Genomic DNA, 222,323 nt, shown 5'->3' with positions numbered 1-222,323 from the left:
CCACGCCTCCGGCCTCGCCCGCGGCCCAGAGGCCGCGCACCGAGGTCTCCTGGAGTGAGTCCAGGGTCAGTGCCAGAGTGCCGTCCGGCACGGGGCGGGTGGTACAGCCGAGCGCCGTGGCCAGCTCTATCTGGGGGACCAGTCCGTGCCCGACGGCCAGGGCGTCGCAGGCGATCAGCCGGCCCGACCCCGGTACGGGCCGCCAATCGCGGTCGAGCCGCGAGACGGTGACGGCCTCCACACGGTCGACGCCGTGCACCTCGGTGACGGCGCTGCGCGTCCGGAGCCGTACGCCGTGCCGCAGCAGCGCACCACCGTGGAGCAGCGCCTCGGCGGCCTTGCGGGGGTTGGCCACGAGCGCCCGGGGACTCCGGGCGTACCGCAGGTATCCGGAGGCCTCCACCACGGCGGGCACCCGCGCACCGGCCGCGGCCAGCGACGAGGCGACCGCGAGGAGCAGTGGACCGCTTCCGGCCACGACCACCCGCCTTCCCGGAAGCACCAGGCCCGACTTGAGCATGGCCTGCGCTCCCCCGGCCCCCACGACTCCGGGCACGGTCCAGCCGGGGAAGGGCAGCTGACGCTCGTACGCCCCGGTGGCGAGCAGGACGGCGCGGGCACGTACCGTCGCGGGGCGTTCCTCGGCGCCGTCGGATCCGGTGACGGCCTGCACCGTCCAGAAGCCATCGGGCGCCGCGTCTCTCCTGGTCAGGCTCCACACATGGTGTCCGGCCAGGTGGGTCACGTCGGAGTCCGCCAGGCGGCGGCTCAGGTCGCGGAAGGCCGACCAGTCGTGGTGCAGGGCCTCGGGCCGCACGGCGCCCAGGGTCGGTGACGGATGCCGGTAGAACTGCCCGCCGGTCTGCGGGCAGGCGTCCACGAGGGCGACGGCCAGGCCGAGTTCGGACGCGGCGACCGCGCCGGCGATCCCCGCGGACCCCGCACCGACGACCGCGAGGTCGTACGTCCCGTGCCGTTCAGACCCCGAGGCGGTCATGGCCGTGCCCTTCCTGCGTGGTGATCGCGTCGCCGGGGCGGACGGGGACCAGGCAGGCCCGCCGGTTGGGCTGCCCGTTGACCGTGGCGAGGCAGTCGTAGCACTGGCCGATGCCGCAGAACGCACCGCGCGGCCGGCCGCCCCTCCGGGTCGTGCGCCAGGCGAGGATTCCGGCCGCCCACAGCGCGGCGGCGACGGACTGCCCGGGCAGGGCGGTGATCGGGCGGCCGTCGAAGGTGATCTCGAACGGCGGACCGGGCTGCGCCCCGACCAGGTCGGTGGGGGTACGGGCCACGGGGCCCCTCCTCTCGTGACGGGTGTGCGGGTTCAGGAGGGCACGGAAGCGAATCGCTCGGGCCTGAACGGACCGATGTCGAGCGGGGGTTCGCCCCCGGTGAGACAGCGGGCGACGATCTGCCCGGTCACCGGAGCGAGTCCGATCCCGGCGCCCTCGTGTCCGCAGGCGTGCAGCAGACCGGGGACGCGCGGATCCGGGCCGATCGCCGGGAGGTGGTCCGGCAGATACGGGCGGAAGCCCGCGTACGTCCGGATCGCCCGGACCCCGGCGAGCACCGGGAAGAGCTGGACGGCACCGGCCGCCAGGCGCCGCAGCACCTCGGTGGAGAGGGTGCGGTCGAAACCGACACGCTCCCGGCTGGCGCCGACGAGGACCGGGCCGGCCGGGGTGCCCTCGACCACCGCCGAGGTCTGCAGCGCGGCCGATCCGCTGGCCACGTCGGCCACGTAGTCGGCCGCGTAGACCTTGTGGCGCACCACGCGCGGCAGCGGTTCGGTGACCAGGACGAAACCCCGGCGGGGCAGGACGGGAAGCTCCACTCCGGCGAGGCGCGCGAGGTCACCGCCCCAGGTTCCGGCGGCGTTGACCAGGTAGGGGGCGTGGAGCTCGCCCGCCGAGGTACGGATTCCGCGCACCTCGCCCGAGGATCCGGTGAGGACCGCGAGGACCTCCTCGCCGAGCCTGAGCCGAACGGCCCCCCGGCCACCGCCCCGGCTCCCGCTCGCGCGCAGCAGGTGTGCGGCGGCGAGGGCGGGCATGACCTGGGCGTCCTGCGGGTAGTGGAAGCCTCCCGCGAGGCCGGGTGCCAGGTGGGGTTCGAGCTCGTGCAGCAGCCCGGCCGGGACCTCCACGGCGTCGACCCCGGCCTTGCCCTGTCCGGCGGCGAACGCCCGCAGGGCGTCCATGCCGTCCTCCGTCGAGGCGACGACCAGTCCGCCCTTGGGTTCGTACTCGATCTCCGGCGGGAGCAGTTCGGCCAGCTCCCGCCACAAGGTTCCTGAGATCAGGGCCAGTTCGAGTTCGGGCCCGGCCTCCTTGTCGGAGACCAGGAGGTTCCCCTCCCCCGCACCCGTGGTGCCGCCCGCGACGGGGCCGCGGTCGACGACGGTGACGGTGAGGCCGGCCCGGGCGGCATAGTGGGCGCAGGCCGCGCCGACGACGCCCGCACCGACGACGATGACGTCCGAGCTGTTTCTCGTGAGCACGTCAGTAATATTTCACATTGCATTGGTTTCGCCAAGACCCCGCGCAGGACGAGGAGGGCCGGCCCCCCGTACGAGGAGGACCGGCCCTGAGGGATCAGGCGGGGGTCAGCTGCGCAGCGGGCCCTCACAGCTGTAGCTCGACGTTCCGGCAGTCCTGTTGGACCAGATCTCCACGGGTCCGAAGCTGCAGTTCATGTCGGCCAGGTTGGTGGAGGCCGCACCGGCCCGGTCCAGGATGAAGTAGTCGACCGTCTCGGACATGTCCTTGAAGTTCTGGTCGTCGCTGGACCACTTGGTGAGGTTGGCCGTGATCCGTCCGGTGCAGGTGAACCGGCGCTTGCCCGGGTCGCCGTTCTCGACACAGTCGGGCGTGTTGTACGTGGCGGTGGCGAAGGAGGACCTGACGGCGGCGAGCGTGGAGTCGCGCAGCCGGTCGTTGGGCGTGTAGGTGGTGTTCGGGACGTAGAGGTCGTCGACCTTGGCGATCTGCGCGTCGAGGAAGCGGTCGTAGCCACGCTGGACGTAGGTGTCCGCGCCCGTCCGGTGACGCCAGGAGTCGTACGCCTGGACGTCGTTGTTGCGCAGGTGGCGGTACATCTCGCGGAGCAGCGAGGGCTTCTCGGTCCAGAGGTACTCGAAGAACGTGCCGGCGTAGCTGTAGAAGCGGAAGCCGTCGCCGTCGTAGGTGGCGTTGAGGATCTGCTCGACGTTCATCCGCGGGTTGCCGCCCGCGGTGTCGCCGATGATGCTGCGCACGAGCGACTTGCGGACGGCGATGCCGTTGTCGCGGGTGGCGCCGTCGAAGAACTCGGCCGTGCCCTCGTCCATCGCGGTCGTACGGTCGCCCTCGTACCAGGGGCCCTCGCCGAAGAAGCCGGGGACGGCGAACCGGCCGTTGAGGTAGTGGACGTACTCGTGCCGGAACAGCTCCTCGAGGGTGAGGGAGGAGTCCTGTGGCACGCGGCGCTGGTACGTGTAGAAGGTGGCGCCCCGCTCGATGTAGATGCCTCCGTTGTTCGTGTCCATCCCGGTCAGGACGGGGTGGTAGTTCTCGTAGTCGGCGCGGGAGCCGTACAGCACGATGTTCAGGCTGGTGTTGGGGTCGCCGGCGAGCGGCTGCTCGGTGCCGAGGACACGGTGGTACTGCGCCTTGACCTGCTTGCTCGCGTAGTACAGCTGGTCGACGGTGGCCCGGTCGAGACCGGTGCGGACCTTGATCGCCCCGTTGTCGTAGGTGTACGTGTAGGGGAAGATCTGCTTCTCGATGTCGTCCTTGCACACCCCGTACGGCTTGCAGGCCTCGTAGAAGTTGAGCCAGGAGACGAGGCTCGCCCAGGGCGCGCTGCCGGCGCCCCAGTCGTTCCTGACCGGGCCGACCAGTCCGCCGAGGTCGGCGACGACGGAGTCCTTCAGCCCCTCGATCTGGCCGAAGCGGCCGTACTCGCCGAGGGCGTCGCGGGTCACCCAGGCATTGGCTCCGCCCTTGAGGTGGGTGTACCCGGCGAAGGCCTTGAAGGCGGCCCGGTAGGCGGGGTCGGCGGCCGCCGCCGCGTGGAAGGCGGTGTCCTGGTTGCCCGGGTAGACGCCCAGGTAGTTGACGGACAGGGCGGCCAGTGCGGCGCCCGCCCAGCCGGCGTCCCCGTGGGTGGCCGGGCGGTCGGGCCCCATGGTGGCGAGCACGTTCTTGATCAGCGCGAGCTGGTGGTGGCGCAGGCCCGGGGCGCTGGCGGCGTAGAGGGCCTCGCGAAGGGTGCGGGCGTTGCTCGGGGTGACGTCGAAGGTGCGGGCGGCGCCCCCGAGGTCGGCGATGCCCCGGCGCATGGCGTCGACGGTCGGGGCGTCGGTGACGTCGATCTCGTCGCGCGAGAAGTCGTGGTAGGCGACGGCGTGCAGGTAGGTGAACATCTCCTCCAGGTGGGAGGAGTTCCGGCCGTCGTGGGCGGCGGCCAGGCTCGATATGCGGCGGGAGACGGCCTGGACGTGGGCGTCGGACATGACGGGCGCGAGCCGGGCGTCCCAGGTCCAGACGAGGCCGCGCAGACAGCCGTCGGCGGTGACGGCCGGGTCGGCGAGGAAGTCGGCGAACGCCTCGGGGGCGAGGCCCGTGATCCCGTCGAGCGTGCAGGGGACGCCGGCCGCGGTGGTGGTGACGGCCGCGGTCCGGGCCCGCACGGTGGTGGCGGCGTCCGCCCGGCCGGGAACGCGGCCGGTGGCGAGACCGCCGGGGGCGGGGGCGGGCCCGAACCTCTGACGCGGGACGGCGGCGAGGTGCTCGACCTCGTCGAAGGGGTTGGCACCCTGCCCGGCCTGGGGCGCGGCCGCGCCGAGCGCCCGGGCCGGGGTGGCGGGAGTGGTCGGGGAGTCCGTACCGGCCGCGGAGACGGCGGTCTGACCGGCAGAGGCCAGGAGGGTGACCGCTATCGCGGAGGCGAGCAGGGACGAGCGCACGCGTCTGTGGATGGACAACAGAACTCCTGCTGTAGGGGGTGGCTGTGGGGGTGGAGCGAGAACTGTTGTGGTTCGCACGGCATGTGACGGACACTCACCGTGCCGTGTGCGCTGTAACATAGTAATGTGAAATTGCACTGACAACCCCTCGGGCGCCATCGGCTTCCCGGCCCGCACCGGACGCGAAGTAGGTCAAATCACCCCGACGTGTGCGTATAGGCTTGTCGGCGCGTGTTGCCGACCCGCCCCGCCCCCGTGCCGTCAGGAGACCCCTCGTTGACCACCGCGATCGCCGCCACCGAAGCAGCCCCCGAGGCCCCCGGGGCCGAGACCACGGACTTCGTCGTCCAGGACGTGCCCGACGTCGTGGTCAGGGACGCCCGTGAGTTCGGGGTCTACGCCCGCACCGGCGGATGGGCGTTCGCGCTGAAGGTGGCGCGCAGTGTGCGGCCCGGCGGGCAGGCGGCGGACGAGTCCGGCGTCTCCGGCGCCAAGGTGTCGGCGAAGGCCTTCGCCGAGCTCGCGGAGTGCTCCCCCGAGCGCGTCATGCGGTATTACAAGGCCTGGGACATGGCCGCCGACGACGGCCTCGTCCCGCAGTTCGAGGCGCTGGTCCCGGGCGAGGACATCGAGCTGCCCGAGGCCGACGTCTGGCTGTCGTACTACTCCTCACGCTCCAGCGCCTCCTCCGTGCGCGGACACGCGATCACCGCCGCGGCCGAGGCCGAGGGCATCCGGCCGACGAAGGCGCTGGAGGTCGCGGAGAACCCCACCGCCCTGCGGGCCGCGATCCTCGCCGACCCGGGCACGGCCGAGGCGGCGCGTGGCGCGCTGCTCGACCGGATGAAGGAGGACCCGGCGTTGCAGACCGAGATGGCCCGCGCCATCGCCAGGACCGACGAGCTGAAGAAGGCCGTGGCCGGCGAGGCCAAGGCGGTCGACCGGATCGCGTACGTCCGGCAGATCGCGGAGAAGGGCCAGATCAGGACGCCCGCCGGGCAGACGGTCGAGGCGCCGGCCGCGCTGCGCGCCGAGGCCGAGCGGCACCTCTCCCTGATCGACGAGCTCGACGACGCCGAGGGGGCGGGCGAGTGGGCCGGCGAGGCGTACGACGCGGTGAAGGGGATGGTCGCCGAGGCCGTCGAGGCCGATCCCGCGCTGCGTGTCCAGGAACGCCGGACGAAGTTCTACAACAGCCTGCAGAAGGCGACGAAGGTCTTCGAGGAGCTGACGCTCGACGAGGTCCTGGAGGAGGACGTCGTCGAGGACGACATGCTCCAGCGCCTCGAAGCCCTTCAGGCGGCGATCAGCAGCTGCATCGACACGCTGCGCAGGGCGACCGCCGCCTCCTGACGCGCTGCCCGGCTCAGTCCTCGTGACCGAGCTGCAGGTCGCGTTCGGTGCGTCCGCCGCCCGCGACCTGCAGCACGGTCGCGACCGGCGGGTAGCCCGCCGCGATCACCGTGTACTCGCCCGACGACAGGTCCACGAACCGGAAGGTGCCGTCCGGCCCCGTCGTCAGGGTGTCGACGACGTTCCCGGCCGCGTCGAGCAGCGTGACGCGCGCGTCCTCGACGGGCCGTCCGCCACCCGCGCGCACCGTCCCGCGCAGCACCGCGCCGCCCGCCAGCTCGATGTCCTGGCGGGTCTCGCGGGAGGCCTGCACGCTGACCGGCAGCGCGGCCGGCCGGAAGGCGGGGGCGCTGGCGGCCAGCGTGTACTCCCCCGCCACCAGCTCGGTCATGACGTAACCGCCCTCGCGTCCGCTGCGGGTCGAGGCGACGACCTCGCCGCGTACGTCGGTGAGGGTGACCGCCGCGTCCCGTACGGGGGTGCCGTCGGCGGTCACGACGGAGCCGGCGAGGCGGCCCGCGCCGCCGAGGACGACGTCGAGTTCCACCGGCCGTTCGCCGACGGTGACGGAGACGGCCTGCGGCTGGTGGCCGCCGGCCGCCGCGATCAGGACGTACGAGCCGGGCCCGGGAACGCTCAGGGCGTACCGCCCGTCCTCGCCGCTGCCGCCGCGGCCGATCTGCTGCCCCTGGACGTCGATGAGGGTCAGGGCCGCGCGCGGGACGCGGCTGCCGTCGTGGTGCTGGACCGTGCCGCAGACCGGGAGCCCCGCGGTGCGGCCGCCGGAGGCGGCGGGGGCGGCGGCCGCGCGGGCGCGCGGGACGCCGGTGGGGGCCTCGGTGGTGGGGGTGTGGTGGGACACCAGCGGTTGCTCCTTGAGGAAGAAGGCGAGGACGAGGCCGAGCACCAGGACCGGCACGAGGTAGAGGAAGATGCGCGGCATCGCGTCCGCGTACGCCTGGATGTAGGCGTCGCGCAGGGCGGGCGGCAGGGCGTGCACCGCCTGAGGTGTGATCGATTCGGCGGCGGGCAGCGGCGTTCCGGCCGTATGGGGCAGGGAGTCGGCGAGGGCGTCGTCGAGCCGCGAGGCGAAGAGGGTGCCGAAGACGGCGGCTCCGACGCTGCCGCCGATCTGGCGGAAGTAGTTGTGGGCGCTGGTGGCGGTGCCGAGGTCGCCGGGGCGTACGGAGTTCTGGACGGCGAGGATCAGGACCGGCATGACCAGGCCGATGCCGACACCGAGGACGGCCTGCCAGACGCTGTGGTGGAGGCGCGGGGTGTCCGTCTCCATCCGGGAGAGCAGCCACATGCCGACGACGGAGACGGCTCCGCCGAGCACCGGATAGATCTTGTAGTGGCCGGTGCGGGTGATCAGCTGCCCCGAGACGATCGAGGCGAGGACGATCCCGCCCATCAGCGGCAGCATGAGGAGGCCGGACTCGGTGGCGCTTGCGCCCTCCACCATCTGCAGGAAGGTCGGGAGATAGCTGGCGGCGCCGAAGAGCGCGATGCCGACGACCGCGCCGACGAGGCTGGTGACGGTGAAGACCGAGTCGCGGAACAGCCGCAGCGGGATGAGGGGTTCGGGCGCGAAGTGCTCGACCACGAGGAAGAGCAGGGTGGTTGCGGCCGCTCCGGCGGCGAGACCGACGATGACCCGGGAGTCCCAGGCGTACTCGGTCCCGCCCCAACTGGTCAGCAGGACCAGGCAGGTGGAGGCGGCGGCGAGCAGGACCGAACCGAGGACGTCGAGCCTGGCCCGGGTCTTCGGCCTGGGGAGCTTGAGCACCACGGCGACGACGGCGAGGGTGACGAGGCCGAAGGGCACGTTGAAGTAGAAGCACCAGCGCCAGGAGACGTGGTCGGTGAAGAAGCCGCCGAGCAGAGGGCCCGCGACGGAGGCGAGTCCGAAGGCGGCGCCGATGAGTCCCATGTACCGGCCGCGTTCCCGGGCCGGGACGATGTCCGCGATGATCGCCTGGACGCCGATCATCAGGCCGCCCGCGCCGACTCCCTGGACCGCGCGGAAGGCGATGAGCTCGTCCATGGAGCGTGACCAGCCGGCCAGGGCCGAGCCGATGACGAAGACCACGATGGCGAAGAGGAAGACGCCCTTGCGGCCGAAGAGGTCGCCGAGCTTTCCGTAGACCGGCAGGCCGATGGTGGCGGTCAGGAGGTAGGCCGTGATCGCCCACGACATCCGGTCCAGGCCCTGGAGTTCGCCGACGATCTTCGGCAGGGCGGTGGCGACGATCATCTGCTCCAGCGCGGCGAGCAGCAGCGCGAGCATGAGGCCGAAGAAGACGAGCCGGACGCGGCGGGGATCGAGGGCGCCGTCCTCGGCCGGGGGCACCGGTGCCTGGCCGGAGGGCGGATCGTCCGCGACGCGCGGTGCCTCGTCCTTCACCAGCGTGATCGCACCCACGTGCTGCTCCCCTCGTCACGACATCAGCGCCGCGCCATTCTTCGCATTGGGCGCGAAGCGGGAGCAAGTCGGGCGGTACGGGAGGTCAGCCGCGCCCGGTGCGGCGAACGGGCCTGCGAGGCGGCGCACTTGGGGCGCTCATCAGCGCGTTTACGGAGAGCCCCGCGACCCCCGGGCGCGCGGGGCGCCGGTGCGGGGGTCGCGGGAAACCACTCGAATCGGTGAGCGCGGGAGCGTTACTTCTCCACCTCGGTGGCGAGGTTGGCGAGGACGGCGTCATAGATGCGGCCAAGTCCCTTGGGCGCGAAGGTCTTCTCGAAGAAGCCGCCGATGCCTCCGGCACCGTTCCAGACGGTGGTGACGACGACCCGGGACTTCCCCTCACCGGCGGGGGTGACGGTCCAGGTGGTGACCATGGAGGAGTTGCGGTCCTTCTCGACGAGCTGCCCTCCCCCATGGGCGGGACCCCCACCGGGCTCGGTGACCTCCAGGAGGCAGTCGCGGATCCGCTTGCTGGTGGCCTGGAGCTTCCAGTGGACGAGGGTTCCCTCGCCGTCGCCGCCCTCACGCACCTCGTACTCGCTGAAGTGCTCGGTCAGCACCTTCGCGCGCGTGCCGCTGTAGTCGGCCAGGGCGTCGAACACCGTCTCCGGGTCCGCCGCGATGATCCGCTCCGTGGTGGCCTCTACCTGCGCCATGGCACTTCCTCCAGCACTTGGTTCTTCAGGGGTGTGGCACCAGCCAACCACCTGGGCGCGGGCCTCCCAAATCCGGGCTCCCGAACCGGCTTGCAACGATCAAGGGAACATGTGTTCTATTCTGGGTCTACGGCTGAGGACACTGCTACCGAGGAGGCGTCCATGCGCTGGGACAACCTGGGCGACGAGCCCGCCGCCGCCGGGACCGCCCTGTTCGGTACGGACGCGGTCACCACCCGCACGTTCGACACACCCGAGTTCCGCGGGATCACCTTCCACGAGGTGCGGGCCCGCTCGATCGTGAACCGGGTGCCGGGCGCCTCCCGCATGCCCTTCGAGTGGACGATCAACCCGTATCGCGGCTGCACGCACGCGTGCGTCTACTGCTTCGCCCGCAAGACCCACAGCTATCTCGACCTCGACACCGGCGTCGGCTTCGACTCCCAGATCGTGGTGAAGATCAACGCGCCGGAACTGGTGCGCCGCCAGCTCGCCTCCCGCCGCTGGCAGGGCGCGCACATCGCGATGGGCACCAATGTCGACTGTTACCAGAGGGCCGAGGGGCGCTACGGGCTGATGCCGGGGATCATCGAGGCCCTGCGGGACCACGCCAACCCGTTCTCCATCCTCACCAAGGGCACCCTGATCCTGCGCGACCTCGATCTGCTCGTGCAGGCGGCGAAGGTGACCGAGGTCGGCATCTCGGTCTCCGTCGGGTTCACCGACCAGGAGTTGTGGCGCACGGTCGAGCCCGGGACGCCCTCCCCCCAGCGGCGCCTGGACGTCGTCCGCAGGCTCGGTGAGCACGGGATCGGCTGCGGGGTGCTGATGGCCCCGGTGATCCCCTTCCTCGGCGACCGTCCCGAGCAGCTGAGGGAGACCGTGCGCGCCGTCGCGGAGGCGGGGGCGACCTCCGTGACCCCGCTCGTCCTGCACCTGCGGCCGGGTGCGCGCGAGTGGTTCTTCACCTGGCTGCGGCAGCACCATCCGCACCTGGTGGGACGGTACGAGCGGATGTACGCGGCCGGGGCCTACGCCCCGACCTGGTACCAGCGCCGGATCACCCGTCAGGTGCACGAACTGGCCGCCGAGTTCGGGATCGGACCGGCCCACCGGGGCGCGCCGCGCCGGACATCCGTACCGGAGGAGCCCGCACTCGCGGGGGCGCCCGAGCAGCTCACCCTCCTCTGAGGGGCGCACGGCCGAGGGCGCACGACGGACCCCGAAGACCTGAACGGATCCGGCGGATCGCCTGATCGGGTCAACTCTGGGCGGAACAGGTCCTTCCGTATGCGCTCCGGGGCACGGACGCCCTATGACCACACGCGCAGGAATGCTGATCGCCGCTGGGGCGCTGGTCGCCGGGACGGCCACCGTCCTGCCCGCGTCCGCGGCCCCACGGCCCGAGCCGACCCCCCGCCCGATCGCACCGCTCGTCTGGAGCGGCTGCGCCACCTCGGCGTATCCGAAGCTCCAGTGCGCCACGCTCGACGTGCCGCTGAACCACGACGACCCGGCCGGCCGGAGCATCACGCTCGCGCTGACGCGGATCCCGCACTCCGCGGAGGAGTTCCAGGGCCCGCTGCTCGTCAACCCCGGCGGACCGGGCGGCAGCGGCAGGACCCTGGCCGGGTTCGTGGCCGCCTCGCTGCCCTCGTCGGTGGCGGCGCAGTACGACGTCATCGGCTTCGATCCGCGCGGGGTCGGCAGGAGCGAGCCCGCGCTCGACTGCAAGCCCGGCCACTTCGACCCGGTGCGCCCCGACTCGCTGCCGACCGGCGCGGAGGCCGAACAGAAAGGCGTCGAGCGGGCGCGGGCCTTCGCGACGGCGTGCGGAGAGAAGTACGCCGACGTCCTGCCGTACATCGACACCGTCAGCACGGCCAGGGACCTGGACGCGATCCGCGAGGCGCTCGGCGCGCCGCAGCTCAACTATCTGGGGTACTCCTACGGCACCTACCTCGGCGCCGTGTACGCGCGGCTCTACCCGGAGCGCGTGCGACGGTTCGCGCTGGACTCCGTCGTCAACCCGCAGGGGGTCTGGTACGAGGACAACCTCGCGCAGGACCTCGCCTTCGACACCCGCCACAAGGACTTCATGGCCTGGGTGGCCCGCCAGAACGCCACGTACAAGCTCGGTACGGACCCGGCGGCGGTCGAAGCCGCCTGGTACCGGATGCGGGACGCACTGCGTGAGACCCCGGCGGGCGGCAAGGTCGGCCCCGGCGAGCTGGAGGACACCTACCTGCCGGGCGGGTACTACGACGGCTACTGGCCGTCGCTCGCCGGGGCGTTCTCGGCGTACGTCAACGACAGGAACGCGGTCCCGCTGACCCGGGCGTACGAGAGCTACGCGGCAGCGGACAAGGCGGCGGACAACGGCTACTCGGTCTACACGAGCGTCCAGTGCCGGGACGCGAAGTGGCCGCGCGACTGGAACACCTGGCGCACGGACAACTGGGACGTCCACGCCAAGGCACCCTTCGCCACCTGGAACAACGCCTGGTACAACGCCCCGTGCGCGTTCTGGCCGGTGGACTCGCTGACACCGCCGGACGTCACGAACGACGAGGTGGCGCCGGTCCTGATCCTCCAGGCGACGGACGACGCGGCCACCCCGTACGAGGGCGCCGTCGCGCTGCGGCAGATGGTTCAGGGCTCCAGCCTGGTCGTCGAGGAGGGCGGCGGCAACCACGGGGTGTCGCTGGCCGGCAACGACTGTCTGGACAAGCACCTGGCGACCTATCTGGCCACGGGAACCGTGCCGCGCGGCGACGGGCAGTCGGAGGTGGACGCGGTCTGCGAGGCGCTCCCGGAGCCGGAGCCGCTCAAGGCCACCCCCGCGGCCCGCAACGGCTCCGCCACGGGCGGCACGGCGGTGGGCACGGCAGGCGGGACGGCGGCCGACGGGACGGGAGACGCGGTCCTGCACGGGCTCCTCGGCCACGAGCGCTGAGGAACCCCGCCGCACGGGGGGGGCCGGGCCGGACTGTCGGTGGCGTGCGCGAGGATGTCGGGCATGAGTACGCACCTGACCCATGTGTCCGCCCCCGACGGTATCGCGGCCAGCCCCCAGTTCAGCCATGTCGTGTGGGGCACGGGCCGGTTCGTCGCGATATCCGGCCAGTGCTCCCTCGACGCCTCGGGCGCGGTGGTCGGGGCGGACGACCCGGCCGCACAGGCCCGGCAGGTCTTCGCGAACCTGCGCCGCTGCCTCACCGCCGCGGGCGCGGGGTTCGAGGACGTGGTGAAGCTGACGTACTTCGTCACCGACGTCGCCCATCTCCCCGCCGTCCGGACGGCGCGGGACGAGTCCTTCGGTACGGCGCCGCTCCCGGCCAGCTCCGCGGTCCAGGTGTCGGCGCTGGTCCGCCCGGAGCTGCTGATCGAGATCGAGGCCTTCGCCCTGGTCCCGGAGGGCGACGCCGGCTAGCGGGCGAGCCGGGCGAGCGCCTCGGCAGCCGCCCGGCCGAGACGGGGGTGCGGGAGGGCAGCCTCCAGCGCCGCCAGGGCGCGTGGGTCGCCGAGGGCGCCGAGCCCCTCGGCACAGGCGACTCCAACCCGCCAGTGCGGGTCGTCGGCCCCCAGGCGGCGTTCGAGGACGGTGACCAGGGCCGGTACGGACTCGGGGGCGCGCAGGTCGGCGAGCAGCCGGACCGGCAACAGGGCGTAGGCGACGCGGAGTTCGTTGGTGGCGAGGGCGGCGGCCGCGCGCGCGGTGCGCGGGTCGCCGAGCCGGGCCAGGGCGTACGCGGCACAGACGCAGCGCTCGGGGTCGCGGTGGTTGAGGAGCAGGACCAGGGCTTCGAAGGCGCGCGGGTCGCGGGCGAGGCCGAGCCGGAAGGCGGCGATCTCGCGGGCCCAGAGGGGTTGGCCGGGTGCGGTCAGGACGCGGGCGAACTCTTCGGGATCGTCGGCCGCGACGAGTTCTTCGAAAGCCTTTCGGTCACCTTCCGCACCGTCGTGGATCTCGTCCCGCAATCGATCGATCATCGAGCAGAATTCGGGGTCCTCGGCGATTTCCATGGCCGTCAGGGTATCCGCGATCCAGATCACATTTTCTGAACTCCCCGGGACTGGCGCGCTCGTTACCCGCCGGTTAATCTCAGGTGAGCGGGTAACCCCCGCACCCTCACAACGGCCTGGTGACGCAGCCGTCGTGAGATCGAGTTTGTCGGTTCGGCAGTTTTCGATGTGACTCCGGGACAGAGTCCATCGCCTTTTCCACGCGATCTCTTCGCGCCTCCGTCGTGAACTCCTCGCGGTTTCCGTTCGCGACCCGTTCGCGCCCGCACGCGCTCCGCACGCGCCGCCTTCAGTCGTCACTCTTCCCTCCTGGAGTCCCCTGATGGACACCCCTCTCTCCACCATCGCCGTCGTCGGTCTCGGCACCATGGGCAAGGGCATCGCCGATGTCCTCGCCCGGGCCGGCCGCGAGGTCATCGGCATCGACATCAGCGAAGCCGCCGCCATCCAGGCCGTCGCCGCCCTGGAGGCGTCCACCGCCCGTGCGGTGGCCCGTGAGCGGATCACCGAGGAGGAGCGGCAGGACGTCCTCGCCCGCTTCCGCACCTACTCCGACCTCCAGGCGGCGGCCGACGCCGACCTCGTGATCGAGGTCGTGCCCGAGTCGTACGAGGCCAAGCAGGAGGTCTTCCGGGCCCTGGACGCCGTCGTCCGGCCCGACGCCATCATCGCCACCGGCACCAACGCGCTCTCCGTGACCCGGCTCGCCGCCGACTCCGCCCACCCGGAGCGCGTGCTCGGCCTGCACTTCTTCACCCCGGTCCAGGCCATGAAGCTGGTGGAGATCGTCTCCTCCGTCCTCACCGCGCCGCAGGCCGTCGAGGCCGTCACCGCCCTCGCGCACGACCTGGGCAAGGAGCCCGTCGCGGTCGGCGACCGCCCCGGCTTCGTCGCGGACGGCCTGCTCTTCGGCTACCTCAACCAGGCCGCGGCGATGTACGAGGCGAAGTACGCCTCCCGCGAGGACATCGACGCCGCCATGAAGCTCGGCTGCGGTCTGCCGATGGGTCCGCTGGAGCTGCTCGACCTGATCGGCATCGACACCGCCCGTACCGTCCTGGAGGCGATGTACAGCGAGTCGCGCGACCGGCTCCACGCCCCCGCCCCGATCCTCAAGCAGCTCAGCGAGGCGGGCCTCACGGGCCGCAAGTCGGGCCGCGGCTTCTACACGTACGACGCGGCCGGCTCGGCCACCGTGGTCCGTGACGCGCTGACCCCGCTGGAGAGCGCCGCCACCGGCGACAGCCGCGAGGTCCGCTCGGTCGGCGTCGCCGGCTCGGGCACGATGGCCTCCGGTATCGCCGAGGTCTTCGCCAAGGCCGGGTACGAGGTCGTCCTCTCCGCCCGTTCCCAGGAGAAGGCGGACACCGCCAAGGCGCGGATCGCGAAGTCCCTCGCCCGCTCCGTCGAGAAGGGCCGGATGACCGGCGAGGCCCGCGAAGAGACGCTGGCCCGGATCACCCCGGCCGGTTCGCTCGACGCCTTCGCCGAGGTCGACCTGGCCGTGGAGGCGGTCGCCGAGGACCTGGCGATCAAGCAGGAGCTGTTCGCCCGGCTCGACAAGATCTGCAAGCAGGGCGCGGTGCTCGCCACCACGACCTCCTCACTGCCGGTCGTCGCCTGCGCCCGCGCCACCTCGCGCCCGCAGGACGTGATCGGGATGCACTTCTTCAACCCGGCGCCCGCGATGAAGCTGGTGGAGATCGTCCGTACGGTCCTGACCGCGGACGACGTCCACGCCACGGTCCGCGAGGTCACCACGAAGATCCGGAAGCACCCGGTGGACTGCGGCGACCGGGCCGGTTTCATCGTGAACGCGTTGCTCTTCCCGTACCTGAACAACGCGATCAAGATGGTCCAGGAGCACTACGCGACCCTGGACGACATCGACGCCGCGATGAAGCTGGGCGGCGGCTACCCGATGGGCCCGTTCGAGCTGCTCGACGTCGTCGGCCTGGACGTCTCGCTCGCCATCGAGCAGGTCCTGCACCGCGAGTTCCGCGACCCGGGCCTGGCTCCGGCGCCGCTCCTGGAGCACCTGGTGGCGGCCGGCTGCCTCGGCCGCAAGACGGGGCGCGGCTTCCGCGAATATGCCCGACGCTGAGCCCTACGCGGGCTGGGGAGGGTTGCTGAGCCCCGGGAGTGCCCACGGCACCCCCGGCACGGGCCCGGGCGACCCTCCCCCACCTGGGCACACTCCCGCACTGATGCAGTACGTTCAGGACATGTCCAAGGCCGCAAAGTCACCCCGTGCCACGTCCACCTCCGACAGCCAGGAGAGTGCGGCCGGCACCCGTGCGGCCGCACAGCGGCTGAAGATGCGCCGCGAGCTGGCGGCCGCTGCCATGGAGCTCTTCGCGACCAAGGGGTACGAGGCCACGACGGTCGACGAGATCGCCGCGGCGGCGGGGGTCGCCCGCCGGACCTTCTTCCGCCACTTCCGCTCCAAGGAAGAGGCGATCTTCCCCGACCACGACGACACCCTGGTGCGGGCGGAGGCGGTGCTCAACGCCGCCCCGCCGCACGAGCACCCGCTGGACACGGTCTGCCGGGGCATCAAGGAAGTCATGAAGATGTACGCGGGGTCCCCGGCGGTCTCCGTGGAGCGGTACCGGCTCACCCGCGAGGTACCCACCCTGCGTGAGCGTGAGATCGCCTCGGTGGCCCGCTACGAGCGGCTGTTCACCCGCTATCTGCTGGGCCACTTCGACGAGCGCGACCACCACGACGGCAACGACGACCCGCTGCTCGCCGAGGTGGCGGCATCGGCGGTCGTCACGGCCCACAACCACGTCCTGCGCCGCTGGCTGCGGGCCGGGGGCCAGGGGGACGTGGAGGCGCAGCTGGACCACGCCTTCGCGATCGTGCGGGAGACGTTCGGTACGGGCATAGGCGCACGGCCGGCCTCGGCCCCGCAGGCGCCTCAGCCGGGCACTCAGACGGCCGCACAGACGTCCGCGGCGACCGCGTCCACGGAGGGCGGGGTCCTGGTGGCGGTGGCGCGTACGGACGCTCCGCTCGACGAAGTCATGCGGACCATCCGGGACGCGCTCCAGCGCGACTGACCGCCGAGCTCACGACGAGGGCCGCCCCCACCGGGGGTGGCCCTCGTCCCGTTTTGCCCCCACCTTCGATCGATCATCGCTCATGTGTGACCAGCAGATTGCATATGAGTGAAATTGTTGGCACGCAGTGCCTTGTCAGGTGACACGCGGTGCCATACGTTGATGTTGTCCGGGCGGCCGGCGCGCCGAGGTCTCCTCGTGCGCCGGCTGTCCCCACAAGCCATCGTGATTGTGCGCCCGGACGCCTGCGTCACAGGCAACCCTCAGCGCCCACCCGGCGCAGCCACCGCACCACCCGCCGAACCGACGGCACACCTCCACAGCAGCACTCCAAAGACGTAACCCTCAGCGCGTCCCGCTCGGACGCCGCACCGCCGGAGGCACCCCGTGAAGGACATCCTGGACGCGATCCAGTCGACGGACGCCACGTCCGCGGACTTCGCCAACATCAAGCTCCCCGAGTCGTACCGCGCCGTGACCGTCCACAAGGACGAGGCCGAGATGTTCGCCGGCCTCGAGAGCCGCGACAAGGACCCGCGCAAGTCGCTCCACCTCGACGACGTGCCGCTCCCCGAGCTCGGCCCGGGCGAGGCCCTGGTCGCCGTGATGGCCAGCTCCGTGAACTACAACTCGGTCTGGACCTCGATCTTCGAGCCGGTCTCGACCTTCAGCTTCCTGGAGCGCTACGGGCGGCTCTCCGAGCTCACCAAGCGCCACGACCTGCCGTACCACATCATCGGCTCCGACCTCGCGGGCGTGGTGCTGCGCACCGGGCCGGGCGTCAACGCCTGGAACCCCGGCGACGAGGTCGTCGCCCACTGCCTCTCGGTCGAGCTGGAGTCCTCGGACGGCCACAACGACACCATGCTCGACCCCGAGCAGCGCATCTGGGGCTTCGAGACCAACTTCGGCGGCCTGGCGGAGATCGCCCTCGTCAAGTCGAACCAGCTCATGCCGAAGCCGGACCACCTGAGCTGGGAGGAGGCCGCCTCCCCCGGCCTGGTGAACTCCACCGCGTACCGCCAGCTGGTCTCCCGCAACGGCGCCGGCATGAAGCAGGGCGACAACGTCCTGATCTGGGGCGCGAGCGGCGGCCTCGGCTCGTACGCCACCCAGTTCGCGCTGGCCGGCGGCGCCAACCCGATCTGTGTCGTCTCCTCCCCCGAGAAGGCCGACATCTGCCGGGCGATGGGCGCGGAGGCGGTCATCGACCGCAACGCCGAGGGCTACAAGTTCTGGAAGGACGAGAACACCCAGGACCCGCGCGAGTGGAAGCGCTTCGGCTCCAAGATCCGCGAGCTGACCGGCGGCGAGGACATCGACATCGTCTTCGAGCACCCGGGCCGCGAGACCTTCGGCGCCTCGGTGTACGTCACCCGCAAGGGCGGCACCATCACCACCTGCGCCTCGACCTCGGGCTACATGCACCAGTACGACAACCGCTACCTGTGGATGTCCCTGAAGCGAATCATCGGCTCGCACTTCGCCAACTACCGCGAGGCGTGGGAGGCCAACCGCCTGATCGCCAAGGGCAAGATCCACCCGACGCTCTCCAAGGTCTACTCCCTTGAGGACACCGGCCAGGCCGCCTACGACGTCCACCGCAACCTGCACCAGGGCAAGGTCGGCGTTCTCGCCCTCGCCCCGCAGGAGGGCCTGGGCGTGCGCAACCCGGAGATGCGCGCGAAGCACATCGACGCCATCAACCGCTTCCGCAACATCTGAGCCCGGGACCGTACATGACAGAGCGTCAGAAGGACCGGCCGTGGCTCATGCGGACCTACGCCGGTCACTCGACCGCCGAGGCGTCCAACGAGCTGTACCGGCGCAACCTGGCCAAGGGGCAGACCGGTCTCTCGGTCGCCTTCGACCTGCCCACGCAGACCGGCTACGACCCCGACCACATCCTCGCCCGCGGCGAGGTCGGCCGGGTCGGGGTCCCGGTCTCGCACCTCGGTGACATGCGCCGGCTGTTCCAGGACATCCCCCTGGAGCAGATGAACACCTCGATGACCATCAACGCCACGGCGATGTGGCTGCTGGCGCTCTACCAGGTGGTCGCCGAGGAGCAGGGCGCGGACGTCACCCGGCTCCAGGGCACCACCCAGAACGACATCGTGAAGGAGTACCTGTCGCGCGGGACGCACGTCTTCCCGCCCGGCCCGTCGCTGCGCCTCACGACAGACATGATCACCTACACGGTGAACCACATCCCGAAGTGGAACCCGATCAACATCTGCAGCTACCACCTGCAGGAGGCGGGAGCCACTCCGGTCCAGGAGATCTCGTACGCGATGTCCACCGCGATCGCGGTGCTCGACGCGGTCCGGGACTCCGGCCAGGTCCCGGCGGACCGCTTCGGCGAAGTCGTCGCCCGTATCTCGTTCTTCGTGAACGCCGGCGTCCGCTTCATCGAGGAGATGTGCAAGATGCGCGCCTTCGGCCGCATCTGGGACAAGGTCACCCGCGAGCGGTACGGCATCGAGAACGACAAGCAGCGCCGGTTCCGTTACGGCGTCCAGGTCAACTCGCTCGGTCTGACCGAGGCGCAGCCGGAGAACAACGTCCAGCGGATCGTCCTGGAGATGCTGGCCGTCACGCTCTCCAAGGACGCACGCGCGCGTGCCGTCCAGCTGCCCGCCTGGAACGAGGCGCTGGGCCTGCCCCGCCCCTGGGACCAGCAGTGGTCGCTCCGTATCCAGCAGGTGCTCGCCCACGAGTCCGACCTGCTGGAGTACGAGGACATCTTCGCCGGGTCGCACGTGATCGAGGCCAAGGTCGACTCGCTCGTCGAGGAGTGCCTGGCCGAGATCGACCGGATCCAGGAGATGGGCGGCGCGATGGCCGCCGTCGAGTCCGGCTACCTCAAATCGCAGCTGGTCTCCTCCCACGCCGAGCGGCGCGCCCGGATCGAGTCCGGCGACGAGAAGATCGTCGGCGTGAACATCTTCCAGTCGACCGAGGAGAACCCGCTCACCTCGGACCTCGACACGGCGATCATGACCGTCGATCCGGCCAACGAGGCCAAGGTCGTCGCGAAGCTCCACGAGTGGCGCGACAACCGTGACGAGAACCGGGCCCAGGAGTCGCTGGCGGCCCTCAAGGCCACGGCGGCCGGGGACGGCAACCTCTTCGCCGCGACGGTGGAGTGCGCGCGTGCCGGTGTCACGACCGGCGAGTGGTCCTGGGCGCTGCGGGACGTCTTCGGCGAGTTCCGCGCCCCCACGGGCGTCTCCTCCGCACCCGTCGCCGTGACGGCCGAGGAGGGCACCCCGCTGGCTCTCGTACGGGAGAAGGTGGCGCGGACGGCCGCGGAGCTCGGCTCCGGGCGGCTGCGGCTGCTGGTCGGCAAGCCGGGCCTGGACGGGCACTCCAACGGGGCCGAACAGATCGCCGTACGCGCGCGTGACGCCGGTTTCGAGGTGGTCTACCAGGGGATCCGGCTGACGCCCGAGCAGATCGTCAACGCGGCCCTCGCGGAGGACGTGCACTGCGTGGGTCTGTCGATCCTCTCCGGCTCGCACGCCGAGCTGGTCCCGGACGTCCTGGACCGCCTCCGTGAGGCGGGCGCCGTGGACATCCCGGTCATCGTCGGCGGGATCATCCCGAACGCCGACGCCGCAGAACTGAAGCGCGCGGGTGTGGCCGCCGTCTTCACACCGAAGGACTTCGGTATCACGGAGATCATCGGCCGTATCGTCGACGAGATCCGGAAAGCGAACAAGCTCGACCCCCTGGAGGTCCCCGCATGACCAGCCCCGTGAACCGACTCCGCCCGCGTCGCTCGTGTCTGGCGGTCCCCGGCTCCAACCCGCGCTTCCTGGAGAAGGCCCAGGGGCTCGCCGCCGACCAGGTCTTCCTCGACCTGGAGGACGCCTGCGCGCCGCTCGCCAAGCCCGAGGCCCGCCACACCATCGTCAAGTTCCTGAACGAGGGCGACTGGACCGGCAAGACCCGGGTCGTGCGCGTCAACGACTGGACGACCCACTGGACGTACCGGGACGTCGTCACCGTCGTCGAGGGCGCCGGCCAGAACCTCGACTGCATCATGCTGCCGAAGGTCCAGGACGCCCAGCAGATCGTGGCGCTCGACCTGCTGCTGACGCAGATCGAGAAGACCATGGGCTTCGAGGTCGGCAAGATCGGTATCGAGGCGCAGATCGAGAACGCCCAGGGCCTCAACAACGTCAACGCGATCGCGACCGCCTCGCAGCGTGTCGAGACCATCATCTTCGGCCCGGCCGACTTCATGGCCTCCATCAACATGAAGTCCCTGGTCGTCGGCGAGCAGCCGCCCGGCTACGACGCCGACGCCTACCACTACATCCTGATGAAGATCCTGATGGCCGCCCGCGCCAACAACCTCCAGGCGATCGACGGCCCCTACCTGCAGATCCGCAACCCCGAGGGCTACCAGGCGGTCGCCCGCCGCGCCGCCGCGCTCGGCTTCGACGGCAAGTGGGTGCTCCACCCGGACCAGGTCGCCGCCGCGAACGAGATCTTCTCCCCGTCGCAGGAGGACTTCGACCACGCCGAGCTGATCCTGGACGCGTACGACTACTACACGTCCGAGGCCGGCGGCAAGAAGGGCTCGGCCATGCTCGGCGACGAGATGATCGACGAGGCCTCCCGCAAGATGGCGCTGGTCATCTCCGGCAAGGGTCGCGCCGCCGGCATGGAGCGCACCACCAAGTTCGAGATCCCGGAGGCCTGAGTCCGATGCAGTTCGGCCGCACCTACGAAGAGTTCGAAGTCGGCGCCGTCTACAAGCACTGGCCCGGAAAGACGGTCACCGAGTACGACGACCACCTCTTCTGCCTGCTGACGATGAACCACCATCCGCTGCACATGGATGTGAACTACGCCGAGAACACGACGGACTTCGGCAAGAACGTCGTCGTCGGCAACTACATCTACTCGCTGCTGCTCGGCATGTCCGTCCCGGACGTCTCGGGCAAGGCGATCGCCAACCTGGAGATCGAGTCGCTGCGCCACGTGGCCCCGACCTTCCACGGCGACACCATCTACGGCGAGACCACGGTCCTCGACAAGACCCCGTCGAAGTCGAAGAACGACCGCGGCATCGTCTACGTCGAGACCAAGGGCTACAAGCAGGACGGCACCCTCGTGTGTGTCTTCCGGCGCAAGGTGATGGTCCCCACCGAGACGTACATCAAGGAGCGCGGCGGCGAGCAGCCCGGCCGCCCCGAGCTGATCGAGCCCGCCAAGAAGACGGAGAAGTAGCCATGGCCCGACTCGCCCAGACCGCCGGGCTGACGGATGTCCAGCAGGAGATCCTCAAGACCGTCCGGGAGTTCGTCGACAAGGAGATCATCCCGGTCGCGACCGAGCTCGAACACCGCGACGAGTACCCGCAGCAGATCGTCGACGGGCTCAAGGAGCTCGGCCTCTTCGGTCTGATGATCCCCGAGGAGTACGGGGGTCTGGGTGAGTCGCTGCTCACGTACGCGCTGTGCGTGGAGGAGATCGCCCGCGGCTGGATGTCGGTCTCCGGCATCATCAACACGCACTTCATCGTGGCGTACATGCTCAAGCAGCACGGCACCCAGGAGCAGAAGGACTACTTCCTTCCGCGGATGGCGGCCGGCGAGACGCGTGGCGCGTTCTCGATGTCGGAGCCGGCCCTCGGCTCGGATGTGTCGGCGATCACGTCGAAGGCGGTCAAGGACGGCGACGAGTACGTCCTGAACGGCCAGAAGATGTGGCTGACGAACGGCGGAACGTCAACGCTGGTCGCCGTTCTCGTCCGAAGTGACGAAGGACACCCCGAGGGCACTGCGCCCCACAAGTCGATGACGACCTTCCTCGTCGAGAAGGAGCCCGGCTTCGGAGAGGTCCGCCCCGGCCTCACCATCCCCGGGAAGATCGACAAGATGGGTTACAAGGGCGTCGACACGACCGAACTCATCATGGACGGACTGCGCATTCCGGCCAATCGGGTACTCGGCGGGGTCACCGGCCGAGGGTTTTACCAAATGATGGACGGCGTGGAGGTCGGCCGCGTGAATGTCGCGGCCCGTGGCTGTGGTGTCGCTCAGCGTGCTTTCGAACTGGGTGTCTCCTATGCCCAGCAACGTCACACTTTCGGCAAGCCGATCGCCCAGCACCAGGCGATTCAGTTCAAGCTCGCCGAGATGGCTACCAAGGTCGAGGCCGCTCATGCCATGATGGTGAACGCAGCACGCAAAAAGGACTCCGGGGAACGAAACGACCTCGAAGCAGGGATGGCGAAGTACCTCGCCTCCGAATACTGCAAGGAAGTCGTCGAGGACGCCTTCCGTATCCACGGTGGATACGGGTTCTCGAAGGAGTACGAGATCGAGCGCCTCTACCGTGAGGCCCCGATGCTGCTCATCGGTGAAGGTACCGCCGAGATCCAGAAAATGATCATTGGCCGCCGGTTGCTCGAGGAGTACCGGTTCCAGGGTTGATTGTCGCTTTTGAGTCGGTTCGGCCGCGAAGAAGATCACACCCTGTCAGCGTTCTCTGAGCGTTTCCGGCCGACCGACTCGGCTTCTGGCTTACCCAGTTGCGGCTCCCACCCGATAGCATCGATGGAAAGCCGCCGTCCCCCGTTGCCAGTGCGGCATCATCCGCTACGAAGGTCATCCATGCCCCACAGCCAAACCTCTGCACCTCGCGACAGCCTCGCCGGCGTACGCATCGCACGCGGAGCATCGCCGTGGCTTCTGCCGACCGTCGCCACCGCGGCGCTGAGCCTCGTGCGTGCGCGCAGGTCTCGGCGCGCCGCGGCCATCGCCGTGCCCACCACCGCTCTGGCGGCGGGCATGCTGTGGTTCTTCCGCGACCCCGAGCGCGAGATCGCGCAGGGCCGGGTCATCTCCCCCGCCGACGGTGTGGTGCAGAGCATCATGCCGTGGAAGGACGGACGCACCCGGGTCGCCATCTTCATGAGCCCGCTGAACGTCCACGTCAACCGCGCGCCGCTGGCCGGCACGGTGACGTCCGTGGAGCACATCCCCGGCGGGTTCGTCCCGGCGTTCAACAAGGAGAGCGAGAACAACGAGCGCGTTGTCTGGCACTTCGACACCGAGCTCGGTGACATCGAGATGGTGCAGATCGCCGGGGCAGTGGCCCGGCGCATCGTGCCGTACATCCCCCAGGGGACGAAGGTCGAGCAGGGCGAGCGCATCGGTCTGATCCGCTTCGGGTCACGCGTTGACATCTACCTTCCGGAGGGTGTGGACGTCGCCGTCGAGGTCGGTCAGACCACGACCGCGGGGGTGACTCGCATTGACCGTGATTGATCCCGACACCCGGGCCGCCGACTGGGTCGCCGACGGCGACGCGGAGGAGGTCGAGGACGAGGAGATGCCGCTGTCGTTGAGGCTGTCCATAGCGGACGCCCTCACGCTCGGTAACGCGACGTGTGGATTCATGGCGGTGTACTTCACCACCACCGGGATCCTCATCCCGCACCTCACGGGCAGCACCGAGACCGGCATGGCGCGCAACAGCGCCGCCACCGCCGTGATCCTCATGCTCGCCGCGGCGATCTTCGACCTGTTCGACGGCATCGTGGCGCGCAAGCTGCGCTCGTCCCCGATGGGTGCCGAGCTCGACAACCTCTCGGACCTGATCAGCTTCGGCCTGGCGCCGGCCTACTTCGTACTCGTGTACGGCATGGTCACGCCCGGCGCGCAGCAGAAGGTCTCGGCGGTGGCCGCGATCGTGGTGCTGCTCGCGGTGGTGCTGCGGCTGGCGAGATTCTCGTGCGTGACCATGAAGGACGGCATGTTCCAGGGCATGCCGAGCCCCTTCGGCGCGCTGACGGTCGTCTCGATCGTGCTTCTCGAGCTGCCGTTCATCCCGACGCTGCTCGCGATCATCGGTGTCGCCTGGCTGATGGTGAGCCGGGTCGAGTACCCCAAGCCGCGGGGCATCCTCGCGGTGGCGATGCTCAGCTGGATCGTGGGCGCGATGGGCATGCTGGCGGCCTGGGCGTTCGACGCGCCCGGCGGGCAGCTGCTGCTCCAGACCGGCTGCGCGCTCCAGGTGGTACTGGGCGCCGTGATCCCCCTCTTCGCGACGGCCCGGCGAGTGAACACCTTCCGCGACAACCGGCGTGAGAGCCGGGAGGCGCGGCAGGCGGAGGCGGCTCAGCTGCCGTAGGCGATACGTGTACGACGAAGGGCCCGGGTGCGTGAAGCACCCGGGCCCTTCGTCGTGTCCGCCTCAGGTCAGGCGCTTGTAGTAGAGCGTGGTGGGGCGCAGCGTCCCCGTGGGGTCGGCGGCGAAGTCCGGGATGGTTCCGGCCCGCGTCCAGCCCGCCTTGCGGTAGAGCCCCTCGGCGGGGCTGCCGGTCTCGGTGTCCAGGATCAGTAGCGTGAGGCCTTCGCGCGCCGCGTGGGCCTCCGCGGCGGCCAGGAGGCGGCCGCCCAGGCCCTGGCCCCGGGCGTCGCGGTGGACGATCAGCCGGGCGATCTCGCCTCGGTGGCGGCCGTTCGGCTTCTCGGTCCGTACGAGCGTCACCGCGCCGAGGACCTGCCCCGCGGGCCCGTGGGCCGCCCAGACGTCCCGCACGCCCTGCTGGGCCTCCTCGGCGACCGTGTGCCACCAGACGGCCGCCTCGGACGGGTACAGGGGCGCCAGGAAGCCGAGGGAGGCCCCGCCGTCGACGGCGTCGACCAGGAGGGCGGCGAGCCCTTCGGACGCGTGGGCGCGGATCGCGGGCGGGCCGAGCCGCTCGACGGGGGTCTCGGGGGCGTGGGTGCCTGGCCCGGCCGTGACGTGTTCGCTCATGGGCCCGAGCTTCACACTCCTGTGTTTCCGTGAGGTGACAGCTGCTTCGGGCACGTGGCGCCTGCTGCTTCCGGGAGGCGACGCGCGGGAGCCCCGCCGCGCGGTATGCGCGGCGGGGCTCCGGTACGCCTGGCTCAGCCCGCCTTCGGGGTGAAGGCCTTCGCCGCGTCGGAGACGAAGGGCTCGCGGACCGTCCGCATCCCGCCCGGGACCGACTTGTCCGGCTGCAGGATGACCGACTCCCGCGAGGACGGGGCCTTCGGGTCGCTGAAGTCGTGCGTGCCGAAACCGGCGTCGTACGCGTTCAGGGTCAGCAGCGCCTTGTCGATGCCCTCGCGGCTGAGGTCCTTGGTGTCGCACGCCTTCTTCAGCGCCTCGCCGAAGACACTCGCCGCCGTCCAGCCCGCGACGATGCCGTTGTCGAGGCTGTCGCTCGGGTACGCGGCCTTGTAGTCGGCGACGAGCTTCTTCGCCACCGGGGTGTCCGCGCCGATCGGCAGGCTCGGGGAGGCGAACCAGTACATCTTCTCCAGCGCCGGGCCGGCCTGGGTACCGAGCAGCTGCGGCGCGAAGGCCGAGTTGTTGCCGATGACCGGCACCAGGAGCTTCGTCGCCGCCGCGACGCCGACGAGGGAGGCGGCCTGGCGCGGGCCCGCGCTGATGACGATGCCCTTGACGCCCGCCTGCTTGAGCGCCGCCACCTGTGCCGACATGTCGTTGTCCGTGGGCTTGATCTTCTGCTCGACGACCGTCAGACCCGCCTTCTCGGCCGCGTACTTCGAGCCCGCCAGCGCGTTCTCGCCGTAGTCGCCCTCGAAGTAGACATGGCCGAGCTTGTCGCCAGACTTCAGGCCCTTCTCCTTCACCAGGAAGTCGACGGCGTTGATCGTCTCGACGTCGTACGTGGAGCCTAGGACGCGGATGTACGGGGAGCCGAGCAGCGAGGCCGACCAGGCCTGCGGCAGCACCAGGCCCTTGTCCTGGCCGTCGACGCGCTGCTTGACGGCCGCGACGAACGGGGAGCCGATGAACTGCATGTAGCCGGCGACCTTGGGCTCCAGCTCGGTGTAGGCGGAGAGCGCCTTCTGCGGGTCGTAGCCGTGGTCGCGGACCGTCAGCTCCAGCTGCCGGCCGCAGATTCCGCCGGCCGCGTTGACCTGCTTCACGTACAGCTGCTGCGCCTGCGTGACGCTCTTCCCGAGCGTGGCGTACACACCCGTCATGTCGGTGAGCGCACCGACCGCGATGGTCTTGTCGGTGATGCCCTTGCCGGACTTCACCCCGCCCGCGCCGGTGCCTTTGTCGTCGCCGCTCTTGGCCTTGGAGCTGCAGCCGGCGGCGGTCAGCGCGACGAGGGTGGCGAGTGCGACGGCCATGGTTCTGGTCGCCTGTCGTCGGTGGATCATCGTTCCTCCCCAGAGGAGTGCGAGGGTCGGTCGGTTCGCTTGGGTTTCCGGGTGGCCAGCCGGACCAGGCCTCCGGGCAGGAAGAGCACCACCGCGACGACGGCGGCGCCGTAGAGATAGCGGGCGGCCTCCCCCGGTGCGATCCCGCCCGTCCCGGGGGCGGAGACCAGGGGCAGCGCGTCGCTGTACCGGTTGAGGAGCTGCGGCAGGAGGGAGACGAAGACGCCTCCGACCACCGCGCCGGCGACCGAGCCGAGACCGCCGATGACGATCATGGCCAGGTATTCGAGGGAGAGCAGCATGCCGAAGTACTCCGGCACGGTCCGCTGGAAGACCAGCGCGAGCAGGACACCGGCAAGGCCGGCGTACATGGACGACAGGACGAAGACGGCGGCGCGGTAGCGGGCCACGGGGATGCCCATGACCCCGGCGGCGATCCGGTGGTCCCGGATGGCGTTCATGGCACGGCCGGGGCGGCCGCGGAGGACTCCGCGGGCGAAGAGGGCGCCCGCGAGGAGAAGGACGAGGCCGAGGTACCAGAGCTTCTCCGCGGATCCGAACGGCACCTGGGCGACGAGGAGTTCGGTGTCGTCGAAGGTGAGGCCGAAGAGGCTGAGCGGGGGTACGGCCCGGCCGTTGAAGCCGCCGGTGAGGTCGTGCGCGTTGAAGAGCACGTGCTGGCCGATGAAGATCAGCGCGAGGGTGGCGATTCCGAGGTACGCGCCCGTGAGCCGGCCCGCGATGGGGCTGAACACGCCGCCTGCCAGGCCCGCGAGGGCGACGGCGAGGACGGCGGCGAGCCAGCCCGGCAGGCCGAGCCCGGTGAGCCCGTCCGTCCCGTCACCGGCGAAGGCGCAGTAGCCGTAGGCGCCGACGGCGAGGAAGAAGGCGTGGCCCATGGAGAGCTGGCCGGTGGCGCCGGTCAGCAGATTGATGCCGATGGCGCCGATCGCGGCGGCCATGGCGAAGAGCCCGGCCTGGAGCCAGAAGCGGTCCAGGTAGAAGGGGAAGGCGGCGAGGACGAGGCCGGCGACGGCCCATCCGTAGACCCGGGGGCGGGCGAGCGTGGCGACGCCACGGCGGGGAAGCGCGTCAGACACGGGCCAGCTCCTTCGTGCCGAAGAGTCCGGCCGGACGGATCAGCAGCACCGCGACCATCACCAGATACGGGGCGAGGTCGCCGATTCCCCGGCCGAGGAAGGTCAGATCGCCCTGGTAGCCGGTGGCGAGGGATTCGGTGATGCCGACCAGGAGGCCGCCGACGAGGGCGCCGGTGGTGGAGTCGAGGCCGCCGAGGATGGCGGCGGGGAAGGCCTTCATCGCGGCGAACGAGGTGGTGCGCTCCAGGCCGGGGGTCGGGAAGACGGTGAGGAAGAGCGCCGCGACGGCGGCGAGCCCGCCGGCCACCGCCCAGGCGCCGAGCGACACGCGGCCGAGGCGGATGCCCATGAGGGCGGCGGTCTCCTGGTTCTCGGCGGCGGCGCGCATGGCGACGCCCCAGGAGGTGTAGCGGAAGGCCAGCAGGAACGCGGTGATGAGCAGCGCGGCGGCGAGGAAGGCCGCGATCCTGGTCTGCGCGAGGGTGACCGGGCCGAAGGTGACGACGGCGTCGCCCCAGGGGTCGCCGAGCGACAGGATGTCCGTGCCGATACGGCGGGTCAGCTCGGTGGCGAGCAGGATGTCGACGCCGATGGTCACGATGGCGAGGACGCTGTGGTCGGAGCCGCGGTAGCGGCGCATGACGAGGAACTCCACGGCCGCGCCGACCAGGGCCGCGCCGCCGATGCCGACGAGCAGCGCCGGCCAGAAGCCGATGTCGTCGTGGAGGACGGCCGTGAAGTAGCCGCCGGCGAGCAGCAGGGAGGCGTGGGCGAAGTTGACGACCTCGGTGGCGCGGAAGATCACCACGAAGCCGAGGGCGATGAGGGCGTAGATCGAGCCCAACGAGATTCCGTTGAGCAGGAGTTCGGCGAAGGTGGTCACTCGGCGGTCTCCTCTCCGAGATAGGCGCGGACGACCGCCGGGTCGTTCTGTACGTCGCCGGGGGCGCCGTCGGCGATCCGACGGCCGAAGTCGAGGACGGTGACGGCGTCGGCGAGCCGCATCACCACTCCCATGTCGTGTTCGACGAGGACGATGGAGATCCCGAGACTGTCGCGGACGCCGGCGATGACGGCCGCGGTACGACGGCGCTCGTCGGCGGTCATGCCGGCGACGGGCTCGTCGAGAAGGAGCAGCTGGGGCTCCATGCAGAGGGCGCGGGCCAGTTCGGCAAGCTTCTGCTGCCCGTACGGAAGCGATCCGGCGGGCTGGGCGAGCTGCTTCTCCAGGCCGACGAAGGCGGCGATCTCACGGACGCGGGCGCGGTGGCGGGCGTCCTCGCGGGCGGCGGAGGGCAGCCGGAGCCCGGCGGCGAGGAAGCCGGTCCGGGTCAGCCGGTGGCGGCCGAGCATCAGGCTGTCCTCGACGGTGGCGCGGGGCGGCAGCGCGAGGTTCTGGAAGATGCGGGCGACCCCGAGGTCGGCGATCTTGTGCGGGGGCAGGGCGGTGAGTTCGTGTGCGCCGAAGCGGACGCTGCCGGAGGTCGCCTTGTAGACACCGGAGAGCACGTTGAAGCAGGTCGACTTGCCGGCGCCGTTGGGGCCGATGACGGCGTGGACGGTGCCGGGGCGGACGGTGAAGGAGACGGCGTCGAGGGCGGTGAGCCCGGCGAAGCGGACGGTGACGTCACGGACGTCGAGGGCGGGTACGGACGCGGCGGGGGTACGGTCCGCCCCGGCGCCGGCCTCGGCCGCCTCGCCGGGAGGCGGGAGCTGGTTCATCGGTTCTCTCCACGGGACTGCGTCGTGCGGGCGCCGTCGGGCCGGGCGGTGGTCGTCGTCATCGGCCGCCCTCCCAGCGGGAGAGCACGGGGTGGGCGGTCGTGGCGGTCGCCGCGTCGGCGGCGGCGTCCTCGTCGACGACGCCCAGATAGCGGCGGCGTACCTCGTCGGACGCGGCGAGCTCGTTGGCCGGGCCGGAGAGGGTGACCTCGCCGACCTCCAGGACGTACGCCCGGGACGCGAGCCGCAGCGCGAGCGCCGCGTTCTGTTCGACGAGGAGGACGGCCGTGCCCTGCGCGTTGATCTCGCGGATCGTGTCGGCGATCCGGGCGGCCATGAGCGGGGCGAGGCCGAGCGAGGGCTCGTCCAGGAGCAGCAGCTTCGGCGAGGCCATCAGGGCGCGGCCGACGGCGAGCATCTGCTGTTCGCCGCCGGAGAGCAGACCCGCGCGCTGGTGGGCGCGTTCGGCGAGGACGGGGAAGAGTTCGTGGACCCGTTTCAGGGCCGCCGCCTTCGCGGCGCGGTCGCCGCGCGCGCCGAGTCCCCCCGCCCGCAGGTTGTCCTCGACCGTCATCCGGGCGAACACCTGCCGCCCCTCGGGCACCTGGGAGACCCCGGCGGCGACGACCCGGTCGGGGGCGAGCCCGCCGATCGGGCGGCCGCCGAAGCTCACGGTGCCGGAGGTGACGGCCCCGCCGTGGAACGACAGTGTGCGCGAGACGGCCCGCAGCAGCGTGGACTTTCCCGCTCCGTTGCCGCCGAGGACGGTCACGACGCCGCCCTCCGGCACGGTGAGCGACACCTGCCTCAGAGCGCGTACCGGCCCGTACCCCGCCGACAGGTCCGCGACCTCGAGGGCGAGTGCGGTCCCTCCCATGGTTCCCCTTCCGTGGCCCGTTCAGTGGCGCTCACCCCAGCACCGCGACGGCCGTGCGTCCACGTGCGGCGGCCGAAACGCTGCCGGTGACCAGCGGGCGCCGGGGTGGGTTGTGCACGCGCACAACACCGCGTGTCAGGGGCCTGTCGGGAGGGGGTCGGGGGTGGCATCCTCCGGGCATGGGACGGCGCAGACCGCGGACCGGTGACGACTGGAAGCTGCTTGCCGAGGCGTGTACGGCACTTCTGGAGCGGCTGCCGGAGCTGGTGGACGAGCATCTGAGGGATCTGCACGAGTACGAGCCGGCGTACGGCCGGATCGTGCCGTACGACACGCACTGGCAGGAGGCCCACGAGGCGATGCGGATCGGGATCGAGATGATCTCGGCGCCCCGTGACTCGCCACGCCGGGATCTGGAGCACGCGGACGAGATGGGGCGCCGGCGGGCCGAGCAGGGGATGCCGCTGGAGCTGGTCGTGCACGCGTACCGGCACGCCGGGCATCTGGTGTGGGACGCGCTGATCGAGGAGGCCTCGGCGTTCCCGCCGCGCCTCGCCGCGCTGACGCAGTCGGCGACGATCGTGTGGTCGGCGGTGGACGCGCAGGCGGACACGGCGTCGGAGGCGTACCGGTCGACGGAGCTGGAGCTGCGGCGCCGCACGGACGAGCAGCTTCAGGCGCTCCTCGACGCGCTGCTCCAGGGGCAGCGCTCGCCGGAGGTGACCTCGCAGGCCGCGGCGGGTCTGGACCTGCCGGAGCACGGGCGGTACGCGGTGGTGGTGCTGCGGCACGACCGCCGGGAGGTGCCGGAGCCGTTCCACCGACGGGTGCAGGGGGCCGGGGTGCGGTTCCTGTGGCGGATGGGCGCGGACTGCGAGATCGGGGTGGTGTCGCTGGCGGAGGGCACGGGTCTGGACGCGCTGTCGGAGCTGCTCCAGGGGCGGTGCCCGGGTCCGGGCGGAATCAGCCCGGTGGTGACCGGTCTCGCGGAGCTGGGCCGGGCGCGGCGGCTCGCGGAGCTGGCGCTGCGGACGAGTCCGCCGGACTCCCGGCAGATCGTCCGCCTTGACCGCCGGATGGCGGGCGCGCTGGTGGTCGGGCAGCCGGAACTGGCCGGTCTCCTGGTGGCGGACGTCCTGGGCGGCCTGCTGGAGCTGGATCCGGCGGACCGGGCGGTCCTGCTGGAGACGCTCGACGTCTGGCTGGACTGCGAGGGCTCGGCGGGGCGGGCGGCTTCGCGTCTGTACTGCCACCGCAACACGGTCTTCAACCGGCTGCGCCGCCTTGAGCAGCTGACGTCCCGGTCCCTGTCGCGGCCGCGGGACCTGACGGAGATGACGCTGGCCCTGGACGCGTTCCGCCTGACGGCGGCGGGGTGAGGGCTGCCGGGACGGCTCCCCCGGGGCGGGACCGCTCCCCCACCCTGCCGGAGGCGGGTGGGGGGCAGCACGGGGTTGCATCCCGCCCCTGGGAGCGGCGGCTGCGCGCCGTGCGCTACGCCAGGAAGTCCCTCGCGATGTTGGCCGCCACCTGTTCCAGGAGCGGGCCCGCGTTGGCCATGGACTTGGACGGTTCCGGTTCGAGGTCGGTCAGCGGGTAGGCGCGGCGGATGCCTGCCCTGCCGAGGGCCTCGGGCGGGAGGGCCAGGCGGCCGCAGACGGCCACGACCTCCTTGCCCGCCGCTCGCGCCGCCGCCGCGACGCCCGCCGGAGCCTTGCCGTGCAGGGTCTGCTCGTCGAGCGAGCCCTCACCCGTGATGACGAGCGTGGCCCGCTCCAGCGCCGGGGCGAAGCCCAGGACGTCGAGCATCAGCTCGATGCCGGGACGGAAGCTCGCGTCCAGACCGACGAGCGCCCCGTATCCGATGCCGCCCGCGCCGCCCGCGCCGGGCGCGACCGCGCACTCGGACGCCTTGGGACCGATCGCCTTCTCCAGGACGGTCACGAAGTGCGCGAGCGCCGCGTCCAGCGTCTCGACGTCCTCCGGCGTCGCGCCCTTCTGCGGGCCGTACACGGCCGGGGCGCCCTTCGGCCCGGTGAGCGGGTTGTCGACGTCGCTGGCGAGGATCAGCTCGACCGAGGCGAACCGCGGGTCGAGGCCCGACAGGTCGGCGGAGGCGAGCGAGGCCAGAGCGGCTCCGCCCGGTCCGACCGGCTCGCCCTCGCCGTCCAGGAAGACCGCCCCGAGCGCAGCCAGCATCCCCGCGCCGCCGTCTGTCGTCGCGCTCCCGCCGACGCCGAAGACGATCGTGGTCGCGCCCGCGTCCAGCGCCGCACGCAGCAGCTCGCCCGAGCCGTACGTCGTCGAGGTCAGCGGCGCGAACACACCGGCCGGAAGCAGCTGGAGGCCCGAGGCCTCCGCCATCTCCACGACCGCCGTGGTGCCGCGCAGCGCGAACGCCGCCGTCACCGGCTCGCCGAGCGGCCCGGCCACCCGTACCTCACGGCGTTCGAAACCGGCCGCCACCGCGGCCGCGACCGTACCGTCGCCGCCGTCCGCAACCGGCAGGGTCTCCACTTCCAGCTCCGGGACGACCCGTCGCAGACCTGCTGTGACCCGCTCCGCGACCTGTACGGCCGTGAGCGAGCCCTTGAACTTGTCGGCCGCGACGAGTACGCGTGCGACCTCAGTTACTGCTCCGTCCGTCACCTTGCATCCCTTGCTTTCGAACGTGCAGTCGCGCCGAGCCGACCCTATCCGCACCCCCCGACACCGTGCCACCCCCGGATAGGACGATATTTCGCAGCAAAGGGGTGCCTTCCGAGCGCCCGGACGCGTCGGCGCGCGCCGGGACGGTGGATTCGGTACACCGGACGTATGGCGCTCACGCACGGCGAACTCGCCGACCGCATCCTCGGCGGCTGGACGGGACGGATCGCCGGGAACATGCTCGGCAAGCCCGTCGAGCGGGGCGACCACTGGACGCCCGAGCACATCGACCGGTACCTGCGCCTGACGGACGCGCTCCCGCTCACCGACTACCTGCCCCCGCCGCCCGCCGATGTCGCCGGGTTCGAGCTCCGGCCCGAGTGGCCGCAGTGCGTGCGCGGGCGGATCGACGGAAGCTGCCGGGACGACGACGTCGACTACTCCGTCCTGGGCCTGCACCTCCTGGAGACCCACGGTTTCGCGTTCACGACCGAGCAGGTGGGCGAGCTCTGGCTGCTGCGGCTGCCGTACCTGCAGACGTTCACCGCCGAGCGGACCGCCTACCGCAACCTCGCCAACGGTCTGAAGCCGCCGCTGACCGCGACGTACGACAACCCGCACCAGGAGTGGATCGGTGCGCTGATCCGGGCGGACGTCTACGGCTGGACCTCCCCCGGCGACCCGCGCCGCGCCGCCTCGCTGGCCCGCCGGGACGCGGTGCTGTCGCACACGGGGAACGGCGTGTACGGCGCGATGTGGGCGGCCGCGCTGGTCGCCGCCGCGTTCACGGCACCGGACATGCGCACCGCGCTGGAGACGGCGCTGGAGCGGATCCCGGCGAGCAGCCGCCTCGCCCGCACGGTGCGGCACACGATCGCGCTGTACGAGTCGGGCGTGGCGTGGTCGGACGCGCTGGGCGAGCTCGCGGAGCGGACGAGCGGGCTCGGCTGGATCCACACGATCCCCAACGCGGCGGTCCTGACGGCCGGACTGCTGTACGGCGGCGGGGACTTCACCACCACGATCGCGCTGACGGTCCGCGGCGGCCTGGACACCGACTCGAACGGGGCGACGGCGGGCTCGGTGGCCGGGGTGCTGTGCGGGGCGGCGGCGATCCCGCCGCAGTGGTCGGAGCCGCTGCGGGACCGGGTGCGCAGCGCCGTGTTCGGCTTCGACGGGGTGCGGATCAGCGAGTTGGCGGAGCGGACGCTCCGGCTGGCTACGCTGACGGGATGACGACGACCGACTACGCCACGTACATCGCCGGCCTGCCGCGTGTCCTCGCCGGTGCCGCCGCGCTCTACCGGGACGCGGCGGGCCGCGTCCTGATCGTCGAGCCGAACTACCGCGAGGGCTGGGTGCTGCCCGGCGGCACGATCGAGTCCGACACGGGCGAGACGCCCCGTCAGGCGGCGCGCCGCGAGACGGCGGAGGAGATCGGCCTCGACCTGAAGCCGGGGGCGCTGCTCGCGGTCGACTGGGTGCACGGCGAGGCGCGGCCGCCGCTCGTCGCGTACGTGTACGACGGCGGGGTGCTGTCCGACGAGCAGTTCGCGGCGATCCGCCTCCAGGACGAGGAGCTGCTCTCCTGGAAGCTGATCGACCCCTCCGAGGTGACCGCCCATCTCCTGGGAACCCTGGGCCTACGCGTCCTCGCGGCCCTCGACGCCCTCGGCTCGGGCCGTGGCCCGGCGGAGCTGGAGAACGGCCGCCCCGCGGTCGGGTGACGTGTTCTCCGGCTCCACCGGACGGCCGAGGCGCGCGAGCAGGTCGGCCAGGTCCGGCGGCCAGAGAGCCTCCTCTGCCGCCGCCAGCTCCTCGGGGCTCCACCACCGCCCGAACTGGATCCTGTCCTCCGCGTGCGCGGCCGCCAGGTCCCCGGCGGGCGCGCGGCGCGGCCCGTACGCGACGTAGATGTGTTCGTGCTGGCGCACGGGGACTCCGGCGCGGGTGAAGTCGTGTTCCCAGGTGCAGAGCAGCGCGCCGGGCTCGATCCCCTCCCAACCCGTCTCCTCCCGCAGTTCGCGTACGGCTCCGGCGCGCGGGCTCTCCCCGGGTTCGAGGCCGCCGCCGGGCATGGCCCAGTGCACGCCGACTTCCTCGTTGTCGTAGCGGAAGAGGAAGACGGCGCCGTCGGGGTCGAGTACGGCGACACGGGCGGCGCGTCGTGGAGTGCGTCGTGGCGTGCTCATCGGCTCAGCCCTGCGGGGGTTCGGTCGTGAGCGGGTTGCCGCCGCGGGGTGGGGCCTCCGCCTCGCGCGTGGCCACGCGGGCCTCCGTGCGGTGTCCGCGGGCTATGTAGTCGCGGACGACCACCTCGACCGCGTCCTGCGGGTTGTTGACGCCCGCGAGGACCATGACTTCCACGACGAGTTCGGCGTCGAGTTCGATGTTCACCTTGGCCATGGCGCGAAACTAGCACCCGCCGAAATCGGCTCGCGGTGGGTTCATCGGGCTGCCTACGCTGGTCGTATGACTCTCGTGGCGATTCTCACCGGGGCCGGCGTGTCCACCGACTCCGGGATTCCGGACTACCGCGGCCCGCAGGGCCTCTGGCGGCAGGACCCGGAGGCGGAGAAGCTCGTGACGTACGACTTCTACATGGCCGACCCCGAGATCCGCCGCAGGTCCTGGCGGATGCGGTGGGACAGCCCCGCGCTCAAGGCCCGGCCCAACGCGGCCCACCGGGCCGTCGCCGAGCTGGAGAAGGCGCCCGGGTTCGCCGTCCGTGTCCTCACGCAGAACGTGGACGGGCTGCATCAGCTCGCCGGCATGCCGGACCGCAAGGTGGTCGAACTCCACGGCACCGCACGGTCGGTGGTGTGCACCGCGTGCCATGCCCGGACCACCATGGCCGAGGCACTGGCCCGCGTGGAGGCGGGCGAAGAGGATCCGCCGTGTCTGGAGTGCGGCGGGATCCTGAAGTCGGCGACCGTGATGTTCGGGCAGCGGCTCGATCCGGTGGTGCTCGGCGAGGCGATGTCGATCGCCAAGGCGGCGGAGGTGTTCATCGCCGTCGGGACGAGCCTGCAGGTCCAGCCGGCCGCCTCGCTCGCCGGGATCGCCGCCGAGCACGGGGCCCGACTGATCATCGTGAACGCCGAGCCCACGCCGTACGACGCGCTCGCCGACGAAGTGGTGCGCGAGCCGATCGGCACCTCCCTGCCCGCGCTCCTGGAAGGTCTCCGCTGAAGAACCCGGCCTGAAGCCTCCGCCGGCTCTCCCGGACTAGGAGAGCGCGTCCGGTTCTCCCGGCTAGAAGAGCGCGTCCGGTTCCGCGCCCGACTCGAAGGCCAGCAGCCGCCGTTTGCGGCCGAGCCCGCCGCCGTATCCGGTCAGCGAACCGCCCGCCCCGACGACGCGGTGGCACGGTACGACGATGCTGACCGGGTTCTTGCCGTTGGCGAGGCCCACGGCGCGGGAGGCGCCCGGGTTCCCGAGGGCCTCCGCCAGTTCGCCGTACGTGCGCGTCTCGCCGTACGGAATGCCGCGGAGCTGCTCCCAGACGCGGAGCTGGAACGGGGTGCCGATCAGCTTCAACGGCAGGTCGAACTCGGTCAGTTCACCGGCGAAGTAGGCGTCGAGCTGGCGGATCGCCTCCCCGAAGGGGCGCGGGTCCGGCTCTCCGAAGGTCTCCTCGCCGGGGCGATGGCGCTGCTCGGTCATGTGGATGCGGCTCAGCTCGCCGTCGACCGCGACCAGGGTCAGCGGGTCGTACGGGCTGTCGATGACGGTGTGCCGGACGTCGGTCATGGCGGGACGGCTTCCTTATGCGGGGAGGTGGTTGATCGGATGGCTGTCGGTGGCCCAGAGGTACTGGACGGCGTACGCGCGCCAGGGCCGCCATCGCGCGGCGCGGGCGGTCAGCGCGGCGGGCGTGGAGGGCAGGCCGAGGCCCGCGGCGGCGCGGCGGACGCCGAGGTCGCCGGGGAGGAAGGCGTCGGGGTCGCCGAGCGCCCGCATCGCGATGACCTCCGTGGTCCAGGGGCCGAAGCCGGGCAGGGCGAGGAGCCGGGCGCGGGCCTCGTCCCAGTCGGTGGCCGGGCCGAGGCTCAGTGAGCCGTCGGCGAGTGCCTGGACGAGCGTGAGCAGGGTGGTGCGGCGGCTGCGGGGCAGCGCGAGGGACTCGGGGTCGAGGGCGGCGAGCGCCTCGGGGGCCGGGAAGAGATGGGTGAGTCCGCCCTCGGGATCCTCCACGGGCACGCCGTGCGCGGTGACGAGGCGGGCGGCGTGCGTGCGGGCGGCGGCCGTGGAGACCTGCTGGCCCAGCACGGCCCGTACGGCGAACTCGGCCGCGTCGACGGTCCTGGGCACGCGCCGCCCGGGCGCCCGCTCCACCAACGGCGCGAGCAGCGGGTCCGTGCACAGCTGCTCGTCGACGGCGACGGGATCGGCGTCGAGGTCGAGCATCCAGCGGCAGCGGCTGATGGCGAGGGTCAGATCGCGGGGGTCGGTGAGGGAGAGCCGGCAGGCGATGTGGTCCGGCCGGGGAGTGAGAGCCACGATGCCGTGTCCGTGCGGAAGGGCGAGGGTCCGGCGGTAGGCGCCGTCCCGCCACTCCTCCACCCCGGGGACGGCGGTCGCGGCGAGATGGCCGAAGAGGTTCGAGGGGTTGAGCGGGGAGCGGTACGGCAGCCTGAGCGCGATCACGCCCGGGGTGCGCGGGGCGTCGGCGACGACGCGCGAGCGCGCGGCCCTGGCGCGCAGCTCCCCGGGGGCGAGCGCGAAGACCTCGCGGACGGTGTCGTTGAACGTACGGATCGAGGAGAAGCCGGCCGCGAAGGCGATCTCGGCCATCGGCATCGGCGTCGTCTCGATGAGCAGCCGCGCGGTCTGGGCGCGCTGGGCGCGGGCCAGGGCGAGCGGCCCCGCGCCGAGTTCGGCGAGCAGCTGGCGTTCGATCTGGCGGGTGGAGTAGCCGAGCCGGGCTGCGAGGCCCGGGACGCCTTCGCGGTCCACGATCCCGTCCTGGATCAGCCGCATGGCCCGGGCGACGGCGTCGGCGCGGACGTTCCACTCGGGGGAGCCGGGGCTCGTGTCGGGACGACAGCGCTTGCAGGCCCGGAATCCGGCGCGCTGGCAGGAGGCGGCACTCGGATGGAAGACCATGTTCTCGGCCTTGGGCGGCACGACCGGGCAGCTGGGACGGCAGTAGATCCGGGTGGTGAGGACGGCGGTGAAGAACACGCCGTCGAAGCGGGCGTCCTTCGAGCGGACGGCCCGTACGCAGCGCTCGGTGTCGGTGTGCATGCCTCCATGGTCGGGGACCGGAGGGGGCGTGCGCTGGCGAGAAAACGACATGGACCTTCCGGGAGCGGGCCGTGCCCGGCCCCCGGCGACTCGCCCCGCCTCGATATCCCGCCGACACTGGAGCAGCATGGAAGAAGCGGATTCCCGACGCCGCCGGCGGGCCGAGGAACCGAGGAAGTGGACGGGTGAGTGAAGAATCCCTGACGCCAGCAGCTCCGACGACAGTCGAATCACCGAGAAGCACCCCATGAGCGGACGGCTTGGCCACCAGCCCAAGGGGCTGGGGCTGCGCAGCGTCGCCGGGCAGGTGTTCGCCCTCCAGGCGGTCATCGTGGTGCTGCTCGTCACCGTGGGCGCGCTGGCCCTGATCTTCCAGGCCCGCTACGACACCGAGCGTGACGCCCGGAACCGCTCGCTCGCCGCCGCGGAGGCCTTCGCACACGCCCCGGGTCTGGTGGAGTCCCTGCGCGCGCCCGATCCGACCGCCCTGCTCCAGACGCGGGCCGAGAGCGCCCGGCAGGCCTCGGGGCTCGACTTCATCGCCGTCATGACGCCCGACGGCATCCGCTACACGGACTCCCGGCCCGAGCTGATCGGGCAGCGGTCCACCGGTGACTTCGCGCGCGCCCGAGAGGGCGAGTCGTTCACGGAGATCTTCCACGGGGAGCCGTCGGACGCCGTCCGGGCCATCGTTCCGGTGCGCACGGAGGACGGCGACATCGTCGGCCTGGTCAGTACCGGCATCGAGATCGAGAACGTCGGCAACGTGGTCGAGGACCAGGTGCCGCTGCTGCTCGGCACGGCCGCGGGCGCCCTGGTGCTCGCGGTGGGCGGCGCGGCGTTGGTGAGCCGGCGGCTGCGGCGGCAGACCCACGGCCTGGGCCCGGTCGAGATGACCCGGATCAACGAGCACCACGAGGCCGTGCTGCACGCCGTGCGCGAGGGGGTGCTCATCATCGACGCGGACCTGCGGCTGCTGCTCGCCAACGACGAGGCCCGGCGGCTGCTCGACCTGGCCCCCGACGCCGAGCAGCGGCACGTCAACGAGCTGGGCCTCGATCCCCGCACCGCCGCGCTGCTCTCCTCCGGACGGGTCGTCAACGACGAGGTGCATCTCGCGGGCGACCGGCTGCTCGCCGTCAACGTGCGTCCCACGGCGCCGTATCGCGGCCGGCCCACCGGCACCGTGATGACGCTGCGTGACTCGACCGAACTCGCCACGGTCTCGGGGCGGGCAGAGGTGGCCAGGGGACGGCTGCAGCTGCTGTACGAGGCGGGGGTGCGGATCGGTACCACCCTGGACGTCGTGCGGACGGCGGAGGAGCTGTCGGAGGTCGCCGTTCCGCGTTTCGCCGACTTCGTCACGGTGGAGCTGCTTGAGCCGGTGCTCCGGGGCGAGGAGCCGTCGGGCGCGTTCACCGAGATGCGTAGGACGGCGCTGACGGGTGTCCGCGCCGAGCATCCGTTCCAGCCTGTGGGCGACCTGGTCCGGTGTGTCGTGCCGACCACACCGATGGCGATGGCCCTGGACAGCGGTCACGCGGTCCTCGTGGAGGACCTGCACACGGCCGACGGCTGGCGGGCCCAGGACCCCGAGGGTGCGGCCCAGGCCCTCGCGTACGGGCTGCATTCGCTCGTCGCCGTGCCGGTGCTGGCCCGGGGTGTGGTCCTCGGGATGGCGAACTTCTGGCGGGCCGGGACGCAGGAGGCGTTCGGGGAGGAGGATCTGACCTTCGCCGAGGAACTGACGGCGCGCGCCGCGGTCTCCATCGACAACGCCCGCCGGTTCACCCGTGAGCACGAGATGGCGGTGACGCTCCAGCGCAGCCTGCTGCCGCGGATCCTGCCGGACCTGTCCGCGGTGGATGTCGCGTACCGGTATCTGCCCGCCAAGGCGGGGGTGGGCGGGGACTGGTTCGACGTGATCCCGCTGCCGGGCGCGCGGGTGGCGCTGGTCGTCGGCGATGTCGTCGGGCACGGGCTGCACGCGGCGGCGACGATGGGGCGGCTGCGTACGGCGGTCCACAACTTCTCCACCCTGGATCTGCCGCCGGACGAGCTGCTGGGCCACCTGGACGAGCTGATCGACCGCATCGACCGGATCGACCGCGGATCGGACGGCGAGCCGGCGGGCGGCTCGGCCTCGGATCGTGGTTCCGGAACCGGCTCCGGCTCCGGCTCCGAGGCGAAGGCCGGTACGGAAGCCGGCGGTCCGGCGGAGGACCCCTCGGCGGCCGGCGGTTCGGCGGCGGGTGGTTCGACGGAGGGCGACGAGGGACGCGAGCGGATCACCGGCGCCACCTGTCTGTACGTCATCTACGACCCCGCCGACGGCCGATGCATCATGGCCCGGGCCGGTCACCCGGGGCCCGCGCTCGTCCACCAGGACGGCCGGGTGGAATTCCCGGAGATGCCCTCCGGGCTGCCGCTGGGGGTGGGCGGGATGCCGTTCGAGACCACGGAGCTGTACCTGCCGGAGGGCAGCCGTCTGGTGCTCTTCACGGACGGTCTTCTGGTCGACCGCGACCGGGACTTCGACACCGGTCTCGGACTGCTGGGCGAGGCTCTGGCCACCGCCGGCCGCAGTCCCCAGCAGGCCTGCACGGACGTCCTGGCGGCGCTGCTCGTGCCCGCCCCGGACGACGACATCGCGCTGCTCGTCGCGGACACCCGCCGGCTGGAGGCCTCGCGGATCGCGGAGTGGGACGTGCCCGCCGATCCGGCGCACGTCTCCCGGGTGCGCAACGCCGGTGCGGAACAGCTCGCGTCGTGGGGCCTGGACGGCATCGCGTTCACGGCCGAGCTCATCCTGAGCGAGCTGATCACCAACGCGATCCGGTACGGCGCCGAGCCCATCCGGGTCCGGCTGTTGCGCGACCGCCGGCTGATCTGCGAGATCTTCGACGGCAGCAGTACGGCTCCGCACCTGCGCTACGCGGCGACCACCGACGAGGGTGGCCGCGGTCTGTTCCTCGTGGCCCAGTTCGCCGAGCGCTGGGGTACGCGCTACACCGAGCGGGGCAAGGTCATCTGGGCCGAACTGCCGCTGACCACAAAGGAATCGGAGCTGTCGGCGATGGTGGCGCCGGACCTGGACGCGCTGGAGGACCTCGCCTGGTGAGTGGTCACAGGGAGGTGCGGGCGAGCAGGACGGCCACGTCGTCCCCCGGGGCGCAGGGCAACAGCTGCTCGAGGATGTCGTCGCACAGCTGGCTGAGCGGCCGTTCGAGGTGGAGCAGCACCTCGGCGAGCCGGTCCATGCCCTCGTCGAGGTCGCGGTCCCGGGACTCGATGAGGCCGTCGGTGTACAGCACCAGCAGGCTGCCGGGCGGCAGCAGGAGCTCCTCGGTCCCGAAGTTCTGTCCGCCGGTGCCGAGCGGGGTGCCGGGCGGCCCCTCCAGGAAGGTGATCGCCCCGTCGGCCGTGGCCACGGCGGGTGGTGGGTGACCGGCTCGGGCGATGACGACGCGACCGGTGGCCGGGTCGTGGACGGCGTAGACGCAGGTCGCCATCTCGTCCTCCCCCACGTCGGCGACGACGTCGTCGAGCGAGCGGAGCAGCTCCGCGGGCGGCACGCCGTGCCGGGCGAGGGTCCGCACCGCCGTACGCAGCTGGCCCATGACGGCGGCCGCGTGGATGCCGTGGCCCATGACGTCGCCGATGACGAGCGCCGTGCGCCCCTCGGGCAGTGCGATGACGTCGAACCAGTCGCCGCCGACGTCGTGGTCGCTCGCCGGGAGATAGCGGCCGGTGAGCTCCAGGCCGTCGACCGTGGGCAGGGCGTTGTTGGTGAGACTCCGCTGGAGGGTGAGGGCGGCCTCCCGCTGCGTGGTGTACATGCGGGCGTTGTCGATGTTCAGCGCCGCGCGGGCGACGAGTTCGTCGATGAGGACGAAGTCCTGCTCGTCGAAGGGTTCGCGCTCGCGGAGCCGGGTCACGGTGACGGCGCCGAGCACCTTGCCGCGGGCGACGAGCGGCACGAGGCGCGCGGATCCGGTGCTGGCCTCGAAGTAGGCGCGCAGGGGTGCGGTGCGGGGGTCGGGGAAGAGCGCGGGGAGGTCGGAGTGGTAGAGGTTCAGCGGTTGGGCGTCGGTGATGACCTGCTCGTACACGGTGCCGAGCGGGATCTGGAAGGTCTGGCCCGGGGTGAGCAGCGCGGTGGGGGCGGTGGGGTCGGGGAAGACGGCCGCGAGCCGGCGCAGCAGGCCATGGGTGGCGGCCGCCTCGTCGGGTTCGAGGACTGATTCGAGCAGCTGTACGTCGGCCGAGTCGGCGAGCTGCGGCACGAGGACCTGGACGATCTCCTCGGCGGTCTGGAGCAGGTCGAGGGTGCTGCCGATCCGGGTTCCCGCCTCGGCGAGGAGGGCGAAGCGGCGCCTGGCCCGCTCGGCCTCGACGAGGGCACGCTGCCCCTCGGTGATGTCGATCAGGGACGCGATCAGGCCGAGTCGCCGGCCGGAGCCGTCGAGGAGCGGGGCGTACGAGCAGGACCAGGTCCGGTCGTGGTCGGGGTCCGCGGGGGTCCGGCCGGTGCGGCGTACGTCGACGAAGGCCCGGCCGCTCTCCAGGACCTCCCGCATGGTGGCTTCGAGGGCGGCGGCGTTGACCCCGGGCACGACCTCGGTGAGCCGCCTGCCGACGTGTTCGGCGGCCGGGACCCCGTTCATCCGCGCCAGGGCGTCGTTGACGCGGATGAAGCGCAGGTCGGTGCCGAGGGTGCCGAGGCCGATCGGGGACTGGGTGAAGAGGCTCTGGAGCGCGGCCAGCGAGTCCCGCATGCGCAGGACCTCGGAGGTCTCGACCGCGATGAGCATGGCGCCCGGCCGCCCGCCGGGGTCGGCGGCGGGGACGATCCACATCTCCATGGTCACTTCGTGACCGTCGCGGTGCCGTACCGGCAGGGTGCCCACGACGGTCTCGCCCGCCTGGACGCGCCGGGTCAGCTGTCCGGCGAGTTCCTGGTTGGCGTCGGGGACCAGGATGGGTGTCGCGACCCGCCCGAGCACGTCCTCCGGGCGGTATCCGAGCAGGTCCTGGGCGGCGAGCGACCACTCGACGACCCGCCCGCCGGAGTCCTCCCGCCACAGGGCGATCGGGAGGAGCTCACGCAGGACACCGGCGTAACCGATGGCCGCCGGTGGTCGCTCCGGCGTCTCACTCGGCGACTGAGTAGTGTCCAACGATCCGACCTAACCCCGGGGGGTGTCTTCCTACCCGATCACCCTAGCCGAGCCCTCGACGCGGGGCGCTGCGGTACGGCTCCGGACGGTGGGTGCGCGCGGTGTGGCCAGGGGGTTCCGCCCTTGGCGACCCGCCGGTAACTTGGCGCCGCCCACTCCCCCACCGCCTGGCAGGTACGAGATGCAGAGCTTGTTACGTATGGTCCGCGGCGCCCTCCTGGCGGGCGCCCTGCTGGCGCCGGCCCTGCCGGCTTCCGCCACGGCGCAGCCCGGTCCGCTCCCCGGGGCCCGGGCCGCGGCCGCCGCCCCCGACTGGACCCCGCCGCTGTCCACCCGTGGACGGCACATCGTCGACGCCGAGGGCGACCGCTTCCGGCTGCGCTCCGCCAACTGGGACGGCGCCCAGGGCTCCTGGAACGGCTCGGGAGACATCGCGGATCCGGCCAACCACCACGCCGGGCAGAACGCCCACGGCATCCCGATCGGCCTGGACCGCACCCCGCTGCCGACCCTCCTCGCCGACTTCCGCGCCCTGGGTCTGAACAGCATCCGGCTCCCCTTCTCCAACGAGATGCTGCGCGCCACGGCTCCCGTGCCGGACAGCGCGGTGGCGGCCAATCCGGCCCTGCGCGGCAAGACCCCGCTCCAGGTCTTCGACGCCGTCGTGGCCGCTCTCACCGCTGACGGTTTCGCCGTCGTCCTCAACAATCACACCGTGACGACCCGCTGGTGCTGCGCCGTGGACGGCAACGAACGCTGGAACAGCAGCGGGCAGTCCACGGCCCGGTGGGCCGACGACTGGGTCTTCATGGCGAAGCGCTACCGCGCCAACCCGCGCGTGGTCGGCGCCGACCTGTACAACGAGGTCCGCCGCGACATCTGGGACGACCCCAACTGGGGGCTCGGCGACAACCACGACTGGCACGCCGCCGCGCAGGAGGCGGGCGACCGCATCCTGGCCGAGGCCAACCCGGACCTGCTGATCGTCGTCGAGGGCATCAACTGGCAGGGCATCCCGGTGGACGGCTTCCCGCACGGCCGCCCCACCCTCACCCCGGTCCGCACCGTCTCGCACACCCTGGTGGTGTCGAACAAGCTCGTCTACTCGGCTCACTTCTACGGCTACACCGGCCCGCACCACAGCGGCGCCACGGGCATCGGCGAGACCAGCGACCTCCGCTACCAGGACTTCACCCGCGAGCAGCTCCGCCAGGTCGTCCACGACCAGGCGCTGTACGTCTCCGCCGAGACCGGCCGGCACTTCACCGCCCCGGTCTGGGTCAGCGAGTTCGGCATCGGTGCCGACGAGACGAACAGCCGCCCGCGCGACTGGTTCCGCAACCTGACCGAGCTGTTCACCGACGCCGACGTGGACTACGCCTACTGGCCGCTGGTCGGCTGGAGCGGCGGCAGCGGCGGGGACAGCTGGGCGCTGCTGCGGTACGACTCCGAGGGCCGGCGGACCGGTGTCCTGGACGCGGGCGACTGGCGCACCCCGCTGTGGACCGGTCTGACCGAAGCGCCCGGCCGCACCGGAGCCGTACCCGTCACACCCGCCTGGTACCAGCTGACGACCGACCACCGCGACCACAACGCCTCGCTGCGTGTGCGGGCGGGCGGGGACTGGGACAGCGGTGCCCGCAAGGCCGTGTGCCCGGACGGCTCCCGGCTGGCCGGGCTCAGCCACACCGGGGGCCGCGGGCTCTGCGCGAGCTCGGCGCTGCGGGCCGGCTCCGGCGGCCACACGGCCGTCCGCGACGAGTCGCACGTCCCGGCGGGCGGCGACTGGGCCACCGGCTACACCAAGTTCCAGTGTCCGGCGGGCCAGTTCATGATCGGCTACAGCGTGCGCGGCGAGCGGGTCTCCGCCGCCCTGTGCGCTCCGGCCCGTACGGCGCTCCCGGCCGGGGGCGCGCGGACGGTGTGGTTCGACCGGGGTGACAACCGCCCGGCGGGCTCACCCGGTGGGGAGTACGCGAGCGGCCACTACAAGGGCCAGTGCCTGCCCACCGAGTACGCGGCCGGAATCGCCTTCACCACCCGGTTCGGCTCCCGGCCCTCCCCGGCCGCCGTGCTGTGCCGCCCGGCGCCCCCGGAGGCGTAGGGCTCAGAGTGCGGGAACGGCGCGGGGCGTCTCCAGAGCGGCGGCGATGCCCTGCGCCAGGAACGGGATGCGGTGTGCGCAGACGCCCGCGATGTTGATGCGGCCCGCGTTCGTGCCGTAGATCGCGGACTGCCGGCGCATCCGGCGCATCTGCTCCGGCGTCAGCGGCAGCATGGAGAACATGCCCTTCTGGCGCCGGAGCGAGGCCGCGACCTCCGGGCACCCGAGGGCGTCCAGGTGCGCGACGAGGTCCGCCCGGTTGGCCGTGATCCGTCCGCGCATGGCGTCGAGTTCCTCGCGCCAGACGGCCCGCAGCCCCTGGTCCGCCAGGACGGTGGCGACGACAGCGGCGCCGTGGTCGGGCGGCATGGAGTACATGACGCGCGCGGCGTTCTGCAGGGCCGTCTCGACGTGCCGGAGGGTCTGCCGGGAGGGGCCGAGGACGATGGCGCACCCGGTGCGGTCGCTGTAGAGGCCGAAGTTCTTGGAGCAGCTGACGGCGATCAGCACCTCGGGCAGCCGGTCGGCCAGCATCCGGGTGGCCCACAGGTCGGCGTCCAGGCCGTCGCCGAGCCCGTGGTACGCGAGATCGACGAAGGGGACCCAGCCGTGCTCCGCGGCGAGTCCGGCCAGCGCCTCCCACGTCTCGGCGTCGGGGTCGATCCCCGTGGGGTTGTGGCAGCAGCCCTGGAGCAGGACGACCTCGCCCCGCCGGGCGGCGCGCAGGTCGTCGAGCATGCCGTCGCCGCAACCGTACGTCCGCACCGACAGCCCGGCGCCCTCGAGTATGGGGCGGTGGTTGACGTACGCGGGGTCGCTGATCCACACCGTGGTGCCGGGCCGGGTCTGGCGTACGAGGTCGGCGACGAGACGCAGGGCCCCGGTGCCCGCCACGGTCTGGACGGCCGTCGCGCGCGAGGTCCTGGCCTCGGTGCCGAGGACCATGGAGAGCATGGCCTGGTTGAATGCGGTGTGGCCGGAGAGTCCGCGGTACTCCTTGGAGTCGGAGCGGTCCGCGAGGCGTATCTCGGCCTCCTTGACCGCCGCCATGACCGGTGTGACCCCGTTGTGGTTGCGGTAGACGCCGAGGACGAGGTCGAGGCGCTCGGGGCGGGGGTCGGCGGCGTACTCGGCCGACAGGTCCCACAGCGGGTCGACGGGCGGGGCGGCGAGGAGCTCAAGCATCGGCGGAGACCTTGGTCGGAGTGCGGGGGCGGCGGTTGGCGAGCGCGACGCCGAGGGTGATGAGGGGGACGCCGACCACGACGGGCAGGGTCGGCGACTCGTCGAGGAGGGGTACGGCGAGCAGGACGACGGCGACCGGGCTGAGGCTGCCGACGACCGAGCTGCGCTCCGGGCCGAGGCGGCGGATGGCGAACGCGTACAGCAGTCCGGCGCACAGGCCGACGCCCAGGCCCTGGACGACGAGGAACAGCGCGATGTCGCCGCCGGCCGCGTGGGCGATTCCGGTGGGCAGGACGCCGGTCAGGACCAGGAGCGCGATGACGGCGAAGGAGGGCAGGCAGAGCAGTCCGATGGACCCGACGGGGTCGAGGTCCACTTCGCGCAGGCCCACGGTGTACAGCGCCCACAGTCCGCTGGCGACGAGCAGCGTTCCGGCGCCGAGCAGGACGTCCGCGTCGAGGGCGGCCGTGTAGCGCCAGACCAGGGCCGCGACTCCGGCCACGATCAGGGCGAGGCCGGCCGACTGCGTACCGCGCGGGGCGCTCTTGCCGCCCGCGACCATGAGGGCGGAGACGAAGAGGGGGACCATGCCGGGGACGATCGCCCCGACGAACGCGGCCGAGGTCAGCGAACCGCCGTACATGGCGGCGAGGAAGAACGGGACGCCCGCACCGCAGATGATCTTGAGAGCGGGGCCGGGCCGGACGGCTGCCAGTCGGCGCCTGCGCCGCCACAGGGCGGGCGCCAGGACGACGAGCGGCACGCCGAAGCGCAGCAGGGCGGCGTCGGCGGGGAGCAGTGTGGAGGCGCTCAGGGCCCGGGCGCTCAGGGCGAAGGCGGCCCAGATGGCCACGGTGAGCAGCAGGGCGACGAGACCGACCGCCTGCGGCGAGAGCGTTCCCGTTCGGAAGGGTCCGGTACGAAGTCCTCCGGTCCGGCCGACACCGCGTGCCGGCTCCACGGGCGGTGCCCCCGCCGTCCGTATCCCGCCCACTGAGAAGCCTTCCGTTCGCCACCGCTGCTCCAGCAACGCTAGAGCTTTCGGCGGGGCAGCCGATTGCCAGTTATGCCCTCCAGCCATAGCGTGGGAGCAGAATCTGCCAAGGAACGGTGAGGGAGCGACGTTGGACGCGGTGGACTTGCAGATCATCCACGAGTTGCAGCAGGACGGCCGGCTGTCCAACCAGGATCTCGCCGACCGGATCAGGCTCTCGCCTTCGCCGTGTCTGCGCCGGGTGCGCCGGCTGGAGGAGGCGGGCCTGATCCGCGGCTACACGGCCATGGTGGACCAGGTCGCCTTCGGCCTGCCGATCACCGTCTTCGTACGGATCCGGCTGGAGCGCCACACGACCGAAGCCGTCAACGTCTTCGAGCGGCACGTCGGCCTGATCGAGCACATCCAGGACTGCTATCTGATGGCGGGCAGCAGCGACTATCTGCTGCGGGTCGTCGTCGAGAGCCTGGAGGCGTACGAGGGGCTGGTGCGCAACCGGATCCACGCCATCCCGGGCATCGCGTCGATCGAGTCCAGCTTCGCCTTCGGCAGCGTGAAGCAGTCCCGGATCTACCCCCGCCCCGGCGCGCCCCTCAAGTGAGACTCGGGTAGGGACTCGGCGGGCTCAGGCGGGAACGGCGGACTCGAAGGCCGCGTACGCCGTCGCGTCGAAGAGCACGAACCGGACCTCGTCCACCGCGGTGGCGGTGGCCCGCACCGTCTCGACGGCGATGCGGGCGCCGTCGTCCAAGGGCCAGCCGTAGATCCCCGTGGAGATGGCGGGGAAGGCGACCGTACGGGCGCCCAGCTCGTCGGCCACGCGCAGCGACTCGCGGTAGCAGGAGGCCAGCTGCTCGGAGCGGTCCTCCTTCGGGGACCAGACTGGGCCGACGGTGTGGATCACCCAGCGCGCGTCGAGGCGGCCCGCCGTCGTGGCGACCGCCTCTCCGGTGCGGAGACCTTTGCCGTAGTGGCCCGCGCGGAGCTTGCGGCACTCCTCCAGGATGGCGGGGCCGCCGCGACGGTGGATGGCGCCGTCGACGCCGCCTCCGCCGAGGAGCGAGGAGTTCGCCGCGTTGACGATCGCGTCGACCTGCTGCTCGGTGATGTCGCCACGGACGAGGACGAGGGTCGGTTCCGTACTCATACGGCCATCATCGCCCCGTCGCGCGCAGCCTGCGCCAGACCGCCTTGGCCGCGTTGTGGCCGGACATGCCGTGCACACCGGGCCCCGGCGGGGTGGCGGAGGAGCAGAGGAACACGGCCGGGTGGGGGGTCGCGTAGGGGAAGAGGGACAGCTTGGGGCGCAGCAGCAGCTGGAGGCCGCGGGCCGCACCGCAGGCGATGTCGCCGCCCACGTAGTTGGCGTTGCGGGAGGCGAGTTCGGGCGGACCGGCCGTCGCGCGCGCGAGAACCCGGTCGCGGAAGCCCGGGGCGAAGCGCTCGATCTGACGCTCGATCGCCTCGGTCAGGTCGCCCTCCCAGCCGTTCGGCACATGACCGTAGGCCCAGAAGACGTGCTTGCCCTCGGGCGCGCGGCTCGGGTCGACGAGGCTGGGCTGCGCGGTGATGAGGAACGGCGTGCCGGGGGCCGTACCGGAGGAGGCCTGGTCCAGGGCGGTGCCGATCTCCCGCATGCCGGCCCCGATCTGGACGGTACCGGCCTCGCGGGCTGCCTTCGCCGTCCAGGGCACGGGTCCGTCGAGCGCGTAGTCGACCTTGAAGACGGCGGCGCCGTAACGGTAGTGGTCGTAGTAGCCGCCGAAGCCCGCGATCCGGGCGAGGGCCGTGGGTGAGGTGTCGAAGACGTACGCGCGGGCCGGCGGCAGGTCGTCGAGGCGCTTGACCTCGTAGTCGGTGTGAACCGCGCCGCCGAGAGCCTTGAGATACGCGGTGAGGGCGTCCGAGATCGACTGGGAGCCGCCGCGGGGCATCGGCCATCCGGCCTCGTGCGCGGCCAGCGCGAAGACGAGACCGACGGCCGAGGTGGCGAACCCGCCCAGCGGGGCGATGACATGGCCGACGAGGCCGGCGAAGAGGGCGCGCGCCTTGTCGTCCTGGAAGCGGCGCATGAGCCAGGTGGAGGGGCGCATCCCGTCGATGCCGAAGCGGGCGAGTGTGACCGGGTCCCGGGGCAGGGCGGTGAGCGGCAGGGACATGAAGTCCCGTGCCAGGGTGTCCCACTTGCCGAGGTAGGGGGCGACGAGGCGGCGGTACGTCCCGGCGTCGCGCGGCCCGAGCGACGCGGCGGTCTCGGCGACCGACCGGGAGAGCACGGCGGCCGTACCGTCGTCCCAGGGATGGGCCATGGGCAGCCGGGGGTGCAGCCATTCGAGGCCGTACCGGTCGAGCGGCATCGTCTTGAAGACGGGCGAGCCGATCCCGAGCGGATGCACGGCGGAGCAGGGGTCGTGGCGGAAGCCGGGGAGGGTCAGCTCCTCGGTCCTGGCGCCGCCTCCCACGGTGGACTTGGCTTCGAACACGGCGACGGAGAGGCCCCGACGGGCGAGCTCCACGGCGGCGGTCAGTCCGTTGGGGCCCGCCCCCACGACCACGGCATCGAGCATCGATGGCACCTTCGGACTCCTTCGTCAGCCGATGGCCAAGGCTCCCAGGATATTTCCTGGCCCGCTGCCACCCTCACTGCCCCCGCAGCAGTGTCCGGATCCGGTCGGCGGTGGCCTGGTCGCGTGCCGCCGTGAACGGCAGCGCGTTGCCTCCGGTGATACGGAACGGCTCGCCCGCGAGCGTCGTGTGCGCGCCGCCGGCCTCGGTCACCAGGAGCAGCCCGGCCGCGTGGTCCCAGGCGTACTCCCACGAGAACGCGGTGGCGTCGAGGAGGCCTCGTGCCACGTCCAGATACTCGAGTCCGGCCGAGCCGCAGGGGCGCGGGCGGACGCCCTCCGTGTCCAGGCCGAGCAGGGCACGCTTCTGGTCGTCGGTCGTGTAGTCGGGGTGGGAGGTGGCGACCGTCAGTGCCGCGCCCGGCGCCGGCGAACCGGAGCGTATCGGCACTCCGTTGAGCGTGGCCCCGCGCCCGCGCACCGCGACCGCCATCTCGTCGAGGGCGGGTGCGAACGTCCAGGAGGCGAGGAGTTCGCCGCGGCGCGCGAGCGCCACGAGCGTGCAGAACCCGGGCTCTCCGCGCACGAACTGGCGGGTGCCGTCGACGGGGTCGACGATCCACACCGGGGCGTCGCCCTGGAGCGCCTCGTACACCGCGGGGTCGGCGTGGACGGCCTCCTCGCCGACGACGACGGAGCCGGGCAGCAACGCCGTCAGGGACGCGGTCAGATGCTCCTCCGCGGCCCGGTCGGCGATCGTCACCAGGTCGTGCGGTCCGTTCTTCTCGACGATCTCGTGCGCGGCCAGCTGTCGGTGGCGCGGCGTGATCTCGGCCGCGGCCGCCTTGCGGACCGCCTCCTCCACCTCGGTCGTACCGCCGGCGAGGACGTGGTCAAGGAAGTCTCCGATCATGCGTCCAGCTAAGCACGGCGCTCTGACATTCCGGGAGACCGTTCCTTAAACCGCCGTTTCCCCACGGAGTACGCTTTGGACCGGTTCACCCCTTACGGAGAGTCGGGGAGATCGGGGCGAGGGAGGGTCCGTGCACGGCGAGTACAAGGTTCCCGGCGGAAAGCTGGTGGTCGTCGACCTGGAGGCGCGTGACGGCGTCCTGACGGACGTCCGGGTCGCGGGCGACTTCTTCCTGGAGCCGGACGAGGCGATCCTCGCCATCGACCGCGCCCTCGAAGGCGCTCCCGTCGACACCGACGCGTCGGGGCTCGCGGCCCGGATCGACGCGGCGCTCCCGCCGGGCACGGAGATGTACGGGCTCACCACGGAGGGCATCGGGGTGGCCGTCCGCCGGGCCCTGGCGCACGCCACGGACTGGACCGACTACGACTGGCAGCTCGTCCACGAGCCGCCGCGGTCCCCCGCCCTGCACATGGCCCTGGACGAGGTCCTCACCGCGGAGGTCGCGGCCGGCCGCCGGCCACCGACCCTGCGGGTCTGGGAGTGGGGCGCACCGGCCGTGGTGATCGGCAGCTTCCAGTCCCTGCGCAACGAGGTGGACCCGGCGGCGGCCGAGCGGCACGGCATCGAGGTGGTGCGCCGGATCAGCGGCGGCGGCGCGATGTTCATCGAGCCGGGCAACACCATCACGTACTCGCTCTCCGTCCCCGACGCCCTGATCCAGGGACTGTCCTTCACCGACAGCTACGCCTACCTGGACGACTGGGTCCTGGGCGCGCTGGGCGACATGGGCGTCAAGGCCTGGTACCAGCCCCTGAACGACATCGCGACGGACGCCGGCAAGATCGCGGGCGCTGCGCAGAAGCGGATGGTGGCGGGCGAGGGCGCGGTCCTGCACCACGTGACGATGGCGTACGACATCGACGCCGACAAGATGACGGACGTGCTGCGGATCGGCCGCGAGAAGCTCTCCGACAAGGGCACGAAGAGCGCCAGGAAGCGGGTGGACCCGCTGCGCCGCCAGACGGGCCTGCCGCGCGAGGCGGTCATCGAGCGGATGATCGACTCGTTCCGGAACCGGTACGGACTGACGGAGGGCGGGGTGACGGCCGAGGAGATGGCGCTGGCGAAGGAGTTGGCGGCGGCGAAGTTCGCGACGGCGGAGTGGACGGCACGGGTCCCGTAGGTGCCGGACGGTCACGCGGACGGCTCACGCGGCCGACGTGGCTCGACCGGACGGCTCACGCGGCCGACGTGGCCCCGGTGGTGTCCGGCGGGCGGTGGGCGAACCACTTCTGACCGTCCTCCAGTTGGGCCGCGAGCGAGATCAGCAGCGGTTCGCTGCCGGCCGGGCCGAGGAGTTGCGCGCCGACCGGCAGGCCGTCCGGGGTGAAGCCCGCGGGGACGTTGACGCCGGGCCAGCCGAGGACGTTCCACGGCCAGGCGTAGGGGCAGGCCGACGCCATCGTCAGGTCGGTGCGCCAGGCCGGCATCGTGTCGAACGTGCCGATCCGGGGCGGCGGTACCGCCGTAGTCGGGGCGAGCAGGACGTCGTACGTGTCGAAGAGCGCGCCGATCCTGCGGTGCTGGTGCGCCTCACGGCCGCGCGCGGCGCGCAGGGCGCGGCCGGCGAGGCGGCGGCCGCTGCGCGCGGCGCTGCGCGTGCGCGGGTCGAGCAGCGCGGGCTCGGGGTGCCGGTCGGCGTACTCGGCGATCCCCGCGGTGGCGCGCGGCAGGAAGCTCAGCCCGATGAGCCCGTACCGCGGGCGCGCCTCCTCCACCGTGTGACCGAGCCCGGCGAGTGCTTCGGCGAGATCGGCGACGGCCCGTCGTACTCCGGCGTCGAGCGGGTTGTACGTGGCGGTGAACGGCGCGCGCCAGGCGAGCGCGATCCGCAGCCGACCGGGCTCGCGGCGCGCCGCCGCCGAGGCGTCGACGGCGGTCGGCTGGAAGCGGTCGCCGGGATGCTGCCCGGCGACCGCGTCGAGGAGCAGGGCGGCGTCGCCGACGGTCCGGGCGAGCGGTCCGTTGACGGTCAGGCCCTGGAAGCAGTCGTCGTACGGGTGGACGGAGACCCGGCCGCGCTGCGGCTTGATGCCGACCAGATGGGTCCAGGCGGCGGGTATGCGGATGGAGCCGGCCCCGTCGGAGCCGAGGGCGGCGGGCACGACGCCGGCGGCGACGGCCGCCGCCGATCCGCCGGAGGAGCCGCCGGGGGTGTGTCCGGTGTTCCAGGGGTTGCGGGTGGCGCCGAAGGCGTGGCCTTCGGTGAACGGCCACTGGCCCAGTTCGCAGGAGTTGGTCTTGCCGACGATCACGGCCCCGGCGGCCCGCAGCCGCCGCACCGCCTCGCCGTCCTCGGCCGCGTCGGGGATGTCCCCGGCGCAGCCGAAGCGGGTGGGCAGTCCGGCGACGTCGGTGTCGTCCTTGACGGCCATCGGCACGCCGAGCAGCGGCAGCCGCTCACCGGCGGCGAGCCTGCGGTCGGCGGCGGCGGCCTCGGCGAGGGCGGCCTCCGGCCGGACGCAGCGGAAGGCGTTGAGGGTGGGCTGCGTGGCCTCGATCCGGTCGAGCGCGGCCTGGACGAGCGCGGCCGAGGTGACCGTACCCTCGGCCAACCGCCGTGCCTGTTCGGCCAGTCCGGTGTAGTCGCCCGTGGTCACGGCAGCCTCCTCTTCGCTCGGCTGCCGGAACCCTACTGGAGCGTAACTTCCCTGTCATCACCCTTCCGCCGACCCGGCCGGCGGTGCATGAGGGCCATGTAGAGCAGGAGGGAGGCGGCCAGGCCCACGGCCCAGCCGTAGTCGGCGAGCGGCTTCAGGAAGGGGATGAGCCCGCTGCGACGACGGCGGCCAGGGCTGGGATGAAGAACGCGGCGGTGGACGTGCCGACCTCGCCCACGTCGCCCTGGTGCACGCCGATCACCCCGACTACCGCCCCAAGTGGCGTCCCTGACTGCCACAGAGGAGCCTCGCGCCGGGTAGCGCTCGAAGTACAAGGCGCAGCTTGCCGAGGACAAGCGGCAGATCGACACGATGGATCTCTCCCCCGGCGAACGCACCACGGGCGTCATCACGGGTGAGGGCGATTTCAGCGCGACGTACGTGACCTACACCGACGGCCTGTTCGGCGAAGAGGTCCGCGGCAAGGTCTCCTGACACCCCGATTCTGCACTTAGTCACAGAACCCCGGAGTCTGCCCCATCAGGGGGGCGTCTCCGGCGTGCCCGGAACCAATGGGCTGGAGGGCCGGGCCGCACATGCCCGGTCCGGACGGGCGAGTCCCGGTCCAGGAGCGGGAGAGTACCCCGCTCGAACACCACGAAGGCCCCGACCACCAGACCTGGTCGGGGCCTTCGCCATCCTCAAATAGACGCCAGGATCGCCGCACGCCGATCCCGGTACTCCTCATCCGTGATTGCCCCCGCAGCCCGCAGCTGATCCAGCGTCGCAAGCCGTGATGCCACATCGGGCGCGCCCGCCTGCGCCGGGACCGGAGCAGGCGAAGCCTCAGGCGCCTTCGCCGTCGCGATCAGCATCCGCAGCCTCGACGACAGCGCCTCTCCATGAGGCTTCGCAACCTGCTTGATGTCCGCCTTGTTGCCCGACGCGAACACGGACAGGGTGCCCATCAGAAGTCCCGCCGACCACTGCACGGAAGAGATGTTGCCGAGGGGGAAGTCCTCCAGCTTCTGCGACATGAACCCGTGCTTGAAGAAGATCAGGCGCAGGTTCGTCAAGGCCAGCAGCCCGGCCCCGTTGCTGTAGTTCCCGCCCGCGAGCATGTCGACGGCCTCCGACAAACGGGCCCTCATGGCTGCAGCCCCCTCGGCCTCCGCCCAGTCGCTGCGCCTCGTCCCGCCGGAGACCGACACCCAGGACCTCACGGCCGGCGACGCGTGGCTCCGAGACGTTACTTCGACTGCTCGGCCACAGCGCGGGCTCAGCCCGGTGATCGGGAACCTTGAGGACGGCCTGGTCGATCTGCTCGGTGATGGTCATGCCGACCGAGTACGACAGCCACCGGCCGCGCTGGGCGAGCCAGGCGACGAACTCGTGGGTTCCGCCTCCGGAGTCGGTGCGGATCAGGGTCCGGCGTCCGCGCCGGTACTTCTTCGGCATTTGGGCCAGGGCGAGTTGGGTGGTGGTGATGTGGTCGGTGGCGGTGTCGCTGCCCGCGTTGCCCGGCCTGAGCAGGGCGGCCACCGGCTCCCCGCTCCCGCCGCTTCCGTGGTCGACGAAGGCCATCAGAGGATGGTGTCCGAAGGTCTTCTTCCAGGTCGCGGTGGCGTCATGCTTCTCGGAGTGAGCCAGCACGAGCACCCCGTCCAGGTCCACGATCACCTGCCCCGCGGCATCCGGCGCCGCAGTGCCGGCCAGCTTCCACACGTGCTCGCGCACGCCGGCCCGAGCGGTCCTGATCGCGGACAGGGCCTTCGGCCCGGCTGCGGCGAGGGCGTCGACGAGCCGGGAGACCGTGGGGTCGGAGGCCACCGGCCCGAACACGCCGTGCTCGGCCCGCAGCGTCCCGACATCCTCGAGGCAGTCCCCGCCCAGCGCGACCGCGAGGGCCACGTCCAGGAGGACCTTGCCTGGACTTACCTGCCCACCCGTCGGGCAGCCCGCTTCATGAAAACGCGAGGCTAGCGTGGTGCACGCGCCAGTTACATTCAAGGGAATGCACAGAAGCGTGTGAAGTGGCAATTGCCAGCGCCCGGACAGGGGTCACCGGGCGCAGGACTGGGGGCGCCGGCTACCGGACAGGGGCGCCTCTGGCCGCGCGTCGCACCCCGTCGGCCTCAGCGGCATCAGGCCAAGGGTGGAAGACAGTTTGTCTTCGGGTTCGCGCCGTCTCAGTCGGCGGCCGGGAACAGGGGTGGCCTGGGCAGCCCCTCCGGCGTGTGTCACGATCTCCCCAACCTGTGGGGGGTGTTGCTGAATGGCGCAGGACATTGCGCTGCGGCCGGTGGTGGATCCGGCCCTCGAGGACGCGGAGCGCGCGCTGCTGGAGAAGTCCGCCGACGGACTCTTCCCAGCCACGCTGCCGCTGCCCGAGGAGCCGGGGCTGGGCGGCCGTACCAAGGCGGACATCTGGACGGCCCTGGGGGTCTCCGCGGTGTGCGCGCTACTGCCGGTGACGATCCTGTGGGCGCTGATCGGCGTGTGGCCCGGCCTGGCCGTCGGGCTCGCGGCGCAGGCGGGGCTGATCTGGGTCGGGGTCCAGTTCGGGTTCGAGGCGTTCATCCTGACCGTCGTGGGCGTGCACCTGCTGGCCTGGCTGCTGATCGTCGTCCTCGGCTGCGGGACAGACGAGCGGCAGCGGGTGGCCCGGCTGCGCCACGGCCGCTACTACCTGGCCGAGGACTTCGGCGACGACTCCCTGCGCGAGCTGCTGGGCCACTCGCCGCTGCGCCGGATGGAGCGCGCCCAGGCCGCCGTGACGGCGGTACTCCAGTCGCAGGTCGACCGGGACGGGCTGCTGGACGACATCGCCAACGACGTGACACTGCCGGCCCAACAGTACGAGATCGCCCAGCGCCTGGCCGAGCTGACCCGGCTGGCGCGGAAGGTGCGCACCGCTGCCGGGGACGCCTCCGGCTCGCGGGTGGAGGAGGTGCTGCGGACTCAGCGGCAGGCGCTGCGGCTGTCGTCGAGCGCGCTGGAGGAGCGGGTGGAGGCGCTGGAGCGGTACGCCGAGAACACCCGCGCGGCGGACGCGGCATACCGCGAGTGGGAGGCCGTACGAGAGCTGGAGCAACTCGGCGAGGACATGCACGAGCTGGTGGTGAACACGGTGCGGGACGAGCTGGCCGTCGCCGAGATCGAGGGGCTCGCCGACCGGTCCCGGCTCCAGGACCTGCACCGGATGCTGGACGAGGCGCGGGAGGCGGGGCTGCTGGCCACGCGGTTCGCCGACGAGCCGGCCGACCGCCGGTCCGGCGACAGCGGCCGGGCGTGAGGGGGAGGACGACATGACGCAGACATCCCAGCCGAGACGCGAGTTCCACTCCGGCCGCGGCAAGAAGACCTTCGACCGGATCCCGGGCGGGTTCTACCTGGTCGGCGCCCTGGTGATCCTCTTCGAGGTGGTCACGCTCGGCGCGGTGGGCCTGGCCCTGGCCGTCGGCGACCCGAGCGACGACGGGGCATCCCCGGACAAGGAATCCCGGCGGGTCGAGGTCACCTACATCGCGACGGGCGACCACCCCTCGGTGAACCTCACCGTCGGGGAGGCGAACGGCAACCACGAGCCCCACGGGGTCGTCATCCTGCCGTACCGCAAGACCGTCGAGCTGGCGGCGGGCGCCGACTTCTATCTGGACGTCAGAAGCCGCGAGGACCAGGAAGGGGGCACTCTCACGTGCACCGTGCTGGTCGGCGGCAAGGTGGTCCAGCAGGCGCACAGCACACCGGACTCCTCGTCCGCCACCTGCGCGGGCAGCACCGCGGACGCCCCGCAGCGGGGCATCCCCGTGCCCACTCTCACCCCCGGCGCCTCCCCGCTGCCCGAGGAGCGGCGGCTCACCGGGACCGTCAAGGTGCCGGACTACCCGGGCGAGGGCTCGCCGGTCATCGGCACCGTCACGGACTCCTCCCTGGAGTACGCGGAGCTGGGCGGCACGTGGGACCGGAGCAAGACGCTGGATCCGGTCTTCGACGGCTTCACCCGCAAGCAGGAGGGGCGCCAGCGCGCACTCGTGAAGTCCACGCAGGTCGACGAGGACATCATGGCCGCGGCCGGCGGCACCGGGGAGCTGCGGGGCGTGGCGGGCGCGGTGATGGACGAGCGGCGGCGCTACGAGTACCCCCGCGACCAGGCGATCCTGGTCGACGTCGCTTCGCAGCCGCTGAAGGTCGACGGACATGACGCCTGGCTGCTGGTCAGCGAGATCCACTTCCACAAACGCGGGGTGCCGTCCACGATGGACCTGAACGCGGTCCTCGTGGTCGACACCGGGCGGGTCCGCCCCTCGGTGCTGTGGGTCGTACTGCCGGAGACGAACAAGAAGCTCTGGCCGGACCTAAACACTCTGGTCGCATCCGTCCAGGTCCGCTGACCTGCACCGATACGGGACGGGCCCGGGCGCGCGACGCGTCCCGGGCCCGTCCGGTAGAGCGCGACGCTGGCCGGGCACGGCATCGAGTCGGCGGCGACCAGGTCGACGAGCGTGCCCGCCCAATGCGACCGCCAGGGCCACGTCCAGCAGGATCTTGCCCGGATCGTGCACCGCCCGAGCCTTCCGCCACGGCGTGAGCGCTGCTGATATCGCGGTGTCCAGGCCGACCTTGCGGACGGTCTCGACCAGCAGCACTTCCCCTGCCTACGAGACCACCGCCCGGCCGCCGCCCTCGATGCGGACACGCGGGTACGACCCGATACGCTTCTTCACCTGGAGAGTGCTTCTTCCCATGCAGCCAACAGGACCCTCGACAAGTCCCATCGTTGCAGGTCAGGAGCGCTCTCTGCTTATTTGATCAAGCCTCGGACACCCCACCTCGTGAAAGCGCGAGGCTAAGGCGCCAGCGCGGTGGCCACCTGAGCCAAGCGATCGGCTGACAAAGCGAAGAGGTTGGTGGGGTTGCGGAAGGAGTACTCCCCATCGTTCACGGAGAATCCGTGCCCGGCTGCCGTCCAGCGCGCGGGGCCGGGGGCTCCTTGATCCTCCAGGAGAGCAGAGGCGAGGGTCTCGGGGTCCTCCACGCTCGTGCGGGCGCGTAGCGCACCCGCCAGGCGGCCAACAGCGTCGTCGGGTACTGCATCATCGCCGAACGCAGGCAGCAGGAGCAACAGACGGGAGTGGGGATCGGTGGTGCTGCCGCCGGGCAGCATGTTGTCCGCAGCTGCCACGAGTTCAGGCCAGGACAGGCCCGGACCCATGAAGTGCCCGTCATCCCGGGCGAGGACCTCGGCCTGGCCCCAGCCGGGGTGGTGGAGGAGGTAGTCGGTTCCGGTGTCGTCCGCGACAGTCCGGTAGACCACGTGAAGACGGTGATCAGCAGCGAGCGGAACCGTGAACGCCGGCCACTCGGCCCGCTCCCAGAGCTGCCGCTGGAAGTCGCCAGCCGCGTCAAAGTCCGCGCCGAACAGCAGTTCCTCGGCCTCCTCGCTCTGGAGACACGAGTAGAGGTGCCCCAGCCAGAAGAGCGGCTCGTCCAAGAGCCCGGCCTGGTACGAGAGGGGACCACCGTCGTAACCCGCTATCCGGGCAGGATGCAGGTCTGCACTGTTCCTCACGGAGGACATCATGCCGAAGCTGGCCCTCAGGCCGGATGGCCGGGAGAGAAGTCCAGTACGTCGCTCAGACGGATCACGCCCGCCCCCGGGTCCCCGGGCGGAGGGCTCTCGGAGACGGGCGCGAGGAGGAAGCCGACGTGGTCTCCGCCTTCCAGACGCGCCTCCACCCGGCCGACGAACCAGGCGAGGCAGTCGGCGAGGACGGGAACCCCGGCGTACTCGGACGGCGTGCAGGAGGCGCGGGTGAACTTGTCGACGCGGTCTCCGGTCTCCTCGCCGAACAGCCTTGCCGTCTCCCGGTGTTCGCGGCCCAGGACGTGAACGGCCAGGTACGTGCTGCGGCAGGCGACCCGGTAGGTGTGGTTCTCCCGGGACAGCCAGGCCATGAAGCGGGGCGGGTGGATGGAGCACGGGGAGGCGAACCCGACGAGGCATCCGGCTCGCTCGCCGTCCGGCGCCGTGGTCGTCACGACGTACATGGGGTAGTCGAGCAGGTCGGTGAAGGCGTCCAGGTCGGTCACGTTCGACTCCCCGTGTCGTGTGGGCCGTCGGGCTCGGTGGCCGGCAGCGCGAGAGCGTCCGTGCCGGTCCGGCACGGCGGCTTCCCCGAACGGGGGAACATATCCATGACGTCAGAACTCGATGTCCGCCGCGCGACGCACCCGCGCCGACATGTTCCGCTCCATCATCCGAAGCGCCGCCCGGGCGAGGTCCTCGTGGATATGGGCGACGGCGTCCTCGGCCACCGCCACCGCCAGGTGCCGGATGTGGGCGTCCAGGGCCGAGTAGAGGATGCACTGTTCGGTCACCTGGCCGCAGAGGACGAGATGGTCGACGCCGAGTGTGCCGAGCAGGTAGGCGAGCGGTGTCTCGTAGAACACCGAGTGGCGGGCCTTGACCACGAACAGTGAGTCCTCGTCGGGCTTGAGCGGTTCGACGAGGTCGGGGCGCCGGCCCGAGAGAGCGGTGTCGAGGATCTCTCCGTGGTGCGACCGCCACTGGCCGAAGTTGTCGTTCGCGTAGATCACGGGGGTGCCGCGCTCGCGCGCGCGCCGCACCAGGTCCACGACGACGGGGACGATCTCGGTCACGGACGGCAGAAGCAGATCGGCATCGGCGTGCTCGTACGTGTTGAGCATGTCGACCACGACCAGGGCGGTCTTCGTCATGCCCCCAACCTCGCAGACGCCCTGGCCTCTGACGGCGCGGCGATGCCGGGCGGTGGGCCGAGTGGCGCAGTGTCCGCGGCCGGGCGGGCGCATCCTTGGGGAATTTCAGGGCAGCCGCGCGGTGTGCGACGGCTTTCCGGTGCGGACGGCTCGCCCTTGGCGCCACGCCGTCGCGACGCTAGGGGGTAGGTGATGAAGAGCCTGACGCTTGGCGTCGAAGAGGAATTCATGCTGGTGGATCGCGACAGCCGGGCTCCGGTCAACCGGGCGCCCGCCGTGATCCGGGCGGTGAAGCCCGCGCTCGGCGAACTGGTCCAGACGGAGTACTACGACGCCCAGGTCGAGATCTGTACCCACCCCGCGACGCGCAGCGAGGACGTGCGCGAGCAACTCGCCCGGCTGCGGCGCGTGGTGAGTGCGGCCGCCGAGGCGTCGGGCTGCCTCCTGGTCGCCGCCGGGACTCCGGCGTTGCCGCCCGTCGAACCGCTGACGGTGACCGACACCCACCGATACCGGCTGATGGCCCGCCGCTACGCCCCGCCCCGGAACACGTCCTACACCGGCCTCGTCTGTGGCTGCCATGTTCACGTCGGGTCGCTGCGCCGGGATCAGGCGCTGAGGCTGGCCAACCACATGCGGCCCTGGCTGCCGGTCCTGCAGTCCCTCGCCGCCAACTCCCCCTTCTCGCTGCGCAAGGACACCGGGTTCGACAGCTGGCGCGCGGTCGAGCACGCACGCTGGCCGACGGTCGGCCCGCCACCCGTCCTCGACGAACGGCGCTATCGCGAGGTCGTCGGCGGGCTGATCGGGGCCGGGGTGATCCTCGACGACCGGATGGTCTACTGGCACGCCCGGCCCTCCGAGCACGTACCGACGCTGGAGGTCCGGATCGCGGACGCCAACGCCGACCTCGACGTCGTGGTGCTGCTGGCGGCTCTCGTACGGGGCCTGGCCGCCGCCCTGCTGCCCGAGGCGGAGTCCCACGCCCCGCCGCCGAACGCCCCGTCGAGCCGCCTGCTCCTGGCCCATCGTCTCGCCGCGGCACAGGGCATCACGGGTGTCGGTCTCGACCCCGAGAGCGGCGCCGAGCAGCCCGCCGAACGGCTCGTGGAACGCCTCGTCGAGCGGGCGGCACCAGGACTGGAGCCGACGGGAGACATGGCGCTGGTCGAGAACCTCTGGCGACGGCTCCGTACGGGCGGGAACGGCGCGGCCCGCCAGCGGGAGATCCTTCGGCAGCGGGGCAGCCTCGAAGACGTCGTCGACGCGCTCGCGGCGATGACCGCAGCTCCCTGACACGGATCACCGAGGCTCCTTCGCACGACGGGGGTTGAAGACCCGCAGGACGGGCAGCCGACCGGTTGGCCGGAGATGTCCGGTCGGAGCAGTGAAGGAGGAGACCCGTGAGCATGGTGAAGGAATCCATCGAAGTCGATGTCCCGCTGCGCCATGTCTACAACCAGTGGACGCAGTTCGAGGAGTTCCCCAGCTTCATGGAGGGGGTGGAGACCGTACGACAGCTGGACGATCAGCACTGCCACTGGAGGACGAAGGTGGCAGGTGTCCAGCGGGAGTTCGACACCGAGATCGTCGACCAGTTGCCCGACGAGCGGATCTCCTGGCGCACGGTGAGTGGCGACGTACGGCAGAAGGGTGTCGTCACCTTCCAGCAGATCGACCCCTCGCACACCCGCGTCAGTCTGGCCATGGACTTCCAGCCCGAAGGCATGACGGAGAAGGCCGGCGACGCGCTGGGCGTGCTCGACCGGCGGGTGAAGGGTGACCTGAAGCGGTTCAAGGGCTTCATCGAGGATCGCGGCCGGGAGACCGGCGGCTGGCGCGGCCGGATCACCCCCGCGGAGAGCGACGCCATGACGGGGCGGGCCGCTGCGAGCGGTGCCACGGCCATGGGCGAGGCACGCATGACCGACGAGGGGGCACCGCCTCCCCAGGGCTACGCGGACAAGCCTCCGACGCCGGGGCCCGGCCGGATGCCGGTGGACCCGGACGACATGCGGCACGGCTGACCTCGCGGGCGACCCGCTCGCCTCGACAGCGCATCGGTGGCCGCCGACCCCGCGGGGTCGGCGGCCACCCATGTCGCGGGGTCGGCGGCCATCACGTCGCGGGGCAGTGCTCGTCACTCGTCAGGGGCTGTGCTGTCGTGGGGCTCTCCCGACGGCTCGCGCAGCGGCGGTCCGGAGTCGGCGGGGGCGGCCAGCAGGGCGAGGAGGCCGGCGATCTCGTGCCCCGCTTCGGCAGGGTGGCGGAACCGGGCCTTGGGGTTGATCTCGTAGCGGTTGCGACGGCCGTCCGACGCCCGGGTGCGAGTGACGTACGCGTCCGCCTCCAGATCGGCGACGATCGCCTGCACGGTTCTCTCCGTCACCCCGCACTCGGCGGCGACATCTCTCAGCCGGATCCCCGGATCGCGGGAGAGCATCAGGAGCACCCGAGCGTGATTGGTCAGAAACGTCCAGCTCGGGTGGTGGCGTGCGCCATCTGCCATGACATTCCTCTGCCCACCTGACCGCGGATCATTCACTATACGTCCTGATTTTCGTGCATTCCTTGACGTATGTCGGAGAGGCGCGCACCATTACGGGTGGGAGCGCCCCACGGAAATCCGACCGGCCCCGGGGCGGCACCCGCCGCCCGCGACCCTGCTGGAGGTGCACGATGACCTCCGACACCCGCCACGACGCCCCGTGCGGGGTGTGCGGATGCCCGATCGGCCCACGCCCGCACGCAGGGCGCGCACCCGACTCGTCGTACGTCGACCCCGACGACCCCTTGCACGACGGCCAGCGCCCCTTGCTGGCCTGCAGCGTCGAGCACCTCGCGCTCCTCGAGAAGGAGCTGGGGGAACGCCCGTACCACGACGCGGAACTCTGGTTCGCGAAGATCTCCCGCACCATGGGACGGCACCATCACGGCATCAGCATGGCCGACCTCAGCCAGGAGACCGGACTCGACCTGAAACAGCTCGAAGCCGGAGCCCTCTGGATCACGCACCTCCCCCACGCCCCGCGCTCCGCGAAACGCCACCGCGGAGCCGCCTGACCCGCGACCTGGTGCGGTGGTCCGGACACCGCGCCGACTCGGCGGCGTGCGGGAAGCCCCACTTCCTCGGACAATGGCTCGTTGGTGGCCTATGCGGTGGCCTATGCCGAGCCGCCCCGTTGGGCATGGAACGTCCCGTCCGGCAGGGACGCCGGCACAGAAGGAGACCGTCATGCTGATCACCCACGCCATCGAGGACGGCGTCCTGCACGTGACGTTTCTGCGCGACCTCGATGTCAGCAGCAGGGCGGCGGCCTCCCTGGAGACCGAGGCGCTCCTCCACGCCCACCGCCCGCGACACGTACGCGTACAGCTGCCCACCGCGAACCCGTCAGCGGCCTCGCTGAGCGCGCTCACACGGGCCCGGCGGCTGTGCGAGCACCTGGGCATCCCCCTCACCGTCGTCGGCCCCACCCGGCCGGCCACGCCCGACCCGGGCCCCGCCCCCTCGGGCGCCGCCGCCTGATGCCAGGGGCCTGGCGGTGCCGACGTCGAGGCGCGCCGGGCCGGGGAGGGCCTGCTCGACGGTGCGCGTCCGTCACTCCGCGCCGAAGGTGATCTCCCGCTTCAGGATCTTGCCGGTGGCCCCCTTCGGCAGCGCCTCCACCAGCTTGATCTCCCGCGGGTACTTGTACGCCGCCACCCGCTCCCGGACGAACTGGCGCAGCTCGTCGGCCGTCACCTCCACCCCGGGCCGGGTCGCGACCGCGGCCGCGACCTCCTCGCCGAGGGTCGCGTGGGGCAGGCCGACCACCGCCGCCTCGGCCACGGCGGGGTGCTCGTACAGCACCTCCTCCACCTCGCGCGGATAGACGTTGAACCCACCGCGGATGATCAGGTCCTTCTTCCGGTCGACGATGTAGTAGTAGCCGTCCGTGTCGACGCGTGCGAGGTCGCCGGTGCGCAGCCAGCCGTCCTGGAGCGCCTCCGCCGTGGCCTCCGGCCGCCCGAGGTAGCCCTTCATCACGTTGTGGCCGCGCACGCACAGCTCGCCGACGCCGTCGCGCACGTCGATCAGGCGCAGCTCGACACCCTCGATCGGGGTGCCCACCGAACCCGGCTTGCGCGGGCGGTCCAGGTGGTTGAAGCAGGCGACGGGCGAGGTCTCGGACATCCCGAAACCTTCCAGGACGGGCACGTCGAAGGCCTTCTCGAAACCGAGCATGACCTCGACGGGCAGGGACGCGCCACCGGACAGGCAGAGCCGCAGGGTGGCGGTGTCGTACGCCTCGGGCTGCGCGGTACGGGCGGCGAGCAGCGCGGCGTACATCGTGGGCACTCCGGCGAAGACGGTGACGCCCCGCTCCTGGACGGTCCGCAGCGCGTCGGCCGGGTCGAAGCGGGCCATCAGGGTCAGCCGGGCGCCCACCATGAAGGCGATGTTCATCGCGCAGGTCTGGCCGAAGGTGTGGAACAGCGGCAGGCAGCCCAGAATCACGTCCTCGGGAGTGAGGCGGATCAGCGAGCGCGCGGAGATCTCGGCGTTGCGCAGCAGGTTGGCGTGGGTGAGTTCGGCGCCCTTCGGGGAGCCGGTGGTACCCGAGGTGTAGAGCAGTACGGCGGTGTCGTCGTCCGCGCGGGGGTGCGGGGCGGCCGGCTCCGGATGCTCGGCGAGCAGTTCGGTGAGGGTGCCCGCGGCGAGCGGGACGACGGTCGTCGCGGTGCCCTCCGCTCCCCGTACCGCCTCGGCGGCACACACCTCGTGGGCGAACAGCAGGACCGCGCCGGAGTCGCTCAGGTAGTGGGCGACCTCGCGGGACTTCAGCAGCGGGTTCATGGGGACGGCGACGGCGCCGGCCCGCAGGATGCCGTAGTAGAGGGCGGGGAAGTCGAGGCCGTTGGGCAGCATCACGCCCACGCGGTCGCCGGGGGCGACGCCGCGGTGGGTGAGCAGGGCGGCGACGCGACCGGTCAGGGTGTCGAGTTCGGTGTACGTGAGGGCGGTGTCGCCCAGCTCGACGGCGGTGCGGTGGGCGTGTTCGACGGCGGTGCGGGACAGGCTCTCGGCGAGGTTCATGGGACGGCTTTCGGTGAGGTCCGGAGGACGGTCGGGGCGGGCGGGCGTTGCCGGCGGACGGGCGTGCTCGCCGTGCCGGGGAGGGCGCGGCGGGTCAGCCGCGCAGGCGGAGGCGCGGCGGGTCAGCCGCGCAGGGCGGAGGCGAGAAGGGCGGGAAGCCTGGCGGCGGAGGGTGCCGTGGTGAAGCGGGCCAGCCTCTCGACGGTCGTCAGGGCGGTGCGGTTGGTCACGAAGTACGGAGGCCGCGGCGACAGGGACGGCGAGCCGGTGAACAGGCCGCGCGGGGCGGGGGCGAACGGTGAGCGGAGCACCGTCTTCTCGATGTCCTCCAGCAGATACGCGTTGTGCACGAACCCGATGCCGCTGCCGATGTCCTGCCGTGTGTGGCCGGGGTACGCGCCCCAGGGCGTGTAGCCCAGCAGGAAGCCGAGGGCGCACCAGGCGTTGACGCCGACGGTGCCGTAGCGCAGCCCCTCGACCGCCGAGTCCACGGCGGCGCGGTGGGCGCGCTCGGTCTTGGGGTGGACGATGAGCGTGGCGCCCAGCGTGCCGGGCAGCCTGTCGTTGGCGAAGTTCACGGCCTCGCGGAGGAACGCGTCCGCGTCCGCCCCCGGAAGCCGGACGACGCCGAGCGCGCTGCCGAAGACCTCGTCGGTGAGCAGCATGTCGTCTGCGCCGGTGAGATCGGGGACGAGGACCCGGCCGCCGCCGTCACCGAGCACCTCGGCTTCCGGATGGGCGGCGAGGACCGCGCCGAGCCTGTCGTCCACGCCCGGGTAGTAGTCGGCGCGGGGCGGCAGTTCGCGCAGCACCCGGCGGATCTCGTCGAGCAGCCGGTCGCTGCCGTCCCAGTCGCGGGGCAGGATCAGGATCTGGCTGGCGACGCAGTTGTGGCCGGAGTTGTTCATCTTGCTGGTGACGATGTGCTCGGCCTGGTACCGGAAGTCGGCGGCGCTCCAGTCGCCCGGCGCGCCCGGCGCCACGATGCACGGGGTGACACCGCCCAGTTCGCTGCTGAAGGGCTTGTCGTTCAGGGGCGTGTCGGTACGGCGCCGCTCGGCGGCCCGCTCGTCCGTACCCCACACGATCGCGTCGTGCGTCCTCTCGCTGCCGGTGACATGGATGGCGTCGACGTGCTCGTGGCGGGCGAGATGGCCGCCCACGTCGGCTCCTCCGTCGGCGAAGCGCACCCAGCCGCGGTCGACGAACTCGCTGAACACGTGCTCGAAGTGCGGGCGGAGGTAGTCGTTGACCGGGTTCATCTTGGCGATGACGGTCTGCCCCTCGGCGTAGAGCTTGTACAGGATGTCGAGCGGGGTGATGGCCGCGACGTTCCCGGCGCCGAGAACCAGCGCGACGGCGGGGCGGCCGGCGCGTCCGCGGTACTCCCCGGCGGCCCGGTCGATGACCTGGCGCGCCGTGGTGCCGGGTGTCGTCCACACCTGTGCCGTGGTCCCGTTCTGCAGCAGCGCGTCCCAGCCGGTGGCGGGGAAGACGTCCACGACGGCGCGGCCGTCGCGCTCGCGCACGGCGCCCGGGTCGACGGGTGGCTTGCCCGCGGCGAGCCGGCGCAGGACGTGCAGTTGGGCGCTCACTCCCTGGGCAAGGGCCCAGGGGGCGCCGATCCAGTCCTCGGCGGTCCACGGGGAGCCGGGCGCGAGGCCCTTGGCCACGGCGGCGTCCGCGACCATCTCCGCGGCGCGCGAGGCGATCCGCGGCAGCATGCGTTCCAGCAGGCCGATCCGCTCGGCGATCGGCGTGGCCGCCCAGGTCTCGGCGCCCGCGCGCAGATCGGCGACAGCGCGGTCCAGCGGTGAGGTGTCGAGGTCCGGGGCGGGCGTGGGGGTGGTGGGAACGGGGGCAGGGGTCATGGTGATGTCAACTCCTGGTCGGCGACGGGGTACGAGGACGACGGATCAGGCGCGGAGCCGGGACCGGTCGCGGGCCGGGTGGACGAGCGTGGCGGAGAGCAGCCCCCCGACGAGGAGCATCGCGCCGGTCATGATCACGGCGTTCTGATAGCCGTCCGGGCCCTGCCGGTCGACCATCACACCGACGATGGCCGGCGCGGCGAGGCCCGCCGTGGTGACCACGGCGTTCATGACGCCGAGCGCGCCTCCGGCCCGGGCCGGAGGGGCCAGTTCGGAGACGGTGGTGGCCGCGACGGCGGCGTACGAACCGCCGAGTCCCATTCCGACGGCCAGGAGCGCGGTCTTGGCGCCGGTACCGTCCACGAGGGGCACGCCGAGGCAGGCGAGCGCGCCGAGAGCGAGGGCAGCGCCACCGACACCACCGCGCGCCCACCGGGTGCTGACGCCGCGCCGCATCAGCCATCCGGTGATGCCGGCCTGCGCAAGCAGGACGACCGCGCCCATCACCCACGGCAGGACCACGAGGCGGCCCGCTTCGGACGAGGAGTAGCCGAGTCCGTTACGCAGGTACGACGGCAGCCACACCAGCATCAGCGCCACGGCCCAGTAGCACGTGAAGTAGGCAGCGGTGACGGCGAGCCAGGTGGGGGTGGCGAAGATGCGCCGGTACGGAACCCGCTCCCCGGCCGCGGCGGGGGCGGGGGTGTCGGTACGGGCCGTGGCCACATCGCCTCGGGCGCGTGGGGCGTCGGCCGTCCGGTACGTTCCGGTCCCGCCGAAGAAGTGCCAGACCGCCGCCCACACCAGACCGATGGCGGCGAGCACCCACAGCGCGGTGCGCCAGTGGTGGTTGTCGATGACCCAGGTGAGACCCGGGGCAGCGGTGATCACGCCGAGGGTGATCCCGAGCGTGACCAGGGCGCCGGGCAGATTGCGCAGATGGTCGGGGAACCAGCTGAACGCGGTGTGCTGGGCGACCGGGAAGGCCGGACCCTCGGCGGCGCCGAGCACGATCCGGGAGCCCACCAGCACGGCGAGTCCGCCGCCGATGGCGGGCGGTACCTGAGCCACGGACCAGAGCAGGGCCATGACCAGGATCACCGTGGTGGGCCGCACCTTGTCGGCGAACATACCGACCACGACAGCGGCGACCGAGAAGAGCAGGAAGAAGGCGCTGTTGGCGAGCCCGAACTCGGTCGCGCTGAGGTGCAGATCGGCGCGGATCTCGTCGGCCGCCAGACCCAGCACGGACTTGTCCGCAAAGTTGATCATCATGAAGACGACGAGCAGGCCGGTGACGGTCCAGGCGCGGGACCTGGTGCCGCGGCCTGCCGACGTGGGATCACCGAGCGGCCTCGATGCGGTGTCAGCGGCGGTCACGGATCCTCCGGAGTGGGTGCGGCCGGCGTCGTTGCCGGGCGGGGAGGGCGGGGAGGGCGGGGAGGGGAACGGTGAAGGGGGGGCAGGAATGCGGAGGCGTCGGGGATGCCGCGTCAGGAAAGGGGAACGCCCTCGATCGCGACGCGCTCCATGACCCGCCGCCGCGGGTAGTAGTCGTTGATCGCGTAGTGCTGGGTGGCGATGTTGTCCCAGACGGCGATCGAGTCCGCCTCCCAGTGGAAGCGGATCTGGTACTCGGGGATGCGGGCCTGGAGCACCAGCTCGTCGACCAGCTCGCGGCTCTCGGCGTCCGACAGGCCGACGATGCGCGTGGTGAAGGGTTCGTTGACGTAGAGCGTCCTGCGACCGCTGCGCGGGTGGCGCACGGCGACCGGGTGCTCGACCTGCGGCCAGTTCTTCCGGAAGGCCGCCTTCTGCGCGTCGTTCATCAGCGCGCCCCAGCTGGGCTCCCAGTCGTGGACCGCGGTGAGGCCCTCGATCCGCTCCTTCAGCTCGTCCGAGAGGTTGTCGTAGGCGGCACCCATGTCCGCCCACATGGTGTCGCCGCCCGCGGCGGGCACCTCGACGGCGCGGAGCACCGAGCCGAGGGCCGGGTTGACCATGAAGGAGTGGTCGCTGTGCCAGATGTTCTTGTTGCCCTGGGCCTTGGCGTCCTTGGCGAGCCGGGAGACCCCGACGCGCTCGGTGCCGGGGAAGAACGGGTTGGGCTCGGGCGGCCCCCAGACACCGGCCAGCGCGAGCTGGTGCTCGGCCGTGAAGCCGGTCTGGCCGCGGAAGAAGACGACCTTCCACTCCAGGAGCGCCTGCCGCAGCTCCTCGGCGAGGTCGTCCCCGATCGCCAGGGTGAGGTCGACGCCGCCGAGCACGGCGCCGAAGTGCGGGGTGAGCGGAGTGATGTCGAGGAGCTCGTACCGGGTCTCCGGGGTCCCCGGCGATGTGCGGTCGAGAACGCGTACCCCGTAGTGCATCAGGGGCTTGTCGAGGACGGGCTTGGGGTCGGCAACGGTGGTGTCCATGGTCCCTCCGAACGGCTCGAAGAATCGTTACCGGGAGTATCGATATTCGGGGACGCCCTGGCAAGAGTCTGTGACCAGAAATTCAAAACTGCCAGTAACGAATATCCGACCGGGGAAGCCGGCGGGAGGGCCCGTCAGTTCGGGGCGCCGACGGCGCGGCCGATGAGGTCGACCACGGAGTCGACCAGCCGCTCGTCGGGCATCCGCTGCTCGGCGACCATCCGGAAGACCAGCGAGGCGGCCACCAGCGTCACCGCCGCGTCCACGTCGATCCCGGGCCGCAGTTCGCCACGCGCCATTCCGCGCTCGACGATGTGCCGCATCTCCCCCGTGACGCGGGCGGTGTACTCCCTGTACGGGCCACGCTCGGAGCCCGGGTCGGCCGCGGCCGCCATCACCCCCGCCAGCAGCCTGTCGATCCCCGGCTGCCGGTACGCCTCCAGGCGCGCCATGAGGACGGCCCGCAGCTCGGCGCGGAAGGCCCCCATGTCCGGAACGGTCAGCGGACCGACCCTCGACTCGGCGGCGGCGATGACGAGATCCTGCTTGGTGGACCAACGCCGGTACATCGACGGTTTGCTGACCCCGGCCCGGGTGGCCACGGCGTCCATGGTGACCGCACCCATGCCCTGCTCGGCCACCAGCGCGACCACGGCGTCCAGGACCGCGCGCGTGACCCGCTCCTCGCGCGGCCGCCCGGGACCACGCCCGTTGCCCCGCCCCGCCTGCTCGTCGACCATGCCCCGACCCTACGGGGCGACGGCGGCCACCCCCACATCGGCCGCACGGGCCGGCGCCGGTCCTGCCCCCCGGGCCGCGCCGGCCCCGACGCCCCCGCCTCTGGCGTGAAGGTCTGAACGGTGATTCACTGCTTCCATGGCCTACCGCAAGACGCCGGCCGAGCTGGCGCGGCTCCGGGACGCACGAGAGCACCTGGTCCAGCACGCCACCGACGTGGTGGCCGAGGTGGGCTGGGCGCAGGCTTCGGTGAGCGCCGTCGCCGCCGCGGCCGGCATCGCGGCCGGCTCGGTGTACCAGCACTTTCCGTCGAAGGCCGCGCTGGCCGTCGAGGTCTTCCGGCGCGCCTCGGGCCGTGAGGTCGAGGTGCTCGGCGAGGTGCTGCGCGGCCCGGGCGACCCTGTCGAGCGGCTCACCCACGGCGTCGAGGTATTCGCCCGGCGCTCATTCGAACGCCGCGGCCTGGCCTACGCCCTGCTGGCCGCGCCCGCCGAGCCCGCTGTCGGTGCCGAGCGCCTGGAGTTCCGGCGGCGGTACCGGACGCTGTTCGCCGAGGCCGTGAGCGAGGGGGTGGCCGCGGGCCTGCTGCCGCCCCAGGACGCGCAGGTCACCGCCGCCGCCCTGACCGGGGCCGTCGGCGAGGTCCTGGTGGACCCGCTCGGCGCACCCGGCGGGAGCTCCGCCGAGGAGCTGATCGCCGAACTCACCGCGATGTCGCTGCGCTGCCTGGGCGCCGATCGAGCCCCGGCGGACTGACCGGCCGTCCCGGCACCGCCCCACCGCCCTTTCCCCCGGCCGTACCGGCACCGCCCTTCCATCGGATCACGGCCCGCGCCCGCTCATCCCCACGACTCCGGAGGACCCGCCCATGACCACCACCGAGGACACCCGGCCGGCCAGCAACCCCACCGCCCGCACCCACGAGGTGACCAACCAGACTCCGCCGCTCGTCGGCCACGACGTCGCCGAGGACCCGGTGCTGCTGGAGGGGGTACGCCGTGAGGGCGCAGAGTGGTACCTCGACGACCTGCACCGGATCGGCCGCCGCACCGGCAGCGAGGAGGTCCAGCGCTGGGCCGAGGAGGCCAACCGCCACGAGCCCGTGCTGCGTACCCACGACCGCTACGGCCACCGCGTCGACGAGGTCGACTTCCACCCCTCGTACCACTCCCTGATGGACGTCGCGCTCGGCGAGGGTCTGGCCGGCGCGCCCTGGGCGGACGAGAGGCCCGGCGTCCATGTGGCGCGTGCGGCGGGCTTCATGGTGTGGAGCTCCGCCGAGGCGGGACACGGCTGTCCGGTGTCGATGACGTACGCCGTGGTGCCGGCGCTGCGCAACGCCCCCGAGCTGGCCAAGGAGTACGAGCCGCTGCTGACCAGCCGGGTGTACGACCCGGGGCTGAAGGCACCCGGCGCCAAGCGCGGGCTCCTCGCCGGGATGGGCATGACCGAGAAGCAGGGCGGTACCGACGTCCGCGCCAACACCACCACGGCCGTACCGGCGGCCGACGGCAGCTGGCGGCTGCGCGGGCACAAGTGGTTCACCAGCGCCCCGATGAACGACCTCTTCCTCGTCCTCGCCCAGGCCCCGGGCGGCCTGTCCTGCTTCCTCGTCCCGCGCGTACTGCCCGACGGCAGCCGCAACACCTTCCGCATCCAGCGGCTGAAGGACAAGCTCGGCAACCGCTCCAACGCCAGCAGCGAGCCCGAGTTCGACGACACCGTGGCCTGGCTCGTGGGTGCCGAGGGCAAGGGCGTGCGGACCATCATCGACATGGTCACCATGACCCGCCTGGACTGCATCCTCGGCTCCGCCTCGGGTACACGCGCGGCCCTCGCCCAGGCCGCCCACCACGCCCGTCACCGCTCGGTGTTCGGCGCCGAACTCATCGACCAGCCGCTGATGCGCAACGTACTCGCGGACCTGGCCCTGGAGTCGGAGGCCGCCACCACGCTCGCCCTGCGGGTCGCGGGCGCGACCGACCGCGCCCATCGCGGCGACGCCGGCGAGCGGGCGTTCCTCCGCCTGGCGACGGCGGTCGGCAAGTACTGGGTGTGCAAGCGTCAGCCGGCGGCGGTCGCCGAGGCCCTGGAGTGCCTGGGCGGCAACGGCTACGACGAGGCGTCCGGCATGCCCCGGCTGTACCGGGAGGCCCCGCTCAACGGCATCTGGGAGGGCTCGGGCAACGTCAACGCCCTCGACGTGCTGCGCGCGATGTTCCGTGAACCGGAGTCCCTGGAGGCCTTCCGCGCGGAGGTGGAGTCGGCGGCGGGTGCGGACACCCGACTGGACGCGGCGTGGCGGGAGGTGCTGGGCGAGCTGGCACGGCCCGAGGACGCCGAGTTCCGCGCCCGGCGGCTGGTGGAGCGTCTGGCTCTGGTCCTGCAGGGCTCCCTGCTCGTACGGCACGCCCCCGCACCGGTGGCGGACGCCTTCTGCGCCTCCAGGCTGGCCGGCGACCGGGGCCTGGCCTTCGGCACCCTGCCCACGGGCACGGACGTCGCCGCCGTCCTCGAACGGCTCCCGGCCGGACTGGGGTGACCCGCAGGGTTCGGGGCGCGAGAGGGGTGCGGCCCTCGCAGGCCGTCGGCCGCACCCGCGCCGGTCCGCCGGTCAGGGGTTGAGGACCGGGATGATGTCGGAGCCGTACACGTCGATGGTCCGCTCCCGTGCGTCGTGCATGTTGTAGACGGCGAACTGGTCGACGCCCAGCTCCCGGAGCCTCCTCAGTTTCTCGATGTGGGCCCCGGCCGGGCCCAGGAGGCAGAAGCGGTCGACGATCTCGTCCGGGACGAAGTCCGTGGAGGGGTTTCCGGCGCGGCCGTGGTGGCTGTAGTCGTAGCCGTGCCGGTCCTTGATGTACGCGGTGAGCGCGTCCGGAACCATGCCGGAGTGCTCGCCGTACTTGGCGACCAGGTCGGCGACGTGGTTGCCGACCATGCCGCCGAACCAGCGGCACTGGTCGCGCGCGTGGGCCAGGGCCCCGGGCGAGTCGTCGGTGGTGACGTACGCGGGCGCGGCGACGCAGATCGTCAGTGCGTCCGGGTCGCGGCCGGCGTCCTCGGCCGCCTTCCGGACCGCCTTGACCATCCACTCCGTGAGGAACTCGTCGGCGAGCTGGAGGATGAAGCCGTCCGCCTTCTGCCCGGCGAGCGCCAGCGCCTTCGGGCCGTACGCGGCCATCCAGACCGGCAGTTTCCCGTTCCGTACCCAGGGGATCCGGATCGGGTTGCCGTCCACGACCGCCTCACGGCCCTCGGCGAGGTTGCGGATGACGTCGATGGCCTCGCCGAGCCGGGCCAGGGTGTTCGGCTTGCGTCCGGCGACGCGCATCGCCGAGTCGCCGCGGCCGATCCCGCAGACGGTGCGGTTGCCGTACATCTCGTTGAGGGTGGCGAAGGTGGAGGCGGTCACCTCCCAGGTCCGTGTGCCCGGGTTGGTGACCATCGGGCCGACGTGCAGCTTCGTCGTGTGCTCCAGGATGCGGCTGTAGATGACGAACGGCTCCTGCCAGAGCACGGCGGAGTCGAAGGTCCAGCCGTAACGGAAGCCGTTGCGCTCCGCCCGCCGCATCAGGCCGACGACCTCGGAGCCGGGCGGGTCGGTCTGCAGGACGAGTCCGAAGTCCACGTCGTTCTCCTCGTTCAGGTACTGACCGGTTCAGGTGATCGCCGGTCCGGGTGATCGCTAGTTCAGGTACTGGCAGGTGGATCGCGGGGTGAAGGCGCCGTGCCCGGCACGGCCGGTGAACTTCCGCTGGTCGATGACCAGTTCGCCGCGCGAGAGGACGGTCTCGACCTGGCCGGTGACCGTCTTGCCCTCGTACGCCGAGTAGTCGACGTTCATGTGGTGGGTCTCCGCCGACAGCGTCTGGACGGTGTGCGGGTCGTAGATCACGATGTCGGCGTCCGCGCCCGGGGCGATGGTGCCCTTCTGCGGGTACAGGCCGAACATCCGGGCCGGCGTGGCGCAGGCGATCTCGATCCAGCGACGGCGGCTGATGTGCCCGTCGACGACGGCCTGGTGGAGCAGGTCCATGCGGTTCTCCACGCCCGGGAGGCCGTTGGGGATCTTCGAGAAGTCCCCTCGGCCCAGATCCTTCTGGCCGACGAAGCAGAAGGGGCAGTGGTCGGTGGAGACCACCTGGAGGTCATTCGTGCGCAGCCCCCGCCACAGGGCCGCCTGGTGCTCCTTCGGCCGCAGCGGCGTCGAGCAGACGTACTTGGCGCCCTCGAAGTCCGGTTCGGCGAGGTTGTCGGTGGAGAGGAAGAGGTACTGGGGGCAGGTCTCGCCGAAGACCGGCAGCCCCTTGTCCCGGGCCGCCGCCAGCTCCGCGACCGCCTCCTCCGCCGAGACATGGACGACGTACAGCGGCGCCCCGGCGACCCGGGCGAGCTGGATCGCCCGGTGGGTGGCCTCGGCCTCCAGGAGGACCTTGCGGACCTCGCCGTGGTAGCGGGGGTCGGTCTCGCCGCGGGCCAGGGCCTGTTCGACCAGGACGTCGATCGCGATGCCGTTCTCGGCGTGCATCATGATGAGCCCGCCGTCGTCGGCGGCGCGCTGCATCGCGCGCAGGATCTGCCCGTCGTCCGAGTAGAAGACCCCCGGGTACGCCATGAACAGCTTGAACGAGCTGACGCCTTCCTGGACGAGCCGGTCCATCTCCTTGAGCGTCGACTCGTTCACGTCCGACATGATCATGTGGAAGCCGTAGTCGATGGCACACTGCCCGTCGGCCTTGGCGTACCACGCGTCGAGCCCTTCGCGCAGGGAGCGGCCGACGCTCTGCACGGCGAAGTCGACGATGGTGGTCGTGCCGCCCCAGGCGGCGGCCCGGGTGCCGGTCTCGAAGGTGTCGGAGGCGAAGGTGCCGCCGAAGGGCAGCTCCATGTGGGTGTGCGCGTCGACGCCGCCCGGGATGACGTAGCGGTCGGTGGCGTCGATGGTGCGGTCGGCGGTCCAGCCGGCGGCCGCGTCGGATCCGTGCGCGGCGAGCGCGGCGATCCGGCCGTCCTCGATCAGGACGTCTGCGTGGATCTCGTCGGCGGCGGTGACGACGAGGCCGCCGCGGATGAGGGTTCGGGTGCTCACGGGTGTGTCCCCCTGGCTGGATACGGTGAACTACAGGGAACGGAGGGCCTGTTCGAGGATGTCCGCGCCCTCCTCGGCCTCGGCGACGGTCAGCGAGAGCGGTGGGGCGATCCGCAGCGAGCTGGTGTTGTGGCCGCCGCCCTTGCCGATGAGCAGTCCGTTCTCGCGGGCGGACTCCAGGACGGCCGCGGCGGCCGCCGGGTCGGCCTCGTCGGTGCCCGGCCGGGTCAGTTCGATGCCGATCATCAGACCGCGGCCGCGGACCTCCCGCACGGCGTCGATGCCGGCGCCGACGGCCCGCAGCCGCTCGATCAGCAGGCCGCCGACGCGCCGGGCGTTGCCCTGGAGGTCGTGTTCGAGGAGGTACCCGAGGTTGGCGAGGCCCGCGGCCATGGTGATCGGCGAGCCGCCGAAGGTGGAGATCGAGTTGGCGTCGAGACAGTTCATGATCTCGGCGCGGGCGACGACTCCGCCGACCGACATGCCGTTGCCGATGCCCTTGGCGAAGGTGAGGATGTCGGGCGGACCCGCCAGGCCGTGCGCCTGCCAGCCCCAGAAGTGGTCGCCGGTGCGGCCCCAGCCGGTCTGCACCTCGTCGGAGATCCAGAGGATGCCGTGCCGGTCGAGGACGCGGCGGAAGGCGGCGTAGAGCCCGTCGGGCGGGGAGGTGAAGCCGCCGACGCCCTGGATGGGTTCGGCGATGAGGGCGGCGACGTCCCGCGTGTGGCCGAGCAGGTCCTCCAGGTCGGCGACGCACGCCTCGATGAAGCGCTCGTCGGTGTACTGCGCGTACGGCCCGCGGGTGCGGACGCCGCCGTGCACGTACAGCGTCTGGAGCGGGGAGAGGCTCGTCGGGGACCAGGCGCGGTTGCCGGTGATGCCGACCGTGGAGAAGGACCGGCCGTGGTAGCTGTTGCGCATCGCGAGGAGCTGGTTGGAGCGCCGGTACGTGGTGGCGAGCAGCAGGGCCGTGTCGTTGGCCTCGGTGCCGGAGGTGGTGAAGAAGACGCGGGCGTCGGGGATGCCGGAGAGGGCGGCGATCCGCTCGGCGAGCTCCACCATGGGGCGGTTGAGGTAGAGCGTGGAGGAGTGGATGATCCGGCCGGCCTGCTCGGCGACGGCCTTGGTGACCTCGGGCACCGCGTGGGCGGTCATGGTGGTGAGGATGCCGCCGAAGAAGTCGAGATACCGGGTGCCCTCGGCGTCCCAGACGTGGCGGCCCTCGCCGTGGGTGATCTCGATGGGGTCCTTGTAGTAGAGGGCGACCCAGTCGGGGATGACGGCGCGATGGCGGTCGTAGAGGCCGGTCACGGCTGCACCAGCCCGTCGTAGGCGTCGGGTCGGCGGTCGCGGTAGAACGCCCACTGCTGCCGGACCTCCTCGATGAGACGGAAGTCGAGGTCGCGGACGACGAGTTCCTCCGTCTTGTCCGAGGCGGTCTCGCCGACGAACTGGCCGCGGGGGTCGACGAAGTAGCTGGTGCCGTAGAAGTCGTTGTCGCCGTACTCCTCGATGCCGACGCGGTTGATGGCGGCGACGAAGTACTCGTTGGCGACGGCGGCGGCCGGCTGTTCGAGCTGCCAGAGATAGGACGAGAGGCCGCGGTGGGTGGCCGAGGGGTTGTAGACCAACTGGGCTCCGTTGAGACCGAGTTGACGCCAGCCCTCGGGGAAGTGGCGGTCGTAGCAGATATAGACGCCGACCTTGCCGACGGCGGTGTCGAAGACCGGCCAGCCGAGGTTGCCCGGGCGGAAGTAGTACTTCTCCCAGAAGCCCTTGACCTGGGGGATGTGGTGCTTGCGGTACTTGCCGAGGTAGGTGCCGTCGGCGTCGATGACGGCGGCGGTGTTGTAGTAGAAACCGGCGCCCTCGACCTCGAAGACCGGCACGACGATCACCATCCCGGTCTCCCGGGCGAGCTCCCGCATCCGGCTCACGGTGGGCCCGTCGGGCACGGGTTCGGCCCAGCGGTAGTGCTCGGGGTCCTGAACCTGGCAGAAGTAGGGGGCGTTGAAGACCTCCTGGAACCCGATGACCTTGGCGCCCTGCCGGGCCGCCTCACGGGCGTGCTCCTCATGCTTGGCGATCATGGATTCGGTGTCGCCGGTCCAGGTCGCCTGGACGAGTGCGGCGCGTACGACGTCGGTCATGAGCTGCTCCTTCGGCACGGCGTCAGAGAGCCTCTACGCACGTAGACACGGTGCGTAGGAGGAGAACGTAAGCCCCGTCACACCCCGGAGCAAGACCACCGCCGTGAACCGCCGGAGTCGATCATGTTTCATACCCGAGTGGTCCATGTCGGACACGCACCGACACGATCGGGTTGACGTACGGGCGGTTGTCACCGGTCGCGCGGAGTGTGCGGATCCGGGTCAGACGCCCGCCAGGCCCGCCACGCGAAGGGCGTGGAGCAGGTCGCGTTCGAGGGCCGCGGAGATCGCGGCGGCCGCGGTGCGGAGTTGGGGGATCAGGCCGTGCGGGTCGGCGGCGGCGAGGTGGGCGGCGTCCTCGGGCGTACGGATCCGGAGGAACGCCGTGAGCAGGGCGTGGGCCTCGCGACGGTGCCCCTCGGCGTGCAGCGCGGCGCACGCGCCCGCCAGTTCGCCGACCGGGCGGGAGACTCCCTGCCGCAGCAGCCGCTCGCAGTCCTCGGACCTGCCCGCGTCGGCGAGCGCCCCGGCGACGGCGGCGAGGCGTTCCGGCGGCAGCAGGGCCGCCTCCCACAGGAGCGTGGACCAGTCGGCGCCGAGGCCGGCCCGGTGCAGCTCCGCGGCGAGCGCCGGGAGCCAGGCAGGAGGCCCGGCGACGGCCTCGCAGAGGAGTGCGTGCGCCTCGCCGCTGCGGCCCTGGGAGCGCAGCCGCTGGAGCGCGTAGACCGCGTTCCCGGCCGCGCGGGCCGCGCCCTCGGCGGCCTCGCTCGCCGGCGGACGGGACGCGGAGGCGGGGCCGGAGGGGGCGGTGGGAGGCGCCTCGGCTCCGCCGAACCGGGCACCGCGGGGCGCCGAGCCGGCCGCAGGCAGGTCGGGTACGGACACGGGGGCCGGTACGCCCTCCTCGCCCTCCTCGGCCCCGCCGAGCCAGGCGTACCGAGCGCCGCGCGGCTTCCGCCGGGGCGCGGGGGCGGGGGCGGGGGCGGACCCTGCGGCGGGGGCGGGGGCGGGGGCGGACCCTGCGGCGGGGGCGGGGGCGGGCGCGGGCCCTGCGGCGGAGGCGGACGCGGGCCCGGGGGCGGTGGTGGAGACGGACGCCGGCGTCGGCCGCCGGTCGTCGGCGAGTGCCGCGAGGCGCGCCGCGAGGTCCGCGATCCGGGCGGTCGCCCGAGCATGGTCGTCCCGGGCCCAGGCCAGTTCGCCGCCGATCCGCTCGGCGTCCGGCCCGCCGCCCTGCGCCTCTCTCAGCGCCGCGTCGAGTTCCTGGACGCGGGTCTCGGCGTACCGCCGCTCGCGCTCCATCGCCCCCAGGCGCTCGCGCAGCACCTCCGCGCCGCCGGGCCGCCGGTCATGGGCCGCGGCGGCCGCGCCGTGCAGAGCTCTCGCCCGGGTGGCCTGCGGTCCGAGGGGCGACTCGCCCAGGTCCTGGAGCAGCGACTCGACGACGTCCCAGGGCAGGATCTCCGTACCGTCGAAACAGGCCCGCAGGCCCTCCGGGTCACGGCTCGCGAAGACGCCGTACCACCCTTCCCCCGGCACCAGGCTCGCCGCCAGACCTCTGAGGTAGCGCGCGAACGCACCTACCTCCGCCGGGAGTTGATACACCGTCATATCGTCCGCACCGCCCGCGCACTCGACTGGGCCCTTCCGGTCCGGGGGTATTCGACCTCAGTCGTGTTACGGGACGGCTACGGACTGTTTTCGTCCGGTGCCCGCTCCGATGGCGAACGGGTCAGAAACGCACCGCTATCCCGGTGTGCGGCCGCTTCCCCAGCCGGGCGATCATGGCGGGCCAGTCGACGAGCCAGAACTGCCAGGTGTACTTGCGCGAGAGCAGCTTCCGCACCCGCCGCAGCTCCTCGCCCTCCAGGAGCCGGCCACGGCCCTCCAGGCGTACCGCGCCCTCCTCGACGTTCCCGCGCAGGTCGCAGACGGCGACCACGGTCCGCGGGTCGTTCCGCAGCCGCTTCACCTTCCAGGAGTCGGTGCGGGTCCAGGCGTACAGCTCGTCGCCCTCGACCGCGTACCAGACCGGGGTCGCGACGCCCGTGCCGTTCCGGCGGAAGGTTGTCAGACTGACGTAGCGGCCGCGCCGCAGCTCCTCGGGAATCATGCCGTCGAGACTAACGGCGCTCGTAGGCCGCCCGGGCCGCGGTGACCTCCGGGACGTGCGCGCGGGCCCAGTCGCAGGCGGTGTCGAGCGGCCCGATGAGCGAACGGCCGAGGGCGGTCAGCGCGTACTCGACGCGCGGCGGGTTCTCGTCGTGGACGGTCCGGGTGAGGAAGCCGTTGCGCTCCATGGAACGCAGGGTTTCGGTGAGCACCTTGGGAGTGATCCAGTGGAGCGGGACGCGCAGCTCGGAGAAGCGGCGCGGCCGGCCGTCCTCCAGGCAGCGGAGCACCATGCCGGTCCACTTGTCGCCGACACGGAAGGGCTGCGCGTGGTCGGCGCAGGCCGGATCGTCGAACAGATCGGGCGCGAGGGGCTCTCGCCCGGCGGCCCTGCGCTCGGTCACATGCTCGTTCATGCGTCCGAAGCTAGACCAGTACCGTTGAAGTAACCAGGCGTCCCCGCCCTACGGTCGGCACATGAGCGAAGACACGAGGAACATCATCGTTTTCGGGGCGGGCGGACGGGTCGGCCGCGCCGTCGTGACGCGGGCCGCGGCCCGGGGCCACCGGGTGACCGCCGTGGTGCGCGAGCCCGCCAAGTACCGGGATCTGGGCGGCGGTTCGGTCACGGTCGTACGGGGAGACGTCACGGATCCGGCGTCGGTGGCCGCCCTCGCCACGGGCCACGACGCGGCGGTCAACGCCTCGGCCCGTCTCGATCTGCCCTCGGAGGAGTACTTCACGGCGGCGGCGAAGGCCCTGCTCACCGGTCTCGGCGAGGCGGGGGTACGACGGCTGCTGACCCTGGGCATCGCGACGACGCTGGAGACCTCGCCCGGGGTCCGGCTGATGGACGCGCCCGAATTCCCCGCCGAGTGGCGGGCGTTCGCCCAAGGGCACGTGGCGGAGTTCGAGCTGCTCACGGGCGAGGCGGGGCCCGAGCTCGACTGGCTGATGGTCGTCCCGCCGCTGGACCTGAACGCGGAGGCGGAGGTGGCCGGCGCGTACCGGACGGCGGTGGGCACGGTGCTCGACGGGCCGGGGCGGATCGCCCATGCGGACCTCGCGTCGGCGATCGTCGACGAGATCGAGCGGCCACGCCACAGCCGCGTCCAGCTCGCCGTCTCGGCCTGAGGCGACGCGGCGGCCGGGCGCCGTCAGACCGGCGCCAGGGCGCACCGGGTGATGAGTTCGTCCATCGAGACGCCGAGGACGCCCGCCAGCGCCGCGACCGTGAAGAAGGCCGGCGTCGGGGCCCGGCCGGTCTCGATCTTGCGGAGGGTCTCGGCGGAGAGTCCGGCGGTCGCGGCGATCTCGACCATCGAGCGGTCTCCGCGCGCCTCGCGCAGGATGCGGCCGAGCCGCTCGCCGCGCTCGCGCTCTTCGGGGGTCAGGGGTGTGCGCACCATGCCGCCATACTAATACCGGTATAGTAATTGGCATGGTGGAGATCAAGACGGAAGAATCCCTGCGGGCCATGCGCGACGCGGGGCGGGTGGTCGCCGAGGCACTGGCGGCCGTACGGAAGAAGGCGGCGCCCGGGGTCACGGGCAAGGAGCTGGACCGGGCGGCCCGGGAGGTCCTCGCGGCGGCCGGAGCCGGGTCGCCGTTCCTGGACTACCGCCCCGACTGGGCGCCCGTGCCGTTCCCAGCGGTCGTGTGCCTCTCGGTCAACGACGCGATCGTGCACGGCATCCCTGGCGACGACCGCCTCGCGGACGGGGACCTGGTCTCCGTCGACTGCGGGGCGCTCCTCGGCGGCTGGGCGGGCGACTCCGCCGTCAGCTTCACCGTGGGCCGGGCGCGCCCCGAGGACACCCGGCTGATCGACACGGCCGATGCCGCGCTGGAGGCGGGTATCGGCGCGGCCGTCGTCGGCAACCGGATCGGCGACATCGCGCACGCGATCGGCCGGGTCTGCCGGAGCGCCGGGTACGGCATCCCCGACGGTTTCGGCGGCCACGGCATCGGCCGGGCCATGCACGAGGACCCCGGCGTCCCCAACGAGGGGCGCCGGGGCCGGGGCATGCCGCTGCGGCACGGCATGGTGCTCGCGATCGAGCCGATGCTGATCGGCGGCGGCGGGGACGACCACTACACGGCGCGGGACGGCTGGACGATCCGTACGGTGGACGGCTCCCGCGCCGCCCACGCCGAGCACACGGTGGCGATCACGGACGACGGTCCCCGGATCCTGACGGCCCTGTAGGGGCGAGACGGCGGGCGGGGCCTCGCGCACGAGGAGCCCCGCCCCCTGTCCGTACGGGCCCCCTGTCCGTACGGGCCCCCTGGCCCTACCCCACCGGCCGCACCACCATCGCCGAGCCGCCGCCGCGCCGCTCCTTCTCCGCCGCGGCGACCCAGCGCCCGTCCGGCAGCCGCTGGACGCCCGTCGCCGCACCGATCTCCGGGTTCTGCCGGAAGCCGTGGCCGATGGCTTCGAGTTCGGCGCGCAGCGGGTTGTTCCACAGGCCCGGTTCCAGCTCCGTCGTCGTCTGGTTCCGCTGGCTGGCGCGCGGGGCCGCGATGGCCTCGACGAGCGGCAGATCCCGGTCCACGACACCGGTCAGCGTCTGGAGCACGGTGGTGATGATGGTCGCCCCGCCCGGGGAGCCGAGCGCTAGCACCGGCCGGTCGTGCCGGTCGAGGACGATCGTCGGGGACATCGAGGAGCGGGGCCGCTTCCCGGGACCGGGGAGGTTCGGGTCGTGGACGGCCGGGTTCGCCGGGGCGAAGGAGAAGTCGGTCAGCTCGTTGTTGAGCAGGAAGCCGCGGTTGGGGACGGTGATGCCGCTGCCGCCCGTCGACTCGATGGTCAGCGTGTAGGCGACGACGTTGCCCCACTTGTCGGCCACCGTCAGGTGCGTGGTGTTCTCGCCCTCGTACGTGGTCGGCGCGGCCGTCCCACCGGTCGCGCAGGCCGCCGGATCGCGCGGGTCACCGGGCGCGAGCGGGCTGGTGAGCACGGCGTCGTCGCGGATCAGGCACTCCCGGGAGTCGGCGTACCGCTGCGAGAGCAGCTCCCGTGTGGGCACGTCCTCGAAGGCCGGGTCGCCGACCCATCGGCCCCGGTCGGCGAAGGCGATCCGGCTCGCCTCGATGAAGCGGTGCAGATAACGGGTCTGCGAGGCGGCGGAGAGGTCGGTGCGCTCCAGGATGTTGAGCGCCTCGCCGACGCTCGTGCCGCCGGACGACGAGGGGGCCATGCCGTAGACGTCGAGGCCGCGGTAGGAGACCTTCGTGGGCCGGCGCCGCTCGGTCTCGTACGCGGCGAGGTCACGCTCCGTCAGGTCGCCGGAGCGGACCACCCGCGTGGCCCCGTCCCGCACCGGAGGCTTCCGGACGGTGTTGACGATGTCCCGGGCCAAGGGCCCCCGGTAGAGCGCGCCGACACCTTCGCGGCCCAGCTTGTCGTACGTACGGGCCAGGTCGGGGTTCTTGAACGTCGATCCGACGACGGGGAGTTGGCCCCCCGGCAGGAAGAGGTTCGAGGAGGCCGGGAAGTCCCGGAAGCGGGCCTCGTTCGAGGCCGTCTGGGCGCGGAAGGTCGCGTCGACGGTGAAGCCGTCGCGGGCGAGGCGCTCGGCCGGTTCGAGGAGGGTGCGCAGCGGCTTGGTGCCCCAGGCGTCAAGCGCGGCCTCCCAGGTGGCGGGGGTGCCGGGTGTGCCGACGCCCCGGCCGCTGGTCATGCCCTCCTCGAAGGGGATGGGCGCGCCGTTCTCCACGAACAGGTTCTTGTCCGCCGAGGCGGGCGCGGTCTCGCGGCCGTCGATGGTGCGGACGGTCCGGGTCCTCGCGTCGTAGTGGACGAAGAATCCGCCTCCGCCGATGCCCGCGGAGTAGGGCTCGGTGACGCCGAGGGCCGCGGCCACGGCGACAGCCGCGTCGACGGCGTTGCCGCCCTTGCGGAGCACCTCGATACCGGCGGCCGAGGCGTCGGCGTCGACGCTGGCGACGGCTCCGCCGTACCCGACGGCGACGGGTTCCTTCACCGGGGGCGGGGGTGGTGTGGAGCCGGTCGGTGGCGCCGCGGCCCCCACCGAGAGCACCGTCGCGGCGACGGCGAGCAGAGAGACCTTCCGAGCGGTGGAGCGTCGCACTTGTACCTCCAGTCAACGACCGTCCGCGCAGCGTAACTTCCGTCGCGCCCTCACGTCAGGACCGCCTCGAACAGTGGTGCGGCGTGCCGCTAGCATGCGCCCCCATGAATGAAGACCTGCGCAATGTCGTGCTGGGGGTCCTCGCGACCGGGGTCAGCGCCTCACTGGGCTGGCTCGCCCGGACCTACCTCTGGCGCCGCGCGCTCCGGCGCAAGCAGGCGTTCTTCGGCCTGACCGACGGTTCCGCGTGCCTGCTGGTGGTGAACCGTAAGGCGGGCAGCGAGCGGACGGTGCACAACGTCGACGTGTCCGCCCTGATCGAACTGTCCGCCCTGATCAAGGACTGCGGGGCGCGGCCGGAGATCGTGCAGCACGACGAGGCCCGGCAGGGTCTCGGGGATCGCGCGGAGTTCTGCGTGGGCGGACCGTACTCGAACCGCCGGATGGCGGCCCACCTCGCGTCCCTGCTGCCCGGCCTGACGATGAACGCGGAGCCGGAACCGGCGGCGGACCGGGGTATGTTCACGGTCGGGGGCGAGGAGTACCGGCTCGTGAACGGGGACACCGAGTACGTGGTCCTCGCGCGTCTCACCGGGGGCGACGGCGGACGGCCGGTCTTCCTCTTCTGCGGCCAGGCCGCGGTGTCCAACCAGGCCGCGGCGCGTCATCTGGCCCGGAACCACGAGAAGCTGGCGCGGAAGTACGGCTCCGGACCCTTCGTGCTGCTCCTCAAGGTCATCAACTCCGATGCGTACGGACCCGATGTGGTGGAGCTGGTCGCCGACGTCACACGGGCCGCACGGACCGCCGCCCCCGCTACCGCACCCGAACCGGCAGGGTCTTGACGCCGTTGATGAAGTTGGAGACGAGCCGCCGGGGCGGCGCGGTGAGCGCGAGGTCGTCCAGGGTGTCGCGCACCTCCTCGTGGAGCACCTGGAGCTGGAGCCGGGCGAAGTGGGCGCCGAGGCAGATGTGCGGGCCGTCACCGAAGGAGACGTGCGGGTTCGGCGACCGGTCCAGGTCGAGACGGTGGGGGTCGGTGAAGACGCGTTCGTCGTGGTTGGCGGAGGCGTGGAAGACGACGACCTTGTCACCTGCGGCGATGGGCCGGCCTGCGAGTTCGGTGTCGCGGGTGGCGGTGCGGCGGAACGAGAGCACGGGCGGGTGCCACCGCAGCAGCTCGTCGACGGCCCGCTCGACGCCGGCCTCGCCGCTCCAGAGCCGCTGACGTTCGTCCGGGTGCTCGGCGAGGGCGAGCAGTCCGCCGGGGGCGGCGCTGCGGACGGTGTCGTTGCCGGCGACGGTCAGCAGGAAGAAGAACATCTCCAGTTCGGCGGGGAGGAGTTCGGAGGTGGCGAGGGTGGTCATGATGTCGTCGGCGGGGTTCTTCCGCTTGTAGGCGGCGAGTTCCTGCGCGTAGCCGAACATCTCGGCGAGCATGGCGGGTGACCGGGGATTGACGGGCTGCCCCCGGTCGTCGAGGACGGCCGGCTCGTCGGGGTCCTGGTAGGCGATGACCCGCTCGGTCCAGGCGAGGAGCAGGTCTCGGTCGCTCGCGGGCACGCCGAGCAGGTCGGTCAGGTTGAGCAGCGCGTAGTCGTCGGTGACGGCGTGGACGAGGTCGACCTCGGGGCCGGCGTCGAAGGCGGCTTTCAGCAGCTCGCGGGCGCGCGTCCGCGCGGTCCCGGCGAACCGCTCGATCCGCCCGGGGGTGAAGGCGCGGCTGACGAGCCGCCGCAGCCGGCCGTGGTGGGGAGGGTCCTGGTTGAGCATCATCCGCCGGATGAACGGCAGATCGGCCGGGTCGGGGTCGCGGATCTGGGTGGCGCCGAGGTGTGAGGAGTAGGCGGCGGAGTCCTTGAGCACCCGTACGACGTCGGCGTGGCGCGTCACGGCCCAGAACCCGGGTCCGGCGGGCCAGCCGAGGACTCCGTACTCCTCCTGCCAGGCGACGGGCCGGCGGTCGCGCAGGACCCGGAAGGCGTTGTGCGGGATCCCGCCGGCGTAGATCCGCGGGTCGAAGACGTCGGGTACGTCGCTGTCGCTGTCCACGCCCCATAGCTTGGGGCGGCCGCCGCCGGAATTCCAGGTCCCGGGGCGTCACGCCTCGGAGCGGCTCCACAGGGTCAGGTCACAGCTGGTCGCGACGGCCGGCGTCCGCCCGGAGGGCGAGAAGCCGACGGCGCGCAGTTCCGACCAGCGGCCCTCCTCCGTACGGCCCGGCGATCCGCACCCGCGCCCCGGCGAGCGGCCCGAGCCCGGGCAGGAGAGATCGTCGCCCATGTCACATCCGACATCGGCGAAATAGTGCATGTATGCGGAACCGATTCCGGCCGTCGGCACTCTCACCCGGCGTAAGAGATCACCACCGGAGGTCGTCCCTGTGAACCGCATACCCGTGCCCGCCCTGCTCGTCACCGCCGCCCTGACCCTGGGGCTCAGTGCTTGTTCCGGCGGATCGGGAGGAGCGGGCGGCCCAGGGGGCGACGACAAGCAGACCGCGCCGAAGACGCGTATCACGGTGAACCTGACCGGCGACCGGGCGCGGGCCGGCGAGCCGGTCACCGTCACCCTCGCCGAGGGTGAGCGGCTCAAGGAGGTGAGCGTCACCGACTCCAAGGGCGCGCGGCTCGAAGGGAAGGTGTCGGCGGACGGGAAGAGCTGGACCTCGTCCCGGAAGGCCACGCCCGGGACCGCGTACGCCGTCGAGGCGCGGGACGCCGCCGGGGGCAGCGCGAAGGCCGCGTTCACGACCGCCGCGCCCGACAAGGTGAACAAGCTGACCCTGGCCCCGGGGAAGAACACCACGGTCGGCATCGCCCAGCCGCTCTCGATCGTGTTCGACCACCCGGTGAAGAACAAGGCGGACGTCGAGAAGCACCTCAAGGTCACCACCTCGAACAACACCGAGGGCTCCTGGGGCTGGATGCAGGACTGGTCCGGCAAGGACCGGGTCGACTGGCGGCCGAAGGAGTACTGGAAGTCCGGAACGAAGGTCACTCTGGACGCCACCCTGAGCGGGATCGACTCCGGCGCCGGCGGCTGGTTCGTCCGCGACTACACCACCACGTTCTCGATCGGCCGGAACCAGCTGGTCAAGGTGGATCTCGACAATCACCGGCTGACGCTGCTGCGCGACGGGCAGACCGTCAAGGACGTGCCCATGTCGGCCGGTACGCCGGGCGGCGAGAAGGCGTCGTGGCGCGGGAAGACCGTCCTGATGTCCAAGGAGGGCACCATCAACATGCGCTCCGAGACCGTCGGCCTCGGTGACGCCTACGACAAGATGGTCGACTACTCGATGCGCCTTACCTGGTCGGGCATGTACGCCCACGCGGCCCCCTGGAACGCCGCCTACTTCGGCAGTGCGAACAAGAGCTCGGGCTGCATCGGAATGAGCGACGCCAACGCGCGCAGTGTGTACGAAGCGGTGCAGGTCGGCGACCCCTTCGAGATCACCGGCTCCGACGCCAAGGGGACGCAGGCGCTGAACAACGGCTACGGCGAGTGGAACCTCTCGTGGGCCGAGTGGCAGGCGAAGAGCGCCCTGCGCTGATCGCGCGTTCAACAATCGTTACCCTCGCGTAACTTACCGACCGGTTACCCCAGGTAAGCCTGGCCGGTTACCGTCGGGTCACTTTGCACTGTCCCCACCAGTGACACGAGTGAGGAGTGACCCGTGCGTACACCTCTGGTCTTCGCCGTCTCGGCTGCCCTGGTGGCCGGGACGGCCCTCGGGCTCGCCCCCGCCGCCCACGCCGCGGAGTCCGGCGCATCCGTCCGCTTCGTCGACATCGCCGGCGAAGGCGGCACCGTCCTCAAGGCCAATGTCGTCACCCCCGCCGGTGCCGACGGCTCGGCCCGCTACCCCGTGATCGTGCTCCCCACCAGCTGGGCCATGCCCCAGGTCGAGTATCTGGCGCAGGCCAAGAAGCTCGCCGACTCCGGTTATGTCGTGGTGAGTTACAACTCGCGCGGCTTCTGGCAGTCCGGCGGCGAGATCGAGACCGCGGGGCCGAAGGACATAGCCGACGCCTCCAAGGTCATCGACTGGGCCCTCGCCCACACCCCCGCCGACCCGGCGAAGGTCGGTATGGCGGGCGTGAGTTACGGCGCCGGCATCAGCCTCCTCGCCGCCGCGCACGACGAGCGGATCAAGGCCGTCGCCGCACTGAGCGGCTGGGCGGACCTCATCGAGTCCATCTACAGCGGCCGCACCCAGCACCTCCAGGCCGCCGGGCTGCTCGGCGGCGCGGGTTACCTCACCGGCCGCCCGGGCCCCGAACTCCAGCAGATCCTGGGCGACTTCCTCACCTCAAACCTCGCCAAGGAGGGGGAGATGATCGAGTGGGGCCGACAGCGCTCCGCGGTCACCTACCTCGACCGGATCAACGCCAACGGCGCCGCGATCATGCTGGGCAACGCCTGGGGCGACACGATCTTCCCGCCCAACCAGTACGCCTCCTTCTACGAGAAGCTCCAGGGCCCCAAGCGCCTGGAGTTCCGCCCCGGCGACCACGCCACCGCCGAGGCCACCGGTCTGCTCGGGCTGCCCAACGACACCTGGACCAGCGCGCACCGCTGGTTCGACCGCTACCTCAAGGGCACCGACAACGGCATCGACCGCGAGCAGCCGGTCCAGCTCAAGTCCCGCTCCACCGGCGGCTACGAGGGCTATCCGGACTGGAAGTCCGTCGGCGCGAACGAGCGGAAGTTCGCGCTCGGCGGCACCCAGCGGATCTGGGCGAACGTCGACTCCGGCGCCAACGGCGGCATCGTGATGCTCTCCAATCTCCTGGACCAGCTGCTCAGGACCCCGCCCGTCGCCTCGGTCCCCCTCCTCCCCCGCGCCTTCGCCGGCGTGTGGCAGTCCGAGCGGTACGGCACGCCCCAGAAGGTGCGCGGCACGGCGAAGGTGCACACCACGGTCACCTCCACCAAGGAGAGCGGCACCCTCGTCGCGTACCTCTACGACGTGGGCCCGCTCGGCCTCGGCAAGCTGGTCAGCAACGCGCCGTACACCTTCCACGGCAAGACGCCCGGCACACCGTTCGGTGTCGACCTGGAGCTGTTCTCCACGGCCTACGACGTGCCAGCCGGACACCGTCTCGCCCTGGTCGTCGACACCGTCGACCCGCTCTACATCGAGCACAACCCGACCGGCGCGCAGCTGACCTTCTCCTCCCCGGAGGCCGACCCCTCGTACGTGTCGGTCCCGCTGCGGACGGAGTGATCACCGGCTGCTGCCGGGCGGGCTTGGCTCCCTGCGCGCTGCTGCGCGGCGGCTAAGGCCCCGTGGAGGGGCCCCCGCTCGGCAGCAGCGTCCCTGGTCCGGCCGGAGCGACGTCGACGGCCTGCGTCCGGGGACTGCGCCGCTCTCTCCTGGCCACCCCGGTGGCGAACCGGCCCTCCTTGCCACAGGCAACCAGCGCGGCCATGGCGGCGACGGCGAGCGGTTCGAGGGCGGCGAGGCGACGTCGCGTACGGTGCATGATCTCCGGCCCCCGCTCAGTGCTCGATGACGATCTCGCCCGACTCGACGGCTTCGAGGTGGTTCATGGCCCGGCAGAGCGTCGACGTGCCCGAGCCCGAGGGGCCGATGACCACGACCACCTCCCCGCGGCCGACGGTGGGGGTGAACCCCTGCAGCGCGCGCAAGGCGCCGTAGTGCTTGTTGTGGTCACGCAGCTCGATCAACGGATCGGCAACCGCCATACGCTCCCCTGCCCCTATCTCTGCCGTGTCGAGGTCAGCGCAAACTATCCAGCCTGAAAAGGGACTTCACACCCGACACGCATAAAAGCGGCATAAGCCGTATTTACTGCAGAGGGGTGGCAGGCGCCGGGGTGCGGGGGACGCCGAGGCGGGGAGGATCAGAACTCGGCGGCTTCCCCGTACACCTGGGAGAGCTCGGGCGATCCGCTCATGGCCCAGTCGAGCCCGGCCTCGACCACGTTGATCTCGCGCCCCGAGGCCAGCCGCACCACCGGCTGGCCGCCGGGCCATACCTGCCAGCTCGCACCCGGCACGTTCCGCACGATGACGGTGCCCAGATAGAGCCCGGCGTCGTTGCCCAGCCAGGGCAGCTCCTCCGGGTCGTCGCGCCAGCGCGGCGGGAGCTGGTCGAGGGCGGCGAGCGAGCGCGGGGTGTCGTCGAGCGTCACCCCGGCGTCCTGGACCCGGGCGCGCAGCAGCTCGCACTCGGCGAGCAGCTCACCCACTCCCTCGGGGTCGCGGTCGAAGGCCGCGGCCAGGGAGTGCTCGGCCGCATGCCGCTTGCGCCAGTTGTCCAGGAACGGGATGTTCATCCGAACAGCGTCGCATTTCACCCTCCCGTGGCACCACCCGGCGCGCGGAGATCATCCGCGGCGGGCGGCCGCCCCGGCGACAGGCCGTGACACCTGGACGAGCCGGTCGGCCGTCGCGATCGACCGGCCGTCCTGGCGAGGTGGACGTCCCGGTCGGGTCAGAGGTCCAGGTCGACGACGACCGGGGCGTGGTCGGACGCACCCTTGCCCTTGCGCTCCTCGCGGTCGACATAGCTGTCCTTGACCGCGTCGGCGAAGGGCTTGTTGCCGTACACCAGGTCGATGCGCATGCCCCGGTTCTTGGGGAAGCAGAGCTGGCGGTAGTCCCAGTACGTGAAGGGGTGGTCGTACTTGAGCGGGCGCGGGACCACGTCCGTGAGGCCCGTCTCGCGCAGGCCGGCCAGCGCGGCCCGCTCCGGGTCGGTGACGTGCGTGAGGCCCTCGAAGGCCGCCCGGTCCCAGACGTCGTCGTCGGTCGGCGCGATGTTGTAGTCGCCGAGGACGGCGAAGGGGCGCGCCGCCGCGGCGTCCTCGGCGACGGCCGCCCGGAGCGCCTCCAGCCAGCGGAGCTTGTACGCGTAGTGCTCGTGGACGACCTCGCGGCCGTTCGGTACGTACACCGACCAGACGCGGACCGGTCCGCAGGTGGCGGAGATGGCCCGGGGCTCCTCCAGGTCCTCGTAGGCGGGTCCGCCGGGCAGGCCCATGACGACGTCCTCCAGGCCGACCTTGGAGAGCAGCGCCACGCCGTTCCACCGGCCGGTGGCGTTGACGACCGATTCGTACCCCAGCTCGCGCAGCTCGTCGGTGGGGAACTGCTCGGCGGTGCACTTGGTCTCCTGGACGCACAGCACGTCCGTGCCGGTGCTCTCCAGCCAGGCCAGGAGTCGAGGCAGGCGGGCGGTGATCGAATTGACGTTCCAGGTCGCGATGCGCATGAGCGCAAGCCTAACGGCGGGGTCCGACAGTCACCTTTCCCGCTGCGCTCCGCGCCCCCGGTGGATCACAGCTCGGTCGAGTCGCCCGGGGTCAGCCGGCCGTGGTCCGTGCCCCCGAGCGCCCCGATCTGCCTGTCGTAGATCGGCCGGGCGAGGTCGGTGAGCAGGGCGTCGTGGATGTCGAAGGCGCGTCGCGGCTTGACCTCCCGTACGTAGTCGATGACCTCGGAGATCTTGTTCCAGGGCGCCATCACCGGGAGCATCAGCGTGTCCACCGGGTGGTCGGGGACGGTCAGCGCGTCGCCCGGGTGGAAGACGGCGCCGTCCACGAGGAAGCCGACGTTGGTGATCCGGGGGATGTCGGGGTGGATCACGGCGTGCAGCTCGCCGTGGACCTGGACGTCGAAGCCGGCCGCGGTGAAGGCGTCGCCGTGGCCGACGGTGTGGACGCGGCCCGGGAAGGCGGCCGAGAGCTTCTCCGCGACGCTCCGCAGCGTCCAGATCTCGGCCGCCGGGTTGGACTCCAGGCCGGCCCGCAGCCGGTGCTCGTCGAAGTGGTCGGGGTGCTCGTGGGTGACGAGCAGGACGTCGGCGCCGACGGCGGAGTCCTCTTCGCTGAACCCGCCCGGGTCGATGACGAGCGTCCGCCCGTCCTTCTCCAGTCGGACGCAGGCGTGGGACATCTTCGTCAGCTTCACAGGACTCCCCCTTACGACGGGCCGTACCGGCCCGGTCAGCCTACGCCTGGGGCGTCGTCTCCTCCTTGATCACCCTGCCGACGACGCGCAGCGCGCTCTCGGCTGCGGGCAGCCCGCAGTAGACGGCGGTCTGGAGGACGACCTCACGGAGCTCGACGGGCGTCAGCCCGTTGCGCAGGGCGGCCCTGGTGTGATCGGCGAGTGCGTCCAGGTGACCGCCGGCGATCAGGGCGGTGAGGGTGACACAGCTGCGCGTACGGCGGTCGAGACCTTCGCGGCTCCACACCTCGCCCCAGGCGTAGCGGGTGACGAGGGCCTGGAGGTCGGTGCCGTACTCGTCGGTCAGCGCCTCGTCCACATGGGCGTCGCCGAGGACCTCGCGGCGGAGCTTGATGCCCTGGTCGTACGGATCGGGCCGCACGGCTTCGGCGAGCTCGCCCGCCGGCTCGGCGGGCGCGATCTCGGCGACGGGCTGGACGGGGGCGGAGACGGGCGGCATCGCCGGCGCGGGCACGGCGCTCTGGGTGTCGTGCACGATCCCGGCGAAGTGGCTCGTCAGCAGCTCCGTGACGGCGGCGGGCTGCTCGACGGGGGCGAGATGGGAGGCGCCGGGGACCACGGCGAGCCGGGCGTCGGCGATCCCGGCGACCAGCGTGCGGGCCTCGGCGGGGCCGGTGACCTGGTCGTCGGAGCCGACGAGCACGAGGGCGGGGACGCCGATACGGCCGAGGGCCTCCCGTACGTCGAAGACGGCGAGCGCCTCGCAGGCGCCGATGTAGCAGCCGGGGTCGGTGGTGCGGACCATCTGTACGGCCCACTCGACGATCGCCGGCTGCGCGGCGCGGAAGGCGGGGGTGAACCACTGCTCGGGTGCCGTACGGGCCATGGGTTCGAGGCCGTGGGTGCGGACGATCACGCCGCGCTGGCGGAACTCGTCGGCGCTGCCGAACCGGGGCGAGGCGGCGACCAGGGCGAGCGAGGCGACCCGGTGGGGCGCCCGCAGCGCGAGGTCCAGGCCGACGGCGCCGCCGATGGAGCAGCCCGCGTAGCCGAAGCGCTGCACGCCCAGCTCGTCGAGGGTGGCCAGCAGCCGGTCGCCGAGCTCGGCGACGGAGGTGAAGGGCCGGGCGGGTGCCCCGCCGTGCCCCGGCAGGTCGAAACGGACGATGCGCCACTGGCGGGTGAGCTCGGGTATCTGCCGATCCCACATGTGCCAGGTGGTGCCGAGGGAGGGTCCGATCACCAGAACGGGGGCGTCGTCGGGGCCGTCGATGCGGTATTGCAGGGTGTTCGGTGGTGTCTCGCTCACCCGCCAGACCCTCTCATCTCTCGCTGAAGTTCCTGAAGCCGGGGCCCCGCGGGACGCCGGTCGTATCGCGTGAAAGCGGCCGAAACACTCAGGAAGCGTCGTGATCGGGGACGGCCTTCGGCGCCGGGCGGCAGTCCTCCGAGGGCAAGGCGGCGGACGCCGCGCGGGACGTGGTCACCCGTACGTCCGGCTCGGCGTACAACGGATGGCTCGACCTCGAGGAGATCACCGTGCAGCGCTGTTTCTCGGTGCGGGTGTCGCCCCGGTCGGAGTGGCGTGAGGATCCCCGTACCCCGTACCCCGCAACCGCCACCGCCACCGCCACCGCCACCGCCACCGCACCGGACTACGGCTTCATCGACCCCCGTCCGTCGCGGTGGGGCGGAAGCTCTGTGACGGACTGTTGTCGCAGGGCCGTTGGACCAGTTGGACGCCGGTCGTCGTGGTGGCGCCGGTGGTCAGGCACTTGCCGCTGTGGCGGGCGACGAAGTGGTAGGTGCCGGAGGGCTCGCTCACCGGCAGCCACTGCTGGTTCGTGCCGCCCGCGTAGGACCACAGCTGGAGCGGCGCACCGTCGGCGGTCGACCGTTCGGCGACATCGACGACCTGTTGCGGAGCGTCGCGGACCCCGATGCGGGTGTAGCCGTCCGTCGTCGGCGTGAAACGGAACTGCTGGGCCTGGGTGCCGTTGCAGGTGTACTGCTGCACAGCCGTGCCGTTGGCCGTCCCCGCCGCCCGGGCGTCGACGCACAGGCCGTTCGCCCGGGAGGCCAGCGTGTACCAGGAGTCCGCCGGGAAGGGGCCCGGCGGGGTCGTGGGACCCGTGCCCGCGAGCCACTTCAGGCCGTCCAGCAGCAGGCGGTTCTGGGTGGGACTGGCGAAGGTCGAGGACAGCCGGGTGTTGTTGCTGTGGTTCATGGCGTTGTGGCCGAAGTTGGCGTACAGCATGCGGTACTGCGTGTTGGTCCACACGAGGGGGTAGTCGCCGCTGTACCAGGACTGGTTCGGGTCGGTACCCAGCGGGAAGCTGACCGGGTCGACCGAGGCGAGCACCTTGATGGACGGGTTGGACCGCAGGTTGTTCGACCAGCTGTACCACTCGCTGACGGCCGAGGTCCACGTCGCGGGCAGGCCCGCCGCCGCGGGGTGCGACGCGTTCTCGGTGCGTACGACGGCGGTGGTCGGGCCCCAGGTGTTGGAGCGGAAGTTCCCGCTGCCCAGGAACTGGTTGTAGTACCAGTTCCAGCCGGAGGCGTTCGTCGTGAACGCCGAGACGTGGAAGCCGAGCCACGCGCCGCCGCCCCGCATGTACCGCTCGAACCCGGCCCGCTGTGCGGCGCTCTGCGGGGCGTCGTCGAGGAAGACGACGACGTCGTACGCGTCCACGCCGCCGTTGGCGAGCAGGTTCCAGTCGGTGGTCGCCGTGTAGCCGAAGTTCTCGGCGGCGGCGGTACGCGGGAACCAGTCGTTGGCCTCCTTGACGAAGTCGATGTGGGCCGCGTCCCAGGTGCCGTTGTAGAACGCGATCACCCGGAAGTCCGGTGCGGCCGGGGCCGCCTGGGCGGGGACGCTGCCCGCGCCGAGGAGGAGCGCCATGAGGGCGAGGAGTCGGATCAGGAGTCGGTTCACGGGTAGCTCACCAGGTTCGCGACGTTGGTGGAGGAGTTGGACGGGCCGCCGCGGTCGTTGACGACGTGCCGGATCGTGCCGGTCCCGCCGAGCGAGACGGTCACCATGTTCCGGAAGCGGACGTCGGGACGGTTGGGGGCCTCGATGGCGTGCTCGGCGGTGACGCCCGGGTCGACGTTGAAGAAGCAGTAGCTGCCGAGCCCGTACGCCTGGTGGCTGGTGACGGAGTCGGCGACCTTGTAGGCGGCGTAGCCCTGGGTCGTGCCGTTCATCCAGGCGGCCTGGTTCGGCGGGTCGTACGGCATCTCGTTCTGGTAGAAGTACGTGCGGCCCCGGTTGCCGTTCCAGACGGTCTGGTGCTTCTGGTAGTGCTCGACGAAGAGGCCGTACATCGTGACGTCGTCGCCGTTCACGACGAGGCCGGTGTCCGCGGTGTTGGTGTTCCAGCCGACGCCGGTGCCGTGGTCCGCGCGCCACACCCACAGGTGGTCGCCGATGACATGGTCGCTGTTGACGACCAGGCTGGTGGTCGCCCTGCCGACGGCCGCACCGCCGACCCGGAAGTACACGTCGTGGAGCGAGGTCGGGTTCGCCGCGTGGGAGGCGGACGATCCGGCGGGGCCGAGCTCGAGAAGTGTCGGCGAGTTGGTGGTACCGGCGTCGAAGAGGACGCCCGCGATCTTCACCCCGTCGACATCGGCGACGGTCATGGCGGTGATCCCGTTGTCGGGGATGAAGGTGGCGAGGCCGAGGCCGAGGACCACGGTGTCCGGGCGGGTGATCCGCAGGGTCTGGTTCAGGTGGTACACCCCGGGCGTGACCAGCAGGTCCTTGCCGGCGGCGAGCGCGGCGTTGATCTGGGCCGCGGTCGCGCCCGGCTTCACGACATGGAAGCGTTCCATGCCGAGCTGGGTTCCGGCGGGCGGACCCCCGGCCGCCCAGGTGGTGCCCGTGGAGTCGTTGCGCGTGGGGGGCACGACGACCTTGTAGGCGCCGGCCGCGTCCACGGTGAGGAAGGGCTTCTCCCGTACGACCGGGGAACGGTCCACGGTCGTGTACGGAGGGTTGGGGAAGGTCGTGCCGGGAACGCCCTGGCTTCCGACGAAGACCATGTTCCAGTTCGACCCCGTCCAGGAGCCGAGCTGCGAGTTGCGGGTCAGCCACTGCTGCTGCGTGCCGGAGCGTACCTGCCCGTCGATCTTGGTGTCGGCCATGAAGCCGCCGCTGGACCAGCCGCCGTCGCTGAGCTCCAGGTTGCCGCGCACGTGCATCCGGCGGTACGCCGAGGCCTGGGAGACGGCCCAGCGGTCGGTGCCGCCGGTGGGGTTGACGGAGAGGTTCTCCGCGCCACGCCAGAAGTTGTGGGTCGCGTTCTGCGGCGGGAACCAGTCGGCCTCCACGTGCACGGCGCCGTTGATCGTCACGGAGTCGGGCGACTGGCCGAGCCCGAGGACCTGGGTGTAGAAGCCGACGTTGACATCGTTGTTGTACGTGCCCGGCTTGAACAGAACGGCGTACCGCTCCGACCCGAACTGGTTGGTCTCCTGGCGCTGGAAGATCGTGTTCAGACGCCCCTGGATGGTCGCCGAGGGCATCGACGGATCGAGGACGACGACGTTCGGACCGAGATCGACGTCGCCCGGAGCGGTGCCGACGGGGGTGATCCGGAAGCGCTGGGCGGCCGTGCCGTTGCAGGTGTACTGGACGAGCTGCACGCTGTCGGCCGTGGACGCCGCGGGGACGTCGAGGCACTTCCCGCTGTTGCGGTTGACGAGGCGGAAGGCGCCGTCCCCTTCGTCCACGGCCCGCCACTGCTGGTTGAGACCGCCGCCGTAGGTCCACAGATGGACCGCGGCGTTGTCGGCGGTGGAGACGTCGCTGACGTCGACGACCTGGGCGGAGTCGTCGCGGCTGCCGATCCTGACGTGGCCGTCCGAGGTCGGCGCGACGGTCCACTGCTGCGCCGAGGTGCCGTTGCACGCGTACTGCTGGACAGCGGTGCCGTTGGCGGTCGCGGCGGCGCGCGCGTCGAGGCACTTGCCGCTGCCGGAGTTGACGACGGTGACCGTGCCGGTGGGGACCTCCGCCGCGGCCACGGCCGTGGAACCGGCCGTGGATCCAGTGGGGACGTCCGTCGGGACCGCGGCGGCGGAGCCGGGCGAGAGGGCGAAGAGGGCCGAGCAGAACACCGCGCCGGCGGCCAGGGCCGCTCCGAGACGGTGGGGACGCGGGCGGGCGCGGGCGGGACGTCGGGGTCCGGCGTTCCGTGGAAGGGCGGGCATGGGACTCCTTGGGGGGAGGGGAGGAAGACGTACGGGAAGAGCCGCGGCGGTCGGTCAGCCGTTGTAGGCCGCGAGGATCCTGGTGAACTCCCACGCCTGCTGACCGATGCCCGAGCAGGTGTCGGCGCCGCCGCCGGTGCAGGGCCGGTCACGGTTGACGGACCAGAAGGTCAGTCGGGCCAGGTGGCGCTGCTGCGCGTACGCGAGGATGGTGCGGAAGTCGGCCTGGGTGATGGTCTCTCCCACGTCCGTGACGCCGTTCATCGAGGAGATGCCGGTGTGGCGGTAGGCCTGGTCGTCGCTGTAGCCGTACGCGTTCTTCACCGCGGTCTTGAGTCCCTCGGCCGCGCGGACCGACAGGGCGCCCATGTTCTGCCCGTTGCCGCCGAAGTTGAACGGCATGATGGTCCAGCTGTCGACCGAGAGACCGGCCGCGGCGGCGCGGTTGACGAGGCTGGTGTCGGGACCGTTCTGGCCGGTGCCGAAGGTGACGTACACCTTCAGGCCGGGGTTGTTCGCCTTGACGGTCTTCAGGGCGTCCACCGTGCGCTGCTGGACGGTGGGACTGTCGTAGGCCGCGGCCTCGATATCGATGTCAATGGCCTTGAGACCGTACGCGTCGATGACCTTCTGGTAGGCGGCGGCGAGTTCACCGGCGCTGGCGCAGGAGCTCTCCAGCTTGTTGCCGCTCCACCCGCCGAAGGAGGGTATGACGTCGCCGCCGGCCGCCCGGACGGTGTTGACCGTCTGCTGGTCGACGCCTCCGACGAGAGGGCGGCTGCCGTCCCACTGCGGGTTGCAGTAGCCGTTGCTGAGGACGAAGGCGAGCGTGAACCACTTCACGCCGGTGGCGTTCATGACCGTCGTCGGGTTCGGGGGGCTGCCCCAGCCGTTGTACAGGTACGGCGCGACGGCCATGTTCCCCCCGGGGGCCGGTCCGGTCCCGCCGGCCGGTGGAGCCGTCCACTTCTGGTTGGCGGCACCGGTGCACGTCCAGATCTGCAGCCGGGTGCCGTTGGCGGAGCTGTTGCCGGTGGCGTCCAGGCACTTGTCCGCCTGCGGGTTGACGATGTCGCGGGCCGCGGTCACCGTCCAGCGCTGGGCGGCGGAGCCGTTGCACTCCCAGAGCTGCACCGTCGTCCCGCTCGCCGTTCCGCCCGAGGTCACGTCCAGGCACTTGCCGAGGGCCTTGATGGTGCCGTCGGCGCCCACGTCCCAGTTCTGGGCGGCGGTGCTGTTGCAGTCGTAGAGCTGCACGGGGGTGCCGTTCGCCGTGCTCGCCCCCGCCACGTCGACGCACGTGCCGCCGATCCCGGTGATCGTTCCGACGGCTGCTTCGGCGGGGGCGTCGGTGGCGACGGTGACGCCACCGGCGGCGAGGGCGAGGGCCGCCAGGGTGAGTGGCAGGCGGATCCGGTGCATGGGGGGTCCTCTCGGGTGGGGGGCGGCTCGTCGGTGGGACGCGTCCGGGCGCCGGCGGCCGGTGCGGATCGACCGGGTGGAGGGGCGGTGCCGCGGAGCCGAAGGGTGGTGATCCACACCGCAGTTCAAGAACGTGAACGTCATCCCACTTTCTGATCGGCGAATGTAAAGGTCTGAACCAGGCACGTCAAGACTCCGCGCATTCAGGCGTTGAACGCGCAACGCGGCTGAATGGGGCGGGAGTTGGGATTCGCCGGAGGTTGACGTGAAGTCTTGACGACATGTGTGCGCGGTTGTTGATTGCCGGACGCCCGGCGGACCCCTGCGGAGGACCCGCGCGCAGCACTGAACCCCGTGCGGTCACGCCGCACGGGGTTCAGTTCCGACTTGAGCCGGAGGCCTCCCGGCGCCCCTCAGGGGTGGAGCAGGTTCTGCCAGTTCTGCGGGACGCGGCCCGCCGGGCCGGGGGTCGCCTGGTCGGCCGGGTGGCCGTCGGGAGGGGCCAGGGCGGGGCCCGACTTGTACAGGTCGTCGGTGGCGTAGTTCCAGTACCACTCCTCGCCCGGCTCGAAGCTCTGCACCAAGGGATGCCCGGTGGACTTCCAGTGGGCGGTGGCGTGCTGGGCCGGCGAGGAGTCGCAGCAGCCGATGTGGCCGCACTGGGCGCAGCGCCGCAGGTGGAACCACCAGCCGCCACCCGCGTCGCACTCCGCGCAGCCGGTGCCGCTGGGCGGGGCGCTCGGGTCGATTCCCTCGATCTCGGTCATGTGGGCTCCTCGGCGATCGTGGTCCCCGTCATGGTCTCGGCCGCGGTCTCGGCCTCCGTCCCGGCATCGCTCTCGCTGTCGCTCTCGGGGGCGGCGGTCAGCGGCAACAGCACCTGGAACCGGGTGTCGCCCGGGACGGACTCGACCTGGAGGCTGCCGTGGTGCTTGTTGACGACGATCCGCCAGGAGATGTCGAGGCCGAGACCGGTGCCCTCGCCGACCGGTTTGGTCGTGAAGAAGGGGTCGAAGATCCGGCTGCGGATGTCGTCGGGGACACCGGGGCCGGTGTCGCGGAACTCCACGAGCAGCCGGTCGCCCTCCCGGGCCGTGCGGACCGTCAGCGTGCCGTCACCGTCGCCGTCGCCGCCGGTGCTCGCGATCGCGGCCACCGCGTTGTCGATGAGGTTGGTCCACACCTGGTTGAGCTCCGCCGGATAGGCGGGCACGTCGGGGAGGGAACGGTCGTACTCCTTGACCACACGCACCCGGGGACCGATCTTCCCGGACAGCATCAGCAGCGTGCTGTCGAGGAGTTCGTGGACGTCGACCTCGCGGTGCGCGGCACGATCGAGCTGCGCGTACTGCTTCGCCGCGTCCACCAGATGGGAGATGCGGTTGGTGGAGTCGTCGATCTCGTCCATCAACAGCTCGGTCTCCACCGTGTAGTTGAGCCAGCCGACGGCCCCCGGCAGGATGTCCTCGGCCACGGTCGCGGCGACTTGCTCCAGCCAGTCCGTGTCAAGGCCGGCCTGGACGAAGGTCGGTGCGATCCGCCAGCCCTCCGGGATGCCGTGGTCGTCGAGCCAGTCGGCGAGCTCGTCCTCCCGGTCGGACGCCTCCAGAGGGCTCAGCACCGGCGCCTTGGCCACACGTTCGGCGGTGCGTTCCTGGATCTCGATGAGCGAGGCGAGCGCCTCCCGGGAGTACGGGCCCTTGGCGATGATGGCCAGTTTGTGGCGCATCTTGCCGACCCGCTCACGCAGTGCCGCGGTGGCCCGTACGGCGGCCGCGGCCGGGTTGTTGAGCTCGTGGGTGAGTCCGGCGGACAGCGATCCGAGCGCCAGCAGGCGTTCTCGCTGTCCGATGGCGCGCTGCGTGTTCTTGGAGCCGAAGAAGAGCCCCTCCAGCAGGTGCGCCGCCATCGGGAACCACTCCTGCATGATGTCCGCGAACGACTGCGCGGGCAGCACGAAGAACCGGGTGGACTCGGTGACCCGCATGGAGTTGTTGTACGTCTGCGGCACCCGGTCGCCCAAGTACGCCTGCATGGCACCCGCGTACACGCCGCGCTGCGACGTACGGCTGACCTCCACGTCGTCGCCGCCGACCCGGCGGTACAGCACGACGGTGCCCTCGATCATCACGTAGAAGCAGGTGGCCGGCTCGCCCTCGGTGTACACGGGACCGGGCTCGAACCGCTCCACCCGCCCCTCGGCGCACAGCCGGCCGAGCTGCTCCGCCGTGAGCTTCTCGAACAGGAACAGGGACCCGATCTCGTGCGGGTCGCAGGGCATGACCGGCGCGCTCATGACCGCTCCCGATCGCTCATGACTGCTCCAGATACCGGTGGACGAGCATCACGGCCATGGCTCCCTCTCCGACGGCGGACGCGACGCGCTTCGCGGACTGGGCCCGTGCGTCGCCCGCCACGAACACACCGGGCACGCTGGTCTCCAAGTGGTACGGCGGCCGGTCCAGTTCCCACTCGGCCGGCGGCCGCCCGTCCGGCGTGAGGTCGGGTCCGGCCAGGATGAAGCCGTGCTCGTCGCGCAGCACCGTCCCGTCGAGCCAGTCGGTCAGCGGGGCGGCTCCGATGAAGACGAACATCCACTGGGCGTCGACCACCTCGTTCTCGCCGGTCACCGCGTCCCGCAGGGTCAGCCGCTCCAGGTGGTCCGCACCGTGGGCCGACTCCACGACGGTACGGGGCCGCACGGTGATGTTCGGCGCCTCCTCGATCTGCTGCACCAGGTAGTACGACATCGACGCCGTGAGGGACTCCCCGCGCACGAGGAGCGTCACCGACTTCGCGCCCCGCGCCAGGAACACCGCCGCCTGCCCGGCGGAGTTCGCGCCGCCGACGATGTACACGTCCTGGCCCTCGCAGGCGGACGCCTCGGTCAGGGAGGAGCCGTAGTACACCCCGCGGCCGGTCAGGTCGTCGCAGCCGGGCGCCGGGAGGTGCCGGTAGGACACACCGGTCGCCAGGACGACGCTGTGCGCGGCGACCGCCGAGCCGTCGGAGAAGCGCACGACGCGCGCCGTGCCGCCGGTTTCCAGCCCCGTGACCTCGCGCGCGGTGAGGATCTCGGCACCGAAGCGCGTCGCCTGGCGGCGGGCGCGATCGGTGAGCTGCGCGCCGGAGACGCCGTCCGGGAAGCCCAGGTAGTTCTCGATGCGGGAACTCTGACCGGCCTGTCCGCCGGTCGCCGAACGCTCGACCAGCACGGTCCGAAGCCCTTCGGACGCGCCGTACACCGCGGCGCCCAGCCCGGCCGGGCCGCCGCCGATGACGACGAGATCGTAGAAGTCCGCGGCCGGCGTGGTCGCGAGCCCCACGTGGGCGGCCAGCTCCGGCGCCTCCGGCTCGATCAGCACCGTTCCGTCCGGCGTCAGGACGAGGGGCAGCCGATGGCCGTCGGTACCGGCCGCCTCGAGGAGCCGCCGCCCTTCCGGCTCGTCGGACGCGTACCAGCGGTAGGGCACCTGGTTGCGGGCCAGGAACTCTCGTACCCGCGAGGAGTGCGCCGACCAGCGGTGCCCGACCATCTTGGTCTCGGGTACCGGCCGGTAGTCGCTGGAGCGCCAGGCGGTGAGGAGGTCGTCCAGGACCGGGTAGAGCTTCTCCTCCGGCGGGTCCCAGGGCTTGAGCAGATAGTGATCGAGATCGACGACATTGATCGCGTCGATGGCCGCGTTGGTGTCCGCGTAGGCGGTCAGCAGCACGCGCCGGGCCCCCGGGTACACGCCGAGGGCCTGTTCGAGGAATTCGATGCCGTTCATCTGCGGCATGCGGTAGTCGGCGAGGATCACGGCCACCAGGTCGCCGCGGAGCTTCAGCTCGCGCAGTGCCTCCAGAGCGGAGTCGCCGGACTCGGCACGCACGATCCGGTACCCGCCGCCGTAGCGGCGACGCAGGTCTCGGGCGATGGCACGTGAGACCCCCGGGTCGTCGTCCACCGTCAGGATGACGGTCCGCGCTGCGTCGGTGGCCGGTGCCATGCTCCTCCGCCCTGCCTGCACGGGACAGCCGGCACGACGGAGCTGCCCGCCGGCTCCCGTCCATCGTATGTTCCCCCGCGCGGGAACGCCCCGACAGACGGCGCCCGTGCGCCGAAGGTGACCTGGGAGGCAATCTGCGGCGCGGTCGCGGAAGGCTCCCCTCCGTCAAGGACGGGAATCTCCCTCGTCTGAACGGGTGAGCCGGAGGGGTCGGCTGTTGACCGTCGCGGTCCATCTCCCGGCCGGTGTCGCCACGCGTGACGGCCTGGCGCGGCGCCCCCCCGGTGCGCCTGAACCATGGCATCCGGTCACGCGCGATCCGGCCGATGACGAGAGGACATGTCCCCAGCGAGCCCCCGAGCCGGCGATCTCCCGGCGCGCACGCCCCCCGGCGGCAGGCGACGGGCCACGGAGCCGGGAGTCGTGCCCAACAGGCCGTCGGATGTGGTCGATTCCGTGCGTTTGCAGTGCGTGTCATGGCAGCGGTCGATCAAATGTGGGCCCAGGTCGGTCAACGCGGAGGTTCCCGTTCCAGCAAGGTCACATGGCGTACCCGAACTGACTATTCTCCCCTGCGTGTTGCGCTGCGCTCACGACGAGTCACCGTGCGTTGTGTCGCGGACGGATGGAGCCTGGCCGTAGGGAGGCGAGAGCACCGATGCGATCTCGTACCGGCCCCTCGGGGGCACCCATGACAGCACACGTGCCCGGCCGCACGACGCCCCGACCGTTCCCGCCGGCGCGCCGCACCACCCCCAGTCCACTCATTCCAGACTGTTTAGGGACCCTCGATGGTTCGTACAGCTTCAACCCCTGGAGGCCTGCCACGTGCAATGGCTCCGGCATGGCTCATCCCTCCCAGTGTTCTGGCCGGAGCCTGCGGCATAGCGCTGATCTTCGTCCCCGCGCAGATACGTACACCGGTCGTCTGGTGCGGTCTCGTCGCCGTCGTCCTGGCGGCGCTCACCTCGGCTGAGACGGCGCGCCGCGCACGCGCGGCGGAGGATGCCTGGCACGCACGGGCGACCGCCGATCTCCAGCAGTACTACGCGCAACGCGAAGCCGCTCTGTTCGGCCGCCTCTCCGATCAGCGGGCCACCACGAAATGGCTCGCGGAACAGCTCCTCCCCGCGGCCGTCGCCCGGCTGCAGAAGGGGGACCCCGCTTCGGAGATCCTGCAGGCCGTCACGTTCGGGGAACACATCGACAGCGAGTTCGCCGACGCCCTCCGGGCGGCTCTGCGGGCGCTCCTGGAGGCGGTGGAGGCCGAGGAGCACACCCGGGACTCCTCGCAGCAGGCGATGGTGGCCATCGCGCGACGGGTCCAGGCCATCGTGCACCAGCTGGCCAAGGACCTCCACGACATGCAGATCCTGCACGGCACGGATCTCGTGGTCTCCCACGGCCTCCAGGCCATCGACCACCGCAACGCCCTGATCGGGCGCCTCGCCGCCAGTGTCGCGGTCCTGGGTGATGCCCGGCCCGGTCGCCAGTGGTCGAAGGCGATCCCGCTCTACGACGTCCTGCGGGGGGCCATGTCCCGCATCGTGGACTATCCCCGCGTGAGGTTGCAGTCGGTGACGGAGGTGGCGGTGATCGGCCAGGGAGCCGAGCCGCTGATCCACCTGCTCGCCGAGCTGCTCGACAACGCCACGACCTTCTCGCCGCCCCACACGCCCGTCGAGGTGAGCGCGAGCGAGGTGCCGTCCGGTATCGCCATCGAGATCGAGGACCGTGGTGTCGGACTCACCGAAGAGGTCCGCCACCGCATCGACCGCGTGATGGCACAGGCGGCGACCGGCCTGGATCTGGCCGACCTCGGCGAGGCGACCCAGCTCGGCCTGCCGGTCGTCGCCCGGCTGGCCCGCGAGCACGGCCTCGACGTCGACCTGCGCCCCTCCGCCTACGGAGGAGTACGGGCGGTCGTGCTCGTACCGCGCCGTTTGATCACCACGGTCGAACAACCTCCGCAGAGACTCCACCAGTTCGCGCCGAAGCGGACGGGCGGACCGATCACGCCGCATCGTGCGGGCGCGCCGATCGTGCCGAGGCCGATGATGACGCGCGAGACCGCAGGGGATTCCGGCGAGGTCAAGCAGACCGTCAACGGGCTGCCGCAGCGGCGACGGGAGTCGCCCGTCCCGAAGCCCGTGGTCCGTACAACCCCCCAGCCCCCCGCCGCTCCGCCCTCCTCCGGAAGGGCCGGCGCGGCCAGGCAGCCCGGCCTGATGTGGGAGGCGTTCAGCGGCGAGAAGAGATCCGGCACCGACCCGTCCGTCCCGACCAGCGAGCCATCAGATGAGGATGAGTAACCGTGACGCCACTGCCCAACATGGACTGGATGCTCAAGGAGCTCGCGGCCAGCGTCCCGTACGTGCGACACGTGGTCGTGCTGTCGTCGGACGGTCTGTGCATCGGCCAAGCGAACACGGAGACCGACACGGCTGACGCGATCGCCGCCGCCTGTTCGGGCATGCAGAGCCTGGCGAAGGCAATCGCGCAGAAGTTCCCGCACGGAGACGGCTCGACGCGCATGGTCGGGATCGAGGTCGACGGTGGTTACTTCTCCCTCATGGCGGCGGGCCCCGGGGCCTACCTCGCGGTGCTGGCCGACGAGGAGGTGGACGCGGGCTTGCTGGGCGACCGCATGCGTACGCTCGTGCTCCGGATCGGCCAGCACATGACCAGCCCGCCACGGGATGACGTCGGGCAGGCGATGTGACATCAGAGCACCAGAACTCATGGGACGAAGGCAGTCCCGTTCCGCTTTATGTCATCTCCGGTGGCTCGGGTTCCTCGGCCAAGGCGTTCAACCTGGTCACCCTCATCACATCGAGGTCCGCACCCGAACCCGCCATGCAGCCCGAGCAGGCGGCGATCCTCGCCATGTGCGAGTACCCGCTGTCGGTGGCCGAGATATCCGCGTATCTGAGCCTTCCGTTCAGTGTGCTCACGGCGTTGCTCTCCCGGCTCGTCGAGGACGGGCGCGTCGAGGCCATCGCCCCTGTTCCTGTCGCTGCGGTCCCCGAACTCGGCCTTCTGGAGGCGGTGATCCATGGACTACGTAATCTCTGACGCACCCGCCGCCGGCCCCAGCGGCACGGATGTGCTTCTGCCGCACGGCGCCAGGGGCGTCAAGGTCGTCATTGTCGGCGGCTTCGGGGTCGGCAAGACGACCATGGTCCGGGCGGTGAGCGAGATCTCGCCTCTGACCACCGAAGAGACCATGACCCAGGCCGGCGTCGGGATCGACAACAACCCGGGCGCGGAGGGCAAGAACACCACCACCGTCGCCATGGACTTCGGCCGGATCAGCATCAACGAGGAGCTGATCCTCTACCTCTTCGGAACGCCGGGCCAGGAGCGCTTCTGGTTCCTGTGGAACGGGATCTTCGAGGGCGCGCTCGGCGCAGTGGTCCTCGTCGACACCCGGAGGATCGAAGTCTGTTTCGAGATCATCACCCGTCTGGAAGACCGCCGCGTTCCCTTCATCGTGGCTGTCAACACCTTCCCCGAGGCGCCACACCATCCGGTGGCCGAACTGCGCACCGCGCTGGCCCTCAACGAATCCGTGCCCATCATCACCTGTGACGCCCGCGAGCGGTCGTCCAGCCGCGACGCCCTGCTCTCGCTGATGGGCTACCTGTGCACCCTCGCCGCCGCCCAGGAGTCCGTATGACTGTCCCGCCCACCGACCACACCACTACGGAACCGGGGCTCGTCCCGCCCCCGGGCTGCCCGGCCCACACCGCCACGGGAGCCGAGGGCGTGACCCGGCTCCACGGTCCCGAAGCCGTGAACGACCCCATGGGTCTGTACGAGAAGCTGCGTGCCACCCACGGTCCGGTGGCGCCCGTCCTGCTCGAAGGGGACGTACGCGCCTGGCTCGTCCTGGGCTACCTCGAGAACCGCGATGTGGCCACCCGCTCCACCCAGTTCTCCCGTGACCCCCGCACCTGGCACGGCTGGAAGAGCGGCGAGATCGACCCCGAGACCTCGCCGCTCGTACCGATGATCGGCTGGCGGCCCGACTGCGTGTGCGCGGACGGTGAGGAGCACCAGCGTCTGCGGGGCGCGGTCACGGCCGGCCTCAACCAGTTCGACCTGCGAGGAGTCCGCCGCCACATCACCCGCTTCGCGCACCAGCTGATCGACGAGTTCTGCCAGAACGGCAGGACGGAGCTGGTCGGCGAGTTCGCCGAGCCGCTGCCCATGCTCGTGCTCACGCACCTGCTCGGCATGCGGGACGAGGACGCTCCCAAGCTCGTCCACGCCGCCCGGGACCTCTTCAAGGCCACCGAGACGTCGCTCGCCAGCAACGCGTACGTGCTGGAGACCCTCGAGCAGCTCGTCGCCGCCAAGCGGGCCCAGCCCGGGCAGGACATCGCGTCCGTGCTGATGGGGCACCCGGCCGGGCTCAGTGACGAGGAGGTACAGCACCACCTGCGTCTCATCCTGCTCGCGGGCTACGAGACGACCGCCAATCTCATGGCCAACGTGCTGCGGATGACGGTCACCGACCCCCGGTTCCGCGGGTCGTTGGCCGGCGGTCAGATGACCTTGCCGGAAGCCGTGGAGCAAGTGCTGTGGGACGAGCCGCCGTTGATGGTGTGCCCGGGTCGCTGGGCCACGGGTGACACCTCGCTCGGTGGGCAGGAGATCAAGGCGGGCGACATGCTGCTGCTCGGCCTGGCCGCCGGCAACGTCGATCAGGCCGTCCGCCAGGATCCCTCGACCCGGGTGCACCACAACCGCGCCCACCTGTCCTTCAGCGCGGGTGCCCATGAGTGCCCCGGTCAGGACATCGGCCGTGTCATCGCCGACACCGGCATCGACATCCTGCTCACGAGGCTTCCCGACATCAGCCTGGCCGTCCGCGAGTCCGAGCTCAGCTGGCGTTCCTCCACGTGGTCCCGGCATCTGACGTCGCTGCCCGTCAAGTTCGCCCCCCGTGTTCCGGAGATCCGCGATGCGCCGGCGCCTCTGCCGGTACCGCCGCCGCCGACCAGCGCCATGCCCGCGGCACCCCGGTGGCCGGAATCCGCACCGCGTGCCTCGTGGCGGACGCGGCTGCGGCGGTTGCTGCGGATGAGCCGGTCCGCGTAGGGCGTGCCGGAGCCGAGTGCACGACCGAGGGGCTGCCGGACGGCGTGAGCCGGCAGCCCCCTCCGGAAGCAGGGGCGGGCGCCGGCTTCATGCCGTACCGCCCCTCGGGACGCCGACTAGTACCACTCCCGAGCGGGCGCCGTGGAGGGTGTCCGTTGCTCCGGTATGGAGCCGCCGGGGGCGTAGCGGGGCGCACCGGTGTACCAGGCGTGGAGGCCGGACAGGAAGCTGCAGGCTCCACCGAGCCACGCCTCCAGCTCCGTCCGTTCGCCGTGGTTCAGCCCGGATCGCCGGACGAGCGGCGGCAGTTCGCTCTGGACGAGGTGCTCGAAGTGGCGCAGCCGGGCCGTCACCAGATCGGCGGCGGCATCCATCGCCTCCTGGACGTTGATGCCCAGGGAGGTTCCGAGGACGACGACGAGGTTGTTGACGTCGTGCTCGTCATGGACTTCCCGCTGGTAGGAGGCGATGTCGTTCGCCAGGCCCATGTAGTCCATGAACGCGTCGAGCAGGGCGCGGACGGTCCGGCTGTGCCGGATCTGCTCCGGGATCCGCGCGCCGGTGGAGAGTTCGACGGAGTACGGGGCGGTGTACGCGGCGAAGCTCTCGCGGCGGAACTGGGCGTACTCGATGAGGTCCGGGACGCGGCCGGTGAGGCTGTTGGCCAGTTCCTGGACTCCCGCGTCGATGTAGCGCGCCAGGGCCCCGTTGAGCGCCGGCCGCCAGTGCGCGAGGCTCGGCGGGAACAGGTGGTGCTGGAGGTCGGCCAAACCCCTTTCGACGGCATTGGCCGGTTCCGGCAACCAGGCGCCCGGCTCCTGCGGCAGGAAGGCGTGGAGACGGACGGTGAAGACCTGCGCGCCGGCGAGGTCGCCCGTCTGCTTGAAGGCGGCGGCGAAGTAGTCGTCCCAGGCCAGGGCCCAGAGGTTGAACCGGTGATTGAGCCGGAGGGCGGCGGGCGAGGCATCGGGCAGCGTCCAGGCGGTCAGCTGGTCGACGGCCATGGCGTGGAACTGGGACCGGGTCCAGATCGGCCGCCGGGCCGCCGGCACGTTGCCGCCCGCCAGCATCCCCGTCTCGCGCGCCCACGTCTCGGCCTCCTCGCGCAGGGCCGGCAGATACGGGTTCACCCGCACCGGGAACGGCATCCGCAGGAGGGGAAGTTCGATGTCCTGCACTGTCATGGGATCCCTATCCTCCCTTTCGGCGCACATCGGTGTGCGGACCACGAGCGCGAACAGGACGCCATGCGAAGGCAGCTCCAGATGCCGGGAGTTGACGACATGTCAGTGGGTGCGTGAGGGAACCCACCGCAACAGGCGAGGACGTGAACGCGCTGCACATTCGAGAGTCGTGTCGGCCGGCCGGGGGCCGGAGTCCGACGAGCCGCTACCGCCGTGACGGCGGGCGACGAGCGGTTTCCGGTCAATTGGCGCTCCCAACCTTCCCAGTGAGGTCCGCCGACAACCCCGTACAGCCGTCCTCGGCCACGATCAGAGCAGGTTTGTACAGAAAGAAACGATCCCTCTGTTCGGATTTGGCTCAAATTCGATCCCAAAGCAGGCCATGATCGACCAAATCCCGCCAGCCGCACCCGGCTGTGGACTGGGCCGGTTCCAGCGGGACGACCGGGAGGTCGGCGGCCGTGAGCAGCCTCTGCCCACGGCCGCCTGCGGCGGGACCGCCGTCGACCCTCTCGTAGCCCCACGAGGCGGCCAGGAGCGGGTTGCAGCCACTCAGCAGCCGGCCCTCGTGGACGTACGCGCACCACATCGGCACCGTCCGCCCCGGTCGAGTCAGTCGGAGTCGCGCGCGATGTCCAGGGCGAGTGCCTGGAGGATCGCGTCGGTGGGTGTCTCGGGGGCCGTCCGGTCGTATGCGTCGGCGACGGTCTCGAAGGCCAGGACGAAGCCGTTGATGAGGGCGCTCAGTGGTTCGGAGAGCTGGTTCAGGACGGCCAGACTCACCTCCGCCGCCTCCTCGGTGGCCGGGACGAGGAATTGCGTCGGGATCACCTCGCCGAGCAGGTCGGAGACGTACTCCGTCCCGACACCGCCACGCAGAGCCGTGAGTGCCGCGATGGCCTTGAGCTGGATCTCGTTCTCGGTCATGTGCCGAGCGTAGGAGGAAGGGGCGCCGACCCGGGGCAGGCGTTGCCCGGAACGGTGGCCCCCACGCCCTGTGACAGGGTGGACGGATGACAGCGATCCGCGCCTGCTCGTCCGCCCCGCACGCCGGCGGGCCCGAACCATGGTCGGACGCCGGCCCGGCCCACAGTGATCTCCGGGCCGCGAAGGAGCTCGTCTACGACCCGTGCGGTTTCCGCTGCTCGCAGCCGGTTCCCGAACCCGAGAGTGCCGAGTACGCCGCTCACGCCTTCACCCTCGACGGGCTCTCCGTCCGGTTCCGCGCAGCCCGGACGACCCCCACCAAGGTCGGCCAGTTCGTCACCGTGTGGAAGAGGTCCCCGGGTGGGCCCATCCAGCCCTTCGACGTCACGGACGCCGTCGATCTCTTCGTCATCAGCTGCCGCGACCGGCACCACTTCGGCCAGTTCGTCCTTCCCATGGACGTGCTCCGCCGACGCGGCGTCGTATCGGTCGAGGGTTCCGGCGGGAAGCGGGCCTTTCGCGTGTACCCGCCCTGGGTGACCACCGCCAACCGCCAGGCGGCCGGCACTCAGGCCTGGCAGCTGGACCACTTCCTCTCCCTGGACCGGAGCGGGCCCGTCGACCCCGCTCGCGCCCGAGAGCTCTACCGCCCGTAGCGCGACGGCGCCGACCCACGCCCCATCGGGCGTCTCGGCCCTCCGTCCGTACGGGCGTCAGGTCGTCGGAGAGGCTCCGTCAGCGACGGGAGTCCCCCAGGTCGCGGTCGGCTTCGGGGGTGGTCCACGAGTCGTCGCGGGGCGCTGTGGCGTTCGTCTGTGTGGGGTCGCCGGCCGGGCGGCGCCGGCGAGCGACACGGCGGCTGCCCCACCAGAACGCGGCGATGAGGAGTGCGACGACCACCACGCCGATGACGACGGCGAAGACTATGGCGTTGGATCCTGCCGATGCCGCGAGAGCAGGTGTCGCTGTGATGGCGGTGGATGCGGTCATGATCGCCTCTCTCGAACGGGTCTGGGTGCTGCCCACCGCGTCTGTCCCGTCCCGGCGCCCGCAAACGCCGCCGGGACGGATGGCGCCCCCGTGCGCCGGACGCCGCTTGTTTGGTCTTGCCGGAAGGGGAGAGTCGCCGAGTCACGAGAACGCCGGTGACACCGCGCGCCGAGGCCGGGCGCGCGAAGGGCGCGGAAGGGCCCGGAACGGAGGCAGCGCCATGCGCGACGAGAAGCCCGAGACCCCGCCGGGACCGCTCCTCACCCTGTACCTGAACGACCACCTCGCAGGCTCGGCCGCCGGTGTACGCCTGATCCGGCGCATCGTCGACGGGCAGCGCCACACGGGGGCGGGGCAGGCCCTGGATGCCGTGGCGCGCCAGATCGAGGAGGACCAGCGGAGCCTGCGCGGAATCATGCGCGACCTCGACGTTCCCGTTAAGCCCCTGCGCGAGATCGTGGGCAGGATCGGGGAGAAGGTGGGACGGCTCAAGCTGAACGGCAGACTTCTCTCCCGCTCGCCACTCAGCGACGTGGTGGAGCTCGAAGCCATGCTCCTCGGCGTCGAAGGCAAGGCGGCGTGCTGGCGGGCACTACGCGCACTGGCCGAAACCCGCTCCGGTTTCGACACCACTGACCTCGACAGGCTCCTCGCCCGTGCGGAGGAACAGTCCCGCACCCTGGACGACATCCGGCGACGCCGCTCCGCCGAGGTCTTCGGCGCGGAGCTGGCGCCATCGGCCACGGAGGAACATCACCCGGTTTCCGGCTCACGGTCCCGTTGAGCCGATGACGGGCCGGGCGGGTCCGTCGGCGCGAGGGCACCCCACCCGCGCGGCCGCGCCATGACGCCATATGGCGCAATCTGGCGCCATGTCAACTTGCTATGGCGCCAAATTGGTGCCATCATCTTGCTCATGGACCTGACCCGCTAGGTCCAGCAGCTCCATCGCACGGTCGAGGTCGTTTCCAGCGACCGCCGTTGCGATGCTCACGCCCTGGCGCCATAAATGGCACCCGCGGCGCCACCTGCTGGGCGACGGGTCCGCCGATTCCGTAGCCACATCCGACAGAGCCCAGAGGACGAGACAGCCATGCCTTCTTACGACACGCCCCAGCCCATCACCGCGTCCCTCACGTTCGAGGTCGGCACCGTGCGGATCGCCGCCGGCAAGCGCACGAGCACGGTCGTCGAGGTCCGGCCGAGCAACGGCGGCGAGGAGGTGGACGTCAGAGCGGCCCAGGAGACCGAGGTCACGTACGCCGACGGTGTCCTGACCGTGAAGGGGCCCAGGAACCGCTCCCTCTTCGGCAGACACGGATCGATCGACGTGACCGTCGAGCTGCCCGCCGGGTCGGACCTCCGGAGCACCTCCCCCATGGGGAACTACACCTGCGAGGGTCCGCTCGGGGCCTGCCGGGTCACGACCTCGCTCGGCGACATCCGGCTCACCGAGGCGGGCGACACGGACCTGCGTACGGGGCACGGGGGCATCGCCGTCGAACGGGCCGTCGGCAAGGCCGAGATCCACGGGGCGGGTCGCATCGAGATCGGGGAGATCGCGGGCACGGCCGCGGTCAGGAACAGCAACGGCGACACCTCGATCGGCGAGGTCACCGGTGATCTGAGCGCCGACTCCTCGAACGGCGGCATCACGGTGGGCGTCGCCCACGCCTCCGTGGAGGCCAAGGCCGCCAACGGCAGCGTCCGTGTCGACGAGGTGGCCCGGGGTGTGGTCCGGCTCCGGACCTCCGCGGGCAACGTGGAGATCGGCATCCGCCGGTCCACCGCGGCCTGGCTGGACGTCAACTCCCGGGTCGGCACCGTCCGCAACGCGCTCGACGCCGCCGAGGGCCCCTCCACCACCGACGAGACCGTCGAGATCCACGCACGCACCGGCGTCGGCGACATCGTGATCCGTCGCGCCTGACCCTTCCGTCGCCACGACTCACCACGTCGACCCGTCATAGGTCACCCCACGTAGCTCTTCACGGAGGACACCTTGCAGCACGAACCGTCGGCCCACACCGAGCCCGTCACCATCCCCACGCAGCGCGCCGCCGGCTGCCCGTTCGACCCGCCCGCCGGACTGGCGGAGCTGCGCGAGGCGAGCCCGCTGACCCGGATGACGTACCCCGACGGGCACGTCGGCTGGCTCGCCACCGGTCACTCCACGGTCCGCGCCATACTGGGCGACCCGCGCTTCAGTTCGCGGTACGAGCTGATGCACTACCCCTTCCCCGGAGGCCCCGAGGGTCCGCTGCCGCCCGCCCCGGTCGGCGACATGACCGGGATGGACGCGCCCCGGCACACCCGCTTCCGGCGGCTCCTGACCGGCAAGTTCACCGTCCGCCGGATGCGACTGCTCTCCGACCGGGTCGCGGAGATCACCGCCGAGCACCTGGACGCGATGGAGCGAAGCGGCCCCGGCGCCGACCTGGTCGAGGCATTCGCGCGCCCCCTGCCCGCGTTGATGATCTGCGAACTGCTCGGTGTCCCGTACGCCGACCGCGAGCGCTTCCAGAACCACGCCCACACGCTCATGTCCATGGACGTGACGCCCGAGGAGCAGTACGCCGCGTTCACCGGACTCCAGGAGTACATGGCCGAGTTGGTCGCCGCCAAGCGCGCCGAGCCCTCGGACGACCTGCTCGGCGACCTGGCCCAGGACTCCGACCTCACCGACGAGGAACTCGTCGGCGTCGGCGGCTTCCTGCTCGCCGCCGGGCTCGACACCACCGCCAACATGATCGCCCACGGGACGTTCGCGCTGCTCACCGACCCGGCCCAGGCCGACTCCCTGCGTGCGGATCCGGACCTCGCCCCACAGGCCGTGGAAGAGCTGATGCGCTACCTGACCATCGCCCACACCGGCGTCAAGTCCGCGCTGGAGGACGTCGAGGTGGAGGGCAGGCTCATCAGGGCGGGCGAGAGCGTCACCCTCTCGCTGGAGGCCGCCAACCGGGACCCGGAGCGGTTCCCCGACCCCGACCGCCTCGACGTGCACCGCAAGGCCACGGGGCATCTGGGCTTCGGACACGGCATCCACCAGTGCCTCGGCCAGCAACTGGCCCGCGTCGAGATGACGGTGGCCCTGCCCGCGCTGCTCAGGCGCTTCCCCACGCTGCGGCTCGACGTGCCGGCGGAGGAGGTGCCGCTGCGGACGAACATGAACATCTACGGTGTGCACCGTCTGCCGGTCACGTGGGACGAGAGCTGATCCGATGGACGTCCACGTCGACCGCGACCGCTGCCTCGGCGCCGGAATGTGCGCCCTGACCGCCCCTCAGATCTTCGACCAGGACGAGGACGAGGGACTGGTCACGCTGTTGAACGCCCGGCCGCCGCGGGAACACCACGCGGCCGTCCGCGTCGCCGCCGGTGTCTGTCCCGCCTCGGTCATCACCGTCACGGAGCAGGGCTCCTCCCCCGCCCCGTAGCCACGGCGGCGCCCCCGCGAAGAACCGATCCGTCGCCGACGGCGTCCCCGACGCGCCGTCGGCGGCGGCGCGTCCCTGCGGTCAGGGTGTCGTGGTCGACACCACGTACACCGTGGGGGCCGCCGGGTCGCTGAGGTCGACGGTGATGTCCTCGTCGGGGCGTGGCTTGTCCCGGCTGACGGTCGTGCCCGACCAGGTTCCGTCCGCCGGGAAGTCCCAGCCGGCGATGTCGGCGTCGCGTTCGCTGACGGTGACCTCGCCGGGGTCCAGCTCGGCGCGGCTGGAGCCGATCTCGTTCAGGAAGGCGTCGAGCCGTCCCGCGCTCGTCGTGAAGCGGACGTACAGCCGGCTCGTCTTCCAGTTGCTGGTCTCGTAGTAGGCGACGTCCGTGCTGCCCGGCGGGATCGGGACCTCGAAGATGCGGCGCTTCATCAGCGAGGGCCAGCTCTCGCGGAGCCCGGTGGCGGAGGACTCGCGCTCCTTGTCACGGCCGCTGTCGCGGCTCTGCCCGGCGGAGATCACGAGGTATCCGGCGGGGATGCCGACGAGCAGCACGATGATGATCGCCGTCAGCCAGCGGCGGCGGATCATGTGGCGCCGGTCCTCCGGCATCTTCGCGCTCTGTTCGGGAGAGGTGGTCGGGGAGGGGACGGTCATGAAGGCGGGTCCTGGGTGGTGCGGGAGGAGGTGCGTGCCGCGGGGCCGTTGCGCAGTACCTGCGCGTAGCGCTCGTACCGTTCGTAGCGCTCGACGCGGCGCCGGTTGGCGCGGCGGAAGCGCCGGGCGACGAGCCGGGCGAGGTCGGCGGCGCCGACCATGCCGGCCTCGGGGCCGAGCTGGGCCTTGGCGATCCGGGCCTCGGGGCGGTAGCCGCGGCCGGTGAGATGGCGCCGGAAGGCGTCCCTGGCCGGGCCGATCAGCAGGTCGTCGGCGGCGCTGACGCCCCCGCCGATGACGAAGCAGGAGGGGTCCAGGGCGGCGGCGAGGTTGGCGATGCCGACGCCGAGCCACTGGCCGATGTCCTGGAGGAGTTCGACGCACATGGCGTCGCCCTCGCGGGCCAGCTCGGTGATGAGCGGGCCGGTGATCTCCGGGACGTTGCCCTTGACCCGCTCGATGATGTTGTACGCGACCGGTGAGTCGGCGGCGGCCAGCTCACGGGCCTCGCGGACCAGGGCGTTGCCGGAGCTGTACTGCTCCCAGCAGCCGCGGTTTCCGCAGGGGCAGCGGTGTCCGCCGGGGACGACCTGCATATGGCCGAACTCGCCGGCCACCCCGTACTTGCCGCGCTTGACCTGCCCGTCCTCCAGGATCGCGCCGCCGATTCCGGTGCCGAGCGTGATCATGACGAGGTGGTCCTCGCCGCGTCCCGCGCCGAAGCGCCACTCGGCCCAGGCGGCCGTGTTGGCGTCGTTGTCGACCATGACGGGGACGGCGAGCCGGGACTGCAGCGCGTCGCGCAGCGGCTCGTTGCGCCAGGCGAGGTGCGGGGCGAAGAGGACGGTGGCGCGGTCGGCGTCGACCCAGCCGGCCGCGCCGATGCCGACGGCGTGCACGTCGTGCCGGTCGGAGAGGTCCAGGACCAGTTCGACGATGGTGTCCTCGACGACCTTGGGGCTCTTGGACTTGTCCGGCGTCTCGGTGCGGAGCTTCTCGAGGATCGTGCCGTCCGCGTCGACGACCCCGGCCATGACCTTCGTACCGCCGATGTCGATGCCGACGGTGGGCACCCGGGGCGCGGTCAGGTGGGAGCGCCGTTCCCGGGTGCCGACGGTCCGCAGCACCGTGGCCCGTGCGGAGCCCCGGTTGGCGAAGTCGCGGTAGGTACTCATCGGCTCGATTCTGCCAGGTGCGGTGTCGGGGGGCTGTTACGAAGCGGTGGGGCGCTCCAGCTCGTGGCGCAGGTCCTCCAGCTCGCTGCCGCCCGCCATCTGCCGGGTCAACTCGTCCAGGGTGACCGAATCCTTGGTGTGGCTGCCCGCCATGACACCGCGCTTGAGCAGCACGAATCGGTCGCCGACGAGGTAGGCGTGGTGCGGGTTGTGGGTGATGAGGACCACTCCGAGGCCCTGGTCACGGGCCGCGGCCACATACTTCAGGACCACTCCGGACTGCTTGACGCCGAGGGCGGCGGTCGGCTCGTCCAGGACCAGGACCTTGGCGCCGAAGTACACCGCGCGGGCGATGGCGACGCACTGGCGCTCACCGCCGGACAGGGTGCCGATGGGCTGGTCGACGTCGCGCAGGTCGATGCCCATGCGGAGCAGCTCGGCGCGGGTGGTCTCGCGCATCAGCTCGACGTCGAGGCGCTTGAAGGGGCCGGCGCCCTTGGTGGGCTCGGAGCCGAGGAAGAAGTTCCGCCAGACCGGCATGAGGGGGACGACGGCGAGGTCCTGGTAGACGGTGGCGATGCCGAGGTCCAGGGCCTCGCGCGGGTTGGCGAGGGAGACCTCCTCGCCCTCGATGCGGAAGGTGCCGGCGTCGTGCCGGTGCAGCCCCGCGATGATCTTGATGAGGGTGGACTTGCCGGCTCCGTTGTCGCCGAGCACGCAGGTGATCTCGCCCGCGTGGACCTCCAGGGAGACCCCTTCGAGGGCGCGGATGTTGCCGTAGTACTTGCTGACGTCGTCGAGCTCGACGAGAGCGGTGCCGGGGGCGGGAGCTGGTGCGGTGGACTCGGGGGTGGTCATTTGGTTGCCTCCACACGCCGGCGGATCCAGGCGTTCAGCAGGGTCGCGAGCAGGAGCATCGCTCCCAGGAAGAACTTGAACCAGTCCGGGTTCCACTCCGCGTACACGATGCCCTTGCTGGTCATGCCGAAGATGAACGCGCCGACCGCCGAGCCGATGGCGGAGCCGTAACCGCCGGTGATCAGACAGCCGCCGATGACGGCCGCGATGATGTAGATCAGCTCGTTCCCGACGCCTTCTCCGGACTGGACGACGTCGAAGGAGAAGAGCAGGTGCTGGCCGGAGATCCAGGCGCAGAGGGCCACGCCCATGTAGAGGCCGATCTTGGTACGGGAGACCGGGACGCCGACCGCTCGGGCGGCGTCGGCGTTGCCGCCGACGGCGAAGATCCAGTTGCCGAAGCGGGTGCGCAGCAGGATCCAGGTGGCGACGGCGACCAGGCCGATCCACCACAGGATGGTGACCTTGAGGTCGACGCCGCCGATGGTCAGCTGGGAGGCGAAGAGCTTCCGGGCGGAGGGGAAGCCCTCCATGTCGGCGATCGACTTGGTGGAGACCGTGCCGCTGATCAGCTTGGTGAAGCCGAGGTTCAGGCCGGTCAGCATCAGGAACGTGCCGAGCGTGATGATGAAGCTCGGCAGTCTGGTGCGGGTCAGCATGAAGCCGTTGAAGACGCCGATGGCGAGGGTGACGAGCAGCGAGACGCCGACGCCGACCCAGACGTTCGCGGTCATCTGGTAGCTGAACATCGACGAGATCAGCGCCGAGGTGGTGACCATCACGCCGGCCGAGAGGTCGAACTCACCGCCGATCATCAGCAGCGCGACGGGCACCGCCATGATCCCGATGGTGGAGGCCGCGTAGAGGACGGTGCCCAGGCTGGACGCGCGCAGAAAGCTGTCGGCGACCAGCGAGAAGAAGACGAAGACGGCCGCGGCGCCGACGACGGAGCCGAGCTCGGGCCGGGCCAGGAACTTCCTCAGCGGGGAGGTGCGCAGCAGCCGCTCGTCGACGTGGTCGAGGCCGTCCCCCGTCGGGGCGGTCGCGCTCATCGGGTGCCCCGCTCCGTGTAGCCCTTCAGCGCCTCGGCGTCGTCCTTGGTGATGATCTGGGGGCCGGTGAGGACCGGCTTGCCGCCGCCGAGGACATCGGCGTTGTACTTGTACAGCCAGAGCAGGTCGACGGCCTCGTAGCCCTGGAGGTAGGGCTGCTGGTCCACGGCGAAGCCGAGGGTGCCCGCGGCGAGCGCGGAGGCGACCTTGGCGTTGAGGTCGAAGGTGTCGACCTCGGCCTCGGAGCCCGCCGTCTTCTTCGCCTGGACGGCGGCGTCCGCGAAGGGCGCGCCGAGGGTGACGACCGAGTCGATGGCCGGGTCGGACTGGAGCTTGGCCTCGATGGAGGCCTGGACGTCGGGCATGTTGGTGCCGTCGACGTACAGGTTCTGCAGATCGCCGCCGAAGGTCTTCTTCGCTCCGGCGCAGCGCTGTTCGTGGCCGACGTTGCCCTGCTCGTGCAGGACGCACAGGGCCTTCTTCTTCCCGCGCTTGTCGAGCTCCTCGCCGACTGCCTCGCCGGCGACGGTCTCGTCCTGGCCGATGTGCGTGAGCGCGCCGAAGGCCTTGGACTGCTCGGAGCCGGAGTTGACGGTGATCACCGGGATACCGGCCTTGACCGCCTTCTCGACGGCGGTCTTCATCGCGTCGGGCTTCGCGAGGGTGACGATGAGGCCGTCGACGCCCTTGGCGATGTACGAGTCGATGAGCTGGGCCTGCTGCTGCGCCTCGTCGCTGTGGGCGTAGAGGAAGTTGATGTTGTCCTTGACGGCGGCCTGCTCGGCGCCGTTCTGGACGATGTCCCAGAAGGTGTCGCCGTCGCCCGAGTGGGTCACCATGGCGAAGGTCCACCGGGGGGTGTTCACGGCCGCCTTCCCCTGGGCGGCGGCCGCCTTGCGGGCGTCCTCCGCGCGCTTCCCGCCGGTGCTGCTGCACCCCGCGAGTGCGGCGGTGAGCGCCACCGCGAGCACGGCGCCGACTGCGGCGCGTACCCCTCCTGTCCGAAGCCTGGTCACGAGGCCGTGCCCTCCTTTGTGTCCTTCTGCGTGCATTGCAGTATCGGTCATGGGGATCGCGCGGACGTCAGTGGGTCAGGGGCGGACCAGCAGCTGGAACTCGAAGGAGTACCGCGAGGCCCGGTAGAGGTGGGAGCCGAACTCGACGGCCCGCCCCGTGTCGTCGAAGGTGGTGCGTTCCATCGTGAGCAGCGGTGCTCCCTCCTCCTCGGCGAGCAGCTCCGCCTCGGCGGCCGTGGCGGCGCGGGCGCCGACGGTCTGCCGGGCACTGTGCAGAGTGATACCGGCCCCGCGCATCAGCCGGTAGAGGCCGGTCGTCGCCAGACTCTCCGCGTCCAGGTCGAGCAGCCCGGCCGGGAGGTGGTTGCGCAGGTACGCCATGGGCTCGTCGTGCGCCGTGCGCAGCCGCTCCACGTAGCGGACGTCGCTGCCCTCCGGTACGCCGAGGGCGGCGGCGACCCGGGCGGCGGCGGGTTCGACGCGGTCGACGAGGACGCGGGTGGCGGGGCGCTGGCCCGCGGCCTCCAGATCGTCGTAGAGGCTGCTGAGCGCCAGCGGGCGCCGGACCTGGCTGTGCACGACCTGCGTGCCGACGCCGCGCCGGCGGACCAGGAGGCCCTTGTCGACCAGGGACTGGATGGCCTGCCGGACCGTGGGGCGGGACAGGCCGAGCCGGGTGGCGAGGTCGATCTCGTTGCCGAGCAGGCTGCCGGGGGCCAGGGCGCCGTTCTCGATGGCCGCTTCCAGCTGCCGGGCGAGCTGGTAGTAGAGCGGTACCGGGCTGGTGCGGTCCACGGAGAGCGGTGGCGTGGCGGCGGACGACGACGGCTTGGACACGGACGGGAGCGTAGCCCGAGGAGATGATGACAGGAAGTGGTGAAGTCCGATTGTCCTGACAAATCCTTGACAGGGTGACCGTCCGGCACCACCTTGGGGCCATGCGTATCGGACTGATCGGAACGGGTCGTATCGGGGCCTTCCACGCGGGCGTGCTCGCCCGTCACCCGGAGGTCGAGTCGCTGATCGTGGCGGACGCGGACGCCGGCCGGGCGGCCCGGGTCGGCGGGGCGCTCGGCGCCACCGTGGCGCCCACCGTCGACGCGCTCCTGGACCACGCCCTCGACGCCCTCGTCATCACCTCCGCCACCGCCGCCCACGCCGAGCTGATCACCCGCGCGGCCGGGGCCGGGCTCCCGGCCTTCTGCGAGAAGCCCATCGCGCTGGACGTGCCGGGAACGCTCGGCGCGCTGCGGGCGGTCGAGTCCGCGGACACGGAGCTCCAGCTCGGGTTCATGCGCCGCTTCGACGCCGGGTACGCGGCCGCTCGTGAGGCGGTACGGACAGGGCGCCTCGGCCGGCTGCACACCGTACGGGCGGCGACCTCCGACCCGGCCCCGCCGCCCGCCGCGTATCTGCCGCTCTCCGGCGGTCTCTACCGGGACTGTCTGGTGCACGACTTCGACATACTGCGCTGGGTGACCGGGCGCGAGGTCGTCGAGGTGTACGCCACCGGCTCGGACGCGGGCCCGGCGATGTTCCGGGAGGCGGGCGACGTCGACACGGCGGCGGCGCTGCTCACCCTGGACGACGGCACGCTGGCGACGGCCACGGCGACCCGGTGCAACGGCGCCGGTTACGACGTACGGATGGAGCTGGCGGGCGAGCGGGACCAGATCGCCGTGGGCCTGGACGACCGGACCCCGCTCACCTCGCTGGAGGCCGGTGGGCCGCCCGCCCCGGTCAAGCCGTGGCCCGGGTTCCTCGATCGGTTCGCGTCGGCGTACGAGGCCGAACTGGACGCGTTCGTACGGCTGGTGCGCGGCGAGGCGGCCAACCCCTGCGACGGCCGGGAGGCACTGGAGGCGCTCCGGATCGCCGAGGCGTGCGAGCGCTCACGGCGGGAACACCGGCCGGTCGCGCTGGCCGAGATCCCGTCGTAGCGCTCCCCGGCGGGATCCCGTCGCGGAGCGGGCCCGCCGGGCTCTCAGCCGGTCGCCGAGAGCACCGTCCCCTGCGCCACCGCGCACAGGGTCTCGGCGCCCTCGTCGTCCACGGTCAGCAGATCGCACCGCACCACCGCCTGACGCCGCCCCGCGTGGACCACACTCGCGCGGGCGACGAGCGTGCGGCCGCGCGCGGGACGGACGTACTGGATGGAGAAGCCCGCGGTCAGGACGGCGGGGCCGAGCGCGGTGCCGGCCGCGAAGGTGAGCGCGTTGTCGGCGGCGTACGAGAGCACCCCGCCATGGGCGAAACCGTTCTGCTGCCGGAGCTCCTCACGGAGGTCCACCTCCAGGGTGGCGCCGCCGTCGCCGAAGGCGGTGATCCGGGCGCCGACGAGCCGGCTGAACGGCTGGGCGTCCATGACCTTCCGCGCCAGATCCAGGTCGAGGTGGTGGGAGGGCGTGGCCATCGGGGTCACCACCGGACCGGAAGCCGGCGTACACCGCGGACGAGCAGACCGGGCATCCACTCCCAGGGAGCGCCCTCGGGGTCGAGTTCCAGCCGCGGGAAGCGCTCCAGGAGTGTCCGGATCGCGATGGCGCCCTCCAGGCGGGCGAGGGGCGCGCCGAGACAGTGGTGGATGCCGTGTCCGAAGGCCAGATGCCCTCGTGGCTCGCGGCGGATGTCGAAGCGGTCCGGTTCGGGGAAGCGCTGCGGGTCACGGTCGGCGGCCGCGAGGGAGACGAAGACGGGCGACAGGGCGGGAATGACGGTGTCCCCCACGGTGATCGCCTCCTTGGCGATCCGGAAGGTGGAGGACTCCACCGGCCCGTCGTAGCGCAGCCCTTCCTCGACCGCCCCGTCGAGCAGCCCGAAGTCGGCTCGGAGGTCGGCGAGTTGGCCGGGATGGGCGAACAGGGCCCGGATCGTGTTGGTGATCAGACCGACGGTGGTCTCGTGCCCTGCGACGAGCAACAGATACGCCATGCCCCGCAGTTCACGCAGCGACAGCGCGTCGCCGTCCTCGGCGCGGGTGGTGATCAGGGCGGACAGCAGGTCGTCCGTGGGCCGTGAGGCGCGCTTGTCCTCGATGAGCGCGTCGAGGTAGGCGCCGAAGCCCTCGACGACCTCCCGCTCGGGCGTTCCCCCGGTCGGCGCGACCAGCTCGTTCGACCAGCGGCGGAAGGATTCGCGGTCGGCGGCCGGGACACCGAGGAGTTCACAGATGACGGTGACGGGCAGCGGGAACGCGAAGGAGTCCACGAGGTCGGCGCGGCCCGCCGGTGCCATCGCGTCGGCAAGCTCGTCGGCGATCTCCTGGACCCGGGGACGCAGGGCCTCGACCCGCCGGCCGGTGAACTCGCGGGTCACGAGCTTGCGCAGCCGGGTGTGGTCCGGTGCGTCGACGGCGAGCAGGTTGGGGCCGATGAGTTCCTCGTCGACCGGGGTGACGCCGATGAGGGAGGGCGACTTCACCAGGCGGGGGTCGGCGAGGGCCGCGCGCCCCTCCTCGTGGCCGACGACGAGCCAGAACTCCCAGCCGTCGGGCATACGGACGTGGTGGACGGGACCGCTCTCGCGGAGCTTCGCGTAGTAGGGATACGGATTCGCGGTGAAGTCCGCGCCCCACTCCCCCAGTTCGATGGTGGACATCGCCTCAGCCTAGGCGGGCCCGTTCCCGCGCCCTAAGCCTCCCCGTCGTCCAGGAGGCCGGCGTCGTGGACCAGGAGGGCGATCTGGACACGGTTGTTGAGGTCGAGTTTGGCGAGAATCCGCGAGACGTGGGTCTTGACGGTCGGCACGCTCATGTACAGCGCGGCCGCGATCTCGGCGTTGGACCGACCCTGGCCGACGGCGACGGCGACCTCGCGTTCTCGCTGGGCGAGTTCGGCGATCCGTCCCGCGGCGGTCGCGCTGCGGGAGTGTTCCGGCTTCTCCGCGACATGGCTCATCAGCTGGCGGGTGACGGCCGGGGAGAGCACGGGGTCACCGGAGGAGACGCGGCGGACGGCGGCGACGATCTCGGCGGGAGGGGTGTCCTTGAGGACGAATCCGGCCGCGCCGGCCCGCAGGGCGCGTACGACCTGTTCGTCGGCGTGGAAGGTGGTGAGCACGATGACCTCGGGGGCCTCGGGGCGGGCCCGCAGGAGTTCGGTGGCGGTGAGGCCGTCGACGTGCGGCATCCGGATGTCCATGAGGACGACGTCCGGGGCGAGGCGGGCGACGAGCTCGGGGACGTCGCGCCCGTCGGTGCCCTCACCCACGATGTCGATGTCGTCGGCGCCGCCGAGCATGAGGGTGAGGCCCGCGCGGACCAGGGGGTCGTCGTCGACGATGAGCAGCCGGATGGTCATGAGGGCCACGGTAGCCAGGCGTGCACGGTGAACCCACCGTCGGGGGCCGGGCCGTGGTCCAGGCGTCCGCCCGCGAGGGTGGCGCGCTCGGTGAGACCGATGAGGCCCTGGCCGGAGCCGGGGACGTGCGGGACGGGTCCGGTGGGGGCCGGGTTGCGGACCTCGACGGTCAGTCCGTCGCCGGGGCGGCCGCGCACGGTGAGGGTGACCTCGGCGCCGGGAGCGTGCTTGCGGGCGTTGGTGAGCCCCTCCTGGGCGATGCGGTAGACGGTACGGCCGGTGGCGGCGGGGACCGCGTCCGGGTCGTCGATCGTGGAGTCGAGGACGACCTTCGCCCCGGCCTCGCGGGACTCGGCGACCAGCGCGTCGAGGGTGGCGAGCGTGGGCTGCGGACGGTCGCCGTCCCCGCCTTCAGCGGGGGTACGCAGTACGCCGATGATCTGCCGGAGGTCCTGGAGCGCCTCGTGGGCGCTGTCGCGGATGACTCCGGCAGCGCGCGCGACCTGCTCGGGCGGGGCGTCGGGGCGGAACTCCAGCGCTCCGGCGTGCACGCTGAGCAGGGTGAGGCGGTGGGCGAGGACATCGTGCATCTCGCGGGCGATGGCCTCCCGGGCGAGCCGCTGCGCCTGTTCGGCGCGCAGCTCCGCCTCGGCCTCGGCGCGCCGGGCGCGCTCGCGCAGGGCCTCGACGAGCTGGCGCCGGGAGCGTACGAGCATGCCCCAGGCGGTCATGAGCAGGATCAGGATGAGGCCGATGGCGATCCCGAGGAGGGTGCCGGTGCCGGGGTCGGGCCGTACGAAGACCTGGGCGACGGAGCAGGCGGCGGCCAGCGCGCCGATCCAGGCGATCTCGCGGAAGGGCCGCCGGACGGCGACGCTGAACAGGCTCACGAGGAAAGCGCCGCCGGCGACGGGCGCGACCACGCTGAGGAGGGAGAGCGCGACGGCCAGGCCGACGGGCCACCGGCGGCGGAGCCAGAGGGCGCAGCAGGCGGCGGCGCCGGCGATCTGGTCGACGAAGGCGACGGTCTCGCTGTTGTACTGGTCGCTGGCCTCGGCGGCGAGGAGTCCGATGAAGGCCGCGCAGAGGAAGAGAAGGCTGTCGACGACCCAGTCCCGTACGGTCCGCCGCGGCCTGCGTCCGGACGTACCGGCGGCCGTGGGGTCAACCATGGCCGAGGGCAGCAGCCAGGCGTGAGGGTCCGTACGTGTCATACGCACCAAAGTACGCACGTCAGGGGCGCGCGACCGGTCACGGATGCCCGGAAGCTACCAAAGTCGCGCGGCCCGAGACTTCGGTAGCACCGACTCTGTCCCCTGGACCGACGCGGGCCCGGGGCGCCCGGAACCATGATCGGCCCATGAAGAAGTTTCTGGAGTTCGTGGGCGGTGTGGTGCTGGTCGGCGGCCTCGCGGGGGTGCTGCGCGAGCTGACGGGCTGGTTCCCGTTCATGGGGTTCACCCGGGCCCTGACGGAGAACGTGTGGTTCCTGGAGGACAGGGCGCTGTTCGCCAACATCGTGATCGCGGTCATCGGGTTCGTGATCGTGATGATCGCGGACACGAGCCGCAGGACCTGACCGCGCCGGACCCTCGGGCGTCCTGACCGTCGGGCGCCCTGACCGTCAGGCGCTCGCCTCGTTGAGGCGGGTGACCTCGGCGAGGTGCTCGGCCATGCGGTTGGAGACGGAGCCGCTGGTGTAGAGGACGCCGCCGACCACCGCGAACGGGATCGATCCCCCGAGGACGGCGAGCAGCTCGGGCCAGTCGCGTTCCGCGACGCACGTGCTGGAGCTGTTGTGGAGGCTCTCGCTGGTGAAGCGGGACAGGCACTCGCGGCTGGACTCCTCGGGTGAGTACGGCGTGAAGAGGAGCACCGCGAACCAGATCCACATCAGCCCGGCGAGGGCCAGCAGCCCGAGTCCCCAGCCCTGGGTGCGCTTGGCGCGGGTGCGGAAATCTATGTCGTACGGCAGTGAACGCATGGGGCAAGAACCTACCGGGCGCTCTCGTCGGCCGCCCGGCGGCCCCAACTCGTTCCCGCCAGAACGAGGATGGCGCCCGCGATGCCGAGGGCGCCGGGGCGGTCGCCGGCGATCGCGATGCCCGCGGCGGCGGCCCAGAGCGGTTCCGTACCGAGCAGCAGGCTGACCCGGGACGGGGAGGTGCGGCGGACTGCCCACATCTGCACGAAGAAGGCGAAGAGCGTGCAGAAGACGGAGAGGAAGAGCAGCCCGGCCCATTCGCGCGGACCGAAGTCGAGCGCCACGGACCACGGGGACGCGCCGGTGCCGGGGAGGGCGGCGAGCAGGGCGAAGACGACCACGGCGGAGCCGAGTTGGACGGTGGTCAGGGAGAGCGAGTCGGCGCTCCCGACGGACTTGATCCGTGACATCGCCAGGACGTGCACGGTCCGCGCGAGCGCGGCGAGGAGCATCAGCAGATCGCCGAGGGACGGCGCGGTGAAGCCGCCGCCCTGCGTCAGGAGCACCACGCCGGCGACCGAGAGACCGGCGGCGGCCAGGAAGGTGCGGGGCATGGGGGTCCGGGTGACGGCCGCCTCGGCGAGCGGCGTGAGGATCATGGTGAGGCTGATGATCAGGCCGGCGTTGGTGGCGGAGGTGTGGACGACGCCGTAGGTCTCCAGGAGGAAGATCCCGCTGAGGATCAGGCCGAGGAGGCCCGCGCCACGCCACTGGACCGCGGTCAGCGCCCGCAGCCCCCTCCATCCGGCGACGACGAGTGCGGGCAGGACGACGGCGAACCGCAGGACCAGGACGGCCACGACGGTGTGGGTGGTGGTGATGCCCTTGGCCGCGAGATAGCTGGCGCCCCAGACGACCGCGACGAGGAGGACCGGGAGGTCGGTGAGCCAGGCGCGGCGCGGGGCGCGGAGGGGTACGGAGGCGGCGATCGAGGACATCGTGGGCCTGCTCCAACACGTCGGACGGGGTGGAGACTTCGGCGGCTCGCACGCGGGACGATCACCGTACCCGGAGAGACGGATGGTGGCTACATGTTTCGTCTAGACGTAGCTGCCGTACTCGGGGCGGCCCGCCAGTTCGTACGTACTGATGGCGACGCCCGAGCCGGTGGTCCTGGACCCGACGTTGCGGAAGGCGGTGGGCCGGGCGCCGTCGAAGAGGTTGAGGCCCGTGCCGAGGACGACGGGGAAGACGAGCAGGTGGATCGTGTCGATGAGGTCGGCGGCCAGCAGGGACTTGGCGAGGCCGCCGCTGCCGTGCATCTGCACCTCGCCGTCGACGCGGTCCTTGAGGGCCGCGACCTCCTGGACGGCGTCGCCGCCGAGGACGGTGGTGCCTGCCCAGTCGGCCTTCGTGAGCGTGGTGGAGGCCACGTACTTGGGGAGCGCGTTCAGCTTGGAGGCGACGGGGTCGGCGGGGTCGGTCTGCTTCGGCCAGTAGCTCGCGAAGATCTCGTACGTACGGCGGCCGAGCAGGAAGGCGGCGGGTCGCGCGAAGACCTCGTTCATGAAGGCCCCGAAGTCCTCGTCGCCGTACGGGACGGACCAGCCGCCGTGTTCGAAGCCGCCGCTGGGGTCCTCTTCCGGCCCGCCGGGTGCCTGGTAGACGCCGTCGATCGTCACGAACTGGGTGAGGGAGAGCTTGCCCATGGTCCTGCCTTTCGCTCCGGCCGGGATCGGGTTCCCCCGGTCCATCGTGTCTCACAAGGTCCGACCGCACCGCTCGGTGAAACTCATCGGCGGGGGGTTTCGGCGGCGCAGGTGTCGGTGTCCGATTGCCGCCAGCACCGGGGCCGCCGCCCGACTTTGATTGAACCCGCAACCACATGGTGCTTCTTACGGAGGTTCGGGATGTCCACGATGAACGGCAAGGCGGTCCTGGTGACGGGCGGCAGCCGCGGGATCGGTGCCGCGACGGCGCTGCGGCTGGCCCAGGAGGGCGCGGACGTGGCGTTCACGTACGTGGCGGGCGAGGAGCGGGCGAAGGAGGTCGCGGCGCGGATCGAGGCGGCCGGGCGCAAGGCGCTCCCCCTGCGGGCCGACGCGGCGAACGCCGGGGACGCGGCGGGCGCGGTGGAGTGGGCGGCGGACGCGCTCGGCCGGCTCGACGTGCTGGTCAACAACGCGGGCGTCGGGGTGATCGCCCCGTTGGAGTCGCTGGGCCTGGCCGATGTCGACCGGGTCCTCGCGGTGAACGTGCGGGGAGCCTTCCTCGCCGCGCAGGCGGCGGCCGCGCGGATGGAGCGGGGCGGCCGGATCATCACGATCGGCTCGTGCATGACGGCGCGCGTCCCGGGGCCCGGCGGCACGCTCTACGCGATGAGCAAGGCGGCGCTGGCCGGGCTGAACAGGGCGCTCGCACGGGAGCTGGGCGAACGCGGCATCACCGCGAACCTCGTCCACCCGGGCCCGGTCGACACCGACATGAACCCGGCGGACGGCCCGTACGCGCCGGACCAGGCGTCCCTGACGGCCCTGGGCCGCTTCGGCACCCCGGACGAGGTCGCCGCGACGGTGGCGTTCCTGTCGGGTCCGGGGGCGGCGTACGTGACGGGCGCGGAGTTCGCGGTGGACGGCGGCCACGCGGCGTAGGACACCAAAAAAGGGGGGGCGCGAGGGCGCGCCGGTGCTGTCGGCCGGTGCGCCCTCGCGGGCCGGGCGGGGTGTCGTTACCCGCCCAGTTCCTGGTGGCGGGCCGTCAGGCGCGCCGCGCCCTCCTCGGTGAGCGAACCGAAGAGGCGGAGGCGGGAGATGCCGCCGTCGGGGTAGATGTCGATCCGGACCCGGGAGCCGACCGCCGGCGTGTCCAGCACGAAGCGGTGGTTGGTGTCGGGCTGGAGGCGGGTCCGGGGCAGGATCTCGGTCCAGTCCTCGGAGCCCTCGGCGGCGACGGCCAGCGCCGCCCAGCCCGCGCTGTTGCCCTTGAGGTACGCGGTGTCGATCTCGACCGCGCGGATCTCGGACTCGGCGGCCAGGCTGTAGCGGATCCAGTCGTTGCCCTTGTCGCGGCGGCGCCGCGTCTCCCAGCCGTCGTCCATCTTGCGGGAGCGGCCCGGCTGGATGGTGTTGGTCGCCGGGGAGTAGAAGCGGTCGGAGGCGTCCTCGACCTGGCCGCCGTTCTCCAGCGCCGCGAGGTCGAAGGTGCCGAGGACGCCCAGCCACTTCGGGTCCGGGGCGACCTCGCCGTGGACACGGAGGCGCGCGATGCCGCCGTCGGGGTGCTGGTTGACGCGCAGGTGCGTGAAGCGCTGCTCGACGTCGACGGCGAAGCCGTTGGCGGCGTGGCCGCCGATCGCGGTGCGCGGGACGAGCGTCGTCCACTTCACGTCGTCCGCGAGGAGCTCCTCGGGCGACGGGGAGCCGGCCACGGAGGCGGCCTCCACCGATACGGCCTGCGGGTAGTTGCCCCGGAAGTGCGCGGTGTCGACGACGATGCCGCGGACGACACCGGGGGCGCCGAGGCGTACGAGCGCCCAGTCGTGGTCGTCCTCGGTCGGGTGGGGCTGCTGGGCCGAGACGCCACGGCGGCGGCGGGTCTCCCAGCCGTCCATGATCTTTCCCTTGTGCCCGAAATGCTCGGGGTCGAACTCGGCGGCCTCGGGCTTGAGCATGTTCTCGCGCTCGGCGAAGAACTCGTCGTTCGCGGCGATCACACCGGCGCCGAGACGGCGGTCGGCCAGGTCCGCGTACTGCGTGAACGGGAAGTCCGCGGTGCGGTAGTCGGCGTACGGGTCACCGCCGCCGAAGGGGCTGGCGTCGCCGGTGAAGGAGGGTATGCCGGTCACGGTTCAGTGGGTCCTTTCGAGGAGACGGCCGGAGGGTTCGGCCAGGGTGCCGCGGTCGGCGATGCGCTCTCCGCGCAGCCAGGTGGACGTGACGACGCCGTGCAGGGTCCGGCCCGCGTAGGCGGTGACCCGGTTGCGGTGCTCCAGCTCGGCCGGGTCGACGGTGAACGTCGCCTCGGGGTCGAGGACCGCGAAGTCGGCGTCGCGGCCGGCCTCGATCGCGCCCTTGCGCTCCAGGCCCGCGAGCCTGGCGGGGCCCTCGGACATCCAGCGGGCGACGTCGGTCAGGTCGTGGCCACGGCGGCGGGCCTCGGTCCAGATCGCGGGCAGGCCGAGCTGGAGGGAGGAGATGCCGCCCCAGGCGGAGGCGAAGTCCGGCGTCTTGAGGTCGGCGGTGGAGGGCGAGTGGTCGGAGACGATGCAGTCGATCGTGCCGTCCGCCAGACCCTCCCAGAGCGCGTCCTGGTTGGCGGCCTCGCGGATCGGCGGGCAGCACTTGAACTCGGTCGCCCCGTCCGGGACCTCCTCCGCGGTGAGCGTGAGGAAGTGCGGGCAGGACTCGACGGTGATCGTGACGCCCTCGGCCTTCGCGGCGCGGATCAGCGGGAGCGCGTCGGAGGAGGAGAGGTGCAGGACGTGGACGCGGGCGTTGAGCCGGCGGGCCTGGTCGATCAGGTTCTGGATCGCCGTGTTCTCGGCGTCGCGCGGCCGGGAGGCCAGGAAGTCGGCGTACTTTCCGCCCGCCTTCTGCGGCGCCGCGGCCAGGTGGTGCGGGTCCTCGGCGTGCACGATCATCAGGCCGCCGAAGCCTGCGATCTCCGCGAGCGAGTTCGCCAGCTGCTCCTGGTCGAGCTCGGGGAACTCGTCCACCCCCGAGGGCGACAGGAAGCACTTGAAGCCGTAGACCCCGGCGTCGTGCAGGGGGCGCAGGTCCTTGACGTTGTCGGGCAGCGCGCCGCCCCAGAAGCCGACGTCGATGTGGGCCTTGGCGCGGGCGACGTCCTGCTTGATCCGCAGATGGTCGACCGTGGTGGTCGGCGGGAGCGAGTTCAGCGGCATGTCGAGGAGCGTGGTGATGCCACCGGCGGCCGCGGCGCGGGTGGCGGTCCAGAAGCCCTCCCACTCGGTGCGGCCGGGGTCGTTCACATGGACATGGGTGTCGACGAGCCCGGGGAGCACGACGTCGTCGCCGACGTCCTCCAGCCGGGCGCCGGCCGGTACCTCGGCGTCGTACGGCAGCACCGCGGCGATGGTCCCGCCGGAGACGGCGATCGACGCGGGCCGCGTCCCCTCGGGGGTGATGACGCGAGTCGAGCGCAGTACCAGGTTGACGTCCACCCGTACCCCTTTCCAGCAGAATTTCAACGAACTGTTGAAGGAGTCTTCACTCGGGACGACATGCCGTCAAGGGTGCACTTCCAGCATGACCCCGTCCTCCCGACTCGCGCCGCCCCCTACTTGGATGTTTCCATGAAGTGGAATGGGAATTTCGTACAGTAGAACGTAGCTCCGCACATGCGGGGCGGAGGCGGACGCCGCCGGGCAGCCGCCGACACCGGACAAACACCCCCCTGACCGGCCCGTACACCAGGACCGGGACCGTGTGTCCGACCGGACGGCCCGGTAGGCTGCTGCCTTGCCCGCCTGCCCCGAAAGGACCTTGACGTGCCGACGTCCAGCGCCAGCACCACCGACGCCGCCAAGCCCGCCGCCGCGAGCGGTGGCGTCCAGTCCCTCGAGCGTGCCTTCGACCTCCTCGAGCGGATGGCCGACGCCGGGGGCGAGGTCGGGCTGAGCGAGCTCTCCGCGAGCAGCGGGCTGCCGCTGCCGACCATCCACCGGTTGATGCGCACGCTCGTGGCCTGCGGTTACGTACGCCAGCAGCCCAACCGCCGGTACGCGCTCGGCCCCCGCCTGATCCGCCTGGGCGAGTCCGCCTCCCGGCTGCTCGGCACCTGGGCGCGGCCGTACCTCGCGCGGCTCGTCGAGGAGACGGGCGAGACCGCGAACATGGCGCTGCTCGACGGCGACGAGATCGTGTACGTCGCGCAGGTTCCGTCCAAGCACTCGATGCGCATGTTCACCGAGGTCGGCCGGCGCGTCCTGCCGCACTCCACGGGCGTGGGCAAGGCGCTGCTGGCCTACACCCCCGCGGACGAGGTACGGGCGCTGCTGGCCCGTACCGGAATGCCGGCGGCCACGGAGAAGACGATCACCACGCCGGAGGGCTTCCTGGACGCGCTCGCGGTGGTGCGGGACGCGGGCTTCGCGGTCGACGACAACGAGCAGGAGATAGGAGTCCGCTGCCTCGCGGTCTCGGTCCCCGACTCCCCGACCGCGGCGGCCATCTCGATCTCGGGCCCGGCGGGCCGGGTGACGGAGGCGGCGACGGAGAAGATCGTCCCGATCCTCCAGGAGGTCGCCCGAGAACTCTCGACGGCCCTCGCCAACACAGCGGGCAACGGCACCGCGTAGCCCTGACCCCGGAAGTTGTGGGCAACTGTTCCGCTGGGGCGGAACGATTGCCCACAACGGGTCAGGCCAGGGCCCGCCTCGTGAGGCGGCCGTCCTCTACCTGGACCAACGTGTCCGCGCGCGTGGCGTGCGCCTCGTCGTGGGTCACCAGGACCGTCGCCGTCCCCCGCTCCCGCGTCAGCGCGACCAGCAGGTCCACCACCGCCCCGCCCCGCTCGTGATCCAGCGCGCTCGTCGGTTCGTCCACCAACAGCACCGACGGCTCGTTCATCAGCGCCCGCGCGATGTTGACCCGCTGCCGCTGCCCCCCGGACAGCTGGTGCGGACGCCGCGCCGCCAGGTCCGCGAGGCCGACCGCGTCCAGAAGCGACAGGGCCCTCTCCCGTACCGCCTTGGGCCTCGCCCCCGACAGATGCGCCATCACCTGCAGCTGCTCCGCGGCCGTCAGGGAGGCCAGCAGGTTCGGCTGCTGGAACACGATCCCGATCCGCTCCCTCCGCAGCGCCGCCCGGCCCGCCGGGTCCAGCGCCCCCGTCTCCGTTCCGGCCACGACGACCCGCCCCCGGTCCGGGGTCACCAGCGTCGCGGCCACCGCCAGCAGGCTGGACTTGCCGGAGCCGGAGGGGCCGACGACCGCGGTCACCCGCCCCGCGGGCACCTCCAGGGAGACGGCGTCGAGCGCGGTCAGGCGCCCCTCGCCGTCGGGGTACGTCAGGGTCACGTCGTCCAGCAGCAGAGTCATCGGGCGCTCCCGAGCGCGGTCAGAGGGTCGACGGCGGTGATCCGCCGGATGGACAGGGCCGCGCCGAGAACACCGAGCACGATCATCACGGCCGCCGGTCCGAGCACGGTCAGCGGTTCGAGCACGAAGGGCACGTCGCCACCGCTGATCAGCACGCCGGCGCCTACCGCGAGAGCCGTGCCGAGCAGTGTCCCGGCGCCGAGCATGAGCACCGCCTGCCCCAGCGCGTCCCTCAGCAGGTACGGCGTCGAGGCGCCGAGCGCCTTCAGCACGGCCACGTCCGCGCTGCGCTGGATGGTCCACACGGTGAAGAAGGCCCCTATGACGAGCGCCGAGATGGCGAAGAGGAAGCCGCGCATCAACTGCAGCGACCCGTTCTCGGCCTGGTAGGACCCTATGGCCGTGAGCGCCTCGTCGATCGTCCGCGACTCCGTGCCCAGCGCCGCGTCCCCGACCCCCGGATCCACGTCCCCGGAGAGACTCAGCGCGACGACCGTCGCCTGCTCCTCCGGCGTCGTGCCGTCGTGCCCCAGCCTCTGCCAGTCGTCCAGCGCGGTCCAGACGACGGGCGTGTGGCTGTACGAGGCATCGCCCGCCACGGCCGCGACCGTGGCCTGAAGCGGACCGAGGCGGACGGCACCGCCCACGCCGACGCCCAGTTCCTCGGCCGCGGACGCCGAGAGGACGACCCGGCCGGGCCCGAGCTTCCCGCTCTCGGGCGCCAGGTCCGCCGACGGCTCCGTACCGAACGCGGAGACGGCGGCCGTACGGTCCCCGGCGGCGCCGTTGAGCGTACGGATGCCCAGCGGCTGCGCGCCCGTGACGCCGGGCCGCTCCGCCCATCGCCGCCACTGGCTCTCCGTCACCGTCGAGCTGGTGAAGGAGACCGACTGGCCGGAGGGCGGGGCGGCGAACGCGAGCCGGTCCGCCGCCAGGCCGGTGATCGCCGAGATGTTCTCGCGCGCGAGTCCGGCGGTCAGCCCGGACAGCAGCCCGACGAGCAGGGTGATGAGCACGATCACCGTGCCCATCAGGGTGAATCGCCCCTTGGCGAATCTCAGGTCTCTCCATGCCACGAACATGCCGCCCAGCCTTCCGGGCTCCCGTGCCCGGCGGCATCGCGCCACGGATGGCTCCGCAATCAAACTTTCGGTTGAGTCCGGATTGTCTGCCCCCGCCTACGCTGGTCAGATCATGGATCCGCGTTCCCTCACCCCCGCCCTGCGTGCCCTGCGCCTCTGTCTGCACCTGCTGATGGCGGGGCTGCTGGCCCTCGCGGCCGTCCGGGCGGACTCCGGCGCCGGTGTCGCGCTCGCGGTGCTGACGGGCGCGGTCTACGCGACCGGGTCCGCCGTCCCCTCCGTACGGGACTCGCAGCGCGCCGCCGCGCTCTGGCTGGCCGTGCTGTGCGCCTCCTGGCTGGCGCTGCTCTGGGCGACGCCCGACGGGCTTTGGGTGGCGTTCCCGCTGTACTTCCTCCAGCTGCATCTGCTGCCGGTGCGCTGGGCGCTGCCTGCGGTGGCCCTGACGGCCGGCGCGGCGATCCTGTCGTACGTACGCCATGGCGCGACGCTCAACCCCGGTGTCTTCATCGGACCGCTGCTCGGCGGGGCGGTGGCCGTGGCGACGGTCCTCGGCTATCAGGCGCTGTACCGGGAGAGCGAGCGGCGCAGACGGATGGTGGAGGAGCTGATCGCGACCCGGGCCGAGCTGGCTGCGGCCGAGCGGCACGCGGGCACGCTGGCGGAGCGCGAGAGGCTGGCGCGGGAGATCCACGACACGCTGGCACAGGGGCTCTCCTCGATCCAGCTGCTGCTGCGGGCCGCCGAGCGGGCGCTGCCGGAGGGCTCACCTGCCGCCGGGCACATCGAGCGGGCGCGGCGGGCGGCGCAGGACAATCTGGCGGAGGCGCGGCGGTTCGTACGGGCGCTGTCACCGCCGGACCTGGAGCACGGCTCCCTGGCCGCTGCCCTGGAGCGGCTCTGTGAGCCGAGCCCCGATCCCGAGGTGGCACTGCGGGCGCGCTTCACGGTGAGCGGGACGCCGGTGGAGCTGCCGACGCCGTACGAGGTGGCGCTGCTCCGGATCGCACAGTCGGCGTTCGCGAACACGGTGCGGCACTCCTCGGCGGCGCGGGCCGAGATCACGCTGTCGTTCATGGACGCCTCGGTGACCCTGGACGTCGTCGACGACGGCAAGGGCTTCGACCCCGCGCTGCTCTCGTCCTCCGGGGACGGCGGTTTCGGGCTGCCGGCGATGCGCGCGCGTGCGGAGTCGCTGGGCGGCGTGTTCACGGTGGAGTCGGCGCCCGGTCAGGGCACGGCCGTCGCCGTGTCCCTCCCCCTTCCCGCTGGAGTGTCGACATGACGATCCGTCTTCTGCTCGCCGACGACCATCCGGTGGTACGGGCCGGACTGCGCGCGGTCCTGGACACGGAACCGGACTTCACCGTCGTCGGGGAGGCGGCCACGGCCGAGCGGGCGGTGGAGCTGGCGACCGAGCTCGCCGCGGCGGACGGGGTGGACGTGGTCCTGATGGACCTCCAGTTCGGGTCCGGGATGCACGGCTCCGAGGCGACGGCGGCGATCACCGCGCGTACGGGCGGTCCGAGAGTCCTGGTCCTGACCACGTACGACACGGACGCGGACATCCTGGCGGCCGTCGAGGCGGGGGCCTCGGGCTATCTGCTGAAGGACGCCCCGCCGGAGGAGCTGGCGGCGGCGGTCCGTACGGCGGCGGCCGGCCAGTCGGCGCTGGCCCCGGCGGTGGCGCACCGGCTGATGGACCGGATGCGGACCCCCGCTGAGGCGCTGACCAAGCGGGAGCTCGAGGTGCTCCAGCTGGTGAGTGAGGGCCTGTCCAACCAGCAGATCAGCAAGGCGCTGTTCCTGAGCCAGGCGACGGTGAAGTCCCATCTGGTGCACGTCTTCGCCAAACTGGGCGTCGACTCCCGTACGGCGGCGGTGGCGACGGCGACGGCGCGGCGCCTGATCCGGCGGTGACGGCCGGCGGCCACGGGCGGGCGCGCTCGGCGCGCTCCGGTCTCACGCGCTGTCGGCGGCGCGCCGGATCGCGTCGAGCGCGCGCGTCACGTCGTCGTCGGTCGTGGACCAGTTGCTGACCGAGATGCGCATGACCCGCCGGCCGTGCCAGGTGGAGCCGCTGATCCACGTCGTGCCGTCGTCGAGGAGCCGAGTGAGGACCCGTTCCGTACGGGCGTCGTCGCCGAAGTCGGCGCAGACCTGGGTGAAGACCACGTCGTTGAGGACGGTGGCGCCGTCGATCGCGGCGATGCCGGTGGCGAACGCGGAGGCGTGCCGGCACAGCCGCTCGACGAGGTCGGCCACTCCTGAGCGGCCGAGGGACCTGAGGGCCGCCCAGACGGGGAAGGCCCTGCCGCGCCGGGAGAGCTCGGGGACCTTGTCGATGGGGTCGCCGAGTTCGTGCTGGATGAGGTAGTCGCCCCGCAGGCCCATGGCGGCCCGGAGCGCGGGAGGATCGCGCACGATCGCGAGCCCGCAGTCGTACGGGACGTTCAGGGTCTTGTGGGCGTCGGTCGCCCAGGAGTCGGCCTGGGCACAGCCCTCTGCCAGGTGTGCGTGGCGCGGGGAGGCGGCGGCCCAGAGTCCGAAGGCGCCGTCGACGTGTACCCAGGCGTCCGCCTCGCGCGCGGCCCGGATCGTCTCGGCGAAGGGGTCGAAGGCGCCGGAGTGGATGTCTCCGGCCTGCAGGACCACCACGGTGGGGCTCCGCCCGCCGGCCGCCAGGGTGTCCCGGAGGGCGTCGGGCCGGATGCGTCCCTGGTCGTCCGCCGGCACCAGTTCCGGCCTCCCCAGGCCCAGGTAGCGCAGCGCCAGGTCGATGGCCATGTGCCGGTGCTCGCCGGCGACGACGCGCACGGCCGGGCCGCCCGCGAGTCCCTCACGGGCGACGTCCCCGCCGACGCGCCGGACCACCTCGTCGCGCGCGGCGGCGAGGCAGGTGAAGTTCGCCATCGTGGCGCCCGTGGTGAAGCCGACGGCGCTGCCGTCCGGCAGCCCGAGCAGATCGAGCAGCCAGGCACCGGCGATCTCCTCCACCGCGGCGTACGCCGGGGTGACGGTGCGCATCACACAGTTCTGGTCCCAGGCGCTGACCAGCCAGTCCGCGGCCAGCGCGGCGGGTTCGCCGCCGCCGACCACGAAGCCGTAGAAGCGACCGCTGGGGAAGGCGGTGAGCCCCGGTTCACAGGCCGTGGCCAGCAGGTCGACGACGTCGGAGGGCGGGCTGGGGCCTTCGGGCAGTGCGGTGCCGAGCGCGCGCACGATCTCGTCGACCGAGGCGCGGGCGGGGACCGGGCGGTCGGACAGGCTGGCCAGCCAGCGGACGGCATGGTCGTACGCCTGGCGGAGCGCCGCCTCGCGCGCGTCCATACCTCGGACTATGGGACAGTCACCGCCTCCCCGCAAGCCGCGGCCGACCCGTCGCGGCGGGCGAGGTCACGGCAGCTCGCGCGGAGGCTCCCCGAAGAGTTCGACGGCCTGGCGGACGCCGGCCAGTCCGTTCGACAGGGCGCTGACCGAGCCGATCGAGCCGGCGATCAGGAGCAGCGAGCGGCGCAGCCGACGGACCTCGGGGACTCCGCTGACGGCCATCGCGTCCAGTGCGGCAAGCTCGTCCTCGGCGATGCCCCGGTCGGTGAACTCGACTGGATGGCCCGCCAGTTCGCGCCGGAGCCGGGCGACGGCGGCACGCAGCTCCACCACCCTCGGGTCCACGCCGCTGCCGGTTGTCACACGCCTCTGCCCAACGCTACGCAACAAGTTTCTCCCCCTCGCACGACACTGTGCGCCCGACTCCACCGTCCCCCCTCGTGCCCTGGAGGACCACCGACCCGACCCGTGGAACGGTGGTCGGGTTGCCCGGAGTCGCGAGCAAGTTAACGCCATCGCGCGCCCGGCGCGCCACTGTGCGGACACAATTCAGGCGTCCGTGTCATGCGGTATGCAGTGAGCATGACGAACACACGGCAATCCACCCCTCTCGTGGCCGGTCTGCTCCTCGCGGCGGGCGGCGGCCGGCGTCTGGGCGGCCGCCCCAAGGCGCTCCTGCCCCACCGCGGCCGGCCGCTGGTCGAGCACGCGGTGCGCGTGCTGCGCGAGGGGGGCTGCGAGGTGATCCATGTCGTCCTCGGCGCCTCGGCCGATGCCGTACGGGAGCGGGCCCAGCTGCCGGGCTGCGTCCTGGTCGACAACCCGGAGTGGGCCGAGGGCATGGGGTCGTCGCTGCGGGCCGGTCTCGCCTCGCTGGCCGCCGAGGCGCTGCCGGTGGACGCGGCGCTCGTGTCGCTGGTCGACCAGCCGGGGATCGGCGCGGAGGCGGTGGCGCGGGTCCTGTCGGCGTACCGCTCGCGCGATTCCCTGGCGGCGGCTTCGTACGACGGGAAGCGCGGCCATCCGGTGCTGTTCGGCGCGGACCGCTGGGCGGGGATCGCGGCGGGGGCGCTGGGCGACCAGGGGGCGCGGGACTACCTCAAGGAGCATCGGGATGCGATCACGCTCGTGGACTGTTCCGATGTGGCCGAGCCCTACGACATCGACACGGAGGCTGATCTGGCGCACCTTGAGTAAAGGGTGTGGCACTGAGCGCCATGTTCTGTCGATCCGGAGAATCTCGACATCAACAAACCATTGAACTTCCACCATGAGGAAACTAGTATCCACTGTTCAGAAGCGCCTGATCCCCTGACGGCGCTCCGCGGCCGTATCTCGGCGCCTGCGGCACTCCGTGCCGACCCGTGACGCCCGGCGGCCGCAAGGCACCGCCCGTGAAGCCCGCTGAAGGAAGTGACAGTTCATGTCCGCACCAGCGCCGTCCCCCCTGGCCGTCGTCGAAGCCGAGCCCCTGCCGAGGCAGGAGGAGGTGCTGACCGACGCGGCCCTCGCCTTCGTGGCGGAGCTGCACCGGCGGTTCACCCCGCGCCGGGACGAGCTCCTCGCCCGCCGGGCGGAGCGCCGCGCCGAGATCGCCCGCACCTCGACCCTCGACTTCCTGCCGGAGACCGCCGCGATCCGCGCGGACGACTCCTGGCGCGTCGCGCCGGCCCCGGCGGCCCTGAACGACCGCCGTGTCGAGATCACCGGCCCGACCGACCGCAAGATGACGATCAACGCGCTGAACTCGGGCGCCAAGGTCTGGCTCGCGGACTTCGAGGACGCCTCGGCTCCGACCTGGGAGAACGTGATCCTCGGTCAGGTCAACCTGATCGACGCGTACACCCGGAAGATCGACTTCACGGACCCGCGCTCGGGCAAGTCGTACGCGCTCAAGGCTGCCGACGAGCTGGCCACGGTCGTGATGCGGCCGCGCGGCTGGCACCTGGAGGAGCGCCACCTCACCTTCGAGGGCCGCCCGGTCCCCGGCGCGCTGGTCGACTTCGGCCTGTACTTCTTCCACAACGCCAAGCGCCTCATCGAGCTCGGCAAGGGCCCGTACTTCTACCTCCCGAAGACGGAGTCGCACCTGGAGGCGCGCCTCTGGAACGACATCTTCGTCTACGCGCAGGAGTACGTCGGCATCCCGCAGGGCACCGTCCGCGCCACCGTCCTGATCGAGACGATCACGGCCGCGTACGAGATGGAGGAGATCCTCTACGAGCTCCGCGACCACGCCGCGGGTCTCAACGCGGGCCGCTGGGACTACCTCTTCTCCATCGTCAAGAACTTCCGTGACGGCGGCGCCAAGTTCGTCCTCCCGGACCGCAACGCGGTCACGATGACGGCCCCGTTCATGCGGGCGTACACCGAACTCCTCGTCCGCACCTGCCACAAGCGCGGCGCGCACGCCATCGGCGGCATGGCGGCCTTCATCCCGTCCCGCAAGGACGCCGAGGTCAACAAGGTCGCCTTCGAGAAGGTCAAGGCCGACAAGGACCGCGAGGCGGGCGACGGCTTCGACGGCTCCTGGGTCGCCCACCCGGACCTGGTCCCGATCGCCATGGCCTCCTTCGACGCGGTCCTCGGCGACAAGCCGAACCAGAAGGACCGGCTGCGCGAGGACGTCTCGGTGGCTCCCGGCGACCTGATCGCGATCGACTCGCTCGACGCGAAGCCGACGTACGAGGGTCTGCGCAACGCCGTCCAGGTCGGCACCCGCTACATCGAGGCCTGGCTCCGCGGCCTCGGCGCGGTCGCCATCTTCAACCTCATGGAGGACGCGGCCACGGCCGAGATCTCGCGCTCGCAGATCTGGCAGTGGATCAACGCGGGCGTCGAGTTCGAGCACGACGGCAAGACCGTGAAGGCCACCCCGGAGCTGGCCCGCCGGGTCGCCGCGGAGGAGCTCGCCGCGATCCGCGAGGAGATCGGCGAGGAGGCCTTCGCGGCCGGCAAGTGGCAGCAGGCGCACGACCTCCTGCTCCACGTCTCCCTCGACGCCGACTACGCGGACTTCCTGACGCTTCCGGCGTACGACCAGCTGATCGGCTGAGTTCCCCCGTCTTCGGCCGACCCGCACAGCGGCCGGACACCCCGCGGTGACTCCGCGAAAACGGCTCCGCCCCCGGTGAACGCACAGCACCGGGGGCGGAGCCGTTCTTGCGCTCAGGAGACTCTCCCTCGGGAGGCTTTCCCGCCGACGAGTTCCGCTCCGCAGAGTTTCGCTCCGGTGTGTTCCACAGGGCACGTGACGCAACCGAAACCGACCCCTACCTAGCGGTAACAAGCCATGGCATGTCAGATTCCGCATGCCACCGGCCGGCGGCTGTCCCCACTCCTCTGCACCGACGCAGGAGAACACCGCCATGCCCAGAACCCCCCACCACACGGTCCGAAGATCTCTCGCCGCCGCCGTTTCGCTGATCGGCCTGCTGGCCGCCGGAGTGAGCCCCGCCGGCGCCGCCCAGGGGGCGGGGCCGACCGCCGTAGTGTCGATGGGCGACAGCTACATCTCCGGCGAGGCCGGACGCTGGCAGGGCAACAGCCTGACCACCACCGGCAGCCGGAACGGTACGGACCGGGCGTGGACGGGGAGCGCGTACGACCCCTCCCGGGTGTACGGAGCGACGGCGGCCAACGGCTGCCACCGCTCCGACTCGGCCGAGGTGAGGAGCGCGGGCGCGATCGCCTCGGCCATGATCAACCTGGCCTGTTCGGGGGCCACGACCCGGAACGTCTTCCGCGCCTCGAACGGTGGCGTGGCGTACAAGGGCGAGGCCCCGCAGGCCGACCAGCTGGCGGCCGTCGCCGCCTCCCACGACGTGGAGACGATCGTGCTGTCGATCGGCGGCAACGACCTGGGCTTCGCCGACATCATCCGGAGCTGCGCGACCGACTACATCGTCTGGTACTCGTACTGCCACGACGACCAGCAGGCCGAGGTCGACGCGAAGATCGACACCGTGATGGCGGACGTCGGCAAGTCCGTGGACGAGATCCGCGCGGTGATGTCGGGCGCCGGATACGCTCCTTCCGACTACCGGATCGTGCTCCAGTCGTACCCCTCGCCCATCCCGCGCGCCTCGGAGAACCGGTACGGCGAGAGCGGCTGGAGCCGTACCAACACGGGCGGCTGCCCCTTCTGGAACCTGGACTCCGACTGGGCGCGGGACACACTGGTCCCCCAGGTCTCCCAGCGGCTCAAGGGGGTCGCGGCGAGCAAGGGGGCGCAGTTCATGGATCTGCGCGACATGCTCCAGGGGCGTGAGGTGTGTGCGAAGACCAGCAAGCTGGTCAGCGCGACCGTGCCGGCTTCGGCCGCGACCAGCGAGTGGGCGCGGTGGATCGACCCGAACGAGACCCAGGGGCCGATCCAGGAGAACGTCCACCCCAACCACTACGGCCAGTTGGCGCTCGGCCGCTGTCTCGCGCTGATCCACGCGCGGCCGAGCGGAAACTTCTCCTGCCGCAACACGGCGGGGGCCGGCGCCTCCGGCATGTATCTGACGGCCGTCTCCTGACGGTCGCGCAAGACCCCCCACGGGGATCAGCGGGCGCGGCGTCCACGCCGACCACGACGCCGCGCCCGCTCGCGCGTCCTCCTGGTGCCCATGCCGAGGCTGCTACGGGTACGGGGCAGCGCGACGCCGAGATCGCCGAGGGTCCGCTCAGCACGGTACGGGTCCGCGGCGGCCATCTCCTCGACCAGGGCGTCGACACCGCCCGGCCAGCCCTCGGCGGCGGAGTCGAGGATCGCACGCCCGGCGGCCGGACGGCGGTAGATCCGGTCCAGGATCAGCACGGCGCGGGCGGACAGCGGCACGCGGGCCTCGTCCGCCGGCTCGCCCCGGGCGCGCAGCACCCCGCAGGCGTACGCGCCCATCACCGGGTCGTCCAGGGCCTCGCGCAGCGCCTCGACGGGGGCGGCGGCGGGGTCGAGGAAGCCGAAGAGAGCGCGGGTGTAGGCGGCCTCGAAGGTGCCGGCGTTGACGGTGCCGAGGGCGTCGATCAGCGCGGACCAGGCCTCGTCGGTGTCGCCGTGCGCGTGCAGCCACTCGGCGAGGACGCGGGTGGCGGCGGAGGCGGACCAGCCCTCGGCGGCGGCGATCACGGTGGGCGCGTCCCAGGCCGCGGCCTCCTTGGCATCGGGCGCCGCGACCCAGCGCTCCCGCAGCAGGTAGTGGAGGACCTCGACGCCCCAGGGGGTGAGGCCGAAGGCGTCACCGGTCCGGAAGACCATGCCGGTGCGGGCCAGCCGGTCGACGGTGTCGGCCATGGCCCGCGCGGCGGGTTCGAGGCGGGTCCGGTCCTCGTCCGTGACGGGTGATCCGACGAGCCGGGCCAGCTCGTCGGCGGGCGGGACCCGGTACTCCTCGGGTGCCGTCGCCGGTACGAGGACGGGCGCGTCCTCGAGCCGGGGATCGACCGGCCAGTCCTCGAACTCGGCGGCGCGGCGGGCGACCGACTCGGCGCAGGAGCCCCGCTGGTAGAGCGCGTACAGCAGATGCGCGGCCTCGCCGTCGAACAGACCGCCCTCCTCGCCCTTCATCGCCTCGACGGCCGCGGCGAGCTGGTCCGCGCCGGCCTCGACGGACCGCTGGGGCTCGTGGGCCTCCATGGGCGGGGGCGGCAGCGGGATGGTGGAGTCGCCGTAGTAGTTCAGGTGCTCGTCGAGGAGGGTGTCGGCGAGGACGAGGTGCGGGAACGCGTCCGGGCCGGGGGCGAGATGGGCGTACGGCCCCGCGAGCGCGCCGGAGAGCCCTTCGGCGGTCCACCGGTCGACCAACCGGCCGCCGAGCTCGGCCACGCCGTGCGCGACGTCCGCTTCGGTCAGCAGCGGTCCCGCGGGCGAGGGCCTCTCCGCCTCCCGTACGTACGCCCCGGTGAGCGCGTCCGCGAGGAGCATGTCCGCGAAGTCGCTCCGGTTCATCAGGTCCGCCCGGTTGAGCCCGTCGGGCGGCCGTACGCCGTCGTGTCCGGCGAGCCAGGCCCGTACGGCGGCGGGGTCGCCGGGGTCGGCCCCGTCGGCCCGCAGCAGCGAGGCGTACCAGCGCTGCCAGGTGTAGTTGGCGGGGTCGGTCATCGCCCGTTCGAAGTCGGGCACGATGTCCTCGATCGCGGCCACGATGCGCGCCTGCCGCTTCCCGTTCAGCCGCCCGGCCTCCCGCACGCGCTCGGTGAGCGCGACGAGCACGGCGGGGTAGGCCGCCAGCTCCTCGGGCGTCGCGAACACGAACGCCGGCGCGTCCTCGACGAGCAGCCGCCGCACCAGCTCCACGCTCGGCTCGGGCAGCCCGCTCCGCCGGTCGGCCCCGCGCAGGGCCAAGAGCGCGAGCACGGCGTCGGCGGCGCGTACGGACGAAGGGTCACGGAGCTCCGGTGTTCCGTCGAGGAACGCGTCGAGCCCGGTGTTGGTGAGCACGGTCCCTGCCACCTTTCCCAGGGTAGTTCCGGCACGGGCCGGACGACGAGGCCTGGGGCGGCGCCGTCATGGGACGACAACGGTGCGCTGGGCCGAGAAGTCACCCCAGGTGCCGTCGGGGAGGCGGGCGCGGAGTTTGACGCTGTAGCGGGTGCCCTTGGTGGTGGGGACCGTGAAGGTGTAGGTGGCTTCGGCGGGCGGGGGGTCGGTGCCCCAGATGATCGTGGTGGCGAAGGCTTCGTTCAGGAAGAGCTGGTGCTCCGTGACCGGGGCGCCGGTGCGGGGTGGGGTCCAGGTCAGGGTGACCTCGCCCTTCGCGGCCTTCGCCGTGAGGTCGGTGGGGGCCGTGTTGGGGGCGGCGCCGGGGGCCGGGGCGGTGGTGAGGTCGGCGGGGGCGCTGTCCGGCGAGGAGTTCTCCGCGGCGTCGCGGGCGCGGACGGTGAAGGAGTAGACCGTTCCGGGGCGCAGGCCGGTGAGGCGGGCGGTGGTGGCCGTGCCGGGGACGGTGTGGATCCGGGCGTCGGCCTGGTAGATGTCGTACGCGGTGACCTTGGTGTCGTCGCGGGCCGGGGTCCAGGTCAGGGTGGCCGCGCGGCTGCCGTCGGGGGTGGCGCGCAGGGCCTGGGGGGTCGAGGGCGCGGCGCGGTCCTGGGCGGTGGCGGCGAGGGTGGTGGCGGGGACCGTCGCGCTGTGCGGGGAGCGGTTTCCGGCGGCGTCGCGGGCGCGGACGGTGAAGGCGTAGGGGGTCGCGGGCGTGAGGCTCACGATGTCGGTCATGAGGGTCGTCGCGGGAAGGTCCTTGACCTTGCGGCCCTGCTGGTAGACCTCGTAGCCGGTGACGGCCCGGTCGTCGGTGGCCGCGCTCCACATGACGTGGACGGTGCTCGCGCTGCCGGCGGACGCGGTGACTCCGGTGGGGGCGGTGGGGCCGCGGGTGTCCTTCTCGGGGCCGCCGGAACAGGCGGTGAGAGCGAGGGCGGCGACGGTCAACACGCTGGCGGCGAGCGAGCGTTGCACAGGAATGCCTCCGTCCGTCGGAATGGTCCAGACCTGTATCCCACGGCATGGAGGCGCCCGGCAAGGGGTCGTTGTCAGTGGGGTGCGCTTCACTGGATTCGTCACTCTCCGTGACCGAACGAGGGGGGAAACATGACGGACCGTACGACCTATGTGACGCTGACCGGGCTGCGCCGGCGGGGCTGGACCGACCCGATGGTGCGCGACCTGCTGGGCGCGCCCGACGTACAGGGACGGGATCCGCGGCGGTGGTCCCTCGCGCCCGTGCGGCTGTACCTGCTGGCGCGCGTCGAGGCGGTGGAGCGGACGCCGGAGTTCACCCGGTGCGCGGCCGCCTCGGGCAGCCGCTCCTCCGCGGCGGAGGCGGGCGCCGAGGCCCGGCGACGGGCGGTGCTCGCCGCGATCCGGGCGGAGCCGATCGAGGTGCCGCGCCTCCCCGCCGCCGAGCTGGAGCGGCGGGCGGTGCGCCACCGCCACCTGCTCGGGGCCCGCAGCCCCGGCGGGGTCGCCGCCGGGGCGCTGGTGCGGTGGCAGGTGAGCTATCTGCGGCACGCGCTGTCGCGGTACGAGTACCTGCTCGACGGGCTGTACGGGTCGACAGGCCGGGCCGAGGCCGAACGGCTGCTGCGCCGAAGGGTCTACGAGGCGATCGCGGCGGCCTATCCCGTGCTGGCGAAGGAGTGCGGACGTCGTATCGGCACGGACCGATGAGTTCCGACGTCCTCGACGGTCTCAGTTTGCATGGAGAAGACGGAGCACATCGATCTGGGAACGGCCGCGGAGCGGGTGGCGCGCCTCGCCGAGGGCATCGGCGACGAGCGGCTGGGGGACCCGACGCCCTGTCCGGAGTACGCGGTACGGGAGGTGCTCGCGCATGTCGCGAGCCTGAGCGTGGCCTTCCGCGACGCCGCCCGCAAGGACTTCGGGGCGACGACCGGCACACCGCCCGGCTCGGTCCGGCCGGTCCTGGAGGACGACTGGCGTGCGGCCTTGCCCAAGGCCCTGAACGAACTGGCGGCTGCCTGGCGCGAGCCGGGCGCCTGGGAGGGGGACACACAGGCGGGTGGCGTCGAGATGCCGGCGGCGGTGATGGGCATGGTCGCGCTCGACGAGCTGCTGATCCACGGCTGGGACCTGGCGCGCGCGACGGGCCAGCCGTACGAGGTGACCGAGGAGGAACTGGCCGTGTCGGAGGCCCTGCTGACCCCGGAGGAGGACGCTCCCGCCGAGGACGGCTTCTTCGGCCCCGTCGTCCCGGTCCCGGACGACGCGCCCCTGCTGGACCGGGTGGTGGGCCTGAGCGGGCGGCGTCCGGACTGGCGTCCGCCGACGTCCTGACCGGCCAAGAGGCGGGCTTCGGCTGTCCGTTCGCTCGTGCGGTCCGTTCGCTCGTGCGGTCCGGCCGATCGCGCGGTCCGGTCGATCGCGAGGTCCGGTCGATCGTGCGGGAGGGAGTGAGGAGGACGGTCAGTGCGGGGTGCCGGGGGCGGCCGTCAGAAGACGCGCGAGGCTGCGGCAGGCCGCCGGGATGGGGGCGATCACCGGAGTCTCGAACTGGGCGCGCAGGGAGTCGGCCGCCTCCCCCAGGGGGCCGCCGCCGATGACGACGGCCCGGGCTCCGTCCCGTACGACGCACTCCTGGACCGCTCGCGCCAGGCTCTCGCGGAGCGCCTCCGGATCGGCGGACAGTGCCTGGGGGTCTCCCCCGGTCAGGCGGAGTCCGGTGAAGCGGTCGGCGAGGCCGAGGGCGGCGACCCGCTCGACGATGGACTCCGCCAGCAGTGGCGTGGTCGTCGCGATGCCGAAGCGTCGCCCGGACGCGGCGGCCTCCAGCAAGGCGGCCTCCCCGATACCGACGACCGGCACCGGCACCGCTGCCTGCCCTCGCGCCGAGGCCAGGGAGAGCGCCCGCAGTTCCGCCAGTCCCGGGTCGCCGAACGCGCCCACCAGCAGCCCCCGACAGGTACCGGAGGCCAGGACCAGGCGGCCGGCCTCGGCCACCTCGGGGGCGGCGGCGCGCAGGGCGGCCGGGTCCGTGAGCATCCGCGGGCCACGCGCCACGGTCACCCCTCGGACGCTCGGTCCCAGTGTCCGCCGGGCGATAGCGGTCATCATCGCGGTCGTGGCCGTCGAGGTGTTGGGGTTGATCAGGACGACCGCCGGCGCCGCGCCGCGGCGGGCGGAAGCCGCGAACTCCCTGGACACGGTCACGTCCCCGCGTGCACCGGGCTCCGGCGGCACATGCACGACACCGGCCCCCGCGTCACACGCGGGGACCGGCTCGTCGGACGGAGAGGGCGCGCTCAGTGGACGTGCGCCGCCTTGGCGTCCCGGGTCTCGGAGATCTCCTCGCCCGGTTCCATGGGCGCGGTGACCGTGTCCTCGTCGCCGCGCCTGCCCAGGTGGTTGAAGACCAGGTTCAGCAGGACCGCCGCGACACAGCCGGTCGAGATGCCCGAGTCCAGGATGATCTTCGCGGTCTCCGGGAAGGCGTGGTAGAACTCCGGCACCGTGATCGGGATGATGCCGACGGCCAGCGAGACCGCCACGATCAGGACGTTGTTGTCCTTCTCCAGACCGGCCTTGACCAGCGTCTGGATACCGCTCGCCGCGACCGACCCGAAGAGGACCACGCCCGCGCCGCCGAGCACCGGCCGCGGGACGACGGAGATCAGCGAGGCGGCGACGGGCGAGAGGCCCATCAGGACCAGGAAACCGCCGCCGCAGGCGACCACGAACCGGCTCCGGATCTTCGTCATCGCCACGAGCCCGATGTTCTGGGCGAAGGCGCTGCACATGAAGCCGTTGAAGAGCGGGCTGATGGCCGAGCCGAGCGTGTCGGCGCGCAGTCCGGCCGCGATGGTCTTCTCGTCGGCCGGCCGCTCGACGATCTCACCGAGCGCCAGCATGTCGGCGGTCGACTCGGTCATGGAGACCAGCATGACCACACACATGGAGATGATCGCGGCGAGCGCGAACTGCGGGGCGCCGAAGTGGAACGGCGACGGGAAGCCGATGACGGATGCCTCCGTCACCGGGCTGAAGTCCGTGACCCCGAACGGGATCGCGATGAGCGTGCCGATGACCAGGCCGACCAGGACCGCGACCTGCTTCAGGAAGCCGCGGGTGAAGCGGCGCAGGACGAGGACGACCACGAGCGTGATCGCGGCGAGTGTGAGATAGGTCGTCGAACCGTAGTCCTTCGCCGCCGGGTTGGGCCCTTGGGCCCAGCCGAAGGCGACCGGCAGGAGCGAGACACCGATGAGGGTGATCACGGTGCCGGTGACGACCGGCGGGAAGAAGCGGACGAGCTTGGAGAAGTACGGGGCGGCTATGAAGCCGAGCACACCGGCGACGATGATCGCGCCGAAGATGATCGGGAGCGCGTCGGCCTTGTCGTCCGTGGTGTCGACGATCGCCAGCATGGGCGCGACACCGGCGAAGGTGACGCCGTTGACGAAGGGCAGCCGGGCGCCGATCTTCCAGATGCCGAGCGTCTGGAGGAAGGTGGCGAGCCCCGCGGTGAAGAGGCTGGCCCCGGTGAGGAAGGTCAGTTCGGTGCCGGAGAGTCCGACGGCCGCACCGACGATCAGGGGCGGGGCGACGACCCCCGCGTACATGGCGGCCACGTGCTGCAGACCGCTGGTGAACATTCTCAGGGGCGGCAGAGTCTCGTCGACCGGATGCTTCTGGTCTTCGGTGTCGGCGCTTGCGTCTTGCGCATCATTGCGAAACCTGGGCTTGGTGGCCACGGAGGTTCCTCCGGTCGGGTAACACGTCGGCGGGGACGTGGGTGTCATGGAGGTGGTGCAAAGCGGTGCAGGTCGTGCGCCTCACGGGTGCGGCTCATGAGGAAGTGGGGGGTACTTCTTCGTCCTTGAAAAATGCGTCGTGTGCCCGGGGAGGCCTGGGAGGCTGACACACGTCGACCGTCCGGGGGGTGCCGTACCTCTTTTCGTACGGACACCCCCCGTCCAGCCGGCCACGGACCCCGCTCGGGTCCGCGGCGACCGACCGAGGGCCGTCCCCCTCGGTCGGACTCCTTGGGGAGGTCAGCCCTGGGCCGTGATCCGGGCCAGGCGCTGCGCCTCCGCGCGCGCGTCGCGGGCGATCGCCTCTTCGTCCGCGAACAGCAGGCGGTTGTTCTCGACGATCTGCTTGCCGTTGACGAACGAGGCCGTCACCGGGGCGGCGGCACCGAACACGATCGCGGTGACCGGGTCGGCGATCGAGGAGTGGCCGAGGCCGTCGATCTTCCACAGCACGAAGTCGGCGAGCTTGCCGGCTTCGAGCGAGCCGATCGAGTCGGCGCGGCCGAGGACCTGGGCGCCGCCGAACGTACCGAGGCGCAGGGCCTGGCGGGCGTTGAGCGCGGACTCGCGGTGGGCGCCGAGGCGGTTGATGAGGAGCGCGTTGCGCAGCTCGGTGTGCAGTTCGCCCGACTCGTTGGAGGCGGTGCCGTCGACGCCGAGGCCGACCGGGACGCCGGCGCGCAGCATGTCAGGGACCCGGGCGATGCCGGCGGCCAGACGCGCGTTGGACGACGGGCAGTGGGCGACACCGGTCTTCGTACGGGCGAAGGCCTCGATGTCGGAGTCGTTCATGTGGACGCAGTGCGCCATCCACACGTCCTCGCCGAGGAAGCCGGTGGACTCGAAGTAGTCCGTCGGGCCCATGCCGAAGAGCTCGTGGCAGAACTTCTCCTCCTCCACGGTCTCCGAGCCGTGGGTGTGCATGCGTACACCGAGGCGGCGGCCGAGCGCGGCGCCCTCCCGCAGCAGTTCGGTGGAGATGGAGAAGGGGGAGCAGGGGGCGACGGCGACCTGGGTCATCGCGTCGAACGAGGCGTCGTGGTACTTCTTCACCGTCTCCTCGGTCGCCGCGAGGGCGCCCTCGGTGGTCTCGACGGCGAAGTCCGGCGGCAGGCCGCCGTCCTTCTCGCTGCGGTCCATCGAACCGCGGGCGAGGGTGAAGCGGACGCCCATGTCCTGGGCGGCACCGATGATGGCGCCGGACAGGTCGCCGGAGCCCTTCGGGTAGACGTAGTGGTGGTCCATGGCGGTGGTGACACCGCCGCGGGCCATCATGGCCAGCGAACCCTGGGCGGCGACGCGGACCATGGCCTCGTCGATGCGGGCCCAGGTCGGGTAGAGCGCGACCAGCCAGTTGAAGAGGTTGTGGTCGGTGGCCAGGCCCCTGGTGATCCACTGGTAGAAGTGGTGGTGCGTGTTGATCAGGCCGGGCGTCACCAGATGACCGGTGGCGTCGATCCTGCGGACCACGTTCTCCAGGCCCTCGGGCGCCTTGCCGGCGCCGATGGACTCGATCTTGTTGCCGGCGACGACGAGGTACCCGGAGGCGTACTCGGTGTCGTCGGCGTCCACGGTCGCGATCGCACAGTTCTCGATGACGATCCGCTCGACTGCTGCCGAAGGTGCTGCCATGGCGGTGCTTCCTTCATTCCTCGGGAGTGGTGTGGGCACGGCAGGACCCTAGGAGGATTTGAGTGCCGGGGCCGGGTGACGGCTCCGGGTGCCGAGATGGTGGAAGAACAGATTGAGCGTGACCGCGACGACCGCTCCGGCGCTGATGCCGGAGCCGAGCACGGTCTGCGCCCAGGCCGGGAAGTCGGCGTAGAAGGTGGGCGCGGCGAGCGGGATGATGCCTGCTCCGAGCGCGACGGCCACCAGGATGATGTTGGAGCTGTCGTCGAGTCCGGCTTCCGACAGGGTACGGATTCCGGAGACGGCGATCGAGCCGAAGAGGACGATACCGGCACCCCCGAGGACCGGCATCGGGACCATCGACACGACCGCTCCGAGGACCGGGAAGGCGCCGAGGACGAGCAGGGCGCCACCGGCGACGGCGACGACGTAGCGGGAGCGGACGCGGGTCAGCGAGACCACTCCGACGTTCTGGGCGAAGGCCGAGGTGGGGAATCCGCCGAAGACGGGGCCGAGGAGCGTGGCGATGCCGTCGGTCCGCAGGCCTCGCGTGATGGTTTTTCCGTCGCTCCTGCGCTCGCAGATCTCGCCGAGGGCGAGCATTCCGGCGCTGGACTCGGTCATCAGGACCAGCATCACGATGCACAGGGAGAGGATCGCGGCGGGCTGGAACTCCGGTGCGCCGAAGGCGAAGGGGGCGGGCAGGGCGGCGACGGGCGCCTCGCGCAGTGCGGTGAAGTCGGCCATTCCGAACGGGATCGCGGCGAGCGTTCCGATGAACAGGCCGAGCAGCAGGGCGATCTGCTTGACGAACCCCTTGCCGAAGCGCTGGAAGAGCAGGATCACGACGAGCGTGAAGCCGGCGAGCGCGAGGTACTTCATGGCGCCGAAGTCGGCGGCTTCCTTGTTCCCTCCCTGCGCCCAGCTCACGGGCACGGGCATCAGGGTGACGCCGATCAGGGTGATCACGACGCCGGTGACGAGCGGCGGGAAGAAGCGGAGCAGCCGGCCGAAGAAGGGCCCGACGGCGAGGCAGAAGACACCGGCGACCATCACCGCGCCGTAGATGGCCGGGAGTTGGTGGCCGGGGGCGCTGGTCTCGGCGATCGCGAGCATCGGGGCGATGCCGGCCGACGAGGCGGCGTTGACGAACGGGAGCCGGTTTCCGGCGAAGCGGCCGGCCCCGAGGGTCTGGAGGATGGTGGCGCAGCCGGCGATGAGGAGGCTCGCGGCGATGAGCCGGGTCATCCCGGCGGCGTCCAGGCCGACCGCCTGGCCGATGATCAGCGGAGGGGTGACCACGCCCGCGTACATCGCGGCGATGTGCTGGAGCGCGGCGGGAACGAGCCGCGAGGCGGGGAGCTTCTCGTCCACCGGGTGGACCTCGGTCGAGGCGACCGCCGAGATGACCGGCGTAGTGGCCGACGTGGTGACCGGCGTAGTGGCCGACGAGGTGTCCGATGGGGTGGAACAAGGGCCTTCGGCAGGTGCCGGCCCCGTTGCGGGCTGTGCCATGGGTACGTCCCTCCGGTGGTGGCGGCCCCCGCCCGACTGCGGGCGGGGGCGGCCACGCGGTGCCGCCTAGAGGTTGGTCATGTCGACCGGGATCTGCGCCGTGGCTCCGTCACGCAGCACCGTGGCCTCGATGAGGCCGTAGGGGCGGTCGGCGGCGTAGTAGACCTCGTTGTCGTTCTTGAGCCCGAAGGGCTCCAGGTCCACCAGGAAGTGGTGCTTGTTCGGGAGCGAGAAGCGGACCTCGTCGATCTCCGAACGGTGGCTGATGATCCGGGTGGCCATCTGGTACAGCGTCTGCTGGAGCGAGTACGAGTACGTCTCCGCGAAGGCCTGGAGCATGTGCTTCCGGGTCTGCTCGTAGGACTTCTCCCAGTTGGGCATCCGCTGCTCGTCGTCGGTCCAGTTGAACCGCCAGCGACCGGACACCTGCGTGGCCAGGATGCGGTCGTACGCCTCCTGGAGCGTCGTGTACTTGTCCTTGATGTAGCCCCAGAACTCCGAGTTGGTGGAGTTCATGACGATGAGGTCCTTGAGGCCGGAGATGACCTCCCACTTCTCACCGTCGTAGGTGATCTGGGTGACGCGGGTCTCCTGGCCCTTGCGGGCGAAGGAGTGGTTGACCTCGTCGGCGCCGATGAACTTGGAGTTGGCGTCCGAGGTCGCGATGCGCTCCCAGGAGTACTCCTCGATCCGGATCCGGGCCCGGTGGATGGGCTCCTGGCTCGTCACGAAGTGGCGCGCCAGGTGGATGCCGAACTGCTCGGCCGACTCGATCCCGTACTCCTTGGCGAAGGCGTACACGGTGTTCTTGGTCGTGTCGGTGGGCAGGCAGTGGGCGTTGGAGCCGGTGAGGTGGACGTCGTCGAGGTCGCCGGAGAGGGCGACGGAGACGTTCAGGTCCTTGATGTGGTGGGTCTCGCCGTCCCGCGTGATCTTGACGACGCGGTTCTCTGCTTTGCCGTACTGGTTCTGGCCGAGAATCGTGGGCATGTCTGCTAGCTCCCTCGGTAAACGGAGTAGCCGAACGGGTTGAGCAGCAGCGGTACGTGGTAGTGCTCGCCCGGAGTCACCGCGAAGGTGATGGTCACTTCCGGGAAGAACGCGCCGCTGTCCCTTACGCGGGGGGCGTCCTGCTGCGCCTCGGCTTGCTTCTTGTTGAAGAAGTACGTCTCGGTCTCGAAGTCGAGACGTACGTGGGTGGTGCCCTCCGGCAGGGCCGGCAGGTCCTTGCAGCGCCCGTCCGCGTCGGTGGCGGAGCCACCGAGCGCGACCCACTGCGCGTCGGAGCCGCTGCGGGCCGCGAGCGTGATGGCGACGCCCTCGGCGGGGCGGCCGATGCTGGTGTCCAGGATGTGGGTGGACACCGAAGCGGTGGTGTCGGTGCTCATGCGTTCTCTTCCTCGTTCTCTGCGCGCTCTGCGAGACGGGACAGCCTGATGCGGTTGATCTTGCCCAGTTCGGTGCGGACGATCTCCCGCTCCTGCTCGGGCGAGTTCTCGATCCGCTCACGGACCGCGTCGCGCATCTGCTCACCGGTCCTGCCGGTCGCGCAGATCAGAAAGACATGACCGAACCTGTCCTGGTACGCCAGGTTGAGTTCGAGCATCTCGGCCTTGAGCTCCTCGGAGGCACCGGCCATCCCGCTCTGCTCGCGGGAGGAGGTCGGGTCCCCTGCCTTCGGACGACCGATCGGCGGGTGGCCCGCCATCGCCTCGGCCAGATCCTCCGCGGTCAGTTCGGCCATGGCGGCGTCGCTGGCGAGGAAGAGGGCTTCGACAGTGGCGTACGGGCGCTGGGCGAGGATCTTGCTCCCCCACGCCGAGCTGGAGCACACCTCGTGGAGCGCGGCGACAGCGTCGCTGTCCGCCGAGGTGTTGAACCGGGTCAGACCCGGTGTCGTACCTGAAGTCACGGGAAGCCTCCGTGGCTGTTTTTCGCTGTGCGTCGGACGGGCTGCGGATAGCTAACGCCCTCCCGCAACACCACGTCAACACTTTGTTGAAAACTCGGTGACACAAAAGCCGTCGTCCCGACATCTGGACGACGGCCTGTGGCAACACATGATCAACTAGCCGTTCTCGGCAGCCTTTTCCCTGTTCAGGGCGGTCTCCCGGTTCAGGTAGTTGTACACGGTGAAGCGGCTGACACCCAGTGCCCCGGCCACCGTCTCCACTCCATGACGTACGGAGAAGGCGCCACGCGCCTCCAGCATCCGGACCGCTTCCTGCTTGGCCTTGCGGTCGAGTGCGGCGAGCGGCATCCCGTGCCGGCGCTCCATGGCGGCGAGGATGTGGTCCAGCGAGTCCGAGAGCTGCGGAAGCCGTACGGCGATCACGTCCTCACCCTCCCAGGCGAGCACCACGTCGTCGGGTTCGGCCTGCTCGGGGCCGAGTATCTCGGCACCCATCGCGTCGACCAGCGGCTTGACCGCCGCCACCAGGGGGTGCTCGCTCACGACTCCTCCCCGATCACGTTGACCTGGAGGGAGACGCGGGTCGCGCCGGCCGCCAGGGACTTGCGCAGCAGCGCGTCGACGGCGGTCAGCACCTCGTCGGTACCGCCCTCCGCCGTGTTGCCGAACGGACCGACGTCCACCGCGTCCAGTTCCGCCGCCTGGATGACCTCACGAGCCACGACCGCGTGCTCCGGCGCCTCGTCCAGGTCGAAGGGCTCGGTCGTGAACTCCACTCTCAAACGCACCATGGCCCCACGCTACTGGCCGGAACAGCACCGACGGCAGCCCTGAGCTGCCGGACCCTCTTGACAAGTGCGCGGCTCCCCTTGCAACATTCCGTCAGACAGAAAGTTACTTCCGCAATACGGAAGGAGCGCCGCCCCTCATGGGATACACGGACCAGCGCTTCGATGTGAACCTGTCGATCCTCTTCACGGAACTCCCGCTTCTGGAGCGTCCCGCGGCCGCCGCCGCGGCGGGCTTCACCGCGGTCGAGCTGTGGTGGCCCTGGATCGACACCGCCACCCCCGCCCAGAGTGAGCTCGACGCTCTCAAGCAGGCTCTGGACGACGCCGGCACCCAGCTGGTGGGCCTCAACTTCTACGCCGGGCAGCTGCCGGGTCCCGACCGCGGCGCGCTCTCCGTGCCCGGTGAGGAGTCGGACCGCTTCCGCGCCAACATCGAGGTGGCGGCCGACTTCGCCGCCTCGGTCGGCTGCAAGGCGCTCAACGCGCTCTACGGCAACCGCGTCGAGGGCGTCGACCCGCAGGTCCAGGACACCCTCGCCCTGGAGAACCTGGTCCTGGCGGCCCGCGCGGCCGACCGGATCGGCGCGATCCTGCTGATCGAGACCCTGAACAAGCCGGAGTCGCCGCTCTACCCGCTGGTGAGCGCCCCCTCCGCGATCGAGGTCGTCGACAAGGTCAACGCGGCCACCGGGCTCGGCAACGCCAAGTTCCTGCTCGACATCTACCACCTGTCGATGAACGGCGAGAACGTCAGCCAGGTCATCGCGGAGTACGCCGACAAGACCGGCCACGTCCAGATCGCCGACAACCCGGGCCGTGGCGCGCCGGGCACCGGCGAGCTCCCCCTGGAGCAGCTGCTCGACGAACTCAAGAAGGCCGGTTACGACGGCTGGGTCGGCCTGGAGTACAAGGCCGCCGACGCCGCCGCGTCCTTCGCCTGGCTCCCCGCCGAGGCCCGCGCGGCCCGCTGACTCCGGACGGGGGCCGACACCCCCGTCCGCCCGAGCCGGGCGTCAGCCCCCTGACATCGCACAACCCCGAGAGGTACCCCCAATGAGCAACCTCGCTGATTCCTCCCAGCCCACCCGCCCGACGATTGCGTGGATCGGTCTCGGCATCATGGGCTCGCCCATGTCCGAGAACCTGATCAAGGCCGGCTACTCCGTCACCGGCTTCACCCTGGAGCAGGACAAGCTGGACCGCCTCACCGCGGCCGGCGGCACCGCCGCCGCGTCGATCGCCGAGGCCGTCAAGGACGCCGACGTGGTCATCACGATGGTGCCCGCCTCCCCGCAGGTCGAGGCCATCTCCTACGGCCCCGAGGGCATCCTGGAGAACGCCAGGCAGGGCGCGCTGGTCATCGACATGTCGTCGATCACCCCGCAGACCTCCGTGGACCTCGCCAAGAACGCCGCCGAGAAGGGCATCCGCGTCATCGACGCCCCGGTGTCCGGTGGCGAGGCCGGCGCCATCGAGGCCGTGCTGTCGATCATGGTCGGTGGCGAGCAGGCCGACTTCGACGAGGCCCTGCCGATCCTCGAGGCCCTCGGCAAGGTCATCGTGCTGTGCGGTCCGCACGGCTCCGGCCAGACCGTGAAGGCGGCCAACCAGCTCATCGTCGCCGTCAACATCCAGGCGTGCGCCGAGGCCGTGGTCTTCCTGGAGAAGTCCGGCGTTGACCTCCAGGCCGCCCTGGACGTCCTCAACGGCGGTCTGGCCGGCTCCACGGTGCTGACCCGCAAGAAGGACAACTTCCTGAACCGGGACTTCAAGCCCGGCTTCCGGATCGACCTGCACCACAAGGACATGGGCATCGTCACCGACGCCGCCCGCAACGTCGGCGCGGCCCTCCCGGTCGGTGCGGTCGTCGCCCAGCTGGTCGCCTCCCTGCGCGCGCAGGGCGACGGCGGCCTGGACCACTCCGCTCTGCTGCGCGCCGTCGAGCGCCTCTCCGGCCAGCAGGTCTGACGCAGGTCCCTCTCATGACTTCCGGTCGGCGGCGGCGCTGACAACCTGTCCTGTCGCGCCCAGGCGCCGCCGCCGCCCGGAACACCCTCCTTCGTTTTCAACAAACTGTTGACGTTCGCTTCAGCGGCTCCTTACGCTCCTGACACCGTCACCAGTGCAGCTCCCGTACGGAAGGTCACGATGTCGAAGCGCGTGCTTACGACCGAGTCCGGCGCCCCCGTCGCCGACAACCAGAACTCCGCCACCGCCGGCGTCGGTGGCCCCATCCTCCTCCAGGACCAGCACCTCCTGGAGAAGCTCGCGCGCTTCAACCGTGAGCGGATCCCGGAGCGCGTGGTCCACGCCCGCGGCTCCGGCGCGTACGGATACTTCGAGGTCACCGACGACGTCACCGGCTTCACCAAGGCCGCCTTCCTCTCCGAGGTCGGCAAGCGGACCGAGACGTTCATCCGCTTCTCCACCGTGGCCGACTCGCTCGGCGGCGCGGACGCCGTCCGTGACCCGCGCGGCTTCGCGCTGAAGTTCTACACCGAAGAGGGCAACTACGACCTCGTCGGCAACAACACCCCGGTGTTCTTCATCAAGGACCCGATCAAGTTCCCCGACTTCATCCACTCCCAGAAGCGCGACCCCTTCACGGGCAAGCAGGAGCCGGACAACGTCTGGGACTTCTGGGCGCACGCCCCCGAGGCGACGCACCAGATCACCTGGCTCATGGGCGACCGAGGCATCCCGGCCTCCTACCGTCACATGAACGGCTACGGCTCGCACACGTACCAGTGGACCAACGAGAAGGGTGAGGCCTTCTTCGTCAAGTACCACTTCAAGACGAACCAGGGCATCCGCTCCCTCTCCGCCGACCAGGCCGCCGAGCTCGTCGGCAAGGACGCGAACTCGCACCAGACCGACCTGCTGCAGGCCATCGAGCGCGGCGTGAGCCCCTCCTGGACCCTGTACGTCCAGGTCATGCCGGCCGCCGAGGCCGCGGACTACCGCTTCAACCCGTTCGACCTCACCAAGGTGTGGCCGCACAGCGACTACCCGCTTCAGCGCGTGGGCCGTCTGGTCCTCGACCGCAACCCGGACAACGTCTTCGCCGAGGTCGAGCAGGCCGCGTTCTCGCCGAACAACTTCGTCCCGGGCATCGGTCCCTCGCCGGACAAGATGCTCCAGGGCCGCCTCTTCGCCTACGCGGATGCCCACCGCTACCGCCTCGGTGTCAACCACACCCAGCTGCCGGTGAACGCCCCGAAGGCGACCGAGGCCGACAACTACGGCCGCGACGGCTTCATGGCCACCCGCAACGGCCGCCGCACGGACAAGAACTACGAGCCCAACTCGTACTCCGGTCCCTCGCAGACCGACGAGGCGCTCTCCGCCCCGCTGGCGATCCACGGCTGGACCGGCACCCACGCGGCGCCCGAGCACGCCAAGGACGACCACTTCTTCCAGGCCGGCGAGCTCTACCGCCTGATGTCCGAGGCCGAGAAGGGCCGTCTGGTCGCCAACATCGCCGGTGGCCTGTCCCAGGTGTCCCGCGAGGACGTCATCGAGAAGAACATCGCGCACTTCGCCGCCGCCGACGCGGACTACGGCAAGCGCGTGGCCGAGGCGGTCCGCGCCCTGCGCGAGGACTGATCCACGGCGGTATCCAGACCGCGTACGGCATATGACGGGAGGTCAGATGCCGTACGCCGTCCGGACCGACGGCCCGGATGAGGGGTGGCCGGCGGTACGGACAGCGTGAGGACCGCGGCGGCGACGAGCCAGTGCGGTGGTAAGGGCGGACCAGGCCCCTTCTTGACCTGAAGGAAGGGAACCCGGTCCATCCGTCGCCGTCGCCGCGGTCCCAACGCCCCACCTCCCCCCAAGACTCCGCCCGGCGGCGCGAACGTCCTGTCGCGCCAGCCTCGCACCGTCGGGCGGGCACAACGAGAGCGCGGAACCAGGTTTACGGTCCCTGGTTCCGCGCTCTTTCGCGTGCCGTCCCGGGCCTCTTCGCGTACTGTCCGGGCGTCCTTGCGGGGCCTCTTTTCACGCCCGTGTGGAGACGGCGTCCCAGCGCATCGTTTCTGCGGTGAAGATCCACACCCGCTCGGGCGAGCGCACCGCGATTCGCCCCCCGCGCGCCCCTCCCCCGCCGCTATCCAGTCGCACATGATCAAGAACCTGGTGCGGGGCCTGACCCCGCTCGCGCTCATCCTGTCCCCGCTCGCCGTCCCCTCCCCCGCGCTGTCGGCGAACGTCGTCCTCTTCCCCGACGCCCTCGCCGACCTCACCGAGGCCTCCGAGGAGCCCGCCGGTTACAAGGCCTCCGCCTTCCGCCACTGGAACGCCGGCCTCGACCCGGCGGACGGCTGCGACACCCGCGCGGAGGTCCTCCTGGAGGAAGCCGTCGACGCCCCGAAGACCGGCACCGGCTGCGTCCTGACGGGCGGCAGGTGGACCTCGTACTACGACGGCCAGAGCGTCACCGACCCCGCCGCGCTCCGCGTCGACCATGTCGTCCCGCTCGACGAGGCCTGGGAGTCGGGCGCCTCGGCATGGACCGCGGCCCGGCGCGAGAAGTACGCCAACGACCAGGGCGCACCAGGCACGCTCGTCGCCGTCACCGCCCGCAGCCAGAAGGACAGGGCGGGCCGCGACCCCGCCGACTGGGTGCCGTCGGACTCCGCCCAGTACTGCCGCTACGTCGCCGAGTGGGTGGGCACCAAGCTGCGGTGGGGACTGAGCGCCGACAAGGACGAGGTGGAGGCGCTCAAGCTGTTCGCTGACGGGCCGTGCGAGGAGACCGTCGTGGTCCGCTCGAAGGCCCCTCGGTGAGGGCGAGCGTCAGCGTGACGGCGAGCGAGGCGACGGCGAGCACCACCATCGCCGTACGCGGCGAGGTGTACTGGGCGACGGCGCCGGCCAGCGCCGCGCTCAGCCCCTGGAGCGCGAGCATGCCCGAGGTGTGCAGCCCCAGGGCGTGACCGCTCAGCTCGTCCGGTACGAGGGCCATCAGCCGCTCCTGGTACAGCAGGCTCGCGCCGTAGCCGACCGCGGAGACGGTCACGGCCGTGAGCGCCCAGAGCAGCCCCGGATCCAGCGCGAAGCACAGGAACGGGGCCGCGAGGAGCGCCTGGAGAGGGGCGGCGAGCCGGGCGCGCAGGCCGCTCGGGACGAACCGGCCGACGATCGCGTCCCCCGCCAGCATCCCGAGCGCGCCGCAGGCGAAGAGCAGCCCGGCGCGCTCGGGGTCGTACGGCACGAAGAGCGATTCGCAGCCCACGATCAGTCCGTTGGGCACCCACAGCGCGACGTACACCCGGCGGCGGGCGCTAGAGGACCACAGCCGTCGGTTGGTCCGCCAGGTCTCGCCGGCCGAGGGTCGGCCGGCGGCACGCGGGGCGCGCCGGGAGAGCCCGGAGCGGGCCAGCAGGGCCGCGGCGAGGTAGAGGGCGGCGCCGGTCAGGACGGCCCCCCGCGGTGAGAGGACGGCGATGAGCAGGCCGCCGGCCGCGAAGCCGCCGATCTGGCAGGCGCCGGCCGCCATGTTCATCACGGAGCGGCCCATCAGATAACCCCCGCGGGGCAGGATCTCGCCGAGGAGTCCATAGCGCACGCCCCCGCCGACGGATCCGACGAGCCCGTGCGCGAGCAGGATCGCGAAGACCGCCGCGACCGGCAGGCCGGGGACGGCCGTCGCCGCGCTGCCCACGGCGAAGAACAGCGCCATCCCGGCGAGCGCGGCGCGCGGCGGGAGCCGGTCGGCGGCCGAGAGCAGGGTGGCGGCGCCGAGGAGCTGGGCGAGCGAGGGCCCGAAGAGGGCGAGGGAGGAGAGAAGGGGGGATCCGGTCCGGCTGTAGACGAGCGTGGCAAGGCCGAGGCCGGCCACCGTCTGGGCTGCGACCTGGACGGAGCAGGTGAGGAAGAGCGGGGTGAACTCGGGCGTACGGAAGAGTTCGCGGTAGCTGCGCATGCGGCGGAGTCTGCGGGTGCCGATGCGACGGCCGTTATTGTTTCGCGGAGAGGCGAAACGGGGGGCGGGGCGGATCATGGGCTGGTGGCAGATCGACGCGGACGCGCTCGCGGGAAGCAGGTTCGTGTTCTCGCCGCTGGCCGAGACCACCGCCGCGCTCCAGACGCTGGACCTCACGACGGCCGCCCACCCGGGCGAACGGACGTGGCTGGAGACCCATCTTCCCGCCTACCGCGCCCGGTTGGCCGCCGGCCCGGTCGACGCGCTGCTCGTCTCCGCCGCGCTCGGGACCACGTGGAACGCCGACTTCGTGACGCCCACCCCGCCGGGCGACGGCGAGCGGAGCTTCGAGGAGGAGCTGACCCGGGTCCGCGAGACCCCGCCCGCGGCCGCCGTGGCGGACCTTGCGGTGTCGCTCGGCGGAACGGTCCCCGAGCCGCTGGCCTCGGCGACCGATCTGCCTCACCGGATGGCCGAGTTGCTCACGTGGGTGTGGCGGGAGACGGTCCTGCCGACCTGGCCGCGGCGCCGGCGGATCCTGGAGGCCGATGTGCTGGCGCGTACGGCGCTGCTGACCCGGGGCGGCTGGGCGGCTGCCCTGGACGAGCTGAATCCGGGCCGGACACGCTGGCTCGGCGACGGCCGGCTCCAGGTCAACTCCCGGGACTACCCCCCGCGTTCGGTCGCGGGAGCGCAGTTGCTCCTGGTGCCGGTGACACCGAGCCGGGGGTGGGTGTCCTGGGAGGGGACGGATCGGTACGCGATCGTCTACCCATGTGCCGGAGTCCTGGCCGGGGCGGACGGGCCGGCCGTCCCCGAGGCGCTCGGCGCGCTGCTCGGGAGCGCTCGGGCCGGGGTGCTCGTACGGCTCGAATCCCCCCTGTCCACCAGCCAGTTGGTGGCACTGACGGGACAGGGGCTCGGGTCGGTGGGGCGGCACCTGAAGGTGCTGCTCGACGCCCGGCTGGTACGGCGGAGAAGGGCGGGCCGGTCGGTCCTCTACGACTGGACGGAGGCGGGGGCAGCGCTGGTCCGGGCCCAGGGCGCGGGGGCGCGGGGCGGGCCGTCGTGAGTCTGCGGGCACGGAGCGGCCCCCGCTCCGGTGCTCTCGGAGCGGGGGCCTGCACCTCTACGGAATGATCAGACCTTCAGGGCCTTGATCGCGGTCGGCGCGTGGCCGGGCTCCGTCGCGAGCTCCTCGAACTCGGTGACGTCGCTCATGTCGACCGTCTTGCTCATCGCGATGTTGGTGATGCGCTCCAGGATCGCCTCGACGACGACGGGCACCTGGAACTCGACGGCCAGCTTCTTGGCCTCCTCCAGCGCCTCGCCCAGCTTCTCCGGGTCGGTGACGCGGATGGCCTTGACGCCCAGGCCCTCGGCGACCTTGACGTGGTCGACGCCGTAGACGCCGATCTCCGGGGTGTTGATGTTCTCGAACTCGAGGTTGACCTCGAAGTTGATGCCCAGGCCGCCCTGCGCCTGACGGATCAGACCCAGGTAGGCGTTGTTCACGAGGACGTGGACGTAGGGGACCTTGTGCTGGGCGGCGACCGCCAGCTCCTCGATCATGAACTGGAAGTCGTAGTCGCCCGAGAGCGCGACGACCGGGGTCTCCGGGTCCGCGGTGGCGACACCGATCGCGGCCGGGATGGTCCAGCCGAGCGGGCCGGCCTGGCCGCAGTTGATCCAGTGGCGCGGCTTGTAGACGTGCAGGAACTGCGCGGCCGCGATCTGGGAGAGGCCGATGGTGGTGACGTAGCGCGTGTCCGGGCCGAAGGCCTTGTTCATCTCCTCGTAGACGCGCTGCGGCTTCATCGGGATGTTGTCGAAGTGCGTACGGCGCTGGAGGGTCGCCTTGCGCTCCTGGGCGGAGGCGGCCCAGGTGGAGAAGTCCGGGAGCTTGCCCGCGGCCTTCCACTCCTTGGCGATCTCGACGAAGAGCTCCAGAGCGGCCTTGGCGTCGGAGGCGATGCCGTAGTCCGGGGCGAAGATCTTGCCGAGCTGGGTGGGCTCGATGTCGACGTGGACGAACTTCCGGCCCTTGGTGTACGCCTCCATGTTGTAACCGGTGTGGCGATTGGCCCAGCGGTTTCCGATGCCGAGGACGAAGTCCGACTCCAGGAAGGTCGCGTTGCCGTAGCGGTGCGCGGTCTGGACGCCGACCATGCCGGCGGCCAGCTCGTGGTCGTCCGGGATGGTGCCCCAGCCCATCAGGGTGGAGATGACGGGGATGTCGGTCAGCTCGGCGAACTCGACCAGCAGGTCGGAGGCGTCGGCGTTGATGATGCCGCCACCGGCGACGATCAGCGGCCGCTCCGACTCCAGGAGGAAGTTCAGGGCCTTCTCGGCCTGCGCGCGGGTGGCCTGCGGCTTGTAGACCGGCAGCGGCTCGTACGTCTCCGGGTCGAACTCGATCTCGGTCAGCTGGACGTCGATCGGCAGGTCGATGAGGACCGGGCCGGGGCGGCCGGAGCGCATCAGGTGGAAGGCCTGCTGGAAGACGCCGGGGACCTGCGCGGCCTCCAGGACCGTGGTGGCGGCCTTGGTGACGGGCTTGGCGATCGTGGCGATGTCGACGGCCTGGAAGTCCTCCTTGTGGAGCTTCGAGACCGGGGCCTGGCCGGTGATGCACAGGATCGGGATCGAATCCGCGATCGCGGAGTACAGGCCGGTGATCATGTCGGTTCCGGCGGGGCCGGAGGTACCGATGCAGACACCGATGTTGCCCGCCTTGGCACGGGTGTAGCCCTCGGCCATGTGGGACGCGCCCTCGACGTGGCGGGCGAGGGTGTGGGCGATCCCGCCCACGTTCTTGAGCTCGCGGTAGAAGGGGTTGATCGCCGCGCCGGGCACGCCGAACGCGTTGGTGACGCCTTCGCGCTTGAGGATCTCAACGGCCGCTGCGGCGGCGGTCATACGAGGCATGGAGGGCTCCTGCTTCGGCCAGGCGGAAACGGGTGTGCCACCGGCTCGTGGACTCGTTTCCGTATTGCGGAAGTATTGTTCTACTATGTGGAAGCAATGTAGGTCGGGGGGTCGAGGGTCGTCAAGGGAGCGGGCTCGGACGTTGGCCGAACTCACTCCCCTCGCGTGGCGGATTGGTGGACGATGGGGTCGGGAAGACAGGGGGTCCGGCGTGGGGTTCGGTGTGGGTGACTCGGTTCCGGTGCGCTGCCCGGAATGCCTCCGTACGCAGGCGTACGCGGCGCCGGTATTCCCCTGCGCGTGCGGCACCCCGGTCGTGCCGCCGGTGATCGCCGGGGCTACGGGCGAGCCGGTCACGCACCGCAACTGGACGGACGAGTGGGTCACGGTCCGCTGCGCCGCCTGCGGCCGCGCGGACGAATGGCCCCACCCGGAGCTCGGCTGCGCCTGCGGCACGGTCCTGCGCGTCCCGGTCCGCCCGCCGGACGACAGTTCCGCGGCGGGCGGGCGTACGGGGACCGGCGCGGGCACGGGCCCGGGAACAGGCACGGCGGCCGGCACCGCGACGGGTGGCCTCACGGGACGGAGCACGGGCGCCGAGGTGAGCGCCGGGCCGCGCGGCCAGGGCGCGGGCCCGGCCACGGACGCCGCGGTGGACGGACGGCCCGGGACGGACCGGACAGAGCACGGGAGCGGCGCCGAGGCGCGCGGCGACATGGATTCGGCACCGGGCGGGTGGTTCACGCCGAGGAGCGCGCCAGGCGGTACCGGCGGCAGCTCGGACGATCTCGGCGGCTCGGACGGTACGGGCGGCATGGGCCGTGCGGCCGGCGAGGACGGTGGCCCGGCAGGCGGCCCGGGAGGCGGCCCCCACCCGCCGGCCGGGCCCTCCGGGAGCCGCGCCCACGCCACGCCCGGAAACGGCGGGCACCGCACCTTCGCCGAGCGCTATCCCGCGCACATCCCGCTGCCGCCCAGCGCCCCGCACCCGGCGCCGTCGAGGCCCTCGTTCCGGCCCACGACCATCCGTACCGCACGGGACGCGGTCGCCACGTCGGCCGGCTATCTGCGCTGGCTGGGGTTCCGGGACGTCGTCCAGCCCGAGGAGCGGACCGCGTCCGGCATCGACCTGCGGGCGCCCGGACTCGTCGCCCAGGTGGACCCGAGCACCCGGCCCGCCGCCCTGCGGGCCGTCGAGTGCCTCTGGCTCAACGGTCTCAGCAGCTCGTCGGTGAGCGTGTTCTTCTCCCTCGCCGGCTACACCCCGGATGCCCGGTCCCGCGCCGACGAGCTCGGCATACCGCTCTTCGTCCTCGACCTCACCGGCACGCCCCAGCCCGTCAACACCCCGGCCGACGAACTGATCACCACCGGCGCCTAGCGGCGGCCTCTGCGGACTGTCGGCGGGACCCGCTACGGTCGCGGTCATGGGTGACCAGCTACGGTCGCGGTCATGGGTGACCACTTCCAGACCGTCGTCGATCTCGACGCCACCGCCTCGGAGGCCCCCGTACTCGCCCGGCGCGCCCTGGACTGGCTCGTCGCGGAGGAGATCGTCCGTGCCGAGCAGACCGACTGCGTGCTCGGCGCGCCCCTCGGGCATCCGCCCGGGCCGCGCTGGGCCTCGGCCGTCGCCATCGAGGACTGGGAGCCGGGCGGCGGACTGAGGATCGAGGCCGGGCGCACGGTCTTCCACGGGGGTCAGGGCGAGGCCGAGTACGCGACGTGTCCGCACTGCGCCACGCGTACCGCGTTCTACGACGCGGAGTGGGACGAGGCGGTGGGCGCCTGGGAGCCCTTCGGCCGGGCCATGTCCACCTGGCACACCACGGGTTCGGCCACGGTCGACTGTGCCCACTGCGGGCGGGCCGGCGCACTGACCGCCTGGACCTGGGCCGACGACTACTACGCGTTCGGGTACCTCGGGTTCGAGTTCTGGGCCTGGACCGAGTTCTCGCCCCGTTTTCTCGACGCCTTCGCCGCGGCGCTCGGCGGCCACCGAGTCGTCCGGGTGTGGGGAAAGCTCTGAAACGGGTCCCCCGCTCGAAAGAACCTCAGAATAACCTCAGATTTCGGCCATTCACGCGTGACGATCACCCTCCGCCGGGCACAACACTCTCGGGGGGTGGAGCGTCATGGGGGCGGACACGTGGTGGTTCATCGGCGCGTCCTGCGCACAACTGCTCGGCGCGCTCGTCCTGTTGCGAACGCGCAGCCCGCAGCGGACCGAACTCGCCCCGCAGGCACTGGCGTTGCTCCGGGGCGGTCGGCGGGCCGCGGTCGTCGTGGCCCTTGTCGCGCTGCACCAGCGCGGTGCGGTCGCGGCCGGCCGCAGGGGAACGATTCGGGCCAACGGCGGCCCCGGACGGACCCGTGACCCCGTCCAGCTGGGCGTGCACAGTTCGCTGCGCCGAGCGCTGGGGCTGCGCGTCCTGGCCTCGCAGCCCAGGGCGCGGCGAGCGGTCGACGCGCTGCGGGCCGAGCTCGGCCGGGAGGGGCTGCTCCGCCCGCACGGCCGTCTGACCGTCGCGCGCGCACTGCTCGTGACCACCGTGGCCACGGCGGTGGCGGGCCTGACCGTCACCGGCCCGTCCGGCGCGGGACTCGCGCTCGCGCTCGCCCTCGGAGCCGTACCGGCCGGTGCCGCGCTCGCCCTGCTGTTCCTGCCGCCGACGACCCGCGCCGCCCGCCGGCTCCTCGCCGGGCTCCGTGAGCGGCACCCCTTGCCCGCACACCGGGGCGAGGTGACGGACGGCAATCTGGTGCTGCTGTACGTCGCCCTCTACGGTGACCCAGCGCTCGCCCTCTTCCTCCCCCGCTTCTCGCGCGACGGCGGACTCCTCGCCCGGGGCGGCGGTACGGACGGCTACGCGACCGGGCGCAGCTGGTTCGGCGGGGGCGGCTGGTTCAGCGGGGGCGGGAGCGAATCGAGTGGTGGAGGCGGGAGCGGAGGCGGAGGCGGCTCGGACTGAAGCGCGCGCCATACTCGTCGTATGCGCATCAGAGCGGCCGCGCCGGCCGAACTCCCGCTGCTCCAGGACATCGAGCGAGCCGCGGGCGAACCGTTCCGTTCCCTCGACATGGCTGCCATCGCCGACGACGAGCCCCTGCCGCTGGACGTCCTGGACGCCTACCGCCTGGCCGGTCGCGCCTGGGTGGCCGCCGACGAGGCCGACCGTCCGGTCGCGTACCTGCTGACGGACACCGTCGACGGCGCCGCCCACATCGAGCAGGTCTCCGTGCACCCGGCCTCCGCCCGCCGGGGCATCGGCCGCGCCCTCATCGACCACCTCGCGGCGGAGGCGGCCGCGCAGGGCCTCACGGCGCTGACCCTGACGACCTTCACCGAGGTCCCCTGGAACGCCCCGTACTACGCCCGTCTCGGCTTCCGCCCGCTCGCCGACTCCGATCCCCAGCTCACCGCCGGCCTGCGCGCCATCCAGCGGGCCGAGGCCGCGCACGGTCTGGCGACCTGGCCCCGCGTCTGCATGCGCCGCGAGCTGGCCGGGGCGGGGGCGGCGCCCGCACCCCGCTCCGTCCCCCCGCCGGCGCAGCGCGCGCCGGCCCCGGAGCGAGCGCCGGCCCCCTAGCCCCCCGGCTCCGCGGGGCCGGCGCCCTCACCCGTACCGCTGTCGCAGCTCCACCTTCCGCACCTTTCCGCTCACCGTCATCGGGAACTCGGCGAGGATCTCCACCCGGCGCGGGATCTTGTAGTGCGCCAGCCGGTCGCGGCAGTACGCGGTGATGTCGTCCAGGCTCGGCGGGTCCGCCGGGTCGCGCGGGATCACGCAGGCCAGGATCTCCTCGCCGTACCGGGAGTCCGGGACACCGACTACCTGGACGTCGGCGATCTTGTCGTACCCGTGGAGGAACTCCTCGATCTCGCGCGGGTACACGTTCTCGCCGCCGCGGATGATCATGTCCTTGATGCGGCCGACGATCTGGACGTACCCGTCCTCGCGCATCACCGCGAGGTCGCCGGTGTGCATCCAGCGGCCCGCGTCGATCGCCTCGGCGGTCCTGTCCGGCTCGTTCCAGTACCCGAGCATCACGCTGTAGCCGCGGGTGCACAGCTCGCCGGCCACCCCGCGTTCCAGGGTGAGGCCGGTGGTCGGGTCGACGATCTTCACCTCGACGTGCGGCATGACCCGGCCGACCGTGCCCGTCCGGCGCTCCAGGTCGTCGTCGCGCCGTGTCTGGGTGGAGACGGGCGAGGTCTCCGTCATGCCGTAACAGATGGACACCTCCGCCATGTTCATCTCGGCGACGACCCGCTTCATCACCTCCACCGGACAGGGCGAGCCCGCCATGATCCCCGTGCGCAGGGAGGAGAGGTCGTACGAGGCGAAGTCGGGGAGGTCGAGTTCGGCGATGAACATCGTCGGCACCCCGTACAGCGAGGTGCACCGCTCCTCCTGGACCGCGCGGAGCGTGGCCGCGGCGTCGAACGACGGCGCGGGGATCACGATGCATGCGCCGTGCGAGGTCGCCGCGAGGTTGCCCATCACCATGCCGAAGCAGTGGTAGAAGGGCACCGGGACACAGACCCGGTCCTGCTCGGAGTAGGCGATCATCTCGCCCACGAAGTAACCGTTGTTCAGGATGTTGTGGTGGGAGAGGGTCGCCCCCTTGGGGAAGCCCGTCGTGCCCGAGGTGTACTGGATGTTGACGGGTTCGTCGCAGGAGAGCTCCGCGGGGCGCAGCTCCCCCGCCGTACGGGTGAGGAGTTCGTCCCAGCTCGCGTCGCCGAAGTAGACGGCCTCCCGCAACTCCGGGCAGTTGTCGCCGACCTGCTCGACCATCGCCCGGTAGTCGCTCGTCCTGTGCGTGAGGGAGGCGAAGAGCATCGAGATCCCCGCCTGCCGGAGCACGTACTCCAACTCATGCCCGCGGTAGGCCGGGTTGATGTTGACCATGACGGCGCCGATGCGGGCGGTGGCGTACTGGACGAGCACCCACTCGGCGCAGTTCACCGCCCAGATCCCCACCCGGTCCCCCTTGGCGACCCCGCTGCCGAGCAGCGCGTCCGCCAGACGATCGACGTCCGCGCCGAACTGGGCGTAGGTCCAGCGGCGTCCGGTCGGGACGTCGACGAGTGCCTCGCGCTCCGGCCAGGTCGCGACGGCCCGGTCGAGGTTGGCTCCGATCGTGTCGCCGAGGAGCGGGGTGGGGCCGGCACCGTGTGCGTAGGAGAGGCTCATGCGAGGTCCCCTTCCGCGTACTCCGTACCCTCGCCCTTCGCCGTACGCTCGCGCAGCTCGATCCGGCGGATCTTCCCCGAGACCGTCTTCGGCAGCTCGGCGAACTCGATGCGCCGCAGCCGCTTGTACGGGGCGAGCACGGCGCGCGAGTGGGCGAAGAGGGCCCGCGCCGTGTCCTCGCCCGGCTCCCAGCCCTCCGCGAGGACGACGTACGCCTTCGGCACGGCGAGCCGCAGCGGATCCGGGGCCGGGACGACGGCCGCCTCGGCCACCGCCTCGTGTTCCAGGAGCGCGCTCTCCAGCTCGAAGGGGCTGATCTTGTAGTCACTGGCCTTGAAGACGTCGTCACTGCGGCCGATGTACGTGATGTAGCCCTCGGCGTCGCGGGAGCCGATGTCACCGGTGCGGTAGTAGCCGCCCGCCATCGCCTCGGCCGTACGCTCCGGGTCGCCGTGGTAGCCGGTCATCAGGCCGACCGGGGCGGCGGACAGATCGAGGCAGATCTCGCCTTCCTCGACATCCGCCTCGCCGCTCACCGGGTCGACGAGCGTGACCCGGTAGCCGGGGCTCGGGCGCCCCATGGAGCCCTCCTTCAGACGCTGGCCCGGGCTGTTGGAGACCTGGACGGCCGTCTCCGTCTGCCCGAAGCCGTCGCGGATGGTGACGCCCCAGGCCCGGCGCACGGACTCGATGACCTCGGGGTTGAGCGGCTCGCCGGCCGCCACGACCTCGCGCGGCGGGTGCTTCAGCTGTGTGAGATCGGCCTGGATGAGCATGCGCCAGACGGTCGGCGGGGCACAGAAGCTGGTGACGCCGTTCCGCTCCATCTCGGCCATGAGGCGCGCCGGGTCGAAGCGCGTGTAGTTGTGGATGAAGACGGTCGCCTCGGCGTTCCACGGCGCGAAGAGGTTGGACCACGCGTGCTTGGCCCAGCCCGGCGAGGAGATGTTCAGATGCACGTCGCCGGGTTTGAGGCCGATCCAGTACATGGTGGCGAGATGGCCGACGGGGTACGAGGTGTGGGTGTGCTCGACCAGCTTGGGGCGGGCGGTCGTGCCGGAGGTGAAGTACAGCATCAGCGGGTCGTCGGCGCGGGTGGCACCGTCGGGCTCGAAGATCTCGGACGCCTCGTGCGCACCCTCGTAGGCGCCCCGGGAGTCGCCCTCGGAGTCGCCCTCGTACGAGATCCAGCCCGCGCGCCCGCCTCCGACGACGATCCGGGTGTACTCCCCCGGTACGTCGTCGAACTTGGCGGTGTCCTCGGCGCGCACGACGACGTGCCGGGCCCGGCCGCGCTCGACGCGGTCGCGGAGATCGGCCGGGCCGAGAAGCGGGGTGGCCGGGATGACGACGGCCCGCAGCTTCATGGCGGCGAGCGCGGTCTCCCACAACTCGGCCTGGTTGCCGAGCATGACGATGATCCGGTCTCCGGCCCGTACGCCTTGCGCGCGCAGCCAGTTGGCGGCCCGGTGGGAGCGGGCGGACATCTCGGCGAAGCTCCGCCGCGTCTCGGCGCCGTCCTCCTCGACGATGTGCAGGGCGGTCCTGTCGTTGCCGGCCGCGACGACGTCGAACCAGTCGAGGGCCCAGTTGAACCGGTCGGGGCGGGGCCAGGCGAAGCCCTCGTACGCCGTCTCGTAGTCCTCGCGGTGCTGGAGCAGGAAGTCGCGGGCGGCCCGGAACCTCTCCGTCGCGGTGGTAGCCGTCATATGTCCTCCTCGTTGCGGTTCCGGTCACGGACATCGTGTAATCAGTGACCCAGGTCTCACTACCCCCGTTCGGGGGTGAAGGAGTGGTCGCGTGCCTGAGCGGATCGAATCGACGGAGTTGCGGGCGGCGCTGCTGCGGATGCGCCGCACCACCGGCCTCGCGGTGGTCTTCGGCGGTCTGTTGCACGACGGCCGCCGGCTGCGGATCGCCGAGCTGAGCGGAGCGCTGACCCCTGCCCTGCGCGGCCTCGCGATCTCGGCGGGCAGCGGCCTGGGCGGGAAGTGCCTGGCGCTGTCGCGGCCCTGCGCGGTCGTCGACTATCCGTCGGCGCGGCACATCACACACGAGTACGACGCTCCGGTGTCGGCGGAGGGGCTCCGCTCGGTGATCGCGGTGCCCGTCGTCGTACGACGGAAGGTGCGGGGGGTGCTGTACGGGGCGCTGCGGGACGCGCTGCCGCTGGGCGACCGGGTCTTCGACGCGGCGGTGTCGGCGGCCCGGGACGTGGAGCAGGCCTTGGCGGTACGGGACGAGGTGCGGGATCTGCTGACGGGGCCGGGGCTCAGGGTGGGGCGGGGTCCGGGGTTCGGGGCGGGATCGGGTTCGGGGCCGGGTTCGGGTTCGGGGCCGGGTTCGGGGCCGGGATCGGGGCCGGGATCGGGTTCGGGGCCGGGTTCGGGTTCGGGGTCGTCGTCGGCGTCGGGGTCGGGTTCGGGGTCGGGGTCGGGCGAGGTGCCGTCGCCGTCGTGGGAGGAGGTCCGCCAGGCGCACGGCGAGCTGTGCGAACTCGCCCCGCGGATCACCGACCCGGAGCTCCGGGCCCGGCTCCTGGCGGTGTGCGGCCGCCTGGAGACGGCCTCGGCGGGACCGGAACGCCCGCCGGGCGTGTCGCTGACGCCCCGCGAGCTGGACGTCCTGGCGGCGGTGGCCTCGGGGGTGACGAACGCGGTGGCGGCGGAACGGCTGGGGCTGCGCCCGGAGACGGTGAAGGGCTACCTGCGCTCGACGATGCGCAAGCTGGGAGCGCACACGCGCCTGGAGGCGGTGGTGACGGCGAGGAGGGCGGGGCTGCTGCCGTAGGGGGCGCTTGGCGTGAGCGGCTGTCGCCGGAGGGGGCGCTCGCCGTGAGCGGCTGTCGCCGGAGGGGGCGCTCGCCGTGAAGGGCCGGCTACGCGTCCACGACACCGAACACCACCCCGAACGGAACGCCACCCGCCCCCATCACCCCCGCTCCCGCCAACCGCTCTGCCTCCTCCGTCAGGGCGGCGCGGTGGTCCTTGGTGGTAGGGCCGAAGGGCTGGACGGTCATCGTCGTGCCCTCCTTGGTCTCCTCCAGGCGCCACAGCCCGGCCACGAGGCCGTCGAGGAGGAAGACCGGGAAGGCCTGGTTCCCCTTCCACGAGCGGTTCCTGGCCTCGGCGGAGACGAAGCGGGTCCGGTCGGCGTGGGAGAGGAGGAGGTTGTCGTACTCGGGAAGGAAGCGCGGCGGGGCCGGGGTGTCCGCGTCGGGCCGCGGGGCGTCGGGGAGGTCGAAGAGTTCGACGCCGTGCTCGTCCCGGAAGGTGAGGAGCTGGGGGCGCAGCCGCTCGAAGGCGTCACGGAGGCGGGTGAGGCCGCACCAGGTCTGCATGTCCTTGACGGAGGCGGGGCCGAAGGCGGAGAGGTAGCGGAGGACCGTCGCGTCGGGGGCGGGGGTCGGTTCGGCGGGGCGGCCGAGCCAGTTCTCGGCGGTGGTGAGGCGGACCTGCCCGCTCCGGCGCCAGAGGCCGCGCGGGGTGACCTGGACGAGCGGCAGGAGGCAGCGGGCGGCGACCGAGAGCGACTGGGGGTCGGCGTCGGGCCAGTGCACGAGGAGGGACTCCCGGATCTCCTTGGGGGTACGGGGTGCCTCCTCGACGAGCTCGCGGGAGAGGGCGGCGAGGCGGTCGAGGTCGACGCCGTCGAGGCCCTTGCGGAACATGGTGAGCTCGCGGTCGCGGGCGGCCTGGACGAGGGGCCGCAGGGTGAGGATGTCCTCGGCGGTGTGGGTGTGGATGGTGGAGCGCATGGTGACGATCCGGGCGACCTCGCGGGACTCCATGAGGTCGGAGAGGTGCTCGGGCCGGAAGCCGGCGAGCCGGGCGGCGAGGGCGTAGTACGGCGGCTTGGTGTTCTGCGCCTGGAGCCCGATGAGGTGGGAGACGGCGTCCTTGGCGGAGGTCGCGGCAGGCTCCAGGAGGAGCTGTCGGGCCAGCGTGGCACGGCCCAGGGCGCGGGTGGAGAGGACCGGGTTCGTCAACGTGGAGGGCATAGGGGCACGCTACTCGGGCTTGCGGACAGGCATGGTCCGCATTGCGGCGTCGGGGGTGCACGGGGTGCCTCTGCCGCCGAGCTACGCCGATTCACCCCGTATATCCTGCCGGGGAGCCACTGGCCCCGATCATGCATACGGAGATGGACCCCACGATGTCGGAGCGTCGCCCCCGCGCAGCCTGGCGCCGCCAGCCGGAACCGCCGGCGGCGCAGCGCCCGGAGCCGCAGCAGTCCGGACCCGGTTCCGAGGCGACGGACCGGCCTAGCGTGGTGCAGGCGACCCTGTACCGGGACGGACGCAAGGTGGCCTCCCCCGCGACGCTCGCGGACACGTTCCGGCAGCTGCGCGAGCACCCGGACGGCATGGCGTGGATCGGCCTGCACCGTCCGACGGAGTCCGAACTGCACTCCCTGGCGGGCGAGTTCGACCTCCACGAGCTGGCGGTCGAGGACGCGCTGGAGGCGCATCAGCGCCCGAAGCTGGAACGGTACGGGGACACGCTCTTCGTGGTTCTGCGCGCCGCTCGCTACCTGGACGCCCAGGAGGAGGTCGACTTCGGCGAGCTGCACATCTTCGTGGGCCAGGACTTCGTGATCACGGTCCGGCACGGAGCGGCCCCGGACCTCTCGGCGGTCCGCCTCCGCATGGAGGAGGACCCGGACCTGCTGGCCCTGGGCCCCGAGGCGGTCCTGTACGCGATCCTGGACGCGGTCGTGGACGGCTACGCCCCGGTGGTGGCGGGCGTCCAGAACGACATCGACGAGATCGAGACCGAGGTCTTCGGCGGGGACCCGGCGGTCTCGCGCCGTATCTACGAACTCTCCCGGGAAATGGTCGAGTTCCAGCGCGCCACCCGCCCCCTGGTGGGCATGCTGCACGGCCTCATGGCGGGCTTCGCGAAGTACGGCACGGACGAGGAGCTCCAGCGCTACCTCCGCGACGTGGCCGACCACGTCACCCACACCAGCGAACGCGTGGACGGCTTCCGCCAGGCCCTGACGGAGATCCTGACGGTGAACGCGACGCTGGTGACACAGCAACAGAACGCGGAGATGCGGGCGTTGGCGGAGGCGGGCTTCGAGCAGAACGAGGAGATCAAGAAGATCTCCTCGTGGGCGGCCATTCTGTTCGCGCCCACGCTGGTGGGGACGATCTACGGGATGAACTTCGACAACATGCCGGAGCTGCACTGGGCGGGCGGGTATCCGTTCGCGGTGGTGCTGATGGCGGTGGTCTGTACGAGTCTGTACGTGGTCTTCAAGAAGAAGGACTGGCTGTAGGCAGCGAACGGGCGTGCCCTGGTGGTCCTGGTCGTGTTCGTGAACATCGCGTTGCTTGTGCCCCGTCGGGCGGTCGGCGTGCGGATACTGTCCGGGCGGCGACTGAGGGGCGGGGACCCGGGTGGAGTGGACGGTGTGCGCGGGGCTGGCCGCCGGGCTGCTCATCGCGGTGGTGACCGCGCCGGTCGGCGTGTCCGGGGCGGTGTTCCTGCTGCCGGTCCACCTGAGCGTCTTCGGGGTGCCGAGCCCGGCGATCACCCCGACGAACCTGCTGTTCAATGTGGTGGCCGGGCCGGGCGCCCTGTGGCGGTACCGCAGTGACGGCGCGCTGCGCGGCCCCTTGGCACGGCGCCTGACCGCCGGCACTCTGCCGGGTGTGGTCGTCGGCGCCGCCATCCGCGTCTACGCCCTCCCCGGCCCGGGGGTCTTCCGGTTGCTGATCGCCGCTCTGCTCCTGCCGCTCGGGCTCTGGCTGTGCGCCCGCACGCTCGTCCCGGCCCGCGACCGGCCGCCGTCCGCGGCGGAGCCGTCCCCCGCCGTCCTCACCACGCTGGCGGTGGGGGTGGGAGTGGTCGGCGGGATCTACGGCATCGGCGGCGGCTCGCTGCTCGGGCCGATCCTGGCCGCCCGCGGCCTGCCCATGGCCCGGGTGGCACCGGCGGCGCTCGCCGCCACGTTCGCCACCTCGGTCGTCGGCGCCGCCGCGTACGTGGCGCTGTCCCTGGCCAGTTCCGGTGATGTCGCCCCCGACTGGTGGCTCGGTCTGGCCTGCGGCCTGGGCGGACTGGTCGGCGGGTACCTCGGCGCCCGCCTCCAGCCCCGCCTGCCCGAGCGGGCCCTGCGCCTGCTGCTCGGCACACTGGCCACGGCGATCGGCGCCCTCTACGCGACGCAGGCCTTGTGAGCGGCTCCGCACGAAGGCTCGGCCGCCACCGGTGGGCGGCTCCGGCATCGCTGCCCCCGCGCGGCCACACTCCGCGTCAGCCTCGACCTCCAACGGGGTTGGACGGACGAGGATGGGCGCATCGCAGCCTGACCGCACCATTCAGCGGCCGGCCGCCGAGCCCATGCCTCCGCCCTGTCTCGATTCCCCGACCACGCTGCAACGCCCGTACGCGGCCTCGGAGACGTGCACGGACGTTGGCCCGCAGCCCCGGTGTACGGCAGCGGCTGTGCCGTGCGGGCGCGGGGTCCCCTGCGAGTGTGACGGCGGCCTCCGGGGAAGACATCGCCGCGCACGGCAACCGCCTATTCGACAGTCGTGCCGGTCTGCGCCGACCTCGAACACGTTGCGGCCCATCCCAGCCACGCGATACTGGAGATGGAGCCCTTGTGGCAGACCTTTCCCAGCCAGTAAGCGCTCATGCGGCTCATGTGGGCCAAGGTCTGCAACACCGGACGATTGGGCTATTGCCATCGTCACCGCGGTCAACCCGCCACAGTCGCGAGGACATCTCATGTATGGGCATGTGCGAGCAGCCATCGACAACAAGCCGATCGCAATGGTCAAGGTCAGCGTCTATCGGGATCGGACTCTCGTCGGGAAGGCTTACACGAACGACGAGGGACGGTATGACGTGGAGATTCCCACGGGCGAAACGGTCACAGTAAGGTTTGATACGCATTGGTCGTTGACCAATGCCGATGAGTGGCACCCCTCGGTTGTCGCCAACGTACCTTCCGGCAACGGCAGTCCATTGGATCGCTATTTGCTCAGGAGCGGTACTGGCGTCGACACTCCGTCGGCAGTGGACGTTCTCGGTGGGTATCTGTTCGCCGTGGTGTCGAGTGACGAGAACTACGCTCGATCGGCGGCGTCCCGCCTGTCACGGCTCAAGGTACCGAGTGGGGTGCTCCAGGACGTGCAGAGAAGACTCCAAGAGCACTTCGAGGCACAGGAGTAGATGCCTGAGGCGCAGGAGTAGATGCCTAGTTCCAATTCACGCTGGCGAGAAGACGTGAGCACAACCTGCCCGCTGCGAGCAGCTAGTTGTCGCATCGTTGCGATGCAATCGCCCATCTCGGACTCGGAAACGGACCGCGCCGACAGCGTGACGCTGCTTCGGGATCGCCGGGATCTTGCCGGCCGCCTGTGTCCCCCTACCTGAGAATCCCGTATCACCCTTGCAGGTCGTCAGTCTCAAGGTAGACCTCGGCCACGACTTGAAGATGGGTCTCGTACTGAGTAGCGGATCCGTCCCCTTCCATGACGGTACCTTTGACCTGCTCTCCCGGGGCCAGCCTGCCGTCCAATAGGTTCTCGCGCCCCGGGAAACCAAGAAGAGTGCCAGGAGGGGAGTCAAGCGGCTGCGTATTGCCTGCCATCGGCTGAACGGCAAGGATTTGATCAAAGTCAGGGGGTCCGGTGATCTGGTGCGCCAAGAATTCACCTGCACGCCCACCGAAGAAGATATATCGCAACTCCGGCGAGCGACTGGCTGGAAGATTGAGACGCTGGAAGTACAGAGTCTGCTTCAAATCCACTGCCGTGTCACCCAGCACGTCACCATCTCTTCCGGCATGACCGAAGAACAAGCGGCCGTGCAAAGTGTCCGAGGACACGGACGTCGGGGCCTGAAGATCGGCGATAGAGAGCGGATCGGGGCTCAGCGTGAACAGAGCCGAAGTGCCGAAACGGTGGCGTCCGGTCTCATATTCCGTGCCACTGATCACGGCCTGGACAATGCACTGGTAATCGTGCGGGGCTTTGAACTTTGCCATATGACTGAGGTACACGGGGCTACCCGTTCCCAGCACAACCATGTTGTGGACTTCCTTGGGCGAGCCTTCGCGCGGCATTTCGCGTGCCTTCCTGATTGAAGTGATGCCGCCGATGAGCCCCGAGCACCTGCCGCTTCGCGAGAGGAGAGAGCTCTTGCAGGTACGCGCCGGCCTCGCTGGATCCGGGTCACCACGGGAGCATGGGATCAGGATCTGGACATCTCGAGAGGCGCCGGCAGGTGAATGCGGCTATGTAGATGTCTTCCGGGTCCGAAATGGTGGAATCTCGACCCACCTTGTAGGTGGCCCATCTGATTTTTGCGTAGGATCCGGACTCGAGCACTTGGACTTTGGCGATATTGGCCTCGGTCGTGCGGAAGATCATGAGTGTCCCGGTAAGGCTGTATCCTTCAGCAGCCCTGAGGTAGCCTTCTCCGAACGGGCGATGGGGTGGTTCCGATTCTCTATAGAGACGTGCCGGTCTCAGCGCGTCGAAGTCAGTGGAGTTTGCGAGGTAGAACGAGGCATCGTTCAGTGACCTCAACTGTGGGACTCCTGCCGATATGGAGTCCCAGGACAAGTCAGGAACGCCAACTTCTCGGCTACCGGTATCCAGATCGATAGACGCATAAGCGTGCTCGGGATCGCCCTCCAGGAATGCCTCTCCGGAGGAGAGCTCATTCCCGCTCAGGCGCACGGTTTCGATGTTACGCACAAGGGCGACAGACTCCACAAAGGTAGGACACCGGCCTCGGGGTGGGTCGGCGCCGTCGCTGAGTGGCTGTACGCCTGAGGGGAACCTCCAGGCCCGTGAACCGAACAGGTCCATCACGGGGTCGAACCACGGCCGGGCGATCGACACCGGACAGTAGTCGAATACGACGGAGTGGATGTCGTCGTCGATGGTGCCGCCCAGAGCTGCCGTCAGGGCCGGCGACGCCTGGGAGGACAGGGTCACCAGCATCTCTCGGGACAGCTCCACACGTGGCCAGGCCACGTCCAGGACTTCCCCAGGGGCGTAGAAGGTCGGCACAAAACGGCTTCCGTTCGGTGCCGTGGAGAATTGATCCGGAAGTTTGGGGTTGAAGGTCTCGCGGTGCCGTCTCCATACCGCGGAGGGCATCTTCGCCCCCAGTTCGGTGACGGTGCGCAGCTCCTCTTCGACCTCGTTCTTGCGGCCGGGACCCATCCAGGCGGTCAACGCGTCATCCCGGACCTGACGCAGCCGCGGTTCGTCCACCTCCTGCCAGCGGGTCCGGATGGCCGGGTCTGTGGACATGCTCGCGGTCTGCTGAGCCTGCTTGTAGTCGATGCTGGCCTGCAGCCACGCGTGGCTGGCCGTCTGGTAGTCCCGCAGCGCCTGTGAGGCGGCGACGTTGCCATCAGGACCCGTGTCGTAGAGGTAGTCCAAGGCTTTGCCGTAATCCCGCTCTTCGTCCGTCGCGAGGCTGCTGCGTGCCAGGTCTGCGCCGAGCATCTCCCCGTAGATGTCCCAAAGGTGCACGGTCGTGGACGGCTGCCATATCGGGCTGGTGGGGATCCGGTTCACGAGCTCAGAGAACTCAGCCAGCGTGTTCTCCTGGACCGCATCACGTGGGGGGGTGAAGTTCAGGTGCTTGGCTTGATACGCATGCGGTGTCACAGGGGTGCTGACAATGTGCTCGGGATCGGTGAGCATCGCCTGCAGTTTGGACGCGATGCCCAGCACGGTCGCAGCGTCGAGGGATCTTCGCTGACCATTAGTCATGATCCGATCGCTATCCTTGGGATGCTGACGCCGTTGTGGCCGTTCAGCGGAACTCACACCGTGTCCTCCTCCTTGATTCCATCCAGGAGGTTCGGCGTCTTGCCGAGCAGGTGGTTGACGAAACCGATGATCTGCATTCCCGGGACCGTGATGCTCGCACCATCACTTTCTGAGTGGAAGTGATTTCCTGACTCCTTGTGGCTGTAGCTGCCCTTGAGGACGAATGGCCCCCAACCGACGCTGGCATCGGCTCCGACGGAGTTCGCGTAGGCGGTGAAGGCCTGCGTCAACTTGGAGGAGCGGATCGTCACGTCCTTGACGAAGAGCGCCTGTAGCGGATAGCCGATGAACCGACCGTTGGGAGGCCTGGCACCGTCGGAGGGCATCTCGTCATAGTTCCAGCCCTCCCCCTTCCGCAGCGTCCAGCCACGATTTTCCAGAAACTCGGGATAGAACCAGGGACGTACGATCTGGACCTGGGTCATCGCGAAAGAGAGGAAGAAGTCGTCGACCTGGAAGTTGTGCGCGTATTCGGACGAGGTGCTCGTGACACCGGCTTTGGCGCTCCACAGGCTCCATCCGAGCCCAGCGCCGGCTGACCAGTTCGTCTCCTCGGTGTGCATCGATGTATCCAGCATCTGGTGATACATCTGGTAGGTGGTCCAGCCCGATGATGTCGCAAAGTTTCCGGGCACGACCGTCGTGTAGGGGAAGCGTTGGCCTGGCCCGAGGGCGTTGACGATCGCCTCGTTGTAGAACCGCTCTAGATTCTGCTTCCAGAGCAGCATCGACTTTTCTGTGGTCTGGTGGATGTACGCGTTGATTTCATCGACCTCGTTGCGGTAGCCACCGGACGTCCACTCGTCCATGGCCGAGCTCACGAGAAGCCTGTATATTTCTGCGTTGTTGCTCCAATCCGCAACGGCCAACTTGCCCGGTTCACCGGTTGCTGCCTGCGCGGCAATGCGCTTGGCGTTGTAGTTCTGTGCAGCGATGTAATAGAGCTGCTTGTACGACTTGTAAGCCTTGAGCAGCTCACTGTCCTCGGTGACCTGCTTTTCTCCGTCGCCGACGAGGCTTTTAACAGTGCGAGTTGTCCGGAGCAAGCCGCGGAACTTCTCCAAATTCTCCTTCTGCGCATCGGTCAGTTCGTAGTGCACCACTTTGGAGAACCTCAGGATCTGCCCGTAGATCTCGCTCAGCCGGGCACCGCTGGCGTTGCGCCAGACTCCGTCTTGCCTGTCGCTGGAGTAGGCCGACTTCACGTCGGGGATGAAGTCGACCAACGAGGCGAAGTTGAAGGCTTGCTGCAGCAACACCTTGTCTTCGTTCGCATTCGCACCGGTGCCGATTCCCTGCGCGGCAAAGTTGAAGTCAGCCGCCTGGTACGGAAGCCCGGGCATACACCAGGTGATGAACGAATCCTTGGACGGCGGCACTGTCATATCGCCGCCGGCCAGTATTCTGTACATCTGATCGCGGAAGGTATTTCCAAGGTCGCCTATTGTGTAGGCCATGAGAGGACCCTTCTGGCACCGGGGCTTGCGATTGCATTTTCTCGGGACACCCCAGGCGATGACTGAATGATAGGAAATCCGGCTAATTCCTCGGCTGCATGACAGCCTCGGGCCTCGCGGATCAGGTTGGAGTGGGCGACGGAATGGGTACTGTCTGCTCCAAAAGGGCGGGATCCTGGCCTGTACCGCCGGGATGTTCCCAAGCACGCAAAGGAGGTCGGAGACGCGCACCCGAAGTCAGGCAGGACCTGCGAAGGTGAGTTGTGCCGCTGCGCGGCCCATAAGTCCCGGGGCCCGAAGGCGCGCAGCCGCAGGGAGGCGCCCTCGGCCTGGGTTTCCGGGCCGCATTGAGGCAGGCCCGCCGCAGTCCTGGAGACTTGCGCGACCGTCAGGTGCAGCCTGGTGGACCGCGCGAGCAGGGCCACCTCTTCAGCATGAACCCACACCACGTGGTGGGCAACTTGTGCCTAACGGACCAACCTTGGTCCTTCGTCAGGGTTCTGGGGCGTTTGACGGCCAGTCGCCTCCGGAGCCGCAAACGGGGGTACCGCCTCCCGACCCTCATCCACGTCGATACCTGGGCACCAGCCGGTCTCCTGGGGCCTCCTCCCCACCTCTCCCCCTGGCACCCCGAGTGGACGGCCCCGGCGCGCCCGCGGCGCCCTGGCGTGCTGAACGTCGTGGACAGCAGGGGATCCGCTCGTCGGCCGGAGGGCCGAACCCGGTCGAGGGACAGGGCTGACCTGCCTGTGGCCCCGACGGCTCGCGTCAGCCGTGCAGGCGTACTCGGGTGGGACCGTCCGTGTCCCGGACGATCGCGTCCAACTCCCGGCTGTCGATGTGCCGGTCGTCGTCACTCGGGCGATCCTCGGCGGGTGGCAGTACGACGTCACCTCGTCACTGGGGACCACGGAAGGAAGTCCACCGGGGGCCGCGATCATGAGCTCGGTCCAGCCCGCCACGGCACAGCACGTCACCGCTTGTCCCCAGAGGCCGCCGAACAGGGCCGCCGTGCCGGGGTCCGCAGCCGGAGTCCGCGCCACGTCGAACGCGCGACGAGGCGCTCACCGGCCCACTCCCACCGCACTCCCGGCGCGAGGTCCCCCGTGGTCTCCGTGCGTGCCCGCGCGCCTCGCGGGCCGGCCCCGCTCGTGCGTCTAGCCGGCGCTGATGGCCGTCACGTGCGTCGTGCCGTCACGCAGTGCGGTGATGCGGACCTGTCCCGCGGGGAAGGCGTCCCTCCCGTTCGGGCCGGGTATCTGGGCGAACGGCGTCCAGGAGCCGTCCGGCTTCCTCAGGTTGTGCCAGATCCGGCCGTCTGGTCCGACGGCCACCACCTGCGCGGAGCCGTCAGGCGTTCCCGTGATGCCGATGGCGCTGGCCCCCATGGTGGCGGTGGTGACGCCCCGCGGGGGCCGGAATCCGGTCCAGGAGCCGTCGGGCCGTCGCAGCTGGTGGTAGACCTTCCCGTCGAGGCCGATCGCGAGGACCTGGGAGGAACCGTCGGGCATTCCGGTGATCGCCAGCGCGGGTCCGGCGAACGACGAGGCCCCGCCGTAGCCGGCCGGACGCCCCCAGGCCGTCCACACACCGTCCCGCCCGCGGACGCAGTGGTACATGGCTCCGTCCGTGCCGTAGCTGAGCAACTGGGCCGACCCGTCGGGCATGGCGGTGATCGACACCTTCGTCGCACCCCAGCGGCTGTTCGCCGTGAAGCCTCGCACCGCACGGAAGCCGGGCAGCCCGCCGTCGGCGCGACGCTGCTGGTGGTAGGTGGTGCCGTCCATGGCCGTCACCACGATCTGGCACGTGCCGTCCGGGAAGGCGGCGATGTCCGCCTCCCGGACGGTGAACCCGGTCGAGCCGTCCGGCCCTGCGACGCGCTGCCACGGCTGGAGCGTGGTCGAACCCCGTACGGTGGTCAGCCAGAGCCCGTTGTCGGGCGCGATGCCCAACACCACGACGGAGCCGTCCGCCATGCCGGCCGAGGCGCTCTGGACCCCCGCGAACGACGCTTCGCCGGCCGAGGCTCCCGGCAGCGGACGCATGCTGCTCCACGACCCGTCGGGGCGGCGCTCGCTGTGGAACAGCGCGCGCCGCTCGACGTCGTACGGGGGCAGCTGAGCGGAGTGGAACCACACCGGGTTGGTGAGGGCCACCAGTTGGTCCAGCGTGGTGGAGGCGGGCTTGAGCCGGCGTACCTCGGCCCGGGCGAACAGGGAGGCCTTGCCCCAGCCCCGCCAGCGCAGCTGCCCCCTGCCGGTGCCGTCGATGCAGGTCGCGGCCATGATTCCCCACTCCGTGTACAGCGTGGCGACGCTGTCCGGAGCGCCCGTCACGTCCAAGGTCACGTCGACCGTGTCGAAGAACGACAGCGGCAGCTCCTCACCCGGTCCCGCCACCGCCCCTCCGCCGCGGGCGGTGAAGTCCAGGGTCACGGCGGCGGATTCGACGGCGTACGACCGGCCCAGGCGTAGCGCGTCCAGCACGGCGGGGGTCGACAGGCTGTCGGCGTACACCACGTTGTGGGGCCGGCCGACGGCGTCCGCGGGACTGTGGGCGTCGCTGTTGCCCACGGCGGCGACCCGTTTGCCGAGGCAGAGCATGACGTGCCAGGCGGCGATGTTGGCCGCGTCGTCCAGGGTCCACGGCCCGTTCCACACCTCCAGCGCGTCCACGCGGTCGAGGCCGAACTCCCAGAAGGATCCAGGCGCCGGAGTGAGCGGGTGGGCTGCGATCGTGAGGCCACCCAGGCTGTGCACGCGCCGGGCGTGGCCCTCGAACGCCCCCTGGTTCGCGGGGCCGTAGCGCCAGTCCACCCATTCGCCCTGGGGCAGGCCGACGGCCAGCCAGTGGCCGTGGCGCGTGGTGACCTCCTCGGCGTTGACGACCAGCAGGTCGGTCGGGATGTTGCCGCGCCATGTCACCCCGGTCGAGCTGGTGTTGTGGTCGGACGTGGCGATGAAGTCCAGCCCCTCCTGGCGGGCGGCCGCGACGATCTCGTCCACCGTGCGCTGCCCGTCGGAGTGCACGCTGTGCAGGTGCAGATCGCCCCGGTACCAGCCGGGCCCGCGTCCCGCCACGGAGCCGGGCAGGATGTCGTACGGAGTCTGGGGCAGTTGGTCTCCGCGGTGCAGGGTCACGTCGACCTGCCAGGTCATGCCGCCGGTGGCGCCGACGATCGGCCCCAGGATGACGGACCACCTCCCCGGCTCGACGGGCCCGGGTATGTAGCCGGGCGTGGCGTCCACCGCGGAGAGGGTGAACCCCGACCGTGCGCCGCCCGACCAGCCGCGGAAGCGGGACGGGTCGAAGATTCCGAGGTCCAGGATGCCGGCGGTGGCGTCGTGGGTGGTGGAGACGGAGATCCGTTGCACGCCGGCGGGGACGTCGAAGGCGACGTACGCCCACTGGTCGTGGCCGTACGGGGCGCGGCCCTTGTAGGTGGTCGTCACTGTGTCCGTCCCCATGCCCCTGGTCGAGGCGTGGGCGATCGGTGCGGGAACCAGCGCGGCGACCCCGCCCGCGGCCAGCAGGGTCCCTAAGCGGAGCAGGGACCTGCGCTCGACGTCCTGGCCGGGAGGCGGCGGGCCGGGCACGGCGTTCGGGAGGTGTTGACTCGGCACAGTCGTGCTCTCCGTTCACGTGGGGGGCGTGGAAGGGCGTTCGGGTGCGAGGACGTGCGGGGGCGGTGCGTTCGGATGCGAGGACGTGCGGGGGCGGTGCGTTCGGATGCGGGCACGGACGGATCTGAGGGGGCGGGGGAAGAGCGGCCGTCCCGCTCGGCGGGGACGGCCGGGGAGAGCGGGGGTCCGCCCGGGCGGGACAAGGGGGAAAGCAGCGGCCCCGTCCCGCGTCACGGAGCCGCCCGCGCCTAGCGGTGTGCGCGCTGGGCCTCGACGATCTGTCGCACGGAGCCGTCGACGTCCGCTCGGGCCTGGACCCGCTCGGCGAACCCTGGGAACTGCCCGGCGACGGCGCTGAGCAGCCGCAGCTCCAGCGGTGCCACGTTGACCTCGCACCGGTCGCGGCGGACCGCTCGTACGACGCCGTCGGCGACCTGTCCGGGAGTCACGGTCCTGATGCCCCTCGGCGGGGTGGCGCCCGTGGCCGCGAACATCCCCGCGTCGCGGACGAAGCCGGGCTGGACGAGGGACACCCCCACGCCCGTGCCCCTGAGTTCCTGGCGCAGGGCGAGGGCGAATCCGCGCAGCCCGAACTTCGTGGCGTTGTAGAGGGACGTCGACTTGGTCGCAGCCTTGCCGGAGATGGAACCGACGAGCACGATGTGGCCGCGGCGGCGGCTCACCATGTGGGCCGCGAGCAGCCGGGACAGCAGGACGGGCGCGCGCAGGTTCACGTCGAGGGCACGGTCGAGCTGCTCCTCCGTGTAGTCCAGGAGGTCGCCGCTGGCGGGGAGGGCGGCGTTCGCCACGAGGACGTCCGCTTCGGCGCACGTCTCGGCGAGCCGGACGATGTCCGACCGGACGGCCAGATCCGCGACCACGGTACGGGCGCCGCAGGCGTCCGCGGTGACCTTGAGGGCATCCTCCCTGCGCCCGGTGACCGTAAGGCGGGCTCCCTGGGCTGCCAGGCGCGCCGCCAGGGCTGAGCCGATGCCTCCGGAAGCCCCGGTGAGCAGAACGTTCGATCCGGATATGTCCATGATGACTCCCGCGCGGCCGCCCTCTACTGTTCGTTCGAACGAACAGTAGAGATCGCTCTGCGCCCTGTCCACACCTCGGACATCCCCAACTGCCCACCCACGCCGGGGCGGTCGTGGTGGCCGATGGGGCAGAATGTCGACATGCCCCATGCTTCCGACACCCGCCAGAGCATCATCGACGCCGTACTGCGGATCATCGGGCAGGACGGCATCGCCGCCCTCACCAACCGGCGGATCGCCAAGGAGGCCGGAGTCTCCCTCGGTTCCGTCACCTACCACTTCGCCACCCAGCACGAGCTGTTGCGCGAGAGCCTGCTGCACTTCGTGGCCGAGGAGACCCGGCACTTCACGGAGCTCGCCGACGCCTGCTCCGACGAGCGCTTCGACATCGGGCAGGCTGCCGAGGTGGTGGCGCAGGTCGCGGGCGGCAACGCCTTCGACAGCCGCCACATCGCGCCGTTCGAGCTGTACGTCCAGGCCGGTCGTGACGAGCGGCTGCGTTCCGCCGCGGCCGAGTGCTTCGCCGCCTACGACCTGCTGGCCACCCGGATCCTGACCCACCTCGGCGCGGCGAACCCCGAACGCCTGGCGGGCGTGGCCGTCGCCCTGGTCTTCGGGCAGCAGCTGCGTCGCCTGGCCACCGGCGCCCCCGCCGAGGACCTCGTCGACACCCTGCTGATTCTCACGAAGTTCACCCCGACGCAGACCCCGTAGACGTCGGGCCGCCCGCACCCGTGGCGGCGTCGTGGCCGACGTCACTCGCGGACCGGTCCACGAATCTCCGGGATGCGCCCCGCGGCTCGAGTGCGTCCGCCGCGGCCCGCGAGGCCGGTTCGAAGCAGCCGCCCATCGGGCGACGGGCAGGGTGCTCACTTCAAGGCTGACGGCCGTGAGGAGCGCGGTCCGGTGAACAGGCCGGCCAGCGTCCCGGCGGCGCCTTCAGGCGCACGCACACTCAGCTGAAGGGAGTCGGGGGTCAGGTGCAGGGTGAAGTCGAAGAACGCGCAGCATGCCTGCTCGGCCGCCGCGAGGGCCGCGATCTGCCCGGCGAGGTCGGCGTCGGGCGGGAAGGACAGTCGCAGGCCCTCGTCGATGTCCTCGCGCCGCCCGGCTCTGGCGACGAGCGCCCGCCACTGTTCCGTGCGCTCGCTCAGCTCGGCGCTGCCGAGGGTGCAGGCCACCGGAGCCTCCCGCCACGCCTCGCCGCCCGCCACCGGATCGCCCGCAGCCGAGTCGGTCGCTGCCGGACCGGTGGTCTCGGGGCGCGTCGGTGAGAGCGTGACCGGCACCGGCCCGGCCGCCGCCGCCGACGGGGCGGACGTGCAGCCGCAGTCCGGTCCGCACGCACCGTCCGGTGCCGGCTCCGCCAGTACCGCGTGGACCTCGCCCAGCCGGTCGGAGAAGGCGCGCAACTCGGCGACCCTGCCGTCCGTCTCCCTGATCCGGTCGGCCACCAGGGGCAGCATCCGGGCCCGGACCGAGGCGCACACGCCTTCCTCCCGGACCTCCAGCAGGTCGCGGATCTCCTCCAGCGCCAAGCCCAGCAGCTTCGCCGACGAGATGAACGCCAACCGGTCCACCGCGTCCTCGCCGTACACCCGGTACCCGGAGGCGGTCCGCCCGGCCGGCAGCAACCCCGCGGTCTCGTAGAAGCGCAGCGTGGTGGCCGGAACGCCGGAACGCTCGGCCAGCTGCGAGATGCGGTAGGTCGTCACACCTCCGACGGTAAACCTTCCACCCGACTCGAAGGTCAAGCCCCGAGTATCCGCCGCGCTTGCACGACCAGCGACAGCCTGTCCGACCCCGCGCTGCGGTCCCGCCGATCCCCGTATCGACGAGCTCGCCCGCAGGGCCGTCGCGGTGCCCCGGAACCGCTACCGGGGGGGGACGAACCGCCGGGCCTTCAATCGGCCTCCGAGACCCGCCCCCGTGTCACGACGGCCGCGAGGTCCGCGCTCGGCGCGCGTGGAGCCGATCCGCCCCACGCTCATCGCAGCAGTTCGATGCCGATCGCCGCCATCAGGACCCAGGCCGCGACGCCCAGCAGCCACAGGGAGCCGAGGGCGACGCCGGCGGTGGCCAGGGCCACGCCCACGGCCCCGAGGGCGCGGGCAGCTCGGCGTACCCCGCCGTCGGAGTACCAGAAGGAGACCACGGTACGAGCATGTCGCCGGACCGTCGCCGGGGCGAGGGTCCGGCCGGAATCCTGTCGTTTCCCTGATCCGCGTCCTCGGCCGACGAGGATGTGCGGGGGCGGCCACCGCGCCGCGCGGCGGCTCGCCTCGGCGGGGGCGTGCCGCTCAGCGTGTGGCTGCCGCGGTCGTCCTGCGGTGCTTGAGGTTCACCGTCGAGGCCTTGGCCACCGCCAGGGGGTTCAGGAAGCGCAGCGGGCCGATCAGGCGGTTGGCGAAGAGGTGCATGTGCCGCGCCACCGATTCGTCGCGCGCCGCCGCCGAGAACATCAGCCGCTCCATGGGGTTGAACGGACGGGCCTTGGCGAAGTCGGCGGCCAGGTACTGGTGGCCGCGTAGCCGGCGAGCGTGCCGGCGGGCGTACACCGCGAGCGACTTGTCGAGGTCGCCCCGGCCGGTCGCGGCCGGGGCGACCGCCTCGGCCAGCCATTGCGCGGACTGCAGGGCCCAGCCGCATCCGACTCCCCACAGGGGATCACCGGTCAGGGCGGCGTCCCCGATGAGCGCGACGCCCGGTGCGGTCGGCCTGCGGCTGTGCAGCGGGTAGTCGACCAGGCCGATGATCTTCGAGACGCGCTCGGCGGAGTCGATGGCCGGGGCCTCGGGCAGGGCGCGCACGAAGTCGGTGAAGCTGCCCTCCAGGTCCTCTCGGAAGGCAGGCATCCGCTTCTTGTCCGGGAGCACCGCGAGGACCGTCACCCCGTCGTCGTTCGGGAACGCGTACGCCATGTCGGGCTCGAGGAACCACGTCTGACCGATCCCGCCGGGCAGCGGCAGGTCGCGGAAGTGCGCGAGGTAGCCGAACCGCGTGTTCTCGTGCTGCCGTCCAGGAACCCCGGCGAGCTTCGCGACGGCCGAGTCCTTGCCGTCGGCGCCGACCACCAGGCGGGCCCGGATCTCGCGCTCGCCGTCCGGTGTCGTCGCGCGCACCCCCACGGTCCGCCCGGCCTCCCCGACCAGCCCGGTCACGCGATGGCCGAGGAGCAGGTCCACGCCGGGGGTCCGGGCCGCATGAGACCTGATCAGCGGATCGAGGACGCTGCGCCGGATGTTGTACGCGTACGGGAGCTCGGGGCCCGCGGGCGCGGCCCTCGGCTCGATCCATCCCCAGCGGGTGTACCAGCGGGCCTCGCTGCGGACGGCTCCCGCCTTCTCCAGAGCGGGGACGAGGCCGAGTTCGTCCAGTACCGGGTAGGCGCCGGCGGTCATGGAGTGGGTGCACAGCACCTTGTACGCCTCGGGGTCCGAGCGGCGTTCCAGCAGGGCGACGCGGGCACCGCGCCGGGCCAGCAAGGTCGCCGCCGCACTGCCGGCGAGGCTGGCTCCGCCGATGACGACGTCGTAGTCGTCTCCCGCGTTCTCGGGCCTGGTCATGCGCCGATCGCCCCCTTCGGTTGCTGCCGTTCATGGGAGTGGTGCAGCGCCCCCCCGTGTCAGGCGCATGACCAAGTGTAGAGAACTGCCGTTCGGATGAGGCGGGTTCAGGCCGCGGCGGACCCGCCCGCCACCGGGCCCCCTTGGTGCTGTCGGCCGCCGTAGGGCAGCAGGGCCATTTCGCGGGCGTTCTTGATCGCGATGGCGAGCCGGCGCTGCTGTCGGGCGGTGACGCGGGTGACACGACGGCTTCGGATCTTCCCCCGGTCGGAGACGAACTTCCTGAGCAGGTCGGTGTCCTTGTAGTCGATGTACGTGATCCCGGCCGCGTCGAGCGGGTTGGGGCGCGGCTTGGTGGGCTTGCGGGGGTCGGGGCGGCGGGCCATGGCGGCTCTCCTCGTGCGATCGGCGATCGGCGATCGGGGATCGGTGCGGTGTGGGCGGGTCCGCCGGCGGCGACCGGACGGCGGTCGGGCGCGGGCAGCGGGCAGCGGGCAGCGGACAGCCGTACGGCGGCCGGGCGGCAGCCGTACGGCGGTCAGGCCGCGTCCAGCAGGGATTCGAAGGCCGCGGGCAGCCGCTTCCAGGCCTCGCGGCCCGACGCGTACTCCGCGTCCGTCAGCAGGCAGGAGTCGAGCAGCCGCTCCAGGCCGTCCCGGTCGAGGCCGGGCGACGTGAAGACCAGGTGCTGACAGCAGTCGCCGTGGTCGGGGTGCCAGTCGAGTGCGGCGGCTGCCCGGCGTACCGGCGGCACCATCTCCCAGGCCGCGTCGGGCAGCGAGGCCAGCCACGGCCCGGCGCTCTCCACGCACAGGGCTCCGCCGGCCGCGTCCCAGGCGAGCAGCGTGTCGGGGCGGTCGGCCAGCCAGAAGCGGCCGCGGCTGCGGGCAGCGGCGCAACACAGGTCCTCGAGTGCCTGGTAGAGGCGTTCGGGGTGGAACGGCCGCCGGCGGTGCCAGACGAACGTGGCGACGCCCGCGTCGTCCGCTTCCTGGGGCAGGAGTGCGCAAGCGGGGTGCTGTGCGGCCGCGGCGGCCTCGACGTCGAAGCCGGCGAACGCCGCGCGGGCGAGTTCGACGGAATCGGCCCGTACCCGACGTGCGGTGGGGTGAAGTTGGGCGAGGAGGGCGTGGTCCTCCTCGTCGGCCTCCTCGCTGTCGACGAGGGCGAGGACGGGCGCGTACTCCAGCTGGCGTGCCCACGTGTCGCCGACGGTGCGCCGGTCGGTGGGGGCGGCGGCGAGGCCGGTCTCGGCGAGGTCGTCGCCGTTGGCCAGGTACGGCAGGACGAGCGCGGGGTCGACGGCGGTCATCACGCTCGCCACCGTCAGGCGGCCCCCGCCGTGCGCGGCGACCACCTCCGCCATGGCCTTGGGCTCGACGGAGTCCCACAGTTCGACGACGGCGAGACGGGTCGACCCGCTGTCCGCCATTCGGTGCAGCTCCGGGACGAGGTCCTCGCGCAGTGCGCAGCAGGCACAGTCGTCGACCAGGGGCGTCTCGCCTCGGGAGAGGGTGCCCGAGGCGTCCCGGACGGTACGGAGCACGGTGCCGTCGGCCGCTCCGGTCAGGTCGTGGTGGAGCGCCGCGCTCCCCGGGACGGTCCGCAGGAGGTGTTCGACGACCTCCTTGCGGGCGTCGGCGTGGAGCCCGGCGACGATCACGACGGGGAGCTGGTGTGCGTGGTCCATCAACGGGCTCCGTAACGGCGCTCGAAGCGTTCGACCCGGCCGGCGGTGTCCATGACGCGGGCGGTGCCCGTGTAGAAGGGGTGGCTCGCGGAGGAGATCTCGACGTCGACGACGGGGTATGTCGCGCCGTCCTCCCATTCGACGGTCTTGTCGCTGGTCATGGTGGAGCGGGTGAGGAACGCGGTGCCGGAGGCGGAGTCGCGGAAGACGACGGGCCCGTAGGCGGGGTGGATTCCAGGCTTCATGGCGGGCTCTTTCGGGGTCGGTCAGGGCTGGGGTCGGGCGGGTGAGGGGAGGGCGGGGCCGTCAGCGCTCCTCGCGGAAGTCGACGTGACGGCCGGCGACGGGGTCGTACTTGCGCAGCACGAGCCGGTCGGGGTCGTTGCGCCGGTTCTTGCGGGTGACATAGGTGAACCCGGTTCCGGCGGTGGAGCGGAGCTTGATGATCGGGCGGATCTCGTTGCGTGCCATGACGCTAGTATATGGCAATGGTTTTCATTATCGATACGCGAGGCGCATCGATGCTCTGCTCATCGAGAGAGGTGCACCACTCATGTCCGCCCACTGCCAGCTGACCGGCGCAAAGCCGGGATTCGGCAACTCCATCTCCCACTCGCACCGGCGCACCTCGCGCCGCTTCGACCCGAACATCCAGCGCAAGCGCTACTGGCTGGCGAGCGAGGGGAGGCACGTCCGCCTGACGCTGAGCGCCAGGGCGATCAAGACCGTGGACGTGATCGGCGTCGAGGCCGCGGTGGCCAGGATCCGCGCACGGGGAGGGAAGGTCTGATGGCCAAGAGGAGCAAGATCGCGCAGAACGAGAAGCGCAAGGTGATCGTCGAGCGGTACGCGGCCCGCCGGGCCGAGCTCAAGGCGATCATCCGCCGCCCGTCCTCCACCGCGGCGGAACGGGAGGCCGCGCTCGCGGAGCTGCGCCGGCAGCCGCGTGACGCCAGCGCCACGCGCGTACGCAACCGCGACGCCGTGGACGGCCGCCCGCGCGGCTACCTGCGCAGGTTCGGGCTCTCCCGGGTCCGCGCCAGGCAGCAGGCACACGCCGGTTTCCTCCCCGGCGTGACGAAGTCCTCCTGGTGATCCCGCCCCTGTGACGAGGCCTCCGGTCGCCCCACAGCATCCCCGCTGTGGGGCGACCGTGCCTGCCCCCGGCGCCACGACCTCCCCTCGGTGACGGCCGCTAGGAGTCGCCCAGCCACGACAGCAGGCGACCCTGCGACCAGGACCGCCCGACGGCTTCGGTGTGCAGGGTCGGCCCGTCGAACAGCGCCAGGCCGATGATGCTGTGGCCCGACGCTCGGCGATCGCCGAGCGTCGGGATCGCCGGCGCCACGCCCACGCCCTCCGCCGACACCCAGGCCACCGCCCGGCCGGCCGCCTCTTCGTCGAGGCGGTGCAGGAAGCGCAGGCGGCTCTCGAGCGGGAAGCGCGACAGTGCCCACGTCGTCGTGACGACAGGCAGGGCGTTCGCCGGCACATGGGCGAAGGCGTCGCGCATCAGCTCGATCGCGTCACCTCGCAGCAGCAGCGGAGGCGCCGATGCGGCCAGCGCCGTCTCCGCCTCCAGCCTCGCCATCCGCTCCGGCTGGTCCGGCCACACGCAGGCGCGCAGCCATCGGGCGTCGTCCGCGTCCGTGACGTCGACCGGATCGACGTCGATCCCGACCCGGGCGACGACCTCGGGCAGCGCCCGCGTCGGGAGGGGCCGGTCTCCCACGATCGAAGCCGACACCTGCACGGGAGAGGACGCATCACCCAGCGACTGTCCGTTGCCGTACCTGATGCCGACACGATCGACGGTGAGATTCAGCCCGGCCGAACAGCCCACGTCGATCAGCCCCACCTGGTGCGCGCCCGCCCGACGCGCCACCTCGGCGATGGCCGGATACAGCACAGCCCCGCGACCCGTCTCGTCCGGCCGCGGCTGCCGGCGTGTGGCGACGGCCACGACGGCGTTCGTCATGCGCACCAGCGTGTCGATCGCCGCGTCGGCGGCGGCATCGCCGTCCGCGGCGGCGTAGGCCGCGGCCAGCTCCGGGGCGCGGCCGACTAGGGCCAGGTCGTGCAGCGCGGCGAGGATCAGCGTGGGGTTCCGCCTGCGTGCCGGCGCCGCCTCGATCGCGCGCAGCGCCTCGTCGGACTCGCTGAGGGCGACGGCGACGCGCTCGTACAGCGGCGATGCCTTGGCTGCTTCGACCTCACCGAAGTGCCGGTACACCTGAGCGAGCGTGCGGGTCCTGCCGGCCATGGGAACGACCTCCCGTCCTTCACCTGGTATGCGAGCGGCCGAGGAGGTCTCGACCGGCTCGCAGGCTACTGCCCGCGGGGAACGGGACCCTTGGGAAGCGGGACCCGCGGGGTACGGGACCCGTGGGAACGGGGCGCGCCGGAGCGCAGCGACGGACCGAGCACGCAACCGCCGTCGGTGGTGCGGATCATCCGTAAATGATTCGCGTGCCGTCCGGACGCGGCGGATCATCGGAAGGGTCCGCGCTCGATGCCAGCCCGCTCCACCCAGCCGGGGAAGTCGTGATGACCACTGCCGCGCCCGAGCCGTCCCGATCCCCCGACGCGTCCGCGTCAGCGTCCCGGCCCGAAGTCCGCGCGGTGGGCGGGGTGCTGCGTGGCAGGCGCGAGGCGGGTGTGGCGGTCTTCCTGGGCATCCCGTACGCCGAGCCGCCGGTCGGCGCGCTGCGGTTCGCCGCGCCGCGGCCGGTACGGGGCCGGCGCGAGGTGCGGGAGGCCGTCGCGTACGGGCCGCCGCCCCCGCAGGCCGGCATGTTCGGCATGGACGCGCTGTCGCAGGACGCGCCGGGGGACGACTGGCTGACGGTCAACGTCTGGTCGCCCGAACCGGCCCCGGGCGCCGGGCTGCCCGTGATGGTCTGGATCCAGGGCGGCGCCTTCGTCTTCGGCATGTCCGGACTCCCCGAGTACGACGGCGGCCGACTCGCCAGGGACGGCGGCGTGGTCGTGGTGACCTTCAACTACCGTGTCGGCATCGAGGGCTTCGGCCAGATCGAGGGGGCTCCGCCCAACCGGGGGCTGCTCGACCAGGTCGCCGCCCTGGAATGGGTGCGCGACAACATCCGGGCCTTCGGCGGTGACCCCGAGCGGGTCACGGTCTTCGGCCAGTCGGCGGGTGGGGGGTCGATCGCCGCGCTGCTGGCGATGGACCGGGCGGCCGGGCTCTTCCACCGGGCCGTCGTACAGAGCGCGCAGGGCACGTTCTTCTCTCCCGGCCTCGCCTCGGACATCGCCACGGCCTGCGCCGCCGAGCTGGGGCTCCGGCCCACGGTGAGCGATCTGTCCGACGTCCCCCCGCACCGGCTGCCCGCCGCGAGCGACGCGCTCGGCGCCACGATGGACCGGTGGGCGGAGCGCTGGGGGCAGCCCGCGTACAGATCGATCCCCGTCTCGCCGGTCGTGGACGGCGACATCCTGCCCGACACTCCGTGGCAGGCCCTTGCCGCCGGCGCCGGCCGCGACGTCGAGCTCGTCGTCGGCCACACCCGCGACGAGCATCGACTCTTCTCGGCGATCGGCGGGCTGCTCGGCGAGGTGAGCGAGGATCAGGCGGCAGCCGCCCTCCGTCTCCTCGCCCCGAGCCCGGACGGCGCGCGCCGGTACCGCGAAGCCTTCCCGGAGGCCGGCCCCGAGACGCTGTACGAACTGGTGCAATCCGACTGGCTGTTCCGCATGCCCACGCTCCACCTCGCGCAGGCCCGGACGGCGGCCGGCGGCCGCACGCACGTCTACGAGCTGACCTGGCCCGCCCCGGGCATGGGCGGTGCGCTCGGTGCCTGCCACGGCCTCGACGTACCGCTCGTCTTCGGCAACCTGGACCGCGGCCAGCCCGCCATGCTCATCGGTGAAGCCCCCTCTCCGGAGGCGGAGGCCCTGTCCGAGCGCATGCGCGCCGCCTGGACCTCCTTCGCCGCCCGTGGCGACCCCGGCTGGCCGCCGTACGACACCGAGCAGCGACTCGTTCAGCTCTTCGACACCGATCCCGTTGTCACCGCCTACCCGGAGGAATCCTCCCGCCTGATCTGGCAGGACCACACGTTTCCCGCGCTGCCGCTGATCGACCCGTAGCGCCCACGGCATTCGCCCCTGCCTCGCCTTCGAACGGATGCCTTCGTACAGATCGCCTACGATCGGCCGCGTGTGCGCTGACGTGATGGTTGCAGAGGACGACGAGAAGCAGGCCGAGCTGGTCAGGCGCTATCTCGAACGCGAAGGGCACTCCGTCACGGTCGTGGCCGACGGTCGGGCGGCGCTGGACCGGGTCCGGGAGCGGGAGCCCGATCTGCTGGTCCTCGACGTGATGATGCCGCGCACCGACGGGCTCGACGTCGTACGGGTGCTGCGCGGCGAAGCCCGGGAGCTGCCCGTCCTGATGCTCACCGCCCGGTCCACCGAGGACGACCTGCTGCTCGGTCTCGACCTCGGCGCCGACGACTACATGACGAAGCCCTACAGCCCGCGCGAGCTGATGGCACGCGTACGGACGCTGTTGCGCCGCACCGGCCGGGCCGGGACTCCTGACGGCGCCGACGACGGGCGGGTTCTGTCCGTGGGCACGCTGCGGGTCGACGCCGACCGGCACGAGGTGACCGTCGACGGGACGCCCGTGGAGTGCACGCCCGGGGAGTTCCGGATCATCGCCGCCATGGCCGCCGAGCCGGACCGTGTCTTCACCCGGCCACGGCTCCTCGAGGAACTGCACGGCTTCGACCGCTACGTCAGCGATCGCACCGTGGACATGCACATCATGAACCTGCGCAAGAAGATCGAGCCCGAGCCTCGTACCCCGGCCCGCCTGCTCACCGTCTTCGGCGTCGGCTACAAGCTGACCGACCCCGCGAAGGGTGCGCGGCGTGCGTCGTCGTAACCGCGGGGAGCGCTCGCGGCTGCCGCTGCGCAAGAGCCTGCTCGGGCGCTTCCTCGGCGTCTTCGCCCTGGTCGCGGCCTGCTCGGTCGCGGCGACGGCGTGGCTCGCCTCCCAGACGACCTCGGGGGCGCTGAAGCAGGAACAGGGCCAGGCCCTCGCCGACGACGCCCGTATCTACGACGCCCTGCTCGGGTACGCGGCGACCCACCCCCGGTGGGACGGTGTGGACCGGGAGGTCGAGGAACTGGCCTCCCGGTTCGGGCGCCGTATCGCCGTCACCACCCACGACCGCGGCCCCCTCGCCGACTCGGCCGGCGGCTCGGGGCCGCAGCTGCCGGCCCGGCCCTCGGCGGTCGTCGATCCGCTGTCCGTGGACAGCGCGCTATCCGGCGCCGCGAGCGCGCGCGACGACGCGAAGCCGTCGACGGATCGCATCGACGCGCGGGCCGTCGGCCCCTTCCGGCTGCCGCCCGCGGAACGTCGCGAGCTGCGTGCCAAGGCGGATCGCCTGGTGGCCTGCCTCCACCGGCAGGGCCGGAACGCCGAGGTGACGGACGGCCCGTCGGGGCGCCCCCGCGTCGGTCAAGGCACCGCCTCCACCGGCTTCGTGGAGTCGGACGACTGCTCCACCGCCAGTCTCGACGCCCCCACGGCGACCGAGGCCAAGGCCCTCGAAACCCTCACCAAGCTCGCCAACGCCTGTCTGAGCCGCCAGGACCGACCGGCCATCACCCTGAACGCGGACCTGACCTGGTACGACGGACCAGGGCGCCCGGCGGGGCCGGTGGCCGAGCCCCGGCGTCCGACGGCGCCCGTGCCCGATGCCACACCGGTTCCGGCGCCGAGGGAGATCGACAGATCGGCCGAAGAGGCCATCGGCTCCTGCGTGAACACGGCACGACGCGAGCAACTGAGCTCGTACGTCGCCCAGCCGGCGCTGCTGTTCATCGGCGACCCCGACCGGGGCAGCGTCCCAGGCTTCGACCTCTCCGCCGCGAGCACCGCCCGTATCGCGGGCGTGGCGGCGCTCGTCCTCGCCCTCACCATCGGCGTCTCGATCCTCACCGGACGCCGGCTCGTCCGTCCGCTGCGCGCGCTGACGGGGGCGGCGCAGCGCATGAAGGAAGGCGCCGAGGCCACCCCCATCGCGGTTCCCGCCGACCACGAGATCGGTCAACTCGCCGCGGCATTCAATGAACTGACGGAACATCGGGCCCGCCTGGAGGCGCAGCGCAAGGCGATGGTCAGCGACGTCGCCCATGAACTGCGTACGCCCCTGAGCAATATCCGGGGCTGGCTGGAAGCCGCGCAGGACGGTGTGGCGGACACCGATCCGGCACTGATCGCCTCGCTCCTGGAGGAGGCCGTACAGCTTCAGCACATCATCGACGATCTTCAGGATCTCGCGCAGGCGGACGCCGGGGCGCTGCGCCTGCACCGGGAACCCGTCGACGTGGTGGAGCTCCTCGGCCAGGTCGCCGCCGCCCACCAGGCCGAGGCCGAGCGCGCCGGTGTCACCCTGGGCGTCGAGGCGTCCGGGCCGACGCCCGCGCTGACCGCGGACCCCGTACGGCTGCGGCAGGTCATCGGCAACCTGGTCTCGAACGCGGTACGCCACACCCCGCGCGGCGGACGCGTCGACCTGCGCGCGTACGGCGAGGGCGGTGGCGCGGGAGGCGCGGGACGCGACGACGCGCGCGGCGGGTCGGTGGAGGTCGTCGTGGAGGTCGCCGACACGGGCAGCGGGATCGCCGCCGACGATCTGCCGTACGTGTTCGACCGGTTCTGGCGCGCGGAGAGGTCGCGCAGCCGGCGCACCGGCGGCAGCGGTCTGGGCCTCGCGATCGTACGCAAACTCACCGAGGCCCACGGCGGTTCGGCCACCGCCGCGTCGACCGAGGGCGTCGGCTCGACGTTCACGCTGCGACTTCCGGCGGGTGTACGGGAGGAGTTGGGCCGCTCGGAACGGTCCGCGAAGGTCTGACGGCAAGGCCACAGGCAGCTGACAGCTTTCTGACAAGTTCCCGTGAGCATGGCGATCACCGGGCGCCCGAGCGAGCAGAGGCGAGGGCGCCGGCCGTTTCCGTACCGAAGGGGAGCCACAGCCATGCCGTCTCACCGCAGTCCGTCCCGGCGCCGTCGCAGCCTGCGCGCCGCAGCCTTCACCACCGCCGTGATCGGCGGGGTGTTCCTGCCCGCGACGTCGGCGTTCGCGGACGACCATCCGTCCGTGGCGCCGTCGCAGCCGTCCGCCGCCCCGTCGGTGAGCGCCGCCGACACCACGCCCGATACCGGCTCCGCCACTCCGCGTCCCGTACCGGACCGGACGCCGGGCGAGGTGGCGGCGCCCCGCGGCGGTGTCGCCGCAGGTGAGCGCGCGGACGGCCCGCCCCGCCCCGTCGCCGAGCGGACGCCCGCCCCGGCCGCGGCGCCGCGCGGCGGTGTCGCCGCAGGTGAGCGTCCCGCGGGCCAGGCCGGTGGGGACATGACCACCGCCGTCGCCGGCTCGGCCGCCGGTGCGGCGCTCCTCGCGGGCGCCGGCATCGTCATGCTGCGCCGCCGAGGCGCCGCCCAGCGCAACGACTGACGACCGACGCGTCGTGGTGCCGCCGGCGACGGCGGCACCACGACTCCGTGCCACGGAGCCCCCATGACCCCCACGACCCGCACCGCCGGCCGACGCGCACGCCCCTGGCGGACGTGTGCCCGGCCCCTGCTGCTGTGTGCCGTCCTGACCGCGACCGCCGGCGCATGCGCCACCGACGGCGTCGAAAGCACGCCCCCGGCAGCGGCGACGACATCACCCGCCGCCGCTCCCGCCGGCGAGCCCGACTCCACGGACCCGTCCCGGGCCACCGGCACGAAGACGGTCCCGACCCGCGTGTCCATCCCCTCCCTCGGCATCGACAGCGAGCTGATGAGGCTCGGCCTCGACCAGGACGGCACCGTCGAAGTGCCGCCGCCGGACAAGGGGATGACGGCCGGCTGGTACACCGGGAACCCTCGCCCGGGAGAGCCCGGGGCCGCGGTGGTCATCGGGCACAACGACACCCGCTTCGGCAGGGCCGTGTTCCACGACCTGAAGCGGATACGCAAGGGTGCGACCGTCGACGTACGCGACAGCCGGGGCGGCACCGTGCGCTTCACCGTCACCGGCACCGAAACCGTCGACAAGGACGCCTTCCCCACCACGAGGGTCTACGGACCCACCAAGGAGCGCGCGCTGCGACTGATCACGTGCGACGGCGCGTTCGACGCGGCCGGCCACCCGGTGGACAACCTGATCGTCTACGCCGTCGCACGGTGATCCCGGGCCCGCCTACGCGACGGGCTGCTGCTGGGTGACGCAGTGGATGCCGCCGCCACCCGCCCCGAGGCGGTCGATGTTCAGCTGCTCGATCACCCGGTCCGGGTAGAGGCGCGTCAGGGTCGCCCTGGCCGCCTGATCCGCCCGGGTGTCACCGAAGTGGGCGCTGATGACAGCGCCGTTGCAGAGGTAGTAGTTGGCGTACGAGGCCAGGAAGTCGCGGTTCGTCGAGCGGATCCTGTCGTAGTCCGGGCCCTGGAGCCGCAGCACGTCCATCGGGTCGCCCGTGGCGGTCGTCGAGGCGGACAGGACGCCGAACTGCTGCCGAGCGTCGCGGGCGTAGGCGTCGGTGTCGGAGGCCAGCGGCATCTGGACGAGGGCCTCGCCGGGCGCGAGGAAGCGGGACGTCGCGTCGACATGGTCGTCGGTGATGTCCTGGCCGCGGACGCCGTCGAACCAGATGACCGGGCCATTCTCCAGGAGCACTTCCCCGAGCGGGACGTCGTCATGGTGCAGATCGACACCATCGCCTCCGGCGGCGGTGGCATCCACTGCGCCACCCACGACCAGCCCGGCAAGCCCGCCGCCTGACCGCCTCCGGGGGCGCGCCGCTTCCCGGCCGCCCCCGGCACCGTCGTCAGTGGCCGGTGAGTTCGCCGGTGAGTCTGGCGTGGAGATCCGCGCTCGGGGCGTTGAGACCCGTGATCTCGACGGTCTTGCCGCGCTGGGCGTACTTCGCCTCGACCGTGTCGAGGACGGCCACGGACGAGGCGTCCCAGACATGGGCCGCGGAGAGGTCGACGACGACCCTGTCCGGGTCCCCGGCGTAGTCGAAGCGCCCGGCGAGATCGTTGGCGGAGGCGAAGAACAGCTCGCCGGCCACCCGGTAGACCACCGTCGCACCGTCGGGATCCCTCACGGCGGTGACCTCGGCGTGGTGGGCGACCCTCCTGGCGAAGATCACCATGGCGGTGACCGATCCGGTGACCACACCCACGGCGAGGTTGTGGGTGACCACGACGCACACCACGGTGATCACCATGACGGCGATCTCCCCGACGGGCATCCGTCTGAGGGTCTTCGGGGCGACGGCGTGCCAGTCGAAGGTCGCGAAGCACACCATGATCATGACGGCGACCAGAGCCGCCATGGGGATGTCGGAGACGACCGGGCCGAAGACGACGCACAGCACCATCAGGAACACACCGGCGAGGAACGTGGACAGCCGGGTGCGGGCGCCCGAGACCTTCACGTTGATCATCGTCTGGCCGATCATGGCGCAGCCGCCCATGCCGCCGAAGAAGCCGGTGACGATGTTGGCGATGCCCTGACCGATCGACTCCCGCGTCTTGCTGGAGCGGGTGTCGGTGATGTCGTCGACGAGCTTGGCCGTCATCAGCGACTCCATCAGACCGACGAGCGCCATGGCGAACGCGTACGGGGCGACGAGGACGAGCGTGTCCGTCGTGAACGGCACGTCGGGCAAGCCCGGCACCGGCAGCGAGGACGGCAGGGCGCCCTTGTCGCCGACGGTCGGCACGGCGATCCCGGCGGCGATCGTGATGGCGGTCAGGACGGCGATGGAGACGAGCGGGGCCGGGACCACCGTCGTGATCTTCGGGAAGAACACCATCAGGAGCAGACCGGCGACGACGAGCGGGTACACGGTCCAGGGGACGTTCCGCAGCTCGGTCACCTGGGCCATGAAGACCAGGATGGACAGCGAGTTGACGAAGCCGACCATGACCGAGCGCGGGATGAACCGCATCAGCTTCGCCACGCCGAGTACACCGAGGATCACCTGGAACACGCCGGCCAGGATGACGGCGGCGATCAGGTACCCCAGGCCGTGCTCGCGGTTGAGCGGCGCGATGACGAGCGCGACGGCGCCGGTCGCCGCGGAGATCATCGCCCGGCGGCCGCCGAAGATCGCGATGGTCACGGCCATGGTGAAGGAGGCGAAGAGGCCGACCGCCGGGTCGACCCCGGCGATGATCGAGAACGCTATCGCCTCGGGGATCAGCGCCAGCCCGACGACAAGTCCGGCCAGCACCTCGGTACGCCAGACCTTCGGATCGGTCAGCCATGCCGGACGCAGGCCGCGCGACCACCGGGCCGGGGACACAACGGATGAGGACAAGGAAGCAGGTACCTGTCGTACTCGGGCACGCCCACTCGGCGGGGCGGCAGGTGCGGGAGGACGCGGAAGGGCCGGGGCGGCACCCCGCGATCGGCCCACACGATGGCGGACCGGAAGTCGGAGAGGCGAGGACGGAGCCGGGGCGGGAGAGGGACCGGGCGGCACCGTCGGCGTGGACCGGTGTCGACCACCGGCCGACCGTCAGGAGCCAGGCGGTCCGGTCCATGGTGTCAGTCGGCGATGGGCCGCGCGGGCGTGGACGAGTCGGGCGATGACCGTTCCCGTGCTCGCCGCGATCAGGAGGCAGGCCATGCGTCCGAGATCGTAGGCGGCTTCCCAGGTGAGCTGCCCGATGGGCGCGGTGGCGAAGACGTTCAGGATGAGCCAGCAGAGCAGGGCGGTGCCAGGGGCGGCGGCGAGCCGGGCTCCCGTGCTGACCGCGGCCACGGCGACGGACAGCGCGATGAGGTCGAGGACGGGGTCCCCGTGTCCGTCGAGGAAGTTGAAGGCGATGACCAGGGCGAAGGCCAGGACGGCCGACACCGCCCACACCGAGGAGGTTGCGGCCGGGTCCGGCACAGGGCGCGTACCGGAGCGGATCCGCATCCATTCGATCATGCAGCGCCTCCTCACGCACCGCCCCTCCGCCGGGGCCCTGAAGAATGATGCACCACGGCGGGAGATGCGCGACAAGCCGGTGCGCAAGGGCACCTCGCTCCCGCAACCGGTCGGTCCCCGCGTCCCCTTCGCCACCGGATCGAGCGGAACACGTGTCGATAAGGTGACTTCCGGAGGCGGATGACGTTCGCTCCCATTTCCGGCGACTGCAGACACATGGGGAGATTTTCGATGCCCGTTCCACGCATGAGCAACACGCCGCTCCCCGGGATCGGGGTCCGCTACGACCTGACCACCCGTGAGCACCGCCGGCTCTCGGTCATCGCCCACCGGGACGGCAGCCGGACGCTGAACGCCTACCGCAGGGACGATCCGGACGAGTGCGCGCTGTCGGCCAAGCTGACCGCCAAGGAGGCGGAGGCGTTGATCGACGCGCTGATGCCGTCCCACCACAGCCCCAACCTGCTCTCGACCACGGACCTGGGGCTGGTCGCCGAGCGAATAGAACTGTCGGCGCACTCGCAGTGGAACGGGCGGGTCCTGGGCGAGACCCGGATGCGCACCGAGACGGGGGCCTCCATCGTCGCGGTCCTGCGCCGGGCCGGTGCGATCCCCTCCCCCGCGCCGGCCTTCCGGCTGGCGGGCGGCGACACGCTCATCGTGATCGGCACCCGCGAGGGTGTCGAGGCGGCCGCCTCGATCCTCGGCCGGGAGTGAGCGCCGTGCACTCCTCCGCCGTCTTCCTGATCGAGTTCGGCGCGATCATTCTCGCGCTCGGACTGCTGGGCCGCTTCGCCGGACGCTTTCGGTTCTCCCCGATACCCCTCTATCTCCTGGCCGGCCTCGCCTTCGGCGAAGGCGGACTGCTGCCGCTCGGCACCAGTGAGGAGTTCGTCGCGATCGGCGCCGAGATCGGCGTGATCCTCCTGCTCCTGATGCTGGGACTGGAGTACACCGCCAGCGATCTGGTGACCAACCTCAAGACGCAGTACCCGGCGGGCCTGGTGGACTTCGCCCTCAACGCCCTGCCGGGCGCGGGCATGGCCCTTCTGCTGGGGTGGGGTCCGGTCGCCGCCGTCGTCCTGGCCGGCGTCACATGGATCTCGTCCTCCGGTGTCATCGCCAAGGTGATGGGCGATCTGGGCCGGCTCGGCAACCGGGAGACGCCGGCCGTCCTGAGCATCCTGGTCCTGGAAGACCTGGCCATGGCCGTCTACCTGCCCATCCTCACCGCGCTGCTCGCCGGCGTGAGTCTCGCCGCCGGAAGCCTCACCCTCGCCATCGCCCTCGGTGTCGCCGGTACGGTCCTCTTCCTCGCCGTACGCTTCGGACGGGTCATCTCCCGCTTCGTCTCGAGCGACGACCCCGAGAAGCTCCTTCTCGTCGTCCTCGGTCTGACGCTGCTGGTCGCGGGCATCGCCCAGCAGCTCCAGGTCTCGGCCGCCGTCGGCGCCTTCCTCGTCGGCATCGCCCTCTCCGAGGAGGTCGCGGAGGGCGCGCACCATCTGCTCAGCCCGCTGCGGGACCTGTTCGCGGCGGTGTTCTTCGTCTTCTTCGGTCTGCACACCGACCCGGCGAGCATCCCGCCGGTGATCCTGCCCGCGCTGGCCCTGGCCCTGGTCACGGCGGCGACGAAGATCGCCACCGGCTACTGGGCCGCCCGGCGGGCCGGGATCTCGGTGAAGGGCCGCTGGCGGGCCGGCGGGACCCTGGTCGCGCGCGGCGAGTTCTCCATCGTCATCGCCGGGCTCGCGGTGACGGCGGGCATCGAGCCTGCCCTCGGCCCCCTCGCGACCGCGTACGTCCTCGTCCTGGTCGTCCTCGGCCCGCTCACCGCCCGCTACACCGAGCCGATCGCCACCTACGTCACCGGCCGCCGCCACAAGGCTCCGGCCGTCGAGCCGGCCCACGCCGAAGTGGCCGCCGAAGTCCCGGCGCAGGCTCCGGCGGAGCCCCAGGCCGAGGCCCCGGCCGCCCCCACCACTGCCCGGACCTCCGCCGAAGCCCCGGCACAGGAGACGCGGGAAGAGCTGGAGAAGCTGGAGCCGGTGGACGACGGCACCAGGTGATTGACTGCCCCGCATGGACCTCACGCCAGAACTCCCCACCCCGGGAGCGCCCCCCTTCGACCCCGAACTGAGTGCGGTGCTGGCTGCTTTGGGGGACGCCACGAGGGAGCCCCTCACCCCGGAGAACCTCGCCGCCCACCAGGAGCAGGACGCCGTGACGCGGCCCAGGCCGACGGTCCGGGAGCTCCGGGCCGACGGCCGCTTCGAGGTGGAGGAGCTGCGTGTCCCAGGGGCGCCGGGCGGCGGGCCGGACGTCACGCTCGTGAGCGCACGGCCCGCGGGGATCACGCGACCGCTGCCGCTGCTGTACTACATGCACGGCGGCGGGATGGTCATGGGCAACGCCTGGTCCGTGCTTCCGGGGCTGCTGGACGAGTGGGCGCTCACGCTGGAGTTGGCCGTCCTCTCCGTCGAGTACCGGCTGGCACCGCAGGCGCGGTACCCCGGACCGGTGGAGGACTGTTACGCCGGGCTCGTCTGGGCGGCCGAGCACGCGGCCGGTCTGGGCATCGACGCGGACCGTGTCATCGTCGGAGGGAAGAGTGCCGGAGGCGGGCTCGCCGCGGCGCTCGCCCTGCTGACCCGTGACCGGGGCGGGCCCGCCCCGATCGGGCAACTGCTGCTGTGTCCGATGCTCGACGACCGTGACGACACCTTCTCCAGCCATCAGATGGCCGGCGTCGACATCTGGGACCGGACCTCCAACGCCACCGCGTGGCAGGCGCTGCTCGGCGACCGGTACGGGGATGCGGACCTGCCTCCGTACGCGGCTCCGGCCCGCGCCACGGATCTGTCCGGGCTGCCCCCGGCCTACATCGACGTCGGTTCGGTCGAGACCTTCAGGGACGAGGGCGTGGCCTACGCCGACGCGATCTGGCGCGCCGGGGGCCAGGCCGAACTGCACGTATGGCCCGGAGCCTTCCACGGTTTCGACGCCCTCGCGCCGACGGCGGCGCTCAGTGGGGACGCGGGTGAGGCCCGGCTCCGCTGGCTCCGGCGCATCCTCACCCCGTGAGCGCCGTGAGCGCCGTGAGCGCCGTGAGCGCCGTGAGCGCCGTGAGCCCTGTGGGCCCCTCGAACCCCGTGAGAGCCCGCACGTACTCCCCAGTTCCCCGGGTGATCGGCGCCGCCGCCCGCTGTTCGGCGAAGATGGTGGGGCCACCCGTCCTCATCACGCGAGGAGCATCGCGCACATGCCCCCTTCCGGTGCCGGTCCGAGACCGCCGACGATCGCCGACGTCGCGCGGATCGCCGGGGTGTCGCGTACGACGGTCTCGCACGCCCTCAACGGGATCGGCAAGGTCGACCCGCGCACGCGGGAGCGCATCAAGCAGGTTGCCACGGACCTCGGTTACCGGCCCAACCTGCGGGCGCAGCGGCTGAGGCGCGGGGAGGCGAAGGCCATCGCGCTCGCCTCGTCCATGCCGTTCGCGGTGGCCGGAGGTCCGTCCCGGCTGGGCTTCTACATGGAGGTCGCGGCGGCCGCAGCCGAGAGCGCCCTCGTGCACGACTACGCGCTGGTGCTCGTGCCTCCCGTGCAGTCCGGCTCCGCCCTCTACTCCGTCGACATCGACGGGGCGATCGTCGTGGAACCCGACGTGGACGACGTGGCCGTGGCGACCCTGAAGGAGCGCGGGCTGCCGTACGTCGCGCTCGGCAGGCCCGTGTCCCCGGACCAGGCCGTGCCGTACGTCGACCTGCGCGGCGGGCGCGTCGCGGAACTGCTCCTGGCCCATCTGCGCGAGCAGGGGGCGCGGCAGCCGGCGCTCCTCGTCGGCTCCGGTTCGCGGCACTCGTCGGTCGACGCCCGCGCCGCCTTCGCGCGGGTCGCCGAGGAGGAGGGCTGGGCGCCGATCGTGGCGACCGCGCCCGAGTCCGGCGGCGAACAGGCCGGGTACGACCGGTGTGCGGCCCTGCTCGCCGAGCACCCCGGGATCGACGCGGTCTGCGCGCTGGTGGACGCCTTCGCGGTGGGCGCGGTGCGGGCGGTCCGGGACAGCGGGCGCTCCATCCCGGACGACGTCATGGTCGTCACCCGGTACGACGGCCTGCGCGCCCGCACCTGCGAACCGCCGCTGACCGCCGTCGACCTGCACCTGGACCGGGCGGCGGCCGGGGCCGTCGAGCTGCTCCTCGCCCGACTGCACGGCGGCTCCGCCGAGGTGGGGTCGGAGGTGGCGACGGTGCCCGAACCGCGGGTGATCGCCCGGGCCTCGTCGCTGCGGAACGCCGACTGACGGTGACGGCGTCCCGCATGCGGCGGCCGGGCGTGGCTCAGATGCCGAGCATGAGGACCACCCCCGAGACCAGGGCGAAGACCAGCACGAAGAGGCGCATCCGCCGCGCGTCCAGGCGGTGGTGCACCAGTTTGCTCAGCCACGCACCGGCGGCGATCGCGGGCAGCAGGGCCGCTGCCCAGCCGAGGTCCGCGGGCGCCCCCTCCCCCGTGGCGAACAGCAGGAGCAGCGAGGCGACTTCACCCACGAGGAAGCAGGCGGCGACGGTGGAACGCAGCTCGGCCGGGGGCCGATGCTGGTAGACCAGCGCCAGCGGCGGGCCACCGACCCCCGTGGCGGTCTCCGTCAGACCGGTCACCGCACCGGCGCCCACATAGGCGGCCCGGCCCGGTGTGAACGCGGGTGCGGCCAGGCTCGCCACGGCGGCGAGTACGGTGGCGACACCCACGAAGACGCCGAGGCTCCGGTCCGGTATCAGCCAGAGCAGGGCCAGGCCCCCGGGAGTGGCGGCGAGGCGCGCGGCCGTGATCCAGCTCGCCCCGCGCAGATCGAGCGAGGTCCGTTCGCGCCAGACGACGTACGCGTTGAGCGGGATCATCGACGCCAGGACGAACACCGGGAGCAGGCCGGGGTCGAGGATGCCGGCCACGGGAGCGACGATCAGGGCGAAGCCCAGCCCGCTGCCGCCCTGGACGAACGCGGCGACGGCGACCGTGACGGCGAGCACCGCCAGTGTCTCGACGGTCACCGCGCCGCGCTCCGTTCCCGTGCTGTCGTGGAGGTGGGGTGCACGCGGGTGATGGCGGCCCGTCCCACGGCGGCGCGGGCCAGTTCGGCCGCTCGGTCCACGAGGGCGGGACCGTCCCAGTCGACGGGCCGGCCGCGCCACAGGCGCATGTGGCCCGCCACGAACACGGCGCTGATCTGGTCGCGGTTGCCGCGTCGTACCAGCTCCCAGGGCAGGTCCCAGGAGAGCGCGAGTTCGGGGTTGGTGACGTCGACGAGGAGGAAGTCGGCGGCGAGGTCCTCGGCGATCGTGCCGGTCCGCGCGCCGAGTCCGACGGCGTCGGCGCCACCTCGGGTGGCGTGCTCCAGCCAGGTCCAGCCGGCGCCGCAGGACGAGTCGCCGGTGACCAGTCCGTACGCGAGTCGCTGGGCGAACTCCGCCGCGTCGGCGAGCCGGAATCCGTCGCCCCGGGTGCCGTCCGTGCCGAGTCCGAAGCGGACACCGCGTTCGGCCATCGCGGTGGCGGGAGCGACGGCGTTGCCCTTCCAGGCGCTGGCGACGGGGTTGTAGCTGACCGCCGTACCGGTGTCGGCGAGCAGGGTGAGCTCGCGCGGGGTGAGGAGGGTGGCGTGCGCGGCGAGCAGCTGGGGTCCGAGAGCACCGATGTGGTGGAGGTGTTCCAGGGGGCGCCGTCCGTGTCGTACGAGGGAGCGTTCGACGCCGGCGAGATGCTCGTTGACGTGGATCTGGACGACGGCCCCGGACTCGGCGGCCAGGCGAGCGGTGCGGCGGAGGGTCCCCTCGGTGGCGGCTTCGGGGATGGAGACGGCGAGGGAGGGGTGGACGAGCGGGTCGCCGTCGTATCGCGCGAGGTGTTTCTCGGCGCTGTCCAGGACGGACGGGTTCTCTTTCTCGGCGTCGTTGCAGACGAGCCCCAGCACGCAGCGGATGCCGGCGTCACGGGCGGCGGAAGCGACCACGTCGACGTCCACGTCGGCGCGGGTTCCGGCGTCGGCGACGGTGGTGAAGCCGCCGCGCAGGGCCTCGTATGCGGCCAACTTGGCTGCCACGTACGCGGATTCCTCGTCCAGCGCGCCCTCCAGCGGCACCCACACCCTGCGGAAGATCTCCGACGGTTCGCCGAAGGCGAGCGCGGAACCGAAGCTCTGGGTGAGGTGGTGGTGGGTATCGACGAAGCCGGGCATGAGGAGGTGGCCGGGCAGGCGTACGGGGTGGAGGTGCTGATGCGTGCGTGTCAGTTCCTCCGCGGGGCCGACGGCCCGGAAGGCACCGTCGGCGACGACGGCCGCGTGGCCGTCCGCCGGTCCTTCGGGCAGCAGGACGGCGTCCGGCACGAGGAGGAGCGGGCCGGAGCCGTGGAGGAGGTCGCGCGTGAGCGGGTTCATCGGTCGCTTTCCGTACGGGGGGTGGCGCTGGAGGCGGTCGGGCTGGTGGTGCTCGCGGGGCTTGGGGTGGTCCGGGTGGCGGTGGCCAGGCGGGCCGTGAGGCTCGGACGGACGTGGTGGAAGAGGATGTTGAGGACGGCGGCGACGAACGCACCGACGGCGACGCCGCTTTCGAGGAGGATGCGGACGTTCGGCGGGAAGCCGCCGTACACGCCGGGAACGAGGATCGGCAGCAGGCCGAGCGCCAGGGCGACGGCGCAGACGAAGGTGCTGGTGTGCCTGTCGAGGTCGGAGCGGCCGAGCATCTGCACGCCGAGCACGGTGATCACGGCGAAGACGACCATCGCGGTGCCGCCGACGACCGCGGACGGGATGACGCTGATCGCACGGGTCACGGGCGCCAGGAAGCCGATGACGACGAGGACGACGCCGGCCGCCGCGGTCACGTAACGGCTGCGCACCCCGGTGACGCGGACGATCCCGATGTTCTCGCCGCTGGTGACCATGAGCGGGAGGCCGAAGAAGCCGCCGAAGAGCGAGGTGAGCGCGTCACCCCGGACGGTCTTGGGGACGTCGGTGCGCTTGTCGATCTCCTTGCCGACGGCTTCCGCGTTGATGACCGTCTGACCGGTGGCCTCCGCCATGGACGCGAGGCTGTAGAGCATCAGCGGCAGGGCGGCGACCAGGTTGAACTGGGGTGAGCCGAAGGGCAGCAGCTGCGGCAGGGTGAGCAGACCGCCGTCGGCGGCGCGGCCGAGGTCGACGGCGCCGAGGATCGCGGCGAGCGCGGTGCCGGCGAGGAGGCCGAGCATGACGGCGAGTTGGCGCAGTACGCCGCTGGAGAGCAGGTAGAAGGCGACCGTGAAGCCGATGGTCGCCATGCCCAGGCCGAGGTTGAGAGGGTCGGCGAAACCGGGCTGGCCCGGGCGTCCCGTGACGAGGACGGCGCCGACCTTCACCAGGTTGATGCCGACGATGACGATCATCGTGCCGATGACGAGGGCCGGGAAGAAGGCCAGCAGCCGTGAGAAGACCGGCAGCACGACGAAGTAGAAGGCGGCGGTGAGGATCACGGCGCCGGTGGCCGTGGGCAGTCCGTGCTGTTCGGCGATGGCGAGGAAGAGGATCAGCGGCGCACCGCCCGGAAGCATCACGAACGGCAGCCGGGGGCCGAACTTCCAGGGGCCGAGCGACTGGATCAGGGATCCGACTCCGGAGAGCACGAAGGCCGCGGAGAGCAGGTTGACGGTCAGACGGGGGTCGAGGCGGAGCGTCGCGCTCATCAGGAAGATCGCCGAGATGGGGGTGGCGGCCATGACGAGGACGTGCTGGATCCCGAAGAGCAGGATCCGGCCGAGGGGGCGGGACTCGTCGACGGGGTGCGGCTGCGGCGCGGTGCCGGCACCGACGGTCGTGGGGGCTGAGGAAGAGCCGGAGGCGGGCTCGGGCTCGGCCAGGGGCGCGGGCTCGGTCTGTGGCGCGGGCGCGGTCAGGGACTCGGGCGCGGTCAGGGGCTCGGGCGCGAGGCCCGGGGCAGGCGGTTCCTGGTCCGTGCCGGGCCGGGGTCGCCGCTGGGGCTGGGTCTTGCGGGGACTGGACACGTTCGGGCTCCGTTCGGGCGTCGTTGCACGCTCGGATTTCAGCCGCGATCCGGCCCTGGACGGAGAGCCAAATCGATTTGGCCAAATCGATTTGGCCGCCAGTATCGAAGGGCGGTGGCGGAGCGTCAAGGGGTACGACGACGGAGCGCCGCCCGCCCTGTCCGGGCGAACGGCGCTCAGGGGGCGCTCGGCTCAGCGGCGGTGCCACTCCTCCGCGAGCAGGCGGTAGGAGCGGACCCGGTCGGCATGGGCGTGGGTGATGGTGGTGATGATCAGCTCGTCCGCGCCCGTCGCCTCCTGGAGCTGTTCGAGCTGGTCGGCGACCCGCCCCGGGGAGCCGATGAACTGGGTGTCGACCCGGTCGGCGACCAGCGTCAGGTCCTCCTCCGTCCAGGCGTGGTCGAGGGCCTCGTCCGGGGTCGGGAAGGGGATGGCGCCCTCTCCCGTGCGGATGCTGCGGACCCACAGGCCGTAGCCGGTGGCCAGCTCGCGGGCGGTCTCGTCGTCCTCGGCGACGACGACGTCCGCGGAGACGCTGACGTACGGCTTCTCGAGGTCGTCGGACGGCTGGAACGCGGCGCGGTAGCCTTCGGCCGCCTCCAGTACGGTCGCCGGGCTGACGTGGTAATTGGTCGCGAACCGCAGGCCGTTGCGGCCCGCGACGTCGGCGCTCGGGCCGCCGCTGCTGCCGAGGATCCACACCTGCACATCGGCGCCCTCACCGGGGACGGCGTGCGCTTCGAGCCCGTCCGCCGAGCGGTAGTCGCCGCGCAGGAGCGCGAGGATGTCCTCCACCTGCTCGCCGTACTCCTGCGGGCGGGCGCCGGGCTGGTGCAGCAGCTGATGCTGGAGGAGGAAGCGCGGCGAAGCGACGAGGTGCTCGAAGGAGAACCGTGGCGGGATCCTGAGCCCGTTGGGGGTCCGCCCGTCGACGACCGGTGTCGTGGTCGGCCGGGGGTCCTGCGTCGACCCGGAGGGCCGCCCGCCCGAGCGGCCGAGGCCCAGGTCGAGGCGCCCGGGGTGCAGCGCGTCGATCAGCCCGAACTCCTCGACGGTGGACAGGGCGGTGCGGTGACCGAGCTGTACGGCCCCGGATCCGATCCTGATCGTGGAGGTCGCGGAGGCGGTCAGGGCCAGCACGACCGCCGGAGAGGCCCCGGCCACCCCCGGGTTGAGGTGGTGCTCGGCGAACCAGTACCTGCTGTAGCCGAACCGCTCGGCCTGCTGCGCGAGGTCGACGGTGTTGCGGAGTGCCTCGGCCGCGCTGGAGCCGGACGAGATCGGGACGAGGTCGAGGACCCCGAGCGGGATACGGGACATGATCGGGTGCTCCTCAGCGGTCGGTCGGCGGGGGTACGGGGATCGGCGCCCGCGCGCGGTCGGGCGCGGGGACGAACGCGGGGCCGTGCACGCGGTCGTGCTCAAGGACGGGCTCGTGCTCCGGCTCGTGCTCCGGCTCGCGCTCCGGCTCGGGATCGCGCTCGGGATCGGCGAGGACCGGGGCCCAGGGGAACGCCGGGTCCGGGATGTCGCGCCGGAGCACGGGGGCGATGTCGGACTGGAAGAGTTCCAGCGACTCCCGGTGCCGGCTCTGCGCCAGACCGCCCGCGTCGGCCTGAAGATGGAGCACGCTGTGCCCGAACGCCTCGTGGTACCGGTGCACTTTGTCGATCACCTGCTGCGGGCTGCCGATGAGCGCCGAACTGCGCTCGACGAAGTCCTCCAGGGTCGGGAACACCGGCTCGAGGCCGAGCTGTCTCTGGAGCGCGAGGTTCGCCTCGAACACCGGCCGGTACGCGGCGATCGCCCCCTGCGAGGTACGGGCGGTGTGGAAGCCGGCCGTCCCGGCACCGACCACGGCCAGGGCCGGATCGTGGCCGTAGTGCTCCCAGCGCTCCCGGTAGTGGCGGACGAGCGCGGCGTACGGCTCCATCGGGTGGGTGACGTTGGCCGAGAAGAGCGGATCCCCGTAGCGGGCGGCGAGATCGACGGACTCCTGGCTGGTCGCGCTGCCGTGCCAGACGCGGACGGGGCTCTGGAAGGGCCTCGGCCACACCTCGGCGTCCGTGAGACCGGGCCGGAAGCGCGGGGCGGCGGTGACTCTGTCCTCCCGCCAGATGCGGCGGAAGAGGGCGTACCCCTCGGCGTTGCGGTCCCACTGGTCCTCGGGCGTCACGTGGAACAGCTCCCGCTGTGCGGTGCCGTTGCCCTTGCCGATGATCAGGTCGAGGCGGCCCGCGGAGAGGTGGTCCAGGGTCGCGTAGTCCTCGTACGCGCGTACCGGGTCGAGCAGGCTGAGCGTGGTGACGGCGGTGAACAGCCGGATCCGCGAGGTGAGCGCGGCGATGTGGCTGAGCACGACCGGGGGCGAGGAGGAGAGGAAGGGACGCTCGTGGCGCTCGCCGACACCGAAGCCGTCGAAGCCGAGCTCCTCGGCCAGCAGGGCGCTGTCGATCACCTCGCGGAATCGCTCGTACGTGGGCTTCTTGACGCCCGTCACCGGGTCCGGGGCGTGCACGATGAGGGTGATGGCCAGGAACTTCATGACGCGGCCCGCCGGTTCTCCGGGAACCCGGCCCGACGGATCGGCCTGGGGGACGTCGCCGAACGGCTTGTCGCCGTACGTGTCGTCGCCGTACGTGCCGGCGTCGGCAGGCTCGTCGTCGTACGTCTCATCGTCGTACCGCTCCCGCGAGTCGGGCGGTGGCACGGCGCTCGGCGGGGCGGCCGAGCCCGAGCAGTCCGCGCAGGGTGTCCGCCTCGTAGGCGTGCCGGAAGGCGCCGCGACGCTGGAGTTCCGGCACCAGCTCCCGGGTGATCCGCTCCAGATCGTGGGCGATCGTCCCGGGGCGCAGCCGGAAGCCGGTCAGGCCGGTCGCGCGCCACTCCAGGAGCAGGTCCGCGAGGTGACCGGGGGTGCCCGTGAACACCGTCGCACCGTCGGTGCGGGCCTCGCCCGCGAGGCCGCCGAGGCGGGCCCTGCGGTCCTCGGCCGCCGCGGGGTCGGCGTCCAGGAACACGACGAGGTCGCCGAAGACGTGCAGCGGCTCCTCCGCGCGCCCTGCGTCCGTCTGGGCCGTACGGATCTCGGCGACGACGGCTCGCGCGCGGTCGGCGTCGCGCGGGGTGACGTACCCGATGTCGGCGGAGCGGCCCACGAGTCCGAACGGCACGCTTCCGTGGGCCGACGCGCTCACGACGGGCTGTCCTTGCGGCGGCCGGGGCGTGACCGACGAACCCCTGACGCTGCGGACGTCCCGGGCCTCCCCCTCCTCCTCACCGCTGTCCCACAGGCGGCGCACCACCTCCACGTGGTGGGACGCCTCGTCGAACAGCTCGGCGATCAGTTCCCGGCCGGCCGGGGTGTCACGGCCCACGGCGCGGAGCCTGGGGTACGTCCGGCGGCCGACCCGAGCGGCCTCGTCGCGCCGCGCCGACACCTGGATCCGCAGGCCCGCGCGGCCGTTGCTGACGTGGTCGAGGGTGGCGATCGCCTTGGCCACCTGGAACGGCTCGGTGTGCGTGGCGACGACCGTCGGCACCAGTCCGATGTGCCGGGTGTGCCGTGCCACCCGCGCGGCGACGAGCACCGCGTCCAGGCGACCCCGCCCCTGGTCGGTGGGGTCGTCCGGCTCCGTGGGGTGCGGGGACCGCGGTCCGAAGCCGCCCTCGATCGTGACGAAGTCGAGCAGTCCGCTCTCGGCCTCGGTCACGAGGTCGGTCCAGGAGCCGAGGGTGAGCGGATCCCCAGAGCGGGCGCCGGGCTCCCGCCGCCACGCGGCCGGGTTCCGGGCCGCGCCGTCGAGCGCGACGGCGAGGTGGAGGTGGGGGCGGAGCGGCGGGGCGGCGAAGGACGGTGGTGTGGGGGCGGAGGGTGCGGACACGGCAAGGGTGCCTTCCTGGTCGACGGTACGAGGCGGGGTGCCGGCCGCGCCGCGGGGAGCGGGCGGCCGGGCGCTCAGCCGGTGGCCGCCAGCAGGGCCGTACGGGTGTCGAGGGCGTCCGAGAACCGGTCCACGACCTGGGCCAGGCCCTCGGCCGCGGTCGGAGCGACGTTCAGGGTGCCGTCGCCGCCGACCGTGAGGTCCTTGTCGAGCGTGAACCAGCCCTGGACGATGTGCGAGGCGCCCATGGAGCTGAGGACCGGGCGGAGCGCGTAGTCGATCGCCAGGACGTGCGCCGTGGTTCCTCCGGTCGCCAGGGGAAGGACCGTCTTGCCCGCGAGCGCGTACTGCGGAAGCAGGTCGAGCAGGGACTTCAGCAGCCCGGAGTAGGCCGCCTTGTAGACGGGCGTGCCGATCACGACCCCGTCGGCGCGGTCGAAGAGCGCGGTCGCCTCGACGATCGCCGGGTGCCCGAAGTCGGCGCCGAGCAGCGCGTCGGCGGGAAGGGTACGGACGTCCAGCGGGACGACCTCGTGCCCCTGGGCGGCGAGGCGGGTGTCCAGGTGACGCAGGAGTCGGGCGGTACGGGAGGTGGCGGAGGGGCTTCCGGAGACGGAGAGGACGGTGGCCATGGCGGACCCTTCGGGAGCGTGAGCGTGCGTCACTTGTTGGTCTTGGGAAGGCCGGGCGGGTTGATCTCGGACGTGGGCACGGCCTCGTCGGAGAGCCCCCAGCGCTCCAGCACCTCGGCGTACGTGCCGTTCTCGATGACCTCGTCGAGCGCGGCGGCGAGCGGCTCGGCCAGGCCGCTGTCCTTCTTCGTGGTGGCGGCGATGAGGCCCTGGAGGGTGGAACCCGCCCCGGAGTAGGTGCCCACGACCTCGGTCTTCCCGGTGGTGGCGGCGTGGTAGGCCGCGGTGGGGTTGGGACCGAGGTAGAGGTCGATCCGGCCGGACTGGAGGGCGAGGTAGGTGTCGCTGTCGTTCTGGTAGTACGCGATGTCGACCGGCTTCCGGCCGGCCTTCTCGTTCTCCTTGCTCCACTCCACGAGCAGCTTCTCCTGGTTGGTGCCGCTGCTCACGGCGACCTTCCTGCCCGCCACGTCCGCGGGCCCGGCGACCTTCAGACCGCTGCCCTTCTTCGCCTCGAAGCCCAGGTTGTCCTCGCGGTAGGTGGCGAAGTCGTACTTCTCCTTGCGCTCCTCGGTGACGGTGATGTTGCTGAAGCCGACGTCGTACTTGGCGCTGTCGAGGCCGACGAAGATGTTCTCCCAGGAGACCGTGTTGATGTGCGGTTCGAGGCCGAGGACGTCGGCGACGAGGAAGGCGATGTCGGTCTCGACGCCGATGACGGTCTTGTTGTCGGTGGCGTAGAAGGTCAGCGGCGCCGCGGAGCCGGAGGAGTCGACGATCTCCAGGGTGCCTCTCTTGCGGATCTTCTCCGGGACCTTCGCCGCTATGGAGTCGACCTTGGCGGTGGTGACGCGGTTCTGGTCCGGGCTCAGGTTGATCGTCGTCTTCCGGCCGGACGCGGCGGCGACCTCGGTCGTGCCGCCGTCGGACGGGTTGCCGCAGGCGGTGAGGGCGAGGGCGAGGGCCAGTCCCAGCGCGGCGGAGGTACGGCGGGTGAGCGAGGCGGTGGACACGGATGTGCTCCTTGCGAAGTGGGGCGAACGGGGGCGGGGTCAGAGGACCTTGGAGAGGAAGGCGCGGGTGCGCTCGTGCTGCGGGGAATCGAGCACGGCCGCGGGCGGGCCCTGCTCGACGACGAGACCGTCGTCCATGAAGACCACGGTGTCGGCGACCTCGCGGGCGAAGCCGATCTCGTGGGTCACGACGATCATGGTGGTGCCGGAGCGGGCCAGGTCCTTGATGACGTCGAGGACTTCACCGACCAGCTCGGGGTCGAGCGCCGAGGTGGGCTCGTCGAAGAGCAGCACCTTCGGTTCGAGGGCGAGCGCGCGGGCGATGGCGACCCGCTGCTGCTGGCCTCCCGAGAGCTGCCGTGGAAAGGCATCGGCCTTGTCGGCGAGGCCGACGCGCGCGAGCAGGCGCCGTGCGGTCTCCTCGGCCTCGACGCGGGGCCGGCGCAGCGCGGAGACCGGGGCCTCGACGAGATTGCCCAGCACGGTCAGATGCGGAAAGAGGTTGAAGTTCTGGAAGACGAACCCGATGTGGGTGCGCTGCTTCAGTACGTCCTTCTCCCTCAGCTCGTACAGCTTCCCACCCGAGCGGCGGTAGCCGATGAGCTCGCCGTCGATGGCGATCCACCCGCGGTCGACCTTCTCCAGGTGGTTGACGGTCCGCAGCAGCGTGGACTTCCCGGAGCCGGACGGGCCGAGGATCACGGTGACTTCGCCGGCCCGCACCTGGAGGTCGACCCCGCGCAGCACCTCCAGCGGGCCGAAGCTCTTGTGGACGCCGTGGACGTCCACCATCACGTCACCGAAGCCGCTCACCACGCTGACGTCACTCATCGGCTGCCTCCCAGGGGCTTCAGGGGTACGACGGGCTGGTCGCGCCGGGCCGCCCTCGGCCGCAGGTCGCGGACGAGGCGCCGGGCACGCTGGAGCGGGGTGGGCGGCGGGGTGCGGTTGCTCCCCCGGGCGAAGTGGCGCTCCACGTAGTACTGGGCGACCGACAGCAGGGAGGTGAGGACCACGTACCAGGCGGTGGCGACCAGCAGCAGCGGGATCACGCGTCCGTTGCGGCCGTAGATCACCTGCACCTGGTAGAAGAGCTCGCCGATCGCCATCACGTAGACCACCGAGGTGCCCTTCAGCATCCCGATGATCTCGTTGCCCGCGGTGGGCAGGATGGCCCGCATGGCCTGCGGGAGCACGATCCGCCGGATCTGGCGCAGCCGGGGTATGCCCAGCGCGGCGGCGGCTTCCAGCTGCCCGTGGTCGACGGCGATGACGCCGCCCCTCACGATCTCGGCGGCGTACGCGGCCTGATGCAGCGTCAGTCCGATGATCGCGGCGCCCATGGTGCCGATCAGGCTGTTGCTGTCGACGGACCAGAGCACCGGGCCGAACGGGATGCCGACGCCCAGCCGCTCGTACAGGGCGCTCAGATTGAACCAGAACACCAGCTGGACGATCATCGGGATGGACCGGAAGATCCAGATGTAGGACCAGGCGACGGTCTGGAGCACCGGGCTGCGCGACAGCCGCATGAAGGCGAGGACGGTGCCGAGGAGGAAGCCGAGGGCGGTGGCGTAGGCGGTGAGCTGGAGGGTGACCCACACGGCCTGGACGATGGTCTCGGACAGGACGTAGGCGCGGAAGACGTCCCACTCCCAGACCGGGTTGGTCGCCAGACCGTGGCCGAACTGGGCGACCAGCACGGCGACGGCGACGGCCGCCGCCCAGCGGGCGTAGTGACGGACGGGGACGACCTTGACGGATCCCAGGTCGCGTCCGGTGGGCGGCGCCTGGGAGGGTGGGCGGGCAGTGGTGTCCGGGGCGGCCAGGGGGTGGGCCGCGGGATCGGTGGTGAGTCCCATCGTGGCGTTCCTGCTCAACTCTTCAGGTGCTCGGGCGGGTTGATCCGCGAGGTGTCGATCGCGGACTCGGTGGTGCCCCACTTCTCGAGGATCCGGGCGTACGTCCCGTCCTTGATCAGCTCGTTGACGGCGGCCTGGAAGGCAGCGGTGAGCGGGGAGCCCTTCTTGAAGGCGAATCCGACGTCGAGGCGGTGGTACTCGCCGAGGAACGTGGTCCGGGAGGCCGGCTGCGCCGCCTGGTGACGCAGTCCGTTGATGGTCGACATGATCACGTCGATCCGGCCCTGCTGGAGCGCGGTGAGGGTGGCCCCGTTCTCGGCGTACACCTGCACCTCGTACGGCTCCTTCCCCGCCTCCGCGCACACCCCCTTCCGTGCGGTGAGGGTCGCTTCGAAGGTCGTGCCGGCGCCCGTGCCGACGGTCAGCCCGCAGAGCTGGGTGAGGTCGGTGACCTTCGATCCGAGCGCGGTGTTGCCCGTCCGGACCGCGAAACCCTGGCCGTCGTTGATGTACGTGACGAAGTCGATGGTCTTGAGACGTTCGGCGGTGACGCCGAAGTTGCCGGTCCCGATGTCGTACTTGCCGCTGCCGAGGGCGGGCAGGATCGTCTCGAACGAGGCGTCCTGCCGCTCCAGCCTCAGCCCGAGGACCTTGGCCACGGCGTCGGCGAGGTCGATGTCCTGGCCGGCGGGCGGCTTGTCGGCGCCGTTCGGGTAGTAGGCGCCCGGCGGGGTGCCGACGGAACTGCCGACCCTCAGCGTGCCCGCCGCGCGGACGTCGTCGGGCAGCAGGGCGGCCGCGGAGTCCACCGTGCGCACGGCGGCGACCGGGTCGTCGGTCGGCGCGGAGGAGGCCCGGGCGCCCACCGCCGTGGCGCCGGGGCCCCCGCCGGAACCGCAGGCGGTCAGCGCCAGTACGGGAAGCAGCGCCAGGGGGACGGCGACGCGCAGCCGGCTTCCGATCGCGCGTATCGCGGGGAGGTTCACAGGACGGCGGCCTTTCTGGTGTCGCCTTCGGGGTCGCGCTGCTCGCCGGGCTTCTCGTCGTGCTGCGGGAGGGGCTTGGCGGGATGCCGCGGGAGGTGCTTCTCGAACGGCAGCAGACGGAGGCTCGCGGGTGCGGCCTCGGTGTCGAAGAGCGGTGTGTAGCCGGTGGCCAGGTAGAGGGCGCGGGCCTCGGGCTGGCGCGGACCGGTGGTCAGGAAGATCCGCCGGTAGCCGCGGGCGCCCGCCTCGCGCTCCAGTTCGGCGACGCCACGGCGGGCCAGTCCCCGCCGCCGGTGGGCGGAGTGCGTCCAGATCCTCTTCAGCTCCGCCGTGGCCGGGTCGTACCGCCGGAACGCGCCGCCCGCGACGGGCTCACCGCGCTCCAGGAGGAGGAGCAGGATCCCGCCGTACGGCTCGGTGAACTCCTCGTCCGGATAGCGGGCGAGTTCGGTGTGGGCGTCCGTGCCGTAGCGGGCGGAGTACTCGTCGCCGAGCTCGCGCAGCAGGGGTACGACGCGAGGGTCGGACACGGGGACCTGAACGACCGTCAACTGATCGATCGAGGCGCAGGGTTGGGCCACGGAGGTCATCCGTTCACCGCCGCGAGGACCTGCTCCGTGCCTCGGGCCGCGCGCTCGGCGTCGCGCTTGGCGACCTCCTCGCGGACGATCGGGATCACGTACCGGCCGAAGTCGATCGCGTCGTCCAGCAGGTCGTAGCCCCGGGCGGAGAGGATGTCGACGCCGAGGTCGTAGTAGTCGAGCAGGGCCTGGGCGACCGTCTCCGGGGTGCCGACGAGGGCGTTCGAGTTGCCCGCGCCGCCGGTCGCCGCGGCCGTCGGGGTCCACAGGGCGCGGTCGTAGCGCTCGCCCGCCTCGGCGATGGCGATCAGCCGCTGTGAGCCGGTGTTCTGCGGGGCGTCGCCGCGGTGGTGCCGTACGAGTCCGCTCTGGCGCCGCTCCCTGATGGCGCCGACCGTGCGGTGGGCCTTCTCCCAGGCCAGCTCCTCGGTCGGAGCGATGATCGGGCGGAAGGCCACCTGGATGCGGGGTACGTCGGTCCGGCCGGCGGCCTTCGCCGCAGCCTTGACCTCCTCGATCTGCCCGGCGGTCTCCGCCAACGGCTCGCCCCACAGGCAGTAGATGTCGGCCTCGGCGCCGCCCGCGGCGTACGCGGCGGGCGAGGAGCCCCCGAACGACACGTCGGGGCGCGGCTTCTGGACGGGGAAGACGTCGCTGACGAAGTCGTGGAAGCGGTAGTGCTCGCCCTCGTGGTCGAAGGGCTCGTGGGTGGTCCAGATCTTCTTGACGATCCGGATGTACTCACGGGTGCGGGCGTAGCGCTCGTCCTTGGTGAGGGTGTCGCCCTCGCGGCCCTGCTCGTGGTCGCTGCCACCGGTGATGAAGTGGACGGTCAGCCGGCCGCCGCTGATCTGGTCGAGGGTGGCGAAGGTCTTCGCGGCGAAGGTCGGGTACGAGACGTTGGGCCGGTGGGCGAGCAGGATCTGGAGCCGGTCCAGCCTGCTCGCGATGTACGCGGCGGCCGGAGCGGGATCCGGCGCTCCGGAACCGTAGGCGAACAGCACCCGGTCCCAGCCGTGCTCCTCGTGCACACGGGCGAGCCGGAGCGTGTACTCCTTGTCGAAGGCGGCGCCGGAGCGCGGGGTGGTCTCGGAACCGTCGTGGGTGGCGGCGATGCCAAGGAATTCCACGGGCATGGGAGTCGGCCTTTCCTCAGATCCTGCGGGTCCCGAGGTCCTGGGGCGTCAGGACCTCGTGGGCCGGCGCACGGTCGCCGCGGGGGCACGCCGGAGCGGCCCTGGGGGCGGCCGGGTGCGACGGCGGGCGCTTCAGGGTGTGGGCAAGCGGGAGGGTGAGCAGGTGTGATGACGCCGGGGCGTGAGCCCCGGTCCAGGTGGAGCGGCGGCAGCGCGTGTCACGTCACGCAGGACCGTCCGTACTCGAACGCGCGGCGCATGGTGCGGTGCGTGCGTACGGCGGGGCTACGCGGGGAGGGAACGGCCCTCGACGGGGGCACCGAAGGAGGGAAGGGCCGGTCGGACGGCCCGCTGCCGCGTCAGGCGCAACACGCTGCGGACCACACGCGACAGAAGTCGATGTGGTGGCGGGTGAACAGGCGCTGATCGGCATCCATGCGACCTATTGAGCAGTACATCTCGCTGCTCGTCAACCATCGCCCGGTCTCTGGGGGCGAGTTGGTCGGATCCTTAGCGTGGCTGACACAAATGGGCGTCGTTGACACGGACACGGCGCGGACGCCTACGATCGGCCACGGACCGGCTCCGCCTCGCACGCGGCCGCCGCCCCGCCGCGTTGAGGGACGCGGCGAGCGTGATGACGTCCTCAGCGCGGCCCCGCCCGCGCCGCCCACCCCGCCTCTCGCGCCCACCCACTCCCGCGCGCCCGACGCCACCGTCCCGCGCCCGCGCCTCCCTCGTCTGGAGACCTCCTGATGGTCCCGCCGTCCGGCACCGCCGCCCCTTCCCCCGCCGTGTCCGTCGACTGCCCCACGGCCCGCCCCGAGCGTGATCTGCCGCCCGTCGTACCGCGCCGACGCGTCGGCCGATGGCTGACCGCCGCCGTCGCGCTGCTCGTCTTCGCGATGGTGGTCAACTCCGTCGTCCGTAACCGCGCCTTCCAGTGGGAGGTGGTCGGCCAGTACGTCACCACCGCCGCCGTCCTCGACGGGCTGCTGCTCACCCTGTGGCTGACGGCGGTCGTGATGGTGCTCGGCTTCCTCCTCGGCATCCCGCTGGCCGTGATGCGCCTGTCAGGCAACCCCGTACTGGGCAGCCTGAGCTGGGGCTTCGTGTGGATCTTCCGGTCGACCCCGCTGCTGGTGCAGCTGCTCTTCTGGTTCAACATCGGCGCGCTGTACCCGACTCTCGGCCTCGGCATCCCCTTCGGGCCGCAGTTCGTCTCCGTCCAGACGGTGAACCTGTTCGGCCCCACGCTCACCGCGGTCATCGGCCTGACGCTGCACGAGGCCGCGTACGCCGCCGAGGTGGTGCGCGGCGGCATCCTCTCCGTGGACGCCGGCCAGACGGAGGCCGCGCAGGCGCTGGGCATCGGCCGCCGGCGCACCCTGCGCCGGATCGTCATCCCGCAGGCGATGCGCTCCATCGTGCCCACCGCCGGGAACATGCTCATCGGCACGCTCAAGGGCACGAGCATCGTCAGCGTCCTGGCCGTGCACGACCTGCTGTACTCGGTGCAGCTGGTCTACAACCAGACGTACCAGGTCATCCCCCTGCTGATGGTGGCCACTCTCTGGTACATCGCGGTCACGACCGTGCTCAGCACGGCCCAGTTCTACGTGGAGCGCCACTACGCGCGCGGCTCAGCCCGCGCCCTCCCGCCCACCCCTCTGCAGCGGCTCCGGGCCCGGCTCGGCGGAGCGCGCGCGTGACCGCCGCCCACGCGGCGGCCCGGGGGCCGGAGCCGTACGGGATACTGCTCCCATGCGGATCTCAGCCAGGGCGGACTACGCGGTACGTGCCGCACTGCAACTCGCCGCATCGCGGTCGGACGAGCCACTCAAGACCGAGGCGATCGCCGACGCGCAGGACATCCCGCACAAGTTCCTCGAAGGCATCCTGAACGACATGCGCAGGGGCGGTCTCGTCGTCAGCCGGCGGGGCGGCAACGGCGGCTACCGGCTGGCCAAGCCCGCCGAGTCCATCAGCATCGCTGACGTCATACGGGTCGTGGACGGACCACTCGTCTCGGTACGCGGGGTCCGTCCCCCCGATCTGTCCTACACCGGCCCCGCCGAATCGCTGCTCCCCCTCTGGGTCGCACTGCGGTCCAATGTGCGCGAGATCCTCGAAGGCGTGTCGCTCGCCGATGTCGCTTCGGCCGAACTTCCTGCCGAGGTAACGGAGTTGGCCACCGCTCCGGACGCCTGGGTCAACCCCTGACCCACCGGGCCCCTGACCGGCCCATCCCATAAAGCGAGACATCCCCGTCCGACATATGAAATGCCTCTTGGGGTGTCGGCGACCTTCTGCCACGATCCCTAGCAACCAGGTAGGAGAACTAGGAATTCGCGAGGGGGTGGCACGTGGAGGCCATGCGCATGCTCGACCGCATCGACCCCAGGTCACCCCTGCTGACCTCACGTCGTCACATCGACCTCGGCCGCACGTCCAGCGCCCTCTGTCGGCCCGCCTGAGCCGAGGCCCTCACGCCTCGCGCCTCAGGCAGTCCGTCCCGCACCTTCCTGATCACCCAGCCCCTGAGAGGACACCTCCGTGTCTGCCGTCAGACCGCTCACCACCACCCTGCGCAACGTCGCCGTCATCACGGCGCTCCCCCTCCTGATCGCTTCGTGCGGCTACGGCTCCGACGCCAAGAGCGACCAGAAGAAGGTGGCCGCCGAGGGCGAGAAGCTCTCGGCCGGCACGGTCCGGCTCGGGTACTTCCCGAACCTGACCCACGCCACCGCCCTGGTGGGCGACCAGGAAGGCATCATCCAGAAGGAGCTGGGCGGAACCCAGCTGAAGGTCTCCACCTTCAACGCGGGCCCCTCCGAGATCGAGGCACTGAACGCCGGCTCCATCGACATCGGCTTCATCGGCCCCTCCCCCTCTATCAACGGCTACACCAAGTCGAAGGGGAAGAACCTCCGCATCATCTCCGGCTCCGCCTCCGGCGGCGTGAAGCTGGTCGTCAACCCGGAGAAGATCAAGACCCTGGACGACGTCAAGGGCAAGCGGATCGCCACCCCGCAGCTCGGCAACACCCAGGACGTCGCCTTCCTCAACTGGGTCTCCGAGAAGGGCTGGAAGGTCGACGCCCAGAGCGGCAAGGGCGACGTCTCCGTCCTCCGCACGGACAACAAGATCACCCCGGACGCCTACAAGACCGGCTCCATCGACGGGGCCTGGGTGCCCGAGCCCACCGCCTCGAAGATCGTCAGCGAGGGCGGGAAGGTCCTCCTCGACGAGTCGACCCTGTGGCCCGACAACAAGTTCGTGATCACGAACATCATCGTGTCGCAGAAGTTCCTCGCCGAGCACCCGGACGTCGTCGAAGCGGTACTGCGCGGCTCGGTCGCGACCAACAAGTGGATCAACGCCAACCCCGACAGGGCCAAGGCCTCCGCCAACGCCAAGCTCGAGGAACTCACCGGCAAGCCCCTCGGGGCGAAGGTCATCGACGGCGCCTGGCCCTCGATCCGGTTCACCAACGACCCGCTCGCCTCGACGCTCCAGGCCCAGGCCGACCACGCGGTCGAGGCCGGGCTCCTCGACAAGCCCGACCTCGGCGGCATCTACGACCTGAAGCACCTCAACAAGATCCTCAAGGCCGCGGGCGAACCCGAGGTCCCCGACGCCGGCCTCGGCGTCAAGTAACTCCCCCAGCCGGCCGGCCGCCCTCGGGTCTTCGTGACCCGAGGGCGGCCGGCCGTCGTGTTTCCCCCCTCGTACCGGCCGCCGCGAGAACAGCCGCCGGAGGTGGTGCTCCGGTCGGGTCGGCGGAGCCACTGGCGCCCGTGGCACTGAGTGTGTTTTGCTGAGGGTACTCAGTGCCACAAGCCGGTCCGCGTGACTAAGGGGAGCTCACCATCATGGGCAAGGACTTCGACCTGTATCGCCTGTCCGAGGAGCACGACATGCTCCGGGAGACGGTCCGTGCGCTGGCGGAGGCGAAGATCACGCCGTTCGCGGCGGCGGT

The 222,323-nt window shown here is 71.6% G+C and carries 208 protein-coding genes and 7 pseudogenes (1 of these 215 running past the window's edge); 87 read left to right on the top strand and 128 right to left on the bottom strand.

The features are described from left to right. The 4 genes from ACZ3OF_RS01075 to ACZ3OF_RS01060 all read right to left on the bottom strand — a co-directional run. A protein-coding gene (locus ACZ3OF_RS01075; protein ID WP_467301942.1) for an FAD-dependent oxidoreductase crosses the window boundary here: on the bottom strand, nt 1-997 show its 5' portion. The gene continues 464 nt to the left of window position 1, outside the view; the window shows 997 of its 1,461 coding nt (coding positions 1-997); its start codon is at nt 995-997; its stop codon lies beyond the left edge, outside the window. Then, nucleotides 978-1,292 carry a (2Fe-2S)-binding protein gene (locus ACZ3OF_RS01070; RefSeq protein WP_361667018.1) on the bottom strand — a complete coding sequence of 105 codons (315 nt, stop codon included), beginning with the start codon at nt 1,290-1,292 and terminating at the stop codon, nt 978-980. The genes ACZ3OF_RS01075 and ACZ3OF_RS01070 overlap by 20 nt, the downstream gene beginning before the upstream one ends. 32 nt (nt 1,293-1,324) lie before the next feature. Continuing rightward, the gene (locus tag ACZ3OF_RS01065) at nt 1,325-2,500 is read right to left on the bottom strand and encodes an NAD(P)/FAD-dependent oxidoreductase (protein ID WP_361667019.1); all 1,176 of its coding nucleotides are present in this window, start codon (nt 2,498-2,500) and stop codon (nt 1,325-1,327) included. 105 nt (nt 2,501-2,605) lie between these two features. Continuing rightward, on the bottom strand, nt 2,606-4,966 hold the full coding sequence (locus ACZ3OF_RS01060) for a collagenase (protein WP_361667021.1): 2,361 nt from the start codon (nt 4,964-4,966) through the stop codon (nt 2,606-2,608). Between the two features lie 258 nt (nt 4,967-5,224). Between ACZ3OF_RS01060 and ACZ3OF_RS01055 the strand changes: the two genes are divergently transcribed. Then, on the top strand, nt 5,225-6,301 hold the full coding sequence (locus tag ACZ3OF_RS01055) for a hypothetical protein (protein ID WP_467301938.1): 1,077 nt from the start codon (nt 5,225-5,227) through the stop codon (nt 6,299-6,301). 13 nt (nt 6,302-6,314) lie between these two features. Here the strand turns inward: ACZ3OF_RS01055 and ACZ3OF_RS01050 are convergent, their stop codons facing one another. Both ACZ3OF_RS01050 and ACZ3OF_RS01045 read right to left on the bottom strand, forming a co-directional pair. After that, complete coding sequence (locus ACZ3OF_RS01050; protein WP_467301936.1) at nt 6,315-8,726, bottom strand: MFS transporter; 2,412 nt, start codon at nt 8,724-8,726, stop codon at nt 6,315-6,317. A gap of 236 nt (nt 8,727-8,962) precedes the next feature. Continuing rightward, entirely contained in the window at nt 8,963-9,424 is a 462-nt protein-coding gene (locus ACZ3OF_RS01045; RefSeq protein ID WP_361667023.1) for an SRPBCC family protein, read from the bottom strand. A 162-nt stretch (nt 9,425-9,586) separates the two neighbouring features. Here ACZ3OF_RS01045 and ACZ3OF_RS01040 point away from each other — a divergent pair, with 162 nt between their 5' ends. The 3 genes from ACZ3OF_RS01040 (at nt 9,587) to ACZ3OF_RS01030 (ending at nt 12,857) form a co-directional block, all read left to right on the top strand. After that, nucleotides 9,587-10,615, top strand: coding sequence for an Rv2578c family radical SAM protein (locus ACZ3OF_RS01040; protein ID WP_467301933.1), 1,029 nt, complete (start codon nt 9,587-9,589; stop codon nt 10,613-10,615). A 124-nt stretch (nt 10,616-10,739) separates the two neighbouring features. Beyond that, the gene (locus ACZ3OF_RS01035) at nt 10,740-12,380 is read left to right on the top strand and encodes an alpha/beta hydrolase (protein ID WP_361667026.1); all 1,641 of its coding nucleotides are present in this window, start codon (nt 10,740-10,742) and stop codon (nt 12,378-12,380) included. 63 nt (nt 12,381-12,443) lie between these two features. Then, a complete protein-coding gene (locus tag ACZ3OF_RS01030) occupies nt 12,444-12,857 on the top strand; it encodes a RidA family protein (RefSeq protein ID WP_361667028.1) in 414 nt (137 codons plus the stop codon). On the opposite strand, the gene ACZ3OF_RS01025 is transcribed toward ACZ3OF_RS01030, so the two are convergent. Continuing rightward, on the bottom strand, nt 12,854-13,450 hold the full coding sequence (locus tag ACZ3OF_RS01025) for a HEAT repeat domain-containing protein (protein WP_467301930.1): 597 nt from the start codon (nt 13,448-13,450) through the stop codon (nt 12,854-12,856). The two genes, ACZ3OF_RS01030 and ACZ3OF_RS01025, sit on opposite strands and share 4 nt — an antisense overlap. Nucleotides 13,451-13,772: 322 nt before the next feature. Here ACZ3OF_RS01025 and ACZ3OF_RS01020 point away from each other — a divergent pair, with 322 nt between their 5' ends. The 9 genes from ACZ3OF_RS01020 (at nt 13,773) to pssA (ending at nt 24,669) form a co-directional block, all read left to right on the top strand. Next, nucleotides 13,773-15,554, top strand: coding sequence for a 3-hydroxyacyl-CoA dehydrogenase family protein (locus ACZ3OF_RS01020; RefSeq protein ID WP_361667031.1), 1,782 nt, complete (start codon nt 13,773-13,775; stop codon nt 15,552-15,554). Between the two features lie 121 nt (nt 15,555-15,675). Then, the gene (locus tag ACZ3OF_RS01015; protein ID WP_361667032.1) at nt 15,676-16,515 is read left to right on the top strand and encodes a TetR family transcriptional regulator; all 840 of its coding nucleotides are present in this window, start codon (nt 15,676-15,678) and stop codon (nt 16,513-16,515) included. A gap of 387 nt (nt 16,516-16,902) precedes the next feature. Continuing rightward, nucleotides 16,903-18,240, top strand: coding sequence for a crotonyl-CoA carboxylase/reductase (gene ccrA / locus ACZ3OF_RS01010; protein WP_361667034.1), 1,338 nt, complete (start codon nt 16,903-16,905; stop codon nt 18,238-18,240). A gap of 14 nt (nt 18,241-18,254) precedes the next feature. Continuing rightward, entirely contained in the window at nt 18,255-20,267 is a 2,013-nt protein-coding gene (locus tag ACZ3OF_RS01005; protein ID WP_361443057.1) for a protein meaA, read from the top strand. After that, nucleotides 20,264-21,229, top strand: a complete 966-nt coding sequence (locus tag ACZ3OF_RS01000; protein ID WP_260226713.1) for an HpcH/HpaI aldolase/citrate lyase family protein — start codon at nt 20,264-20,266, stop codon at nt 21,227-21,229. Before ACZ3OF_RS01005 ends, ACZ3OF_RS01000 begins: the two co-directional genes overlap by 4 nt. A gap of 5 nt (nt 21,230-21,234) precedes the next feature. Continuing rightward, nucleotides 21,235-21,759 carry a MaoC family dehydratase gene (locus tag ACZ3OF_RS00995; RefSeq protein WP_030320137.1) on the top strand — a complete coding sequence of 175 codons (525 nt, stop codon included), beginning with the start codon at nt 21,235-21,237 and terminating at the stop codon, nt 21,757-21,759. A gap of 2 nt (nt 21,760-21,761) precedes the next feature. Beyond that, a complete protein-coding gene (locus tag ACZ3OF_RS00990) occupies nt 21,762-22,967 on the top strand; it encodes an acyl-CoA dehydrogenase family protein (RefSeq protein WP_361667036.1) in 1,206 nt (401 codons plus the stop codon). A 180-nt stretch (nt 22,968-23,147) separates the two neighbouring features. Then, a complete protein-coding gene (locus ACZ3OF_RS00985; protein WP_260226710.1) occupies nt 23,148-23,804 on the top strand; it encodes a phosphatidylserine decarboxylase in 657 nt (218 codons plus the stop codon). Continuing rightward, a complete protein-coding gene (gene pssA, locus ACZ3OF_RS00980; RefSeq protein WP_361667343.1) occupies nt 23,797-24,669 on the top strand; it encodes a CDP-diacylglycerol--serine O-phosphatidyltransferase in 873 nt (290 codons plus the stop codon). Before ACZ3OF_RS00985 ends, pssA begins: the two co-directional genes overlap by 8 nt. Nucleotides 24,670-24,732: 63 nt before the next feature. On the opposite strand, the gene ACZ3OF_RS00975 is transcribed toward pssA, so the two are convergent. From ACZ3OF_RS00975 to ACZ3OF_RS00950, 6 genes are all read right to left on the bottom strand, one after another. Further along, nucleotides 24,733-25,299, bottom strand: coding sequence for a GNAT family N-acetyltransferase (locus ACZ3OF_RS00975; RefSeq protein WP_361667038.1), 567 nt, complete (start codon nt 25,297-25,299; stop codon nt 24,733-24,735). Between the two features lie 134 nt (nt 25,300-25,433). Beyond that, entirely contained in the window at nt 25,434-26,705 is a 1,272-nt protein-coding gene (locus ACZ3OF_RS00970) for an ABC transporter substrate-binding protein (RefSeq protein WP_467301921.1), read from the bottom strand. Then, nucleotides 26,702-27,805: a branched-chain amino acid ABC transporter permease gene (locus tag ACZ3OF_RS00965; RefSeq protein ID WP_361667041.1), complete on the bottom strand. Its 1,104-nt coding sequence runs from the start codon at nt 27,803-27,805 to the stop codon at nt 26,702-26,704. Before ACZ3OF_RS00965 ends, ACZ3OF_RS00970 begins: the two co-directional genes overlap by 4 nt. Continuing rightward, nucleotides 27,798-28,688: a branched-chain amino acid ABC transporter permease gene (locus ACZ3OF_RS00960; RefSeq protein WP_361667043.1), complete on the bottom strand. Its 891-nt coding sequence runs from the start codon at nt 28,686-28,688 to the stop codon at nt 27,798-27,800. Before ACZ3OF_RS00960 ends, ACZ3OF_RS00965 begins: the two co-directional genes overlap by 8 nt. Continuing rightward, nucleotides 28,685-29,527: an ABC transporter ATP-binding protein gene (locus tag ACZ3OF_RS00955; protein ID WP_467301918.1), complete on the bottom strand. Its 843-nt coding sequence runs from the start codon at nt 29,525-29,527 to the stop codon at nt 28,685-28,687. The genes ACZ3OF_RS00960 and ACZ3OF_RS00955 overlap by 4 nt, the downstream gene beginning before the upstream one ends. 58 nt (nt 29,528-29,585) lie before the next feature. Continuing rightward, complete coding sequence (locus ACZ3OF_RS00950) at nt 29,586-30,404, bottom strand: ABC transporter ATP-binding protein (RefSeq protein ID WP_361667045.1); 819 nt, start codon at nt 30,402-30,404, stop codon at nt 29,586-29,588. Between the two features lie 179 nt (nt 30,405-30,583). On the opposite strand from ACZ3OF_RS00950, the gene ACZ3OF_RS00945 reads away from it, so the two are divergent. Then, entirely contained in the window at nt 30,584-31,783 is a 1,200-nt protein-coding gene (locus ACZ3OF_RS00945; protein ID WP_361667047.1) for a PucR family transcriptional regulator, read from the top strand. Between the two features lie 115 nt (nt 31,784-31,898). Here the strand turns inward: ACZ3OF_RS00945 and ACZ3OF_RS00940 are convergent, their stop codons facing one another. Next, a complete protein-coding gene (locus ACZ3OF_RS00940) occupies nt 31,899-33,053 on the bottom strand; it encodes a glycerate kinase (RefSeq protein WP_361667049.1) in 1,155 nt (384 codons plus the stop codon). Between the two features lie 168 nt (nt 33,054-33,221). Between ACZ3OF_RS00940 and ACZ3OF_RS00935 the strand changes: the two genes are divergently transcribed. Next, nucleotides 33,222-34,289: an ADP-ribosylglycohydrolase family protein gene (locus ACZ3OF_RS00935; protein WP_361667051.1), complete on the top strand. Its 1,068-nt coding sequence runs from the start codon at nt 33,222-33,224 to the stop codon at nt 34,287-34,289. Next, nucleotides 34,286-34,780 (top strand): NUDIX domain-containing protein, encoded by a 495-nt coding sequence (locus ACZ3OF_RS00930; protein ID WP_467301915.1) that lies wholly within the window; start codon nt 34,286-34,288, stop codon nt 34,778-34,780. Before ACZ3OF_RS00935 ends, ACZ3OF_RS00930 begins: the two co-directional genes overlap by 4 nt. Here ACZ3OF_RS00930 and ACZ3OF_RS00925 read toward each other — a convergent pair. Further along, a complete protein-coding gene (locus ACZ3OF_RS00925; RefSeq protein WP_467301913.1) occupies nt 34,697-35,245 on the bottom strand; it encodes an NUDIX hydrolase in 549 nt (182 codons plus the stop codon). The two genes, ACZ3OF_RS00930 and ACZ3OF_RS00925, sit on opposite strands and share 84 nt — an antisense overlap. A 4-nt stretch (nt 35,246-35,249) precedes the next feature. Then, nucleotides 35,250-35,459: a type II toxin-antitoxin system VapB family antitoxin gene (locus ACZ3OF_RS00920; RefSeq protein ID WP_361443094.1), complete on the bottom strand. Its 210-nt coding sequence runs from the start codon at nt 35,457-35,459 to the stop codon at nt 35,250-35,252. Nucleotides 35,460-35,525: 66 nt separating this feature from the next. On the opposite strand from ACZ3OF_RS00920, the gene ACZ3OF_RS00915 reads away from it, so the two are divergent. Next, nucleotides 35,526-36,245, top strand: a complete 720-nt coding sequence (locus ACZ3OF_RS00915; RefSeq protein WP_467301910.1) for an SIR2 family NAD-dependent protein deacylase — start codon at nt 35,526-35,528, stop codon at nt 36,243-36,245. A gap of 63 nt (nt 36,246-36,308) precedes the next feature. Here the strand turns inward: ACZ3OF_RS00915 and ACZ3OF_RS00910 are convergent, their stop codons facing one another. After that, complete coding sequence (locus tag ACZ3OF_RS00910; protein WP_361667056.1) at nt 36,309-36,806, bottom strand: methylated-DNA--[protein]-cysteine S-methyltransferase; 498 nt, start codon at nt 36,804-36,806, stop codon at nt 36,309-36,311. A 15-nt stretch (nt 36,807-36,821) separates the two neighbouring features. Next, on the bottom strand, nt 36,822-38,303 hold the full coding sequence (locus ACZ3OF_RS00905; RefSeq protein ID WP_361667057.1) for an AlkA N-terminal domain-containing protein: 1,482 nt from the start codon (nt 38,301-38,303) through the stop codon (nt 36,822-36,824). A gap of 247 nt (nt 38,304-38,550) precedes the next feature. Between ACZ3OF_RS00905 and ACZ3OF_RS00900 the strand changes: the two genes are divergently transcribed. After that, nucleotides 38,551-41,424, top strand: a complete 2,874-nt coding sequence (locus ACZ3OF_RS00900) for a SpoIIE family protein phosphatase (protein ID WP_467301906.1) — start codon at nt 38,551-38,553, stop codon at nt 41,422-41,424. A gap of 4 nt (nt 41,425-41,428) precedes the next feature. Here ACZ3OF_RS00900 and ACZ3OF_RS00895 read toward each other — a convergent pair whose 3' ends face one another. Further along, nucleotides 41,429-43,483 carry a SpoIIE family protein phosphatase gene (locus ACZ3OF_RS00895; RefSeq protein ID WP_361667060.1) on the bottom strand — a complete coding sequence of 685 codons (2,055 nt, stop codon included), beginning with the start codon at nt 43,481-43,483 and terminating at the stop codon, nt 41,429-41,431. Nucleotides 43,484-43,682: 199 nt separating this feature from the next. On the opposite strand from ACZ3OF_RS00895, the gene ACZ3OF_RS00890 reads away from it, so the two are divergent. Beyond that, nucleotides 43,683-45,587 carry a cellulase family glycosylhydrolase gene (locus ACZ3OF_RS00890; protein ID WP_467301904.1) on the top strand — a complete coding sequence of 635 codons (1,905 nt, stop codon included), beginning with the start codon at nt 43,683-43,685 and terminating at the stop codon, nt 45,585-45,587. Nucleotides 45,588-45,590: 3 nt separating this feature from the next. Here ACZ3OF_RS00890 and ACZ3OF_RS00885 read toward each other — a convergent pair whose 3' ends face one another. Beyond that, nucleotides 45,591-46,772: an amino acid aminotransferase gene (locus ACZ3OF_RS00885; RefSeq protein WP_467301902.1), complete on the bottom strand. Its 1,182-nt coding sequence runs from the start codon at nt 46,770-46,772 to the stop codon at nt 45,591-45,593. Continuing rightward, a complete protein-coding gene (locus ACZ3OF_RS00880) occupies nt 46,765-47,733 on the bottom strand; it encodes a DMT family transporter (protein ID WP_361667066.1) in 969 nt (322 codons plus the stop codon). The genes ACZ3OF_RS00885 and ACZ3OF_RS00880 overlap by 8 nt, the downstream gene beginning before the upstream one ends. A gap of 172 nt (nt 47,734-47,905) precedes the next feature. Between ACZ3OF_RS00880 and ACZ3OF_RS00875 the strand changes: the two genes are divergently transcribed. Further along, a complete protein-coding gene (locus ACZ3OF_RS00875; protein ID WP_361667068.1) occupies nt 47,906-48,367 on the top strand; it encodes an Lrp/AsnC family transcriptional regulator in 462 nt (153 codons plus the stop codon). A gap of 24 nt (nt 48,368-48,391) precedes the next feature. Here ACZ3OF_RS00875 and ACZ3OF_RS00870 read toward each other — a convergent pair whose 3' ends face one another. The 3 genes from ACZ3OF_RS00870 to ACZ3OF_RS00860 all read right to left on the bottom strand — a co-directional run bounded on the left by ACZ3OF_RS00870 (nt 48,392) and on the right by ACZ3OF_RS00860 (nt 51,243). Further along, on the bottom strand, nt 48,392-48,913 hold the full coding sequence (locus tag ACZ3OF_RS00870) for an O-acetyl-ADP-ribose deacetylase (RefSeq protein WP_361667070.1): 522 nt from the start codon (nt 48,911-48,913) through the stop codon (nt 48,392-48,394). A 7-nt stretch (nt 48,914-48,920) separates the two neighbouring features. Then, the gene (locus ACZ3OF_RS00865) at nt 48,921-50,342 is read right to left on the bottom strand and encodes a phytoene desaturase family protein (RefSeq protein ID WP_467301900.1); all 1,422 of its coding nucleotides are present in this window, start codon (nt 50,340-50,342) and stop codon (nt 48,921-48,923) included. Between the two features lie 64 nt (nt 50,343-50,406). Then, nucleotides 50,407-51,243 carry an inositol monophosphatase family protein gene (locus ACZ3OF_RS00860; RefSeq protein ID WP_361667073.1) on the bottom strand — a complete coding sequence of 279 codons (837 nt, stop codon included), beginning with the start codon at nt 51,241-51,243 and terminating at the stop codon, nt 50,407-50,409. Nucleotides 51,244-51,373: 130 nt separating this feature from the next. Between ACZ3OF_RS00860 and ACZ3OF_RS00855 the strand changes: the two genes are divergently transcribed. After that, complete coding sequence (locus tag ACZ3OF_RS00855) at nt 51,374-52,429, top strand: lipoate--protein ligase family protein (protein WP_467301898.1); 1,056 nt, start codon at nt 51,374-51,376, stop codon at nt 52,427-52,429. Nucleotides 52,430-52,484: 55 nt separating this feature from the next. On the opposite strand, the gene ACZ3OF_RS00850 is transcribed toward ACZ3OF_RS00855, so the two are convergent. Next, complete coding sequence (locus ACZ3OF_RS00850) at nt 52,485-53,906, bottom strand: amidase (RefSeq protein WP_467301896.1); 1,422 nt, start codon at nt 53,904-53,906, stop codon at nt 52,485-52,487. Nucleotides 53,907-54,141: 235 nt separating this feature from the next. Between ACZ3OF_RS00850 and ACZ3OF_RS00845 the strand changes: the two are divergent. Next, nucleotides 54,142-54,198: pseudogene (locus ACZ3OF_RS00845) on the top strand (DUF6221 family protein); the annotation flags it as partial. Nucleotides 54,199-54,278: 80 nt separating this feature from the next. After that, the gene (locus tag ACZ3OF_RS00840; protein WP_361667077.1) at nt 54,279-54,401 is read left to right on the top strand and encodes a hypothetical protein; all 123 of its coding nucleotides are present in this window, start codon (nt 54,279-54,281) and stop codon (nt 54,399-54,401) included. A gap of 206 nt (nt 54,402-54,607) precedes the next feature. On the opposite strand, the gene ACZ3OF_RS00835 is transcribed toward ACZ3OF_RS00840, so the two are convergent. Next, a complete protein-coding gene (locus ACZ3OF_RS00835) occupies nt 54,608-55,045 on the bottom strand; it encodes a PH domain-containing protein (protein ID WP_361667078.1) in 438 nt (145 codons plus the stop codon). 154 nt (nt 55,046-55,199) lie between these two features. After that, nucleotides 55,200-55,838 (bottom strand): annotated as a pseudogene (locus ACZ3OF_RS00830) (transposase); the annotation flags it as partial. A gap of 343 nt (nt 55,839-56,181) precedes the next feature. On the opposite strand from ACZ3OF_RS00830, the gene ACZ3OF_RS00825 reads away from it, so the two are divergent. Then, nucleotides 56,182-57,201: a hypothetical protein gene (locus ACZ3OF_RS00825; protein WP_351268275.1), complete on the top strand. Its 1,020-nt coding sequence runs from the start codon at nt 56,182-56,184 to the stop codon at nt 57,199-57,201. Nucleotides 57,202-57,214: 13 nt separating this feature from the next. Next, nucleotides 57,215-58,300 (top strand): hypothetical protein, encoded by a 1,086-nt coding sequence (locus tag ACZ3OF_RS00820; protein WP_351868010.1) that lies wholly within the window; start codon nt 57,215-57,217, stop codon nt 58,298-58,300. Nucleotides 58,301-58,414: 114 nt separating this feature from the next. Here the strand turns inward: ACZ3OF_RS00820 and ACZ3OF_RS00815 are convergent. From ACZ3OF_RS00815 to ACZ3OF_RS00800, 4 genes and pseudogenes are all read right to left on the bottom strand, one after another. Further along, nucleotides 58,415-58,633, bottom strand: a pseudogene (locus ACZ3OF_RS00815) (transposase); the annotation flags it as partial. Between the two features lie 122 nt (nt 58,634-58,755). Next, nucleotides 58,756-59,400 carry a hypothetical protein gene (locus tag ACZ3OF_RS00810; RefSeq protein ID WP_361667080.1) on the bottom strand — a complete coding sequence of 215 codons (645 nt, stop codon included), beginning with the start codon at nt 59,398-59,400 and terminating at the stop codon, nt 58,756-58,758. Between the two features lie 104 nt (nt 59,401-59,504). Then, the gene (locus ACZ3OF_RS00805; protein WP_361667082.1) at nt 59,505-59,999 is read right to left on the bottom strand and encodes a flavin reductase family protein; all 495 of its coding nucleotides are present in this window, start codon (nt 59,997-59,999) and stop codon (nt 59,505-59,507) included. A gap of 111 nt (nt 60,000-60,110) precedes the next feature. Continuing rightward, a complete protein-coding gene (locus ACZ3OF_RS00800; RefSeq protein WP_361667084.1) occupies nt 60,111-60,647 on the bottom strand; it encodes a cysteine hydrolase family protein in 537 nt (178 codons plus the stop codon). A gap of 192 nt (nt 60,648-60,839) precedes the next feature. Here ACZ3OF_RS00800 and ACZ3OF_RS00795 point away from each other — a divergent pair, with 192 nt between their 5' ends. Both ACZ3OF_RS00795 and ACZ3OF_RS00790 read left to right on the top strand, forming a co-directional pair. Next, nucleotides 60,840-61,943, top strand: coding sequence for a carboxylate-amine ligase (locus ACZ3OF_RS00795; protein ID WP_467301889.1), 1,104 nt, complete (start codon nt 60,840-60,842; stop codon nt 61,941-61,943). Between the two features lie 107 nt (nt 61,944-62,050). After that, nucleotides 62,051-62,518, top strand: a pseudogene (locus ACZ3OF_RS00790) (SRPBCC family protein); the annotation flags it as partial. A 269-nt stretch (nt 62,519-62,787) separates the two neighbouring features. On the opposite strand, the gene ACZ3OF_RS00785 reads toward ACZ3OF_RS00790, so the two are convergent. Further along, complete coding sequence (locus tag ACZ3OF_RS00785) at nt 62,788-63,156, bottom strand: helix-turn-helix transcriptional regulator (protein WP_361667086.1); 369 nt, start codon at nt 63,154-63,156, stop codon at nt 62,788-62,790. A gap of 170 nt (nt 63,157-63,326) precedes the next feature. Here ACZ3OF_RS00785 and ACZ3OF_RS00780 point away from each other — a divergent pair, with 170 nt between their 5' ends. Together ACZ3OF_RS00780 and ACZ3OF_RS00775 are read left to right on the top strand one after the other, a co-directional pair. Further along, complete coding sequence (locus ACZ3OF_RS00780) at nt 63,327-63,710, top strand: hypothetical protein (RefSeq protein WP_361667088.1); 384 nt, start codon at nt 63,327-63,329, stop codon at nt 63,708-63,710. Nucleotides 63,711-63,882: 172 nt separating this feature from the next. Next, nucleotides 63,883-64,176, top strand: coding sequence for a hypothetical protein (locus tag ACZ3OF_RS00775; protein WP_467301886.1), 294 nt, complete (start codon nt 63,883-63,885; stop codon nt 64,174-64,176). A 72-nt stretch (nt 64,177-64,248) separates the two neighbouring features. On the opposite strand, the gene ACZ3OF_RS00770 is transcribed toward ACZ3OF_RS00775, so the two are convergent. The 5 genes from ACZ3OF_RS00770 to ACZ3OF_RS00750 all read right to left on the bottom strand — a co-directional run bounded on the left by ACZ3OF_RS00770 (nt 64,249) and on the right by ACZ3OF_RS00750 (nt 70,755). After that, nucleotides 64,249-65,727 carry a long-chain-fatty-acid--CoA ligase gene (locus ACZ3OF_RS00770; protein ID WP_467301884.1) on the bottom strand — a complete coding sequence of 493 codons (1,479 nt, stop codon included), beginning with the start codon at nt 65,725-65,727 and terminating at the stop codon, nt 64,249-64,251. Nucleotides 65,728-65,849: 122 nt separating this feature from the next. Next, complete coding sequence (locus ACZ3OF_RS00765) at nt 65,850-67,598, bottom strand: aldehyde dehydrogenase family protein (RefSeq protein ID WP_467301882.1); 1,749 nt, start codon at nt 67,596-67,598, stop codon at nt 65,850-65,852. A 45-nt stretch (nt 67,599-67,643) separates the two neighbouring features. Next, a complete protein-coding gene (locus ACZ3OF_RS00760) occupies nt 67,644-68,978 on the bottom strand; it encodes an MFS transporter (protein ID WP_467301880.1) in 1,335 nt (444 codons plus the stop codon). Between the two features lie 113 nt (nt 68,979-69,091). Next, nucleotides 69,092-70,015, bottom strand: coding sequence for a TauD/TfdA dioxygenase family protein (locus ACZ3OF_RS00755; RefSeq protein ID WP_361667094.1), 924 nt, complete (start codon nt 70,013-70,015; stop codon nt 69,092-69,094). A gap of 134 nt (nt 70,016-70,149) precedes the next feature. Continuing rightward, nucleotides 70,150-70,755: a TetR/AcrR family transcriptional regulator gene (locus ACZ3OF_RS00750; RefSeq protein WP_361667095.1), complete on the bottom strand. Its 606-nt coding sequence runs from the start codon at nt 70,753-70,755 to the stop codon at nt 70,150-70,152. 136 nt (nt 70,756-70,891) lie between these two features. Between ACZ3OF_RS00750 and ACZ3OF_RS00745 the strand changes: the two genes are divergently transcribed. Further along, the gene (locus ACZ3OF_RS00745; RefSeq protein WP_467301878.1) at nt 70,892-71,509 is read left to right on the top strand and encodes a TetR/AcrR family transcriptional regulator; all 618 of its coding nucleotides are present in this window, start codon (nt 70,892-70,894) and stop codon (nt 71,507-71,509) included. A gap of 112 nt (nt 71,510-71,621) precedes the next feature. After that, the gene (locus ACZ3OF_RS00740) at nt 71,622-73,295 is read left to right on the top strand and encodes an acyl-CoA dehydrogenase family protein (RefSeq protein ID WP_467301876.1); all 1,674 of its coding nucleotides are present in this window, start codon (nt 71,622-71,624) and stop codon (nt 73,293-73,295) included. A gap of 72 nt (nt 73,296-73,367) precedes the next feature. On the opposite strand, the gene ACZ3OF_RS00735 is transcribed toward ACZ3OF_RS00740, so the two are convergent. The 7 genes from ACZ3OF_RS00735 to ACZ3OF_RS00705 all read right to left on the bottom strand — a co-directional run bounded on the left by ACZ3OF_RS00735 (nt 73,368) and on the right by ACZ3OF_RS00705 (nt 80,523). After that, nucleotides 73,368-74,384, bottom strand: a complete 1,017-nt coding sequence (locus tag ACZ3OF_RS00735; RefSeq protein ID WP_361667098.1) for a TIGR03842 family LLM class F420-dependent oxidoreductase — start codon at nt 74,382-74,384, stop codon at nt 73,368-73,370. Nucleotides 74,385-74,441: 57 nt separating this feature from the next. Next, on the bottom strand, nt 74,442-75,845 hold the full coding sequence (gene hydA, locus ACZ3OF_RS00730) for a dihydropyrimidinase (protein WP_467301874.1): 1,404 nt from the start codon (nt 75,843-75,845) through the stop codon (nt 74,442-74,444). A gap of 30 nt (nt 75,846-75,875) precedes the next feature. Further along, nucleotides 75,876-77,156 (bottom strand): aspartate aminotransferase family protein, encoded by a 1,281-nt coding sequence (locus ACZ3OF_RS00725; RefSeq protein WP_361667100.1) that lies wholly within the window; start codon nt 77,154-77,156, stop codon nt 75,876-75,878. Further along, complete coding sequence (locus ACZ3OF_RS00720) at nt 77,153-77,995, bottom strand: nitrilase-related carbon-nitrogen hydrolase (RefSeq protein ID WP_361667102.1); 843 nt, start codon at nt 77,993-77,995, stop codon at nt 77,153-77,155. The genes ACZ3OF_RS00725 and ACZ3OF_RS00720 overlap by 4 nt, the downstream gene beginning before the upstream one ends. A gap of 222 nt (nt 77,996-78,217) precedes the next feature. Beyond that, on the bottom strand, nt 78,218-79,606 hold the full coding sequence (locus ACZ3OF_RS00715; protein ID WP_467301871.1) for a UL36 very large tegument protein: 1,389 nt from the start codon (nt 79,604-79,606) through the stop codon (nt 78,218-78,220). 121 nt (nt 79,607-79,727) lie between these two features. Beyond that, nucleotides 79,728-80,108, bottom strand: a complete 381-nt coding sequence (locus tag ACZ3OF_RS00710) for a PPOX class F420-dependent oxidoreductase (RefSeq protein ID WP_361667105.1) — start codon at nt 80,106-80,108, stop codon at nt 79,728-79,730. 10 nt (nt 80,109-80,118) lie between these two features. Then, nucleotides 80,119-80,523 carry a winged helix-turn-helix transcriptional regulator gene (locus ACZ3OF_RS00705; RefSeq protein ID WP_361667107.1) on the bottom strand — a complete coding sequence of 135 codons (405 nt, stop codon included), beginning with the start codon at nt 80,521-80,523 and terminating at the stop codon, nt 80,119-80,121. Nucleotides 80,524-80,584: 61 nt separating this feature from the next. On the opposite strand from ACZ3OF_RS00705, the gene ACZ3OF_RS00700 reads away from it, so the two are divergent. Beyond that, nucleotides 80,585-81,241 (top strand): NAD(P)-dependent oxidoreductase, encoded by a 657-nt coding sequence (locus tag ACZ3OF_RS00700; RefSeq protein WP_361667108.1) that lies wholly within the window; start codon nt 80,585-80,587, stop codon nt 81,239-81,241. A 23-nt stretch (nt 81,242-81,264) separates the two neighbouring features. Here the strand turns inward: ACZ3OF_RS00700 and ACZ3OF_RS00695 are convergent, their stop codons facing one another. After that, a complete protein-coding gene (locus tag ACZ3OF_RS00695) occupies nt 81,265-81,516 on the bottom strand; it encodes a helix-turn-helix domain-containing protein (RefSeq protein WP_467301867.1) in 252 nt (83 codons plus the stop codon). 20 nt (nt 81,517-81,536) lie between these two features. Here ACZ3OF_RS00695 and map point away from each other — a divergent pair, with 20 nt between their 5' ends. Then, nucleotides 81,537-82,316 (top strand): type I methionyl aminopeptidase, encoded by a 780-nt coding sequence (gene map / locus ACZ3OF_RS00690; protein WP_467302796.1) that lies wholly within the window; start codon nt 81,537-81,539, stop codon nt 82,314-82,316. Between the two features lie 85 nt (nt 82,317-82,401). Here the strand turns inward: map and ggt are convergent, their stop codons facing one another. Next, nucleotides 82,402-84,207: a gamma-glutamyltransferase gene (ggt, locus tag ACZ3OF_RS00685; RefSeq protein ID WP_361667111.1), complete on the bottom strand. Its 1,806-nt coding sequence runs from the start codon at nt 84,205-84,207 to the stop codon at nt 82,402-82,404. A gap of 104 nt (nt 84,208-84,311) precedes the next feature. Between ggt and ACZ3OF_RS00680 the strand changes: the two genes are divergently transcribed. Next, nucleotides 84,312-85,052 (top strand): hypothetical protein, encoded by a 741-nt coding sequence (locus tag ACZ3OF_RS00680; RefSeq protein WP_361667112.1) that lies wholly within the window; start codon nt 84,312-84,314, stop codon nt 85,050-85,052. Here the strand turns inward: ACZ3OF_RS00680 and ACZ3OF_RS00675 are convergent. Both ACZ3OF_RS00675 and ACZ3OF_RS00670 read right to left on the bottom strand, forming a co-directional pair. Further along, nucleotides 85,024-86,259: a cytochrome P450 gene (locus ACZ3OF_RS00675; RefSeq protein WP_361667113.1), complete on the bottom strand. Its 1,236-nt coding sequence runs from the start codon at nt 86,257-86,259 to the stop codon at nt 85,024-85,026. The two genes, ACZ3OF_RS00680 and ACZ3OF_RS00675, sit on opposite strands and share 29 nt — an antisense overlap. A 48-nt stretch (nt 86,260-86,307) precedes the next feature. After that, nucleotides 86,308-86,490: a hypothetical protein gene (locus ACZ3OF_RS00670; RefSeq protein ID WP_361667366.1), complete on the bottom strand. Its 183-nt coding sequence runs from the start codon at nt 86,488-86,490 to the stop codon at nt 86,308-86,310. 100 nt (nt 86,491-86,590) lie between these two features. On the opposite strand from ACZ3OF_RS00670, the gene ACZ3OF_RS00665 reads away from it, so the two are divergent. After that, the gene (locus ACZ3OF_RS00665) at nt 86,591-87,763 is read left to right on the top strand and encodes a L,D-transpeptidase (RefSeq protein WP_467301863.1); all 1,173 of its coding nucleotides are present in this window, start codon (nt 86,591-86,593) and stop codon (nt 87,761-87,763) included. Nucleotides 87,764-87,886: 123 nt separating this feature from the next. Beyond that, nucleotides 87,887-89,440, top strand: coding sequence for a CocE/NonD family hydrolase (locus tag ACZ3OF_RS00660; protein WP_467301861.1), 1,554 nt, complete (start codon nt 87,887-87,889; stop codon nt 89,438-89,440). Nucleotides 89,441-89,492: 52 nt separating this feature from the next. Here the strand turns inward: ACZ3OF_RS00660 and ACZ3OF_RS00655 are convergent. The 12 genes and pseudogenes from ACZ3OF_RS00655 to ACZ3OF_RS00600 form a co-directional block, all read right to left on the bottom strand. Further along, nucleotides 89,493-89,609: pseudogene (locus tag ACZ3OF_RS00655) on the bottom strand (amino acid ABC transporter permease); the annotation flags it as partial. 112 nt (nt 89,610-89,721) lie between these two features. Next, a pseudogene (locus tag ACZ3OF_RS00650) lies at nt 89,722-89,922 on the bottom strand (ATP-binding cassette domain-containing protein); the annotation flags it as partial. A 158-nt stretch (nt 89,923-90,080) separates the two neighbouring features. Next, on the bottom strand, nt 90,081-90,515 hold the full coding sequence (locus tag ACZ3OF_RS00645) for a DUF6278 family protein (RefSeq protein WP_361667117.1): 435 nt from the start codon (nt 90,513-90,515) through the stop codon (nt 90,081-90,083). 158 nt (nt 90,516-90,673) lie between these two features. Then, nucleotides 90,674-91,453, bottom strand: a complete 780-nt coding sequence (locus ACZ3OF_RS00640; protein WP_361667119.1) for an exodeoxyribonuclease III — start codon at nt 91,451-91,453, stop codon at nt 90,674-90,676. A gap of 65 nt (nt 91,454-91,518) precedes the next feature. Continuing rightward, complete coding sequence (locus ACZ3OF_RS00635; protein WP_361667346.1) at nt 91,519-92,136, bottom strand: MBL fold metallo-hydrolase; 618 nt, start codon at nt 92,134-92,136, stop codon at nt 91,519-91,521. Nucleotides 92,137-92,191: 55 nt separating this feature from the next. Next, a complete protein-coding gene (gene pcaDC / locus ACZ3OF_RS00630) occupies nt 92,192-93,460 on the bottom strand; it encodes a bifunctional 3-oxoadipate enol-lactonase/4-carboxymuconolactone decarboxylase PcaDC (RefSeq protein ID WP_361667121.1) in 1,269 nt (422 codons plus the stop codon). A 354-nt stretch (nt 93,461-93,814) separates the two neighbouring features. Next, the gene (locus ACZ3OF_RS00625; protein ID WP_361667349.1) at nt 93,815-95,056 is read right to left on the bottom strand and encodes a ThuA domain-containing protein; all 1,242 of its coding nucleotides are present in this window, start codon (nt 95,054-95,056) and stop codon (nt 93,815-93,817) included. A 29-nt stretch (nt 95,057-95,085) separates the two neighbouring features. Next, the gene (locus tag ACZ3OF_RS00620; RefSeq protein ID WP_361667123.1) at nt 95,086-97,371 is read right to left on the bottom strand and encodes an RICIN domain-containing protein; all 2,286 of its coding nucleotides are present in this window, start codon (nt 97,369-97,371) and stop codon (nt 95,086-95,088) included. A 54-nt stretch (nt 97,372-97,425) separates the two neighbouring features. Next, entirely contained in the window at nt 97,426-98,793 is a 1,368-nt protein-coding gene (locus ACZ3OF_RS00615) for a ricin-type beta-trefoil lectin domain protein (protein WP_361667125.1), read from the bottom strand. A gap of 413 nt (nt 98,794-99,206) precedes the next feature. Continuing rightward, nucleotides 99,207-99,560 (bottom strand): UBP-type zinc finger domain-containing protein, encoded by a 354-nt coding sequence (locus ACZ3OF_RS00610; RefSeq protein ID WP_361667127.1) that lies wholly within the window; start codon nt 99,558-99,560, stop codon nt 99,207-99,209. After that, nucleotides 99,557-101,089, bottom strand: a complete 1,533-nt coding sequence (locus ACZ3OF_RS00605; protein WP_361667129.1) for an ATP-binding protein — start codon at nt 101,087-101,089, stop codon at nt 99,557-99,559. Before ACZ3OF_RS00605 ends, ACZ3OF_RS00610 begins: the two co-directional genes overlap by 4 nt. A 16-nt stretch (nt 101,090-101,105) precedes the next feature. Continuing rightward, on the bottom strand, nt 101,106-102,782 hold the full coding sequence (locus tag ACZ3OF_RS00600; RefSeq protein WP_361667130.1) for an NAD(P)/FAD-dependent oxidoreductase: 1,677 nt from the start codon (nt 102,780-102,782) through the stop codon (nt 101,106-101,108). Between the two features lie 833 nt (nt 102,783-103,615). On the opposite strand from ACZ3OF_RS00600, the gene ACZ3OF_RS00595 reads away from it, so the two are divergent. From ACZ3OF_RS00595 to ACZ3OF_RS00575, 5 genes are read left to right on the top strand one after another with little or no spacing between them, the layout of a single operon-like run. Next, a complete protein-coding gene (locus ACZ3OF_RS00595) occupies nt 103,616-105,094 on the top strand; it encodes a sensor histidine kinase (RefSeq protein ID WP_467301856.1) in 1,479 nt (492 codons plus the stop codon). 20 nt (nt 105,095-105,114) lie between these two features. Then, nucleotides 105,115-105,504, top strand: a complete 390-nt coding sequence (locus ACZ3OF_RS00590) for a roadblock/LC7 domain-containing protein (RefSeq protein ID WP_260230769.1) — start codon at nt 105,115-105,117, stop codon at nt 105,502-105,504. Beyond that, entirely contained in the window at nt 105,501-105,857 is a 357-nt protein-coding gene (locus tag ACZ3OF_RS00585; RefSeq protein WP_467301854.1) for a DUF742 domain-containing protein, read from the top strand. Before ACZ3OF_RS00590 ends, ACZ3OF_RS00585 begins: the two co-directional genes overlap by 4 nt. Then, nucleotides 105,838-106,461, top strand: a complete 624-nt coding sequence (locus ACZ3OF_RS00580) for a GTP-binding protein (RefSeq protein ID WP_361667134.1) — start codon at nt 105,838-105,840, stop codon at nt 106,459-106,461. Before ACZ3OF_RS00585 ends, ACZ3OF_RS00580 begins: the two co-directional genes overlap by 20 nt. Further along, complete coding sequence (locus tag ACZ3OF_RS00575; protein WP_361667136.1) at nt 106,458-107,888, top strand: cytochrome P450; 1,431 nt, start codon at nt 106,458-106,460, stop codon at nt 107,886-107,888. The genes ACZ3OF_RS00580 and ACZ3OF_RS00575 overlap by 4 nt, the downstream gene beginning before the upstream one ends. 116 nt (nt 107,889-108,004) lie before the next feature. Here the strand turns inward: ACZ3OF_RS00575 and ACZ3OF_RS00570 are convergent, their stop codons facing one another. Next, entirely contained in the window at nt 108,005-109,072 is a 1,068-nt protein-coding gene (locus tag ACZ3OF_RS00570; protein ID WP_467301850.1) for a terpene synthase family protein, read from the bottom strand. A 612-nt stretch (nt 109,073-109,684) separates the two neighbouring features. Then, nucleotides 109,685-109,999, bottom strand: coding sequence for a hypothetical protein (locus ACZ3OF_RS00565; RefSeq protein ID WP_361667140.1), 315 nt, complete (start codon nt 109,997-109,999; stop codon nt 109,685-109,687). A gap of 86 nt (nt 110,000-110,085) precedes the next feature. Between ACZ3OF_RS00565 and ACZ3OF_RS00560 the strand changes: the two genes are divergently transcribed. After that, nucleotides 110,086-110,655, top strand: a complete 570-nt coding sequence (locus ACZ3OF_RS00560; protein ID WP_467301847.1) for a MepB family protein — start codon at nt 110,086-110,088, stop codon at nt 110,653-110,655. Nucleotides 110,656-110,734: 79 nt separating this feature from the next. On the opposite strand, the gene ACZ3OF_RS00555 is transcribed toward ACZ3OF_RS00560, so the two are convergent. Next, complete coding sequence (locus ACZ3OF_RS00555; protein WP_361667144.1) at nt 110,735-110,989, bottom strand: DUF6479 family protein; 255 nt, start codon at nt 110,987-110,989, stop codon at nt 110,735-110,737. 220 nt (nt 110,990-111,209) lie between these two features. Between ACZ3OF_RS00555 and ACZ3OF_RS00550 the strand changes: the two genes are divergently transcribed. The 4 genes from ACZ3OF_RS00550 to ACZ3OF_RS00535 all read left to right on the top strand — a co-directional run bounded on the left by ACZ3OF_RS00550 (nt 111,210) and on the right by ACZ3OF_RS00535 (nt 114,429). Next, nucleotides 111,210-111,773 carry a hypothetical protein gene (locus ACZ3OF_RS00550; RefSeq protein WP_467301845.1) on the top strand — a complete coding sequence of 188 codons (564 nt, stop codon included), beginning with the start codon at nt 111,210-111,212 and terminating at the stop codon, nt 111,771-111,773. Between the two features lie 309 nt (nt 111,774-112,082). After that, the gene (locus ACZ3OF_RS00545; protein WP_467301843.1) at nt 112,083-112,919 is read left to right on the top strand and encodes a DUF4097 family beta strand repeat-containing protein; all 837 of its coding nucleotides are present in this window, start codon (nt 112,083-112,085) and stop codon (nt 112,917-112,919) included. Between the two features lie 72 nt (nt 112,920-112,991). After that, a complete protein-coding gene (locus tag ACZ3OF_RS00540) occupies nt 112,992-114,209 on the top strand; it encodes a cytochrome P450 (RefSeq protein ID WP_467301841.1) in 1,218 nt (405 codons plus the stop codon). Nucleotides 114,210-114,213: 4 nt separating this feature from the next. Continuing rightward, nucleotides 114,214-114,429 (top strand): ferredoxin, encoded by a 216-nt coding sequence (locus ACZ3OF_RS00535; protein ID WP_361667149.1) that lies wholly within the window; start codon nt 114,214-114,216, stop codon nt 114,427-114,429. An 81-nt stretch (nt 114,430-114,510) separates the two neighbouring features. Here ACZ3OF_RS00535 and ACZ3OF_RS00530 read toward each other — a convergent pair whose 3' ends face one another. The 6 genes from ACZ3OF_RS00530 to ACZ3OF_RS00505 form a co-directional block, all read right to left on the bottom strand. Beyond that, the gene (locus tag ACZ3OF_RS00530) at nt 114,511-115,086 is read right to left on the bottom strand and encodes a hypothetical protein (RefSeq protein ID WP_361667150.1); all 576 of its coding nucleotides are present in this window, start codon (nt 115,084-115,086) and stop codon (nt 114,511-114,513) included. Continuing rightward, entirely contained in the window at nt 115,083-116,261 is a 1,179-nt protein-coding gene (locus ACZ3OF_RS00525; RefSeq protein WP_361667152.1) for an ROK family glucokinase, read from the bottom strand. The genes ACZ3OF_RS00530 and ACZ3OF_RS00525 overlap by 4 nt, the downstream gene beginning before the upstream one ends. 36 nt (nt 116,262-116,297) lie before the next feature. Then, on the bottom strand, nt 116,298-117,119 hold the full coding sequence (locus tag ACZ3OF_RS00520) for an ATP-binding cassette domain-containing protein (RefSeq protein WP_361667153.1): 822 nt from the start codon (nt 117,117-117,119) through the stop codon (nt 116,298-116,300). Continuing rightward, nucleotides 117,116-118,171 (bottom strand): ABC transporter permease, encoded by a 1,056-nt coding sequence (locus tag ACZ3OF_RS00515; RefSeq protein WP_361667154.1) that lies wholly within the window; start codon nt 118,169-118,171, stop codon nt 117,116-117,118. The genes ACZ3OF_RS00520 and ACZ3OF_RS00515 overlap by 4 nt, the downstream gene beginning before the upstream one ends. Beyond that, complete coding sequence (locus ACZ3OF_RS00510) at nt 118,168-119,187, bottom strand: sugar ABC transporter substrate-binding protein (protein WP_361667156.1); 1,020 nt, start codon at nt 119,185-119,187, stop codon at nt 118,168-118,170. Before ACZ3OF_RS00510 ends, ACZ3OF_RS00515 begins: the two co-directional genes overlap by 4 nt. Before the next feature lie 75 nt (nt 119,188-119,262). Further along, entirely contained in the window at nt 119,263-119,982 is a 720-nt protein-coding gene (locus ACZ3OF_RS00505; protein ID WP_361667351.1) for a GntR family transcriptional regulator, read from the bottom strand. 143 nt (nt 119,983-120,125) lie between these two features. Between ACZ3OF_RS00505 and ACZ3OF_RS00500 the strand changes: the two genes are divergently transcribed. Then, nucleotides 120,126-121,127, top strand: a complete 1,002-nt coding sequence (locus ACZ3OF_RS00500) for a Gfo/Idh/MocA family protein (protein ID WP_467301836.1) — start codon at nt 120,126-120,128, stop codon at nt 121,125-121,127. A 44-nt stretch (nt 121,128-121,171) separates the two neighbouring features. On the opposite strand, the gene ACZ3OF_RS00495 is transcribed toward ACZ3OF_RS00500, so the two are convergent. Genes ACZ3OF_RS00495 through ACZ3OF_RS00480 form a run of 4 tightly spaced genes read right to left on the bottom strand, consistent with a single transcriptional unit; the run spans nt 121,172 to nt 124,699 of the window. Next, entirely contained in the window at nt 121,172-121,600 is a 429-nt protein-coding gene (locus ACZ3OF_RS00495; RefSeq protein WP_361667158.1) for a PaaI family thioesterase, read from the bottom strand. 5 nt (nt 121,601-121,605) lie between these two features. After that, entirely contained in the window at nt 121,606-122,784 is a 1,179-nt protein-coding gene (locus tag ACZ3OF_RS00490; RefSeq protein ID WP_467301834.1) for a cytochrome P450 family protein, read from the bottom strand. Between the two features lie 32 nt (nt 122,785-122,816). Continuing rightward, nucleotides 122,817-123,485, bottom strand: coding sequence for a response regulator transcription factor (locus ACZ3OF_RS00485; protein WP_361667161.1), 669 nt, complete (start codon nt 123,483-123,485; stop codon nt 122,817-122,819). After that, the gene (locus ACZ3OF_RS00480) at nt 123,482-124,699 is read right to left on the bottom strand and encodes a sensor histidine kinase (protein ID WP_361667162.1); all 1,218 of its coding nucleotides are present in this window, start codon (nt 124,697-124,699) and stop codon (nt 123,482-123,484) included. Before ACZ3OF_RS00480 ends, ACZ3OF_RS00485 begins: the two co-directional genes overlap by 4 nt. A gap of 146 nt (nt 124,700-124,845) precedes the next feature. Here ACZ3OF_RS00480 and ACZ3OF_RS00475 point away from each other — a divergent pair, with 146 nt between their 5' ends. Beyond that, nucleotides 124,846-125,064 (top strand): hypothetical protein, encoded by a 219-nt coding sequence (locus ACZ3OF_RS00475; RefSeq protein WP_361594381.1) that lies wholly within the window; start codon nt 124,846-124,848, stop codon nt 125,062-125,064. 45 nt (nt 125,065-125,109) lie between these two features. On the opposite strand, the gene ACZ3OF_RS00470 is transcribed toward ACZ3OF_RS00475, so the two are convergent. The 3 genes from ACZ3OF_RS00470 to ACZ3OF_RS00460 all read right to left on the bottom strand — a co-directional run bounded on the left by ACZ3OF_RS00470 (nt 125,110) and on the right by ACZ3OF_RS00460 (nt 127,118). Continuing rightward, on the bottom strand, nt 125,110-125,469 hold the full coding sequence (locus tag ACZ3OF_RS00470; RefSeq protein WP_361667165.1) for a hypothetical protein: 360 nt from the start codon (nt 125,467-125,469) through the stop codon (nt 125,110-125,112). A gap of 11 nt (nt 125,470-125,480) precedes the next feature. Then, entirely contained in the window at nt 125,481-126,407 is a 927-nt protein-coding gene (locus tag ACZ3OF_RS00465) for a DMT family transporter (protein WP_361667167.1), read from the bottom strand. 102 nt (nt 126,408-126,509) lie between these two features. Continuing rightward, nucleotides 126,510-127,118, bottom strand: coding sequence for a dihydrofolate reductase family protein (locus tag ACZ3OF_RS00460; RefSeq protein WP_361667168.1), 609 nt, complete (start codon nt 127,116-127,118; stop codon nt 126,510-126,512). Between the two features lie 201 nt (nt 127,119-127,319). On the opposite strand from ACZ3OF_RS00460, the gene ACZ3OF_RS00455 reads away from it, so the two are divergent. Then, the gene (locus ACZ3OF_RS00455; protein ID WP_467301829.1) at nt 127,320-128,060 is read left to right on the top strand and encodes an SDR family NAD(P)-dependent oxidoreductase; all 741 of its coding nucleotides are present in this window, start codon (nt 127,320-127,322) and stop codon (nt 128,058-128,060) included. Between the two features lie 77 nt (nt 128,061-128,137). Here the strand turns inward: ACZ3OF_RS00455 and alc are convergent, their stop codons facing one another. Together alc and allB are read right to left on the bottom strand one after the other, a co-directional pair. Continuing rightward, complete coding sequence (gene alc / locus ACZ3OF_RS00450) at nt 128,138-129,253, bottom strand: allantoicase (protein ID WP_361667170.1); 1,116 nt, start codon at nt 129,251-129,253, stop codon at nt 128,138-128,140. 3 nt (nt 129,254-129,256) lie between these two features. Further along, nucleotides 129,257-130,591: an allantoinase AllB gene (gene allB, locus ACZ3OF_RS00445; RefSeq protein WP_361667171.1), complete on the bottom strand. Its 1,335-nt coding sequence runs from the start codon at nt 130,589-130,591 to the stop codon at nt 129,257-129,259. Nucleotides 130,592-130,918: 327 nt separating this feature from the next. Between allB and ACZ3OF_RS00440 the strand changes: the two genes are divergently transcribed. Continuing rightward, complete coding sequence (locus ACZ3OF_RS00440) at nt 130,919-131,728, top strand: IclR family transcriptional regulator (RefSeq protein ID WP_361594367.1); 810 nt, start codon at nt 130,919-130,921, stop codon at nt 131,726-131,728. A gap of 61 nt (nt 131,729-131,789) precedes the next feature. Here ACZ3OF_RS00440 and ACZ3OF_RS00435 read toward each other — a convergent pair whose 3' ends face one another. Beyond that, nucleotides 131,790-132,470: an ABC transporter ATP-binding protein gene (locus ACZ3OF_RS00435; RefSeq protein WP_361667172.1), complete on the bottom strand. Its 681-nt coding sequence runs from the start codon at nt 132,468-132,470 to the stop codon at nt 131,790-131,792. Beyond that, nucleotides 132,467-133,552, bottom strand: coding sequence for an ABC transporter permease (locus ACZ3OF_RS00430; protein ID WP_467301824.1), 1,086 nt, complete (start codon nt 133,550-133,552; stop codon nt 132,467-132,469). Before ACZ3OF_RS00430 ends, ACZ3OF_RS00435 begins: the two co-directional genes overlap by 4 nt. Before the next feature lie 112 nt (nt 133,553-133,664). Between ACZ3OF_RS00430 and ACZ3OF_RS00425 the strand changes: the two genes are divergently transcribed. Continuing rightward, on the top strand, nt 133,665-134,837 hold the full coding sequence (locus tag ACZ3OF_RS00425; RefSeq protein WP_361667174.1) for a sensor histidine kinase: 1,173 nt from the start codon (nt 133,665-133,667) through the stop codon (nt 134,835-134,837). Beyond that, nucleotides 134,834-135,472: a response regulator transcription factor gene (locus tag ACZ3OF_RS00420; RefSeq protein WP_361667175.1), complete on the top strand. Its 639-nt coding sequence runs from the start codon at nt 134,834-134,836 to the stop codon at nt 135,470-135,472. The genes ACZ3OF_RS00425 and ACZ3OF_RS00420 overlap by 4 nt, the downstream gene beginning before the upstream one ends. 42 nt (nt 135,473-135,514) lie before the next feature. On the opposite strand, the gene ACZ3OF_RS00415 is transcribed toward ACZ3OF_RS00420, so the two are convergent. Both ACZ3OF_RS00415 and ACZ3OF_RS00410 read right to left on the bottom strand, forming a co-directional pair. Further along, nucleotides 135,515-136,882 (bottom strand): pyridoxal phosphate-dependent decarboxylase family protein, encoded by a 1,368-nt coding sequence (locus tag ACZ3OF_RS00415; protein ID WP_361667177.1) that lies wholly within the window; start codon nt 136,880-136,882, stop codon nt 135,515-135,517. 66 nt (nt 136,883-136,948) lie between these two features. Continuing rightward, a complete protein-coding gene (locus ACZ3OF_RS00410; RefSeq protein WP_361667178.1) occupies nt 136,949-137,272 on the bottom strand; it encodes a DUF5955 family protein in 324 nt (107 codons plus the stop codon). 192 nt (nt 137,273-137,464) lie between these two features. Here ACZ3OF_RS00410 and ACZ3OF_RS00405 point away from each other — a divergent pair, with 192 nt between their 5' ends. The 3 genes from ACZ3OF_RS00405 (at nt 137,465) to ACZ3OF_RS00395 (ending at nt 141,405) form a co-directional block, all read left to right on the top strand. Continuing rightward, complete coding sequence (locus ACZ3OF_RS00405) at nt 137,465-138,079, top strand: nucleotidyltransferase family protein (protein ID WP_467301820.1); 615 nt, start codon at nt 137,465-137,467, stop codon at nt 138,077-138,079. A gap of 226 nt (nt 138,080-138,305) precedes the next feature. Beyond that, nucleotides 138,306-139,937 (top strand): malate synthase A, encoded by a 1,632-nt coding sequence (aceB, locus tag ACZ3OF_RS00400; protein WP_361667182.1) that lies wholly within the window; start codon nt 138,306-138,308, stop codon nt 139,935-139,937. 313 nt (nt 139,938-140,250) lie between these two features. Further along, nucleotides 140,251-141,405 (top strand): GDSL-type esterase/lipase family protein, encoded by a 1,155-nt coding sequence (locus ACZ3OF_RS00395; RefSeq protein ID WP_467301817.1) that lies wholly within the window; start codon nt 140,251-140,253, stop codon nt 141,403-141,405. 26 nt (nt 141,406-141,431) lie between these two features. Here ACZ3OF_RS00395 and ACZ3OF_RS00390 read toward each other — a convergent pair whose 3' ends face one another. Next, nucleotides 141,432-143,318: a hypothetical protein gene (locus ACZ3OF_RS00390; RefSeq protein ID WP_467301816.1), complete on the bottom strand. Its 1,887-nt coding sequence runs from the start codon at nt 143,316-143,318 to the stop codon at nt 141,432-141,434. A gap of 54 nt (nt 143,319-143,372) precedes the next feature. After that, nucleotides 143,373-144,323, bottom strand: a complete 951-nt coding sequence (locus ACZ3OF_RS00385; RefSeq protein WP_467301814.1) for a fibronectin type III domain-containing protein — start codon at nt 144,321-144,323, stop codon at nt 143,373-143,375. Between the two features lie 132 nt (nt 144,324-144,455). Between ACZ3OF_RS00385 and ACZ3OF_RS00380 the strand changes: the two genes are divergently transcribed. Beyond that, complete coding sequence (locus ACZ3OF_RS00380) at nt 144,456-145,034, top strand: hypothetical protein (RefSeq protein ID WP_361667189.1); 579 nt, start codon at nt 144,456-144,458, stop codon at nt 145,032-145,034. A gap of 30 nt (nt 145,035-145,064) precedes the next feature. Then, nucleotides 145,065-145,661 (top strand): TIGR03086 family metal-binding protein, encoded by a 597-nt coding sequence (locus tag ACZ3OF_RS00375; protein ID WP_361667190.1) that lies wholly within the window; start codon nt 145,065-145,067, stop codon nt 145,659-145,661. Nucleotides 145,662-145,790: 129 nt separating this feature from the next. Here ACZ3OF_RS00375 and ACZ3OF_RS00370 read toward each other — a convergent pair whose 3' ends face one another. From ACZ3OF_RS00370 to ACZ3OF_RS00330, 9 genes are all read right to left on the bottom strand, one after another. After that, nucleotides 145,791-146,528: an aspartate/glutamate racemase family protein gene (locus ACZ3OF_RS00370; protein ID WP_361667192.1), complete on the bottom strand. Its 738-nt coding sequence runs from the start codon at nt 146,526-146,528 to the stop codon at nt 145,791-145,793. Nucleotides 146,529-146,626: 98 nt separating this feature from the next. Further along, complete coding sequence (locus ACZ3OF_RS00365) at nt 146,627-148,075, bottom strand: nucleobase:cation symporter-2 family protein (protein ID WP_467301810.1); 1,449 nt, start codon at nt 148,073-148,075, stop codon at nt 146,627-146,629. Between the two features lie 300 nt (nt 148,076-148,375). Next, nucleotides 148,376-149,767 carry an 8-oxoguanine deaminase gene (locus ACZ3OF_RS00360; protein WP_361667196.1) on the bottom strand — a complete coding sequence of 464 codons (1,392 nt, stop codon included), beginning with the start codon at nt 149,765-149,767 and terminating at the stop codon, nt 148,376-148,378. Between the two features lie 48 nt (nt 149,768-149,815). Then, on the bottom strand, nt 149,816-151,282 hold the full coding sequence (locus tag ACZ3OF_RS00355) for a nucleobase:cation symporter-2 family protein (protein WP_467301807.1): 1,467 nt from the start codon (nt 151,280-151,282) through the stop codon (nt 149,816-149,818). A 66-nt stretch (nt 151,283-151,348) separates the two neighbouring features. Further along, a complete protein-coding gene (gene pucL, locus ACZ3OF_RS00350; RefSeq protein WP_361443395.1) occupies nt 151,349-152,272 on the bottom strand; it encodes a factor-independent urate hydroxylase in 924 nt (307 codons plus the stop codon). Nucleotides 152,273-152,277: 5 nt separating this feature from the next. Beyond that, nucleotides 152,278-152,670: a hydroxyisourate hydrolase gene (uraH, locus tag ACZ3OF_RS00345; protein WP_361667199.1), complete on the bottom strand. Its 393-nt coding sequence runs from the start codon at nt 152,668-152,670 to the stop codon at nt 152,278-152,280. Beyond that, nucleotides 152,667-153,194 carry a 2-oxo-4-hydroxy-4-carboxy-5-ureidoimidazoline decarboxylase gene (gene uraD, locus ACZ3OF_RS00340; RefSeq protein ID WP_361667201.1) on the bottom strand — a complete coding sequence of 176 codons (528 nt, stop codon included), beginning with the start codon at nt 153,192-153,194 and terminating at the stop codon, nt 152,667-152,669. The genes uraH and uraD overlap by 4 nt, the downstream gene beginning before the upstream one ends. A gap of 156 nt (nt 153,195-153,350) precedes the next feature. Further along, nucleotides 153,351-153,689 carry a helix-turn-helix domain-containing protein gene (locus tag ACZ3OF_RS00335; protein ID WP_467302790.1) on the bottom strand — a complete coding sequence of 113 codons (339 nt, stop codon included), beginning with the start codon at nt 153,687-153,689 and terminating at the stop codon, nt 153,351-153,353. Between the two features lie 44 nt (nt 153,690-153,733). Beyond that, entirely contained in the window at nt 153,734-153,982 is a 249-nt protein-coding gene (locus tag ACZ3OF_RS00330; protein ID WP_361667355.1) for a YkoF family thiamine-binding protein, read from the bottom strand. Nucleotides 153,983-154,122: 140 nt separating this feature from the next. On the opposite strand from ACZ3OF_RS00330, the gene ACZ3OF_RS00325 reads away from it, so the two are divergent. The 4 genes from ACZ3OF_RS00325 (at nt 154,123) to ACZ3OF_RS00310 (ending at nt 158,776) form a co-directional block, all read left to right on the top strand. Next, the gene (locus tag ACZ3OF_RS00325; RefSeq protein WP_467301803.1) at nt 154,123-154,956 is read left to right on the top strand and encodes a TIM barrel protein; all 834 of its coding nucleotides are present in this window, start codon (nt 154,123-154,125) and stop codon (nt 154,954-154,956) included. A gap of 82 nt (nt 154,957-155,038) precedes the next feature. Then, nucleotides 155,039-155,953 (top strand): 2-hydroxy-3-oxopropionate reductase, encoded by a 915-nt coding sequence (locus ACZ3OF_RS00320; protein WP_361667204.1) that lies wholly within the window; start codon nt 155,039-155,041, stop codon nt 155,951-155,953. A gap of 180 nt (nt 155,954-156,133) precedes the next feature. Then, entirely contained in the window at nt 156,134-157,591 is a 1,458-nt protein-coding gene (locus ACZ3OF_RS00315) for a catalase (RefSeq protein WP_361667206.1), read from the top strand. Nucleotides 157,592-158,110: 519 nt separating this feature from the next. Next, nucleotides 158,111-158,776 carry a GmrSD restriction endonuclease domain-containing protein gene (locus tag ACZ3OF_RS00310; protein WP_467301799.1) on the top strand — a complete coding sequence of 222 codons (666 nt, stop codon included), beginning with the start codon at nt 158,111-158,113 and terminating at the stop codon, nt 158,774-158,776. On the opposite strand, the gene ACZ3OF_RS00305 is transcribed toward ACZ3OF_RS00310, so the two are convergent. Then, nucleotides 158,712-159,914: an MFS transporter gene (locus tag ACZ3OF_RS00305; protein ID WP_361667209.1), complete on the bottom strand. Its 1,203-nt coding sequence runs from the start codon at nt 159,912-159,914 to the stop codon at nt 158,712-158,714. The genes ACZ3OF_RS00310 and ACZ3OF_RS00305 overlap by 65 nt on opposite strands. Before the next feature lie 76 nt (nt 159,915-159,990). Here ACZ3OF_RS00305 and ACZ3OF_RS00300 point away from each other — a divergent pair, with 76 nt between their 5' ends. Continuing rightward, the gene (locus tag ACZ3OF_RS00300; protein ID WP_361667211.1) at nt 159,991-160,986 is read left to right on the top strand and encodes an ArsR family transcriptional regulator; all 996 of its coding nucleotides are present in this window, start codon (nt 159,991-159,993) and stop codon (nt 160,984-160,986) included. A 68-nt stretch (nt 160,987-161,054) separates the two neighbouring features. On the opposite strand, the gene gcl is transcribed toward ACZ3OF_RS00300, so the two are convergent. Beyond that, nucleotides 161,055-162,842, bottom strand: a complete 1,788-nt coding sequence (gene gcl, locus ACZ3OF_RS00295) for a glyoxylate carboligase (protein WP_467301796.1) — start codon at nt 162,840-162,842, stop codon at nt 161,055-161,057. Nucleotides 162,843-163,065: 223 nt separating this feature from the next. Between gcl and ACZ3OF_RS00290 the strand changes: the two genes are divergently transcribed. The 4 genes from ACZ3OF_RS00290 (at nt 163,066) to ACZ3OF_RS00275 (ending at nt 166,432) form a co-directional block, all read left to right on the top strand. Continuing rightward, a complete protein-coding gene (locus ACZ3OF_RS00290) occupies nt 163,066-164,223 on the top strand; it encodes a hypothetical protein (RefSeq protein WP_467301794.1) in 1,158 nt (385 codons plus the stop codon). Between the two features lie 72 nt (nt 164,224-164,295). Beyond that, nucleotides 164,296-164,871 carry a hypothetical protein gene (locus tag ACZ3OF_RS00285; RefSeq protein WP_467301792.1) on the top strand — a complete coding sequence of 192 codons (576 nt, stop codon included), beginning with the start codon at nt 164,296-164,298 and terminating at the stop codon, nt 164,869-164,871. 106 nt (nt 164,872-164,977) lie between these two features. Then, the gene (locus ACZ3OF_RS00280) at nt 164,978-165,814 is read left to right on the top strand and encodes a TIGR04222 domain-containing membrane protein (protein ID WP_467301790.1); all 837 of its coding nucleotides are present in this window, start codon (nt 164,978-164,980) and stop codon (nt 165,812-165,814) included. 21 nt (nt 165,815-165,835) lie between these two features. After that, nucleotides 165,836-166,432: a GNAT family N-acetyltransferase gene (locus ACZ3OF_RS00275; protein ID WP_361667217.1), complete on the top strand. Its 597-nt coding sequence runs from the start codon at nt 165,836-165,838 to the stop codon at nt 166,430-166,432. Nucleotides 166,433-166,459: 27 nt separating this feature from the next. On the opposite strand, the gene ACZ3OF_RS00270 is transcribed toward ACZ3OF_RS00275, so the two are convergent. Then, entirely contained in the window at nt 166,460-168,043 is a 1,584-nt protein-coding gene (locus ACZ3OF_RS00270; RefSeq protein WP_361667219.1) for an AMP-binding protein, read from the bottom strand. Beyond that, nucleotides 168,040-169,752: an AMP-binding protein gene (locus ACZ3OF_RS00265; RefSeq protein WP_467301787.1), complete on the bottom strand. Its 1,713-nt coding sequence runs from the start codon at nt 169,750-169,752 to the stop codon at nt 168,040-168,042. Before ACZ3OF_RS00265 ends, ACZ3OF_RS00270 begins: the two co-directional genes overlap by 4 nt. A 139-nt stretch (nt 169,753-169,891) precedes the next feature. Here ACZ3OF_RS00265 and ACZ3OF_RS00260 point away from each other — a divergent pair, with 139 nt between their 5' ends. Beyond that, nucleotides 169,892-170,833: a response regulator transcription factor gene (locus ACZ3OF_RS00260; protein WP_467302787.1), complete on the top strand. Its 942-nt coding sequence runs from the start codon at nt 169,892-169,894 to the stop codon at nt 170,831-170,833. An 88-nt stretch (nt 170,834-170,921) separates the two neighbouring features. Here ACZ3OF_RS00260 and ACZ3OF_RS00255 read toward each other — a convergent pair whose 3' ends face one another. Further along, nucleotides 170,922-172,043 (bottom strand): winged helix DNA-binding domain-containing protein, encoded by a 1,122-nt coding sequence (locus ACZ3OF_RS00255; protein ID WP_467301786.1) that lies wholly within the window; start codon nt 172,041-172,043, stop codon nt 170,922-170,924. A 155-nt stretch (nt 172,044-172,198) separates the two neighbouring features. Between ACZ3OF_RS00255 and ACZ3OF_RS00250 the strand changes: the two genes are divergently transcribed. The 3 genes from ACZ3OF_RS00250 (at nt 172,199) to ACZ3OF_RS00240 (ending at nt 175,230) form a co-directional block, all read left to right on the top strand. Then, complete coding sequence (locus ACZ3OF_RS00250; protein ID WP_361667223.1) at nt 172,199-173,326, top strand: magnesium and cobalt transport protein CorA; 1,128 nt, start codon at nt 172,199-172,201, stop codon at nt 173,324-173,326. 121 nt (nt 173,327-173,447) lie between these two features. Then, nucleotides 173,448-174,230, top strand: a complete 783-nt coding sequence (locus tag ACZ3OF_RS00245; protein WP_361667224.1) for a sulfite exporter TauE/SafE family protein — start codon at nt 173,448-173,450, stop codon at nt 174,228-174,230. A 565-nt stretch (nt 174,231-174,795) separates the two neighbouring features. Further along, nucleotides 174,796-175,230 (top strand): carboxypeptidase regulatory-like domain-containing protein, encoded by a 435-nt coding sequence (locus ACZ3OF_RS00240; RefSeq protein ID WP_467301784.1) that lies wholly within the window; start codon nt 174,796-174,798, stop codon nt 175,228-175,230. Between the two features lie 214 nt (nt 175,231-175,444). Here ACZ3OF_RS00240 and ACZ3OF_RS00235 read toward each other — a convergent pair whose 3' ends face one another. The 5 genes from ACZ3OF_RS00235 to ACZ3OF_RS00215 form a co-directional block, all read right to left on the bottom strand. Beyond that, nucleotides 175,445-176,125, bottom strand: coding sequence for a hypothetical protein (locus ACZ3OF_RS00235; protein ID WP_361667227.1), 681 nt, complete (start codon nt 176,123-176,125; stop codon nt 175,445-175,447). Nucleotides 176,126-176,234: 109 nt separating this feature from the next. Beyond that, the gene (locus ACZ3OF_RS00230) at nt 176,235-177,755 is read right to left on the bottom strand and encodes a hypothetical protein (protein ID WP_361667228.1); all 1,521 of its coding nucleotides are present in this window, start codon (nt 177,753-177,755) and stop codon (nt 176,235-176,237) included. 92 nt (nt 177,756-177,847) lie between these two features. After that, nucleotides 177,848-179,311, bottom strand: coding sequence for a hypothetical protein (locus ACZ3OF_RS00225; RefSeq protein ID WP_361667230.1), 1,464 nt, complete (start codon nt 179,309-179,311; stop codon nt 177,848-177,850). 1,157 nt (nt 179,312-180,468) lie between these two features. Next, nucleotides 180,469-182,937 (bottom strand): CehA/McbA family metallohydrolase, encoded by a 2,469-nt coding sequence (locus ACZ3OF_RS00220; RefSeq protein WP_361667232.1) that lies wholly within the window; start codon nt 182,935-182,937, stop codon nt 180,469-180,471. 248 nt (nt 182,938-183,185) lie between these two features. Continuing rightward, nucleotides 183,186-183,977, bottom strand: a complete 792-nt coding sequence (locus ACZ3OF_RS00215) for an SDR family NAD(P)-dependent oxidoreductase (RefSeq protein ID WP_389565966.1) — start codon at nt 183,975-183,977, stop codon at nt 183,186-183,188. 141 nt (nt 183,978-184,118) lie between these two features. Here ACZ3OF_RS00215 and ACZ3OF_RS00210 point away from each other — a divergent pair, with 141 nt between their 5' ends. Then, nucleotides 184,119-184,691 (top strand): TetR/AcrR family transcriptional regulator, encoded by a 573-nt coding sequence (locus tag ACZ3OF_RS00210; protein WP_361667233.1) that lies wholly within the window; start codon nt 184,119-184,121, stop codon nt 184,689-184,691. Nucleotides 184,692-184,846: 155 nt separating this feature from the next. Here ACZ3OF_RS00210 and ACZ3OF_RS00205 read toward each other — a convergent pair whose 3' ends face one another. From ACZ3OF_RS00205 to rpmG, 7 genes are all read right to left on the bottom strand, one after another. Then, nucleotides 184,847-185,692 carry a heavy metal-responsive transcriptional regulator gene (locus tag ACZ3OF_RS00205; RefSeq protein WP_467301780.1) on the bottom strand — a complete coding sequence of 282 codons (846 nt, stop codon included), beginning with the start codon at nt 185,690-185,692 and terminating at the stop codon, nt 184,847-184,849. Between the two features lie 272 nt (nt 185,693-185,964). Beyond that, a complete protein-coding gene (locus ACZ3OF_RS00200; protein ID WP_361667237.1) occupies nt 185,965-186,132 on the bottom strand; it encodes a hypothetical protein in 168 nt (55 codons plus the stop codon). 145 nt (nt 186,133-186,277) lie between these two features. Further along, nucleotides 186,278-187,543 carry an NAD(P)/FAD-dependent oxidoreductase gene (locus ACZ3OF_RS00195; RefSeq protein ID WP_361667238.1) on the bottom strand — a complete coding sequence of 422 codons (1,266 nt, stop codon included), beginning with the start codon at nt 187,541-187,543 and terminating at the stop codon, nt 186,278-186,280. 107 nt (nt 187,544-187,650) lie between these two features. Next, on the bottom strand, nt 187,651-187,929 hold the full coding sequence (gene rpsR, locus ACZ3OF_RS00190) for a 30S ribosomal protein S18 (protein ID WP_361667239.1): 279 nt from the start codon (nt 187,927-187,929) through the stop codon (nt 187,651-187,653). Nucleotides 187,930-188,081: 152 nt separating this feature from the next. Beyond that, nucleotides 188,082-189,233, bottom strand: coding sequence for a CobW family GTP-binding protein (locus ACZ3OF_RS00185; RefSeq protein WP_467301775.1), 1,152 nt, complete (start codon nt 189,231-189,233; stop codon nt 188,082-188,084). Further along, a complete protein-coding gene (locus ACZ3OF_RS00180) occupies nt 189,233-189,478 on the bottom strand; it encodes a type B 50S ribosomal protein L31 (RefSeq protein ID WP_361443476.1) in 246 nt (81 codons plus the stop codon). The genes ACZ3OF_RS00185 and ACZ3OF_RS00180 overlap by 1 nt, the downstream gene beginning before the upstream one ends. Nucleotides 189,479-189,539: 61 nt before the next feature. Then, nucleotides 189,540-189,704 (bottom strand): 50S ribosomal protein L33, encoded by a 165-nt coding sequence (rpmG, locus tag ACZ3OF_RS00175; RefSeq protein WP_318101116.1) that lies wholly within the window; start codon nt 189,702-189,704, stop codon nt 189,540-189,542. An 82-nt stretch (nt 189,705-189,786) separates the two neighbouring features. Between rpmG and rpmB the strand changes: the two genes are divergently transcribed. Both rpmB and rpsN read left to right on the top strand, forming a co-directional pair. Beyond that, nucleotides 189,787-190,023, top strand: coding sequence for a 50S ribosomal protein L28 (rpmB, locus tag ACZ3OF_RS00170; protein WP_361667243.1), 237 nt, complete (start codon nt 189,787-189,789; stop codon nt 190,021-190,023). Then, nucleotides 190,023-190,328 carry a 30S ribosomal protein S14 gene (rpsN, locus tag ACZ3OF_RS00165; protein WP_361667245.1) on the top strand — a complete coding sequence of 102 codons (306 nt, stop codon included), beginning with the start codon at nt 190,023-190,025 and terminating at the stop codon, nt 190,326-190,328. Before rpmB ends, rpsN begins: the two co-directional genes overlap by 1 nt. Before the next feature lie 100 nt (nt 190,329-190,428). Here rpsN and ACZ3OF_RS00160 read toward each other — a convergent pair whose 3' ends face one another. After that, nucleotides 190,429-191,496, bottom strand: a complete 1,068-nt coding sequence (locus ACZ3OF_RS00160) for a DUF2332 domain-containing protein (RefSeq protein ID WP_467301768.1) — start codon at nt 191,494-191,496, stop codon at nt 190,429-190,431. Between the two features lie 284 nt (nt 191,497-191,780). Here ACZ3OF_RS00160 and ACZ3OF_RS00155 point away from each other — a divergent pair, with 284 nt between their 5' ends. The 5 genes from ACZ3OF_RS00155 (at nt 191,781) to ACZ3OF_RS00135 (ending at nt 197,449) form a co-directional block, all read left to right on the top strand. Then, complete coding sequence (locus ACZ3OF_RS00155) at nt 191,781-193,343, top strand: carboxylesterase/lipase family protein (protein WP_467301767.1); 1,563 nt, start codon at nt 191,781-191,783, stop codon at nt 193,341-193,343. A gap of 85 nt (nt 193,344-193,428) precedes the next feature. Next, nucleotides 193,429-194,142 carry a response regulator transcription factor gene (locus ACZ3OF_RS00150; protein WP_361667359.1) on the top strand — a complete coding sequence of 238 codons (714 nt, stop codon included), beginning with the start codon at nt 193,429-193,431 and terminating at the stop codon, nt 194,140-194,142. Further along, nucleotides 194,129-196,126, top strand: coding sequence for a sensor histidine kinase (locus ACZ3OF_RS00145; RefSeq protein ID WP_467301764.1), 1,998 nt, complete (start codon nt 194,129-194,131; stop codon nt 196,124-196,126). Before ACZ3OF_RS00150 ends, ACZ3OF_RS00145 begins: the two co-directional genes overlap by 14 nt. A 123-nt stretch (nt 196,127-196,249) precedes the next feature. Next, complete coding sequence (locus ACZ3OF_RS00140; protein WP_467301763.1) at nt 196,250-196,729, top strand: hypothetical protein; 480 nt, start codon at nt 196,250-196,252, stop codon at nt 196,727-196,729. Nucleotides 196,730-196,792: 63 nt separating this feature from the next. Continuing rightward, a complete protein-coding gene (locus ACZ3OF_RS00135; protein WP_361667251.1) occupies nt 196,793-197,449 on the top strand; it encodes a class F sortase in 657 nt (218 codons plus the stop codon). 12 nt (nt 197,450-197,461) lie between these two features. Here the strand turns inward: ACZ3OF_RS00135 and ACZ3OF_RS00130 are convergent, their stop codons facing one another. Continuing rightward, nucleotides 197,462-197,935: an agmatine deiminase family protein gene (locus ACZ3OF_RS00130; protein ID WP_467301762.1), complete on the bottom strand. Its 474-nt coding sequence runs from the start codon at nt 197,933-197,935 to the stop codon at nt 197,462-197,464. Here ACZ3OF_RS00130 and ACZ3OF_RS00125 point away from each other — a divergent pair. Beyond that, nucleotides 197,909-198,040 (top strand): annotated as a pseudogene (locus ACZ3OF_RS00125) (agmatine deiminase family protein); the annotation flags it as partial. The gene ACZ3OF_RS00130 and the pseudogene ACZ3OF_RS00125 overlap by 27 nt on opposite strands. 46 nt (nt 198,041-198,086) lie before the next feature. On the opposite strand, the gene ACZ3OF_RS00120 reads toward ACZ3OF_RS00125, so the two are convergent. Both ACZ3OF_RS00120 and ACZ3OF_RS00115 read right to left on the bottom strand, forming a co-directional pair. Continuing rightward, nucleotides 198,087-199,574, bottom strand: a complete 1,488-nt coding sequence (locus tag ACZ3OF_RS00120) for a SulP family inorganic anion transporter (protein WP_467302785.1) — start codon at nt 199,572-199,574, stop codon at nt 198,087-198,089. A gap of 216 nt (nt 199,575-199,790) precedes the next feature. Further along, nucleotides 199,791-200,207: a hypothetical protein gene (locus ACZ3OF_RS00115; protein WP_361667255.1), complete on the bottom strand. Its 417-nt coding sequence runs from the start codon at nt 200,205-200,207 to the stop codon at nt 199,791-199,793. 231 nt (nt 200,208-200,438) lie between these two features. Between ACZ3OF_RS00115 and ACZ3OF_RS00110 the strand changes: the two genes are divergently transcribed. Genes ACZ3OF_RS00110 through ACZ3OF_RS00100 form a run of 3 tightly spaced genes read left to right on the top strand, consistent with a single transcriptional unit; the run spans nt 200,439 to nt 203,291 of the window. Further along, entirely contained in the window at nt 200,439-200,924 is a 486-nt protein-coding gene (locus ACZ3OF_RS00110; RefSeq protein WP_361667256.1) for a cation:proton antiporter regulatory subunit, read from the top strand. 5 nt (nt 200,925-200,929) lie between these two features. Then, nucleotides 200,930-202,276, top strand: a complete 1,347-nt coding sequence (locus ACZ3OF_RS00105) for a cation:proton antiporter (protein WP_361667257.1) — start codon at nt 200,930-200,932, stop codon at nt 202,274-202,276. Between the two features lie 13 nt (nt 202,277-202,289). Next, nucleotides 202,290-203,291 carry an alpha/beta hydrolase gene (locus ACZ3OF_RS00100; RefSeq protein WP_361667258.1) on the top strand — a complete coding sequence of 334 codons (1,002 nt, stop codon included), beginning with the start codon at nt 202,290-202,292 and terminating at the stop codon, nt 203,289-203,291. Here the strand turns inward: ACZ3OF_RS00100 and ACZ3OF_RS00095 are convergent. Next, nucleotides 203,281-203,451, bottom strand: a complete 171-nt coding sequence (locus ACZ3OF_RS00095; protein WP_467301757.1) for a hypothetical protein — start codon at nt 203,449-203,451, stop codon at nt 203,281-203,283. The two genes, ACZ3OF_RS00100 and ACZ3OF_RS00095, sit on opposite strands and share 11 nt — an antisense overlap. An 18-nt stretch (nt 203,452-203,469) precedes the next feature. Between ACZ3OF_RS00095 and ACZ3OF_RS00090 the strand changes: the two genes are divergently transcribed. Continuing rightward, nucleotides 203,470-204,513 carry a LacI family DNA-binding transcriptional regulator gene (locus ACZ3OF_RS00090; RefSeq protein ID WP_467301755.1) on the top strand — a complete coding sequence of 348 codons (1,044 nt, stop codon included), beginning with the start codon at nt 203,470-203,472 and terminating at the stop codon, nt 204,511-204,513. 37 nt (nt 204,514-204,550) lie between these two features. Here the strand turns inward: ACZ3OF_RS00090 and ACZ3OF_RS00085 are convergent, their stop codons facing one another. The 13 genes from ACZ3OF_RS00085 to ACZ3OF_RS00025 all read right to left on the bottom strand — a co-directional run bounded on the left by ACZ3OF_RS00085 (nt 204,551) and on the right by ACZ3OF_RS00025 (nt 218,341). Then, a complete protein-coding gene (locus ACZ3OF_RS00085) occupies nt 204,551-205,261 on the bottom strand; it encodes a sulfite exporter TauE/SafE family protein (protein ID WP_361667260.1) in 711 nt (236 codons plus the stop codon). After that, nucleotides 205,258-206,646, bottom strand: coding sequence for an amidohydrolase family protein (locus ACZ3OF_RS00080; RefSeq protein ID WP_467301753.1), 1,389 nt, complete (start codon nt 206,644-206,646; stop codon nt 205,258-205,260). The genes ACZ3OF_RS00085 and ACZ3OF_RS00080 overlap by 4 nt, the downstream gene beginning before the upstream one ends. Then, nucleotides 206,643-207,962 (bottom strand): uracil-xanthine permease family protein, encoded by a 1,320-nt coding sequence (locus ACZ3OF_RS00075; RefSeq protein WP_467302783.1) that lies wholly within the window; start codon nt 207,960-207,962, stop codon nt 206,643-206,645. The genes ACZ3OF_RS00080 and ACZ3OF_RS00075 overlap by 4 nt, the downstream gene beginning before the upstream one ends. 477 nt (nt 207,963-208,439) lie before the next feature. Then, a complete protein-coding gene (locus tag ACZ3OF_RS00070; protein WP_361667263.1) occupies nt 208,440-209,567 on the bottom strand; it encodes an LLM class flavin-dependent oxidoreductase in 1,128 nt (375 codons plus the stop codon). 13 nt (nt 209,568-209,580) lie between these two features. Continuing rightward, a complete protein-coding gene (locus ACZ3OF_RS00065) occupies nt 209,581-210,792 on the bottom strand; it encodes an LLM class flavin-dependent oxidoreductase (protein WP_467302781.1) in 1,212 nt (403 codons plus the stop codon). Nucleotides 210,793-210,919: 127 nt separating this feature from the next. Further along, a complete protein-coding gene (locus ACZ3OF_RS00060; protein ID WP_467301752.1) occupies nt 210,920-212,131 on the bottom strand; it encodes an LLM class flavin-dependent oxidoreductase in 1,212 nt (403 codons plus the stop codon). Nucleotides 212,132-212,205: 74 nt separating this feature from the next. Beyond that, complete coding sequence (gene ssuE, locus ACZ3OF_RS00055; protein WP_361667266.1) at nt 212,206-212,763, bottom strand: NADPH-dependent FMN reductase; 558 nt, start codon at nt 212,761-212,763, stop codon at nt 212,206-212,208. A gap of 29 nt (nt 212,764-212,792) precedes the next feature. Then, nucleotides 212,793-213,776 (bottom strand): ABC transporter substrate-binding protein, encoded by a 984-nt coding sequence (locus ACZ3OF_RS00050; RefSeq protein ID WP_361667267.1) that lies wholly within the window; start codon nt 213,774-213,776, stop codon nt 212,793-212,795. A gap of 39 nt (nt 213,777-213,815) precedes the next feature. After that, a complete protein-coding gene (locus tag ACZ3OF_RS00045) occupies nt 213,816-214,607 on the bottom strand; it encodes an amino acid ABC transporter ATP-binding protein (RefSeq protein ID WP_467301751.1) in 792 nt (263 codons plus the stop codon). Continuing rightward, entirely contained in the window at nt 214,604-215,638 is a 1,035-nt protein-coding gene (locus ACZ3OF_RS00040) for an amino acid ABC transporter permease (protein ID WP_467301750.1), read from the bottom strand. The genes ACZ3OF_RS00045 and ACZ3OF_RS00040 overlap by 4 nt, the downstream gene beginning before the upstream one ends. A 14-nt stretch (nt 215,639-215,652) precedes the next feature. Further along, nucleotides 215,653-216,624, bottom strand: a complete 972-nt coding sequence (locus ACZ3OF_RS00035; RefSeq protein WP_361667273.1) for an ABC transporter substrate-binding protein — start codon at nt 216,622-216,624, stop codon at nt 215,653-215,655. After that, nucleotides 216,621-217,214 carry a GNAT family N-acetyltransferase gene (locus ACZ3OF_RS00030; protein WP_467301748.1) on the bottom strand — a complete coding sequence of 198 codons (594 nt, stop codon included), beginning with the start codon at nt 217,212-217,214 and terminating at the stop codon, nt 216,621-216,623. The genes ACZ3OF_RS00035 and ACZ3OF_RS00030 overlap by 4 nt, the downstream gene beginning before the upstream one ends. Further along, nucleotides 217,211-218,341 carry an LLM class flavin-dependent oxidoreductase gene (locus ACZ3OF_RS00025; protein WP_467301746.1) on the bottom strand — a complete coding sequence of 377 codons (1,131 nt, stop codon included), beginning with the start codon at nt 218,339-218,341 and terminating at the stop codon, nt 217,211-217,213. The genes ACZ3OF_RS00030 and ACZ3OF_RS00025 overlap by 4 nt, the downstream gene beginning before the upstream one ends. Before the next feature lie 755 nt (nt 218,342-219,096). Here ACZ3OF_RS00025 and ACZ3OF_RS00020 point away from each other — a divergent pair. The 4 genes from ACZ3OF_RS00020 to ACZ3OF_RS00005 all read left to right on the top strand — a co-directional run bounded on the left by ACZ3OF_RS00020 (nt 219,097) and on the right by ACZ3OF_RS00005 (nt 222,001). After that, on the top strand, nt 219,097-220,053 hold the full coding sequence (locus ACZ3OF_RS00020; RefSeq protein WP_467301744.1) for an amino acid ABC transporter permease: 957 nt from the start codon (nt 219,097-219,099) through the stop codon (nt 220,051-220,053). Between the two features lie 52 nt (nt 220,054-220,105). Continuing rightward, nucleotides 220,106-220,564, top strand: coding sequence for an RrF2 family transcriptional regulator (locus tag ACZ3OF_RS00015; RefSeq protein ID WP_361667280.1), 459 nt, complete (start codon nt 220,106-220,108; stop codon nt 220,562-220,564). 152 nt (nt 220,565-220,716) lie between these two features. Then, the gene (locus ACZ3OF_RS00010) at nt 220,717-220,818 is read left to right on the top strand and encodes a putative leader peptide (RefSeq protein ID WP_467302779.1); all 102 of its coding nucleotides are present in this window, start codon (nt 220,717-220,719) and stop codon (nt 220,816-220,818) included. 79 nt (nt 220,819-220,897) lie between these two features. Further along, nucleotides 220,898-222,001 carry an aliphatic sulfonate ABC transporter substrate-binding protein gene (locus ACZ3OF_RS00005; RefSeq protein ID WP_467301740.1) on the top strand — a complete coding sequence of 368 codons (1,104 nt, stop codon included), beginning with the start codon at nt 220,898-220,900 and terminating at the stop codon, nt 221,999-222,001. Nucleotides 222,002-222,323: the final 322 nt, after the last annotated feature.

It is taken from the genome of Streptomyces sp. NPDC022552 (assembly GCF_055561875.1).
The sequence above is the reverse complement of the archived record's forward strand: the minus strand, read 5'-3'. Positions and strand labels throughout refer to the sequence as shown.

What these genes read in the sequence shown, in the direction of transcription:
- ACZ3OF_RS00455 (WP_467301829.1), top strand. Translation starts at nt 127,320, where the DNA reads ATGTCCACGATGAACGGCAAGGCGGTCCTGGTGACGGGCGGCAGCCGC.
- ACZ3OF_RS00545 (WP_467301843.1), top strand. Translation starts at nt 112,083, where the DNA reads ATGCCTTCTTACGACACGCCCCAGCCCATCACCGCGTCCCTCACGTTC.
- ACZ3OF_RS00140 (WP_467301763.1), top strand. Translation starts at nt 196,250, where the DNA reads ATGCCGTCTCACCGCAGTCCGTCCCGGCGCCGTCGCAGCCTGCGCGCC.
- ACZ3OF_RS00775 (WP_467301886.1), top strand. Translation starts at nt 63,883, where the DNA reads ATGCTGATCACCCACGCCATCGAGGACGGCGTCCTGCACGTGACGTTT.
- ACZ3OF_RS00415 (WP_361667177.1), bottom strand. Translation starts at nt 136,882, where the DNA reads ATGGACGCGCGCGAGGCGGCGCTCCGCCAGGCGTACGACCATGCCGTC.
- ACZ3OF_RS00635 (WP_361667346.1), bottom strand. Translation starts at nt 92,136, where the DNA reads ATGTCCCACGCCTGCGTCCGACTGGAGAAGGACGGGCGGACGCTCGTC.
- ACZ3OF_RS00305 (WP_361667209.1), bottom strand. Translation starts at nt 159,914, where the DNA reads ATGCGCAGCTACCGCGAACTCTTCCGTACGCCCGAGTTCACCCCGCTC.
- ACZ3OF_RS00485 (WP_361667161.1), bottom strand. Translation starts at nt 123,485, where the DNA reads ATGACCATCCGGCTGCTCATCGTCGACGACGACCCCCTGGTCCGCGCG.
- ACZ3OF_RS00550 (WP_467301845.1), top strand. Translation starts at nt 111,210, where the DNA reads ATGCGCGACGAGAAGCCCGAGACCCCGCCGGGACCGCTCCTCACCCTG.
- ACZ3OF_RS00710 (WP_361667105.1), bottom strand. Translation starts at nt 80,108, where the DNA reads ATGATTCCCGAGGAGCTGCGGCGCGGCCGCTACGTCAGTCTGACAACC.
- ACZ3OF_RS00595 (WP_467301856.1), top strand. Translation starts at nt 103,616, where the DNA reads ATGGCTCCGGCATGGCTCATCCCTCCCAGTGTTCTGGCCGGAGCCTGC.
- ssuE (WP_361667266.1), bottom strand. Translation starts at nt 212,763, where the DNA reads ATGGCCACCGTCCTCTCCGTCTCCGGAAGCCCCTCCGCCACCTCCCGT.
- ACZ3OF_RS00580 (WP_361667134.1), top strand. Translation starts at nt 105,838, where the DNA reads ATGGACTACGTAATCTCTGACGCACCCGCCGCCGGCCCCAGCGGCACG.
- ACZ3OF_RS00470 (WP_361667165.1), bottom strand. Translation starts at nt 125,469, where the DNA reads ATGCGTTCACTGCCGTACGACATAGATTTCCGCACCCGCGCCAAGCGC.
- rpmG (WP_318101116.1), bottom strand. Translation starts at nt 189,704, where the DNA reads ATGGCACGCAACGAGATCCGCCCGATCATCAAGCTCCGCTCCACCGCC.
- ACZ3OF_RS00990 (WP_361667036.1), top strand. Translation starts at nt 21,762, where the DNA reads ATGGCCCGACTCGCCCAGACCGCCGGGCTGACGGATGTCCAGCAGGAG.
- ACZ3OF_RS00700 (WP_361667108.1), top strand. Translation starts at nt 80,585, where the DNA reads ATGAGCGAAGACACGAGGAACATCATCGTTTTCGGGGCGGGCGGACGG.
- ACZ3OF_RS00995 (WP_030320137.1), top strand. Translation starts at nt 21,235, where the DNA reads ATGCAGTTCGGCCGCACCTACGAAGAGTTCGAAGTCGGCGCCGTCTAC.
- ACZ3OF_RS00615 (WP_361667125.1), bottom strand. Translation starts at nt 98,793, where the DNA reads ATGCACCGGATCCGCCTGCCACTCACCCTGGCGGCCCTCGCCCTCGCC.
- ACZ3OF_RS00500 (WP_467301836.1), top strand. Translation starts at nt 120,126, where the DNA reads ATGCGTATCGGACTGATCGGAACGGGTCGTATCGGGGCCTTCCACGCG.
- ACZ3OF_RS00985 (WP_260226710.1), top strand. Translation starts at nt 23,148, where the DNA reads ATGCCCCACAGCCAAACCTCTGCACCTCGCGACAGCCTCGCCGGCGTA.
- ACZ3OF_RS00405 (WP_467301820.1), top strand. Translation starts at nt 137,465, where the DNA reads ATGACGAACACACGGCAATCCACCCCTCTCGTGGCCGGTCTGCTCCTC.
- ACZ3OF_RS00280 (WP_467301790.1), top strand. Translation starts at nt 164,978, where the DNA reads ATGGGGGCGGACACGTGGTGGTTCATCGGCGCGTCCTGCGCACAACTG.
- ACZ3OF_RS00325 (WP_467301803.1), top strand. Translation starts at nt 154,123, where the DNA reads ATGGGATACACGGACCAGCGCTTCGATGTGAACCTGTCGATCCTCTTC.
- ACZ3OF_RS00425 (WP_361667174.1), top strand. Translation starts at nt 133,665, where the DNA reads ATGGATCCGCGTTCCCTCACCCCCGCCCTGCGTGCCCTGCGCCTCTGT.
- ACZ3OF_RS00030 (WP_467301748.1), bottom strand. Translation starts at nt 217,214, where the DNA reads ATGACCTCCGTGGCCCAACCCTGCGCCTCGATCGATCAGTTGACGGTC.
- ACZ3OF_RS01000 (WP_260226713.1), top strand. Translation starts at nt 20,264, where the DNA reads ATGACCAGCCCCGTGAACCGACTCCGCCCGCGTCGCTCGTGTCTGGCG.
- ACZ3OF_RS00930 (WP_467301915.1), top strand. Translation starts at nt 34,286, where the DNA reads ATGACGACGACCGACTACGCCACGTACATCGCCGGCCTGCCGCGTGTC.
- ACZ3OF_RS00840 (WP_361667077.1), top strand. Translation starts at nt 54,279, where the DNA reads ATGGATCTCTCCCCCGGCGAACGCACCACGGGCGTCATCACGGGTGAG.
- ACZ3OF_RS00250 (WP_361667223.1), top strand. Translation starts at nt 172,199, where the DNA reads ATGTCGGAGCGTCGCCCCCGCGCAGCCTGGCGCCGCCAGCCGGAACCG.
- ACZ3OF_RS00600 (WP_361667130.1), bottom strand. Translation starts at nt 102,782, where the DNA reads ATGGCACCGGCCACCGACGCAGCGCGGACCGTCATCCTGACGGTGGAC.
- ACZ3OF_RS00860 (WP_361667073.1), bottom strand. Translation starts at nt 51,243, where the DNA reads ATGATCGGAGACTTCCTTGACCACGTCCTCGCCGGCGGTACGACCGAG.
- ACZ3OF_RS00465 (WP_361667167.1), bottom strand. Translation starts at nt 126,407, where the DNA reads ATGTCCTCGATCGCCGCCTCCGTACCCCTCCGCGCCCCGCGCCGCGCC.
- ACZ3OF_RS00610 (WP_361667127.1), bottom strand. Translation starts at nt 99,560, where the DNA reads ATGACCGAGATCGAGGGAATCGACCCGAGCGCCCCGCCCAGCGGCACC.
- ACZ3OF_RS00885 (WP_467301902.1), bottom strand. Translation starts at nt 46,772, where the DNA reads ATGCTTGAGCTCCTCGCCGCCCCGCCCGTCGACCCGCTGTGGGACCTG.
- ACZ3OF_RS00075 (WP_467302783.1), bottom strand. Translation starts at nt 207,962, where the DNA reads ATGGCCGCCACCCCCATCTCGGCGATCTTCCTGATGAGCGCGACGCTC.
- ACZ3OF_RS00275 (WP_361667217.1), top strand. Translation starts at nt 165,836, where the DNA reads ATGCGCATCAGAGCGGCCGCGCCGGCCGAACTCCCGCTGCTCCAGGAC.
- ACZ3OF_RS00255 (WP_467301786.1), bottom strand. Translation starts at nt 172,043, where the DNA reads ATGCCCTCCACGTTGACGAACCCGGTCCTCTCCACCCGCGCCCTGGGC.
- ACZ3OF_RS00520 (WP_361667153.1), bottom strand. Translation starts at nt 117,119, where the DNA reads ATGACCACCCCCGAGTCCACCGCACCAGCTCCCGCCCCCGGCACCGCT.
- ACZ3OF_RS00800 (WP_361667084.1), bottom strand. Translation starts at nt 60,647, where the DNA reads ATGACGAAGACCGCCCTGGTCGTGGTCGACATGCTCAACACGTACGAG.
- ACZ3OF_RS00270 (WP_361667219.1), bottom strand. Translation starts at nt 168,043, where the DNA reads ATGAGCCTCTCCTACGCACACGGTGCCGGCCCCACCCCGCTCCTCGGC.
- ACZ3OF_RS00755 (WP_361667094.1), bottom strand. Translation starts at nt 70,015, where the DNA reads ATGGACACCACCGTTGCCGACCCCAAGCCCGTCCTCGACAAGCCCCTG.
- ACZ3OF_RS00420 (WP_361667175.1), top strand. Translation starts at nt 134,834, where the DNA reads ATGACGATCCGTCTTCTGCTCGCCGACGACCATCCGGTGGTACGGGCC.
- ACZ3OF_RS00820 (WP_351868010.1), top strand. Translation starts at nt 57,215, where the DNA reads ATGACGCAGACATCCCAGCCGAGACGCGAGTTCCACTCCGGCCGCGGC.
- aceB (WP_361667182.1), top strand. Translation starts at nt 138,306, where the DNA reads ATGTCCGCACCAGCGCCGTCCCCCCTGGCCGTCGTCGAAGCCGAGCCC.
- ACZ3OF_RS00750 (WP_361667095.1), bottom strand. Translation starts at nt 70,755, where the DNA reads ATGGTCGACGAGCAGGCGGGGCGGGGCAACGGGCGTGGTCCCGGGCGG.
- ACZ3OF_RS00900 (WP_467301906.1), top strand. Translation starts at nt 38,551, where the DNA reads ATGAGCGGACGGCTTGGCCACCAGCCCAAGGGGCTGGGGCTGCGCAGC.
- ACZ3OF_RS00015 (WP_361667280.1), top strand. Translation starts at nt 220,106, where the DNA reads ATGCGGATCTCAGCCAGGGCGGACTACGCGGTACGTGCCGCACTGCAA.
- ACZ3OF_RS00490 (WP_467301834.1), bottom strand. Translation starts at nt 122,784, where the DNA reads ATGTCCACCATCGAACTGGGGGAGTGGGGCGCGGACTTCACCGCGAAT.
- ACZ3OF_RS00525 (WP_361667152.1), bottom strand. Translation starts at nt 116,261, where the DNA reads ATGAGTACCTACCGCGACTTCGCCAACCGGGGCTCCGCACGGGCCACG.
- ACZ3OF_RS01035 (WP_361667026.1), top strand. Translation starts at nt 10,740, where the DNA reads ATGACCACACGCGCAGGAATGCTGATCGCCGCTGGGGCGCTGGTCGCC.
- ACZ3OF_RS00355 (WP_467301807.1), bottom strand. Translation starts at nt 151,282, where the DNA reads ATGGCACAGCCCGCAACGGGGCCGGCACCTGCCGAAGGCCCTTGTTCC.
- ACZ3OF_RS00905 (WP_361667057.1), bottom strand. Translation starts at nt 38,303, where the DNA reads ATGCACACCGACACCGAGCGCTGCGTACGGGCCGTCCGCTCGAAGGAC.
- ACZ3OF_RS00110 (WP_361667256.1), top strand. Translation starts at nt 200,439, where the DNA reads ATGCCCGTTCCACGCATGAGCAACACGCCGCTCCCCGGGATCGGGGTC.
- gcl (WP_467301796.1), bottom strand. Translation starts at nt 162,842, where the DNA reads ATGCCTCGTATGACCGCCGCCGCAGCGGCCGTTGAGATCCTCAAGCGC.
- ACZ3OF_RS00090 (WP_467301755.1), top strand. Translation starts at nt 203,470, where the DNA reads ATGCCCCCTTCCGGTGCCGGTCCGAGACCGCCGACGATCGCCGACGTC.
- ACZ3OF_RS00375 (WP_361667190.1), top strand. Translation starts at nt 145,065, where the DNA reads ATGGAGAAGACGGAGCACATCGATCTGGGAACGGCCGCGGAGCGGGTG.
- ACZ3OF_RS00235 (WP_361667227.1), bottom strand. Translation starts at nt 176,125, where the DNA reads ATGCCGCGCGAAGGCTCGCCCAAGGAAGTCCACAACATGGTTGTGCTG.
- ACZ3OF_RS00705 (WP_361667107.1), bottom strand. Translation starts at nt 80,523, where the DNA reads ATGAACGAGCATGTGACCGAGCGCAGGGCCGCCGGGCGAGAGCCCCTC.
- ACZ3OF_RS00430 (WP_467301824.1), bottom strand. Translation starts at nt 133,552, where the DNA reads ATGTTCGTGGCATGGAGAGACCTGAGATTCGCCAAGGGGCGATTCACC.
- ACZ3OF_RS00310 (WP_467301799.1), top strand. Translation starts at nt 158,111, where the DNA reads ATGATCAAGAACCTGGTGCGGGGCCTGACCCCGCTCGCGCTCATCCTG.
- ACZ3OF_RS00460 (WP_361667168.1), bottom strand. Translation starts at nt 127,118, where the DNA reads ATGGGCAAGCTCTCCCTCACCCAGTTCGTGACGATCGACGGCGTCTAC.
- ACZ3OF_RS00785 (WP_361667086.1), bottom strand. Translation starts at nt 63,156, where the DNA reads ATGGCAGATGGCGCACGCCACCACCCGAGCTGGACGTTTCTGACCAAT.
- ACZ3OF_RS00360 (WP_361667196.1), bottom strand. Translation starts at nt 149,767, where the DNA reads ATGGCAGCACCTTCGGCAGCAGTCGAGCGGATCGTCATCGAGAACTGT.
- ACZ3OF_RS00010 (WP_467302779.1), top strand. Translation starts at nt 220,717, where the DNA reads ATGCGCATGCTCGACCGCATCGACCCCAGGTCACCCCTGCTGACCTCA.
- ACZ3OF_RS00770 (WP_467301884.1), bottom strand. Translation starts at nt 65,727, where the DNA reads ATGAACCTCGCCGAGAGCCTGTCCCGCACCGCCGTCGAACACGCCCAC.
- ACZ3OF_RS00380 (WP_361667189.1), top strand. Translation starts at nt 144,456, where the DNA reads ATGACGGACCGTACGACCTATGTGACGCTGACCGGGCTGCGCCGGCGG.
- ACZ3OF_RS00670 (WP_361667366.1), bottom strand. Translation starts at nt 86,490, where the DNA reads ATGGGCGACGATCTCTCCTGCCCGGGCTCGGGCCGCTCGCCGGGGCGC.
- ACZ3OF_RS00020 (WP_467301744.1), top strand. Translation starts at nt 219,097, where the DNA reads ATGGTCCCGCCGTCCGGCACCGCCGCCCCTTCCCCCGCCGTGTCCGTC.
- ACZ3OF_RS00955 (WP_467301918.1), bottom strand. Translation starts at nt 29,527, where the DNA reads ATGAACCAGCTCCCGCCTCCCGGCGAGGCGGCCGAGGCCGGCGCCGGG.
- ACZ3OF_RS01025 (WP_467301930.1), bottom strand. Translation starts at nt 13,450, where the DNA reads ATGGAAATCGCCGAGGACCCCGAATTCTGCTCGATGATCGATCGATTG.
- ACZ3OF_RS00975 (WP_361667038.1), bottom strand. Translation starts at nt 25,299, where the DNA reads ATGAGCGAACACGTCACGGCCGGGCCAGGCACCCACGCCCCCGAGACC.
- ACZ3OF_RS00870 (WP_361667070.1), bottom strand. Translation starts at nt 48,913, where the DNA reads ATGAGTACGGAACCGACCCTCGTCCTCGTCCGTGGCGACATCACCGAG.
- ACZ3OF_RS00335 (WP_467302790.1), bottom strand. Translation starts at nt 153,689, where the DNA reads ATGGGTGCCGAGATACTCGGCCCCGAGCAGGCCGAACCCGACGACGTG.
- ACZ3OF_RS00045 (WP_467301751.1), bottom strand. Translation starts at nt 214,607, where the DNA reads ATGAGTGACGTCAGCGTGGTGAGCGGCTTCGGTGACGTGATGGTGGAC.
- ACZ3OF_RS00625 (WP_361667349.1), bottom strand. Translation starts at nt 95,056, where the DNA reads ATGGCGCTCCTCCTCGGCGCGGGCAGCGTCCCCGCCCAGGCGGCCCCG.
- ACZ3OF_RS00395 (WP_467301817.1), top strand. Translation starts at nt 140,251, where the DNA reads ATGCCCAGAACCCCCCACCACACGGTCCGAAGATCTCTCGCCGCCGCC.
- ACZ3OF_RS00910 (WP_361667056.1), bottom strand. Translation starts at nt 36,806, where the DNA reads ATGACCGACGTCCGGCACACCGTCATCGACAGCCCGTACGACCCGCTG.
- ACZ3OF_RS00260 (WP_467302787.1), top strand. Translation starts at nt 169,892, where the DNA reads ATGCGCCGCACCACCGGCCTCGCGGTGGTCTTCGGCGGTCTGTTGCAC.
- ACZ3OF_RS00780 (WP_361667088.1), top strand. Translation starts at nt 63,327, where the DNA reads ATGACCTCCGACACCCGCCACGACGCCCCGTGCGGGGTGTGCGGATGC.
- ACZ3OF_RS00935 (WP_361667051.1), top strand. Translation starts at nt 33,222, where the DNA reads ATGGCGCTCACGCACGGCGAACTCGCCGACCGCATCCTCGGCGGCTGG.
- ACZ3OF_RS00210 (WP_361667233.1), top strand. Translation starts at nt 184,119, where the DNA reads ATGCCCCATGCTTCCGACACCCGCCAGAGCATCATCGACGCCGTACTG.
- ACZ3OF_RS00515 (WP_361667154.1), bottom strand. Translation starts at nt 118,171, where the DNA reads ATGAGCGCGACCGCCCCGACGGGGGACGGCCTCGACCACGTCGACGAG.
- ACZ3OF_RS00915 (WP_467301910.1), top strand. Translation starts at nt 35,526, where the DNA reads ATGACTCTCGTGGCGATTCTCACCGGGGCCGGCGTGTCCACCGACTCC.
- ACZ3OF_RS00945 (WP_361667047.1), top strand. Translation starts at nt 30,584, where the DNA reads ATGGGACGGCGCAGACCGCGGACCGGTGACGACTGGAAGCTGCTTGCC.
- ACZ3OF_RS00160 (WP_467301768.1), bottom strand. Translation starts at nt 191,496, where the DNA reads ATGGCCGGCAGGACCCGCACGCTCGCTCAGGTGTACCGGCACTTCGGT.
- rpsN (WP_361667245.1), top strand. Translation starts at nt 190,023, where the DNA reads ATGGCCAAGAGGAGCAAGATCGCGCAGAACGAGAAGCGCAAGGTGATC.
- ACZ3OF_RS01005 (WP_361443057.1), top strand. Translation starts at nt 18,255, where the DNA reads ATGACAGAGCGTCAGAAGGACCGGCCGTGGCTCATGCGGACCTACGCC.
- ACZ3OF_RS00555 (WP_361667144.1), bottom strand. Translation starts at nt 110,989, where the DNA reads ATGACCGCATCCACCGCCATCACAGCGACACCTGCTCTCGCGGCATCG.
- ACZ3OF_RS00195 (WP_361667238.1), bottom strand. Translation starts at nt 187,543, where the DNA reads ATGACCAGGCCCGAGAACGCGGGAGACGACTACGACGTCGTCATCGGC.
- ACZ3OF_RS01030 (WP_361667028.1), top strand. Translation starts at nt 12,444, where the DNA reads ATGAGTACGCACCTGACCCATGTGTCCGCCCCCGACGGTATCGCGGCC.
- ACZ3OF_RS00640 (WP_361667119.1), bottom strand. Translation starts at nt 91,453, where the DNA reads ATGCGCATCGCGACCTGGAACGTCAATTCGATCACCGCCCGCCTGCCT.
- ACZ3OF_RS00535 (WP_361667149.1), top strand. Translation starts at nt 114,214, where the DNA reads ATGGACGTCCACGTCGACCGCGACCGCTGCCTCGGCGCCGGAATGTGC.
- ACZ3OF_RS00315 (WP_361667206.1), top strand. Translation starts at nt 156,134, where the DNA reads ATGTCGAAGCGCGTGCTTACGACCGAGTCCGGCGCCCCCGTCGCCGAC.
- ACZ3OF_RS00150 (WP_361667359.1), top strand. Translation starts at nt 193,429, where the DNA reads ATGGTTGCAGAGGACGACGAGAAGCAGGCCGAGCTGGTCAGGCGCTAT.
- ACZ3OF_RS00040 (WP_467301750.1), bottom strand. Translation starts at nt 215,638, where the DNA reads ATGGGACTCACCACCGATCCCGCGGCCCACCCCCTGGCCGCCCCGGAC.
- ACZ3OF_RS01020 (WP_361667031.1), top strand. Translation starts at nt 13,773, where the DNA reads ATGGACACCCCTCTCTCCACCATCGCCGTCGTCGGTCTCGGCACCATG.
- ACZ3OF_RS00300 (WP_361667211.1), top strand. Translation starts at nt 159,991, where the DNA reads ATGGGCTGGTGGCAGATCGACGCGGACGCGCTCGCGGGAAGCAGGTTC.
- ACZ3OF_RS00920 (WP_361443094.1), bottom strand. Translation starts at nt 35,459, where the DNA reads ATGGCCAAGGTGAACATCGAACTCGACGCCGAACTCGTCGTGGAAGTC.
- ACZ3OF_RS00225 (WP_361667230.1), bottom strand. Translation starts at nt 179,311, where the DNA reads ATGGCCTACACAATAGGCGACCTTGGAAATACCTTCCGCGATCAGATG.
- ACZ3OF_RS00025 (WP_467301746.1), bottom strand. Translation starts at nt 218,341, where the DNA reads ATGCCCGTGGAATTCCTTGGCATCGCCGCCACCCACGACGGTTCCGAG.
- ACZ3OF_RS00320 (WP_361667204.1), top strand. Translation starts at nt 155,039, where the DNA reads ATGAGCAACCTCGCTGATTCCTCCCAGCCCACCCGCCCGACGATTGCG.
- ACZ3OF_RS00480 (WP_361667162.1), bottom strand. Translation starts at nt 124,699, where the DNA reads ATGACACGTACGGACCCTCACGCCTGGCTGCTGCCCTCGGCCATGGTT.
- ACZ3OF_RS01045 (WP_361667023.1), bottom strand. Translation starts at nt 9,424, where the DNA reads ATGGCGCAGGTAGAGGCCACCACGGAGCGGATCATCGCGGCGGACCCG.
- ACZ3OF_RS00155 (WP_467301767.1), top strand. Translation starts at nt 191,781, where the DNA reads ATGACCACTGCCGCGCCCGAGCCGTCCCGATCCCCCGACGCGTCCGCG.
- ACZ3OF_RS00720 (WP_361667102.1), bottom strand. Translation starts at nt 77,995, where the DNA reads ATGACCGACGTCGTACGCGCCGCACTCGTCCAGGCGACCTGGACCGGC.
- ACZ3OF_RS00765 (WP_467301882.1), bottom strand. Translation starts at nt 67,598, where the DNA reads ATGACCCCTGCCCCCGTTCCCACCACCCCCACGCCCGCCCCGGACCTC.
- ACZ3OF_RS00825 (WP_351268275.1), top strand. Translation starts at nt 56,182, where the DNA reads ATGGCGCAGGACATTGCGCTGCGGCCGGTGGTGGATCCGGCCCTCGAG.
- ACZ3OF_RS00215 (WP_389565966.1), bottom strand. Translation starts at nt 183,977, where the DNA reads ATGGACATATCCGGATCGAACGTTCTGCTCACCGGGGCTTCCGGAGGC.
- ACZ3OF_RS00715 (WP_467301871.1), bottom strand. Translation starts at nt 79,606, where the DNA reads ATGACGGTGTATCAACTCCCGGCGGAGGTAGGTGCGTTCGCGCGCTAC.
- ACZ3OF_RS00680 (WP_361667112.1), top strand. Translation starts at nt 84,312, where the DNA reads ATGAATGAAGACCTGCGCAATGTCGTGCTGGGGGTCCTCGCGACCGGG.
- ACZ3OF_RS00135 (WP_361667251.1), top strand. Translation starts at nt 196,793, where the DNA reads ATGACCCCCACGACCCGCACCGCCGGCCGACGCGCACGCCCCTGGCGG.
- ACZ3OF_RS00185 (WP_467301775.1), bottom strand. Translation starts at nt 189,233, where the DNA reads ATGGACCACGCACACCAGCTCCCCGTCGTGATCGTCGCCGGGCTCCAC.
- ACZ3OF_RS00590 (WP_260230769.1), top strand. Translation starts at nt 105,115, where the DNA reads ATGGACTGGATGCTCAAGGAGCTCGCGGCCAGCGTCCCGTACGTGCGA.
- ACZ3OF_RS00740 (WP_467301876.1), top strand. Translation starts at nt 71,622, where the DNA reads ATGACCACCACCGAGGACACCCGGCCGGCCAGCAACCCCACCGCCCGC.
- ACZ3OF_RS00265 (WP_467301787.1), bottom strand. Translation starts at nt 169,752, where the DNA reads ATGACGGCTACCACCGCGACGGAGAGGTTCCGGGCCGCCCGCGACTTC.
- ACZ3OF_RS00080 (WP_467301753.1), bottom strand. Translation starts at nt 206,646, where the DNA reads ATGAACCCGCTCACGCGCGACCTCCTCCACGGCTCCGGCCCGCTCCTC.
- ACZ3OF_RS00475 (WP_361594381.1), top strand. Translation starts at nt 124,846, where the DNA reads ATGAAGAAGTTTCTGGAGTTCGTGGGCGGTGTGGTGCTGGTCGGCGGC.
- ACZ3OF_RS00950 (WP_361667045.1), bottom strand. Translation starts at nt 30,404, where the DNA reads ATGGGAGGGACCGCACTCGCCCTCGAGGTCGCGGACCTGTCGGCGGGG.
- ACZ3OF_RS00285 (WP_467301792.1), top strand. Translation starts at nt 164,296, where the DNA reads ATGGGTGACCACTTCCAGACCGTCGTCGATCTCGACGCCACCGCCTCG.
- rpsR (WP_361667239.1), bottom strand. Translation starts at nt 187,929, where the DNA reads ATGGCCCGCCGCCCCGACCCCCGCAAGCCCACCAAGCCGCGCCCCAAC.
- ACZ3OF_RS00890 (WP_467301904.1), top strand. Translation starts at nt 43,683, where the DNA reads ATGGTCCGCGGCGCCCTCCTGGCGGGCGCCCTGCTGGCGCCGGCCCTG.
- ACZ3OF_RS00100 (WP_361667258.1), top strand. Translation starts at nt 202,290, where the DNA reads ATGGACCTCACGCCAGAACTCCCCACCCCGGGAGCGCCCCCCTTCGAC.
- uraH (WP_361667199.1), bottom strand. Translation starts at nt 152,670, where the DNA reads ATGAGCACCGACACCACCGCTTCGGTGTCCACCCACATCCTGGACACC.
- ACZ3OF_RS00695 (WP_467301867.1), bottom strand. Translation starts at nt 81,516, where the DNA reads ATGGTGCGCACACCCCTGACCCCCGAAGAGCGCGAGCGCGGCGAGCGG.
- ACZ3OF_RS00180 (WP_361443476.1), bottom strand. Translation starts at nt 189,478, where the DNA reads ATGAAGCCTGGAATCCACCCCGCCTACGGGCCCGTCGTCTTCCGCGAC.
- ACZ3OF_RS00570 (WP_467301850.1), bottom strand. Translation starts at nt 109,072, where the DNA reads ATGACAGTGCAGGACATCGAACTTCCCCTCCTGCGGATGCCGTTCCCG.
- ACZ3OF_RS00070 (WP_361667263.1), bottom strand. Translation starts at nt 209,567, where the DNA reads ATGTCCCGTATCCCGCTCGGGGTCCTCGACCTCGTCCCGATCTCGTCC.
- ACZ3OF_RS00605 (WP_361667129.1), bottom strand. Translation starts at nt 101,089, where the DNA reads ATGAGCGCGCCGGTCATGCCCTGCGACCCGCACGAGATCGGGTCCCTG.
- ACZ3OF_RS00970 (WP_467301921.1), bottom strand. Translation starts at nt 26,705, where the DNA reads ATGATCCACCGACGACAGGCGACCAGAACCATGGCCGTCGCACTCGCC.
- ACZ3OF_RS00620 (WP_361667123.1), bottom strand. Translation starts at nt 97,371, where the DNA reads ATGCCCGCCCTTCCACGGAACGCCGGACCCCGACGTCCCGCCCGCGCC.
- rpmB (WP_361667243.1), top strand. Translation starts at nt 189,787, where the DNA reads ATGTCCGCCCACTGCCAGCTGACCGGCGCAAAGCCGGGATTCGGCAAC.
- ACZ3OF_RS00495 (WP_361667158.1), bottom strand. Translation starts at nt 121,600, where the DNA reads ATGGCCACGCCCTCCCACCACCTCGACCTGGATCTGGCGCGGAAGGTC.
- ACZ3OF_RS00565 (WP_361667140.1), bottom strand. Translation starts at nt 109,999, where the DNA reads ATGACCGAGAACGAGATCCAGCTCAAGGCCATCGCGGCACTCACGGCT.
- ACZ3OF_RS00530 (WP_361667150.1), bottom strand. Translation starts at nt 115,086, where the DNA reads ATGACCGTCCCCTCCCCGACCACCTCTCCCGAACAGAGCGCGAAGATG.
- ACZ3OF_RS00560 (WP_467301847.1), top strand. Translation starts at nt 110,086, where the DNA reads ATGACAGCGATCCGCGCCTGCTCGTCCGCCCCGCACGCCGGCGGGCCC.
- ACZ3OF_RS00745 (WP_467301878.1), top strand. Translation starts at nt 70,892, where the DNA reads ATGGCCTACCGCAAGACGCCGGCCGAGCTGGCGCGGCTCCGGGACGCA.
- ACZ3OF_RS00925 (WP_467301913.1), bottom strand. Translation starts at nt 35,245, where the DNA reads ATGAGCACGCCACGACGCACTCCACGACGCGCCGCCCGTGTCGCCGTA.
- ACZ3OF_RS00065 (WP_467302781.1), bottom strand. Translation starts at nt 210,792, where the DNA reads ATGAAGTTCCTGGCCATCACCCTCATCGTGCACGCCCCGGACCCGGTG.
- ACZ3OF_RS00645 (WP_361667117.1), bottom strand. Translation starts at nt 90,515, where the DNA reads ATGAACATCCCGTTCCTGGACAACTGGCGCAAGCGGCATGCGGCCGAG.
- ACZ3OF_RS01040 (WP_467301933.1), top strand. Translation starts at nt 9,587, where the DNA reads ATGCGCTGGGACAACCTGGGCGACGAGCCCGCCGCCGCCGGGACCGCC.
- ACZ3OF_RS00795 (WP_467301889.1), top strand. Translation starts at nt 60,840, where the DNA reads ATGAAGAGCCTGACGCTTGGCGTCGAAGAGGAATTCATGCTGGTGGAT.
- ACZ3OF_RS00115 (WP_361667255.1), bottom strand. Translation starts at nt 200,207, where the DNA reads ATGATCGAATGGATGCGGATCCGCTCCGGTACGCGCCCTGTGCCGGAC.
- ACZ3OF_RS01015 (WP_361667032.1), top strand. Translation starts at nt 15,676, where the DNA reads ATGTCCAAGGCCGCAAAGTCACCCCGTGCCACGTCCACCTCCGACAGC.
- pucL (WP_361443395.1), bottom strand. Translation starts at nt 152,272, where the DNA reads ATGCCCACGATTCTCGGCCAGAACCAGTACGGCAAAGCAGAGAACCGC.
- ACZ3OF_RS00575 (WP_361667136.1), top strand. Translation starts at nt 106,458, where the DNA reads ATGACTGTCCCGCCCACCGACCACACCACTACGGAACCGGGGCTCGTC.
- ACZ3OF_RS00435 (WP_361667172.1), bottom strand. Translation starts at nt 132,470, where the DNA reads ATGACTCTGCTGCTGGACGACGTGACCCTGACGTACCCCGACGGCGAG.